Annotated in this window: 174 protein-coding genes, 13 tRNA genes, 4 rRNA genes, 1 riboswitch and 1 other annotated feature (2 of these 193 only partly in view); of the genes, 164 read left to right on the top strand and 27 right to left on the bottom strand. The window is 47.8% G+C overall.

Annotation, left to right across the window (positions count from 1 at the left end; all coding sequences use genetic code 11):
* The 3 genes in view from radA to pssA are tightly spaced (at most 45 nt apart) and all read left to right on the top strand, a layout consistent with a single transcriptional unit that may run on beyond the window.
* A protein-coding gene (gene radA, locus MKY66_RS26805; RefSeq protein WP_036671578.1) for a DNA repair protein RadA crosses the window boundary here: on the top strand, window positions 1-323 show its 3' end. Its footprint begins 1,045 nt before the window's first position; 323 of the gene's 1,368 nt are visible here — the last part of the coding sequence; its start codon lies beyond the left edge, outside the window; it ends in the stop codon at window positions 321-323.
* Between the two features lie 13 nt (window positions 324-336).
* Window positions 337-1,413, top strand: a complete 1,077-nt coding sequence (disA, locus tag MKY66_RS26800; RefSeq protein ID WP_047841130.1) for a DNA integrity scanning diadenylate cyclase DisA — start codon at window positions 337-339, stop codon at window positions 1,411-1,413.
* Window positions 1,414-1,458: 45 nt separating this feature from the next.
* Complete coding sequence (gene pssA, locus MKY66_RS26795; RefSeq protein WP_017692048.1) at window positions 1,459-2,190, top strand: CDP-diacylglycerol--serine O-phosphatidyltransferase; 732 nt, start codon at window positions 1,459-1,461, stop codon at window positions 2,188-2,190.
* A 126-nt stretch (window positions 2,191-2,316) separates the two neighbouring features.
* Here pssA and MKY66_RS26790 read toward each other — a convergent pair whose 3' ends face one another.
* Window positions 2,317-2,712, bottom strand: a complete 396-nt coding sequence (locus MKY66_RS26790; RefSeq protein ID WP_017692049.1) for a hypothetical protein — start codon at window positions 2,710-2,712, stop codon at window positions 2,317-2,319.
* Between the two features lie 174 nt (window positions 2,713-2,886).
* On the opposite strand from MKY66_RS26790, the gene MKY66_RS26785 reads away from it, so the two are divergent.
* From MKY66_RS26785 to rpsI, 59 genes are all read left to right on the top strand, one after another.
* Complete coding sequence (locus MKY66_RS26785) at window positions 2,887-3,972, top strand: PIN/TRAM domain-containing protein (RefSeq protein WP_047841132.1); 1,086 nt, start codon at window positions 2,887-2,889, stop codon at window positions 3,970-3,972.
* A gap of 82 nt (window positions 3,973-4,054) precedes the next feature.
* Window positions 4,055-4,750 carry a 2-C-methyl-D-erythritol 4-phosphate cytidylyltransferase gene (ispD, locus tag MKY66_RS26780; protein WP_076216849.1) on the top strand — a complete coding sequence of 232 codons (696 nt, stop codon included), beginning with the start codon at window positions 4,055-4,057 and terminating at the stop codon, window positions 4,748-4,750.
* Complete coding sequence (gene ispF / locus MKY66_RS26775; protein ID WP_076216850.1) at window positions 4,747-5,223, top strand: 2-C-methyl-D-erythritol 2,4-cyclodiphosphate synthase; 477 nt, start codon at window positions 4,747-4,749, stop codon at window positions 5,221-5,223. The genes ispD and ispF overlap by 4 nt, the downstream gene beginning before the upstream one ends.
* 33 nt (window positions 5,224-5,256) lie before the next feature.
* A complete protein-coding gene (gene gltX, locus MKY66_RS26770) occupies window positions 5,257-6,714 on the top strand; it encodes a glutamate--tRNA ligase (RefSeq protein ID WP_076216851.1) in 1,458 nt (485 codons plus the stop codon).
* A gap of 539 nt (window positions 6,715-7,253) precedes the next feature.
* Window positions 7,254-7,913 (top strand): serine O-acetyltransferase, encoded by a 660-nt coding sequence (gene cysE / locus MKY66_RS26765; protein WP_076216852.1) that lies wholly within the window; start codon window positions 7,254-7,256, stop codon window positions 7,911-7,913.
* A gap of 42 nt (window positions 7,914-7,955) precedes the next feature.
* The gene (gene cysS / locus MKY66_RS26760; protein ID WP_076216853.1) at window positions 7,956-9,356 is read left to right on the top strand and encodes a cysteine--tRNA ligase; all 1,401 of its coding nucleotides are present in this window, start codon (window positions 7,956-7,958) and stop codon (window positions 9,354-9,356) included.
* Complete coding sequence (locus MKY66_RS26755) at window positions 9,353-9,832, top strand: ribonuclease III domain-containing protein (protein WP_076216854.1); 480 nt, start codon at window positions 9,353-9,355, stop codon at window positions 9,830-9,832. The genes cysS and MKY66_RS26755 overlap by 4 nt, the downstream gene beginning before the upstream one ends.
* A gap of 43 nt (window positions 9,833-9,875) precedes the next feature.
* The gene (gene rlmB / locus MKY66_RS26750) at window positions 9,876-10,622 is read left to right on the top strand and encodes a 23S rRNA (guanosine(2251)-2'-O)-methyltransferase RlmB (protein WP_017692057.1); all 747 of its coding nucleotides are present in this window, start codon (window positions 9,876-9,878) and stop codon (window positions 10,620-10,622) included.
* 5 nt (window positions 10,623-10,627) lie between these two features.
* The gene (locus MKY66_RS26745; protein WP_036607162.1) at window positions 10,628-11,149 is read left to right on the top strand and encodes an NYN domain-containing protein; all 522 of its coding nucleotides are present in this window, start codon (window positions 10,628-10,630) and stop codon (window positions 11,147-11,149) included.
* Between the two features lie 171 nt (window positions 11,150-11,320).
* Complete coding sequence (sigH, locus tag MKY66_RS26740) at window positions 11,321-11,965, top strand: RNA polymerase sporulation sigma factor SigH (protein WP_017692059.1); 645 nt, start codon at window positions 11,321-11,323, stop codon at window positions 11,963-11,965.
* 305 nt (window positions 11,966-12,270) lie between these two features.
* Window positions 12,271-12,420, top strand: a complete 150-nt coding sequence (rpmG, locus tag MKY66_RS26735) for a 50S ribosomal protein L33 (RefSeq protein ID WP_072735843.1) — start codon at window positions 12,271-12,273, stop codon at window positions 12,418-12,420.
* A 17-nt stretch (window positions 12,421-12,437) separates the two neighbouring features.
* Entirely contained in the window at window positions 12,438-12,629 is a 192-nt protein-coding gene (gene secE / locus MKY66_RS26730) for a preprotein translocase subunit SecE (protein WP_017692060.1), read from the top strand.
* A gap of 21 nt (window positions 12,630-12,650) precedes the next feature.
* Window positions 12,651-13,184 carry a transcription termination/antitermination protein NusG gene (nusG, locus tag MKY66_RS26725; RefSeq protein WP_024633599.1) on the top strand — a complete coding sequence of 178 codons (534 nt, stop codon included), beginning with the start codon at window positions 12,651-12,653 and terminating at the stop codon, window positions 13,182-13,184.
* A 68-nt stretch (window positions 13,185-13,252) separates the two neighbouring features.
* On the top strand, window positions 13,253-13,678 hold the full coding sequence (rplK, locus tag MKY66_RS26720; RefSeq protein ID WP_017692062.1) for a 50S ribosomal protein L11: 426 nt from the start codon (window positions 13,253-13,255) through the stop codon (window positions 13,676-13,678).
* A gap of 94 nt (window positions 13,679-13,772) precedes the next feature.
* Window positions 13,773-14,465, top strand: a complete 693-nt coding sequence (gene rplA / locus MKY66_RS26715; RefSeq protein ID WP_017692063.1) for a 50S ribosomal protein L1 — start codon at window positions 13,773-13,775, stop codon at window positions 14,463-14,465.
* 68 nt (window positions 14,466-14,533) lie between these two features.
* Window positions 14,534-14,681, top strand: a sequence feature (ribosomal protein L10 leader region).
* Between the two features lie 23 nt (window positions 14,682-14,704).
* Window positions 14,705-15,208, top strand: coding sequence for a 50S ribosomal protein L10 (rplJ, locus tag MKY66_RS26710; RefSeq protein ID WP_047841127.1), 504 nt, complete (start codon window positions 14,705-14,707; stop codon window positions 15,206-15,208).
* 72 nt (window positions 15,209-15,280) lie between these two features.
* Window positions 15,281-15,640 carry a 50S ribosomal protein L7/L12 gene (gene rplL / locus MKY66_RS26705; protein WP_017692065.1) on the top strand — a complete coding sequence of 120 codons (360 nt, stop codon included), beginning with the start codon at window positions 15,281-15,283 and terminating at the stop codon, window positions 15,638-15,640.
* A 96-nt stretch (window positions 15,641-15,736) separates the two neighbouring features.
* A complete protein-coding gene (locus MKY66_RS26700) occupies window positions 15,737-16,339 on the top strand; it encodes a class I SAM-dependent methyltransferase (protein ID WP_076216855.1) in 603 nt (200 codons plus the stop codon).
* A gap of 412 nt (window positions 16,340-16,751) precedes the next feature.
* Window positions 16,752-20,297: a DNA-directed RNA polymerase subunit beta gene (rpoB, locus tag MKY66_RS26695; RefSeq protein ID WP_047841125.1), complete on the top strand. Its 3,546-nt coding sequence runs from the start codon at window positions 16,752-16,754 to the stop codon at window positions 20,295-20,297.
* A gap of 113 nt (window positions 20,298-20,410) precedes the next feature.
* A complete protein-coding gene (gene rpoC / locus MKY66_RS26690) occupies window positions 20,411-24,025 on the top strand; it encodes a DNA-directed RNA polymerase subunit beta' (protein WP_076216856.1) in 3,615 nt (1,204 codons plus the stop codon).
* Window positions 24,026-24,230: 205 nt separating this feature from the next.
* Window positions 24,231-24,479, top strand: a complete 249-nt coding sequence (locus tag MKY66_RS26685; RefSeq protein ID WP_047841123.1) for a ribosomal L7Ae/L30e/S12e/Gadd45 family protein — start codon at window positions 24,231-24,233, stop codon at window positions 24,477-24,479.
* Window positions 24,480-24,632: 153 nt separating this feature from the next.
* Complete coding sequence (gene rpsL / locus MKY66_RS26680) at window positions 24,633-25,055, top strand: 30S ribosomal protein S12 (RefSeq protein ID WP_017692070.1); 423 nt, start codon at window positions 24,633-24,635, stop codon at window positions 25,053-25,055.
* Window positions 25,056-25,142: 87 nt separating this feature from the next.
* On the top strand, window positions 25,143-25,613 hold the full coding sequence (gene rpsG / locus MKY66_RS26675; protein ID WP_017692071.1) for a 30S ribosomal protein S7: 471 nt from the start codon (window positions 25,143-25,145) through the stop codon (window positions 25,611-25,613).
* A 49-nt stretch (window positions 25,614-25,662) separates the two neighbouring features.
* A complete protein-coding gene (gene fusA, locus MKY66_RS26670) occupies window positions 25,663-27,741 on the top strand; it encodes an elongation factor G (RefSeq protein ID WP_076216857.1) in 2,079 nt (692 codons plus the stop codon).
* Between the two features lie 95 nt (window positions 27,742-27,836).
* A complete protein-coding gene (tuf, locus tag MKY66_RS26665) occupies window positions 27,837-29,027 on the top strand; it encodes an elongation factor Tu (RefSeq protein WP_017692073.1) in 1,191 nt (396 codons plus the stop codon).
* A gap of 436 nt (window positions 29,028-29,463) precedes the next feature.
* Window positions 29,464-29,772, top strand: coding sequence for a 30S ribosomal protein S10 (rpsJ, locus tag MKY66_RS26660; RefSeq protein WP_017692074.1), 309 nt, complete (start codon window positions 29,464-29,466; stop codon window positions 29,770-29,772).
* A 46-nt stretch (window positions 29,773-29,818) separates the two neighbouring features.
* A complete protein-coding gene (rplC, locus tag MKY66_RS26655) occupies window positions 29,819-30,442 on the top strand; it encodes a 50S ribosomal protein L3 (protein WP_017692075.1) in 624 nt (207 codons plus the stop codon).
* A gap of 25 nt (window positions 30,443-30,467) precedes the next feature.
* Window positions 30,468-31,091 (top strand): 50S ribosomal protein L4, encoded by a 624-nt coding sequence (rplD, locus tag MKY66_RS26650; protein ID WP_017692076.1) that lies wholly within the window; start codon window positions 30,468-30,470, stop codon window positions 31,089-31,091.
* Window positions 31,091-31,381 (top strand): 50S ribosomal protein L23, encoded by a 291-nt coding sequence (gene rplW, locus MKY66_RS26645; protein ID WP_017692077.1) that lies wholly within the window; start codon window positions 31,091-31,093, stop codon window positions 31,379-31,381. The genes rplD and rplW overlap by 1 nt, the downstream gene beginning before the upstream one ends.
* A 30-nt stretch (window positions 31,382-31,411) precedes the next feature.
* Entirely contained in the window at window positions 31,412-32,242 is an 831-nt protein-coding gene (gene rplB / locus MKY66_RS26640) for a 50S ribosomal protein L2 (RefSeq protein WP_017692078.1), read from the top strand.
* A 71-nt stretch (window positions 32,243-32,313) separates the two neighbouring features.
* Complete coding sequence (gene rpsS / locus MKY66_RS26635) at window positions 32,314-32,592, top strand: 30S ribosomal protein S19 (protein ID WP_062836183.1); 279 nt, start codon at window positions 32,314-32,316, stop codon at window positions 32,590-32,592.
* Between the two features lie 35 nt (window positions 32,593-32,627).
* Window positions 32,628-32,960, top strand: coding sequence for a 50S ribosomal protein L22 (gene rplV / locus MKY66_RS26630; RefSeq protein WP_024633583.1), 333 nt, complete (start codon window positions 32,628-32,630; stop codon window positions 32,958-32,960).
* A 15-nt stretch (window positions 32,961-32,975) separates the two neighbouring features.
* The gene (gene rpsC, locus MKY66_RS26625) at window positions 32,976-33,641 is read left to right on the top strand and encodes a 30S ribosomal protein S3 (RefSeq protein WP_076216858.1); all 666 of its coding nucleotides are present in this window, start codon (window positions 32,976-32,978) and stop codon (window positions 33,639-33,641) included.
* 2 nt (window positions 33,642-33,643) lie between these two features.
* Entirely contained in the window at window positions 33,644-34,078 is a 435-nt protein-coding gene (gene rplP / locus MKY66_RS26620; RefSeq protein WP_017692082.1) for a 50S ribosomal protein L16, read from the top strand.
* The gene (gene rpmC, locus MKY66_RS26615) at window positions 34,068-34,265 is read left to right on the top strand and encodes a 50S ribosomal protein L29 (protein WP_017692083.1); all 198 of its coding nucleotides are present in this window, start codon (window positions 34,068-34,070) and stop codon (window positions 34,263-34,265) included. Before rplP ends, rpmC begins: the two co-directional genes overlap by 11 nt.
* A 48-nt stretch (window positions 34,266-34,313) precedes the next feature.
* Entirely contained in the window at window positions 34,314-34,580 is a 267-nt protein-coding gene (gene rpsQ, locus MKY66_RS26610; RefSeq protein WP_017692084.1) for a 30S ribosomal protein S17, read from the top strand.
* Window positions 34,581-34,614: 34 nt separating this feature from the next.
* Entirely contained in the window at window positions 34,615-34,983 is a 369-nt protein-coding gene (rplN, locus tag MKY66_RS26605) for a 50S ribosomal protein L14 (RefSeq protein ID WP_017692085.1), read from the top strand.
* A 39-nt stretch (window positions 34,984-35,022) separates the two neighbouring features.
* Window positions 35,023-35,376 carry a 50S ribosomal protein L24 gene (gene rplX, locus MKY66_RS26600; protein ID WP_017692086.1) on the top strand — a complete coding sequence of 118 codons (354 nt, stop codon included), beginning with the start codon at window positions 35,023-35,025 and terminating at the stop codon, window positions 35,374-35,376.
* A 32-nt stretch (window positions 35,377-35,408) separates the two neighbouring features.
* Window positions 35,409-35,951 carry a 50S ribosomal protein L5 gene (gene rplE / locus MKY66_RS26595; protein ID WP_076216859.1) on the top strand — a complete coding sequence of 181 codons (543 nt, stop codon included), beginning with the start codon at window positions 35,409-35,411 and terminating at the stop codon, window positions 35,949-35,951.
* A 73-nt stretch (window positions 35,952-36,024) separates the two neighbouring features.
* Window positions 36,025-36,210 (top strand): type Z 30S ribosomal protein S14, encoded by a 186-nt coding sequence (locus MKY66_RS26590; RefSeq protein ID WP_013312154.1) that lies wholly within the window; start codon window positions 36,025-36,027, stop codon window positions 36,208-36,210.
* Window positions 36,211-36,242: 32 nt separating this feature from the next.
* Window positions 36,243-36,641, top strand: a complete 399-nt coding sequence (gene rpsH / locus MKY66_RS26585) for a 30S ribosomal protein S8 (RefSeq protein ID WP_017692088.1) — start codon at window positions 36,243-36,245, stop codon at window positions 36,639-36,641.
* A gap of 30 nt (window positions 36,642-36,671) precedes the next feature.
* Window positions 36,672-37,214 carry a 50S ribosomal protein L6 gene (rplF, locus tag MKY66_RS26580; RefSeq protein ID WP_017692089.1) on the top strand — a complete coding sequence of 181 codons (543 nt, stop codon included), beginning with the start codon at window positions 36,672-36,674 and terminating at the stop codon, window positions 37,212-37,214.
* A 117-nt stretch (window positions 37,215-37,331) separates the two neighbouring features.
* The gene (gene rplR / locus MKY66_RS26575) at window positions 37,332-37,700 is read left to right on the top strand and encodes a 50S ribosomal protein L18 (RefSeq protein WP_017692090.1); all 369 of its coding nucleotides are present in this window, start codon (window positions 37,332-37,334) and stop codon (window positions 37,698-37,700) included.
* A 27-nt stretch (window positions 37,701-37,727) separates the two neighbouring features.
* Window positions 37,728-38,225, top strand: a complete 498-nt coding sequence (gene rpsE / locus MKY66_RS26570; RefSeq protein ID WP_017692091.1) for a 30S ribosomal protein S5 — start codon at window positions 37,728-37,730, stop codon at window positions 38,223-38,225.
* A gap of 13 nt (window positions 38,226-38,238) precedes the next feature.
* Window positions 38,239-38,424, top strand: a complete 186-nt coding sequence (gene rpmD, locus MKY66_RS26565) for a 50S ribosomal protein L30 (RefSeq protein ID WP_017692092.1) — start codon at window positions 38,239-38,241, stop codon at window positions 38,422-38,424.
* 43 nt (window positions 38,425-38,467) lie between these two features.
* Entirely contained in the window at window positions 38,468-38,908 is a 441-nt protein-coding gene (gene rplO, locus MKY66_RS26560; RefSeq protein ID WP_017692093.1) for a 50S ribosomal protein L15, read from the top strand.
* Window positions 38,908-40,206 carry a preprotein translocase subunit SecY gene (gene secY / locus MKY66_RS26555; protein WP_076216860.1) on the top strand — a complete coding sequence of 433 codons (1,299 nt, stop codon included), beginning with the start codon at window positions 38,908-38,910 and terminating at the stop codon, window positions 40,204-40,206. Before rplO ends, secY begins: the two co-directional genes overlap by 1 nt.
* Window positions 40,207-40,296: 90 nt before the next feature.
* Window positions 40,297-40,941, top strand: coding sequence for an adenylate kinase (locus MKY66_RS26550; protein WP_036607188.1), 645 nt, complete (start codon window positions 40,297-40,299; stop codon window positions 40,939-40,941).
* A gap of 3 nt (window positions 40,942-40,944) precedes the next feature.
* The gene (gene map, locus MKY66_RS26545; RefSeq protein WP_036607191.1) at window positions 40,945-41,697 is read left to right on the top strand and encodes a type I methionyl aminopeptidase; all 753 of its coding nucleotides are present in this window, start codon (window positions 40,945-40,947) and stop codon (window positions 41,695-41,697) included.
* A gap of 10 nt (window positions 41,698-41,707) precedes the next feature.
* On the top strand, window positions 41,708-42,016 hold the full coding sequence (locus MKY66_RS26540) for a KOW domain-containing RNA-binding protein (protein ID WP_036607194.1): 309 nt from the start codon (window positions 41,708-41,710) through the stop codon (window positions 42,014-42,016).
* Window positions 42,017-42,019: 3 nt separating this feature from the next.
* Window positions 42,020-42,235, top strand: coding sequence for a translation initiation factor IF-1 (gene infA / locus MKY66_RS26535; RefSeq protein ID WP_017692098.1), 216 nt, complete (start codon window positions 42,020-42,022; stop codon window positions 42,233-42,235).
* A gap of 152 nt (window positions 42,236-42,387) precedes the next feature.
* Entirely contained in the window at window positions 42,388-42,501 is a 114-nt protein-coding gene (rpmJ, locus tag MKY66_RS26530) for a 50S ribosomal protein L36 (protein WP_003333770.1), read from the top strand.
* 20 nt (window positions 42,502-42,521) lie between these two features.
* Complete coding sequence (gene rpsM / locus MKY66_RS26525; protein ID WP_062329455.1) at window positions 42,522-42,890, top strand: 30S ribosomal protein S13; 369 nt, start codon at window positions 42,522-42,524, stop codon at window positions 42,888-42,890.
* 19 nt (window positions 42,891-42,909) lie between these two features.
* Window positions 42,910-43,305: a 30S ribosomal protein S11 gene (gene rpsK / locus MKY66_RS26520; protein ID WP_017692100.1), complete on the top strand. Its 396-nt coding sequence runs from the start codon at window positions 42,910-42,912 to the stop codon at window positions 43,303-43,305.
* Window positions 43,306-43,441: 136 nt separating this feature from the next.
* A complete protein-coding gene (locus MKY66_RS26515) occupies window positions 43,442-44,386 on the top strand; it encodes a DNA-directed RNA polymerase subunit alpha (protein ID WP_017692101.1) in 945 nt (314 codons plus the stop codon).
* Window positions 44,387-44,420: 34 nt separating this feature from the next.
* A complete protein-coding gene (rplQ, locus tag MKY66_RS26510) occupies window positions 44,421-44,786 on the top strand; it encodes a 50S ribosomal protein L17 (RefSeq protein WP_017692102.1) in 366 nt (121 codons plus the stop codon).
* A gap of 159 nt (window positions 44,787-44,945) precedes the next feature.
* Window positions 44,946-45,719, top strand: coding sequence for a tRNA pseudouridine(38-40) synthase TruA (gene truA, locus MKY66_RS26505; RefSeq protein ID WP_076216861.1), 774 nt, complete (start codon window positions 44,946-44,948; stop codon window positions 45,717-45,719).
* A gap of 205 nt (window positions 45,720-45,924) precedes the next feature.
* Complete coding sequence (gene rplM, locus MKY66_RS26500) at window positions 45,925-46,362, top strand: 50S ribosomal protein L13 (RefSeq protein WP_024633564.1); 438 nt, start codon at window positions 45,925-45,927, stop codon at window positions 46,360-46,362.
* Between the two features lie 19 nt (window positions 46,363-46,381).
* Window positions 46,382-46,774, top strand: a complete 393-nt coding sequence (gene rpsI / locus MKY66_RS26495) for a 30S ribosomal protein S9 (RefSeq protein ID WP_017692105.1) — start codon at window positions 46,382-46,384, stop codon at window positions 46,772-46,774.
* Between the two features lie 415 nt (window positions 46,775-47,189).
* On the opposite strand, the gene MKY66_RS26490 is transcribed toward rpsI, so the two are convergent.
* Window positions 47,190-47,339 carry a hypothetical protein gene (locus MKY66_RS26490; RefSeq protein WP_339806396.1) on the bottom strand — a complete coding sequence of 50 codons (150 nt, stop codon included), beginning with the start codon at window positions 47,337-47,339 and terminating at the stop codon, window positions 47,190-47,192.
* 243 nt (window positions 47,340-47,582) lie between these two features.
* Here MKY66_RS26490 and MKY66_RS26485 point away from each other — a divergent pair, with 243 nt between their 5' ends.
* From MKY66_RS26485 to MKY66_RS26470, 4 genes are all read left to right on the top strand, one after another.
* Window positions 47,583-48,275 carry a phosphoadenylyl-sulfate reductase gene (locus tag MKY66_RS26485; protein ID WP_076216867.1) on the top strand — a complete coding sequence of 231 codons (693 nt, stop codon included), beginning with the start codon at window positions 47,583-47,585 and terminating at the stop codon, window positions 48,273-48,275.
* 23 nt (window positions 48,276-48,298) lie between these two features.
* Window positions 48,299-49,468 (top strand): sulfate adenylyltransferase, encoded by a 1,170-nt coding sequence (sat, locus tag MKY66_RS26480; RefSeq protein WP_076216862.1) that lies wholly within the window; start codon window positions 48,299-48,301, stop codon window positions 49,466-49,468.
* A 69-nt stretch (window positions 49,469-49,537) separates the two neighbouring features.
* Entirely contained in the window at window positions 49,538-50,293 is a 756-nt protein-coding gene (gene cwlD / locus MKY66_RS26475) for an N-acetylmuramoyl-L-alanine amidase CwlD (protein ID WP_036607212.1), read from the top strand.
* Window positions 50,294-50,372: 79 nt separating this feature from the next.
* Window positions 50,373-51,473 (top strand): Mrp/NBP35 family ATP-binding protein, encoded by a 1,101-nt coding sequence (locus MKY66_RS26470; protein WP_076216863.1) that lies wholly within the window; start codon window positions 50,373-50,375, stop codon window positions 51,471-51,473.
* A gap of 86 nt (window positions 51,474-51,559) precedes the next feature.
* On the opposite strand, the gene gerD is transcribed toward MKY66_RS26470, so the two are convergent.
* The gene (gene gerD, locus MKY66_RS26465; RefSeq protein ID WP_076216864.1) at window positions 51,560-52,318 is read right to left on the bottom strand and encodes a spore germination lipoprotein GerD; all 759 of its coding nucleotides are present in this window, start codon (window positions 52,316-52,318) and stop codon (window positions 51,560-51,562) included.
* Between the two features lie 125 nt (window positions 52,319-52,443).
* Here gerD and MKY66_RS26460 point away from each other — a divergent pair, with 125 nt between their 5' ends.
* Window positions 52,444-53,076, top strand: a complete 633-nt coding sequence (locus MKY66_RS26460; protein WP_076216865.1) for a KinB-signaling pathway activation protein — start codon at window positions 52,444-52,446, stop codon at window positions 53,074-53,076.
* A 98-nt stretch (window positions 53,077-53,174) separates the two neighbouring features.
* On the opposite strand, the gene pdaB is transcribed toward MKY66_RS26460, so the two are convergent.
* Window positions 53,175-53,951 (bottom strand): polysaccharide deacetylase family sporulation protein PdaB, encoded by a 777-nt coding sequence (pdaB, locus tag MKY66_RS26455; RefSeq protein ID WP_076216866.1) that lies wholly within the window; start codon window positions 53,949-53,951, stop codon window positions 53,175-53,177.
* Window positions 53,952-54,073: 122 nt separating this feature from the next.
* On the opposite strand from pdaB, the gene MKY66_RS26450 reads away from it, so the two are divergent.
* From MKY66_RS26450 to MKY66_RS26360, 19 genes are all read left to right on the top strand, one after another.
* Entirely contained in the window at window positions 54,074-54,691 is a 618-nt protein-coding gene (locus MKY66_RS26450) for a stage II sporulation protein M (protein WP_036607221.1), read from the top strand.
* 153 nt (window positions 54,692-54,844) lie between these two features.
* A complete protein-coding gene (locus MKY66_RS26445; protein WP_056697767.1) occupies window positions 54,845-55,075 on the top strand; it encodes a hypothetical protein in 231 nt (76 codons plus the stop codon).
* A 479-nt stretch (window positions 55,076-55,554) separates the two neighbouring features.
* Window positions 55,555-57,107 (top strand): 16S ribosomal RNA (locus MKY66_RS26440).
* Between the two features lie 119 nt (window positions 57,108-57,226).
* Window positions 57,227-57,343 (top strand): 5S ribosomal RNA (gene rrf, locus MKY66_RS26435).
* Window positions 57,344-57,379: 36 nt separating this feature from the next.
* A tRNA-Ile gene (locus tag MKY66_RS26430) sits at window positions 57,380-57,456 on the top strand.
* 22 nt (window positions 57,457-57,478) lie between these two features.
* Window positions 57,479-57,554, top strand: a tRNA-Ala gene (locus MKY66_RS26425).
* Window positions 57,555-57,760: 206 nt separating this feature from the next.
* Window positions 57,761-60,810, top strand: a 23S ribosomal RNA gene (locus MKY66_RS26420).
* A 76-nt stretch (window positions 60,811-60,886) separates the two neighbouring features.
* Window positions 60,887-61,003 (top strand): 5S ribosomal RNA (rrf, locus tag MKY66_RS26415).
* The 16S, 23S and 5S rRNA genes sit together here with 13 tRNA genes alongside, the layout of an rRNA operon.
* An 83-nt stretch (window positions 61,004-61,086) precedes the next feature.
* Window positions 61,087-61,162, top strand: a tRNA-Asn gene (locus tag MKY66_RS26410).
* A 3-nt stretch (window positions 61,163-61,165) separates the two neighbouring features.
* A tRNA-Thr gene (locus MKY66_RS26405) sits at window positions 61,166-61,238 on the top strand.
* Between the two features lie 10 nt (window positions 61,239-61,248).
* Window positions 61,249-61,320: transfer RNA gene (locus MKY66_RS26400), tRNA-Glu, on the top strand.
* A 7-nt stretch (window positions 61,321-61,327) separates the two neighbouring features.
* A tRNA-Val gene (locus tag MKY66_RS26395) sits at window positions 61,328-61,403 on the top strand.
* A 9-nt stretch (window positions 61,404-61,412) separates the two neighbouring features.
* Window positions 61,413-61,487, top strand: a tRNA-Gln gene (locus MKY66_RS26390).
* A 9-nt stretch (window positions 61,488-61,496) separates the two neighbouring features.
* Window positions 61,497-61,572, top strand: a tRNA-Lys gene (locus tag MKY66_RS26385).
* 6 nt (window positions 61,573-61,578) lie between these two features.
* Window positions 61,579-61,659: transfer RNA gene (locus MKY66_RS26380), tRNA-Leu, on the top strand.
* Window positions 61,660-61,669: 10 nt separating this feature from the next.
* Window positions 61,670-61,744: transfer RNA gene (locus MKY66_RS26375), tRNA-Gly, on the top strand.
* A 7-nt stretch (window positions 61,745-61,751) separates the two neighbouring features.
* A tRNA-Arg gene (locus tag MKY66_RS26370) sits at window positions 61,752-61,828 on the top strand.
* Between the two features lie 15 nt (window positions 61,829-61,843).
* Window positions 61,844-61,917: transfer RNA gene (locus MKY66_RS26365), tRNA-Pro, on the top strand.
* 11 nt (window positions 61,918-61,928) lie between these two features.
* A tRNA-Gly gene (locus tag MKY66_RS26360) sits at window positions 61,929-61,999 on the top strand.
* A 231-nt stretch (window positions 62,000-62,230) separates the two neighbouring features.
* Here MKY66_RS26360 and MKY66_RS26355 read toward each other — a convergent pair.
* Complete coding sequence (locus tag MKY66_RS26355; protein WP_076217237.1) at window positions 62,231-62,578, bottom strand: WGxxGxxG family protein; 348 nt, start codon at window positions 62,576-62,578, stop codon at window positions 62,231-62,233.
* Window positions 62,579-63,157: 579 nt separating this feature from the next.
* Between MKY66_RS26355 and ppc the strand changes: the two genes are divergently transcribed.
* The 14 genes from ppc (at window position 63,158) to MKY66_RS26285 (ending at window position 118,437) form a co-directional block, all read left to right on the top strand.
* A complete protein-coding gene (gene ppc, locus MKY66_RS26350) occupies window positions 63,158-65,950 on the top strand; it encodes a phosphoenolpyruvate carboxylase (protein ID WP_076217238.1) in 2,793 nt (930 codons plus the stop codon).
* A 260-nt stretch (window positions 65,951-66,210) separates the two neighbouring features.
* Window positions 66,211-66,777, top strand: coding sequence for an RNA polymerase sigma factor SigW (gene sigW, locus MKY66_RS26345; protein ID WP_036614044.1), 567 nt, complete (start codon window positions 66,211-66,213; stop codon window positions 66,775-66,777).
* Window positions 66,778-66,913: 136 nt separating this feature from the next.
* Window positions 66,914-67,528, top strand: a complete 615-nt coding sequence (locus MKY66_RS26340) for a zf-HC2 domain-containing protein (protein WP_036614042.1) — start codon at window positions 66,914-66,916, stop codon at window positions 67,526-67,528.
* Window positions 67,529-67,839: 311 nt separating this feature from the next.
* A complete protein-coding gene (gene cdaA / locus MKY66_RS26335) occupies window positions 67,840-68,676 on the top strand; it encodes a diadenylate cyclase CdaA (RefSeq protein ID WP_017692119.1) in 837 nt (278 codons plus the stop codon).
* Window positions 68,669-70,162, top strand: coding sequence for a CdaR family protein (locus tag MKY66_RS26330; RefSeq protein WP_076217239.1), 1,494 nt, complete (start codon window positions 68,669-68,671; stop codon window positions 70,160-70,162). Before cdaA ends, MKY66_RS26330 begins: the two co-directional genes overlap by 8 nt.
* Window positions 70,163-70,234: 72 nt before the next feature.
* A complete protein-coding gene (gene glmM / locus MKY66_RS26325) occupies window positions 70,235-71,575 on the top strand; it encodes a phosphoglucosamine mutase (RefSeq protein WP_076217240.1) in 1,341 nt (446 codons plus the stop codon).
* Between the two features lie 698 nt (window positions 71,576-72,273).
* Window positions 72,274-74,106, top strand: coding sequence for a glutamine--fructose-6-phosphate transaminase (isomerizing) (gene glmS, locus MKY66_RS26320; protein ID WP_076217241.1), 1,833 nt, complete (start codon window positions 72,274-72,276; stop codon window positions 74,104-74,106).
* A 1,168-nt stretch (window positions 74,107-75,274) separates the two neighbouring features.
* Window positions 75,275-76,558, top strand: coding sequence for a diaminobutyrate--2-oxoglutarate transaminase (ectB, locus tag MKY66_RS26315; RefSeq protein WP_076217242.1), 1,284 nt, complete (start codon window positions 75,275-75,277; stop codon window positions 76,556-76,558).
* A gap of 293 nt (window positions 76,559-76,851) precedes the next feature.
* Window positions 76,852-77,010 (top strand): hypothetical protein, encoded by a 159-nt coding sequence (locus MKY66_RS26310; protein WP_339806390.1) that lies wholly within the window; start codon window positions 76,852-76,854, stop codon window positions 77,008-77,010.
* A gap of 115 nt (window positions 77,011-77,125) precedes the next feature.
* Window positions 77,126-92,170, top strand: coding sequence for an amino acid adenylation domain-containing protein (locus MKY66_RS26305; RefSeq protein WP_339806388.1), 15,045 nt, complete (start codon window positions 77,126-77,128; stop codon window positions 92,168-92,170).
* Between the two features lie 166 nt (window positions 92,171-92,336).
* On the top strand, window positions 92,337-95,645 hold the full coding sequence (locus MKY66_RS26300) for an amino acid adenylation domain-containing protein (protein ID WP_076217215.1): 3,309 nt from the start codon (window positions 92,337-92,339) through the stop codon (window positions 95,643-95,645).
* Entirely contained in the window at window positions 95,635-97,461 is a 1,827-nt protein-coding gene (locus tag MKY66_RS26295) for an ABC transporter ATP-binding protein (RefSeq protein WP_076217216.1), read from the top strand. Before MKY66_RS26300 ends, MKY66_RS26295 begins: the two co-directional genes overlap by 11 nt.
* Entirely contained in the window at window positions 97,458-99,191 is a 1,734-nt protein-coding gene (locus MKY66_RS26290; RefSeq protein WP_076217217.1) for an ABC transporter ATP-binding protein, read from the top strand. The genes MKY66_RS26295 and MKY66_RS26290 overlap by 4 nt, the downstream gene beginning before the upstream one ends.
* A 271-nt stretch (window positions 99,192-99,462) precedes the next feature.
* The gene (locus MKY66_RS26285) at window positions 99,463-118,437 is read left to right on the top strand and encodes a non-ribosomal peptide synthase/polyketide synthase (protein WP_339806385.1); all 18,975 of its coding nucleotides are present in this window, start codon (window positions 99,463-99,465) and stop codon (window positions 118,435-118,437) included.
* 396 nt (window positions 118,438-118,833) lie between these two features.
* On the opposite strand, the gene MKY66_RS26280 is transcribed toward MKY66_RS26285, so the two are convergent.
* Window positions 118,834-119,484, bottom strand: a complete 651-nt coding sequence (locus MKY66_RS26280; RefSeq protein WP_076213021.1) for a nitroreductase family protein — start codon at window positions 119,482-119,484, stop codon at window positions 118,834-118,836.
* Between the two features lie 129 nt (window positions 119,485-119,613).
* Here MKY66_RS26280 and MKY66_RS26275 point away from each other — a divergent pair, with 129 nt between their 5' ends.
* Window positions 119,614-119,979, top strand: a complete 366-nt coding sequence (locus tag MKY66_RS26275; RefSeq protein WP_076213018.1) for a MerR family transcriptional regulator — start codon at window positions 119,614-119,616, stop codon at window positions 119,977-119,979.
* A 43-nt stretch (window positions 119,980-120,022) separates the two neighbouring features.
* On the opposite strand, the gene MKY66_RS26270 is transcribed toward MKY66_RS26275, so the two are convergent.
* Window positions 120,023-120,697, bottom strand: coding sequence for a VOC family protein (locus tag MKY66_RS26270; protein ID WP_076213015.1), 675 nt, complete (start codon window positions 120,695-120,697; stop codon window positions 120,023-120,025).
* 21 nt (window positions 120,698-120,718) lie between these two features.
* The gene (locus MKY66_RS26265) at window positions 120,719-121,600 is read right to left on the bottom strand and encodes a LysR family transcriptional regulator (RefSeq protein ID WP_083657199.1); all 882 of its coding nucleotides are present in this window, start codon (window positions 121,598-121,600) and stop codon (window positions 120,719-120,721) included.
* A gap of 170 nt (window positions 121,601-121,770) precedes the next feature.
* Between MKY66_RS26265 and MKY66_RS26260 the strand changes: the two genes are divergently transcribed.
* Window positions 121,771-122,952, top strand: a complete 1,182-nt coding sequence (locus MKY66_RS26260) for an MFS transporter (protein WP_076213012.1) — start codon at window positions 121,771-121,773, stop codon at window positions 122,950-122,952.
* 38 nt (window positions 122,953-122,990) lie between these two features.
* Here the strand turns inward: MKY66_RS26260 and MKY66_RS26255 are convergent, their stop codons facing one another.
* Window positions 122,991-123,959, bottom strand: coding sequence for a YafY family protein (locus MKY66_RS26255; protein WP_076213009.1), 969 nt, complete (start codon window positions 123,957-123,959; stop codon window positions 122,991-122,993).
* Between the two features lie 86 nt (window positions 123,960-124,045).
* Between MKY66_RS26255 and MKY66_RS26250 the strand changes: the two genes are divergently transcribed.
* The 7 genes from MKY66_RS26250 (at window position 124,046) to mmuM (ending at window position 132,783) form a co-directional block, all read left to right on the top strand.
* Window positions 124,046-124,489, top strand: a complete 444-nt coding sequence (locus MKY66_RS26250; protein WP_076213007.1) for a VOC family protein — start codon at window positions 124,046-124,048, stop codon at window positions 124,487-124,489.
* A gap of 470 nt (window positions 124,490-124,959) precedes the next feature.
* Window positions 124,960-125,865, top strand: coding sequence for a PAS domain-containing methyl-accepting chemotaxis protein (locus tag MKY66_RS26245; protein WP_076213094.1), 906 nt, complete (start codon window positions 124,960-124,962; stop codon window positions 125,863-125,865).
* Between the two features lie 149 nt (window positions 125,866-126,014).
* Window positions 126,015-127,727 carry a spore germination protein gene (locus MKY66_RS26240; protein WP_076213005.1) on the top strand — a complete coding sequence of 571 codons (1,713 nt, stop codon included), beginning with the start codon at window positions 126,015-126,017 and terminating at the stop codon, window positions 127,725-127,727.
* Window positions 127,728-127,761: 34 nt separating this feature from the next.
* A complete protein-coding gene (locus MKY66_RS26235; RefSeq protein ID WP_083657197.1) occupies window positions 127,762-128,862 on the top strand; it encodes a GerAB/ArcD/ProY family transporter in 1,101 nt (366 codons plus the stop codon).
* Window positions 128,859-130,061, top strand: a complete 1,203-nt coding sequence (locus tag MKY66_RS26230) for a Ger(x)C family spore germination protein (protein WP_076212986.1) — start codon at window positions 128,859-128,861, stop codon at window positions 130,059-130,061. The genes MKY66_RS26235 and MKY66_RS26230 overlap by 4 nt, the downstream gene beginning before the upstream one ends.
* 70 nt (window positions 130,062-130,131) lie before the next feature.
* A riboswitch (SAM riboswitch) is annotated at window positions 130,132-130,233 on the top strand.
* A gap of 92 nt (window positions 130,234-130,325) precedes the next feature.
* Entirely contained in the window at window positions 130,326-131,738 is a 1,413-nt protein-coding gene (gene mmuP, locus MKY66_RS26225; RefSeq protein WP_076212983.1) for an S-methylmethionine permease, read from the top strand.
* Window positions 131,716-132,783 (top strand): homocysteine S-methyltransferase, encoded by a 1,068-nt coding sequence (mmuM, locus tag MKY66_RS26220; RefSeq protein WP_076212980.1) that lies wholly within the window; start codon window positions 131,716-131,718, stop codon window positions 132,781-132,783. The genes mmuP and mmuM overlap by 23 nt, the downstream gene beginning before the upstream one ends.
* An 83-nt stretch (window positions 132,784-132,866) precedes the next feature.
* Here the strand turns inward: mmuM and MKY66_RS26215 are convergent, their stop codons facing one another.
* The 5 genes from MKY66_RS26215 to MKY66_RS26195 form a co-directional block, all read right to left on the bottom strand.
* Complete coding sequence (locus MKY66_RS26215) at window positions 132,867-135,269, bottom strand: FtsX-like permease family protein (protein WP_076212977.1); 2,403 nt, start codon at window positions 135,267-135,269, stop codon at window positions 132,867-132,869.
* 2 nt (window positions 135,270-135,271) lie between these two features.
* The gene (locus MKY66_RS26210) at window positions 135,272-136,030 is read right to left on the bottom strand and encodes an ABC transporter ATP-binding protein (RefSeq protein ID WP_076212975.1); all 759 of its coding nucleotides are present in this window, start codon (window positions 136,028-136,030) and stop codon (window positions 135,272-135,274) included.
* A gap of 103 nt (window positions 136,031-136,133) precedes the next feature.
* Window positions 136,134-137,576 (bottom strand): ATP-binding protein, encoded by a 1,443-nt coding sequence (locus MKY66_RS26205; RefSeq protein WP_076212972.1) that lies wholly within the window; start codon window positions 137,574-137,576, stop codon window positions 136,134-136,136.
* A gap of 20 nt (window positions 137,577-137,596) precedes the next feature.
* Window positions 137,597-138,298, bottom strand: coding sequence for a response regulator transcription factor (locus MKY66_RS26200; protein ID WP_076212969.1), 702 nt, complete (start codon window positions 138,296-138,298; stop codon window positions 137,597-137,599).
* Window positions 138,299-138,534: 236 nt separating this feature from the next.
* The gene (locus MKY66_RS26195) at window positions 138,535-139,365 is read right to left on the bottom strand and encodes an AraC family transcriptional regulator (RefSeq protein ID WP_076212966.1); all 831 of its coding nucleotides are present in this window, start codon (window positions 139,363-139,365) and stop codon (window positions 138,535-138,537) included.
* Between the two features lie 198 nt (window positions 139,366-139,563).
* Here MKY66_RS26195 and MKY66_RS26190 point away from each other — a divergent pair, with 198 nt between their 5' ends.
* Both MKY66_RS26190 and MKY66_RS26185 read left to right on the top strand, forming a co-directional pair.
* Window positions 139,564-140,340, top strand: coding sequence for a sugar phosphate isomerase/epimerase (locus tag MKY66_RS26190; RefSeq protein WP_076212963.1), 777 nt, complete (start codon window positions 139,564-139,566; stop codon window positions 140,338-140,340).
* A gap of 55 nt (window positions 140,341-140,395) precedes the next feature.
* A complete protein-coding gene (locus tag MKY66_RS26185; protein ID WP_076212960.1) occupies window positions 140,396-141,415 on the top strand; it encodes a Gfo/Idh/MocA family oxidoreductase in 1,020 nt (339 codons plus the stop codon).
* 126 nt (window positions 141,416-141,541) lie between these two features.
* Here the strand turns inward: MKY66_RS26185 and MKY66_RS26180 are convergent, their stop codons facing one another.
* Window positions 141,542-142,489 (bottom strand): aldo/keto reductase, encoded by a 948-nt coding sequence (locus tag MKY66_RS26180; RefSeq protein WP_076212957.1) that lies wholly within the window; start codon window positions 142,487-142,489, stop codon window positions 141,542-141,544.
* Window positions 142,490-142,509: 20 nt separating this feature from the next.
* A complete protein-coding gene (locus MKY66_RS26175; protein WP_076212955.1) occupies window positions 142,510-143,514 on the bottom strand; it encodes a Gfo/Idh/MocA family oxidoreductase in 1,005 nt (334 codons plus the stop codon).
* Window positions 143,515-143,632: 118 nt separating this feature from the next.
* Between MKY66_RS26175 and MKY66_RS26170 the strand changes: the two genes are divergently transcribed.
* From MKY66_RS26170 to MKY66_RS26060, 23 genes are all read left to right on the top strand, one after another.
* Complete coding sequence (locus MKY66_RS26170) at window positions 143,633-144,472, top strand: helix-turn-helix domain-containing protein (RefSeq protein ID WP_076212953.1); 840 nt, start codon at window positions 143,633-143,635, stop codon at window positions 144,470-144,472.
* A gap of 106 nt (window positions 144,473-144,578) precedes the next feature.
* Complete coding sequence (locus tag MKY66_RS26165; RefSeq protein ID WP_017692155.1) at window positions 144,579-144,986, top strand: Rrf2 family transcriptional regulator; 408 nt, start codon at window positions 144,579-144,581, stop codon at window positions 144,984-144,986.
* Between the two features lie 214 nt (window positions 144,987-145,200).
* On the top strand, window positions 145,201-145,650 hold the full coding sequence (locus tag MKY66_RS26160) for a nuclear transport factor 2 family protein (RefSeq protein WP_076212951.1): 450 nt from the start codon (window positions 145,201-145,203) through the stop codon (window positions 145,648-145,650).
* 300 nt (window positions 145,651-145,950) lie between these two features.
* Window positions 145,951-146,469 carry an antiterminator LoaP gene (gene loaP / locus MKY66_RS26155; protein WP_076212949.1) on the top strand — a complete coding sequence of 173 codons (519 nt, stop codon included), beginning with the start codon at window positions 145,951-145,953 and terminating at the stop codon, window positions 146,467-146,469.
* A 294-nt stretch (window positions 146,470-146,763) separates the two neighbouring features.
* Window positions 146,764-147,759, top strand: a complete 996-nt coding sequence (locus tag MKY66_RS26150) for a ketoacyl-ACP synthase III (protein ID WP_083657195.1) — start codon at window positions 146,764-146,766, stop codon at window positions 147,757-147,759.
* A gap of 14 nt (window positions 147,760-147,773) precedes the next feature.
* A complete protein-coding gene (locus MKY66_RS26145; RefSeq protein ID WP_179088547.1) occupies window positions 147,774-148,490 on the top strand; it encodes a thioesterase in 717 nt (238 codons plus the stop codon).
* Window positions 148,491-148,515: 25 nt separating this feature from the next.
* On the top strand, window positions 148,516-149,385 hold the full coding sequence (locus tag MKY66_RS26140) for a phosphopantetheine-binding protein (protein ID WP_076212947.1): 870 nt from the start codon (window positions 148,516-148,518) through the stop codon (window positions 149,383-149,385).
* Window positions 149,386-149,389: 4 nt separating this feature from the next.
* Entirely contained in the window at window positions 149,390-153,196 is a 3,807-nt protein-coding gene (locus tag MKY66_RS26135; protein WP_076212945.1) for an SDR family NAD(P)-dependent oxidoreductase, read from the top strand.
* Window positions 153,197-153,215: 19 nt separating this feature from the next.
* On the top strand, window positions 153,216-160,922 hold the full coding sequence (locus tag MKY66_RS26130; protein WP_076212943.1) for an SDR family NAD(P)-dependent oxidoreductase: 7,707 nt from the start codon (window positions 153,216-153,218) through the stop codon (window positions 160,920-160,922).
* Window positions 160,923-160,935: 13 nt separating this feature from the next.
* Window positions 160,936-164,964: a type I polyketide synthase gene (locus MKY66_RS26125; protein ID WP_076212941.1), complete on the top strand. Its 4,029-nt coding sequence runs from the start codon at window positions 160,936-160,938 to the stop codon at window positions 164,962-164,964.
* A gap of 14 nt (window positions 164,965-164,978) precedes the next feature.
* Window positions 164,979-174,086, top strand: a complete 9,108-nt coding sequence (locus MKY66_RS26120) for an SDR family NAD(P)-dependent oxidoreductase (protein ID WP_076212939.1) — start codon at window positions 164,979-164,981, stop codon at window positions 174,084-174,086.
* Window positions 174,087-174,133: 47 nt separating this feature from the next.
* Window positions 174,134-174,979 (top strand): 3-hydroxyacyl-CoA dehydrogenase NAD-binding domain-containing protein, encoded by an 846-nt coding sequence (locus MKY66_RS26115; protein ID WP_076212937.1) that lies wholly within the window; start codon window positions 174,134-174,136, stop codon window positions 174,977-174,979.
* 83 nt (window positions 174,980-175,062) lie between these two features.
* Window positions 175,063-175,305 (top strand): acyl carrier protein, encoded by a 243-nt coding sequence (locus tag MKY66_RS26110; RefSeq protein ID WP_076212934.1) that lies wholly within the window; start codon window positions 175,063-175,065, stop codon window positions 175,303-175,305.
* 80 nt (window positions 175,306-175,385) lie between these two features.
* Window positions 175,386-176,543, top strand: a complete 1,158-nt coding sequence (locus MKY66_RS26105) for an acyl-CoA dehydrogenase family protein (RefSeq protein ID WP_256704277.1) — start codon at window positions 175,386-175,388, stop codon at window positions 176,541-176,543.
* Window positions 176,540-177,565: an HAD-IIIC family phosphatase gene (locus tag MKY66_RS26100; protein WP_076212928.1), complete on the top strand. Its 1,026-nt coding sequence runs from the start codon at window positions 176,540-176,542 to the stop codon at window positions 177,563-177,565. The genes MKY66_RS26105 and MKY66_RS26100 overlap by 4 nt, the downstream gene beginning before the upstream one ends.
* 30 nt (window positions 177,566-177,595) lie before the next feature.
* Complete coding sequence (fabD, locus tag MKY66_RS26095) at window positions 177,596-178,855, top strand: ACP S-malonyltransferase (protein WP_076212925.1); 1,260 nt, start codon at window positions 177,596-177,598, stop codon at window positions 178,853-178,855.
* Window positions 178,856-178,964: 109 nt separating this feature from the next.
* Entirely contained in the window at window positions 178,965-182,597 is a 3,633-nt protein-coding gene (locus tag MKY66_RS26090; RefSeq protein WP_339806370.1) for an amino acid adenylation domain-containing protein, read from the top strand.
* Window positions 182,598-182,867 (top strand): phosphopantetheine-binding protein, encoded by a 270-nt coding sequence (locus MKY66_RS26085; protein WP_076212920.1) that lies wholly within the window; start codon window positions 182,598-182,600, stop codon window positions 182,865-182,867.
* A complete protein-coding gene (locus MKY66_RS26080; protein ID WP_076212917.1) occupies window positions 182,854-183,327 on the top strand; it encodes a hypothetical protein in 474 nt (157 codons plus the stop codon). Before MKY66_RS26085 ends, MKY66_RS26080 begins: the two co-directional genes overlap by 14 nt.
* Window positions 183,328-183,338: 11 nt before the next feature.
* Complete coding sequence (locus tag MKY66_RS26075) at window positions 183,339-185,084, top strand: ABC transporter ATP-binding protein (RefSeq protein ID WP_076212915.1); 1,746 nt, start codon at window positions 183,339-183,341, stop codon at window positions 185,082-185,084.
* The gene (locus MKY66_RS26070; RefSeq protein ID WP_076212912.1) at window positions 185,081-186,847 is read left to right on the top strand and encodes an ABC transporter ATP-binding protein; all 1,767 of its coding nucleotides are present in this window, start codon (window positions 185,081-185,083) and stop codon (window positions 186,845-186,847) included. Before MKY66_RS26075 ends, MKY66_RS26070 begins: the two co-directional genes overlap by 4 nt.
* Window positions 186,848-186,879: 32 nt before the next feature.
* A complete protein-coding gene (locus MKY66_RS26065) occupies window positions 186,880-187,443 on the top strand; it encodes a hypothetical protein (RefSeq protein WP_076212910.1) in 564 nt (187 codons plus the stop codon).
* Window positions 187,440-188,462 carry a BtrH N-terminal domain-containing protein gene (locus tag MKY66_RS26060; RefSeq protein WP_076212907.1) on the top strand — a complete coding sequence of 341 codons (1,023 nt, stop codon included), beginning with the start codon at window positions 187,440-187,442 and terminating at the stop codon, window positions 188,460-188,462. Before MKY66_RS26065 ends, MKY66_RS26060 begins: the two co-directional genes overlap by 4 nt.
* 82 nt (window positions 188,463-188,544) lie before the next feature.
* On the opposite strand, the gene MKY66_RS26055 is transcribed toward MKY66_RS26060, so the two are convergent.
* Complete coding sequence (locus tag MKY66_RS26055; RefSeq protein ID WP_076212904.1) at window positions 188,545-189,912, bottom strand: MFS transporter; 1,368 nt, start codon at window positions 189,910-189,912, stop codon at window positions 188,545-188,547.
* 205 nt (window positions 189,913-190,117) lie between these two features.
* Between MKY66_RS26055 and MKY66_RS26050 the strand changes: the two genes are divergently transcribed.
* From MKY66_RS26050 to MKY66_RS26025, 6 genes are all read left to right on the top strand, one after another.
* Complete coding sequence (locus MKY66_RS26050) at window positions 190,118-190,441, top strand: helix-turn-helix transcriptional regulator (protein ID WP_036606795.1); 324 nt, start codon at window positions 190,118-190,120, stop codon at window positions 190,439-190,441.
* 250 nt (window positions 190,442-190,691) lie between these two features.
* The gene (locus MKY66_RS26045) at window positions 190,692-190,880 is read left to right on the top strand and encodes a hypothetical protein (RefSeq protein WP_074096524.1); all 189 of its coding nucleotides are present in this window, start codon (window positions 190,692-190,694) and stop codon (window positions 190,878-190,880) included.
* 83 nt (window positions 190,881-190,963) lie between these two features.
* Window positions 190,964-191,869 (top strand): WYL domain-containing protein, encoded by a 906-nt coding sequence (locus MKY66_RS26040; RefSeq protein ID WP_076212902.1) that lies wholly within the window; start codon window positions 190,964-190,966, stop codon window positions 191,867-191,869.
* A gap of 93 nt (window positions 191,870-191,962) precedes the next feature.
* Window positions 191,963-192,961: a hypothetical protein gene (locus MKY66_RS26035; RefSeq protein ID WP_256704274.1), complete on the top strand. Its 999-nt coding sequence runs from the start codon at window positions 191,963-191,965 to the stop codon at window positions 192,959-192,961.
* 23 nt (window positions 192,962-192,984) lie between these two features.
* Window positions 192,985-194,004 (top strand): hypothetical protein, encoded by a 1,020-nt coding sequence (locus MKY66_RS26030; RefSeq protein ID WP_143760341.1) that lies wholly within the window; start codon window positions 192,985-192,987, stop codon window positions 194,002-194,004.
* A 247-nt stretch (window positions 194,005-194,251) separates the two neighbouring features.
* Window positions 194,252-194,443: an aspartyl-phosphate phosphatase Spo0E family protein gene (locus tag MKY66_RS26025; protein WP_076212896.1), complete on the top strand. Its 192-nt coding sequence runs from the start codon at window positions 194,252-194,254 to the stop codon at window positions 194,441-194,443.
* A gap of 44 nt (window positions 194,444-194,487) precedes the next feature.
* Here the strand turns inward: MKY66_RS26025 and MKY66_RS26020 are convergent, their stop codons facing one another.
* Both MKY66_RS26020 and MKY66_RS26015 read right to left on the bottom strand, forming a co-directional pair.
* Entirely contained in the window at window positions 194,488-195,366 is an 879-nt protein-coding gene (locus MKY66_RS26020) for a carbohydrate ABC transporter permease (RefSeq protein ID WP_076212894.1), read from the bottom strand.
* 132 nt (window positions 195,367-195,498) lie between these two features.
* Window positions 195,499-196,428, bottom strand: a complete 930-nt coding sequence (locus tag MKY66_RS26015; RefSeq protein ID WP_076213084.1) for an ABC transporter permease subunit — start codon at window positions 196,426-196,428, stop codon at window positions 195,499-195,501.
* Window positions 196,429-196,737: 309 nt separating this feature from the next.
* Here MKY66_RS26015 and MKY66_RS26010 point away from each other — a divergent pair, with 309 nt between their 5' ends.
* The 3 genes from MKY66_RS26010 (at window position 196,738) to MKY66_RS26000 (ending at window position 201,860) form a co-directional block, all read left to right on the top strand.
* Complete coding sequence (locus tag MKY66_RS26010) at window positions 196,738-198,498, top strand: histidine kinase (RefSeq protein WP_076212891.1); 1,761 nt, start codon at window positions 196,738-196,740, stop codon at window positions 198,496-198,498.
* Window positions 198,473-200,065 (top strand): response regulator, encoded by a 1,593-nt coding sequence (locus MKY66_RS26005; RefSeq protein ID WP_083657190.1) that lies wholly within the window; start codon window positions 198,473-198,475, stop codon window positions 200,063-200,065. Before MKY66_RS26010 ends, MKY66_RS26005 begins: the two co-directional genes overlap by 26 nt.
* Before the next feature lie 142 nt (window positions 200,066-200,207).
* Window positions 200,208-201,860 carry an extracellular solute-binding protein gene (locus MKY66_RS26000; RefSeq protein WP_036668098.1) on the top strand — a complete coding sequence of 551 codons (1,653 nt, stop codon included), beginning with the start codon at window positions 200,208-200,210 and terminating at the stop codon, window positions 201,858-201,860.
* Window positions 201,861-202,188: 328 nt separating this feature from the next.
* Here MKY66_RS26000 and MKY66_RS25995 read toward each other — a convergent pair whose 3' ends face one another.
* Window positions 202,189-202,431: a hypothetical protein gene (locus MKY66_RS25995; protein WP_036606815.1), complete on the bottom strand. Its 243-nt coding sequence runs from the start codon at window positions 202,429-202,431 to the stop codon at window positions 202,189-202,191.
* Between the two features lie 298 nt (window positions 202,432-202,729).
* On the opposite strand from MKY66_RS25995, the gene MKY66_RS25990 reads away from it, so the two are divergent.
* From MKY66_RS25990 to MKY66_RS25960, 7 genes are all read left to right on the top strand, one after another.
* Window positions 202,730-204,445 (top strand): DUF6138 family protein, encoded by a 1,716-nt coding sequence (locus MKY66_RS25990; RefSeq protein WP_076212888.1) that lies wholly within the window; start codon window positions 202,730-202,732, stop codon window positions 204,443-204,445.
* Window positions 204,446-204,535: 90 nt separating this feature from the next.
* A complete protein-coding gene (locus MKY66_RS25985) occupies window positions 204,536-205,588 on the top strand; it encodes a hypothetical protein (RefSeq protein ID WP_076212886.1) in 1,053 nt (350 codons plus the stop codon).
* Window positions 205,589-205,867: 279 nt separating this feature from the next.
* The gene (locus MKY66_RS25980; RefSeq protein ID WP_339806362.1) at window positions 205,868-207,769 is read left to right on the top strand and encodes a hypothetical protein; all 1,902 of its coding nucleotides are present in this window, start codon (window positions 205,868-205,870) and stop codon (window positions 207,767-207,769) included.
* A 243-nt stretch (window positions 207,770-208,012) separates the two neighbouring features.
* Complete coding sequence (locus MKY66_RS25975) at window positions 208,013-208,798, top strand: hypothetical protein (RefSeq protein ID WP_076212880.1); 786 nt, start codon at window positions 208,013-208,015, stop codon at window positions 208,796-208,798.
* Window positions 208,799-208,843: 45 nt separating this feature from the next.
* Window positions 208,844-209,806 (top strand): hypothetical protein, encoded by a 963-nt coding sequence (locus MKY66_RS25970; RefSeq protein WP_256704273.1) that lies wholly within the window; start codon window positions 208,844-208,846, stop codon window positions 209,804-209,806.
* 54 nt (window positions 209,807-209,860) lie between these two features.
* Window positions 209,861-210,520, top strand: a complete 660-nt coding sequence (locus MKY66_RS25965) for a hypothetical protein (RefSeq protein ID WP_076213077.1) — start codon at window positions 209,861-209,863, stop codon at window positions 210,518-210,520.
* 37 nt (window positions 210,521-210,557) lie between these two features.
* Complete coding sequence (locus tag MKY66_RS25960; protein WP_076212877.1) at window positions 210,558-210,827, top strand: DUF4176 domain-containing protein; 270 nt, start codon at window positions 210,558-210,560, stop codon at window positions 210,825-210,827.
* 55 nt (window positions 210,828-210,882) lie between these two features.
* On the opposite strand, the gene MKY66_RS25955 is transcribed toward MKY66_RS25960, so the two are convergent.
* From MKY66_RS25955 to MKY66_RS25945, 3 genes are all read right to left on the bottom strand, one after another.
* Window positions 210,883-211,158 carry a WXG100 family type VII secretion target gene (locus MKY66_RS25955; RefSeq protein WP_076212874.1) on the bottom strand — a complete coding sequence of 92 codons (276 nt, stop codon included), beginning with the start codon at window positions 211,156-211,158 and terminating at the stop codon, window positions 210,883-210,885.
* 189 nt (window positions 211,159-211,347) lie between these two features.
* A complete protein-coding gene (locus tag MKY66_RS25950) occupies window positions 211,348-212,457 on the bottom strand; it encodes a stalk domain-containing protein (RefSeq protein ID WP_256704272.1) in 1,110 nt (369 codons plus the stop codon).
* 201 nt (window positions 212,458-212,658) lie between these two features.
* A complete protein-coding gene (locus MKY66_RS25945; protein WP_017692174.1) occupies window positions 212,659-212,865 on the bottom strand; it encodes a hypothetical protein in 207 nt (68 codons plus the stop codon).
* Window positions 212,866-213,195: 330 nt separating this feature from the next.
* Here MKY66_RS25945 and MKY66_RS25940 point away from each other — a divergent pair, with 330 nt between their 5' ends.
* From MKY66_RS25940 to MKY66_RS25890, 11 genes are all read left to right on the top strand, one after another.
* The gene (locus MKY66_RS25940) at window positions 213,196-214,824 is read left to right on the top strand and encodes a copper amine oxidase N-terminal domain-containing protein (RefSeq protein WP_305956070.1); all 1,629 of its coding nucleotides are present in this window, start codon (window positions 213,196-213,198) and stop codon (window positions 214,822-214,824) included.
* A gap of 190 nt (window positions 214,825-215,014) precedes the next feature.
* On the top strand, window positions 215,015-215,464 hold the full coding sequence (locus MKY66_RS25935; RefSeq protein ID WP_076212868.1) for a disulfide oxidoreductase: 450 nt from the start codon (window positions 215,015-215,017) through the stop codon (window positions 215,462-215,464).
* Window positions 215,465-215,483: 19 nt separating this feature from the next.
* On the top strand, window positions 215,484-215,927 hold the full coding sequence (locus tag MKY66_RS25930) for a FixH family protein (protein WP_076212866.1): 444 nt from the start codon (window positions 215,484-215,486) through the stop codon (window positions 215,925-215,927).
* A 98-nt stretch (window positions 215,928-216,025) separates the two neighbouring features.
* Window positions 216,026-217,006, top strand: coding sequence for a LacI family DNA-binding transcriptional regulator (locus MKY66_RS25925; protein WP_076212863.1), 981 nt, complete (start codon window positions 216,026-216,028; stop codon window positions 217,004-217,006).
* Between the two features lie 162 nt (window positions 217,007-217,168).
* Window positions 217,169-218,494 (top strand): ABC transporter substrate-binding protein, encoded by a 1,326-nt coding sequence (locus MKY66_RS25920; protein WP_083657186.1) that lies wholly within the window; start codon window positions 217,169-217,171, stop codon window positions 218,492-218,494.
* A gap of 147 nt (window positions 218,495-218,641) precedes the next feature.
* Window positions 218,642-219,526 carry a sugar ABC transporter permease gene (locus MKY66_RS25915; RefSeq protein ID WP_076212860.1) on the top strand — a complete coding sequence of 295 codons (885 nt, stop codon included), beginning with the start codon at window positions 218,642-218,644 and terminating at the stop codon, window positions 219,524-219,526.
* Window positions 219,523-220,353 (top strand): carbohydrate ABC transporter permease, encoded by an 831-nt coding sequence (locus MKY66_RS25910; RefSeq protein WP_218639201.1) that lies wholly within the window; start codon window positions 219,523-219,525, stop codon window positions 220,351-220,353. Before MKY66_RS25915 ends, MKY66_RS25910 begins: the two co-directional genes overlap by 4 nt.
* Before the next feature lie 42 nt (window positions 220,354-220,395).
* Entirely contained in the window at window positions 220,396-221,958 is a 1,563-nt protein-coding gene (locus MKY66_RS25905; RefSeq protein ID WP_083657184.1) for a glycoside hydrolase family 32 protein, read from the top strand.
* An 84-nt stretch (window positions 221,959-222,042) separates the two neighbouring features.
* Entirely contained in the window at window positions 222,043-223,515 is a 1,473-nt protein-coding gene (locus MKY66_RS25900) for a prolyl oligopeptidase family serine peptidase (RefSeq protein ID WP_076212857.1), read from the top strand.
* A 26-nt stretch (window positions 223,516-223,541) separates the two neighbouring features.
* Complete coding sequence (locus tag MKY66_RS25895; protein WP_076212854.1) at window positions 223,542-223,943, top strand: MerR family transcriptional regulator; 402 nt, start codon at window positions 223,542-223,544, stop codon at window positions 223,941-223,943.
* A gap of 122 nt (window positions 223,944-224,065) precedes the next feature.
* On the top strand, window positions 224,066-225,157 hold the full coding sequence (locus MKY66_RS25890; RefSeq protein ID WP_083657183.1) for a serine hydrolase domain-containing protein: 1,092 nt from the start codon (window positions 224,066-224,068) through the stop codon (window positions 225,155-225,157).
* Between the two features lie 88 nt (window positions 225,158-225,245).
* Here MKY66_RS25890 and MKY66_RS25885 read toward each other — a convergent pair whose 3' ends face one another.
* From MKY66_RS25885 to MKY66_RS25870, 4 genes are all read right to left on the bottom strand, one after another.
* Window positions 225,246-225,923, bottom strand: coding sequence for a succinylglutamate desuccinylase/aspartoacylase family protein (locus MKY66_RS25885; RefSeq protein WP_076212848.1), 678 nt, complete (start codon window positions 225,921-225,923; stop codon window positions 225,246-225,248).
* A 96-nt stretch (window positions 225,924-226,019) separates the two neighbouring features.
* Entirely contained in the window at window positions 226,020-226,988 is a 969-nt protein-coding gene (locus tag MKY66_RS25880; RefSeq protein WP_076213064.1) for an ATP-binding cassette domain-containing protein, read from the bottom strand.
* Between the two features lie 22 nt (window positions 226,989-227,010).
* Window positions 227,011-227,811 carry an ABC-2 family transporter protein gene (locus MKY66_RS25875; RefSeq protein WP_076212845.1) on the bottom strand — a complete coding sequence of 267 codons (801 nt, stop codon included), beginning with the start codon at window positions 227,809-227,811 and terminating at the stop codon, window positions 227,011-227,013.
* Window positions 227,808-228,584, bottom strand: a complete 777-nt coding sequence (locus MKY66_RS25870; protein ID WP_036606839.1) for an ABC-2 family transporter protein — start codon at window positions 228,582-228,584, stop codon at window positions 227,808-227,810. Before MKY66_RS25870 ends, MKY66_RS25875 begins: the two co-directional genes overlap by 4 nt.
* A 305-nt stretch (window positions 228,585-228,889) precedes the next feature.
* Between MKY66_RS25870 and MKY66_RS25865 the strand changes: the two genes are divergently transcribed.
* The 3 genes from MKY66_RS25865 to MKY66_RS25855 all read left to right on the top strand — a co-directional run.
* The gene (locus MKY66_RS25865; RefSeq protein ID WP_076212843.1) at window positions 228,890-229,741 is read left to right on the top strand and encodes a DegV family protein; all 852 of its coding nucleotides are present in this window, start codon (window positions 228,890-228,892) and stop codon (window positions 229,739-229,741) included.
* 153 nt (window positions 229,742-229,894) lie between these two features.
* Window positions 229,895-230,611 carry a response regulator transcription factor gene (locus MKY66_RS25860; RefSeq protein WP_076212840.1) on the top strand — a complete coding sequence of 239 codons (717 nt, stop codon included), beginning with the start codon at window positions 229,895-229,897 and terminating at the stop codon, window positions 230,609-230,611.
* A protein-coding gene (locus MKY66_RS25855) for a sensor histidine kinase (RefSeq protein WP_076212837.1) crosses the window boundary here: on the top strand, window positions 230,608-230,686 show its 5' end (the start). The gene runs 854 nt beyond the window's last position; 79 of the gene's 933 nt are visible here — the first part of the coding sequence; its start codon is at window positions 230,608-230,610; its stop codon lies beyond the right edge, outside the window. Before MKY66_RS25860 ends, MKY66_RS25855 begins: the two co-directional genes overlap by 4 nt.

Genomic DNA, 230,686 nt, shown 5'->3' with positions numbered 1-230,686 from the left:
AGACCCAGGATGCGTATCTGAACGTGGCTGGTGGAGTACGGTTGGATGAGCCCGCTGTAGATTTGGCGGTTGCTGTCAGCATTGCATCCAGTTTGAGAGATGTACCGACCAAGCCAGACGACGTCATCTTTGGCGAGATTGGTCTGACAGGTGAAGTTCGAGCCGTATCACGGGCCGAACAACGAGTGAAGGAAGCCGCAAAGCTGGGCTTCAAGAGAGTCATTTTACCAGAAAAAAGCTTAAAGGGCTGGAAACATCCTCGCGGGATACAACTGATCGGTGTGAATACCGTGGCAGATGCACTAGCGGTTGCTTTAGATTAGGGGGCATAACAAGATGAAAGATATGAGCCAACTGGATAATATGAATGAGTTGTTAAGGCTGATCGCACCAGGTACACCTTTCCGCGAAGGTCTGGAAAATGTGCTGCGCGCCAAGACGGGCGCACTGCTTGTTGTAGGATACAGCCCTGAAGTAATGGAAGTGGTGGACGGGGGATTCTCGATTAACTGTGATTTCTCCCCAAACTACCTGTACGAACTCGCCAAGATGGATGGAGCCATTATTCTTAGCGAGGATTTGAAGCGTATTCTTTACGCCAATACCCAGTTAATCCCGGATTCATCTATCTCTTCATCAGAGACGGGGATTCGTCACCGGACGGCAGAGCGTGTAGCGAAGCAAACGGGTAAATTGGTCGTATCCATATCACAGCGCCGGAATATCATTACCTTGTATCAGGGAACACTTCGTTATTCCCTCAAGGAAATCGGGGTTATTTTGACCAAAGCGAATCAAGCGATTCAAACCCTGGAGAAATACAAAGCGGTATTAACACAGTCCCTTACGAATCTGAGTGCTTCGGAATTTGAGGAATTAGTAACGATTCCTGAAGTGGTTAATGTGATTCAACGTACCGAAATGGTGATGCGGATCAAAACGGAAATCAAACGGTACATTCATGAACTCGGGAATGAGGGACGACTCATTTCCATGCAAATGGAAGAACTTGTGGGTACAACGGAAGAAGAAGCTTGGTTGCTGTATAAAGACTATGCCCGCGACGACAGTGATGACAAAATCCGTGAAATTATCGTGGGACTGAAAAGGTTGTCGGACGATGAGTTGCTGGATGCACATCATATTGTCCGTCTGCTCGGCTATCCTTCATCAGCGGCTACTTCGGAGGATTCGGTTGCCCCTCGTGGATTCCGGGTATTAAATAAGATCCCCCGCCTGCCCAATGTCATTATCCATAATCTGGTGGATCAATTCGAACAATTGCCTCATGTTATTATGGCTACAATTGAAGAACTGGACGAAGTGGATGGTATTGGTGAAGTTCGTGCCCGGACCATTAAGGAAGGCCTCAAACGTTTGCAGGAGCAAATGTTTATCGACAGACAGATGTAAGGGTTTGCCTATATAAAGGCTTGAAATGGATGAGGTGAAATAACGATGCTAACCAGATTCATTCCGAATCTCTTTACCCTGGGTAATCTGTTTCTTGGAATGATGGCAATTTTGCTTGCGATTGATGGAAATTACAGTTTGGCTGCCATTATGGTCATTGTAGCGATGCTGCTGGATGGTCTGGATGGCCGAGTGGCACGTGCACTCAATGCTCAAAGTGAATTCGGCAAGGAACTTGATTCCTTGTCTGACATGGTTTCCTTTGGTGCAGCACCAGCCTTGATCATATTTATGGTGTCATTTCAAGATTCGATGCCGATCCTCGCCTGGATCGCAACAGCGGCTTTTCCGATCTGTGGAGCCATTCGTCTTGCACGGTTTAACGTTCGTCCGGGTATTCCCGGGTACTTCACAGGTCTGCCGATTCCCGCAGCCGGTGGGGTGCTGGCTACACTGTCCTTGTTCAACAAGGATATTGGCCCGGTTAGTATGATGATTGCTACGTTGCTGTTATCGTATCTGATGGTGAGTTCACTTAAATACCCCAATTTCAAAAAGGTCGGGTTGCCACGCAAGGCGATCTGGATTGCACCATGGGTTGTGTTATTTGCCATAGCCGTAGCCGTTATTTTCCCGGAGCAGTTATCCAAATTGATCTTTATTCCGTTGGTGTTATACGCCCTGTATGGAATGAAGCATAATGTGCGAACAGCGGCCTCACGTAGTCGGGCGAAAAAGCGCAAGGATGAGAAATCTTCCCGTCCTTCCGATCGTTAAGTCGCCTTGGGAACAGACACTATACAAAGAAAGCACGTACTCTCCTGAACTGGAGAATGCGTGCTTTTTGTTTATTCAGATCTATTTACGGTAAAAGAAACCCTTACGGACGACATACATATCTTCTTACGACAGATTAAACATCCCTAACGTTGAACACTTCTGTGATTCGTGATTTACGACCTCTTCCATGTTAATGTCCAGCAGATTGCAGAGAGCCGACATGTAGAACAGGTTCCGCCCTAGCTCAGAGCTGATGACCTCTCTGCAGTTCTCACACAACTCACCTTCCACATGCGTTTCCAGCAGGCCCTTGGTTTGAGCGATATCGCTCTCCGGGGCATATTTCTGCTTGGTGGCGTGCAGCTCGATGCAGCCGCATTCGGTAATGGCTTTGGACACGGCACGGTTAACAGACGCTCCGGCTTGTCCCGTTTTGGACAATACATCAATCAGGCTGCGATGACGCAACAACAGTTCAGAAACTTGATCCTGGAAAGCCTGTAAACTTAGCGTACTCATTTTTGCCACTCACCTCGGGATATGAATTGAATTCATTATATGCCAATAATTTACCTACTTTCAACTGACGATTGCAACATTTCCAAAAAGTTATTCCAGATGGGATTAGCAATTCAGGAATTGGATCATACTGGATATAAAGATCAAGATACATTGAAGGAGGTGCAGGGACTAATGTGGAAAAAAGGCATTTTAACTTTTACAGGATTGTGCGGTGCATGGTTCGGCTACACGGCATATCATCTGGCAGGAAAATCGGTCCCATGGATGGCGGAGTGGATTCAGTCAGCAGGATTACTGGGAGCTGGTATATCGACGCTGCTGGGAGCTGTAATGTTTATGGCTGTATGTAATATTGGTGGAACATTGATGGCAGACAGGCTGCATAGTGGAATTGATTCATTGGCAAAAGTACCTATGAACGAATTGGCTGCAGGTGCTGCAGGTACCGTTGCGGGATTGCTCGTGGCCTTGTTACTTTACCCTGTTGTGGGATGGATGGGGACGGCAGGAGAAGTGCTGCAAGTGGCGCTGACGGTGATTAGTGCTTATTCCGGTTATACCCTTGCCATGGCGAAGAAAGACGATCTGGGGGCCTTCTGGATGTCTGGACGATGGGGTCATCCCGAGGTGGACGAGGACAGACGGATGGAAGAACATAAAATTCTGGATACCAGTGTTATTATCGATGGGCGTATCGCTGATATATGCAAAACCGGATTTATTGAAGGCACAATCGTAATTCCGGAATTTGTTCTGGAGGAGTTACAGCATATTGCTGATTCATCGGATCTACTCAAGCGGAACAGAGGACGGCGTGGACTGGACATTTTGAACAAAATCCAGAAGGAACTTGATGTAAAAGTCCTGATCTACGAGGGGGATTTCGAGGAAATCTCCGAGGTGGACAGCAAACTGGTTAAACTGGCTAAAGTGCTTCAGGGCAAAGTGGTCACCAATGACTTTAACCTGAACAAAGTGTGCGAACTCCAGGGTGTATCTGTGTTGAACATTAATGATCTCGCCAATGCGGTTAAGCCGGTTGTTCTGCCAGGTGAGGAGATCATGGTGCAGATCATCAAGGATGGCAAGGAGCATGGTCAAGGTGTAGCTTATCTGGATGATGGCACAATGATCGTTGTGGAAGGCGGACGCGAGTATATCGGCATGATGATGGAAGTGCTGGTGACCAGTGTGCTGCAGACTTCAGCGGGACGAATGATTTTTGCCAAGCCTAAACTGTTGGAAAAAGCCCAATAAAGCGGTATGATGGGTAGTGTATCGTTGAATGATATTGTATATCTTTGGACGATAAACTGACAGACAAGGCAGGGATTGCGGCATGGATAAAGGGTGGGGCGTTGTCATTGTGGCAGCAGGTCGCGGAACCCGGATGGGGAAGACCGAGAGCAAACAGTTTCTGTTGCTGCAGGACAAGCCCGTTTTCATACATACGCTTGAGGTATTTGCTGCGCTGGACGAGATCCGCGAGATGGTGCTGGTCACAGGAGCCGCAGATGTTGAACGCTGCCAGGATTGGGTAAAAGAATACCAACTGGATTCACGTGTCCGTGTTATCCCCGGAGGGAAAGAGAGACAACATTCTGTCCATAAAGGCCTTGAGGCACTTGGGACGGATTGGGTTCTCGTTCACGACGGGGTACGTCCTTTTGTGAACCATGAGCAGATCAAGGGATGCATGGCGGCTGCCATGTCCGGTGGTGGAGCAGCTGTACTGGCGGTTCCCGTGAAGGATACGATCAAACAAGTGAATGCGGAAGGAGTCGTTAAGGCGACGCCAGACCGCAGCAGTCTGTGGAGCATTCAAACCCCGCAGGCTTTTCGTCTTTCTTCCCTGCTCTCCGCCTACGAATCAGCCGAGCAGGACGGATTTCTGGGGACAGATGATGCCATGCTGGCTGAACGTCAGGGAATGTCGGTCAAGGTTGTGGAAGGCAATTATACCAATATCAAATTAACAACGCCGGAAGATTTGCAATATGCTGCGTTTTTGCTGGGGGGAGAGAAGAAGCGATGATACGTGTAGGACAGGGATTTGATGTACATCAGCTGGTAGAGGGACGCCCGTGTATTATTGGCGGAGTAACGATTCCTTATGAAAAAGGACTGCTGGGTCACTCGGACGCAGACGTGCTGTTGCACGCGATTAGTGATGCCATTTTGGGTGCGCTGGCACTTGGGGATATTGGCAAACACTTCCCGGATACCGATCCGGAATTCAAGGATGCCGACAGTCTGAAATTGCTGGAGCATGTATGGCAGCTTGTGAAGGATCGCGGGTATAAGCTAGGGAATATCGATTCAACGATTATTGCCCAGAAGCCAAAGATGGCTCCTTATGTCCCACAGATGGCTGAGGTTATTGCCAAGGCACTGGAAGCGGATGTAACACAGGTGAACGTGAAAGCAACAACGACAGAGCAACTGGGATTCCCGGGACGGGGAGAGGGCATTGCCGCTCAATCCGTTGTTTGCCTTGTACGTGTGTAATATCATCAATCAATTAGTGACGGAGGGGATCATATGAGCACGGAAATTCGTGTGCGTTACGCGCCGAGCCCAACGGGACATCTTCATATCGGGAATGCCCGTACGGCGTTGTTTAACTATTTGTATGCCAAACATAATAACGGTAAATTCATTATTCGTATTGAAGATACGGACGTGAAACGGAACATTGCCGGTGGTGAAGAAAGCCAACTGAAATACCTGAAATGGCTCGGAATTGAGTGGGACGAAAGTATTGATGTAGGCGGAGAATACGGACCATACCGTCAAACGGAACGTCTGGACCTCTATCGTAAATATACGCAGGAATTGTTGGATAAAGGTCTGGCTTACCCTTGCTTCTGCACGGAAGAAGAATTGGAGCAAGAGCGCGAGGAACAGTCAGCACGTGGAGAAACACCGCGTTATTCTGGGAAACACCGTGATCTGACTCCAGAGCAAATTAGTGCGTTTGAAGCGGAAGGCCGCGTAGCGAGTATTCGTTTCCGTGTACCGGAAGAGCGCATATATACGTTTGATGACATGGTTAAAGGCACAATCTCGTTCAACAGCAAGGAATCCGGTGACTTCGTCATTGTGAAAAAAGACGGCATTCCCACATACAACTATGCTGTTGCTGTGGATGATCACTTGATGAAGATCTCCCACGTCCTGCGTGGGGAAGATCACATCTCAAACACGCCGCGTCAACTGATGATCTATGAAGCGCTTGGCTGGGAGCCACCGCAATTCGGTCATATGACGTTGATCGTGAATGAAAATCACAAGAAGCTGAGTAAACGGGATGAGTCCGTTATCCAGTTTATTGAGCAGTATGATCAGCTCGGCTATTTGCCTGAAGCGATGTTTAACTTTATTTCCTTACTCGGCTGGTCGCCGGAAGGGGAAGAAGAGATCTTCTCGCAAGAGCAACTGATCTCCATTTTTGATACGAAACGTCTGTCCAAGAGCCCGGCGGTATTTGATACCCACAAGCTGGCGCACTTGAACAACCACTATATCAAACATGCTGACCCGGAACGCATTGCCGAAATGGCCATTCCGCATCTGCAAAAGGCTGGACGCATTTCTTCCGAGCTGTCTGCTGAACAAAAAGAATGGGCTTATACACTGGTACACCTGTACCAAGAGCAGATGAATTCTGCCTCCGATATTGTCGAATTGTCGGAAGTATTCTTCCGTTCCAATCTGGAGCTGGAAAGTGAAGGAGAAGCAGTGCTTGCGGAGGAGCAGGTGCCAACTGTACTGAAGGCATTTGCGGATAAAGTACAGGCGAGCGAAGAGTTTACTCCAAGCAAAATGGCTGCATTGATCAAGGAAGTACAGAAAGAAACCGGCTTTAAGGGCAAACAGCTCTTTATGCCAATTCGTGTAGCCTTGACTGGACAGACGCATGGACGAGATCTGAACCAAACGATCGTGCTTCTGGGTCGTGATACGGTGATCGAACGTTTGCTTGCACAAGTAAAATAATCTTAGTCGAAGACATTCCGTTTATTTGGAATCTGAACACAGTCTTGTGATGGACGGATTACGTAGGAGGCTGTTGTCAGTCTGAGGCCTTTTCGCTATAATAACAACACAACGAATAATTGATATGATTTATCTAATAGAACAGCAAAGATCGGGAGGAGTAGACTGACCCGGACAGATTCAGAGAGGATGGTCCCGCAGCAAAGAGAGATTTCTTTGGTTGCGGTGGCTGTGAGCCATCCACTGTCCATCAGTCGAAATGCGCCCGTGAGCTGCACAGCCGAATCCAGCCCCGCCTTTGTCGATCATGACATGGGAAAACGTTAGGATAGGTTGTGACGATTGGTTTCCGTTACCAAACCGCTTGAGGGCTCATTCTATTTAAGAATGGACCGAGCAGAGTGGGACCGCGATAAACGCCTCTGCAGCTAAATGCTGCAGGGGCGTTTTTTTTGTTTAGGCGAGTGTGCAGTACACTACCAAGGAACGCGCCGTCCGGTAAGCCGGAGGACGGGAACCTGAACAAGAGGGGAACGAGCATGTTCAAGAAGATCAGAGCAGATATCCAGGCGGTGTTTGAAAACGATCCGGCGGCCCGAGGTTGGTTAGAGGTGGTATTCACCTACTCAGGGCTGCATGCGATATGGGCACACCGTATGGCTCATTTTTTATACAAGCGAAGATGGTTCTCGGTTGCCAGGTTCATTTCGCAGGTTAGCCGTTTTATGACAGGAATCGAGATACATCCTGGAGCTACGATCGGAAATCGATTGTTTATTGACCATGGAATGGGCGTCGTTATTGGAGAAACATGTGAGATTGGCGATGATGTCGTTATCTATCAGGGGGTTACCTTGGGCGGAACAGGGAAAGAAAAAGGGAAGAGACATCCAACCATTGGTAATAATGTGGTTATCTCATCCGGAGCGAAGGTGCTGGGTTCATTTAGCGTGGGGGATCAATGTAACATTGGTGCGAACTCCGTTGTGCTTAAGGAGGTCCCTTCCAATAGTACCGTGGTAGGTATACCGGGCAGAATTGTCAAACAGGATGGTCGACGGGTAGATCGCCTCAGTCAGCAATTGCCCGATCCGGTCGTTGACTCCCTGCGCAGTATGCAAAAAGAACTCGAACGATTGCAGAAAGAAGTACGTACACTGCAGAATGCCCGTGAAAATGAGACTGTGCGTGATACGTGATACAATAAATTAAGGCAGTATAGAATGAAAGGATAAGTGACCATGACGCTTCAGATTTATAATACGATGAGTCGTACCAAAGAGGAATTTGTTCCCCAAGAGCCAGGGAAAGTAAAAATGTATGTCTGCGGACCAACGGTGTATGACTACATTCATATTGGGAATGCACGCCCGGTTATCTTTTTCGACACAGTTCGCGGATACCTGGAACAGACAGGACATGATGTGAACTATGTGGTGAACTTCACGGATGTGGACGATAAGCTGATTCGCAAAGCAGAACAACTTGGAACAGACGTTCCTCATGTAGCTGAGAAATTTATTGCTGCCTACTATGAAGACCTTGAGGGATTGGGTATTCCCAAGGCGAGCAGCAATCCGAGAGTAACGGAAAACATGCCGCTGATCATTGATTTTATCCGTGAGCTGGTTGAAAAAGGATTTGCGTATGAAAATGGCGGTGACGTCTATTATCGTACAGGCAAATTCAGCGAATATGGCAAACTTTCGAAACAAAACCTGCAGGAGCTGCAATTTGGGATCCGTGTGGGTGTGGACGAGCGCAAAGAGCATCCCGAAGATTTTGTGCTCTGGAAGGCTGCCAAACCAGGTGAGATCTATTGGTCCAGTCCTTGGGGCGATGGTCGACCAGGATGGCATATTGAGTGCTCCGCCATGGCTAGGGAGTACCTTGGGGATACACTGGACATTCACGGGGGTGGGCAGGATTTGCAGTTCCCGCACCATGAGTGCGAATGCGCCCAATCCGAGGTATTAACAGGTAAACCACTTGCGAACTACTGGATGCATAATGGATTCATCCGGATTGATAACGAGAAGATGTCGAAATCACTCGGTAATGGTGTTCTGGTTAAAGACTTGCGGAATCAATATAAACGCGAAGCGATTCGTTATTTCATGTTGTCTACCCACTATCGCAACCCATTGAACTTCACAGATGATACGATGGAGCAGGCACAGAACAGTGTGGACCGGATTGCGAATGCGGTAGGTAACCTGAACCATCGTCTGAATGCAGTAACTGTTGATCAGGATATCACAGCAGAGTTTGCGGCAAGACTCGACCAAATTCGTCAGCAGTATCACGAGAAGATGCAGGATGATTTCAATACGCCTGATGCGATTACTGCTATGTTTGATTGGGCAGGGGAAGCCAACCAACTGTTGCAGCAAGAGGTAGTTAATGCGGCAGACATTCGTGCACTCCTCGAGTTGTTCAGTGAATTGAATGCTGTGCTGCGCATTTATACTGACGCAGAGCCAGAACTTCTGGACGAGGAAGTAGAACGTCTGATTGAAGAGCGTGTAGAAGCGCGCAAGTCCAAAAACTGGGCAAGAGCGGATGAAATTCGCGATGAATTGTCTGCACGCGGCATTCTGCTTGAAGATACGGCGCAGGGCATGAGATGGCGGCGCAAATGAGCGAAGGACATCCAAATACACCAAAACAACAGGAGCAGGCCACAGAGGGAGGATGGTTCCCGTATCCTCCTTCCAGACCTGCGAAGTTGATTCCACCTATTGCACTGGCCTATATTGGTGATGCGGTATACGAGGTAGCTGTTCGTCAATATCTGTTGTCGAAGGCCAACATGCGTCCCAATCATTTGCACCGTAGTGCAACCGGGTTGGTATCAGCGAAGGCACAGAGCCGCATACTTACAACGATAGAGGCTGAACTGACAGAGGAAGAACGGGATATCGTCCGGCAAGGGCGGAATGCCAAGTCGGGTAGTGTACCCAAAAATGCAGATGTGTTGGAGTACAGACATGCCACGGCTTTTGAATGTCTCATTGGTTACCTCTACAGCAGTGGTCATCATGATCGCATGATTGAACTGATCGGGCTTGGCATTGAGCACGCGGAACAACAATCGCCATCACCGACAAAAAAATAGAAATTTCAACAAAACAACGCATTACAGAGAGGATCGAACAACGATGGAAGAAGAATGGATCGCCGGTAAACACTCCGTGACGGAGGCGCTGCGTTCAGGCCGGACCATTAATAAAATATGGATTGCCGATACAGCACAGAAACATCTGACTCAACCTATTATCTCGGAAGCTAAAAAACTAGGTATTGTCATTCAACACGTGGACAAGCGTAAGCTGGATCAAACGGTACCAGGCATTCAGCATCAGGGGGTAGTTGCTCAAGCAGCACCTTACGCTTATGTGGAGGTAGAAGACATTCTTGCCGCAGCAAAAGCGAAGAATGAGCATCCTTTCCTGATTCTGCTGGATGAGATTGAAGATCCGCATAACCTGGGGTCCATTTTGCGGACAGCGGACTGCACGGGTGCGCATGGCGTCATTGTACCCAAACGTCGCTCGGCTGCGGTAACCGTGACAGTATCCAAAACATCAGCAGGCGCTGTGGAGTACGTGCCAGTGGCTCGTGTAAGTAATCTTGGACAGACAATTGATCGCCTCAAAGAGGAAGGTGTATGGGTTGTAGGGACAGATGTCACGGCTCATGAAGGTGTCTTTGGTAATGGAGTCTTTACTGGCCCTGTGGCTTTGGTAATCGGAAATGAGAACAAGGGAATGGGACGACTTATTCGTGAGAAATGCGATGTGCTGATCAAATTACCAATGCAAGGTCAGATTAATTCCCTGAATGCTTCCGTGGCAGCCGGGGTTGTCATGTATGAAGTGCTCCGTTCGCGTCAAGCGCAGGAATAGAAGGTATGGCTGATTCCCGTGATGTGCTTCTTGTAGACGGGTACAACATGATTGGTGACTGGCCGGAATTAACCAAACTGGCGGAAAGTGGGCTGGAAGAGGCGCGTAACAGGCTTCTCTTTCGTCTTGCAGATTACCAGGCATTCTCCGGCCGTCGAGTCATTGTTGTGTTTGACGCCTACCTCGTGCCTGGACTCGGTAAATCCTTTACTCAGAGCAAAGTGCAGATCTATTTTACAAAGGAAAAAGAGACGGCAGATGAATGCATTGAGAGACTCGTTCGGGAACTAAGCATGCGAAGACGCCAAATCTATGTGGCTACGAGCGATATGGTAGAGCAACATGTCATATTTGGACAGGGAGCGCTACGTGTATCTGCGAGGGAGTTGCTAATTGAAGTTGAGCAGAACGAAAAAGAATTAAAAAAACGACTGGAAGAAGATCAGGCGAAGACCACGCGTAATACACTCGGGGGCAAGTTGAGTCCGGATGTATTAAAAGAGTTCGAGCGATGGCGCCGGGAATAACAGCACGTTTTTACAAAATTTAGAATATTGAAACTCTTGACATTTATGTTATTGATGTTCTTTTTTAGGCAGAGCGTGGTTGACGGTGTGAGGTACCATCATATATACTGATCCTATATTTCATAGAGTAGAGTAACGGGGTACCTTGCGTTGCAGCCGGAGGGATTGTCTGTGAGTGTCGACCTCAAAGATATCATGTTATCTAAGTATGATTACCAAAGTGACGAAGACATTGTCGAAGCTTTCCGTGAAGGCGAAAGCGAAGCGTTAGAGTTTTTGATTAACAAATATCGTAACTTTGTACGCGCCAAGGCAAGATCTTATTTTCTGATTGGGGCAGACCGGGAAGATATTATTCAAGAAGGAATGATTGGCCTCTACAAATCCATTCGAGATTTCAAAGGGGACAAGCTGGCTTCGTTCAAGGCTTTTGCCGAACTGTGTATTACAAGACAGATCATCACGGCGATTAAGACAGCAACACGTCAGAAACATATTCCGCTTAATTCTTATGTATCTCTGGACAAGCCTATTTATGACGAAGAGTCTGATCGTACGTTACTCGATGTGATTTGTGGAACCCAGGTCAGTGATCCGGAAGAACTTATCATTAATCAGGAAGAGTTTGTGGGCCTGGAAGATAAAATGTCCGAGATTCTGAGTGATCTGGAACGTAAAGTATTGATGTTGTATCTGGACGGGAGATCTTATCAAGAGATTGCAGTAGATTTGGACAGACATGTGAAGTCCATTGATAATGCACTTCAGCGCGTCAAGCGCAAACTTGAAAAGTACCTGGAAGTTCGAGATAATTAAACACATGTTGTCGTTGACGGAAAAGGCTCGGTGTTTGAGTCTTTTTTTAGTGTCTCAAGTTTATAAAATCTAAGAATGTTTATACTAGTAATCGCTCGGTCCATGCAGGAGAAGAGAAAAAACAGAGATGAGAAACGAATGTACGTTGTACGGAAGTAATACCCAATGAATGAAAGGCTATTCTTTCGTTGACATGGTTATACCCTTGTGATAAAGTGTTTTAGGTAGGCCTAAATTTATGGCTTTTTTTCAGGATCAATTTAGAGACTCTGCTTGAATGTGGAAGTCTTCGGGAGGTGTACATCATGCGGGTAATTATTACTTTGGCTTGTACTAACTGCAAACAAAGAAATTACACTACGACAAAAAACAAGCGTAATCACCCCGACCGCATGGAGATGAAGAAATTTTGCAAGTTTTGTAACGAGCAGACTTCTCATCGCGAAACCAGATAGTTTTTGGAGGTGTCGGCGTGAAACGAAGTTTCAAATCTCTGATTTCCTTTTTCTCAGAAAGCTGGGCTGAACTTAAAAAAGTTCGCTGGCCTAATCGTAAAGAGCTGACCAACTACACATTGATCGTACTTGGTACTGTTGTGGTTATGACGCTGTTTTTTTGGGTCATTGACATTGGCATCTCCTTTGTGATCGAAGCGATTATTTAAGAAGGGTTCCGGTGGCTTGATATGGAAAAAAGATGGTACGTCGTTCATACCTATTCAGGGTATGAGAACAAGGTCAAAGCCAATTTGGAAAAACGCGTAGAGTCTATGGGCATGGAAGACAAGATATTCCGCGTTCTTGTTCCTATGGAAGAAGAAGTGGTAAACAAGGATGGTAAGAAAAAAACCGTTATGCGTAAAGTTTACCCCGGTTATGTCTTGGTGGAAATGGTACAGACGGATGATTCTTGGTATGTTGTTCGCAACACACCAGGTGTTACAGGATTTGTCGGTTCGACAGGTTCTGGGTCCAAACCAACTGCATTGTTGCCTGAAGAAGTGGAACAAATTCTGAAGCACATGGGAATGGTTGAACCTAAGCCGAAAATTGAGTTCGATATTAAGGAATCCGTACGTATTAAAGTCGGTCCTTTTGCGAATTTCGTAGGCTCCGTGGAAGAGATTTTGGTAGACAAAAGCAAGTTGAAAGTGCACGTGAACATGTTTGGACGGGAAACACCGCTTGAGTTGGAATACACACAAGTGGAGAAGATATAGTTTCTTCAAGTTTCTTGTGGGAGGGTTGAAAAACCCGTTAACCACTATTTTGCAAGGAGGTGTCAATCATGGCGAAAAAAGTTATTAAAATGGTAAAACTGCAGATTCCAGCAGGTAAAGCAAACCCAGCACCACCAGTAGGTCCAGCTTTGGGTCAAGCAGGTGTCAACATCATGGCATTCTGTAAAGAATTCAACGCTCGTACAGCTGATCAAGCGGGATTGATTATTCCAGTTGAAATTTCTGTATTCGAGGACCGTTCCTTTACTTTCATCACTAAAACTCCACCAGCAGCAGTTCTGTTGAAAGTGGCAGCTAAAGTTGAAAAAGGATCCGGCGAACCGAACAAGAAAAAAGTTGCTACTGTTAAACGTGATGCGGTACGTCAAATCGCAGAAACAAAAATGCCTGACCTGAATGCAGCAGACGTTGAGTCCGCTATGCGTATGGTCGAAGGTACTGCCCGCAGCATGGGTATCACCATCGAAGACTAATTTTCATAAGAAACATGGCTTCGTAAAACCGGTCGATTCGCGACCGGTTGATGTGGGAGGTATATCCGCTAACACCACAAAGGAGGAATAAAACATGGCTAAACACGGTAAAAAATACCTGGAAGCTGCTAAGCTGATTGACAGCGAAGCAACTTACGAGCCTTCAGAAGCTGTAGAGCTTGTGAAAAAGGCAGCTACTGCAAAATTCGATGAAACAATCGAAGCAGCAGTTCGTTTGGGTGTAGACCCTCGTAAGCAAGACCAGGCTGTACGTGGTGTTGTTGTCTTGCCACACGGCACAGGTAAAACACAACGCGTATTGGTATTTGCAAAAGGTGACAAAGCGAAAGAAGCGGAAGCGGCTGGCGCGGACTATGTTGGTGATGCAGACATGATCAACAAAATCCAACAAGGCTGGTTCGAATTCGACGTCTGCGTAGCGACACCAGATATGATGAGTGAAGTAGGTAAATTGGGCCGACTGCTCGGCGGTAAAGGTCTGATGCCTAACCCTAAAGCCGGAACGGTAACTTTCGATGTAACTAAGGCTGTTCAAGAAATTAAAGCCGGTAAAATCGAATATCGTCTGGATCGTGCAGGTCAAATTCATGCACCGATTGGTAAAGCTTCTTTCTCTTCTGAGCAACTTAATGAGAACTTCAAAGCTCTCATGGAAGCTCTGAATCGTGCTAAACCAGCGGCAGCAAAAGGTGTTTATCTGAAGAATGTTAGTCTTTCTTCCACGATGGGCCCTGGCGCACGCGTGAACGCAGCAGCTTTTAGATAATATCTCTTGACAGGCTTGTCCTGTTTTTGATAAGATATAAAAGTTGTGAGTCCGAGTGACTGACCGTTGACATTTGAATATGCTTGCCGTAGACAGTAGGTGCCATTTGGCTTAATTTCCTGCCGAGGTGTGATTATAGAACTTAGAACGATGCAAATCGATGATGAGTATATATCAAGCCTTCGTGATTCTACGGAGGCTTTTCTTAATGGGATAAATTTGATCAGGAGGTGTACAGATTGGCAAACGCAAAAGTGATTCAAGCAAAACAAGAATCCGTTGATGCAGTAACAGCAAAATTGCGGGAGAGCGTTACAACTGTTGTTGTTGACTATCGCGGATTGAACGTTGCCCAAGTAACTGAGTTGCGTAAGCAACTTCGTGAAGCAGGGATCGAATTCCAAGTGCTGAAAAACTCGTTGCTTCGCCGTGCAGCTGCAGCAGCAGAACTGACAGAACTCGAAAATGTTCTTACAGGTCCTACTGCAATTGCATTCAGCGTAGATGACGTTGTGGCTCCAGCTAAAATTCTGAACGACTTCGCGAAAAAGAACGATGCACTGGAATTGAAAGGTGCAGTCGTAGAAGGTCGCGTAATCGGAGTAGAAGAAGTTAAGGCATTGGCAGAACTGCCATCCCGCGATGGACTCCTCTCCATGCTCCTCAGCGTGCTTCAAGCGCCAGTGCGCAACTTCGCGCTTGCGGTTAAAGCAGTTGCAGAAAAAGAAGAACAAGGCGCGTAAGCAACTTGATCTGAATGCTGCTTAGGCGGCAAATGAATTAAAAAAAATAATATTATATATGGAGGTTCACTCATGAGTAAAGAGCAAATCTTGGAAGCAATCAAAGGCATGACTGTACTGGAATTGAACGATCTTGTTAAAGCAATCGAAGAAGAATTCGGCGTAACTGCTGCAGCTCCAGTAGCTGCTGCAGGTGCAGTAGCTTCTGCTGAAGCTGAGCAATCCGAGTTCGACGTAATCTTGACTAGCGCTGGTGCTTCCAAAATCAACGTTATCAAAGCAGTTCGCGAAATCACAGGTCTTGGCCTGAAAGAAGCAAAAGAACTGGTTGACAACGCTCCAAAAGCTTTGAAAGAAAAAGTTGCTAAAGAAGAAGCAGAAGCGGTTAAAGCTAAGCTTGAAGAAGCAGGCGCTTCAGTTGAAGTTAAATAATTTAGCTATTACAAGCTAGATGAACAAAACAACAAACCCCTTGACTTATATCAAGGGGTTTGTTGCTGTAATTGTAAATGGAAAGTGAGTGAGGGCATGTCCAATCATTATTATTCGGACAAACCGCAAGTGGCGCATGATCGCAGAGCAACTGAAGCGGTTCTTCGCGGATTCAGTCTGCGATTCGTGACGGATGCCGGTGTGTTTTCCAAAAACGGAATCGATTATGGCAGCAGAGTATTGATTGATGCGATAGAGTTGCCATTAGGGGCTCATGTTCTCGATGTGGGCTGTGGATACGGGCCAATGGGTCTTACAGCAGCCAAACTTGTACCGGATGGGCATGTCACCATGATCGATATCAACGAGAGAGCCGTTGAACTTTCCAGGGAAAATGCAAAAGCGAACGGAATTAACAATGTTACGGTATTGCAAAGTAATCTACTGTCTGAAGTAAAAAAGCAAGATTTTGACGTTATTCTAACCAACCCGCCTATACGGGCTGGGAAAGAGACGGTTCATACTATTTTCGAACAGGCACATCGCCATCTGAAGGTAGGCGGTTCGTTGTGGATTGTCATTCAGAAGAAACAAGGAGCACCGTCAGCGAAAGCGAAATTGGAATCTTTGTTTGGAAGAGTGGAAGAAGTGACGAAGGATAAAGGCTATCGGATTTTCAAAGCGGTGAAATCGGAATAGGTATCTACTAAAAGCTGAATCCGAGTTTGTAAAGTAAGCAGGGGATCATTTTTTTTGCAATAGGACTATTGACTTGAAATTCAGGTCGTGGTATAGTTGTAAAATGTCAGTATTAAGATGCCCTACTTGGCTTTAGCTAACTAAAAATGTCAACCTTTTTTTACGCCGAACGGGCTTATTATGCCTACGTTTGGCGTATAATATGTACATTTTGGGCAAACTGGGGATAAGAATGATTTGGAAAGACATCCGCCGATCAAAGTTGCTCTTTTTTCGAACGACATTTCGAGTAAGGGCTTTTCTTTATTTGTGGATGCATTGCTTTGCTCTGTATGTGTACCATTATAAGGTTACAAACAGAGGTTCGCAACGAAATTTTTAAAGTGAGTAGACATTGAGGGGTGAGTTTAAGTTGGCAGGACATCTTGTTCAATATGGTCGACGCACTCGGCGCAGTTATGCACGAATTAACGAGATACTCGAAGTTCCGAACCTGATTGAAATCCAACAAAAATCCTATGATTGGTTTTTGGAGGAAGGGTTGCGCGAAATGTTCCAGGATATCTCGCCGATCCAGGATTTTACAGGTAACTTGATTTTGGAATTTATCGATTACAGTCTCGGTGAACCGAAGTATACAGTAGACGACGCGAAAGAGCGTGACGTTACGTATGCAGCACCGCTTCGGGTCAAAGTCCGGCTCATTAATAAGGAAACCGGCGAAGTCAAAGAGCAGGAAGTATTCATGGGAGATTTCCCGCTGATGACCAACACGGGCACATTTATTATTAATGGTGCGGAACGGGTTATTGTCAGCCAGTTGGTTCGCTCTCCTAGCGTTTACTTCAGTACCAAAGTAGATAAAAACGCCAAAAAAACGTATACCGCTACAGTTATTCCTAACCGCGGCGCTTGGTTGGAACTGGAGATGGACGCGAAGGATGTTGTTTACGTCCGGATCGACCGTACACGTAAAATACCGGTTACGGTTCTCCTGCGTTCACTTGGTTTTGGCACAGATGCTGAGATTCTGGATCTGCTCGGTAATGACGAATATATCCGCAACACACTGGACAAAGACAACACGGATTCCACGGAGAAAGCACTCATTGAGATCTATGAGCGTCTTCGTCCGGGCGAGCCGCCAACGCTGGATAATGCGAAAAGCTTGCTCGTAGCACGTTTCTTTGATCCAAAACGTTATGACCTGGCTAATGTAGGTCGTTACAAAATGAATAAAAAACTGCACATCAAAAACCGTTTGTTCAACCAGCGCTTGGCTGAGTCACTTGTTGACGCTGAGACTGGTGAAATCATTGCTGAAGCAGGTCAAATGGTTGATCGTCGTTTGTTGGATGAAATCATGCCGTATCTGGAGAAGAGCGTTGGATTCCGCACGTATCACGTGGGTAACGGCGTTTTGGATGCCAATGATATCCCTATGCAAACGATTGATGTGTTCTCACCAACTGAAGATGGTAAAGTGGTCAAACTGATTGCCAATGGAATCATTGACAAGTCCGTTAAAAACGTGACGCCGGCGGATATCATTTCGTCCATCAGTTATTTCCTTAACCTTCTGCAGGGAATTGGTAGCACGGATGATATTGACCATCTGGGTAACCGTCGTTTGCGTTCGGTGGGTGAACTCCTGCAGAATCAGTTCCGTATCGGTCTTTCCCGTATGGAGCGTGTGGTTCGTGAGAGAATGTCCATTCAGGATGCTAACGTAATTACACCACAGGCATTGATCAACATACGTCCTGTTATTGCATCCATTAAAGAGTTCTTTGGTAGCTCTCAGTTGTCACAGTTTATGGATCAAACGAACCCGCTGGGTGAGTTGACACATAAACGTCGTTTGTCCGCACTCGGACCGGGTGGTTTGACACGTGAGCGCGCAGGTATGGAAGTGCGTGACGTCCATCCATCCCACTATGGCCGTATGTGTCCAATCGAGACGCCAGAGGGACCAAACATCGGTTTGATCAACTCCTTGTCTACGTTCGCCCGTGTGAATGAATATGGCTTCATTGAAGCTCCATATCGTTGGGTTGATCCGAAGACAGGTATTGTAACCGAGCAAATTGATTACCTGACAGCTGACGAAGAGGACAACTATGTTATCGCTCAAGCGAATGCGAAGCTGAATGAAGATAGTACATTTGAAGAAGAAGCGATCATTGTACGTTATAACAAACAGTCGGATAACATCCTTACGATGCCGAGTGAGCGCGTTGACTACATGGACGTATCTCCTAAACAAGTTGTATCCGTCGCTACAGCGCTTATTCCGTTCCTTGAGAACGATGACTCCAACCGTGCGCTCATGGGATCGAACATGCAGCGGCAGGCCGTTCCACTTTTGATTCCTAAAGCACCACTTGTGGGAACAGGTATGGAACACAAAGCCGCGAAAGATTCCGGTGTATGTATTGTCTCCGATTATGACGGAATTATTGAACGATCTACTGCGAACGAGATTTGGGTTCGTCGTGTTGAAGAAGTGGACGGTCAGGAAGTTAAAGGCGATATCGTTAAATATAAATTACACAAATTTATGCGTTCGAACCAAGGAACATGCATTAACCAACGTCCGATTGTTAAAAGAGGTGCCGCTGTCAAAGCTGGCGATATCCTCGCTGATGGTCCTTCAACGGAAATGGGTGAATTGGCTCTGGGACGTAACGTTGTTGTTGCCTTCATGACTTGGGAAGGTTACAACTACGAGGATGCGATCTTGCTCAGTGAAAAACTCGTTAAGGAAGATGTATACACATCCATCCATATCGAGGAGTATGAGTCAGAAGCACGTGATACCAAGCTCGGACCTGAAGAGATCACACGTGACATCCCTAACGTTGGGGAAGAAGCGTTGCGTAACTTGGATGAGCGCGGTATTATCCGCATCGGTGCTGAGATCAGTGCTGGCGACATTCTGGTTGGCAAAGTAACACCTAAGGGTGTAACAGAGCTGACAGCAGAAGAACGTCTCTTGCATGCGATCTTTGGTGAGAAAGCACGTGAAGTACGTGATACTTCCTTGCGTGTACCACATGGTACTGACGGTATCGTAGTAGACGTGAAAGTATTTACCCGTGAAAACGGTGATGAGCTGCCTCCAGGTGTTAACCAACTCGTTCGTGTATATATCGCTCAAAAACGGAAAATTTCCGAGGGTGATAAAATGGCCGGACGTCACGGTAACAAAGGGGTCGTGGCCCGCATCTTGCCGGAAGAAGATATGCCTTTCCTGCCAGACGGTACACCGGTTCAGATCGTTCTTAACCCACTGGGCGTACCTTCCCGGATGAATATCGGTCAAGTACTCGAGGTTCACTTGGGTATGGCCGCGATGCAACTGGGTATTCACGTAGCAACTCCTGTATTCGACGGAGCGAAGGAGTATGACGTCTTCGATACGATGGAAGAAGCAGGTATGCAACGTAATGGTAAAACTGTCCTGTATGATGGTCGTACAGGTGAAGAGTTTGAACGTGAAGTTACCGTAGGTGTCATGCACATGATCAAATTGGCACATATGGTTGATGATAAAATCCATGCCCGTTCCACAGGTCCTTACTCACTTGTTACGCAACAGCCATTGGGTGGTAAAGCCCAATTTGGTGGACAGCGTTTCGGGGAGATGGAAGTATGGGCGCTTGAGGCATACGGTGCAGCTTATACACTGCAAGAAATCTTGACTGTTAAATCCGATGACGTTGTTGGTCGGGTTAAAACGTATGAATCCATTGTCAAAGGTGAGAATGTTCCGGAACCAGGCGTTCCTGAATCATTCAAAGTATTGATCAAAGAGCTGCAAAGCTTGGGTATGGATGTTAAGATTTTGAGCGAAGATGAGCAAGAGATTGAAATGAGAGAAATGGACGATGAAGATGACGCTGCGAGCGATAAGCTCAGCCTCAACCTTGAGGGTACAGAGGTCGGAGCGGAATAAACCGCTTCGAGCGCATGATGACCGGCGTTTTTCATCAGGCTCGCGTCTTGCTCCGGCTTCGGCCGGAGTGGACGTAACCTAGATTACAGGAATTGGTTAAGGAGGGTTGCTCCTTGTTGGACGTCAACAATTTCGAATACATGAAGATCGGGCTTGCTTCCCCAGAGAAAATTCGTTCTTGGTCCCGCGGAGAAGTGAAAAAACCGGAAACGATCAACTATCGTACGTTGAAACCGGAAAAAGAAGGGCTATTCTGCGAAAAGATTTTTGGCCCTACAAAAGACTGGGAATGTCATTGCGGTAAATACAAACGCGTCCGTTATAAAGGCGTTGTCTGTGATCGTTGTGGCGTTGAAGTAACACGTGCGAAAGTACGCCGCGAACGGATGGGTCATATTGAGCTCGCTGCTCCGGTATCGCATATCTGGTACTTCAAAGGTATTCCGAGCCGTATGGGTCTTGCTCTGGATATGTCTCCAAGATCTCTTGAAGAGATTATTTATTTTGCATCATATGTTGTAACTGATCCAGGAGAAACTCCACTGGAGAAAAAACAACTGTTGTCCGAGAAAGAATACCGCAGCTACCGTGAAAAATACGGCTATGGTTTCCATGCTGGCATGGGCGCAGAAGCAGTTAAAAAATTGCTTCAAGACCTTGACATAGACAAAGAGCTCGAGTTCCTGAAAGAAGAGCTCCGGACTGCGCAAGGACAACGTCGTAATCGTGCAATCAAACGTCTGGAAGTTATCGAAGCATTCCGCAACTCCGGCAATAAGCCAGAGTGGATGATCATGGATGTACTTCCTGTTATCCCGCCGGAACTTCGTCCAATGGTACAGTTGGATGGTGGACGTTTTGCAACGTCTGACCTGAATGACTTGTATCGCCGTGTAATCAACCGGAACAACCGTCTGAAACGTCTGCTTGATCTGGGCGCGCCAGATATTATCGTGCAAAATGAAAAACGGATGTTGCAGGAAGCTGTTGACGCATTGATCGATAATGGCCGTCGTGGACGCCCGGTAACGGGTCCTGGTAACCGTCCATTGAAATCTCTCAGTCACATGCTGAAAGGTAAACAAGGACGTTTCCGTCAAAACTTGCTCGGTAAACGGGTTGACTATTCTGGTCGTTCCGTTATCGTTGTTGGACCTTACCTGAAAATGTATCAGTGTGGTCTGCCAAAAGATATGGCACTTGAATTGTTCAAGCCTTTTGTTATGAAAGAGCTTGTAAATAAAGGGCTTGCCCACAACATCAAGAGCGCGAAACGTAAAGTTGAGCGTGTAAGTCCTGAAGTATGGGATGTTCTTGAAGAAGTAATCAAGGAGCATCCGGTTCTGTTGAACCGCGCCCCTACGCTTCACAGACTCGGTATTCAAGCATTTGAACCGATTCTCGTTGAAGGTAAAGCAATTCGTCTTCACCCGCTCGTATGTACGGCATACAATGCCGACTTTGACGGTGACCAAATGGCCGTGCACGTTCCGCTGTCCGCTGAAGCTCAAGCGGAAGCACGTATCCTGATGCTTGCATCTGGTAACATTTTGAACCCGAAAGACGGTAAACCGGTTGTTACTCCTTCCCAGGATATGGTGCTTGGTTCTTACTACCTCACTATGGACAACAAGGAAGAAAAGGGCACAGGTATGATCTTGCGTACAGTTAACGAAGCTGTATCGGCATACCAACGTGGTACTGCTGGTCTGCATGCGCGTGTGGCTATTCCGGTTAAGGCGCTTGGTAAAACAAGCTTCACGGAAGAGCAGCAAGAAGGAATGTTGCTGACAACTATCGGTAAAATTATCTTCAATGAAATTTTCCCGGCAAGCTTCCCGTATATCAATGATGCGACTCGTGCTAACCTGTACCAAGGTACTGCAGATCACTCATTTGTATATGAAAAAGGTGCTGATCTCAGAGAAGCTATTATGAATGCTCCTCTGGCTGGCGGTGTCGGTAAAGAATACCTCGGCTCCATCATTGCACGTTGTTTTGAAATTTATCACACAACGGAAACAGCCGTTATTTTGGATAAAATCAAACAACTTGGATTCACATACTCTACACGTGCCGGTATTACGGTTGCGGTATCTGATGTTATCGTTCCGCCTGAGAAGTTTGAAATTCTTAGACAATCTGAGGAAAAAGCACAAATCGTTACGAATCAGTACCGTCGTGGTCTGATTACGAATGAAGAGCGCTATGACCGTATCATTGACATCTGGTCAAAATCCAAGGATGACATCACTGAGATTCTGATGAAGTCCATGGATCGTTACAACTCGATCATGATGATGGTAGACTCCAAAGCACGGGGTAACAAATCGCAAATCACCCAATTGGGCGGTATGCGTGGTCTGATGGCCAACCCATCCGGTCGAATTATCGAACTCCCAATCAAATCGAACTTCCGTGAAGGTCTGACGGTACTCGAGTACTTTATCTCCACTCACGGAGCGCGTAAAGGTTTGGCGGATACAGCCCTGCGTACAGCCGATTCAGGTTACCTGACTCGTCGTCTCGTAGATGTAGCCCAAGACGTAATCGTGCGTGATGATGATTGTGGTACAGATAAAGGCTTTACGGTAAGTCGTATCCAGGATGGTAAAGAGGTTATCGAAGATCTCTACGATCGTATTGAAGGCAGATACTGCTTCGAGACAGTTCGTCATCCGGAAACGAAAGAAATCATTGTAGGTCGCAATGAATTGATTGACTCCGATAAAGCAGAAGCGATCATCAAAGCAGGTATTACTAAATTGCAAATCCGCTCCGTCCTCAGCTGCCGTGCAAGTCATGGTGTCTGCAAGAAGTGTTATGGTCGCAACCTCGCGACTGGTAAACACGTGGAGATTGGTGAAGCAGTTGGTATTATTGCAGCACAGTCCATTGGTGAGCCGGGAACACAGCTTACAATGCGTACATTCCACACCGGTGGTGTAGCCGGAGACGATATTACGCAAGGTTTGCCGCGTATCCAAGAGTTGTTTGAAGCTCGTAATCCTAAGGGTCAAGCAACGATCAGTGAGATTGATGGTGTAGTTAAAGAGATTCGCGAAGCGAAAGATCGTCGTGAAATCGAAATTCAAGGTGAGGCGGAATCCAAAGTTTACTCCGTTACCTACGGTTCCCGTGTGCGCGTAAGCGAAGGCGCGGAAGTTGAAGCGGGTGACGAGTTGACAGACGGTTCCATTGATCCAAAAGAGATGTTACGGATTAAAGGCATACGTGGTGTACAAAACTACATTCTGCAGGAAGTACAACGCGTATATCGTAACCAAGGCGTAGAAATTAACGATAAGCACGTTGAAGTTATGATCCGTCAAATGCTGCGTAAAATCCGCATCGTAGATGCAGGAGATACAACGCTGTTGCCGGGATCGTTCGTGGATATGCATGAGTACGAAAGAGCTAACAAAATTGCGATTCTTAGTGATAAAGAGCCAGCGGTTGCTAAACCAATCTTGCTCGGTATTACGAAAGCGTCCCTGGAAACAGACTCCTTCCTCTCGGCGGCTTCGTTCCAAGAAACTACACGTGTACTGACAGACGCAGCGATCAAAGGTAAAGTCGATCAGTTGCTCGGTCTGAAGGAAAATGTAATCATCGGTAAATTGATCCCTGCTGGTACAGGTATGCACCGTTACCGCAGCATCAAATTTGCTGAGCCAGAAGATGGCCAATCTTCAGTAGAAGAACTTGAGCCAGTTTCGGTAGATTAAATAGAATCCTCCTCATTTAGAGGGGAATGAAGGTTTTGTACGTCAGGAGGCGGACGCTTGTACAATGAAGGCGGACGAATCCTGATGTGCGTAAACTTTTAAAAAATGTTTTAGGATTAGCATTGACAATGCTTGCGCTAGATGCTAATATATCAAAGGTGCGTGGGCAGCTGATTGTACATGGTTCCATTCGGAGGAATGCACAATGTCTAATGAAAAAGCCTTGCAAGATGCTCATGTCAAAATAGGTACCAAACAGACCATGCGGATGGTGCAGACAGGTATGGCTTCTGAAGTCTATGTCGCAGAAGATAGTGATCCGCAGCTCACTTCCAAAATCATTGCTTTGTGTGAACAACACAATGTGAAGTACACGAAAGTGGATACAATGAAAAATCTCGGCAAAGCTTGCGGGATTGGAGTGGGAGCAGCTATGGCTGCTGTCGTAAAATGATAGTGTAAGGAACGTTTTTGTCCGAGAACTTTTAGGGATTCTCTAAGGCAAAAACTTTTCATTTGTCTTTTTATGAACCGCCTGGGTCTGTGGACTTAGCGAAAAGAGGTTTATAAAGAAACATGAATATTTGAGGAAGGGGGTGGCAATCACATGCCAACTATTAATCAACTGGTTCGTAAAGGACGTCAAGCAAAAGTTGAGAAGTCAAAATCTCCAGCTTTGCAAAAAGGATTCAACGCTTTGAAACGTGAATCTACTAACATCAGTGCCCCACAAAAACGTGGTGTCTGCACTCGTGTAGGTACAATGACTCCACGTAAACCAAACTCTGCACTTCGTAAGTATGCCCGTGTTCGTTTGACGAACCGTCTCGAGGTTACTGCTTATATCCCGGGAATCGGACATAACCTTCAAGAGCACAGTGTGGTATTGATCCGCGGAGGTAAAGTTAAAGACCTTGCAGGAGTTCGTTATCACATCGTTCGTGGAGCTCTCGATACTGCAGGCGTAAACAACCGTATGCAAGCTCGTTCGAAATACGGTGCTAAACGTCCAAAAGCTAAAAAAGCCTAAACTATTATAAACAGAGAACCTGAAAGCCTTCTGGCTTAGGTCTGGAAGGTACAGGGTCTGCTGAACAAGAAAGAAAGGGGGATATCCATGCCACGCAAAGGTCCAGTTACGAAAAGAGACGTGTTGCCTGATCCATTGTACAATAGCAAGTTGGTTACTCGTTTAATCAACCGCATCATGATCGGCGGAAAACGCGGTGTTGCTCAAAGCATTCTGTATAATGCGTTCAAGTTGATTCAAGAACGTACGGGTAATGACCCTATGGAAGTATTTGAAGCAGCAATCAAGAACATCATGCCAGTCCTGGAAGTTAAAGCTCGCCGTGTCGGCGGTGCCAACTACCAAGTACCAATCGAGGTGAAACCAGAGAGACGTACTGCTCTGGGATTACGTTGGCTCGTGAACTACTCCCGCAATCGCGGTGAGAAAACAATGGAAGAGCGTTTGGCGGCTGAGATCATCGACGCTTCCAACAACACAGGCGCTTCCGTTAAAAAACGTGAAGATACGCACAAAATGGCTGAAGCGAACAAAGCGTTTGCTCACTACCGTTGGTAGGATTCAGTTCACAATAAAAAAACTTCAATTTTGAAGGGAGACCCATTTCATGGCTAGAGAGTTCTCCTTGAAAAATACACGTAATATCGGGATCATGGCTCATATTGATGCGGGTAAAACCACGACAACTGAGCGGATCCTGTTTTACACAGGACGTACGCACAAAATCGGTGAAGTACACGAAGGCGCTGCGACAATGGACTGGATGGAACAGGAACAGGAGCGCGGAATTACGATTACTTCCGCTGCAACTACCGCTGCTTGGAAAGGCCACCGCGTTAATATTATTGATACCCCGGGACACGTTGACTTCACTGTTGAAGTTGAACGTTCCCTTCGTGTATTGGACGGAGCAGTTGGTGTATTCAGTGCGAAAGAAGGCGTTGAGCCTCAGTCCGAAACCGTATGGAGACAGGCTGACAAGTACGGCGTACCTCGTATCGCATATGTAAATAAAATGGATATCATCGGTGCTGACTTCCTGAACGTTGTATCTGACATGCGTGATCGCCTTCAAGCGAACGCAGTTGCGATTCAACTTCCGATCGGCGCTGAAAATGATTTCACTGGTATCATCGATATCGTTGCACAAAGAGCTCATATGTACAAAGATGACCTTGGTCAAGATATCGAAGAAACCGACATTCCTGCAGAATTTGCGGATCAAGTTGAAGAACTTCGCAACGAGTTGATTGAGCGCGTTGCTGAACTGGATGAAGATTTGACAATGAAATACCTGGAAGGCGAAGAAATCACAATTGATGAGATCAAAGCCGTACTCCGTAAAGGTGTTGTAGATGTTAAGATCTTCCCGGTTATCTGTGGATCCTCGTATCGTAACAAAGGTGTTCAACTGATGTTGGATGCTGTTATCGATTACTTGCCAGCTCCAACAGATGTTCCTTCGATCACTGGACATCTTGAAGATGGAACTGAAGCAGTCCGTCAGTCATCCGATGAAGAGCCTTTCTCCGCATTGGCATTCAAAATCATGACAGACCCTTACGTTGGTAAATTGACATTCTTCCGCGTATACTCTGGTGTTCTTCAATCCGGATCATATGTATTGAATGCCACTAAAAACAAACGTGAGCGTATCGGTCGTATCCTTCAAATGCATGCGAACAGCCGTCAAGAAATCACTGTAGTTTACTCCGGTGATATTGCAGCTGCCGTAGGTTTGAAAGATACGGGTACAGGTGATACACTATGTGATGAGAAAAATCCGGTTATCCTGGAGTCAATGAACTTCCCTGATCCGGTTATCGAAATCGCCGTTGAACCTAAAACCAAAGCTGACCAAGATAAAATGGGTGTTGCTCTCGGTAAGTTGACTGAAGAGGATCCAACTCTTCGTGCTCATACTGACGAAGAAACAGGTCAAACAATCTTGGCAGGTATGGGTGAGCTTCACCTTGATATCATCATCGACCGTATGCGTCGTGAGTTCAAGGTTGAAACTACTGTGGGTAAACCACAAGTAGCTTACCGTGAAACATTCCGTGCTCCAGCGCGCGTTGAAGGTAAATTCGTACGTCAATCCGGTGGTCGTGGTCAATACGGTCACGTATGGGTTGAATTCGAACCTCTCGAGCCGGGTACAGGCAGCCAGTTCGAAAGTAAGGTTGTCGGTGGTTCCGTACCAAGAGAATACATTCAACCTGCACTGTCAGGGATTGAAGAGCAAATGAAAAACGGCGTTATTGCAGGCTTCCCGCTTGTTGACGTTAAGGCTACAATCGTAGACGGATCTTACCATGATGTCGATTCCAATGAGATGGCATTTAAAATTGCCGGATCTATGGCGCTTAAAGCGGCTAAAGACAAGTGTAAACCAGTTCTGCTTGAGCCTATCATGAAAGTAGAAGTAACTGTTCCAGAAGAGTACATGGGTGACGTAATGGGTATGTTGAACTCCCGTCGTGGCCGCATCGAAGGTATGGATTCCCGTAGTGGAGCTCAAATCATCCGTGCTAAGGTACCTCTGTCTGAAATGTTTGGTTACTCTACAACTCTTCGTTCCGGTACTCAAGGACGCGGCGTATTCTCCATGGAACTCTCTCACTATGAAGAAGTTCCTAAGAGCATCGCTGAAGAAATCGTTGCCAAAACAAAAGGCACCGAGTAGTTTTCTCACACTGGATGCAAGTGCATAAGAATTCAATTCGGAGCACTTCATTCAGTGAAAACATAAAATTATAATTTTAAGGAGGCCACGTTCAAATGGCAAAGGCTAAATACGAACGTAATAAACCCCACGTTAACATCGGTACTATTGGTCACGTCGATCACGGTAAAACAACTCTGACTGCTGCAATCACAACTGTATTGTCCAAAACTTACGGTGGTGCTGCAATTGCATTCGACCAAATCGACAAAGCTCCAGAAGAGCGCGAACGCGGTATCACAATCTCCACATCACACGTTGAGTACGAAACTGACACTCGTCACTACGCTCACGTTGACTGCCCAGGTCACGCCGACTATGTTAAAAACATGATCACTGGCGCGGCTCAAATGGATGGAGCTATCTTGGTAGTATCCGCAGCAGACGGCCCAATGCCACAAACTCGTGAGCACATCTTGCTCTCCCGTCAAGTAGGCGTACCTTACATTGTTGTATTCTTGAACAAATGTGACATGGTTGAAGACGAAGAGTTGTTGGAATTGGTTGAGATGGAAGTTCGCGACCTTCTTAACGAATATGAGTTCCCAGGTGACGATACTCCAATCACTCGTGGATCCGCTCGTGAAGCTCTGGCAAACCCAGATGGCGAATGGGCTCAAAAAATTGTTGAGATGTTCAAAGAGATCGACACTTACATCCCACTGCCTGAGCGTCAAACTGACAAGCCTTTCTTGATGCCTGTCGAGGACGTATTCTCCATCACTGGTCGTGGTACTGTTGCTACTGGCCGTGTAGAGCGTGGTACTGTTAAAGTCGGCGAAGAGATCGAAATCGTTGGTATCACTGAAGAAACTAAAAAATCCGTTGTAACAGGCGTTGAGATGTTCCGTAAATTGTTGGATTCCGCTCAAGCGGGTGACAACATCGGTGCATTGTTGCGTGGTGTTGACCGTACTCAAATCGAGCGTGGTCAAGTACTTGCAAAACCAGGTTCTGTTAAGCCACACACAGAATTCACAGCTCAAATCTACGTTCTGACTAAAGAAGAGGGCGGACGTCACAAACCATTCTTCACTGGTTACCGTCCACAGTTCTACTTCCGTACAACTGACGTAACAGGCATCATCAACTTGCCTGAAGGTACTGAAATGGTAATGCCTGGTGATAACATCACTGTTACTGTTTCCCTGATCTCTCCAATCGCGATTGAAGAAGGAACTAAATTCTCCATTCGTGAAGGCGGACGTACAGTAGGTGCCGGTTCCGTAGCATCTATCCAAAAATAATTCGGCTTAACGCTGAATAAAGCATATGTAACAGTGTACTGGAACGAGTAACATTGTATTGTAACGAAGCTTCGGAAGAGTTCTTTATCCGACATCGGATAGAGAACTCTTTTATTATGTTTAAAGTTCGGAACCTGCGTCATACAAAATGAACATCATTTACGAGTTTAGAAGGATTGGCAAGGCAGCCTGGATATTGAAGATTAACACTGCAATAAACGAAGTCATTTCATCAGAAAAGATAAGTTTAAATGTTTTTCTTAAATATGCTTGCAATACGCCTATCTTTTCTATATAATAATGAATGTTGTTCTGTGACGTTGCGATGATGTGAGAGGTTACTGGCACACCCGGCCCCTTTGCCATGGGAGAGTGGCTAGAAAATTTTCACGGAGTATGTCCGATAAAAAATTGGGCGATAGAAGGAGGGACTAAAATGGCAAAGCAAAAAATTCGTATTCGTTTGAAAGCTTACGACCACAGAATTCTTGATCAATCCGCGGAGAAAATTGTTGAAACAGCAAAACGTTCGGGTGCTGGTGTATCCGGTCCGATTCCGCTTCCTACTGAAAAACAAATCATTACTATTCTTCGTGCGGTGCACAAGTACAAGGATTCTCGGGAACAATTCGAACAACGTACACATAAACGTTTGATCGACATCGTTAACCCGACTCCACAAACTGTGGATGCCTTGATGCGCTTGGATCTGCCGTCCGGTGTAGATATCGAAATTAAATTGTAATACAAGCTACAACAAAGACCATGTATAAAGGAAAAGAGGTGTCAACATGAAAGCAATCTTAGGAAAAAAACTCGGAATGACTCAAGTATTTACTCCTGAAGGTAACGTTGTTCCAGTAACGGTTATCGAAGCAGGCCCTTGTGTTGTTTTGCAAAAGAAAGACATTGAGAACGATGGCTACGAAGCAATTCAAATCGGTTACTCCGATAAGAAAGAGAAAAATGCTAACAAGCCAGAAGCAGGTCACGCTAAAAAAGCGAACACTGCCCCTAAGCGCTACGTTCGTGAAGTTCGCGGTATCAACATCGCAGAATATGAAGTTGGCCAAGAACTGAAAGCTGACATTTTCGCTGAAGGCGAATTCGTTGACGTAACGGGTATTTCTAAAGGTAAAGGTTTTGCCGGCGTTATCAAACGTTGGGGACAAAGCACTGGACCTATGTCACACGGTTCGCGTTACCACCGTGGCCCTGGTTCAATGGGTTCGATCCAAGCTAACCGCGTTCCTAAAGGCAAACGCCTGCCAGGACACATGGGACATGATACTATTACAATTCAACGTCTTGAAGTAGTTAAAGTAGACGCTGAGCGTAACGTGTTGCTCGTGAAAGGTTCCATTCCTGGACCGAAAAACAGTCTCATCAGAGTTAAAGAAACGGTGAAAAAATAACCACTGAAGAAAGGAGGAACACAAAATGCCAAAAGTATCAGTTTACAATGTAGATGGTAGCCAAGTAGGCGAAGTTGAATTGAACGATGCGGTTTTCGGAATTGAGCCGAACCAACACGTTCTGTACGATGCAGTTCTTATGCAACGCGCTTCCCTTCGTCAAGGTACCCACAAAGTAAAAGGACGTTCTGAAGTTCGTGGCGGTGGACGTAAGCCTTGGAAACAAAAAGGTACAGGTCGCGCTCGTCAAGGTTCAATTCGTTCACCACAATGGAAAGGCGGCGGTATCGTATTTGGTCCAACACCACGGAGCTATGCGTATAAACTGCCTAAGAAAGTTCGCCGCTTGGCGATCAAATCAGCCCTTTCATCCAAAGTGCTTGACAATGACATTATCGTTTTGGACGCTCTTACGTTGAGTACGCCTAAAACTAAAGAATTTGCAGCCATCTTGAGTAACCTCAAAGTGGGACGTAAAGCTTTGATCGTAGCTCCTAGCTATGATGATAATGTAGCTCTTTCCGCACGGAATATTCCAGGCGTGAAATTCGTAGCTGCTGACGGTATTAATGTTCTTGACGTGCTCTCGCACGACAAATTGATCATTACGAAAGAAGCAGTTCAGAAGGTAGAGGAGGTGCTCGCGTAATGAAGGATCCTCGTGATATTGTAAAACGTCCGATTATTACGGAACGTACTGCTGACATGATGAACGACTTGAAATATGTATTTGAAGTCGATATCCGTGCAAACAAAACCGAGATCAAAAAGGCAGTAGAAGCTATTTTCAATGTAAAAGTGAAAAACGTGAACACGCTTCGTGTTCCAGCTAAGCCGAAACGGTACGGACGTTATTCCGGATATACTAGCGAATGGAAAAAAGCGTTTGTAACGCTGACAAAAGACAGCAAAACGCTTGAGTTCTTTGAAACTGTATAATTGAATTTTTGAAGTAAGGAGGGAAACCCAGTGCCAATCAAAAAGTATAAACCAACATCCCCGGCAAGACGGAACATGTCCGTTTCTACATTTGAGGAAATCACCACAAATCAGCCGGAGAAATCGTTGTTGGCCCCGTTGAGCAAACAAGCAGGCCGCAACAACCAAGGTAAAATTACAGTTCGTCACCATGGTGGTGGACACAAACGTAAATACCGTATCATTGACTTCAAACGTACTAAAGATGGAATACCGGGCCGCGTTGCTACGATTGAGTATGACCCGAACCGTACATCCAACATCGCTTTGATTCACTATGCTGATGGTGAGAAACGTTACATCATCGCTCCTAAAGGTTTGAAAGTTGGAGATCAAGTATTCTCCGGACCTGAATCAGACATCAAAATCGGTAACGCACTGCCACTCGAAAACATTCCAGTAGGTACCGTTATCCACAACATCGAGTTGAAACCAGGTAAAGGCGGACAATTGGTTCGTGCTGCTGGTACAGAAGCTCAATTGCTTGGTAAAGAAGAAAAATACGTTTCCGTTCGTCTCTCTTCCGGAGAAGTTCGTCGTATTTTGAAAGTTTGCCGCGCGACAATCGGATCTGTTGGTAACCAAGACCACGAGCTCATCAAAATCGGTAAAGCCGGTCGTAGCCGTTGGTTGGGTAAACGTCCTGAGGTTCGTGGTGTAGTAATGAACCCTAACGATCACCCACACGGTGGTGGTGAAGGTCGTGCTCCAATCGGACGTAAATCGCCAATGTCACCATGGGGTAAACCTACTCTTGGTTACAAAACGCGTAAGAAAAATAAAGCTTCTGATAAATACATCATTCGCCGCCGCACGAAGTAATACACACTGTGCATAACTTCGTGAGGCATCTGCGGATGCATAATAGCTACGTTTGAAGGGAGGATCTCCACATGGGTCGCAGTTTGAAAAAAGGGCCATTCATTGATGGCTACATGCTCAAAAAGGTAGAAGAGATGGAAGCTTCAGGCAAGAAGAACGTAATCAAAACCTGGTCCCGTCGTTCTACAATTTTCCCACAATTCATCGGTCACACATTTGGCGTTTACGACGGTCGTAAACACGTGCCAGTGTATGTAACTGAGGACATGGTCGGACACAAACTGGGTGAGTTCGCTCCAACCCGTACGTACAAAGGCCATACTGATGATGATAAGAAAACAAGAAGATAAATGAACATCTTTAATGTTTGAGAGGAGGTTACACAATGGAAGCAAAAGCACATGCTAAGTTTATCCGGATTGCTCCTCGTAAAGTTCAACTCGTTGTTGACTTGATTCGCGGCAAGCAAGTAGGTGAGGCGGTTGCCATTCTCCGTCACACTCCGAAATCCGCTTCTCCAATCGTTGAGAAGTTGCTTAACTCCGCTATTGCGAATGCGGAACATAACTATTCTTTGGATGTTAACAACTTGGTTATCTCGCAAGCTTACGTGAACCAAGGACCGACAATGAAACGTTTCCGCCCTCGTGCAATGGGACGTGCAAGTCGTATTAACAAACGTACTAGCCACATTACTTTGGTGGTATCTGAGAAGTAGAAGGAGGGGAAATGTGTGGGCCAAAAGGTAAATCCAGTCGGACTCCGTGTCGGAATTATCCGTGACTGGGAATCTAAGTGGTATGCAGGCAAAGACTTCGGTGATCTTTTGATGGAAGACGTGAGAATTCGTGAATTCCTGAAAAATAAATTGAAAGACTCCGCTCTATCTCGTGTAGAAATTGAGAGAGCGGCTAACCGCGTAAACGTAACGATTCACACTGCTAAACCAGGTATGGTTATTGGTAAGGGTGGTTCGGAAGTTGAAAATCTTCGTAACCAAATTACGAAAATTGCTGGCGGTAAAAAAGTACACATCAACATTTCTGAAATTAAGAACCAGGACTTGGATGCTGTTCTTGTAGCTGAAAGCATTGCACAACAATTGGAACGTCGCGTTTCTTTCCGTCGTGCTCTGAAACAAGCAATTCAAAGAACTATGCGCTCCGGTGCTAAAGGTATCAAAACTCAAGTAGGCGGACGTCTTGGCGGTGCTGAGATCGCACGTTCTGAAGGCTACAGCGAAGGAACTGTTCCACTGCACACACTGCGTGCTGACATTGACTATGGTACTGCAGAGGCTCATACTACTTACGGACGTATCGGCGTAAAAGTATGGATCTATCGTGGAGAGGTTCTTCCTACGGCTAAGAAACAAGCTGCTAAGGAAGGAGGCAACTAATCATGTTGGTACCAAAACGTGTAAAACACCGTAAGCAACAACGTGGACATATGAAAGGCCAAGCTAAAGGCGGAACGACTCTGAACTTTGGCGAATACGGTCTGCAAGCTACGGAACCGGCTTGGATTACGAACCGTCAGATCGAAGCGGCTCGTATTGCGATGACTCGTTACATCAAACGTGGTGGTAAAGTTTGGATCAAAATTTTCCCAGACAAACCAATCACTCAAAAGCCTCTCGAGGTTCGGATGGGTAGCGGTAAAGGTAACGTAGAAAAATGGGTTGCAGTAGTGAAACCAGGTAAGATCATGTTTGAACTTGCTGGTGTACCGGAGGAAATTGCACGCGAAGCAATGCGTCTTGCCGCTCACAAACTGCCAATCAAAACGAAGTTCGTGAAACGTGAAGAATTGGGTGGTGAAGCAAATGAAAGCTAGTGAATTTCGCAACCTAACCTCTGCTGAAATTGAGCAAAAGATTGCCGGATTTAAAGAAGAACTCTTTAACCTCCGCTTTCAATTAGCTACCGGTCAGCTGGATAACCCGACTCGCATCCGTGATGTGCGGAAAGAAATAGCTCGTGCTAAAACCATTATCCGTGAGAGAGAATTGGGAATCGGTTAATTAGGGATAGGATGGACAATCCGTCCGTAATCAGGAAGGAGGCCAACAATGAGCGAAGAACGTAACGCACGTAAAGTGCAAACTGGTAAAGTGGTCAGCGATAAAATGGACAAAACAATTGTTGTTGCTGTAGAAACTTACAAAAAACACAACTTGTACCATAAACGCATTAAGGTTACTAAAAAATTCAAAGCACATGACGAAGAAAACACTGCGAAAATCGGTGACACGGTGAAAATCATGGAGACTCGTCCGCTTTCGAAAGATAAACGCTGGAGACTTACTGAAATCGTAGAAAAAGCGGTTATCATCTAATGCTCAGCAGCACTGCTGAAAGGAGGAATACTAAATGATTCAACCATTTACACGTTTGACTGTGGCTGACAACTCCGGTGCGAAGGAACTGATGTGTATCCGCGTACTCGGCGGTACGGGACGTCGTACAGCTCAAATCGGTGATCTGATCGTTTGTTCTGTTAAACAAGCAACACCAGGCGGCGTTGTCAAAAAAGGTGATGTAGTTAGAGCGGTTGTCGTACGTACGAAACGTTCTGTACGTCGTAAAGACGGTTCCTACATCGGTTTTGATGAAAATGCAGCGGTTGTTGTAAAAGACGACAGAAGCCCACGTGGAACACGTATTTTCGGACCAGTTGCTCGCGAACTTCGCGATAAAGACTTCATGAAAATCGTTTCCTTGGCTCCAGAAGTTATCTAAAGCTTAATCTCGTGATGTTAGAAACAGGAGGTGTACGAAATGCCAAGAGTGAAAAAAGTTCTGGAATCCCATAACAACAAACTTCACGTTAAAAAGGAAGATACGGTTATGGTGATCAGCGGTAAAGACAAAGGTAAAAAAGGCCGTGTCATCGCTGCTTATCCTCGTGAGAACCGCGTCCTTGTGGAAGGTGTTAACATGGTGAAAAAACACCAGAAGCCTAACCAGCAAAATCCGCAAGGCGGCATTATCGAGAAGGAAGCTCCGATTCACGTTTCCAACGTAATGCACATCGATCCGAAGAGCGGAAAAGTAACCCGTGTAGGTTACAAAGTTTTGGATAACGGTAAGAAAGTGCGCGTTGCTAAACGTTCCGGAGAAATTATCGACTAATTGAACCGAATGAGAAAGGAGGGCTATGATTCATGGCATCAAGAATGAAAGAACGTTACCTGCAAGAAATCGCTCCTGCTTTGATGCAGAAGTTTAACTATACAACGGTAATGCAAGTGCCGAAAATCGAGAAAATCGTTATCAACATGGGTGTGGGCGACGCTGTCCAAAACTCTAAAGTGTTGGATTCCGCAGTAAGCGATTTGCAACTGATCGCAGGTCAAAAACCTGTAATCACTCGTGCTAAAAAATCTATCGCAGGTTTCAAACTGCGTGAGAATATGCCTATCGGTGTGAAAGTAACATTACGCGGTGAGCGTATGTACTACTTCCTAGATAAATTGCTCAACGTAACGCTTCCTCGTGTCCGCGACTTCCGCGGTGTATCGAGTAAAGCTTTCGATGGACGTGGTAACTACACACTGGGTCTGAAAGAGCAACTGATCTTCCCAGAGATCGAGTATGATAAAGTTGATAAAGTCCGCGGTATGGATATTGTCATCGTAACAACGGCGAAAACAGACGAAGAGTCCCGCGAATTGCTCACGCAAATGGGAATGCCTTTCGTTAAGTAATGTTGGCATAACGTTTCCGGGTGTCTGGAAAGACTCCCTTTTCTCCGAAATTATTTAGGAGGTGTCAGGCTAAGTGGCAAAAACTTCGATGAAAGTTAAACAACAACGTACACCTAAGTTTAAAGTACGTGCATATACACGCTGTGAGCGTTGCGGACGTCCACATTCGGTCCTGCAAAAGTTCAAAATTTGCAGAATTTGTTTCCGTGAATTAGCTTATAAAGGCCAGATCCCTGGCGTGAAAAAAGCAAGCTGGTAAAAAGTCCTGAACGGGAAGGAGGTTAACTCACAATGACTATGTCTGATCCAATTGCAGATATGCTTACTCGTATTCGTAACGCGAACACTGTTCGTCACGAAACGGTAGAAATGCCTGCTTCGACAATGAAAAAACAAATCGCCGATATCCTGAAGCGTGAAGGTTTCATCCGTGACGCTGAAGTTATCGATGATAACAAACAAGGGATTATCCGTGTTTTCCTGAAATACGGTCAAAATAACGAGCGCGTTATCACTGGTCTGAAAAGAATCAGTAAACCTGGTCTTCGTGTTTACACGAAAAGTAACGAAGTACCTCGTGTACTTGGTGGCCTGGGAATCGCGATCATCTCGACATCTAAAGGTATCATGACGGACAAAGAAGCTCGTCAATCGAAATCCGGCGGAGAAGTCGTTTGCTACGTTTGGTAATATAACGTCACAAGATAGGAGGTGCAACATATGTCTCGTATTGGTCGCAAACCAATCACAGTACCAAGTGGTGTAGACATCACCCTGGACAACACCGTTATTACGGTAAAAGGACCTAAAGGAACTTTGACTCGTGAGCTTCATAAAGACATGAAGGTTACAGTTGAAAATAACGAAATCACAGTTGTGCGTCCTTCCGATAACAAAACTCACCGTTCTTTGCACGGCACAACGCGTAGCGTTGTAAACAATATGGTGAGCGGCGTTACTGAAGGATTCGCGAAATCTCTGGAATTGGTTGGGGTCGGATATCGTGCAAGCAAATCCGGAGATAAAATCGTTCTGAACGTTGGTTACTCTCACCCGGTTGAAATTACACCGGAAGCGGGAATTGAATTCGAAGTACCTTCGAATACAAAAATCATCGTTCGCGGAATTGACAAAGAGCGTGTAGGTGCTTACGCTGCTAAAATCCGTTCCGTACGTGAACCTGAGCCATACAAAGGTAAAGGTATTAAATATGAAGGCGAGCGTATCATCCGTAAGGAAGGTAAAGCCGGTAAGAAGAAATAAGATTTCTCTTACCGCCTTTGCGCGGCTTTCGGCTTGCTTGCTTCGTGTGTTTCTAATATACCCCGTGGCTTCTGCTTTGAAGCCAGCGAGGTAACCTGAAAGGAGTGAATCTTTGAGATGATTACGAAACCAGATAAAAATAAGGCTCGTCTGAAAAGACACCTTCGTGTTCGTAAGAAAATCCAAGGAACGGCAGCACGTCCTCGTTTGAACGTATTCCGTTCTGGTAAACATATGTATGCTCAAATCATCGATGATGTTGCTGGTGTAACAATCGCTTCCGCGTCTACCGTAGACAAAGAATTGAGCACTGACATCAAAAATGGTGCATCTGTTGAATCAGCTCGTAAAGTTGGCGAACTCGTTGCTAAACGTGCTAAAGACAAGGGTGTTTCCAACATCGTATTTGACCGTAGCGGTTATCTGTACCATGGTCGTATCGCAGCATTGGCTGAAGCGGCTCGTGAAGCAGGACTTGAGTTTTAAGATATTTTTCAAAAGGAGGTTAACGACTTGCGTGTAGATCCGAATACTTTGGAACTGACTGAAAGAGTTGTAAATATTAATCGCGTAGCTAAAGTAGTAAAAGGCGGACGCCGTTTCAGCTTTAGCGCACTGGTTGTAGTCGGCGACGGCAACGGCTGGGTTGGAGCTGGTATCGGTAAAGCGGGCGAAGTACCTGATGCAATTCGCAAAGGTATTGAAGATGCTAAGAAAAACCTTGTACACGTTCCACTCGTAGGAACATCGATTCCTCACTTGGTAACAGGTAAGTTCGGCGCAGGACGCGTGCTGTTGAAACCAGCATCTGAAGGTACTGGTGTTATCGCTGGTGGTCCTGTACGTGCGGTTCTCGAACTTGCTGGTGTAGGTGACATTTTGACAAAATCTCTGGGTTCTTCGAATTCCATGAACATGGTCAATGCGACTTTGGAAGGTTTGTCCCGTTTGAAGCGTGCTGAAGACGTGGCTAAACTGCGCGGAAAATCCGTCGAAGAGCTTCTGGGTTAAGGAGGGAATTCTCATGGCTAAATTAGAAATTACCCTCGTCCGCAGCTTGATCGGACGTCCGGAGACGCAAAGAACAACTGTGAAAACATTGGGTTTGCGCAAAATCAATAGCAAAGTGGTACAAAACGATAATCCTGCCATTCGTGGTATGATTAACAAAGTAAGCCACTTGGTTGCTGTTAAAGAAGTAGAAGCTTAATAACGGGTTAATCCCACAAATCTTTAAGGAGGTGCAACGAACGATGAAGTTACATGAGCTTTCACCATCTCCTGGATCCCGCAAAGAACGTAAACGTCTTGGTCGCGGTCCAAGTAGTGGTACAGGTAAAACATCAGGTCGCGGTCACAAAGGACAAAATTCTCGTTCTGGCGGTGGAGTTCGTCCAGGCTTCGAAGGTGGACAAAATCCATTGTATCGTCGCTTGCCAAAACGTGGTTTTGTAAACCCAACTCGCAAAGAATATGCAGTTGTGAATACTGAAGACCTGAACAGTTTTGCTGCGGGTACTGAAGTAACTCCAGAATTCTTGATGACGAATGGCGTAGTTAAAAACGCTAAATCCGGAATCAAAATCCTGGGTAACGGTGATGTCACTGTGAAGCTGACTGTTAAAGCTAACAAGTTTTCTCAATCTGCTATTGAGAAAATTGAAGCTGCCGGCGGTACAACTGAGGTGATTTAATGTTCAAGACCCTAAAGAATATCTGGCGGGTTGAGGATCTGCGCAAAAGGGTATTATTTACCCTTTTTGTACTGATCATTTACCGCATCGGCTCCTTTGTCCCCGTGCCGGGAGTTAACAAAGATGTGTTCGAAGCGACAAATTCTGCGGGTAAAGAAGTTTTTGGACTTCTCAATACGTTCTCGGGTGGAGCGCTCTTCCAGTTCTCGATATTTGCGCTCGGGATCGTACCTTACATCACTGCGTCTATCATAGTACAGTTGCTTTCCATGGACGTTATTCCTAAATTAGCGGAGTGGGCAAAGCAAGGTGAACAAGGTAAGAAGAAATCTGCACAGTTGACCCGTTATTTAACCATCGGGCTGGCATTGATTCAAGCGTTTGGTACGTCGATCGGATTCAACCGCTTGTACAATACAGAGATGGTGCCTAACGCTACATTTGCAGATTATATCTTGATCGCGATTGTACTTACGGCTGGTACTTCATTCCTGATGTGGCTTGGTGAGCAGATCACCGAGAAGGGCATAGGAAACGGAATTTCGATCTTGATCTTTGCGGGTATCCTATCTACGGTACCTAACATTATCAAACAAACGGTCGAATCTGACTTCATTCAACCTGACCAACTGTTTATGAATATTCTTAAAGGTGTTATCATCGCAATTGTTATTGTGTTGATCATCATAGGGGTCATTTACATTCAGCAGGCGATTCGGAAGATTCCGGTACAGTACGCTAAACGTGTCGTAGGTAACAAAATGTACGGTGGACAGAATACACATATCCCGCTGAAAATTAATGCAGCAGGTGTTATCCCTGTCATCTTTGCTTCATCGCTGTTGATGTTCCCAACGATCATCGCCAACTTCTGGGCAGATCGCCTCTGGGCACAGTGGATCGGACAGAACCTGACTACACACAAACCTCTGGGTATGTTGCTGTATGTCGTGATGATCTTCGGTTTCACATTCTTCTATACTTTCGTACAGATGAATCCACAGCAGATGGCTGATAATATGAAAAAGAACGGCGGTTACATCCCAGGCATTCGCCCGGGTAAAGCAACCGAGAAATATCTGACCCGTGTCATGACTCGTTTGACAATGGCCGGAGCCATTTTCTTGGCAGTCATTTCCGTTCTGCCTGTATTCTTAGGGGCACTTTCTGGTTTGCCTCAATCTGCGCAAATTGGAGGAACATCCCTCCTGATCGTTATCGGTGTTGCGCTGGATACGATGAAGCAAATCGAAAGCCAATTGATCAAACGCCACTACAAAGGTTTTATCAATAAATAGGCAATAGGTACCGGTCGAGTGAAGATTTACTTGCCGGCACCTATTGTGCTGTTTGTTGATGTAGGGTAGTCTTGGAGGGAGTGACATAACGTGAACATCCTATTCATGGGCCCTCCGGGGGCAGGAAAAGGAACGCAAGCAGACGTCATCGTGAAAGAGTTCGGTATTCCCCATATTTCAACAGGCGATGCATTTCGTCTCGCGATCAAACAGGGAACTCCCATTGGCATGAAAGCCAAGGAATATATGGATCAAGGATTGCTTGTACCAGATGATGTAACCATTGGCATCGTTGAAGAACGTTTGCAGCAGCCTGACTGCAGAGAAGGTTTTCTCTTGGACGGATTTCCAAGAACCCTTTCCCAAGCAGAAGCGCTCGATGGCATTCTGGATAGATTGAACTCAGGTCTCGATCATGTAATCAACCTGAAAGTGGATCGCAACAAATTGCTGGCTCGTTTGACGGGTCGTCGAATTTGTAAAAACTGTGGTTCCACTTATCATGTGGTATTCAATCCGCCTAAGCAGGAAGGTATTTGTGATAAATGCGCTGGTGAGTTGTATCAACGCTCTGATGATAATGAAGAGAGTGTAGGTACACGACTGGACGAGTATATCAACAAAACAGCACCACTCCTCACGTTCTATGAGACTAAAGGTCTTCTTCGTCAAATGAACGGAGAACAGGATATCGATCAAGTTTCTCAAGAAATCGTGTCCTTACTGAGAGGTTAATTGATGATCATTGGTAAGTCCGAAACGGAACTGGGCTTGATGAGGGAAGCAGGGAGAATTGTTGCGGAAACGCATCGTCTCTTGGCAGAGCATATCGCTCCCGGTATTACGACTGGAGAACTTGACCATATGGCTGATCAATATATCCGCAGTCAAGGAGCTGTGCCGTCTTTCAAAGGTTATAACGGTTTCCCTGCCAGTGTGTGCGCTTCAGTCAATGAAGAGTTGGTACATGGATTTCCCGGCAAACGCAAGTTGAACGAGGGCGATATCGTTACGTTTGACATTGGCGCGCAGTACCAGGGGTATCATGGAGATTCCGCCTGGACTTATCCGGTCGGCCGTATTTCCGAAGAAGCCCGTCGTCTTCTGGACGTTACCGAGGCTTCGTTATACGCAGGTCTGGCGCTGGTAAAACCGGACGTTCGCTTGTTTACAATATCTCATGCGATTCAGAAATATATTGAAGATGAAGGGTTCTCCGTAGTTCGTGAATATGTCGGTCACGGCATAGGCGCAGATCTGCACGAAGAACCACAGATTCCGAACTATGGTCTTCCCGATCGGGGACCACGGCTTAAAGCGGGCATGGTGCTGGCCATAGAGCCGATGGTTAACGTAGGTAGACGGTATGTGAAAACGTTGGAAGATAACTGGACTGTCGTCACGGTTGATGGTAAGTTATGTGCCCACTTTGAACACACCGTAGCAGTTACACCAGATGGTATGGAAATTTTCACGAAACTGAATGCGTAGGTGATGAGGCATGAACAGTCAGTCTAATCCGCAGCTCGGTCAACTTGTGAAGATCCGTAAAGGCCGCAATGCGGACCAAGCCGCAGTAATTGTTGCTATAGCGGACGGTAAGTTCGTATATATTGCGGATGGAGACAAACGTAAGTTTGATCAACCAAAGAAGAAGAATCTTCTTCATCTTGAACTCCAGCCCATGATTAGCAGCGAGGTTGTGAACAGTTTAAACGAGAGTGGTCGGGTGACAAATGGAAAGCTCCGTTACGCGGTTCATTCATTTCTGGAATCCACCAACATTCAAGCTGAAGAGAAAGGAGACTGACTAATGGCTAAGGAAGATGTCATTGAAGTGGAAGGTACGGTTCTCGAACCGCTACCGAATGCAACATTCAAGGTTGAGCTTGAGAACGGTCATCAAATTCTCGCTCACGTTTCCGGAAAACTGCGGATGCACTTTATCCGTATCCTGACTGGAGACAAAGTAGTTGTTCAGTTGTCGCCTTATGATTTAACAAAAGGTCGCATAACTTACCGTAAATAGTAGTAGACAGTTGCAATGAACTGTGAAGCTTATGTAGCGGGTTTTGCCCGGCAAAACTTGCGAAAGCTTCGAAGCCGGTTTTACAATAGTAGAACAAGGTCAATGCTTACGAAGAGGGTTTTGCTTAGCAAAACTTTGAGGAGGTAATTCACATGAAGGTAAGACCTTCGGTCAAGCCGATTTGCGAAAAATGCAAAGTCATTCGCCGCAAAGGGAATGTTATGGTTATCTGTGAAAATCCGAAACACAAACAAAAACAAGGTTAAAGAAGGGGGTGTAGCGTAAAATGGCACGTATAGCTGGTGTGGATTTGCCACGTGATAAGCGCGTTGAGATCGCCTTGACTTATATTTTCGGAATCGGTAAAACGACTTCCCAGAAAATTCTGAGCACAACAGGCATCAATCCGGACACTCGTGTTCGTGATTTGACGGAAGATGAAGTCAGCAAATTGCGTGAAAGTATCGATAAAGAGGTCAAAGTAGAAGGTGACCTGCGTCGAGAAATCTCTTTGAATATTAAACGTTTGACGGAGATCGGTTGTTACCGTGGAGTTCGTCATCGTCGTGGTCTGCCTGTTCGTGGACAACGTACGAAAACGAATGCTCGTACTCGTAAAGGTCCTCGTCGTACAGTAGCGAACAAGAAGAAATAATAAGGGGGGATAAGAGAAAATGGCTAAACCGAAAAAAGTCGTACGTACTAAACGTCGTGACCGTAAGAATATTGAATCTGGCGTGGCGCATATCCGTTCCACTTTCAATAACACTATCGTTACTATTACGGATCCTCACGGAAACGCAATTTCGTGGGCAAGCTCCGGCGGCCTCGGATTCAGAGGTTCCCGTAAATCGACTCCGTTTGCTGCACAAATGGCTGCTGAGACTGCTGCCAAAGCTGCAATGGAACATGGGATGAAAGCCGTTGAGGTTATGGTTAAAGGACCAGGCGCAGGCCGTGAAGCAGCGATCCGCTCTTTGCAAGCTGCTGGTCTTGAAGTTAACCTGATCAAAGACGTAACTCCAGTCCCGCATAACGGATGCCGTCCTCCAAAACGTCGTCGTGTCTAATGAGATTTGCCCCTGCATGTGGTATATTTCCGGCACAATCTGCTAATAATGGTTGATTAGGCATACTACTACATGTTTTCGCAAGAGAAGGTAAATGTTTCATAGAGGACCGACGTTTTGAAGGAGGGGTATTGCAGTGATTGAAATCGAAAAGCCGAAAATTGAGACGGTAGACGTCAACGATGATGGCACCTATGGGAAATTCGTAGTAGAACCGCTTGAGCGCGGATACGGTACGACGCTAGGAAACTCGCTTCGCCGAATCTTGCTCTCGTCACTGCCGGGTGCGGCAGTGTCTTCGGTTCAAATCGATGGCGTTCTGCATGAATTTGCTACAGTTCCTGGCGTAATGGAAGATGTAACGGAGGTTATTCTTAACCTGAAAGCTTTGTCGCTTAAGATTCATTCGGACGAGGAGAAAGTGCTCGAGATTGATGCTGAAGGCGAAGGAGCAATTACGGCTGGAGATATCCGTGCTGACTCCGATGTGGAAATCCTTAACCCGGATTTGCACATTGCTACGCTCGGACCAGGTTCGAGACTTCACATGCGTATTTTTGCCAATCGCGGTCGCGGCTACGTCCAGGCAGATCGGAATAAACGCGATGACCAGCCGATCGGCGTCATCCCAGTCGATTCCATCTTCACCCCGATCAGTCGCGTTAACTACGCTGTGGAAAATACGCGTGTCGGTCAAGTGACCAACTATGACAAGCTCACGTTGGAAGTTTGGACTGATGGAAGTATTCGTCCTGAAGAGGCTGTAAGCCTCGGCGCTAAAATTTTGACTGAGCATTTGATGCTCTTCGTGGGTCTTACAGACGAAGCGAAAGATGCAGAGATCATGGTCGAAAAAGAAGAAGACAAAAAAGAAAAAGTACTCGAAATGACGATTGAAGAGCTGGATCTCTCTGTTCGTTCCTACAACTGCCTCAAACGTGCTGGTATTAATACCGTGCAAGAGCTGACTACGAAAACGGAAGAAGACATGATGAAAGTCCGTAACCTCGGACGCAAGTCTTTGGAAGAAGTTCAAGAGAAGCTTGAGGAACTTGGTTTGGGACTCCGTACAGAAGAATAGACAGCCGAGTGCTTGAAGTGAAGGAGGGAAAACAATGGCATACCAAAAGTTGGGCCGTAATTCCAGCGCACGTAAAGCTTTGTTCCGTGACCTGGTAACCGACCTGTTCTTATACGAACGCATTCAGACAACTGAAGCGAAAGCAAAAGAGGTTCGCTCTATTGCTGAAAAACTGATCACTAAAGCGAAAAAGGGAGATCTTCATGCCCGTCGCCAAGTGGCAGCTTATGTTCGCCGCGAAACTATCGATGGTGAGCAAGATGCAATCCAAAAACTGTTTAGCGAATTGTCCGGTCGTTACGCTGAGCGTCCAGGTGGATACACTCGTATCTTGAAACTGGGACCTCGTCGTGGTGACGCAGCGCCAATGGTTTACTTGGAACTGGTAGACCGCGCGTAAAACAGTTGAGATGAGGAAAGGGGACAGAATCAACGATTCTGGATTAACCCTTTTTTTCTCTTCATTTCGGAATTCGTGCTGTAATAGAAGCTCCGTAAGGGGCTTCTTTTGCTGTTCGGGATAGGGATATGTATAGTATGGAACAAAGGTGTGGTATTAATGCGGAACTTATGTATGACGTTAACTTATGATGGCACTGCCTATTACGGCTTCCAAGTACAGCCGGGTGGGAATACCATTCAGGATCATCTTGAAGATGCGATTCGTGCTTTAACCGGTGAGAAAGTTAAAATTACAGGTTCAGGCCGAACAGATGCAGGTGTTCACGCCCGCAGACAAATCTTCAATTTTCCTACGGAGTCCCAGATCCCGATTGAACGTTGGTGTATTGCACTCAACTCCAGACTACCATCCGATATTGTCGTTATTGATGCGATTGAAGTTTCGGCTGATTTTCATTCTCGCTATGCAGCGAAAAAGAAAACGTATCGTTATACAGTCAATGCGAATCAATTTCCGGATGTATTCAACAGAAGACTGCAGTATCATCATCATGCGAAGCTTGATATTATGGCAATGCAGGAGGGCTTACGACATTTCATAGGGACGTATGATTTTACCTCTTTTGCTTCACGCAAGTCTCAGAAAGAGAATCATGTCCGTTCGGTATACGAAGCATGGATGGAAGTGGACCGATCAATGTGCAGAGACCATCCGCGCGATCAGGGTGTCATTCACATTTATGTGAGTGGTAACGGCTTTTTGCAGCATATGGTTCGTATCATTGTAGGGACACTGCTGGAGATCGGAGAGGGCAAACGGAAAGCCTCTGATGTACCGAATATGATTGCTGCATGTAATCGATCTGCTGCAGGACCTACTGCAGTTAGCTGCGGTTTAATGCTCTGGGATCTTGAATACAAAAAAGATTAAATTTGGTGAGTGAAAAGCTTAATTAACACTTGCGATTTAATCGCCTATCATGTAATATAAAAGTTGTGTTTTCTTAATGGCTTTCCCACAGCCCCAATTAAGAGGTTCACATCAAATTTACAATCCATCAACACCTAAAGTTATAACTTAACGAACGAAGATAAATGAAAATGATGATTTTGAACATTTTAAGGAGGAACTTTTCATGCGTACTACGTACATGGCGAAGCCTAACGAAGTTGAGCGCCAATGGCACATCATTGATGCTGAAGGCAAAACCCTCGGACGTTTGGCGAGCGAAGCAGCAGCTTTGATTCGCGGCAAACACAAGCCACAATTCACTCCACATGTGGACACTGGCGATTTCGTTGTTATCATCAATGCTGAGAAAATCGTATTGACTGGTAAGAAAATGCAAGGTAAAAAATACTACCGTCACTCAATGCACCCAGGTGGTTTGAAAGTAACTACAGCTGAAGAGATGGTTAAAAACAAACCTGAGCGTATGTTGGAACTGGCTGTTCGCGGTATGCTTCCTAAAACTCGCATGGGCGAGAAAATGAAGTTGAGACTTAAAGCGTACAGAGGCACTGAGCATCCACATGCAGCACAAAAACCAGAAGTTTACGAACTTCGCGGTTAATTAAAAGGAGGACAGTTTCATGGCACAAGTACAATACTATGGGACAGGTCGTCGTAAACATTCGGTAGCACGTGTTCGCCTTGTACCGGGTGAAGGACGCATTGTCATCAATAAACGTGATATTAATGAATACTTCGGTTTGGAAACACTCAAACTGATCGTAAAACAACCACTGAACTTGACAGAAACGCTCAACAACTATGACGTTCTTGTTATTGCTCATGGTGGCGGAATCTCCGGTCAAGCCGGCGCTATCCGTCATGGTATCTCCCGCGCTCTGCTCAAAGCAGATCCGGAATACCGTGCATCCCTGAAAAAAGCAGGATTCTTGACTCGTGACCCACGTATGAAAGAGCGTAAAAAATACGGTCTTAAAGCGGCTCGTCGCGCACCTCAGTTCTCCAAACGTTAATATTAAAAGCCTTTGGCCTCGGTCAAAGGCTTTTTTATATATTCATGACCATTCCGCCATTTATTATATTAGTTTGTACGATAGCTCTCATACCTCTGATGTCTTTCCCCATGCTTGTGCATTTTTCCTTCATTACCTTTACCTTTTCAATGTTCTCTTAATGTCCCTCAATACAGTCCTATAATATGTACGTAATAAACATCTACAGCATACTGAACCTCTCTAATCGCATAGATCATTGGATTTGCTCTTACGCTCTTACCTATCGCTCACCACACATTTTATAACAGCTCCTATAAAATCATCGATTAGAGCTCACGCCGGATTTCTTGAATGCACTCGGTTTACTGTTTTTTGCGCTTAAATCTTTATTGCAATCCATATCAGTATTTCTTATGGAAACGATAAAAGTCCCTTACATATCAACCGCTAAATGTCGCAACGCTGATCCTCTTAAAACTGCTTCTTTTTGTCCTTCATTTTCAATCGGGCAGTGAATTTTTGATGATGCTCTTTGCGACATGAACTGTCCAAACCCAGCAGCAGCAAAGGTTTCACAGGCCATGAGATGTTTTTATACCTGCCTAATGATCTGAGCCAACAGCATTGTTTTTATATCGTTAACAGAGAAATGGATAAATTGAACCAAATTATTGTATGAGAGCAACGATCAAAATGGTCAAAAACTGATTTATTTTACCATATGGCAGGCATTGACATCCCCAATGAAAGATTTATACTAAACATAATTCATATTAGATTAGTCGGCTTTAGGTGTGTTGAAATGCAGAATGGGGGAAATTCACAGATGAACTTGTTGGAGAAAGAAGAATTGGCACGGGCAAAGGCAGAGGAACTGGAACATGCCAGTCCAGAGGATATTATTCGGTATGCTATTGAAACATTCCCAAATATCACTTTTGCATGTAGCTTTGGTGCAGAAGATGTTGTACTTGTAGATATGTTGCAGAAGATCAGCCCATCCACAGACATTTTTTATCTGGATACAGATTTTCACTTTAAAGAAACATACGAAACACGTGATAAGATGCAGGAGAACTACAACCTTGAATTTGTACGCGTGTCACCTAAGATTACTCCGAAAGAGCAGGCAGCTCAACACGGTGAAGAGTTGTGGAAGTCTGATCCCAATGGGTGCTGTAACATTCGCAAAGTCGAACCGTTAACACGTATTCTTTCTCAGTACGATGCATGGATTACAGGTATTCGTAGAGATCAAGCACCAACTCGTGCAAACTCGAAGAAGGTTGAATATGATTCCAAATTTGGCCTGATGAAGTTTAATCCGATTGCGCACTGGACGACTGAGGATGTATGGCAATATATTCGTGACAATAACGTTGTATATAACCCTCTTCATGATCAGAACTACCCAAGTATTGGTTGTGAGCATTGCACACGTCAAGTTATGCCTGGAGAGGACCCACGTGCCGGACGCTGGTCTGGTAATGATAAAACGGAATGTGGCCTTCATAAATAATAGATATACAAGGAGCTGACAAGATGACATCGATTCTGCCTCATGGAGGTACGCTGGTTCAGCGTATCGTACAAGGAGAAGAACGGGAGCAGTTGTTGCAAGACAGTAAAAACTTATCCTCTTTGCTTATTAATACCTGGACGATATCAGATTTGGATCTGATTGGTGTGGGTGCGTTCTCACCATTAGAAGGTTTCTTGAATGAGGAAGATTACCTCTCGGTGGTGTCTCGCATGCGTCTCGCCGATGGAACAGTCTGGAGTATACCGATTACACTTGCTGTTGACGATAAACAAGCGGCATCCCTCCAGATTGGTGAACGTGTGAAACTTGTTGGTGATCAAGATGGAGTCACTTATGGATTGCTCGAAGTCCAAAGTATATACCAGGTGGATCAGGGTGAAGAAGCCCGGCGTGTATTCAAAACAGATGATCCCGAGCACCCGGGTGTTAAAAAACTGTTGGAGCGTCCTGCAACATACGTAGGTGGTCCAATCCAAGTGTTGAATCGTCCCAAACCTTCGAAATTCGAAGAATTCTATTATGATCCTGCAGATACCCGGAAGATTTTTCAGCAGAAGGGTTGGAAGACGGTAGTTGGTTTTCAGACACGTAATCCGGTCCATCGGGCTCATGAGTACATTCAGAAGAGCGCTATGGAGATTGTCGACGCACTCTTCCTGAATCCGCTTGTTGGAGAGACAAAGTCGGACGATGTTCCCGCAGATGTTCGGATGAAGAGTTATCTGGTATTACTGGAGAACTATTACCCGGCTGATCGTGCGTTCCTTGGTGTGTTCCCCGCAGCGATGCGGTATGCTGGTCCACGTGAAGCTATTTTTCATGCAATGGTTCGCAAAAATTACGGATGTACCCACTTTATTGTTGGTCGTGACCATGCGGGTGTTGGTGATTATTATGGAACATATGAAGCACAGGAGATCTTTACGAACTTTACAGCAGAGGAACTGGGGATCACTCCGTTGTTCTTCGAACATAGTTTCTTCTGTACCAAATGTGGAAATATGGCATCCAGCAAAACTTGCCCACATGATAAAGAACATCATATGGCGCTTTCCGGCACCAAAGTACGCGGGCTGCTCCGTGACGGCCAGTGCCCTCCACCTGAATTTACACGTCCTGAGGTAGCTGAGGTGCTGATTGAAGGAATGGCGGAGCAAGTCCGGTCCTAGCGGTATATTTGCCCATCTTGTCCCATATAGATGATTAGAGTCATTTATAGGGACGAGGTGGTTTTTTTTATGCGTAAAAATATGGGGAAACACTTTGTAGTCTGGATTAGGTTAAAAACAATCAAAAGGGTCATGCTGAGTCTCTGTCTACTGGCCATGTTAGTGGCGGTAATGTCCTATGAACTGCCTTCCGCTAAGACGTCAGGTTATTGGAGTTTGCCGATGGCAGGTAAAGTCATTGCCATTGATGCAGGACACGGAGGTCCAGATGGAGGAGCGGTGAGTAAACAGGGGGTTATTGAAAAAGATATCAATCTGTCTATCGCCCTGTATGTGAGAGATTATTTGCAACAGGCAGGGGCCTTAGTGGTGATGACACGAGAAATAGACACGGATTTGGCCGAATCGGACACGAAGGGGTATTCCAAACGTAAGACGGAAGATCTGAAACAAAGAGTACGGCGGATAGAGGATAAGCAAGCAGATCTCTTTATTAGCATTCACATGAACAGTGTCCCATCCAACCGATGGAGTGGAGCGCAGGTTTTCTATACAACTAATCATCCGGATAACGAAGGTTTGGCTAATCTGCTTCAACAAGAGATGGTTCGTAATCTGGAGAATACAGATCGAATCGCCAAAACGGTGAATACGGTTTATCTGTTACAGGCTCTGAAGATCCCTTCAGCGCTGGTAGAAGTGGGTTTCCTTTCTCACCCGGAAGAGGCACGTATGCTTGCCGACGAAGCTTATCAACGCAAGGTAGCTGCTTCGATCTATAATGGAATTCTCAGATATTCCTCAGGAGAACGGCCTAAAAGTTAGTCAGAACAAGAAAGGTAATGATATAATTGGATCAGCATACCTAATTACATGCCAATAGATAAAGCTGAGGTGCTGTCTGATGTTATCAAAAGAACAGATACTTGAACTATTACAGCCATTACAAGAACCACAATTGGGAGTAAGTCTGACCGAACTGGAATGGGTTCGAGATATTATGGTGAAAGAAAATCATGTGGCTCTGACCATAGTGACACTTGAAAATCGACCTGAGGATACAACGGCCTTGAGTGATGCAACGCGTAATCTGTTGTCTCAGCACGGACTGAAGGATGTACATATTCGTGTACGTGCGGCTTCTGAGCATGATCGTGAGAGCCTGAATATGGGACAACCCGATAATGAGCCAGATCGGGACGAAGTGCTCGTAAAAGGTCACGCAGCGGGTCTGGATGGACATGAATTGTTAAGTCCTGAATCAGGTGTTCGTTTTATTGCTGTGGCCAGTGGTAAAGGTGGCGTTGGTAAATCAACGGTAACCGTTAATCTCGCTGCAGCTTTGGCACGTCAAGGCAAAAAAGTGGGCTTAATTGATGCGGATATCTATGGCTTCAGTGTACCCGACATGATGGGGATTGAAGAATATCCGGTCGTTGAAGATGGCGTTATTCAACCAGTTGAACGTTTTGGCGTCAAAGTCATGTCGATGGGCTTCTTTATTCGGGAGAACAACCCGGTAATTTGGCGTGGACCCATGCTAGGTCGGATGCTGCGTCAATTTTTTACGGATGTCCAGTGGGGCGAATTGGATTATATATTACTGGATTTGCCACCAGGTACGGGAGATGTTGCTTTGGATGTGCATCAGATGTTGCCACAGAGCAAGGAAATCATCGTTACCACGCCGCATGCAACAGCAGCTTTTGTCGCAGCACGTGCGGGTGCGATGGCCATTCAGACCGATCATGAGTTACTTGGTGTGGTTGAGAATATGGCTTATTATGAGTGTGGCAGTTGCGGAGAGAAGGATTATGTCTTTGGTCGTGGAGGCGGGGGAAGACTTGCGGAAAGTCTGCATACAAGCTTGCTTGCCCAGATTCCATTAGGTACACCGGATAATCATCCTTCCGAGCCTGATTTCTCACCTTCGGTATACAAAGCAGATTCCCGTATAGGGGCTATCTACGATGAAGTGGCCAGGTCCATTGAATCCAAATTCTAATGGTATGAGTGTTATAAATACAAATAAAGCCTGCGTCCATTCGGATGCAGGCTTTTCAGTTTCTGTGATATACCAACATCTACTGTTTATGAACCTCCACCGTTGCCAGAATCTCCACTTCCACCATCGCCGCCATCACTACCACCTTCGCCCTGACCCTCTTGCTGTCCGCCTTGCTCTTCCCCCTGTTTTCCGCCACTTTCCACTTTGGGTTGCAATTCGTCCTGTACTACCTTCTTGAGCAAAGTGAGTACTTCCATACGGAACAACGGGTTTTGCATCACTTCTTGCATGACAGTCATCGTCTGTTTACGGTAATCCGGAGTCTTGGTCATATCCATGAACATCTTGGATACTTCAGGTGACTTCATGATGTCTCCAACAGATTTTTGATATGTGGGATCTTTAATCAACTGCATATGAAGTTGTTTGCTTTGAGCGTTAATCACTTTGGCGAACTCCCCAGCAAACTGTGGATCTGTCATGATCTTCTCGAATTCCTTCTGGTATTCGGGAGCTGTGATGGTGTCTTTTACTGCAATACGTATTTGTTCCGAAGATTGCACAGGCATTAACATTTTCATACCAATGGTTCCCGAACCACCACCCGATCCGCCACCACCTTCTTCTGAACCGCCGCCTTCACTGCTGGATGAGCTTTGACCTGTAAGAGCTTCCTCCACCGCTTTCTTGCCTTCGTCACTTTTCAAAATATCTACAACCATTGTTTTCATCTCTTTATAACTGCCCTGAGGAGGCGAAGAACTCTGATCTGAACCGCAGCCGGCAAGCATGACGGATAGCCCCAGTACGACACAGCATAGCTGCCACAAAGGCCGTTTCATGTGTACAATCCCTCCTTGATTAGATACTGGATGTAGTATGTGATGGGAAAGGGGGAAATATGTTGAGCAATGATGGTTTTTTGCTGAGAAGGTTGGTAAAATAAACACTCGGGGGTGGAAAACTTTTGAATTTACGTAGATGGTTTTTCCTGTTTTGGACAGCCTTGCTTATTGGGGCCGCGGGAGCATTGGGTACAGGATTGATTATGATGCTGGTGAACGGGGAGAAAACAAATGGATTGAATGATTTTCTTCTGTATCTTTTGATCCTATTTGGATCAGGGGTTATGATCAGCGTTTATTCACAAATGGGTTTCTTTGCATATCTGATATTGAATTATATGGGTAAAGGTGTATTTCCAAAGCGCGGTTGGCAGATCGTGCAGATTGTACTAACGGTGTTAGCCCTGCTTGACGTGATGTTTTTACGCCTGTTTGTTGGGGGAGACCGGGAGCGCATATCGGATATTGTGTTAGGTATCATTATTTTGGCAGCTGCAATTGTTACCGCTTACGTTAAAGTAAAGCTCACTCATATCTCCGCGCTTGTACCTACACTCTTTTTCATGATTGCCGTCACCATAGTGGAGACGATCGGCGTATTACGTATTGATGTGAATGCTGCAACCATATTTATTGTGGTTCCCTTGCTCTTATGTAATGCATACCAAATGCTGATATTGCACAGGCTGGTGGATGTATCTACGAACGGGAGTGTAAGTGGAAAGGCAGAACAGTTGAAAGAAAGCCGAGCATAAAATCCTTTTGCATAAAAACATACCAAAAAGAGCTAACCTGGTTAGCTCTTTTCAACTTTTACACTCGTATTTGAGCTGTAGCCCAAGCGATCTACCAATTATTGACCGCTGGCTTGATCACGAACTTCCTTACCTTCTACACTGGAATGGTTAAGCAACTCAGACACGGTTACGAATTCATAGCCCTGATTTTTTAATTTGTCGATAATGACAGGGAGTGCTTCATGAGTTTGTTTAGAGGAATCGCTAGCATGCAGCAGTACGATGTCCCCTGGATGTGCTTTGCTTACTACGCGATCAACTATGGTCTGTACACCAGGGTTTTTCCAATCCAAAGAGTCGGTATCCCACTGAACAACCTGATAATTCAGACTATTGGCTACCTGAAGCACTCGCTTGTCAAAGTCCCCGTTGGGCAGACGTATTAATTTCGGTTCTTTTCCCGTTAAATCGGTTAAAATGCTATGAGCTGTCGAAATTTCTTTGCGAATTTCTTCTTCAGTCAGGCTGCTGTAGTTCTCATGTCTGTGACCATGGCTGCCAATTTCATATCCTGCCTCTTTGATGGCAGTAACAATTTCGGGGTGTGTCTTGCTCCAGGGGGACGAAAGGAAAAAGGTTGCCTTCTGCACTTTATTTTCCTGAAGAACTTTCAGAATCGGCTCTGTCCGTTTATCTCCCCAGCTGATGTCAAAGGTAAGTGCAATTACCTTCTTCTCGGTTGGAACGCTGTAGACGGCCGATGGTGCTTCCTCCGAGAATACGGAGACATTGCCACGCTCCAGATAAATAATACCGATCGCAAAGATGGCAGCAACGAAGACAATCAGGTACCGTTTAATCTTTTTCCCGCTAAATACATAGAACGAGTTCATTTCAATAAGCGCCCCTCTCCCATAAGAAATGCTTGTTTACTCTCCAATGTATGCTCGTACTCTCCAGTTATTCGTAACGGAACCTTGTTTGTCCATCATTTTAGATTCTACAGGAGGTTATTATGTTAAAATTCAGTACATTTCTTAAAGATCTTGGTTCCATCCGCAGTGCATTAATCTGGTCCGTAGTTTTGTTTGCTGTTGGAATAGGGGCAGGGTGGGTGAGTACAGGACCACTGGAAGAACTGTTGTTGAACCAAATCGGAGGTTTACGTGAAGTCAGTGAACGGCTGGAGCAGGGGGGCAATGTGCAATGGAACTTCTTCCTGTTTATCTTTTTCAATAATGCCATCAAAAGTGTACTTGTCATCTATGCCGGTATATTCTTCGGAATTCTGCCTGTCATCTTCCTGCTGATCAATGGGATGGTCCTTGGATTTGTGGTGCACACCACGATGAATTATGGAGCAAGCTTCTATGATATTGTGGTTAAAGGTTTACTTCCGCATGGCATTATTGAGATTCCGGTCATTATTATTGCTTGCGCCTTCGGACTGAAGTTTGGTGGTCTGGTTATCAAAAGCCTTGCACAACTTGGAAGTGACAAGCGAAATACGATGGGTACCCGGTGGAGAGCATTCATGAATAGGACGTTAACGGCATCCTTCTGGGTTGTCATCTTGCTTCTTGTTGCAGCAATCATCGAAAGCACACTTACGTATACTCTGGTGAGAGGATAAAATTTTGTGTTGGTTGGCATTCATAAATTTTCAGAAAGTTGACCATAACAATAAAACGGGTTCCAGCAGCACCCATAAAAGCGAATGCACGGGTTGTTGCATGAAACTTGTGTAAGTGTGATAAAGAGGCTATGCACAAAAAGGAGAACTCTAATGCTGGGTATGTTGTTTAACGATAAGGAATGCAAGGAATTAGACTATGTGCTACGTAAAGAATTAGATGAAATGCTGTTCGATCTGAGTGATAATCGTCTTGACCAAGAGATCAAATATGCTATCGCGAGCCGATATAAGACTGTGTTCCGCATGTATGCACGCTTTGCCCCGCCAAAAGAGTTGTCCAAGTATGCAAGAGGTGGAAAACTGAAAAAGTCGAAGCCGTAATGCTGAAGCTGGTCATATATTCGATTTACAGTAGTGGAAGTGAGGTGCGGCTCTCAATAGCGGGTGCTGTACCTCTGAACCATGAAAATGTGAAATTGTTGGGGGTTTCATACTTTTTGTCGAAAAAGGGTTGACCTTTCTAATTTCATATGGTAAATTAATTTTCGTTCCTTTTTTAGGAGCGGTTCACCGAAACAAGCATGAAAATAAAGCGATTGAAAAGAATTGAAAAAATAATGCTTGCAAAGAGAACTTCAACATGATATATTATAAAAGTCGCCGCTGAAACGACGACAACATGAAAGACAGCAGTAAATTGAATGTTTGATCTTTGAAAACTGAACAACGAGTGAGTAAACATTCTGCTTGCAGAATGAACGCAAAAGTTTGAGACGAGCCTTGGCTTGGATCGGCTGGAGCACAAATGAGATTTTTAATCTCGTCAGATTCAAAATGAGCTTATCGCTCTTTTCAATACTTTATTGGAGAGTTTGATCCTGGCTCAGGACGAACGCTGGCGGCATGCCTAATACATGCAAGTCGAGCGGACTTGATGAGAAGCTTGCTTCTCTGATAGTTAGCGGCGGACGGGTGAGTAACACGTAGGCAACCTGCCCTCAAGTTTGGGACAACTACCGGAAACGGTAGCTAATACCGAATAATTGTTTTCTTCGCCTGAAGAGAACTGGAAAGACGGAGCAATCTGTCACTTGGGGATGGGCCTGCGGCGCATTAGCTAGTTGGTGGGGTAACGGCTCACCAAGGCGACGATGCGTAGCCGACCTGAGAGGGTGATCGGCCACACTGGGACTGAGACACGGCCCAGACTCCTACGGGAGGCAGCAGTAGGGAATCTTCCGCAATGGGCGAAAGCCTGACGGAGCAATGCCGCGTGAGTGATGAAGGTTTTCGGATCGTAAAGCTCTGTTGCCAGGGAAGAACGCTTGGGAGAGTAACTGCTCTCAAGGTGACGGTACCTGAGAAGAAAGCCCCGGCTAACTACGTGCCAGCAGCCGCGGTAATACGTAGGGGGCAAGCGTTGTCCGGAATTATTGGGCGTAAAGCGCGCGCAGGCGGTCATTTAAGTCTGGTGTTTAATCCCGGGGCTCAACCCCGGATCGCACTGGAAACTGGGTGACTTGAGTGCAGAAGAGGAGAGTGGAATTCCACGTGTAGCGGTGAAATGCGTAGATATGTGGAGGAACACCAGTGGCGAAGGCGACTCTCTGGGCTGTAACTGACGCTGAGGCGCGAAAGCGTGGGGAGCAAACAGGATTAGATACCCTGGTAGTCCACGCCGTAAACGATGAGTGCTAGGTGTTAGGGGTTTCGATACCCTTGGTGCCGAAGTTAACACATTAAGCACTCCGCCTGGGGAGTACGGTCGCAAGACTGAAACTCAAAGGAATTGACGGGGACCCGCACAAGCAGTGGAGTATGTGGTTTAATTCGAAGCAACGCGAAGAACCTTACCAGGTCTTGACATCCCTCTGACCGGTACAGAGATGTACCTTTCCTTCGGGACAGAGGAGACAGGTGGTGCATGGTTGTCGTCAGCTCGTGTCGTGAGATGTTGGGTTAAGTCCCGCAACGAGCGCAACCCTTATATTTAGTTGCCAGCACTTCGGGTGGGCACTCTAGATAGACTGCCGGTGACAAACCGGAGGAAGGTGGGGATGACGTCAAATCATCATGCCCCTTATGACCTGGGCTACACACGTACTACAATGGCCGGTACAACGGGCTGCGAAATCGCGAGATGGAGCCAATCCCAACAAAGCCGGTCTCAGTTCGGATTGCAGGCTGCAACTCGCCTGCATGAAGTCGGAATTGCTAGTAATCGCGGATCAGCATGCCGCGGTGAATACGTTCCCGGGTCTTGTACACACCGCCCGTCACACCACGAGAGTTTATAACACCCGAAGTCGGTGGGGTAACCGCAAGGAGCCAGCCGCCGAAGGTGGGATAGATGATTGGGGTGAAGTCGTAACAAGGTAGCCGTATCGGAAGGTGCGGCTGGATCACCTCCTTTCTATGGAGAATCGTTTCCTGCAACGGAAACATTCAAATACGCAGCTTAGCTGCAAAACCTAGCCAGGTCGGCTAGTTACTCACTCGTTGCTCAGTTTTGAGAGCTCAAACTCTCAAACGTTTGGTGGCGATAGCGAAGGGGTTCCACACGTTCCCATCCCGAACACGACCGTTAAGCCCTTCAGCGTCAATGGTACTTGGACCGCAGGGTCCTGGGAGAGTAGAACGCCGCCAAGCGTAACCCATTTTGGGTTCAAATAGTATATATAATGTGGGCCCTTAGCTCAGTTGGTTAGAGCGCACCTCTGATAAGGGTGAGGCCGGTGGTTCGAGTCCACCAGGGCCCACCATCTACACCTTTTCATTTCATATGGGGCCATAGCTCAGCTGGGAGAGCGCCTGCCTTGCAAGCAGGAGGTCAGCGGTTCGATCCCGCTTGGCTCCACCAAAATGATTTACAAGTTTGTTCTTTGAAAACTAGATATCGAAACGAAACAAACGCGAATTAGAACATTCCTTTTTAGCTGAACTTGTGCAAACAAGTCAAGTGTATAAAGGTAGTTAAATTGCTTTTGTGATGGTATCGGGTGAGAGCGACTTTTGGCTTTGCGCAAGCAAAACAAGGGAAGCGAGCGACCGAAACCGGAACAAAATGGTTAAGCTACTAAGAGCACACGGAGGATGCCTAGGCGCTAGGAGCCGATGAAGGACGTGGCGAACAACGAAACTGCCTCGGGGAGCTGTAAGCAAGCTTTGATCCGGGGGTGTCCGAATGGGGAAACCCAGCTGGGGTAATTTCCAGTTACTCACAACTGAATACATAGGTTGTGTAGAGGCATACCAGGGGAACTGAAACATCTAAGTACCCTGAGGAAGAGAAAACAATAGTGATTCCGTCAGTAGCGGCGAGCGAACGCGGAGAAGCCCAAACCAAAGAGCTTGCTCTTTGGGGTTGTGGGACGTCTCACATGGAGTTACAAAGGAACCGGTTAAGCGAAGAGGTCTGGAAAGGCCCGCCAAAGAAGGTAAAAGCCCTGTAGTTGAAAGTTGGTTCCCTCCGAGACGGATCCCGAGTAGTGCGGGGCACGTGAAACCCCGTATGAATCCGGCAGGACCATCTGCCAAGGCTAAATACTTCCTAGCGACCGATAGTGAAGCAGTACCGTGAGGGAAAGGTGAAAAGCACCCCGGAAGGGGAGTGAAATAGAACCTGAAACCGTGTGCTTACAAAAAGTCAGAGCCCGTTTTAGGGGTGATGGCGTGCCTTTTGTAGAATGAACCGGCGAGTTACGTTCCCGTGCAAGGTTAAGGTGAAGAGCCGGAGCCGCAGCGAAAGCGAGTCTGAATAGGGCGACATAGTACGTGGACGTAGACCCGAAACCGGGTGATCTACCCCTGTCCAGGGTGAAGGTGCGGTAACACGCACTGGAGGCCCGAACCCACGCATGTTGAAAAATGCGGGGATGAGGTGGGGGTAGCGGAGAAATTCCAATCGAACTCGGAGATAGCTGGTTCTCCCCGAAATAGCTTTAGGGCTAGCCTCGGAAAACAGAGTCGTGGAGGTAGAGCACTGATTGGGTGCGGGGCCCGCAAGGGTTACCAAGCTCAGTCAAACTCCGAATGCCATAGACTTACTTCCGGGAGTCAGACAGTGAGTGCTAAGATCCATTGTCAAAAGGGAAACAGCCCAGACCATCAGCTAAGGTCCCCAAGTGTGTGTTAAGTGGGAAAGGATGTGGAGTTGCACAGACAACCAGGATGTTGGCTTAGAAGCAGCCACCATTGAAAGAGTGCGTAATAGCTCACTGGTCGAGTGACTCTGCGCCGAAAATGTAACGGGGCTAAACACACCACCGAAGCTATGGCTTGGATCGACTTCACTGCTTCTTTGAGGCGGTGTTTACCACAAGGACATTTTTGTCTGACAAGAGATTCTATCTTGGATGACCAAATGCTTCCCAGGGGATAAACACAGGACTTCGAAGCTGGAGTGAAGTCGATCCAGGGGTAGGGGAGCGTTGTATAAGGGTTGAAGGTGTACCGTAAGGAGCGCTGGACATTATACAAGTGAGAATGCCGGTATGAGTAACGAAAAGATCAGTGAGAATCTGATCCGCCGAAAGCCTAAGGGTTCCTGAGGAAGGCTCGTCCGCTCAGGGTAAGTCGGGACCTAAGGCGAGGCCGAAAGGCGTAGTCGAAGGACAACAGGTCGAAATTCCTGTACCACCGTAAGCCGTTATGAGCAATGGGGGGACGCAGTAGGGTAGTGACGCGGACTGATGGATGTCCGTCTAAGCAGTAAGGCTGATGTGTAGGCAAATCCGCACATTGTAAGGCTGAGCTGTGATGGGGAGCGAAAATTATAGTAGCGAAGGTCATGATCTCACACTGCCAAGAAAAGCCTCTAGCCAGGTGATGGTGCCCGTACCGCAAACCGACACAGGTAGGCGAGAAGAGTATTCTAAGGCGCGCGGAAGAACTCTCGTTAAGGAACTCGGCAAAATGACCCCGTAACTTCGGGAGAAGGGGTGCCCCGGTAGTGTGAATAGCACGAGGGGGCCGCAGTGAAAAGGCCCAAGCGACTGTTTAGCAAAAACACAGGTCTGTGCGAAGCCGTAAGGCGAAGTATACGGGCTGACGCCTGCCCGGTGCTGGAAGGTTAAGGGGAGTGGTTAGGGAGTCATCCCGAAGCTGTGAACCGAAGCCCCAGTAAACGGCGGCCGTAACTATAACGGTCCTAAGGTAGCGAAATTCCTTGTCAGGTAAATTCTGACCCGCACGAATGGCGTAACGACTTGGGCGCTGTCTCAACGAGAGATCCGGTGAAATTTTAATACCTGTGAAGATGCAGGTTACCCGCGACAAGACGGAAAGACCCCATGGAGCTTTACTGCAGCTTGATATTGAATTTGGGTACGATCTGTACAGGATAGGTGGGAGCCTTTGAAGTGTGAGCGCCAGCTTGCATGGAGGCAACGTTGGGATACCACCCTGATCGTATCTAGGTTCTAACCTGGTACCGTAATCCGGTGCGGGGACAGTGTCAGGTGGGCAGTTTGACTGGGGCGGTCGCCTCCTAAAGAGTAACGGAGGCGCCCAAAGGTTCCCTCAGAATGGTTGGAAATCATTCGAAGAGTGCAAAGGCATAAGGGAGCTTGACTGCGAGACCTACAAGTCGAGCAGGGACGAAAGTCGGGCTTAGTGATCCGGTGGTACCGCATGGAAGGGCCATCGCTCAACGGATAAAAGCTACCCTGGGGATAACAGGCTTATCTCCCCCAAGAGTCCACATCGACGGGGAGGTTTGGCACCTCGATGTCGGCTCATCGCATCCTGGGGCTGAAGTAGGTCCCAAGGGTTGGGCTGTTCGCCCATTAAAGCGGTACGCGAGCTGGGTTCAGAACGTCGTGAGACAGTTCGGTCCCTATCTGTCGTGGGCGTAGGAAATTTGAGAGGAGCTGTCCTTAGTACGAGAGGACCGGGATGGACGTACCGCTGGTGTACCAGTTGTTCCGCCAGGAGCACCGCTGGGTAGCTATGTACGGACGGGATAAACGCTGAAAGCATCTAAGCGTGAAGCCCCCCTCAAGATGAGATTTCCCAGTATGTAAGACCCCTTGAAGACGACGAGGTAGATAGGCTGGGGGTGGAAGTGCAGCAATGCATGGAGCTGACCAGTACTAATCGGTCGAGGGCTTATCCAATAGCAAGTGATAATTCGCATGTTTTGTTTCGAATCTAGTTTTCAGAGAACAACAACTCTGAAATGTAAGCTACGCGTTTGGTGGCGATGGCGGAGGGGTTCCACACGTACCCATCCCGAACACGACCGTTAAGCCCTCTAGCGCCGATGGTACTTGGACCGCAGGGTCCTGGGAGAGTAGGACGCCGCCAAGCGAACTCTTTCATCATACATAGAAAACAGGCTCTGCATGTTGATGTTGTACGATGAATTGCATTTGCACTGCAAATGCATATATTCCCTGATAGCTCAGTTGGTAGAGCACTCGACTGTTAATCGAGTTGTCACAGGTTCGAGCCCTGTTCGGGGAGCCATTTGCTCTCATAGCTCAGTAGGTAGAGTGCATCCATGGTAAGGATGAGGTCACCGGTTCGATCCCGGTTGAGAGCTTTGGAAATGGGGCCCGTTGGTCAAGGGGTTAAGACACCTCCCTTTCACGGAGGTAACAGGGGTTCGAATCCCCTACGGGTCATATAGTTGGAGGCTTAGCTCAGCTGGGAGAGCATCTGCCTTACAAGCAGAGGGTCGGGGGTTCGATCCCCTCAGCCTCCACCATATTTTTATTGGGGATTAGCCAAGCGGTAAGGCAACGGACTTTGACTCCGTCATGCATAGGTTCAAATCCTATATCCCCAGCCATTTTAGTATGAGTCATTAGCTCAGTTGGTAGAGCACCTGACTTTTAATCAGGGTGTCGAAGGTTCGAGCCCTTCATGACTCACCATCATATGCGCGTGTGGCGGAATTGGCAGACGCACTAGACTTAGGATCTAGCGTCTTTGACGTGGGGGTTCAAGTCCCTCCACGCGCATCCTTTATTTGCGGAAGTGGCTCAGCGGTAGAGCATCGCCTTGCCAAGGCGAGGGTCGCGGGTTCGATTCCCGTCTTCCGCTCCAATATTTTGCGCCCTTAGCTCAGCTGGATAGAGCGTTTGACTACGAATCAAAAGGCCGGGAGTTCGAATCTCTCAGGGCGCGCCATTATTTTTTTAGTATCGGGATGTAGCTCAGCTTGGTAGAGCACCTGGTTTGGGACCAGGGGGTCGCATGTTCAAATCGTGTCATCCCGATTTTTGTTTATGCGGGTGTAGTTCAATGGTAGAACTTTAGCCTTCCAAGCTAATAGCGTGGGTTCGATTCCCATCACCCGCTTACAGGATATAACGAAAAGCCTTTGCAGATGCAGAGGCTTTTTACTTTTATTAACGTAAGAATTAGCAGTTATTTATATAATATTTTATGTAAAGTACAATACAGGTTTATTTAAAAAAGAGCCAAGACCCCTTTACTATCCAATTAGGGAGGTCTTGGCTCTTCTGTTTATCTCTATGGGTGAGCTGCCTCTAAGACGTAGCAGCTATTGTATAGTGAAGAGCGCACAATTTAACGTTCGTTGTGGTCCGTCACTCTTTTACGCATGCCAGCTAATCCAAGCAGTCCCAGCAAACCAAGCCAGCCCCAATCCATGCCGTTGTCACGGTCGGTTGTTGTAGCATTTGCCCGAACATTGTTGGTACGATAGTCACCATTGTTGCGGTAGTTTCCATCCATGTTCATATTCATGTTGGAATTAGTGTTTGTGCGGTCCATGTAGTTGGTGTCCTGATAAGACCGGACACGTGAGCCGGTTGTATCCATTCCTTTGGACATTTGACCATCAGCAGCAGCAGGGCCAGCCATCGCGGCCACCAGAAGCACGGAAGCAATAATTGTTGTACCTTTCTTCATCATTTGGATTCCTCCTTTTTAGTAAGAGCTATAGATTAATCTGCCCAAAAAGCTAAGAACATTATGTAGAAATGGTCTGTTAAGATATCCCTACGTTTACAGTAGGTTAGGAACATACATAAGAAACTCCCCTAATAAGCAGACTTGTAGTGGGAAGGAATTTATAATTTTATCTTTAATTTATTACGTCACTGTGGTAAAGTATACAAAAGCTTGCTTTGCCGGTCATGTTTCTTTGTATATCATCTGTTCTCAAATAATGAAATTATGCGGTATAACCTTACGATCAGGTACCATGGAATCATATCTAAAGTAACTGTATATTTATAAATTTTTAAGCATAGGTATGAGATATTTGATTTATCTAAAGTACGTGAAAAAGGTATCATGCGACAGCATATGACCATTAATTGAAGCAGAACAAGAAAATGAATAAAAAAGCGTGTTTTTGTGCTGTAAATCGGGGATAATCCCCATTTTTTCTAGTAGAAAAATAAAGATTTTCGTACCATTTTATTGTATGATGTTATGAAGGTGTCAAATTTACGTGTACGAATGGAACGATCAGATGGGAGGATAAGCATGACTGAAACTATGGTAACCGCCAGCAAAAGCCAATCCAACAACCTGCTTCGGCGAGACGTGCGGTTCCTGGGCAATATACTCGGAGAAGTTCTTGTCCATCAAGGCGGCACGGAGCTTCTAGATATCGTTGAGAAGATTCGGGAAACGAGCAAATCGTTGCGTGCAGAATTTCTGCCAGAACTCTATGCAGAGTTCAAAACGATGATCCAGGAATTAGACTCGGACAATCGTCACCAGGTTATTCGGGCTTTCGCTATTTATTTTCAATTAGTTAATATTGCTGAACAAAACCATCGGATCCGGCGTAAACGGGATTATGAACGTTCTGCTGGGGACGCTGTGCAGCCAGGATCGATTGAGAAAGCAGTACAGGATCTTAAGGAACGTGGACTGTCTCATACAGAGGTGGAAGAGATTCTTGATGATTTGTCACTGGAACTCGTTATGACAGCTCACCCAACCGAAGCCATGCGCCGGGTTATTCTGGACATCCACAAGCGGATATCCGAAGACGTCATGTCACTTGATAATCCTACGCTGACGTTGCGTGAACGTGAACAGTTGCGGGAGAAGTTGCTGAACGAAGTCATTACACTATGGCAGACTGATGAGCTTCGTGACCGTAAACCGACTGTGCTTGATGAAGTGCGGAACGGGATGTATTACTTTCATGAAACGTTGTTCCACGTACTTCCGGATGTATATCAGGAGCTGGAACGCTGCCTGAACAAATTTTATCCTGACCATGACTGGCATGTGCCGACGTATTTGCGGTTCGGTTCCTGGATCGGTGGAGACCGGGATGGAAATCCTTCGGTAACTTCAGATGTAACATGGCAGACACTCTTGATGCAACGCAAGCTCGCTTTGCGTGAATACCAACGGATTATGATTGAACTTATGGGCCATCTCAGCTTCAGCACAAACATCATTCACGTATCGGATGAGCTGGTGCAGTCGATTGAGCAGGACCGTAATTCTGTTACATTGAAAAAAGTGGATATCTGGCGGAATGAAAAAGAGCCATACCGCATCAAATTGGCTTATATGATTGCCAAGCTGAACAATGTACTGGATGAGAACAAATTAGGTCAGCCTGACCGTTATCATAGCGCACAGGATTTGATTGATGAACTGATGATTATTGATCGAAGTCTGCGCCATCATTTTGCCGATTACGTAGCAGATACGACCATTCGCAAAATGATTCGTCAAGTAGAGTTGTTTGGTTTCCATACTGCAGCATTGGATGTGCGTCAGCACAGTAAGGAACATGAAAATGCGATGTCGGAGATTTTGGCGAAAATGAACATTGTAGAGGATTATGCGCGTCTGACTGAAGACGGTAAAATCGATCTGCTTGCTCGTTTGCTGGATGATCCACGTCCGCTTACTTCTCCTTATCATCAATACACGGAGGGAACCAAAGAATGTCTGGATGTCTTCCGTACCATTAAGCGTGCCCAAAACGAATTTGGGAACGGCTGTATCACAAGTTACCTGATCAGTATGACGCAGGGCGCAAGTGATTTGCTGGAGGTTATGGTATTTGCCAAGGAAGTGGGCTTATTCACCAAAGGACACAACGGTGAGGTTGTATCTACTCTTCAAGCGGTACCACTGTTTGAAACCATTGATGATCTACATGCGGCTTCGGACATTATGCAGAAGCTGTTCAACCTTCCTGTATACCGCGCAAGCGTAAAAGGACGGAATGAACTGCATGAAATCATGCTTGGTTATTCTGACAGTAACAAGGATGGCGGAGTGGTTACAGCCAACTGGGAACTGCGTGTAGCAATGAATGCCATCACGGCTGTAGGTAATGAACATGGCGTTAAGCTGAAGTTCTTCCATGGACGTGGCGGGGCTCTGGGACGTGGAGGCATGCCACTCAACCGCAGTATTCTTGCTCAACCACCACATACGATTGGTGGGGGCATCAAGATTACGGAGCAGGGAGAGGTTATTTCTTCCCGTTATTCCCTTCAGGGGATTGCATACCGCAGTCTGGAGCAGGCAACTTCGGCTCTAATCACAGCAGCACTTAATGGGCTTGAGCCGCAAGAGTCAGCATCCGAACGTCATTGGGACAGCATCATCAAAGAGATTTCGGAAGTATCTCTGACGAAATATCAGGATCTGATTTTCCGTGATCCAGACTTCTTCACATTCTTCAAAGAATCAACGCCGCTTCCGGAGGTTGGTGAGCTGAACATTGGCTCCCGTCCATCCAAGCGTAAAAATAGTGATAAGTTTGAAGATCTGAGAGCGATCCCTTGGGTATTCGCCTGGACTCAAAGTCGTTATCTGCTTCCGGCATGGTATGCGGCAGGAACAGGATTGCAAAGTTACTATCAGGGTAAAGAGGAAAATCTGGTTGTCCTGAAAGAAATGTATGCAAGCTTCCCATTCTTCCGTACATTAATTGATACGGTACAGATGGCCGTAGCCAAGGCAGATCTGGTGATTGCCAAAGAATATTCAGCAATGACTTCGAACAAGGAAGCCCGTGATCGCATATACGGTCAGATTGAAGCCGAATTCAAGCTCACAAAAGAGCTGATTCTGAAAATTACCGGAGAAGCTGAAATTTTGGATGATGTACCGGTTATTCAAGAATCCATTCGTCTTCGTAACCCTTATGTAGATCCGTTGTCCTACATGCAAGTTCAACTTCTGAGCGAGCTCAGAGATATGCGTGAACGTGGTGAGGATGATACGGAACTGCTCAGAGAAGTGTTGCTGACAATTAACGGCATCGCTGCAGGACTGCGTAATACAGGTTGATGATTGAACTGCTTCATTTGAATAATCATATGTAACAAAGTACCTATTACTTTGTTGAATAAAAGCTCCATTCTCTGCTCTACGGAGTGAGAGATGAAACGGGACTCCTGCGGGAGTTCCCGTTTTTACTGTTTTTGGCGGATATTTGTCATACAGTCTTGATTTTTGACCAAAGTTGATTTACGATTTGATTGGTGAATTACAAGTGTGGACGGGTATCAGAAGACGGAAGACCCATCAGCATGTCTGGGGGAATAAGGGTGGACAATTTGGAGAACAGGCTTATTAAACTGGTGCTCAAGGGCGACCAAAGAGCCTTTGCAGAAATCGTTGAACTATATAAGGACAAGCTATTTCATTTGGCATACCGGATGCTGAACAATCGTCATGAAGCTGAAGACGTTGTGCAGGAGACGTTTTTGCGTGTGTTTCGTAATATGGAGAAGTACGACCCGAACCAGAAGTTCTCAACCTGGATCTACCGGATCGCAACCAATCTGTGTATTGACCGACTGCGCAGAAAGAAACCTTCATACTCTTTGGATGCTGAACTGAATGATCAGGAAGGATCTGATGGTTATGCGATGCTCCCGAGTGATGATCGTACACCGGAGAGTGAAGCGCTCCTGTCAGAAACGCAGACACTCATTCGTGAGGCCATTGACAGTTTGCCAGCCAAGTATAAGTCCGTTATGATTCTGAGATATTTACAGGACTTGTCGCTACAGGAAATCAGTGACGTGACAGGTATGCCCGTAACAACGATCAAGACACGCGTTCATCGGGGCCGTGATTTTCTACGTAAAAAATTGGAGTATAAGTTATAAATGTTAAACGCCTTTAAATATGGGCGAAATTATTTGAAACATATCCGAAACGGATGCGTATGTAATGTATGCAAGTCTTATGCGTGCTTTTTAATGGCACATGGACTAAGTGATTTAAGAAAGGATTGGCTCTCATATGGATTGCAACTCGGCCGTCTCTTTAATGCATGAATGTTTGGATGAGTCGTTGTCCCCGGCCCAGAAGGTTGAACTGAAAAGTCACCTTGTGATCTGTCCGGATTGTCGCATGCGCTTTAAAGAGTTGGAACAGACGGAAATGTTACTCTTTGCCATGAAACACTATTCACCGTCTGCCTCTGATGAGCTGACCAATCGAATTATGAATGCTCTGCCCCAGCCCAAGAGACAGCAAGCATGGCTCAAATGGGTCAAAGGACATCCCGCGCTGACGGCGGCAGCCTTCTTTTTGGTCGTGATGCTCTTTAGCGCCTTGAATTTCTGGAATCAGAATAACGAGATGGTTGTTAAGGGAAATAATCTGGACCAGATCGTGATTCAGGGTAACACGGTTATTGTTCCTGAAGGTAAGTCAATTGCTGGCGATCTTACGATAGAAAATGGAACCGCACAAGTATATGGTGATGTGAACGGCAATCTGACGGTTATCGACGGACAACTGTTTCAGGCTTCAACGGCGCATATTTCAGGTCAGGTGAAAAGTATTGATCAGGCGCTGGACTGGTTCTGGTACAAAATAACCAATATGGTAAATGAAGTGGCTTATCGCTAGAACAGGGTAAAATCTTCAATGGTATATACCAAGCAGGGTACCTCCAGATTGCATGGGGTACTCTTTTTTTATACGAAACTTTGTAAATCATGGGAAATGTGATGTTTATGTGCAGTTTGAGACTGCCGTAACTTGCAACCTGAACGTTAACGTTATAACCTAGATACTAAAGAGAACATACTACTACATATAGATACGCATTTTGCACAAATCGAATGATGCAAAACGCGGAGACAAAGGATTATATAAAATCCTAATGGGTTAATATGAGATCAGGGTTACTCATCAATGGGGATAGCGGGGGCTGGCTTATGAATTATTTTGCTGACTTAACGTGGACAGAGTCCATTAAGGACGTTATCGATATATTGATCGTTACCTATATTATGTACAAACTGATTTTGCTTGTGCGGGGGACACGTGCGGTTCAGCTCCTGAAAGGGATTCTGTTCCTTGTGCTGATCTGGGCATTAAGTACGTGGCTAAACCTGTATACGCTCAAATGGTTAATGAACCAGATGTTTACGTTTGGTGTTGTTGCGGTGTTCATTATCTTTCAGCCGGAACTGCGTCGTGGTCTGGAGCAATTGGGACGCGGTAAGCTGTTTGGACGTTCAGCGGCAGCGAGTGATGAAGAATTAACCGTGTTAATTGGTGAGATTATTAAGTCAGTTAATTATTTGTCACGGCGTAAAATTGGCGCTTTGGTCGTATTTGAACGTGAAACGGGTCTGAACGATTACACGGAATCGGGCATTAAGATGCACTCTCTGGTCAGCTCGGAGCTGATGATTAACATCTTTATTCCAAATACACCGCTCCATGATGGAGCCGTTATTATACAGGGAAAACAGATTTCGGCGGCAGCTTGTTATTTGCCATTATCAGAGAATCCTTTTATCAGTAAGGAATTGGGAACACGTCATCGTGCAGCAATCGGGATTACCGAAGTTGCAGATGCGATCTGTTTGGTTGTCTCCGAGGAGACAGGACAAGTGTCACTTGCAATGAATGGACAGGTCGTTCGTGATATTAAGGAAGAATCGCTGATTGCCAAACTGTATGAGGAGTTGCGCCCTACATCCAATCTGAAAAAGAATGGCTGGACAACCTTCTGGAAACGGAAGGGAGGACGTAACAATGGATAAGTGGTTTAACAATAATAACTTTGCCAAAATACTTGCGCTTGCGGTGAGCCTGCTGCTCTGGTTCATGATTCATCTGGATGAGGTACCAACCACTCCTACGATTACAACAGGGACAACCAACAAGGTTGTGGAACGTACGGTGCCTGTTCAACCTTATGGATTAGACAACAACAGCTATGTGCTTACTTCATTAAGTACGGATGAGGTCCGGCTTGAGATCAAAGGACAGCGCTCGATGCTAACATCGATTTTTACGAATGATGATTACAAGGTACTGGTCGATCTGAGTCAGGTGAAAGATGGGTCCAATACACTGCCACTTGTACCTGATCTGCCTTCCGGGGTAGAAGTGGTCAGCATGGAACCTTCCATGGTTACGGTGAACGTAGAAAAATTGGGCACCAAATCCTTCAATGTGAATATTGTACCCGAAGGGGAACCATCCGCCGGATACAGCGCTGGAACGCCCGTAATTGAACCTTCGACGCCGGTTAAGGTAACTCTGCCCGAAGGACAACTCGAGGCTGTAGCGAAGGTCCAGGGCAGTGTGAGCGTGAAAGATGTCAAGGAAGATGTCATACAGAAAAAAGTGAAACTTCAAGCATACGATGCTGAGGGCAAGGTCCTTGAAAATGCGATTATAACGCCTCAAACGGTTGAAGTCCGGGTTCCGGTCAATCAGCCCTATACATCTGTACCCTTAAGAATCAAATATTCGGGACAGCTTCCGGAAGGCCTGGTACTCTCCACGGTAGAGCCAAGCGTGAAAGAAGTCTCGGTTTATGGATCAGAGGATGCGCTTGCGGGTATACAGGCCTACGACCAAGTAACCCTTGATCTAACGCAGTTTGAGCAGTCAGGTACGTCAACAGTTAACGTGGACTTGACGCCGCCTTCCGGTTTTGAGAAAATCGAGCCTAGTTCGATTCAGATCAAGGTAACCATATCCCCATTTGACGAGGCAGAGGAGACTACCAAAGTCTTTCCGAGCGTCCCCATCACACTTACCGATGCGGGGAATGGGCTGGAAGGTACACTCGTTACGCCTAAAAGTGGCGGTCTGAACCTCACACTCACAGGCTCAGCTAGTATGCTTGAGGGTCTAAGTAGTGATGATCTCACGTTAACCGGGGATCTTGCTGGACTTGCGGTCGGAACGCATGAGATCAAGCTTGAAGCCGATCTGCCCCGTTATGCCAAACTGGATGAATCATCCACTGCATTAAGTGCGACGGTCAAAATTAGCGAAAAGGCTGAAGACACCACTACCACTCCTGGCGAAGAACCGACGGACGAGGGAACGGTAGCACCTGACCCTTCACCAGCCGAGGTCGAAAACGGGGAAACGGAGCCTGTTCCTGATGAAGAAGAAACGGAATCGAATACGGATACTCAGGATCAGGGCCAACAGGGGAGCACAAGCAGTCGAGGTAATTTAAATAATAATAACAGCGGTACTGGCAGTAAAAGTGGCGCGAATCCGTAAACGTTCTAATTTTAAAATTCTCAAAAAATAATAATAGTGCTCGTATATGATGCGAATAGAAGGAGTTAAATCATGGGGAAATATTTTGGTACAGACGGTGTAAGAGGGGTTGCCAATAAAGAGTTAACGGCAGAGCTGGCTTACAGCATTGGACGTTGTGGTGGTTACGTGCTTGCAGGTGGTGTGGAAAGACCAAAAGTGGTTATCGGCATGGATACTCGTATCTCGGGATTGATGTTGGAATCCGCACTGGTTGCAGGTCTGTTGTCCATTGGCGCTGATGTGATCCGTCTGGGCGTTGTATCCACTCCTGGAGTGGCGTATATTGCACGTTTGTTGAAAGCTGACGCGGGCGTGATGATCTCCGCTTCCCACAATCCGGTTGAGGATAACGGAATCAAGTTCTTTGGCGGAGATGGCTTCAAGCTGTCTGATGAAACAGAGAACCGGATTGAAGAACTGATGGATGCGGAGACAGATCAATTGCCACGGCCAGTAGGTGGCGGTCTGGGTACTGTAACGACAGATGAAGAATCCCGTTATCGTTACCTTGATTTCCTGAAAACGACTGTAAATGAGTCGTTCTCTGGACTTAAAATTGTTCTGGACTGTGCAAACGGAGCAGCTTATGAACTGGCACCAAAATTGTTCAGTGAACTAGGTGCAGAAGTCATTGCCATTGGCGCTGAGCCTAACGGCCTGAATATTAATGAGCAATGTGGATCAACTCATCCAGAGAACCTGAAACAAGAAGTGCTTAAACATAAAGCAGATCTGGGTCTTGCTTTTGACGGGGATGCGGATCGTCTGATTGCTATTGATGAGACAGGCGCTGAGGTGGATGGAGACTTCATTCTGTGTATCTGCGGTGATGCGATGAATCGTGCAGGCAAGTTGAAGGACAGTACTGTTGTATCGACCGTTATGAGTAACATCGGATTCTACAAAGCAACAGAGAAACTTGCACTGAAAACAGCTAAAACGGCAGTAGGTGATCGTTATGTGATGGAGGAAATGCGTCGCGGCGGTTACAACTTGGGTGGAGAACAATCTGGCCATGTTATTTTCCTGGATTACAATACAACTGGAGACGGTATGCTGACTGCGATTCAACTCGTGGATACGCTCAAGGCTTCCGGTAAAAAACTGAGTGAACTAAAAGCGCTAATGACCCAGTACCCACAAGTATTGGTGAATGTGCGTGTTGAAGATAAGAGCAAATACGAGGGCAATGCTGCAATCGAGCAGGCTATTGCTACAGTAGAACAGCAACTCGGCGATAATGGACGTGTACTCGTTCGGGCTTCAGGTACTGAATCTCTGATCCGTGTTATGGCGGAAGGACCAGATAAAGACGAACTTGAACAATTTGTGTCTCACATCGCAGATGTAGTGCAAAAAGAACTGGTATAGGACTGGAAGATGTAAGAGATACGGAATTTTTGAATTACCTCTAATGATGGATATTCCTGCGTCCCGGCCTGATGAGACCATAGGTCCGTTTATCCGGTCGGGATTGTAGGTAAATATGCTAAAATTGTCACAGGTACTTTGCTCCATTGCAAAATGGACCTGACGTGCATATAATGAGTGGAGTTGTCATTCAGACACAGAAAGTGAGGAACGTAAGGTTACAGTTACACAAGCGCCAGAGCTTGGAGTTGCGCGGGATGATGTTGATCAGGATTTCTTCTAGGTTGAAGAACGGCTGATTAAGATCAACGGCAATCAAGCTGACGAGGTGGAGGTGTTCGGATTGTTCGGCGGGGACCTCCCGGTGAAGCACCAGAGCCGTAAACCGGATTGCGGAAAATGGATAGGTGACTGTCCACACAACGCGCCGGTGCAGGTGCAAGAGTTAAACTAAAATTCAAATGAATGTGCGTGAAGAGCGTAAACAGTACGCGGACGGGAAAATGATGTACATTCATGATTGCATTCATAACACTTATGATGACAGCGGGGCTACACGAGGTCGCTCTGATCATTGATAATTGAATAAGTACCAAGTATTCATGAAACGCTAGGCAATCACTCATTTTTCCGATGTGCCGCCTCTGCCTGTTTATCTTCGTGACACAGTATTCATATACAAACGGAGGAAATAAATTATGTGCGGTATTGTTGGATATATTGGTAATAAGAACACTCAATCGGTATTGGTTGAAGGATTGAAGAAACTTGAGTATCGTGGTTATGATTCTGCAGGTATCGCAGTATTCACACCAGAAGGTCTGCAAATCACAAAAGCTCTTGGTCGTCTTGCGAACCTTGAAGCCAAGCTGGATGGTGCACCACTGGTAGGTAATGCCGGAATCGGACATACACGTTGGGCAACTCATGGTAAACCATCAGATGAGAACTCTCATCCACACACAGATGGAAGCCAGAAGTTCTCTGTTGTGCATAACGGTATTATTGAGAACTACCTGGATCTGAAGGATGAATTGATGGCTCAAGGTCACACGTTCACTTCCGAGACAGATACTGAGGTTATCTCTCACCTGATCGCACGTGAATACAATGGTGATATCGTCAAAACAGTTCAAAAAGTGATCACGTTGTTGCGTGGCGCATTTGCACTGGGTGTATTGACAGAGCATGAGCCTGAGAAACTCGTAGCTGTGCGTCAAGCAAGCCCATTGATTATTGGTATTGGTGAAGGCGAGAACTTCATTGGTTCCGACATCCCGGCAATTCTGGAACATACACGTAACGTGTACATTCTGAATGATGGTGAAATGGCTGTATTGACACATGATGCTGTCGAATTGATGACGATTGAAGGCAACTTTATTTCTCGGGAAATGATTCGTGTCGATTGGGATGCTGTAACCGCAGAAAAAGGCGGATTCGAGCACTTCATGCTGAAAGAAATTCATGAGCAACCAAAAGCATATCGTGATACTATGCTGGGTCGCATCGATAATGAAGGCAAAAAAGTTCAACTTCCTGAGTTGAAAATGACTGAAGAACAAATTAAAAATATCCGTAACGTTCAAATCATTGCATGTGGTACAGCGTACCATGCAGGTCTGGTTGGACGTACAGTGATTGAGCAATTGGTACGTATTCCGGTTGAAACAGATGTGGCTTCCGAGTACCGTTACCGTTCCCCAATCGTGCACAAAGATACACTTGTAATCGTAGTGAGCCAATCCGGTGAAACTGCCGATACGCTTGCTGCATTGCGTGAAGCACAATCCAATGGTGCACATGTACTGGCAATCACAAACGTAGTGGGCAGCTCCATTGCACGTGATGCAGATGATGTTATTGCAACATTGGCAGGTCCTGAGATTGCAGTAGCTTCTACCAAAGCGTATACTTCGCAGTTGATCGCGTTCAACTTGCTTGGTCTGTACCTTGCACAAGTTCGTGGTACGCAATCTGCAGAAGAGATTGCACACACGCTGGCAGCAATGCAAGCATTGCCTGAGCAAGTGGAGTCCATGTTGGAGCAAGCGGAGGCAATCAAAGGATATGCAGAGCAAATCTCCAAACATGAACATCTCTTCTTCATTGGTCGTGGTCTTGACTACGCAGTAGCTCAAGAAGGATCATTGAAACTGAAAGAGATCTCTTACATTCACTCCGAGGCGTATGCTGCCGGTGAGTTGAAACACGGTACGCTTGCATTGATCGAAGACGGCATCCCTGTTATTGCTTTGGCAACTCAGGAGAACGTACTTGAGAAAACAGTGAGCAACATCAAAGAAGTGAAAGCACGTGGTGCGGATGTACTGGCAATTACGTACGAAGAGCACGTAGCACCATTGCTGAAATCCGTAGACCAAGCGTTTGCAATTCCTAAGACGCTGCCATTGCTAAGCCCTGCTTTGTCTGTAGTTGCGCTGCAATTGCTGGCATACTATGCTTCCCTGGCACTGGGTCATGATGTGGATAAACCACGTAACCTGGCGAAAAGTGTAACGGTTGAGTAAGGTATTCTGTACAAATTAGTTTATTTTCCAATGATAAATAGGTGTAGAACCATTTACAAAAGTATGGAACTACACGAACTGTTGTCCAATGACATGGATAATGGGTTGATCAATAGATTCAGTAAATTAATAAAGTATAAACAAAATAATGGTCCTGATGACTCTAAGTCATCAGGACTTTTTTGATGTTTCAGGAGGGTGGTTCTGAATATTAGAACCACCTTATTTGTGTTTGTACATTGTAAACCGTAAGTGCCAATATATCCCCAAGAAGGATGTGGATCGGGCATAAAAGATCATTTTAACGATAAAGGAAGATGACTGAACGTGACTGGAACATCTTTCAGCGACTTACAAAATGGTATGCCAAGAAGCAACAATTTGCTGAATGAAGAAGCTTATTACGCGAAGTGAAATCATTGTCTGTTTAACTTGGATTCAGAACGTCATTGGTAATCTATATGTAAATGAGTGAAGGACATCGGAAAGCGTATAAGGGAAAATCTCACGTACGGTTTGATGAGGAGGAGCATAATATATTTACCCTTTATTCTAACAGAGTTGTTGAGAAGAAGGCGTGATACAAAACGATGTCGGCTGCCATCCGTGTGGGTGCTGCGGCAAGCTTCCAGCCAGGCTTTCAGAAATTGGTCAGGTAATCAAGTTAAGTTAATGCAAAGTGCAAGGATTCGAAACACTGGCAAAGATTATTGAAAGGTAATATATACCAAATTATCCTGTTTCACGGATGAATGTCAACACGCGTCGAATTCCTCGATTGATGTAAAACCAATTCTCAACGTTTCTTCGCTATTCACTCTTTTTAACGAAAAATGTTAACACATTATGTTCCATAAACCAAATTTAACAATATAATGACTATATTTAACAAAAATTTCACTATACATTCTTGTAAATTTTGATATAATTCAACCTAGGTCTTATTCCCTATTATTCTAATAAATGGAATTGTAGGGTTTTTTATACCCATCCAAGCTGTGTGCGAGAGACCAGTCTACTGGCTAACCAACAAGCCGGGATGCGGAGACCAACAATTGTGGAAAATGACAGCCTAGAATATGTTGCTCCATGACGTCAGAAGGTTCAGAAAGGAAGGTTCAGAAAGATGGAGCCAACCTTATCCCAATTCCGATGGAGGATGAAGTGAGTGAGCATTTTTGAAAAGCTGGAATCCAACGTAAGATCTTACTGCAGAAGTTTTCCGGTGGTATTCGACCGGGCCAAGGGAGACCTTTTATATTCTGAGGACGGAAGAGCATATATTGATTTCTTTGCAGGTGCCGGGGCACTCAATTACGGCCATAACAACGATTATATTAAAGACCGGGTTCTCGATTACTTGACTTCCGACCGGATTATGCACGGTCTGGATATGTATACAATGGCCAAACGTGAATTCATCCAGAGCTTCTCAGAGCGGATCCTGGAGCCGAAGAAGCTGAATTACAAGCTTCAATTCTGCGGTCCAACAGGGACGAATGCGGTGGAAGCGGCCCTGAAGCTCGCACGCAAGGCGAAGAAGAGAAGTGGAATATTCGCATTCATGGGTGGCTTCCACGGCATGTCGCTCGGCAGTCTGTCGGCGACAAGCTCCAAGTCCATGAGAGAAGGGGCGGGGCTTCCTCTGGACGGAGTTACGTTCATGCCACACCCGAGCGGGGCTTTCGCAGAAATGGATACGCTCGGCTATATCGAGAATATCCTGACTGATTCGCACTCTGGAATCGATAAGCCGGCCGCGATCCTGCTTGAAACGGTACAAGCCGAAGGCGGAATTCACGTTGTCGACGCGCAGTGGCTACGCGAGCTGCAGCAGCTTTGCCGCAGGCACGATATTCTGCTCATTACAGACGAGATTCAAGTAGGGTGCGGCCGGACAGGCGAATTCTTCTCCTTCGAACGTGCGGGGATCGAGCCGGATCTCATTACCCTGTCGAAGTCGATCAGCGGGTACGGCCTGCCAATGTCCCTCCTGCTGTTGAAGCCCGAACTGGATATCTGGACGCCAGGCGAGCACAACGGCACCTTCCGCGGCAACCAGCTGGCTTTTGTGGCCGCGAAGGCTGCTCTCGAGTTCCGGGACAGAACCGAACTGGAAGCTCAGGTGAAGCAGAAGGAAGAGTATGTGCGCTCGTTCCTTGATCAAGAAATCAAGCCTCTGCATCCGTCCATCGCCATCCGCGGACTCGGCCTGATCTGGGGTATTGACGTCTCGGGGTTCATGGATGAAGCCGGGGCGAAGCGGGTGACGGATATCAGCTTCGAGAACGGGCTCATCATTGAAAGAGCCGGCAGAGGAGATTGTGTGCTGAAGATCATGCCTCCGCTTACCGTCTCGATGGAGCATCTGACCGCCGGCTGCGCCATTATCAAGTCCAGTATGCAGCAGGTGATCTCTCAGGAGACCAAGGATTTGTTAGTAACGACCTAAGCTTGGCCAAGCCGATGGCCGCCCCCGGCAAGAGGCATGAAAGTGCCTTCCGGAAGGCGTGCGGACTTGATGTTAAGGTAGCGCTTTCTCCTCATGCTACCTGCGGTAACGTCAATCAGCATGGAATTCTCCGGCAATCCAAGGGCAGTACCGTTCGTGCCATACGGAGCATTCCTTGAGTCTCATGCAGTACCCTCGTTAAATATAATCGTCAGGAAAAGCTCACTACCCCGCAGCCGAATCTTTACTTATCCACACCAGGGCTGTGGGGGAATAAGCAAATCGTACATAGAGTGTATCAATACCCCTTAAACATAGGCTTCGTCAAAGGCAGCTCGGGTGCCAAATCAGGAGGTACGGTCGACTTCCTGCTGGACGGCTGGAACCCTGCGGCAAGCCTTACATCGACAGGAGGAACATTCCTTGTCGTCTATCCCCAAATCCAATTCTGAATCCCATGTTAAACCAAATCCCGTCTTCGGGTGACTCGTCGGCAGCAATCTTATTGAAGCAGAGGAGTCCGAAGTAACCGCATCTCTTGCGTAGAACGATGCTTGTTGTTGTCAGATGTTTGAAAAGGAGAGGAGCGAGGCTGGAGCGTTGCTTCGGCATATGCTCTGCCGGATTGCTTTTACCGATGAAGAGAGGGGAACGATCCAGATGGCTTTTGAAAAAGAAACGTTGTTTTGGAACGAAAAATTCGGTAGTGACGATTATACCTTGACGCGGTTGCCTTACAGCAAAGCTCCAAACTCCCTGGTGCCCAATGTGAAAACCGTTGACGGTCCGCTTTCGGAGGAAGCGGCGCAGCGCGTCCTTCAAATGAGCAAGGGTGCTCCGCTGGCTGCTTTTATGATTTTGCTCGCTGGTGTTCAGGCACTCTTGCATAAATATACAGGAGCTTCAGACATTCTGGTCGGCATGCCGGTTGTGCCGAAAAAGGGGGAGACCCGTCGATCCGTTAATCATATGGTCATTTTGAAAAACTCGCTTTCGGTGGGGGCAACTTTTAAAACGCTACTGAGCGAACTGAGGACTTCCTTGCCGGAAGCGATTCAGCATCAACATATTCCGTTCTTGAAAATGACGGAGAAGCTGGATCTGCAATATACAGAAGGGATACCCATCGTCCATACGCTAGTATCCCTTAAGGAGCTGCATCTGGACGAAATTGGGCAAAACGTGGTCACGGACTGTTCATTTGAATTCAGTTTAACCGGTGGGACGATACAGCTAGCGCTGTCATATAACGAGCACTTATATGACTCCGAGTTCATGAATCGGGTCGTCGGCCACCTGAATCGCCTGCTGTCCGTGGGGCTTTATGAGCTGGAGTTGGACATCGTGCGAGCGGACATGCTGTCGGAGGACGAAAAATTTCAATTACTGCAAAGCTTCAACGATACCGAGAAGGACTATCCTCGTGATCGGACGATTCATCAGCTTGTGGAGGAGCAAGCGAAGCGTGTGCCCGAGGCGACTGCGGTTGTCTTTGAGGGGCAGCGGCTTTCATACGCAGAGTTGAACGAACGGGCAAACCAGCTGGCGCGTACGCTACGATCGGTCGGTGTGCTGCCCAATCAGTTGGTAGGCTTGATGGTCAGGAGATCACTGGAGACGGTCATTGGCATTCTGGCGGTTCTGAAAGCTGGCGGTGCCTACGTGCCGATCGATCCGGAGTACCCGGAAGAACGTATCCGCTACATTCTGGAGAACTCGAACGCGCAGCTGCTGCTGACTCAAAGAGAGCTGTTACAGCAAGTCCCGTTTGAAGGGACCGTTTTGGCGCTTGATGACGAGCAGGCCTATAGCGGCGATGGCTCGAACCTGGAGGCGGTCAGCGGTCCAAACGATCTTGCTTATGTCATTTATACGTCAGGTACAACGGGCAAACCCAAAGGGGTCATGCTGGAGCATCGTGGTTTGGTCAGCTTGAAGCTGATGTTCGCAGACAGGCTGGGCATCACGGAGCATGACCGGATCGTTCAATTTGCGAGCTTGTCCTTCGACGCATCCTGCTGGGAAGTGTTCAAAGCACTCTATTTCGGCGCGGCTTTGTACATCCCGACGGCCGAAACAATTCTCGACACTCGTCTGTTCGAGAGTTATATGAACGAGCATGCGATTACGGCGGCGATTTTGCCTCCGACGTATAGCGCTCATTTGAACCCGGATCGTCTTCCCAACTTAACAAAGCTTGTAACGGGAGGTTCGGCCGTATCGGCTGAATTCGTGCAGCAGTGGAAAGCGAAGGTTCACTATTTCAATGCTTACGGCCCAACCGAAGCTTCGATTGTTACAACGCTTTGGGATGCGGATGAGCAGCAGCCGGAGCGCAGAGTCATTCCGATCGGGCGCCCGCTGGCTAATCATCAGATTTTTATTTTGGATGCCCACCTGCAACTTGTGCCTCCGGGAGTGGACGGCGAGCTGTGCGTGGCAGGCGTTGGGCTTGCGAGAGGTTACCTGAACCAACCGGAGCTGACGGCAGAGAAGTTTGTGGAACATCCGTTTGCGCCGGGAGAACGCCTTTACCGGACAGGAGATCTCGCCCGCTGGCTGCCGGACGGAAATATGGAGTACTTGGGCCGGATCGACCATCAGGTGAAAATCCGTGGATTCCGAATCGAGGTCGGTGAGATTGAAGAGCAGCTTCTGAAGATCGACTCGGTGCAGGAGACGATTGTAATCGCGCGGGAAGGCAAAAGCGGGCAAGAACTGTGCGCTTACCTGGTCGCGAGCCTCCCTCTTACGCTCGGCGAGCTGAGAAGCGCACTGGCGCAAAAATTGCCGAATTACATGATTCCGGCGCATTTTGTTCAGCTTCCGCGGATGCCGCTCACGCCGAACGACAAAATCGATCGTAAGGCTTTACCTGCCCCGGAAGGAAACGCATTGACTGGCGGCGCGTACGTAGCTCCCCGCAATGAAGCCGAGCGAACGCTTGCTGATGTGTGGCAGGCGGTATTAAACGCTGATCGTGTTGGGGTAACGGATCATTTCTTTGAGCTGGGCGGAGACTCGATCAAGTCCATTCAAGTATCTTCGCGGCTTCATCAAGCCGGGTACAAGCTGGAAATCCGGGATTTGTTCAAATATCCGACGATTTCACAGCTCAGCCTGCATGTGAAACCGATCAGACGTACCATCGATCAAGGCGAAATAACGGGTGAAACGGCATTGACGCCGATTCAGCATTGGTTTTTCGAGAGTTCCTTTGCAGACCCGCATCATTTCAACCAGTCGGTGATGCTGTACCGGAAGGATCGCTTCAACGAAGAGATAGTGTATCAGGTGCTGCAAAAGCTGGCCGAGCATCATGACGCCTTGCGCATGGTGTTCTGCAAGACGGAACAAGGGTTTGGTGCGTTAACCCGAGCGATTCAGGATGGTGGACTGTTCACGCTTGACGTGTTCGACTTTAAGGATGCGGAGAATCCCACACAGGCTGTGGAAGAGAAGGCAACGGACATTCAAGCAGGCATCGATCTGGTGAACGGGCCCCTTATGAAGGCGGCACTGTTCCAGTGCGAGGACGGAGATCATTTGTTGCTCGCGGTTCATCATGCCGTGGTAGACGGCGTGTCTTGGCGCATTTTGATGGAGGATTTCGCTCTAGGTTACGAGCAGATTGGCAAAAGCGAGGGAATTCGTTTCCCGGCGAAAACAGATGCGTACCGCACTTGGTCCGAGCAGCTGGCTGCTTACGCGCAAAGTCCGGAGATGGCAAAGGAACGGGCCTATTGGCAGGCCGTGGAACAAATGGAGGTTCTGGCCGTGCCGAAGGATATGGAGGCGGACGTTACGACGCAGCATGACAGCGAATCGCTGTTTGTCCGTTTGACTCCCGAAGAAACGGAGCTGCTACTGAAGCGGGTTCACCGTGCCTACAACACCGAAATGAATGATATTTTGGTAACGGCGCTCGGCATAGCCTTACGCAAATGGACGGGGCATGAACGGGTGCGGATCAATCTCGAAGGACACGGACGTGAATCGATCGGAACGGATATCGACATCACGCGTACAGTTGGCTGGTTTACGACCAAGTTTCCGGTCGTCCTGGAACCGGAAACCGACCGAGATTTGTCATATCAGATTAAACAGGTCAAGGAAAACTTGCGCCGTATTCCAAACAAGGGGTTAGGGTACGGCATATGCCGCTATCTCTCGAAATTGGAGGATGAATTGGTTTGGGGCGCAGAGCCGGAAATTAATTTTAACTACCTCGGCCAGTTCGACGATGATGTCGACCAGGACGAGATCGGCATATCTTCTTATTCCAGCGGCAGCCCGGCTAGCGACCGGCAGGCCCGCAGCTTTGTGCTGGATATCAACGGTATGGTGCTGGACGGCGCTTTATCGCTCGATCTCAGCTACAGCCGGAAGCAGTATCGCAAGGAAACGATGGAAGCCCTCGCTCAGCGGCTTGAGCAGAGTCTTCGAGACCTCATTATCCACTGTGCAGGCAAAGAAAACACTGAATTGACGCCGAGCGACGTGCAATTTAAAGGCTTGACCATTGCAGAATTGGAGCAAATCGCCCAGCGCTCGGGCCATCTCGGGGAAATCGAAAATATTTACTCACTTACGCCGATGCAGAAGGGGATGTGGTTCCACAGCGCGCTTGAACGGCAAACGGCAGCTTATTTTGAGCAGACGCGGTTTACGATGCGGGGAGCGCTCGACGTCCAGCTTTTTGAGAGGAGTTGGATGGAACTTGCGAAACGTCATCTGGTGCTGCGGGCGAATTTTGTGAAAGGACCGGCGGGCGAGCCGTTGCAAATCATATACCGCAACAAACCGGTCGGTTTTGAATATGAAGAGCTGCTTCATATGCAGATGGACGAGAAACAAGCTTACTTGGATAAAAAGGCCGAGGAGGACAAGCTTCGCGGCTTCGACATGGAACATGACGCGCTCGTTCGGTTCACGATCCTGCGCACCGAAGAGCAAAGTTATCATGTACTGTGGAGTTTCCAACATATTTTGATGGACGGCTGGTGCCTGGCTCAGCTGACACAGGAGCTGTTTGAGGCATACTCGGCCTTGGCATCCGGCGAGCAGTCAGCGGGAGATAAGGGATCGGATTATGGCGCCTATCTCGAATGGTTGGAGAAACAGGACGATCAGGCGGCATCAAGCTATTGGATGGCATTCCTGGCAGGTTATGAAGGGCAAACCGTACTCCCGGGACAAAAGGAAGTGGCGCCCAACGGCAGATTTACGGCTGATCACGTCACCGCCGAGCTGGGCAAGGACTTGAGCGAGCGGATGGACCGGGTGGCGAAACAGCGCCTGGTTACGGTCAATACACTGCTGCAAGCTATTTGGGGCGTGATGCTGCAAAAATATAACGGAACAAACGATGCCGTATTCGGTAGCGTCGTGGCCGGAAGACCGGCGGAAATCCCGGGCATTGAGTCGATGATCGGGCTGTTCATCAATACGGTGCCGGTCCGGGTCACGAGTGAAGCGGACACCGTGTTCGCCGACCTGATGGCGAAGCTTCAAGAGCGGGCGCTGGAGTCCGGGCGTTATGATTACTATCCGCTGTATGAAATTCAGGCCCGCAGCGTGCAAAAGCAGAACCTGATCAACCATATCATCGCTTTTGAGAACTATCCGGTGGACGAGCAGATGGAGCAGGCGGGGGACCAGCAGCACGGCGACCTGACGATTGCTGATGTTCAGATGGAGGAGCAGACAAACTATAACTTCAACGTCACCGTGGTGCCGGGAGACGAGATTGAAATTCGGTTCGACTTTAACGCAGAAGTGTTTGATAAAGATAGCATTGAGCGGCTCAAGGGGCATCTCGTTCATTTGCTGGAGCAGGTGGCGGATAACCCGGAAATTACCGTGGGTGAGCTGGAACTTGTGACGGAGGCGGAAAAAGCTGACCTTCTCGGTCGTTTTAACGACACCACAACGGAATTTCCGCGCGGGAAAACGCTCATTCAATTGTTCGAAGAGCAGGCGGAGCGCATCCCGGATGCAGCTGCCATCTCCTTGAATGGGCAAGAGCTGACCTACCGCGAGCTGAACGAACGCGTTAACCGCCTTGCTCGTACCTTGCGTAGCCACGGGATATCCAAAGGCCGCCTGGTCGCCATTATGGCTGAGCGTTCCATCGAAATGGTGGTGGGTATGCTGGCGGCACACAAAGCCGGTTCGGCTTACGTACCGATTGACCCGGAATATCCCGAGGAGCGTATCCGTTTCTTGATCGAGGATTCAGGTGCGCAGGTCATGCTGACGCAAAGCCGATTACGCGAGCGCCTAGCTGGTTCGGACTCCGTGATCTTACTGGATGACGAGTCCTTCTATCACGAGGACCGCACAAATCTAAATTCGGGCAACGAAGCGACAGATCTGGCTTGCATCATCTATACGTCAGGCACGACGGGCAAGCCAAAAGGAAACCTTGTTTCGCACCGCAATATCGTGCGGATCGTGCGAAATACGAATTATATCGACATCACTGAGCGGGATCATGTCCTCCAGCTTTCGAGCTATTCGTTCGACGGAGCGATTTTTGATATTTTCGGTGCTTTGACCAACGGGGCACGGCTGGTGCTGGTTCCCCACGAGACTTTGCTGGAAATCGGCCAGCTGGCGGATCTCATCCAGCGCGAGCGAATCTCGGTCATGCTGATCACGACGGCTTTCTTCAACGTCCTTGTGGATGTGAACGTCAACTGCCTGCGGGATGTCCGGGCGATTTTGTTCGGAGGAGAGCGCGTGTCGGTCGGCCATGTGCGTAAAGCGCTCGCCCATATCGGACCGGGCAGGCTCAACCACCTGTACGGCCCATCAGAAAGCACGGTTTATACCACGTATCTTCCAGTCGACTTTGTCGATGACTCCGCGGTTACCGTACCCATCGGACGGCCGATCAGCAATACGACGGTGTATATCGTCGACAGCAAGAATAAACTTCTGCCGATCGGCGTGGCCGGGGAGCTTTGCGTCGGCGGAGAAGGCTTGGTACAGGGCTACAATAACCGGCCGGAGCTAACGGCGGAGAAATTTGTGGACCATCCGTTTGTGCCGGGAGAGCGCATGTACCGGACAGGGGATTTGGCAAAATGGCTACCGGACGGCACGATTGAATACGTGGGGCGGACGGATGATCAAGTGAAAGTCCGCGGCTTCCGTATTGAGCTAGGCGAGATCGAAGCTCAGCTTCAGAAAGTGCAGGGAATTCGGAAAACGACGGTATTTGCGCGGGAAAACGCCTCTGGCGAGAAGCAACTTTGCGCCTATTATGAAGCGGACCGTGAGCTTCCGGCGGCCGAGCTGAAGAGCGTTCTTTCCCAGGAACTTCCTGCCTATATGATCCCCGCGTACCTGATCCAGTTGGAACGGCTTCCGCTGACGACGAACGGCAAGGTTGACCGCCGCTCCCTCCCGGCACCTGAGGAGAGCTTGTTGCCGGGCGAAGGACATACTCCGCCTCGGACTCCGTTGGAAGCCAGCTTGGCTGAAATATGGAAAAGCGTGCTCGGATTGGAACACATCGGGGTTCATGATAACTTCTTTGACTTGGGCGGCCATTCCCTGCGGGCAACGACACTGGTGAGCAAGGTGCATCAGGAGTTGAACGTCGAGTTGCCTCTGCGCGACGTATTCCGCTACTCAACGATCGAAGAGATGGCTCTCGCCCTCTCCCGGATTGAAGAGCAGTTGTTCTCGTCGATTCCGCTGGCAGATGAAAGAGCGTATTATCCACTTTCCTCAGCTCAGAAGCGGCTGTTTATCCTGAATCAGCTGGAAGGAGCCGATCAGAGCTATAACATGCCGGGTGTGCTGCTGCTCGAAGGATCGATTGACCACAGCCTGCTGGAGAAAGCTTTCCGCGGACTGATCGAACGTCATGAAACGTTGCGAACCGGATTTGAGATCGTGCAAGGCGAAGCGGTACAGCGAATTTACGAGAGCGTTGATTTTGCCGCTGTGTGTCGACATGCAAACGAGGAAGAAGCATCTGCAATCGTGCAGGCTTTTATCCGACCTTTCGACTTGGCGAAGCCACCGTTGCTGCGTGCCGAGCTCGTAGAGCTGGCAGCCGATCGTTATTTACTGATGTTTGACATGCACCATATCATCTCCGACGGGGTTTCAATGGACGTGTTCGTTGAGGAACTCGTTCGTTTGTACGGCGGCGAGTCATTAGAACCTTTGCGCATTCAGTACAAGGACTATGCGGTATGGCAGCAATCGGACGAGCAAAAAGTGCAATTGAAACGCGAGGAAGCTTACTGGCTGGACCGTTACCGGGGCGAGCTGCCGGTTCTGGAAATGCCAACGGACTACCCGCGTCCTGCTGTACAGAGCTATGAGGGACATACGCTGACGTCTTTTGTGGACGAGGCAACGAACGAAGGCTTGAAGCAGCTAGCCGCTCAAAGAGGAACGACGCTATATATGGTGTTGCTTGCCGCATACACCGTGCTTTTGCATAAATACACAGGTCAGGATGATTTGATCGTTGGCACGTCGATTGCGGGCAGAACGCACGGCGATATGCAGCCCTTGATCGGAATGTTTGTTAATACGCTGGCGATCCGCAATTATCCGGCTTCGGAGAAGACCTTCCTGTCGTATTTGGAAGAAGTGAAAGAAACGACCATAGGCGCTTACGAGCATCAGAATTATCCGTTCGAAGAACTCGTCGATAAAGTGCAGGTTAGCCGGGATTTGAGCCGCAACCCGCTGTTTGACACGATGTTCTCCTTGCAAAACCTGGAGGAGTCAGAGTTTGAGCTGGAAGGGCTGAAATTGTCCCCGTACCCTAGTGAATATGGTATGGCCAAGTTCGACCTGAGTGTGGATGTTACGGAAGAAAATGGCGGATTGGAGTGCAACTTTGAATTCGCAACGGCTCTTTATAAAGAAAGCACGATCCGGCGGCTATCGATTCATTTTGGACATTTGCTTGCGGCGATCGTAACCCGTCCAGATGCGAAGATTGCCGAGCTGGACTTGCTGACGGCAGAGGAAAAAGAGCAAATTATCGGCGCGTTCCACCCGGCGCAGTCGGAAGTGGCTCCTGTGGCGGCGTTCCACCGCCTGTTCGAGGAACAGGCGGAGAGCACTCCGGAAGCGGAGGCGGTCGTGTACGAAAACGATCGGCTTACGTATGCGGAGCTGAATGAACGGGCGAACCGCCTGTCGGCAACGCTGCGCGCAAGTGGAATCGGCCGGGAGGAGATTGTTGGCATTCTCGCCGAGCGTTCGGTCGATTTGCTGGTGGCCGTGCTGGCGGTCTGGAAAGCGGGCGGGGCGTATATACCGCTTGACCCGGATTATCCGGCAGACCGCGTGCGATTCATGCTGGAAGACAGCGGAGCGAAGGTGCTGTTGACACAAACGCCGCTGCGAGAGCGTGCCGAAGCCTGGCTCGGCGAAGAGGAACTGTCACTGGCGAAGGTGCTGTACCTCGACGACGAAACGTCATACAGCGAAGAACGGGAGAATGCACCGCTTGGCTCCAGCATGGTTTCCGGTAAAGTCTCCAGTAAGCTGACGGGTGCTGTGAACGGTGGTGGCGAGAGTCATCCAAATGATGTTGATGTTGTTGATATGGACAGCTTCCATGAAGCTCGTCCAGAGGATTTGGCCTATGTAATCTACACGTCAGGTACGACGGGTAAGCCAAAGGGTGTAATGATCGAGCACCGCAGCCTGGTGAACACGGCAGCGGGTTACCGACGGGAATACCGGTTGGATCAGTTCCCGGTAAGGCTGTTGCAACTCGCAAGCTTCTCGTTTGACGTGTTCGTGGGTGATATCGCACGCACGTTGTACAACGGAGGCACCATGGTCATTGTACCGAAGGACGATCGGATCGATCCGTCTCGTCTGTACTATTGGATAGAGCGGGAGCGAGTGACGATTTTTGAATCAACGCCGGCGCTGATCGTGCCGTTTATGGAATACGTGCACGAGCAAGGGCTGGAGTTGAGCGAGATGGAGCTGTTGATCACTAGCTCGGACAGCTGCAGTGTGGCAGATTACCGGACCTTGCAGGAACGGTTCGGCCCGTCGTTCCGCATTATTAACGCCTACGGTGTGACGGAAGCGGCAATTGACTCCAGTTTCTATGATGAGGAGTTGGCGAAGCTGCCGCAGACAGGCCATGTGCCGATTGGCAAAGCGTGGTTGAATGCGAAGTTCTACATCGTGGATGCACATCTGAATCCCGTGCCCGTCGGGGTTCTGGGCGAGCTGGTTATCGGCGGGGTTGGCGTGGCAAGAGGGTACTTGAACCGTCAAGAGCTGACGGAAGAGAAGTTCGTAGACAGCCCTTTCACCGCTGGTGAGCGGTTGTATCGAACGGGAGATTTGGCGCGGTGGATGGAGGACGGCAACGTGGACTTCATCGGTCGGATCGACAATCAGGCGAAAATCCGGGGTTACCGGATCGAGACGGGTGAGATCGAGTCGCAGCTGCTGCGGGTGGAAGGTGTGCGCGAAGCGGTGGTGCTGGTTCGAAGTGATGCGAACGGGCAGAAAACGCTGTGTGCGTATTACACGCCGGATACTGGTGCGAGGCTGTTGGTGAACGATCTGCGCAGTGCGTTGGCACAGGAGCTGCCAGGTTACATGATCCCGTCGTACTTCGTGGAGCTGGAGCGCCTGCCTCTGACGCCGAACGGGAAACTTGACCGAAAGGCGCTGCCAGCGCCGGAAGGAGAAGCGGGAAGCGGAACACAGTACGTCGCACCACGCAATGAGCTGGAAATGAAGCTGGTAGTTATTTGGCAGGAAGTGCTGGGGCTTACGAAGGAGATTGGTATTCACGACAACTTCTTCGACATCGGTGGCCACTCCCTGCGCGCGACAACGTTGGTCAGCAAGATTCATAAAGACTTGAACGTGGATCTGCCACTGCGCGACGTGTTCCGCCATTCCACGATCGAGAGCATGGCTGCCGTCATTTACCGGCTGGATGAGCAGACATTTGTTGCCATTCCGGTGGCGGATGACCGAGAGGTGTACCCTCAATCTTTTGCTCAAAAACGTCTCTTTATCCTGAATCAGCTGGAAGGTGCGGAGCTTAGCTACAACATGCCGGAAGCGATGCTGCTGGAGGGTGCTTTGGACCGGGCAAGGTTCGAAGAAACGTTCCGCAAGCTGGTGGCGCGGCATGAAATGTTGCGCACCGGGTTCGAAATGGTGGATGGCGAAGCATCACAGCGGGTTTACCAGGACGTGAATTTTTCGGTGGAGTTCTATCAAGCGGATGAGCAAGAGGTCGAAGCGGTGGTTCACGGTTTCGTCCGTCCGTTTGACTTGGCTAAGCCACCGCTGTTGAGGGTGGGCCTTGTTGAACTGGCTCCGGAACGCCATATTCTGATGTACGACATGCATCATATTATTTCTGACGGCGTTTCGATGGAAATCTTTGTTGAAGAATTTGTGCGTTTGTATGGTGGAGAGCAATTGGAGCCGCTGCGCATTCAGTACAAAGACTACACCGTTTGGCAGCATTCGCAGGAGCAACAGGAACGGCTTCAGCATCAGGGGGCGTATTGGCTGGACATGTTCCAGGGCGAGCTTCCAGTGCTGGAAATGCCGACCGACTATCCACGTCCTGCTGTACAGAGCTATGAGGGCCAAACGATGGAGTTTTTCTTCGACGCTTCAAAAACCGACGGCCTGAAACAGCTGGCTTCGGAAACGGGCACGACGCTGTTTATGGTGCTACTTGCGGCGTATAACGTGCTTTTGCACAAATATTCAGGTCAGGAAGACGTGATCGTTGGTACGCCGATTGCCGGAAGGAATCATGGAGATGTGCAGCCGTTAATCGGGATTTTCCTAAACACGTTGGCGATTCGCAGTTATCCGGCTTCGGAGAAGACATTCCTGTCATACCTGAACGAAGTTAAAGAAACAACTCTGCACGCCTTTGAGCATCAAAACTATCCGTTCGAACAATTGGTGGACAAGGTGCAAGTGACCCGGGATTTAAGTCGTAATCCACTCTTCGACACGATGTTTACGATGCAAAATACGGAGAATGAGCAATTTGAGCTGGAAGGGCTTCGCCTGATTCCTTATCCGAGCGTACTGGATACTGCGAAGTTTGATATCAGCTTGGATGTGGGAGAGGAAAACGGCGGATTGGATTACAGCTTCGAATATGCGACGGCTCTTTATAAAAGGGAGACGATTGAACGGCTGGCAAAACATTACGAGCAGTTGCTCGTGACAATTGTAAACCATCCAGATGCGAAGATTGCGGAGCTGAACTTGCTGACAGCAGAGGAAAAAGAACAAGTTCTCAGTGCGTTTAACCCGGCGCAGCCGGAAGAGGCTCCTGCGGCGGCGTTCCACCGGTTGTTCGAGGAACAGGCGGAACGCACACCGAAAGCGGAAGCCGTCGTGTATGAAAATAACCGCCTAACGTATGTGGAGTTGAACGAACGAGCGAACCGCTTGGCGGCTACACTGCGCACAAGTGGCATCGGCCGGGAGTCAATCGTTGGCATTCTCGCCGAGCGTTCGGTGGACTTGCTGGTGGCCGTGATGGCCGTCTGGAAAGCGGGAGGGGCGTATATACCGCTTGACCCGGATTATCCGGCGGACCGTGTGCGGTTCATGCTGGAAGACAGCGGAGCGAAGGTGCTGTTGACACAAACGCCGCTGCGAGAGCGCGCCGAAGCCTGGCTCGGCGAAGAGGAACTGTCACTGGGGACGGTGCTGTACCTCGACGATGAAGCGTCGTACAGCGAAGATCGGGAGAATGCACCGATGGACTCTGGTATGGTTTCAGGTCTGGTCTCCGGCGAGCTGACGGGTGCTGTGAACGACCGTAATGAGAGTCATCCAAATGATGTTGATGTTGTTGGTATGGACAGCTTCCATGAAGCTCGTCCGGAGGACTTGGCGTACGTCATCTACACGTCGGGAACAACTGGTAAGCCCAAGGGTGTAATGATCGAACATCGCAGCCTGGTGAACACGGCAGCGGGTTACCGACGGGAATACCGGTTGGATCAGTTCCCGGTAAGGCTGTTGCAACTCGCCAGCTTCTCGTTTGACGTGTTCGTGGGTGATATCGCGCGGACGTTGTACAACGGAGGCAGCATGGTGATTGTGCCGAAAGACGACCGGATTGATCCGTCTCGTCTGCACTACTGGATAGAGCGAGAGCAAGTGACGATCTTTGAATCAACGCCGGCGCTGATCGTGCCGTTTATGGAATACGTGCACGAGCAAGGGCTGGAGTTGAGCGAGATGGAGTTGCTGATCACAAGCTCGGACAGCTGCAGCGTGGCAGATTACCGTACCTTGCAGGAACGGTTCGGCCCGTCATTCCGCATCATTAACGCTTACGGCGTAACGGAAGCGGCAATCGACTCCAGTTTCTATGACGATGAGTTGGAGAAACTGCCGCCGACAGGTCATGTGCCGATTGGAAAAGCGTGGTTAAATGCGAAGTTTTACATCGTAGATGCACATCTGAATCCCATACCGGTCGGGGTGCTGGGCGAGTTGGTTATCGGCGGCGTTGGGGTAGCACGTGGGTACTTGAACCGTCCAGAGCTGACGGAAGAGAAGTTTGTAGACAGTCCTTTCACTGCGGGTGAGCGATTGTATCGCACGGGAGATTTGGCGCGATGGATGGAGGACGGCAACGTGGACTTCATCGGCCGGATCGACAATCAGGCGAAAATCCGGGGGTACCGGATCGAGACGGGTGAGATCGAGTCGCAGCTGCTGCGGGTGGAAGGTGTGCGCGAAGCGGTGGTGCTGGTTCGAAGTGATGCGAACGGGCAGAAGGCGCTGTGTGCGTATTACACGCCGGATACTGGTGCGAAGCTGTTAGTGAACGATCTGCGCAGTGCGTTGGCACAGGAGTTGCCAGGTTACATGATCCCGTCGTACTTCGTGGAGCTGGAGCGCCTGCCTCTGACGCCGAACGGAAAGATGGACCGGAAGGCGCTGCCGGCGCCGGAAGGGGAAGCTGGAAGTGGAACGGAGTACGTCGCACCGCGCAATGAGCTGGAAACGAAGCTGGCGGTAATTTGGCAGGAGGTGCTGGGACTTACGAAGGAGATTGGCGTTTACGATAACTTCTTCGACATCGGCGGCCACTCCCTGCGAGCAACGTCACTGGCAGGCAAGGTATTTAAGGAACTAAACGTCAACCTCCCGCTGCGCGACGTATTCCGTCACTCGACGATTGCGGCGATGGCCGATGCGATTGCCCGGATGGAACGGCGGGAGCATGAGGCCATTCCTCAAGCGGAAGAGAGAGAGTACTACCCTCTGTCCTCTGCGCAGAAACGGCTGTTTATTCAGCACACGCTGGATGGAGCGGATCAGCTTTACAACATGCCGGAACTGGTGCAGGTGGAAGGCAAGTTTGATTTAGACCGGTTGGAAGCCGCATTGCGGAAACTGATAACACGGCATGAATCGCTGCGCACCGGTTTTGAAATGGTGAAGGGCGAAGCGGTCCAGCGGATTTATCCGCAGGTCGATTTTGCTATCGAGCATCATCAAGCGGTTACAGAGGATGCAGCTCAAGTTGAGCAGATCGTCCGCAACTTTGTTCGTCCGTTTGATCTCGGCAAGCCGCCGCTGCTGCGCGCCGGAGTCGTCGAACTGGAGCCGAACCGGTATATTCTCCTTTTCGATATGCACCATATTGTGTCGGATGGCGTATCTATGGCGATTGTGATGGATGAGTTCTCGAGTTTCTACGCCGGGGAAGAACTGCCGCCACTACGCATTCAATATAAGGATTATGCTGTTTGGCAGCAGTCGAAGGCCCACCGGGAGCGGATCGGACGGCAGGAAGCGTACTGGCTGCAAACCTTCGAAGGTGAGCTGCCAACGGGGGATCTGCCGATGGACTACGAACGTTCTACAGTTCGCAACTACGAAGGCGCGCATCTGGAGTTCGATGTCGAAGTTTCTCTCTCTGAGCGGCTGCGTGAATTGGCGGCCGAGCGTGAAAGCACGCTGTACATGGTACTGCTTGCGGCATATACCGTGATGCTGTCCAAGTACAGCGGGCAGGAAGACTTAATCGTAGGCACCCCGGTGGCGGGAAGAACTAACGCCGATTTGGAGCCGGTCATCGGCATGTTTGTTAATACACTGGCGCTCCGCAGTCGTCCGTCAGGCGAAAAAACGTTCCTGTCCTACCTTGATGAAGTGAAGGAAACGGCTTTGGGAGCTTTTGAGAATCAGGATTATCCATTCGAAGAACTCGTGGAGCGTTTGAATGTGAAGCGAGAACCAGGCCGATTCCCGTTGTTCGATGCCGTTTTTGACTTGCAAAATATCGAAGAACGAGATGCCGAGCTGGAAGGCGTCAGCCTGAAGAATTACGAGCTTGACCATTTGGAAGAAGCGAAGTTTGATCTGACGCTGTTTATGTATGAAAACGAAGGGGCACTGAGCGGGGGCTTTTTCTACGCCACCAAACTGTTCAAAGAAACGATGATCCGCACCTTAACGGAGGATTACCTGCGGGTACTTTCTCAAATTGCGGAAAATCCACAACTTGAGCTAAGTCGGATTGAATGTCATAAACCGGCGGCAGGCGCAAAGAGTGCCGTCGATACGATCGAATTCGCGTTCTAATATTACAAGCGTGCTCCGCCGTCAAGCGAAAGTGGTGCGCATCCCAAGGAAGACGGCGAACAACTTGCAACTCCGTAAATCAAGCCCGTAAACGCGCAGGCCGAAAGCAAGTTTTTTCGGATCTGCGCCGGGGCATGCGGTCACTTCATTTTTAGGGGAGGTACGAATGAAATCTTTATTTGAAAAGGAAGAACGGTACTGGAGCAGTAAGTTTGACGACGATGACAGTCTGAGCTTCCTTCCCTACAGTCAATCCTCCAAATTATCTGCGGGCGGCGAAGCTGCGGCAGAGCCGGCTTTGCTTCACCGTACCCTGCCGAGTGAGCTCTCGGAGAGAATTATTCGCCTCGCCAATGGTTCGGATCTGGCTTTGTACATGATTGTTTTGGCAGGAGTAAAAAGTCTGCTGTTCAAATATACCGGGCAGGATCAAGTACTTGTCGGCATGCCTTCTTATAGCGGGGCCCCGGACGTGACTCAGCCACCACATGACATCCTGTTGATCAAAACGTCCGTAAGCAGCCAGACTACGCTGAAAACGCTGCTCGGGGGCATCAAAGCCTCCATCGGCGAGGCGCTGGAGCATCAGTATCTGCCTTTTCGGAAAATGGTGGAGCCGCTCCATCTGGACTATACAGGAGAGGGCCTTCCGGTCGTCAACACCGTTGCATCCTTCGCCCCGATCCATCCTGAACCGCTGGGTAACCGGGTGGCGGCAGATACGGTTTTTCGATTTGACCACCAAAACGACTCTATTCAGCTGGAAATAAGCTTTGACCGGAATCGGTACGAGCGGGAATTTGTGGAACAGGCGGCCGACCATCTTGTTCGGCTTCTGTCCGTGCTTGTATTTCAGCCGGATCTGGAGCTTGGACAAGCCGATGTGCTTTCCCCGGACGAGAGGGAGACGTTGCTGAATCGATTTAATGACACCGAAACCGGGTTCGAGCGGGGGAAAACGATTCACGGTTTGTTTGAAGAACAGGCGGAGCTATACCCGGACAACGTGGCCGTTGTCATGAACGAACGGCAGCTGACCTACCGCGAGCTGAACGAGCGATCCAACCATCTTGCGCGCAAGCTGAGGGAGACGGGAGTTGAAATGGACCAGCTGGTAGCGATTCTGGCCGAACGCTCACTCGATATGGTTGTCGGCATACTGGCGATTCTCAAAGCGGGTGGAGCCTACGTGCCTGTCGATCCCGACTATCCGGAGGAGCGCATCCGCTTCATGATCGAGGATTCGGGTGCACCGTTATTGCTGATTCAAAAGCATTTGCATGAGAAGACCGACTTTGCAGGAACGCGCCTTGAAATAGATGATTTCGTTTGGGGAGACAGTGGGGCGGACTCGGAAGGTGCGCTGGACGCTTCAAATCTGGAGCCAATTTCCGGGTCGGGCAACTTGGCATATGTCATCTACACGTCGGGAACGACCGGCAAACCCAAAGGCACGTTGATCGAGCATAAAAACGTCGTGCGCCTCCTGTTCAACGACAAGAACTTGTTCGACTTCGGGCGGTTCGACACGTGGACGCTGTTCCACTCGTTCTGCTTCGATTTCTCCGTCTGGGAAATGTACGGAGCGCTGTTGTATGGAGGCAAGCTGGTCATTGTACCGCCGCTTACGGCGAAAAATCCGACCGATTTCCTGGCGCTGCTGTGCCGCGAACAGGTCACGATTTTGAACCAGACGCCAACGTACTTCTATCAGCTGCTGCGTAAGCTCTTGGCGGATCATCCGTACGATCTGCTGATTCGCAACGTCATTTTCGGCGGCGAAGCGCTCAGTCCGCTTTTGCTCAAGGGTTTCAAGACGAAGTACCCGGAGACAAAGCTGATCAATATGTACGGTATTACCGAGACGACGGTTCACGTGACGTATAAGGAAATTACGTGGGTCGAAATGGAGGCGGCGAAGAGCAATATTGGCAAGCCAATCCCAACGCTGAGAGTGTATGTCCTGGATGAAAACCGCCGCCCAGTGCCGATCGGCGTAGCGGGCGAAATGTATGTGGCCGGGGAAGGGCTCGCGAGAGGATACCTGAACCGTCCGGATCTGACGGCGGAGAAGTTCGTTGATTCCCCGTTTGCGGAGGGGGAAAAACTGTATCGCTCAGGCGACTTGGCGACCTGGCTGCCGGACGGCAACATTGAATACCTCGGCCGAATCGACCACCAGGTCAAAGTCCGCGGGTACCGGATCGAGCTGGACGAAATTGAGACGCAGCTTCTTAACGTCCGGGGCGTGGAAGAAGCGGTGGTACTCGCCCGGGACGACGCGAACGGCCATAAGCAACTTGTTGCTTATTACGTCGCGGAAACAAAGCTGGCGGCGAATGAACTCAAGGAGCAGCTCGCCAAGCAGCTTCCGGGGTATATGATTCCTGCGCATCTTGTGCAGCTTTCGCAGATGCCGCTGACCGCGAACGGAAAAATCGACCGCAAAGCGCTGCCAGTGCCGGAGGAAGCTGCGGCCAGAGGAGCGGAATATGTTGCGCCGAGAACGCTGCTCGAGATGAAGATCGCCCGTGTCTGGCAGGATACACTTGGTATTCCTCAGGTCGGCGTAAAGGATAACTTTTTTGAGCTGGGCGGCAATTCGTTAAGTCTGATGAGGCTTGTTCAAGCCGTTTACGATGAAACGGGCATCGAGATACCGCTGAATCGCCAATTCCATAGTGTAACCGTTGAAGCCATGGCTTTTGGGGAGGAGGATCTGGGTCTGGATAAAGGGGGAGACTCCTTCATTAAGCTGAATAAAACAGGGGATCTGAACGTGTTCTGCTTCCCTCCAGGCAGCGGCTTCGGCATCGGTTACCGAGAGCTTGCAAGTAGGTTAGACGGCCGGTTCTTGCTTTACGGCATTGATTTTATCGACGATGTCATCGATTACGAGGCCATGCTGAACCATTATGTGGATGAGATTGTTCGTATCCAGCCGGAAGGACCTTACGTGCTGCTCGGTTACTGCTTCGGAGGCAACCTGACGTTCGAGGTAGCCAAAACGATGGAAAGAAGAGGGCATGTCGTAACGGACGTGCTTATGGTGGACTCGTGGATTAAGGACACACTCACGCCTTATGAAACGTCTGAGAAAGAGCTTGAAGAAATGCTTGCGGATTTCGATGAAGAAGAGAAGGAATTAATGAGCAATCCGCTCGTGCGGGAGCGTGTTCATCGGAAGATCAAAGCCACCTTGACGTACGAAGCGCAGCTTATCAATTCAGGTACGATAACTGCCCGGATTTACGAACTGATTGCGAAGGACAGCGAAGCGTTCCGCCTGGAGCACCAGTTGCCGTCCTGGCAGAGGGCAACGACGCAAGCTTACGCCGATTACCGGCTGGAGGGCGCACACGAGGAATTACTGGAACTCGCGCGCGTGGACGAAACGGCCGTTGTCATCCGTGACATCTTAGTGCAGATCAAGCGGCAGATCGAAGCAGAGGTCGGGGTCCTGCATGGGATCTGATCGGCAGACGGCTGTTCAAGAACAACGCACAGCGGAGCCTTCCAAGCGCCGAACCGCTTATGATACCTGGAAAGCGTTCCGCTGGCTGATGTCCTATGTGAGCCGCCACAAAGGCTGGATGATCGTCGGTATCTTGTCTGCAATAGCCGCCGCGGTTATTGAGATATGGACGGGACGTTTGGTCGAGCAGCTGACCACACAGGCCGAGAATGGGGCGGGGCCCGTCGTTCTGCAGATCGTGTACACGGTCTTTGTGGTCATCTTGATCGGTGTGCCTGCGAAGTTTTTCATGAGCTTCGGTGTGGAGCGAAGCAGTGCTTCTGCGGTGCAGGATATCCGCAACCATGTCATGCGTCATATCGGCAAACTCCCGGTCCCCTATTTGGAAAAACAGCACTCCGGCGACGTGTTGTCGCGGATCAACAACGATCTGCAGCTCATCCAGCAATTTATGATTCGGGACCTCGCCCAGTGGTTTTATCATCCGCTATTATTTATCGGCTGTTTCGCTTATTTGATGTATCTCCAATGGGAGCTGATGCTGTACAGCCTGCTGTTATTTCCCGTAGCACTGCTGGTTTCCCAATGGATCGGCAAGCAGTTGGAACAGTTGACGGAGGAAGCCCAGGCGAACATGGGCCGAATGAACATCAACCTCCAGGATACGCTTGGAGGGATACCTATTGTGAAAAGCTATCTGCTATCTGGTATGTTATCTCGCTCCTACCAAGTGTTACTGCAATTGACGGCTCAAAAAAAGCTGGCCGTTAAAAAGCGGGAAGCCTGGGTCAACCCGCTGCTTTCTACGCTGATGATCAGCCCGATCATTTTCGCCGTCAGTTACGGTAGCTATTTGATCTACAACGGGCAGCTAGGCGCGGGAGAACTGATCGCTTTCCTGTACTTGCTTAATCTGTGTCTGGAGCCGCTGGAGCATATTCCCGAGCTCATCACGCGCACGTTCGAAATGAGCGGTGCTCTGAGAAGGGTCTCCGAAATCGTCGAGCAACCGACTGAAACGGAAAATGGTCGTTTGCTTCCAAAATCGAGCGCCGCCCCCATCCAGTTTCAGAACGTAACCTTCGGGTATGAAGAGAATTCCCTGATTCTGCGGAATATTAACTTCTCGGTGCCTGAAGGCAAGACGATTGCACTTGTCGGAGCGAGCGGCGGAGGGAAGAGTACGGTGTTTAAGCTGGTATGCGGCTTTTATCCGCTTCCGGAGGATCAGGGCGAGATCCGTGTGTTCGGAAGCCTGATCCGCGGCGCTGATCCAGAGCAGCTTCGGTCGCATTTTTCCGTGGTAACCCAAGATTCATATTTGTTTAGCGGTACGATCGCCGAAAATATCGGCTATGGGCGGGAAGAAGCGTCGATGGACGACATTATCGAAGCCGCCAAAGCCGCTCAGGCCCATTCTTTCATTATGCAGCTTGAGGGCGGCTACCAGACGTATGTCGGAGAGCGCGGCGGCTTTTTGTCCGGTGGACAACGCCAGCGCATTGCAATGGCCCGGGCTTTTCTGAAAGATGCTCCCGTTCTGCTGCTGGATGAGCCCACATCGGCTCTTGATCCGGAGTCGGAAAGCGCGGTTCAGGAAGCGCTGGACGTATTGATGAAGCAGAGAACGACCATGGTTATTGCCCACCGGCTTTCTACGGTGCAAAACGCCGATGAAATCTGGGTTATGGAAGAAGGAAATATTGTCGAAAAAGGAACTCATGAACAATTGCTCGAGAGGAAGGGACTGTACGCCCAGTCGTACTACCAGGAATTTACCGAGTCTGCCGAACGCAGGGAGGTGTCATACACATGAAAAAGGGCGGAAGGCTCTCGCAAGTGAAAGAACTCGGCTACTTGCTGACGTTTATGAACCGCAAGCGCAAAACCCAGTACGCGATTGGCCTTGCTGTAACGGCGCTCACCCAGACATTGTTTCTGATCGCCTTCAGTTTGGTCGTACATAACTTGGTTGATTTCGCCGTGTCCCGAGATACGTCCCTGATGGTGGAAGCCTTTATTATTTTGGGCGCGGCCCTGTTCCTGGAAAATATAATCTCTCCCTGGTTCATTTACTTATACCAGCGCAGTGTCGAGCTGACTGTGCTGAATATCCGCAAACGTCTTTATGACAAGCTGTGCCGGGTGCGGCCGAAATTCCTGGAGCAGACGCACCATGGGGACTTGCTGTCGCGGGTGAACAACGACGTAACGACCGTTGAGTTTACATTCTCGCAGGTTTACTTCGTTTTGTTGCTTCAAGTTGTCTTTTGCATCGGCTCCATTGTCTCCATGGTGGTGATCGATTGGCGGTTTGCCGGCGTATCCTTCGTGATTCTGTTGCTGTCCTCTCTGGTCAGCCTGAAATTTGCACGGGATATCCGCGCTTTGTCCGAACAAGGCTTGCAAACGCTCGGTAAAATGACCGAAAAATTCAAAGATTTTATGGGCGGCATTCAAATTGTGAAGTTGTTCCGCATCCGCACGATTTACGGCCAGTACGAGGCGTTGAACGAACAAATGACGCAAACGCTTCGGCAAACGGCGAAGAAGAACGGTATGCAAGCTGCGGTGAACCATTTTATCAGCTACGTCACGTTTTGCGGCATCATCGTCATCGGCAGTCTTCTTTATGCTTACGGAATGATGGGGATGGGAAGCGTCGCCGCCCTGGCAGTTTTGCAAGTGAATCTGACACACGCCTTGTTGAACTTGGGGATGGTTCTGTCGATGACCCAGAATTCGCTCGCGGGCGCTCACCGGATTCAAGAGGTGCTAAGCGAGGAAGAGGAACCGGAGCGTCTGGGATCTTCTCACAGCGAGCTTGTATCGGAGGCTGCGGTGGAGTTTCGCGATGTGGAATTTTCCTATCAGGCGGATAAAAAAGTACTTGTCGACATGTCCATGCAGGTGTTTCCTGGTCAGGTCGCTGCGATCGTGGGAGCCAGCGGCAGCGGCAAAAGTACGCTGATTAAGCTGCTGCTCGGCTTTTATCCTGTGGACAGCGGAGATATCCTGCTCCAGGGCAAACCATTTGGCCATTACACGCTGGACGAAATTCGCAGGCAGATTGCATACGTTCCGCAGGAGCCATTTTTGTTTACCGGCACGATTGAGGAAAACATCCGCTATGGAAACCCGGATGCAACGGATGAAGAAGTGGTTGAAGCGGCCAAAGCGGCGTACGCTCACCATTTCATTCAGGAACTTCCTGAACAGTATAAAACGCCGGTGGGGGAGAGAGGAGCATCGTTGTCAGGCGGACAAAGGCAGCGAATTGCGATCGCCCGGGCGATTCTCAAAAACGCCCCGATTCTGCTGCTGGACGAAGCGACTTCTGCATTGGATAACGAATCCCAGCATTGGGTACAGCAAGCTCTGAACGTATTGATGAAGGGGCGCACCACCATTCTGATTGCGCATCGTCTCAGCACGGTGGAACATGCGGATTTGATTACGGTCATGAACCAAGGAACGGTCGTCGAACGGGGCCGCCATCAGGACCTGCTTGCGCTCGGAGGATATTATGCGCGGCTGTATGGCTAGACCATTACGACGAGCGGCTTCCTGCTGATATCTGTATAAATTGAACTTTTCATTTACATAAAAACGGAGAGGACAGAAAAAACCTGAAAAAGCGTAGCGCTCGCCTTTATCACCGGATTTTCCCTTTTAAAAAGGGATGCCAAAAAATCTGGGGATAACAGCGATTGGAAGGTTATTCTGTCATCGGAGTGTTCCGTGTAAATCATCTTTAGTTCAATTTATAGATACAAAGCCTATCTACAAACAATCTCTAATACGGGAGTGTGTCGATGTGAGAGAGAATATGAACAAGCAATATGGATTAACGCAAGCCCAGCGCCGGATATGGTTCATGGAAATTATGAATCCGGGCACATCCATCACGATGCTTTCCGCGACCTACCAGATTACGGGCGAGATCGACACCAAGCTGCTGGAGCAAGCGGCTGCAGAGATTGTCAAAACCTATGACGCTTTCCGAATCCGCATTAGCGGGGATTTGCAAAATCCAACGCAGTGGTTCGAAGAGCCGGAGAATGTCCAAGCCCAGATAAGCCACCTCGAAATAGGTACAACCGAACAATTCTATGCCTGGGTGAAAGAAGTAACCGAAAAACCGGCCAGTGTGTTCGACGAACACCTCTATCAATTTACGATGATCCATTTTGCGAACGGCCAAGTATGGCTTAATTTGACTGTAAATCATATCATTGCCGATGGCTTGTCCGTCACTGCTTTGCTGCATGCGGTGATGGAAAAATACCTGGAACTGCGCAAAGGCATCCTCAGCAGTTACCAGGCCCCTTCCTATCTGGATTATATTTCAACTGAGCATGAGTATGAGCAATCGCAGCGTTATCAAAAAGGCAAGGAATATTGGCTGACCAAGTACAACACTTTGCCTGAAACGAGCGGCATTAAATCGGCTCCGCCATTCTCGATTGGCAGCGAATCGAATAAACGTTCCATCACGTTGGATGGTTCCCGGTATGACCGCATTCTGGCTTTTAGCGAACAATATCAGGTCAGTTTATATACGTTATTTTTGTCCGCCATGTATGCCTTATTGTATAAGCTGACCGACAGCACCGATGTGCCGGTCGGCACGGTTTTTGCCAATCGCACCAGCAAGAAGGAAAAAGAAACGATCGGTATGTTCGTCAGCACCGTAGCTACGCGGATTAGTCTGAATCCAGATGGGTCCGTGCTTTCCTTGATCCAAACGGTTTCCAAGGAAAATACAGCGGATCTGCGGCATCAGAAATATCCTTATAACCAATTGATCCAGGATTTACGTGAACAACACGGTCGCAACGATCTTTCGGAGTTGTTCCGCACGTCTCTGGAATATCTGCCTTTGAAAATCGTGGAGTACGAAGAAATCAAGGTACGTCTGGAGGCTCACTTTGCCAGGCACGAGATGGACGATCTACTGCTGCGCTTTGACCATATGCTGAATGAAGGCCATGTCATTCTCCATGCTTCCTATCGTACCGGCCTGTTCGAGACGACCGAGATTGATCGCATTATGGAACAGTATGTAACTGTTTTGGACCAGTTTCTTGAGACTCCCGAACTGCGGGTACGTGAGATTTCTCTACTGAGCGATGAGGAGAGACACCGCATTCTGGGCGTGTTTAACCCGCCGGTGGCAGCATTGAGCGAGGGAATAGCGTTTCATCGGTATGTCGAAAAGTTTGCCCGAGACATTCCGGATCACCCGGCAGTTGTTTATATGGACAAAAAGCTGACCTACGGCGAACTGAACAAACGCGCCGAGCGGCTGGCTACGCTCCTTCGTGAACAGGGCGTGGGAAGGGAGACGATTACGGGGATCTGGGCGGAGCGCTCGGTGGAACTGCTGGTCGGTGTGCTCGCCGTATGGAAAGCCGGCGGAGCTTATGTACCGCTGGACCCCGATTATCCGGCGGAGCGGATTGAGTACATGCTCAGCGATAGCGGAGCATCGGTACTGCTTACGCAGCGTCATCTGTTGGAGGGGGCTGGAGGTTGGTTGGCCGATGACCGGCTGAAGCTTCAAGCTGTCTATGCGATGGACGATGAACAGATGTATAACGGGGATACCTCAGCCGTGGAATATGAATCTGCTGACAGTGCCCCGCAAGACCTGGCTTATGTGATTTACACCTCGGGTACGACGGGACGCCCAAAAGGTGTCATGATCGAGCATGGTAGTCTCATGAATACGGCGGATGCGTACCGCCGCGAGTACCGGTTGGATCAGTTCCCGGTGCGGTTGCTGCAACTGGCCAGCTTTTCGTTTGACGTGTTCGTTGGAGACATCGCGCGGACGCTGTATAACGGAGGAACGATGGTGATTGTGCCAAAGGATGACCGGATTGATCCGAACCGTTTATACGGCTGGATTCGGGAGCAAAACATTACGGTATTTGAATCGACACCTGCGCTCATCCTGCCGTTCATGCAGCATATTTATGAAGAAGGGCTGGACGTCAGCTCCATGCAGTTGCTGATTACCAGCTCGGATGCTTGCAGTGTAACGGATTACCGATTGCTGCAGGAAAGATTCGGCGGACAATTCCGCATCATCAACAGCTACGGCGTTACCGAAGCGGCCATTGACAGCAGCTTTTACGATGAGCCGCTGGACAAGCTGCCAACGTTGGGTCATGTGCCGATTGGCAAAGCCTGGCTGAACGCCCGGTTTTACATTGTAGATGACGGGTTAAAGCCGGTTCCTGTAGGGGTTCCGGGTGAACTTGTCATCGGCGGCGCCGGGGTGGCGCGAGGGTATTGGAACCGTCCGGACCTAACCACCGAGAAGTTTGCAGACAGCCCGTTTGTGCCTGGCGAACGTCTGTATCGGACAGGAGATTTGGCCCGCTGGCTGGAAGACGGCAACGTTGACTTCATCGGCCGAATCGACTATCAGGTGAAAATTCGCGGGTTCCGGATCGAACTCGGCGAAATTGAATCGGCCCTGTTGCGTTTCCCGGGTGTCAAGCAGGCTGTGGTGACTGACCGTACGGATGAGCAGGGGCAAAAGTATTTGTGCGGTTACGTGGCAGGGGATGATTCCTTGCAGCTGATCGATCTGTTGTCCCAATTGAAACAAGAGCTGCCTGCGCATATGGTTCCGGCCCGGCTGGTATCTCTTGATCAGCTACCACTCACACCGAATGGAAAAGTTGACCGTAAAGCGCTGCCTGAACCGACCGGAGAGGTAGAAGTGGGCCTTGAGTATGTGGCTCCTCGTACAACGCTGGAAACAAGACTTGCACTTATTTGGCAGCAGGTGCTGGGTATTGCGCGAGTTGGAGTCCGTGACGATTTCTTTGACCTTGGTGGTCATTCCTTGCGAGCCTCCGCGCTTGTTTCCAAGATTCGAAAAGAGCTGCAAGTCGAGGTTCCGTTGCGGGACGTTTTCCGCTACACCACGATCGAACAACTTGCTCAAAGAATTAGCGGTTTAAAGCAGCAGGAGACGTATGAGATTACAAAGGCGGCAGAGGCCGAGTACTATCCGGTTTCATCCGAGCAAAAGCGTCTGTACGTCCTGCGCCAGCTTGACGCGGCCGAGCGTAGCTACAATATGTCGGCGGCGCTTCTTCTCAAAGGCAAGCTGGACCGCACGCGCGTAGAGTACGCGTTTCGGGCGTTGATTCAGCGCCATGAGACGCTGCGTACCGGGATCGAGCAGGTTCAAGGCGAGCTTGTGCAGCACATCTATGACGAGGTGGAGTTTGATGTAGATTATTTCCAGGTGAGCGAGCGAGAAGTGGACCAAGTGGTGGAAGCATACTATCACCCGTTTGATCTGACCAAGCCGCCACTTCTTCGCATCGGCCTGATTGAAGTCACCGAGGATCGCCACATTTTGCTGTTCGATATGCACCACATCGTCTCGGATGGTATCTCGACAGCGTTGCTTTTCGACGAGTTCAGCCGCCTGTATCGGGGTGAGGAGCTGGCTCCGTTGCGTATTCAATACAAAGATTATGCCGTTTGGCAGCATTCCGAAGCCTACGTGCAGTTGATCCAGCCGCAGAAGGAGTACTGGCTGGAACAGCTGTCGGGCGAGCTGCCTGTATTGGAACTGCCGACGGACTTCCCGCGGCCTGCGGTGCAAAGTTTTGACGGCCGGACCGTGAAGTTTGATATTGGGAAAGAACGGACGGAAAAGCTGAAAGAACTGGCCGCACGGACAGGCACGACCCTGTACATGGTGCTGTTGTCTGCTTATTCGATCCTTATGCATAAATATTCGGGTCAGGAAGATCTGATCGTGGGAACGCCGATTGCCGGAAGAACGCAGGAAGAAGTGCAGCCAATCGTAGGTATGTTTATCAACACGCTTGCCATTCGCAGCCATCCAGAGCGTTCCAAGCCGTACCTTAAGTACCTGGAAGAAATGAAGGAAATCACACTCGGGGCTTTTGAACACCAAAATTATTTGTTCGAAGACTTGGTGGAAAGCCTTCACATTCCGCGTGCGACCGGCCGGAATCCGCTCTTTGATACGTTCTTCTCCCTGCAAAATACGGAGAATGAGCAAATTGTCATCGAGGGGCTGGAGCAATCGTTTTATCCGTTGGAAAACCGAACGTCCAAGTTCGAGCTGCTTCTGGACATTTCGGAGCTGGATGGTCAGCTCGAATGCCGGTTGGAGTACGCTACGGCTTTGTATAAACAGGAGACCGCGGAGCGATTCGCCAGACATTATGACAAGCTACTCGAAACTATCGCAACAGCGCCGGAAGGGGATATTGCTTCGCTGGAAATGCTAACGGAGCAGGAAATCCGTGAACTGGTGCGCGGTTTTAATGATTCGGAGGCAGACTACCCGCGTCAGCAGACGATTCATGGCTTGTTCGAAGAGCAGGCGAAGCTTTATCCGGATAACGTGGCCGCCGTCATGAATGAGCGGCAGTTGACCTACCACGAATTGAATGAGCGGTCCAACCGGCTTGCGCGCAAGCTGCGGGAGACGGGAGTCGAAGCGGACCAGCTGGTAGCGATTCTGGCCGAACGTTCGCTTGATATGGTCGTCGGCATTCTGGCGATTCTCAAAGCGGGCGGAGCCTACGTGCCTGTTGATCCCGACTACCCGGAGGAACGCATCCGCTTCATGATTGAGGACTCGGGCGCACCGTTATTGCTGATTCAAAAGCATTTGCATGAGAAGACCGACTTCGCAGGAACGCGCCTTGAATTGGACGATTTCGTTTGGGGCGACAAAGGGGCGGACTCCGCTGGTGCGCTGGACGCTTCGAATCTGGAGCCAATTTCTGGCCCGGGTAACTTGGCCTATGTCATCTACACATCGGGAACGACCGGCAAACCCAAAGGCACGTTGATTGAGCATAAAAACGTCGTGCGCCTTTTGTTCAACGACAAGAACCTGTTCGACTTTGGGCCGTCCGACACGTGGACGTTGTTCCACTCGTTCTGCTTCGATTTCTCCGTCTGGGAAATGTACGGAGCGTTGCTGTACGGAGGCAAGCTGGTTATCGTACCGCCGCTTACGGCGAAAAATCCGGCTGAGTTCCTGGCACTGTTGAGCCGCGAACAGGTCACGATTTTGAACCAGACGCCAACATATTTCTACCAACTGCTGCGTGAGGTTTTAGCGGACCATCCGTACGATCTGCAGATTCGTAACGTCATCTTTGGCGGCGAAGCGCTCAGCCCGCTGTTGCTCAAGGGTTTTAAGACGAAGTACCCGGAGACAAAGCTGATCAATATGTACGGGATTACCGAAACGACGGTTCACGTGACGTATAAGGAAATCACATGGATGGAGATGGAGGCGGCGAAAAGTAATATCGGCAAGCCGATCCCAACGCTGAGTGTGTACGTTCTGGATGAAAACCGTCGTCCTGTTCCGATCGGCGTAGCAGGCGAAATGTACGTAGCCGGTGAAGGCCTGGCAAGAGGATACCTGAATCGCCCGGATTTGACGGCGGAAAAGTTCGTTGATTCTCCGTTTGCGGATGGGGAGAAACTGTATCGCTCAGGCGACTTGGCGGCCTGGCTGCCGGACGGCAACATTGAATATCTGGGTCGGATCGACCATCAGGTCAAAATTCGCGGGTACCGGATCGAGCTGGACGAAATTGAAACGCAGCTTCTGAACGTGGAGGGTGTGGAAGAAGCGGTGGTGCTCGCCCGTCAGGACAGCGGGGGCGAGAAGGCGCTTGTTGCCTACTTTGTGGCGGACCGGACGCTGACGGTTAGCGAAATGAGATCTTCGCTGGCTCAGGGAATGCCGGGATACATGATCCCGTCGTACTTCGTGCAGCTGGAACGCATGCCGCTGACGTCCAACGGCAAAGTGGACCGCAAAGCATTGCCGGAGCCGCAAGGCGGCTTGCAAACGGGCGTCGAATACATAGCGCCGCGTAACCTTACGGAGTCCCGGCTTGTGAAAATCTGGGAGGAAGTGCTGGGTTACTCCGGCATTGGAGTCATGGACAATTTCTTCGAACTGGGAGGGCATTCCTTGCGGGCGACAAACCTTGTCAGCAAGATTCGGAAGGAAATGAACGTTGAACTTCCGCTGCGCGATGTGTTCCGCTATATGACGGTAGAGTCGATGGCCGGGGCTATTGCCAGCTTGGAAGAATCAGAGCATAGCTCGATTCCAAAAGCGGAAGAGAAAGCGTACTATCCGGTTTCCTCTGCACAAAAAAGGCTATACGTCCTGCACCAGCTGGATAGCTTGGAGCTGAATTATAATCTCCCAAGCGCCTTGCAATTGGAAGGGGATTTGAACGAGGCCAAAGTAGAAGATGTACTGACTACTTTGATGGCCCGGCACGATATGTTGCGCACCGGTTTTGAAATCATGAATGGGGAGCCGGTTCAGCGTATTCACCCGCTCGTCGCTTTCAAGGTCGAGAAGATTCAAGCAAGCGAAGATCAGGTTGCAGCCATTCTTGAAGGCTTCATTCAGCCTTTTGACTTGACCCAGCCGCCTTTACTGCGCGCCCTGTTGATTGAATTGGAGAAAGAAAAATTCCTGCTCGCGCTGGATATGCATCACATTGCTTCCGACGGCCTTTCCATGAACGTGCTGCTGCGCGAATTCGTGCGGCTGTACAATGGGGAAGAATTGCCGGAGCTGCGAATTCAGTACAAGGATTACGCCGCTTGGCAGCAATCCGAGGAACAGCGTCAACGCATCAAACGACAGGAGGAATACTGGCGCGGGGTATTCAGCTCCGAGCTTCCGGTTCTTGAGCTGCCTCTTGACTACTCTCGTCCAGCTGTTCAACAGTTTGACGGTCAAACGCTCACGTTTAGGCTAGATGCGGAGAAAGGCGAGGCTCTCAAACAGCTTGCCAGCGATTCGGGGGCAACGTTGTACATGCTTCTGCTGGCTGCGTACTCTGTATTACTTCATAAATACGCGGGACAGGAAGATATAGTAGTTGGCACTCCGATTGCCGCTCGTTCTCACGCCGACTTGCAGCCGATAATCGGCATGTTTGTCAATACGCTGGCCCTTCGCTTGGGTCCGACGGCAGAGCGGACGTTCATGGATTACTTGCAGGAAGTGAAGGAAACGACACTTGGAGCCTTCGAGCACCAGGACTATCCGTTTGAGGAGCTGGTAGAAGCTCTTCAGGTGACCCGGGATTTAAGCCGAAATCCGCTGTTTGACACCATGTTTTCTTTGCAAAAGCACGAAAGCCTGGATTTAACTCTTGAAGGCTTGCAATGGTCACTGTTTGACATCGAGGAAAAGACGGCGAAGTTTGATCTTAGCTTGGATATCGTGGAAGAGGGTAACGAGTTGGTTTGCAAGATCGAGTACGCTACCTCGTTGTTTAAGCAGGAAACGATGGTACGGCTGGCGGGTCATTACGAGCAGCTTTTGGCGTCGATCCTGGCTCAGCCGGGTGCGCGGATTTCGGATTTGGATATATTGACGAACAGCGAAAAGGATAATTTATTGGTCGGGTTTGACGTGTCGTCTTCGGCTCTTGCGAAGCAATACGCTGCAGAGGGTACAGGTTTGGAAGCAGATGAGTCGTGGAGAGAGAGAACGTTCCACGAGCTGTTCGAGGAGCAGGCGGAGCGCACTCCGGGAGCGCTGGCGGTTGTATACGAAGACAGCAAGCTGACGTATGCGGAGCTGAATGCTAAAGCGAATCGTCTGGCGTATGTACTGCGGGCACGCGGGGTGAAGTCGGAACAGGTGGTTGGCATTCTGGCCGACCGTTCGGCCGAGCTGCTGATCGGGGTGCTCGCCGTATGGAAAGCTGGAGGTGCTTATGTACCGCTTGACCCCGACTATCCAGCGGAGCGGATCGAATATATGCTCGCGGACAGCGGGGCATCGGTGTTGCTTACGCAGACCTGCCTGTTGGAGCAGGCGGAAGCTTGGCGCAGCGACAGAGCTTTAACGCTGCAAACGGTGCTTGCACTTGATGACGCCGCGGCGTACAGCCTAGGCACGGTGGAAACAGCTGTAGGCGTACAAGCTTTGGGCGAAGAGGGCACAGAGGCGGAGGCTTTGGCGCAAGTGGCAACGGCTGTTGCCGAAACATCTGCCACGGCAGAAGCTGAGCAGAACGCACAAGCGGCGGATCTCGCATCCAATCCGGCAAATGTGAACAAGCCGGGCGATCTGGCTTACGTCATCTACACCTCCGGTACGACGGGCCGTCCGAAGGGCGTGGCAGTGGAACACCGCAGCTTGGTGAACACGGCGGCGGGCTACCGGCGGGACTACCGTCTGGATCAGTTCCCAATCCGGCTGTTGCAACTTGCCAGTTTCTCGTTTGATGTGTTCGTCGGTGACATTGCACGGACGCTGTACAACGGTGGAACTATGGTCATCGTGCCGAAGGAAGACCGGATTGATCCAACCCGCCTCTATGGCTGGATTCGTGATTACGCCGTGACGGTGTTCGAATCAACTCCGGCACTGATCGTGCCGTTCATGGAGCATGTGTATGCCGAGGGTCTGGACCTTGGCTCGATGCAGCTGCTGATCACAAGCTCAGATGCGTGCAGTGTAGCGGATTACCGCACCTTGCAGGAGCGCTTTGGCTCGCAGTTCCGTATTATTAACAGCTACGGCGTAACGGAAGCAGCGATTGACTCCAGCTTCTATGACGAGCCGCTGGAGAAGTTGCCGAAGGCGGGTAGCGTGCCCATCGGGAAAGCGTGGCTGAACGCCAGATTCTACATCGTGGATGCAAATCTGAAGCCGGTGCCGATCGGGGTGCTGGGCGAACTGGTTATCGGCGGAGCGGGTGTGGCCCGCGGTTACTTGAACCGCCCGGATTTAACGGCGGAGAAATTCGTAGATAGCCCGTTAACCGCTGGGGAGCGGTTGTACCGGACGGGTGATCTGGCACGCTGGATGCCTGACGGCAACGTAGATTTCATCGGGCGAATCGACAATCAGGTGAAAATTCGCGGTTACCGGATCGAGCTTGGTGAGATTGAAGCGGCCATGAAAAATGTTGCCGAGGTGCGTCAAGCGCTTGTCATCGACCGGACGGACGAGCGGGGGCAGAAATATTTGTGCGGGTATGTCGTAGTGGATTCCAGCTTCGATCTGGAAGGGCTTGTGGCCCATCTGGACGCCGTACTGCCTTCTCATATGGTGCCTTCGCGAATCATGCGTCTGGATCAACTACCGCTTACACCGAACGGCAAGATCGACCGTAAAGCGTTGCCTGTGCCGGAAGGAAGCATTCGTGCCGAGGCTGCATACACGGCGCCGCGTACTCCAGCCGAGAAAGCACTCGCGTTGGTCTGGCAGTCAGTGTTAGGCGTGGATCAGGTTGGCACCATGGATAATTTCTTTGCGCTTGGTGGGGATTCAATTAAAGCTTTACAGGTATCTTCTCGTCTTTTGCAAACGGGGTACAAGCTGGTCATGAAAGATTTGTTCCATTACCCGACGATCTCCGCCCTTAGTTTGCGGTTGCAAACAGCGGCGAGAACGGCAAGCCAGGCCGAAGTGACGGGAGAGGTTATCCTGACCCCGATTCAGCGCTGGTTCTTTGAACAAAATCCGGCCGATGTGCATCATAGCAATCAGGCGATTATGCAGTTCTCCAAGCAAGGCTTTGATGAAAAAGCTTTAAGCCAAGCAGTGCGTCAGCTTATCGTGCATCACGATGCTCTTCGTACGGTTTATCGTCAAACCGAGAATGGTTATACCGTCTGGAACCGAGGCGCCGGGGAGAATGAAGTGCTGTTCGATCTGGAAGTTATCGATTTCAAGGGAGTCCGTGACGTGAAAGAAGCGGTAGAGGTTAAGGCAAATGACATTCAAGCAAGCATCGATCTGGAAAACGGTCCGCTGGTGAAGCTTGGTTTGTTCCGCTGCGACGATGGCGACCATCTGCTCATCGCGATCCATCACTTGGTCGTAGACGGCGTATCCTGGCGGATTCTGCTTGAGGATTTTGCAGCCGCCTATGAGCAGGCGCTGCAAGGACAGCTGATCCGTCTGCCGCTCAAAACGGATTCATTCCAAACGTGGGCGAAACAGCTCGCTGATTATGCGAACGGGCCGGCGATGGAAAGCGAGAGAACGTATTGGCAGTATATCGAGCAATTGGCCTATGAGCCGCTTCCAAAAGATTATGAACAAGGCAGATCCAAGCTGAAGGACAGCGGGCTCGTAACCGTTCGATGGACAGTGGACGAAACCGAACAGTTGCTTAAGCAGGCTCACCGTGCTTACCATACGGAAATGAACGATTTGCTGCTTGCCGCGCTGGGCCTCTCAGTACAAGCTTGGAGCGGTCAGGAACGCGTGCTGGTGAATCTCGAAGGCCACGGCCGGGAAGAGCTTTTGCCAGATGTGGACATTACGCGCACGGTAGGTTGGTTTACAAGCCAATTCCCTGTTGTTCTGGAGCCAGGTCACGTTGCACTCGGTCATCAGGTGAAACAGGTGAAAGAAAACTTGCGTCGCATTCCGAACAAAGGGATCGGCTATGGCATCCTGCGTTATTTGTCGGCGCCGCGTGCCGGAGAGAGCTTCGTTTTGGAGCCGGAGATCAGTTTTAACTATCTGGGCCAGTTCGACCAGGATCACGAAAGCAGTGGCTCGCAGCCGTCTCCGTTCAGTCCGGGCTCCGATTCAAGTCCGAATGCTGTGATGGATTATGTCCTCGATATCAACGGTATGGTGTCGGAAGGCGTGTTGGAACTCACGATCCGTTATGGGGAAACCCAGTATCAACGGGAGACGGTTGAGCGCCTGGGCTCCCTGCTTCAATCGAGTTTGCGTGAGGTCATCAGCCATTGCGTATCGAAAGAGCAGCCGGAGCTTACGCCTAGTGACGTACTGCTTCAAGATGTGACGGTGGAGGAACTGGAGCGGCTGTCCGAACATACGGCGGCACTCGGCGAACTGGAGAATGTATATACCCTGACTCCACTGCAAAAAGGGATGTTGTTCCACAGCCTGCTGGATGCCGATTCGGAAGCTTACTTCGAACAGGTAACCTTCGATCTGTATGGAAGCCTGAATGTGGAAGCCTTCACCCGGGGATTGGATACGCTGGTACAGCGAAATGAGGCGCTGCGGACCAACTTTATTACCGGCTGGAGAGACGAGCCGATTCAAGTGGTATTCCGCGAGCGGAAATGTGAAGTGTACTTTGAAGATCTTCGTTCGGCAAGAGATGAACACCCGGAGAAAACGATAGCCCATTTTGTCAGCGCGGATAAAGCTAACAAGTTTGATTTGGCTCAAGACTCTCTTATGCGTGTGACCGTTTTGCGCACAGGCGACGAAGCCTACCATGTGATCTGGAGTCATCATCACATTTTGATGGATGGCTGGTGTATGTCCTTCATGATCAAGGAAGTGTTCGACACTTACTTTGCCTTTCAGGAGAAGCGAGCGCTAGAGCTTCCTCCGGTTACCTCATACTCCCGGTATATCGAATGGCTGGAAGCTCAAGATGTAGCAAAAGCTTCGGGTTACTGGTCGGAGTATTTGGCGGGTTACGATCAGCAGACCAGGCTGCCGCAGGAGAGAACGCAGCTGAAACAGCATGCTTTTGAAATGGCTGAAATCGATGTGGAACTCAGCAAGGGACTGACTGAGCAAATTGAACGTGTGGCGCGCCAGCAACAGGTGACACTCAACACGTTTATGCAGACTGTATGGGGACTGGTCTTACAGATATACAACAACAGCGAGGATGTTGTGTTCGGCTCCGTTGTATCCGGGCGTCCGGCGGAAATTCCGGGCATCGAAAGCATGATTGGCCTGTTTATTAATACGATCCCGGTCCGTATTCAAGGTAAAGCCGAGGAGACGGTAGCCGATATCTTGAGAAAAACACAGGATCAAGCGCTGGCATCGGGAGCTTACGAAACGTTCCCGCTGTTCGAAATTCAGTCGCTGAGCGAGCAAAAGCGCGACTTGATCAACCATATCATGGTCTTTGAAAATTATCCGATGGAAGAACAGATTGAACAAGTTGTCGGCGGAGGCCAAGATGCGCTGAAAATCGCTAATATCCAATCGCCGGAACAAACGAACTACGACCTGGACATTACCGTCATTCCGGAAGAGCATATTTTGCTACGATTTACGTACAATGCACTGACATTCAGAGAGCAAGACATCAGGCAGATCCACGGTCATTTTGCCCGTGCATTGGAGCAGGTTGCGGCTAACCCGAATGTTCGTGTACATGAGTTAGAGCTTCTGACGGCGGCGGAAAAAGAAGAAATTGTCGGCGAGTTTAATCCGGTGCAGCCGGAAGTGGCTCCTGTAGCCGCCTTCCATCGCCTGTTCGAGGAACAGGCGGAACGTACACCGGAAGAGGAAGCCGTTGTCTACGAGAACGATCGGCTGACGTATGCGGAGTTGAATGAGCGGGCGAACCGCCTGTCGGCAACGCTGCGTGTAAGCGGCATCGGTCGGGAGACAATCGTTGGCATTCTCGCCGAGCGTTCGGTGGACCTTCTGGTGGCTGTGATGGCCGTCTGGAAAGCGGGAGGGGCATATGTACCGCTTGACCCGGATTATCCGGCGGACCGTGTGCGGTTCATGCTGGAAGACAGCGGAGCGAAGGTACTGCTGACGCAAACGCCGCTGCGAGAGCGTGCCGAAGCCTGGCTCAGCGAAGAGGAGCTGGCACTGGCGAAGGTGCTGTATCTCGATGACGAAACGTCATACAGCGAAGATCGGGTAGATGCCTCGATGGGCACTGGTACGGTTTCCGGTATAGACCCCGGCAAGCTAACGGGGGCTGTGAACGGTGGTGGCGAGAGTCATCCAAATGATATTGATGTTGTTGGTATGGACAGCTTCCATGAAGCTTGCCCGGAGGATTTGGCGTATGTGATCTACACGTCGGGGACGACGGGCAAGCCAAAGGGTGTAATGATCGAGCACCGCAGCCTGGTGAACACGGCAGCAGGCTACCGACGGGAATACCGGTTGGATCAGTTCCCGGTGCGTCTGTTGCAGCTCGCAAGCTTCTCGTTTGACGTGTTCGTGGGTGACATTGCGCGGACGCTGTACAACGGCGGTACCATGGTCATTGTACCGAAGGACGATCGGATCGATCCGTCTCGTCTGCATTACTGGATAGAGCGGGAGCAAGTGACGATTTTTGAATCAACGCCGGCGCTGATCGTGCCGTTTATGGAGTACGTGCATGAGCAGGGGCTGGAGTTGAGCGGGATGGAGCTGTTGATCACTAGCTCGGACAGCTGCAGTGTGGCAGATTACCGTACCTTACAGGAACGGTTTGGTCCGTCATTCCGCATCATTAACGCCTACGGTGTGACGGAAGCGGCAATTGACTCCAGTTTCTATGACGAGGGGTTGGAGAAACTGCCGCCGACAGGCCATGTGCCGATTGGCAAAGCGTGGTTAAATGCGAAGTTTTACATCGTGGATGCACATCTGAATCCCGTACCGGTCGGGGTGCTGGGCGAATTGGTTATCGGCGGAGTCGGTGTGGCGCGCGGGTACTTGAACCGTCCAGAGCTGACGGAAGAGAAGTTTGTAGACAGTCCTTTCACCGCTGGTGAGCGGTTGTATCGCACGGGAGATTTGGCGAAGTGGATGGAGGATGGCAACGTGGACTTCATCGGCCGGATCGATAACCAGGCGAAAATCCGGGGTTACCGGATCGAGACGGGCGAAGTCGAAGCAGAGCTGCTGAGTGTAGGTGGTGTGAAGGAAGCGGTCGTTGTTGTCAGGGAAGATCAAGAGGGGCAGAAAGCATTGTGCGCTTATTATACAGTTGAAGAAGGCTTGACGGCGGCAGATTTGAAACGGGCGATCTCCAGTGAGCTACCGGGATACATGATTCCGTCGTATTTCGTCGAACTGAAGCAATTGCCTCTAACGCCGAATGGGAAAATTGACCGGAAGGCGCTGCCAGCGCCGGAAGGGGGAGGCCGCGAATACGTGGCGCCGCGCACCGAACTGGAGGCAAAACTGGCTGCCATTTGGCAGGAAGTGCTTGTTCGGGAGAAGGTGGTAGGCGTAACGGACAACTTCTTCGACCTCGGAGGACACTCCCTGCGTGCGACAACACTTGTCAGCAAAATGCATAAGGAGCTGGGCGCCCAATTCCCGCTTCGCGACGTATTCCGCTACTCGACAGTTGAGGAAATGGCAATAGCTATGAAGCGTTTGGAGATCGGTTCGTTTATGGCTATTCCGGCTGCGGAACCTAGCGAGTACTATCCACTCTCTTCTGCTCAGAAACGTCTCTATATCTTGAACCAGCTGGAAGGAGGCGAGCTGAGCTACAACATACCGGGAGCTATGTTGCTCGAAGGGCAGCTCGACCGGCAGCGGTTTGAAGAAGCGTTCCGCGGGCTTGTAGCTCGTCATGAAACGCTGCGTACCAGCTTTGAGATGGTTGAAGGCGAAGCGGTTCAGCGGATTTACGAAGAAGTCACCTTCCAGGTGGAATATGTGCAGATCAGCGGGGAACAGGCGGAAGAAACGGTGCGCCAATTCGTTCGTGCGTTTGATCTAGCGAAGCCACCACTTCTGCGGGTGGGCATTGCCGAACTCGCGCCAGACCGGCATATACTGATGTTCGATACACACCATATCGTATCGGACGGCGTTTCAATGGACGTACTGATCGAAGAGTTCGTGCACTTGTACAGCGGGGAGTCGCTCAAGCCACTCCGCATTCAGTACAAAGATTATGCAGTATGGCAGCAATCGGACGAGCAGAAAACGCAGCTTGCCAAGCAGGAAGCCTACTGGATTGACATGTTCAGCGGAGAACTGCCAGTTCTGGAAATGCCAACGGACTATCCGCGCCCGGCTATGCAGAGCTACGAGGGCCGTACGCTGCAATTGTTTATGAATATTGAGAAAAGCGAAGGTCTGAAACGGCTTGCAGCTGAAAACGGCGCAACGCTTTACATGGTTCTGCTTGCGGCGTATAACGTGCTTCTGCATAAATATTCAGGTCAGGAAGACGTGGTGGTAGGTACGCCGATTGCGGGTAGAAATCACAGCGATGTTCAGCCGCTGATCGGGATGTTCGTTAATACATTGGCCATCCGCAGTTACCCGGTTGCTGGTAAGACGTTCCTTGACTACTTGAAGGAAATCAAGGAGACAACGCTGGGTGCTTTTGAACATCAGAATTATCCGTTTGAGGAACTGGTGGATAAGGTAAACGTGACTCGTGATTTAAGCCGTAATCCGCTGTTTGATACGATGTTTGCTTTGCAGAATACAGAAAATTTGGAAATTCAGCTTCCGGGACTGCATTTGTCGACGTATGCCAGCGAAGAAATTGTGTCCAAATTCGATCTCAGCTTGGACGTTACGGAGATTGAGGAAGGCTTGGAATATCTGTTTGAATACGCCACGGCTCTATATAAAACCGAAACGGTGGAGAAGTTGGCTGCCCACTACTTGCAGTTGCTTGAATCCCTTCTCTGCAACCCGTCAGCGACAATTTCCGAGTTGGATATTTTGACGGCGGCGGAAAAAGAAGAAATTCTCGGCGCGTTTAACCCGGCGCAGCCGGAAGTGGCTCCTGTGGCAGCGTTCCATCGACTGTTCGAGGAACAGGCGGAACACACGCCGGAAGCGGAAGCTGTCCTCTACGAGAACGATCGGCTTACGTATGCGGAGCTAAACGAGCGGGCGAATCGCTTGGCGACTACGCTGCGTGGAAGCGGCATTGGTCGGGAGACAATCGTTGGCATTCTCGCCGAGCGTTCGGTGGACCTGCTGGTGGCTGTGATGGCCGTCTGGAAAGCGGGAGGGGCGTATGTACCGCTTGACCCGGATTATCCGGCGGACCGTGTGCGGTTCATGCTGGAAGACAGCGGAGCGAAGGTGCTGCTGACGCAAACGCCGCTGCGAGAGCGTGCCGAAGCCTGGCTCAGCGAAGAGGAGCTGGCACTGGCGAAGGTGCTGTATCTCGATGACGAAACGTCATACAGCGAAGATCGGGTAGATGCCCCGATGGGCACTGGTACGGTTTCCGGTATAGACCCCGGCAAGCTAACGGGGGCTGTGAACGGTGGTGGCGAGAGTCATCCAAATGATGTTGATGTTGTCGGTATGGACAGCTTCTATGAAGCTCGTCCGGAGGATTTGGCGTATGTGATCTACACGTCGGGGACGACGGGCAAGCCAAAGGGTGTAATGATCGAGCACCGCAGCCTGGTGAACACGGCAGCAGGCTACCGACGGGAATACCGGTTGGATCAGTTCCCGGTGCGTCTGTTGCAGCTCGCAAGCTTCTCGTTTGACGTGTTCGTGGGTGACATTGCGCGGACGTTGTACAACGGCGGTACCATGGTCATTGTACCGAAGGACGACCGGATCGATCCGTCTCGTCTGCATTACTGGATAGAGCGGGAGCAAGTGTCAATCTTTGAATCAACACCAGCACTGATCGTGCCGTTTATGGAGTACGTGCACGAGCAAGGGCTGGATTTGAGCGGGATGGAGCTGCTGATCACAAGCTCGGACAGCTGCAGCGTGGCAGATTACCGAACCTTACAGGAACGGTTTGGTCCGTCATTCCGCATCATTAACGCTTACGGCGTAACGGAAGCAGCAATTGACTCCAGTTTCTATGACGAGGAGTTGTCGAGACTTCCTCAGACAGGGAATGTGCCGATTGGCAAAGCGTGGTTGAATGCGAAGTTTTACATCGTGGATGCACATCTGAATCCTGTTCCAGTCGGGGTGCTGGGCGAATTGGTTATCGGCGGAGTCGGTGTGGCGCGCGGGTACTTGAACCGTCCAGAGCTGACGGAAGAGAAGTTTGTAGACAGTCCTTTCACCGCGGGTGAGCGATTGTATCGCACGGGAGATTTGGCGCGATGGATGGAGGACGGCAACGTGGACTTCATCGGCCGGATCGACAATCAGGCGAAAATCCGGGGGTACCGGATCGAGACGGGTGAGATCGAGTCACAGCTGTTGCGGGTGGTAGGTATACGCGAAGCGGTGGTGCTGGTTCGAAGTGATGAGAATGGGCAAAAGGCGCTGTGCGCCTACTACACAACGGATATCGAACTGACGGCGGCCGACCTGAAACGAGCAATCTCCAGCGAGTTGCCTGGTTACATGATCCCGTCGTACTTCGTGGAGCTGGAGCATTTACCTCTGACACCAAACGGGAAAATTGACAGGAAAGCTCTGCCGGCACCGGAAGAGGGAGTAAGTGCAGGGCGCGAATACGTGGGGCCACGCACCGATCTGGAGGCGAAACTGGTCTCCATCTGGCAGGACGTGCTCGGGTCAGTTACGATTGGTGTGACGGACAACTTCTTCGACCTCGGCGGTCACTCGCTGCGGGCGACAACGCTGGTCAGCAAGGTGCACAAGGAGCTGCACGTGGACCTGCCGCTACGCGATGTATTCCGGTATTCGACTATTGAAGCGATGGCTGAAGTGATTAGCCGATTGGAACAGCAGGAATTCCTCTCCATTCCGGTTCTGGATAAAAGGGAGCATTATCCGCTTTCCTCTGTGCAAAAACGGCTGTACATCCAGCAGCAGATGGAAGGCGCCGAGCTTAGCTACAACATGTCCGGCATGACGGTTCTCGTCGGACGCTTGGAGCGGAATCAATTCGAGGCGGCGCTCCAAGGATTAATCGCTCGTCACGAAGTTTTGCGAACTGGCTTCGAAATGGTCGACGGCGAACCGGTACAACGGGTTTATTCGGACTTGGAGTTTGCCGTCGAGTATACAAAAGCGACGGAAAGTGAAACGAAAAGCATTGCGGATGCCTTTGTACGTGTCTTTGATTTGGACCGGCCGCCGCTGCTGCGTGTGGGCTTAGTTGAATGGGAAGCGGAACGTCATCTGCTTATGCTGGACATTCATCATATCGTCACGGATGGCATGTCGATGGGTATCTTCATCGAAGAACTGCTGCGCCTGTATAACGGTGAGACACTGGAACCGCTTCGGATTCAATACAAGGAATTCGCCGCTTGGCAGCAGTCCGAACCTGTAAAAGAACGGCTGAAACACCAGGAAGCCTACTGGCTGGACATGCTGGAAGGTGAACTGCCAACGCTTGAGTTGCCTACGGACTTTGTCAGACCTGCCACTCGCAGCTTTGAGGGAGATGTGCTGCCTTTCAGTATCGACAAGCAGATGACCGACAGCTTGCAACGCATTGCCGATGAGAATGGTGCTACCCTATATATGGTGTTATCGGCGGCCTATTCAATCCTGCTCAGCAAGTACTCGGGACAAGAAGACTTCATTGTAGGCACACCGGTTTCGGGCCGCACACATGCCGACCTGGAGCCGCTCATCGGAATGTTTGTCAACACGTTGGCGATTCGTCATTATCCATCCGGGGAGAAGACGTTCCTCGCTTACTTGAACGAAGTCAAAGAAACGATGCTGGGGGCCTACGACCACCAGGATTATCCGTTTGAAGAACTTGTGAAAAAGCTGCAGGTGCCGCGCGATCAAAGTCGCAATCCTTTATTCGATGTCATGTTTACACTGGAAACGAAGGAAGATAACGTTCAAAGCTTCGGGGAAATCCAGATCGAATCTTATCCGGAAACGCATGCGGTTTCCCAATTTGACCTTACCTTGGTCATTTCGCTCTTGGATGAGGGAATGAACGGGCAGTTTGAATATGCGACGAAGTTGTTTACGCGCAATCTGATCGACAATTTCGCTCAAGACCTGCTCGTGATCATCAACCAAATTGCCGAACAGCCTTCGGTAATGTTAAAGGATATTTCCCTGAATGGCCAAACTGAACAGGAGCAAGATGAGCTAGAGGTTATTGATATTATTTTCTAATCCCTTACCCGGCTTGGGTGAAAATGGATCATTTAAGCACGTTATATGCGACATTCGGTATATTGAGGAAGTGGTAATTTTCTTTTTGTGGTAATCTGTGGTGGTTTCACGACTTTTTATCACCTGACAAAAGTATTTAAGTTATGTAACAAAGGGTCCTGATGACAGTTGTCATCAGGACCCTTTGTTTATGAACTTATAATTAATGTTCCTCTGTCCAAATCAGTATGAGGCTATTATAATGAAAGCCTTTAACTGATATAGGATGAGTACTCTGGTATTATGGAATGCACAGTAATTTTTATCTATTTTTCAGACTTAGTATTTACTTATAGTTGTTATATTAACTTAACTATTTAATACAAGAGATATTACTTCATTGAGAGTAGCTGTTGATTATGCCCAAGTTGTAATCGTTTCAACCGGGAGACGATAGGAAGGATAGCCTTCTTTGGCTGCTTTCCCTATGGAGATCAACATGACGGGCTGGAACCGTTCTTTATCCAGGCCGAACGCTTCGGCGATCTGACCTTTGTCATAACCGGCCATAGGGTTGGTATCATAACCATGAGCACGGGCAACGAGCATGAGTTGCATGGATATGAGGCCTGAGTCAATGAGGTTCATATCACGCAATTCGGATGCGTTTATGTTCGCATAATAAGGTTTTACCTGCTGCATCTGCATATCCATGATGTCTTGGGGCATGTACCCAAGTTCCACTGATTTGCTGAAAATCTCTTCCATGTATTCAACGTTGTTGGCATCGTAAAACACGGCAATGACAGCGGAAGACGTTAGTGCCTGTGTCTGGTTAAAAGAGGCCAGTGGTGCAAGCTTCTCTTTGCCTTCGGCACTGTCGATAACAAGAAAACGCCAAGGTTGCATGTTAATGGCCGAAGGGGCACGTGAAGCTTTCGCCAGTATTTCGGTCATCTCCTCGCGGCTGATCTTCACTTCAGGGTCGTAGGCTTTAACGGAATGGCGCTCCAAGACGATGTTATCAAAATCATTTGTTTTGTTGAATTGACCGGTAATTGTGTTCATATTGAAATCTCTCCTCATATCTATATTGGTGAGAGTAGGGTATAAATTATATCTCCATCTGTCTCACTATGAGGATTGTAAACTATGAAGTATACTTTATAGCAAGAAGAAGAAACGGGGGAAATCCATATGAAGATTAGTGAAGTAGCGAACCATGTAAACCTTCCGATATCCACGATTCGTTACTACGAGAAAATAGGTATTATCCCCGATGAACATATGCTGAGAGATCATAATAACTATCGAATATATGCGCAGAGCATTATTCAGCATCTGGAAGTGGTCAAACAATGTTTAGCTGTTGGTTTTACGATCCATGAGATCCAATCTATGATCTCTAAACATGGGTTTTCAAGTAATGATCAAGCGAGCATTATCCAAGGGAAAATATCAGAAATTGAAGAAATACAAAAACAATTAGAGAATTCCAAACAAAATCTGTATGAAATTCTTAAATCGGATATCACGTGTGAGGATGGTTTTGGTAAGTATTAAGCTGGAAGTCCCTCTATAGGTTTTCATTCAGTACGTTCTTACATCATATCGATTCAATCGAGTACATATCGTCCTGTATACGCAGACTACCTGGCTGCCCAGTTTCAACTTTTACCTCCGTGGCAAATACACCAGGCATACGTCCGTCTGGGAACCAGGGCTTCTGTTTATCAATGACAATAAACATGCCTTCTGCATCACCCGTGGGGGAGAATTGTTTTCCGTCTCCGGCAAATGGTTCAAGTTGATAATGCCTATTCAATGTGCTCATCATCTCAGGAACATCATCGACGGGCAGACCGATTTCACTAATACATAACAGATGCTTCGCTTCAAAAGCTTCATCGACTGCGTTATCGAGTGAATGGTGAGCGATAAATTCCATCAAGTTGCCGCTTGGATCATAAAAATAGAAGGCTGTTGCATCCCAGTAAGGGAAATAAAATTCATCCTGTCCATCTTTCGAGAGCAATGGAATGTTACGGTCTTGAGCCCACCTTTTTGCATCAGCAAGTTTATTCGTTGGAATCGTAAACGCTACATGATAGTAGGGCTTCTCTTGTTCTGGCGCCTTCTTGAAAGATAGGACCGAGTTCCCCGCACGGAATGAAACGCATGTTGCATTATCCTCCACAAGATTCAATTCCAGTAGTGTACTGTAAAACTCTTTTATGGCCTCGACCTGATGTGTCAACAAACCAACTTCTCTTATTTTCATTTCAAAATCCACCTTTTAATCTCACCTTTGATTGAAATACTCGATTGTTTTCTCAATAAATGCCTTGGCCGATTGCGTCAGGTAACGGTCGGACCGATGGATGATCTCAAAGTGCCGGTATGGCGGATCGTCTGTAATTCGGATGCAACGTAGCGTGGGCTCATTCATGGCTTGGATCAGAGGATAAGGCAACAGTGTTCCTCCGACGTTGGCTTTGACCAAGCTAATGATGGAGGTTGCAGAACTGGTCTCCATGATGGTATTTAGGGTGAATCCATATTTACGGCAATAGCCGTCGACCAATTCTCTGCCTGTAAATCCTTCGGGAAACATCACCGTTTGGATATCACGCAGCTCCTGAATTTCAATTGTGCTTCGTTCAGCCCAATCATGATTCTCGGAAACGACGAGTACATATTCTTCACTGCACAAAGGAATACGTACAAGCCGCCTATCAGGGGCAGACGTGATCTCGATGCCGATGTCGACTTCATTTTCCAACACTTGATTTACGACATAGATCGAAGAGATAACTTTCAATTGCACTTTGGGGAATCGGGCATGAAAATCTACGAGCAGCGGAGTGATACGGTAATCCAAATCGGATGGAAGAACACCAATCACCAATCGTCCCCGCTGATCATTCCGAAATTCAGCCAACGCATCTTGGGTATTCTGTAAATGCCGGATCATCTGTACACAGTGCTCCAGAAACAGAGTGCCTGCCTGGGTCATCACAATCTTTTTGCCGACACGGTCAAACAAAGGAACACCAAGTTCATCCTCCAATCCACGTATCTGTTGACTCAACGTAGGTTGAGATATGCCAAGTTTCTCCGCTGCCCGTGTAAAATGAAGCTCCTCACACACTGTAATAAAGTTTTCCATTTGACGAATCTCCATGAATTCACCTCTAATCATTGGTTTTAGTAATCATTTTAATAGAAACAATAGTATTGTTCAATCATTATAATGATCCTATACTTAATTCGTGCACCACCCGAAGATCTCTGTCATTAACAAATGGGATCTTTGGTGAAGGCAACGAGACTACTCCCATGAGGTGATTCATAATGAAACTTTTTTATATTGTATTGGCGCTTATTCTGGCTTCACTGAACTTAAGACCGCCGATTACTTCCATTTCTCCTCTGATGAGTACCATACAGAATGATCTGGGTTTGAGCGGCATGACCGCCAGTCTGTTAACTACACTACCGGTATTATGTATGGGCATATTCGCTCCATTCTCTGTAAGACTAAGTAGAAGGTGGGGGAATGAAGGAGCCATTGTGCTGGCTTTAATCCTCATCGGGATAGGTACGGGTTTACGATTGTTCGTAGGCGCAACTCCGTTGATGATGTTCACTTCTTTTCTGTCAGGTGTAGGGATTGCATTGGCAGGGCCACTGTTGTCCAGCTTCATAAAGCAGTATTTTCCTAACCGAGTGGCAGCCATGGTCGGCATCTACTCTACAGCAATGGTGATGGGGGCCAGCATTAGTGTGGGATTATCGGTTCCGCTTCAGCAGACGTTGGGTGGATCTTGGAGAGGTTCTTTGGCTACATGGGCATTACTCGCAGCCATTGCATTGCCGATCTGGTTAAAATTAGCTTGGTCTGCGCGTACAGAGAGACAATCCGGACAAACTTCGGCTGTCATTCATGCCCCACTTCCGGTGAAGAACAGGCGTGCATGGGTGCTGACACTGTTCTTCGGACTGATGGCCGCGATCTTCTATTCATTAACCACCTGGCTTCCGCCAGCCATTCAAAGCCATGGATATAGCCAAGAGACTGCTGGCAACATCCAAACGTTATTTACATTGATATCACTGCCCTCAACGTTATTCATTCCCATGCTTATACACCGATACCAAAGGCGTGTCTTCTGGCTTGTTGGATGTGCGATGTTGGAGTTAACAGGTGTCCTGATGCTGAATCTCTCTGTCAGTCCGTGGCTCGCGGCGATCCCGCTCGGTATTGGTGCAGGGGGACTGTTCCCGATTGCACTCATGTTGCCGATTGATGAGACAAACAATGCTCAGGAAGCTAGCAGCTGGTCGGCTATGACTCAATCTGGTGGTTACATTCTTGGAGCACTTGGGCCGCTGGCGATTGGTTGGCTCCGCGATCTAACAGGCAGCTTTGTGCAAGCATTTTATGGCTTGGCTATCATCATCGTGTTGCAGATTATCGTTCAAGTTGCTATTGGCAATAAAAAAAGTTTAAAAGTTAGCCAGGAGCAGAGCTAAAAGGCATGTAAAGTAAAATGGCTATAGAATTATGATCTTTATACATGATCCAACAAGTCCAGATAGTACTGCCTTAATGCTTTCTGTAAGATGACGGGCTCCATAATCTTAATCGATTTACCATAGCCCGCAAGATATCTCACTATGAAATCAAGCTCGTGAGGTTCATACGAACCGACAAGATACATGTGTCCCATTTTCTCGATGATCTGCATAGATGGGAAATGTTCTTGCTGGAATAGCTCCATCCCGGCTTCGTCAATCAGGCATTTGAATGGAATTGCTTGTTCCGATGGTTTCCATAGAGACTGGGCATCCTGTGAATAGCGTTCATTTACATGAGTTAGAGGTTCAATCTCCGTTGTTTCGGTTGAAGTGATGCGGTCGCAGCGGAATACACGGTAGGCCTGTTTATGCAGATCATACGCCTGGCAATACCAATAGCCTTTCTTGGCATAAAGCGCGATGGGTTGAATGGTGCGGATATTGGTGTTTGCAGAAGATGGCCTTTGATCAGAGGATCTACGCTGATTAGCGTACGTAATCTGGATCACTATATTCTGAACAGCAGCCATCAGCAGAAACTCCAAATGTGCACTGTCGCGGATCTGCTCGGTATGTTGGAAGTAAACCCGGTGTTGGATATTCTCAATATCCTGTCGTTGCTTGTCGGATAACGCGCTCATAAATTTCTCATGAATGGTCCGGAAAGAGACTTGAAAGGGTAAGCTGGAGAAGCTGCGGAGAGCCTGCATCGCAAAATAAAGGGCATGAAGCTCACCCGTATTAAACGAAATGGGAGGCAGTTGCATCTGTTGCAACAGTCGATATCCGCCGTAGCGTCCATATTCGACATAGATGGGCGCACCTAACTCTTCCAATGAAGCGATATCTCTTAACGCAGTTCGTTTGGAGATCTGGAACTCCTGCATGAGATCTTGCAGGGTGAACTGTTGTTTTTGATTAATAAAGCGCAGCATCTGGTTCATACGTTCTGATTTTTTCATATCAAACCTCTTAATGGTGCCATAGATTGGCACCTTTCGTTGTTATAGTGATAAGTGTAATCCAATAGGAACAAGGAGGCAATATAATGAATTTTGAAGTGATACCATTTTTGTCGATGAACGGGGATGCGGCGGCAGCCATTGCTTTTTATGAGGAGTTTCTGGGCGCCAAGGTGATATTCAAGAAAAGTTATAAAGAGATGAAGGAGATGAACCCGGGCTTCGAGTACCCTGCCGGTCAAGATGAGTATATTACACATTCGGTGCTGGAGATCGGGGTTAACAAGGTCATGATTGCGGAAGAAGCAATGGACACGGAGAGAGCTTGGCAGCTGGGGAACAGCACGTCACTATGTATTCAATCCAAGGACAAAGATACAATCGATCAACTGTATCATTCTCTGATACAACATGAGGGTGTCAAGGTACTAGTACCGTATGAACAAAATGAATTCAGCCCAGGATACGGTATTGTACGGGACCCATTTGGCATTGCGATTCAGCTGTGTGTCACTGTGCACGATTTTTAAAATGAGTTCAGGCCCCCGGTTAAGCACTCGGTATGTAAACCTGTAACTAACTTAAAAACATCAAAAAAGAAGAGCCATGAATATCATGCGCTCTTCTTTTTTCGGTTTCTATACAAGGTCGTTCAGTTTGGCAGTGTATAAAGGCGCTAAACAGTTACTACTAAACAGAAATTATGTTACAAATACGTTACAAGTGCAGAAGAGTATCCTTTTTTGCCTTATGTTACGATACGTATAAGTAGATACAGAGATATTTTACGGATAATATAAGTTATAACATCTCTTTTCTGGACGATTTTCTATGAAAAAAATAAACGACAACAGGTGATCCAAAATGCTGCAAATCGGGTATCAATAGTAGAGCCATCTAGAACCTGATGGATACATATGTTGTTATGATTGATTTTTGCTAGTTAAAGGCTGTCTATTATGGAATGAACTGTGGGGGTTATCAAGTGTCTATATTAGATATGGAAAAGAAAGATGTTGTCACCGATGCAATGGTCATCAAGGCGATGGAGAAAAGTCTTGCTATCATTCGATTCGATCTGGATCGCCGGGTAACCTACGTGAATGAAGTCTTTGCCCAGACGATGGGATATACGGTAGATGAGATGTACGGCATGAAGCATCAGCAATTATGCTTCGGTCAATTTGCAAATACCCCAGACTACGACGCTTTTTGGAATAGCATATTTAATGGTGTCAGCTTCCAGGACAAGGTTGAACGCAAGGATGCAAAGGGGAATTCCGTATGGCTTGAGGCGACATATATGCCGGTGTACGATGAGACGAATCAGAAGATACTGGGTGTCTCCAAAATCGCCACCAACATTACCAACCGTCAGAACAACATTTCGGTCGTAGTGAATGAGTTAAAAACGATGTCTCATGAACTAAATGGGCAGGCAGATGTAGGCATTGAACGGAGCCAGGAATTAATGTCCAGTATCTCCTATATCTCAGAGGTGTCGACTTCTAACCGTGCAACGCTGACTCATTTGCAGGAACAGGCCGGATCAATTCAGGGCGTGGTACGAACGATACGCGAGATTTCGTCTCAGACGCAACTGCTCGCGTTGAATGCTGCCATTGAGGCTGCACATGCAGGAGAATTTGGACGAGGATTCGATATCGTGGCCAAGGAAGTTAAGAAACTATCCGCAATGGTGGAGAGTTCGATTAATGAGATTCGTGATAGCGTTACCGGAATAACAAAGGAGATTGGTAATATCACAGGTGGTACCAAAAAAGTAGAAGAATATGTCGAGCAGAGCCAGAAGCAGATTGAGATCGCTCTGAATGATTTTACAGCAATTGCTGCATCGGCTCACTTGTTGGATGCCAAAGCGGAGCATGTGACCAAAATCGTATAAGAATATATAGTAATAGCGGTTCCTTACACAGGAACCGTTTTTTTTGTCGTTCAGTACACAAAAAAACGGGAATTATTGTGATCAAACGGGGACACAATACTTGGGAATACCTGCAGCTTCATCATGCAGAGAAATGTTGGGGTGGGAACATGTGGTCAACAATTGTATCCTACGTGCCGGATTGGACCATATGGGTTCAGGCATTCTTGGTCCTTATCATACCGATCGGCATTACAGTAACCATGCGGTGGATCAATGCCGCCATTAAGCGTGGAACCTTCTCTCGTTCCGAGAAACCCTCCATATCCTCGAAAGATATTTCTCCTGCTACCGCGGGTCAGGGTCAGGGAACCGAAACAGGCCAATATGCCAATATTAAATTAACCGGCAAGTACAATACGGATCTGACCAGTGTAAGAGAAAGCTTTGGTCAAAATGCTGATGTGCACATTCGGGAATTTACCATTAGAGGTACCAATACAAGGGCAGCTGTCATATATACCGAAGGCCTGGTAGATCAAGACTTAATCGATGATCACCTGATTACACCGTTAATGTTGGAAGGCGTTCCAGAGCTTAAGCGGGAGGGGTTCCTGCATCCGGATAATGCGCATTTACTGTCGGCCTACCTGCAAGAGCAATTACTACCTGTCAGTCTGGTTGAGGAGACCAAGTCCCTCCAAGAGGTCGCAGTTGGCGTGCTTTTTGGCAAAAATGCACTGTTGGTCGATGGATTGCCGGGGGCTCTGTTAATTGGAGCTCATAAGATCAAAACACGTGGTGTGAATGAACCGGTGTCAGAGGGGTTGCTCCGTGGCCCCCGAATTGGTTTTACTGAACAGTTAAGTGATAACACAGGTATTTTACGCCGGTATGGTAGTGATCAGAGCCTCTTTATTCAGAAGTATGAAGTAGGTTCACGGATCAAGAAAGATTTGGCTGTTGCCTATATTCAGGATATTGCTGATCCTAATCTCGTGGCGGAAGTCCAAAAGCGAATTGAAGAGATGGATATGGATTCCATGTTGGAATCTGGGTATGTTGAACAGCTCATCGAAGACAATACGCTCAGTCCGTTTCAACAAGTGTTGAATACAGAAAGACCAGACCGGGTGATGGGTGCTTTACTGGAAGGGCGAGTGGCTATTTTATTGGATGGGACGCCATTTGTCTTAATTGTGCCAGTGTCGTTTAGCATGTTGCTCCAATCTCCCGAGGATTATTATGAACGATGGATTCCTGGAACATTCCTGCGAATGCTGCGCTTTATGTCCGCCATGCTGGCCTTGCTCGCTCCTGCGCTCTATATCTCGTTTATCTCGTTCCATCCGGGACTTATCCCAACCAAGCTGGTATTGACGATCATTGAAACGCGGACCGGAGTGCCGTTTCCTTCAATCATCGAAGTACTGATCATGGAACTTTCGATCGAGATATTGAGGGAGGCTGGCATTCGTTTACCTAAGCCGATTGCACCCTCGCTAGGTATCGTTGGAGGTCTGATTATCGGCCAGGCGGCCGTACAGGCAGGAATTATAAGCCAATTCCTGGTCATCGTTGTTGCGGTTACCGCCATATCCTCCTTTACGATCCCTGTCTATAGTGCCGGCATCACACTGCGAATTCTGCGATTTGCTGCCATGTTTAGCGCGGCTATACTCGGATTGTTTGGCGTGGTTATGTTCTTTCTCCTTATATGTACCCATCTGGCGAGGCTCTCGAGCTTTGGCGTACCTTATGTTGCACCAGCCGTTCCTTATCACTTTGGGGAATGGAAGGATTTCTTTATCCGTGCTCCGCTAAATATGATGAGGAAACGTCCCGAGATGTCTAATCCAATAGATAAAGACCGCAAAAAATAAATCAAGCAAATCACGAGGTATGAGGTGGGATGAAGTGAACGGTTCCGAAGGAAATATTAGCACAAGGCAGGCCGTCGTAGTTATTGTAAATTACATGCTTGGCGCTGGGATCCTGACCCTCCCTCGAACGACGAGTAAAGCTGTCGGAACGCCAGATGTCTGGATATCCATCATTCTGTCTGGACTGATTATCACGGGTGTCGGAATTATTCTGGTTACCCTGTGTCGCAGATTTCCGGAGAAAACAGTGTTCCAGTTCACCCGTGAAATTACGGGGAGCTGGATTGCTTACATATTGGGATTCGCCATGATTATGTACTTTATGGTGATTGCTGCATTCGAAATCAGGGTCATGGCTGAAGTGACAGGCATGTATTTACTAGAGCGTACTCCGACATGGGCCATTGTGATGGTGTTTATGTGGATTGGCATATATTTGATCTCTGGTGGACTTGCTGTTATTGTGCGTGTATTTGAGATTATTTTGCCGATTACACTGATTATATTTGTGATTGAAATTTTGCTTAGTAATCAGTTATTTGAGATCGGCAATCTGAGACCCGTACTCGGCGAGGGTATCACGCCCATTCTCAAAGGGTTGAAACCTTCGCTGCTGGCTTACACGGGGTACGAAGTCATGTTTGTCATGACTGCTTATATGAAAAACCCCAAAAAGAGCAATGTAGCCATGAGCTGGGGCATCATCATATCGACTATGATTTATCTGATTACTGTTGTGATGGTTGTAGGCAGTCTGTCACTCGACGGCATCAAAACACGTACTTGGCCCACGCTGGATCTCGTAAGAAGCTTTGAGATTCAAGGTTTAATCTTTGAGCGTTTCGAATCCTTGCTATTGGTCATCTGGATTATGCAGATCTTCTCCAGCTTCACGATCACACACTATTGTGCTTCGGTAGGAATTCGGGATTTGTTTCGTACGAAGAAGATCAAGGTCATTATGTACGCCCTTCTGCCATTGATATATCTAACGGCATTGATGCCGAAAACCGTGGACGAAACCTTTGCACTGGGTGATATGTTGGGCAACTCATCCGTGATTTTATTTGCTACTTTACCTTTGTTGCTGCTGATTATAAGTCTGATACGCAAAAAAGGAGGCAAACATGCATGATTCGTTTTTTTATGCTTTTACGTGTAGCCTTTGCTTTGTCGGTCCTTCTGTTAATATCCGGATGCTGGAGCAGTAGGGAGATCGAGGAACTAAGTGTCTATGTTGGTCTCGGGATCGATATCGCTAAAGAAACAGAATTTGAAAAGGACATCGCTGCTCAGGGAGGAAGGTATCCAAAGAATAATTATATAACGGCTACGGTGCAGATTGCTCCGGGCAGTTCCAACAGTAAACAGAGCGGCCAATCCGGTTCACCTGCTTCTGGAAAGACGTCCTATTCCAATGAACAGCTCACTGGAGATTCCTTGCTGCAAATCTTTCGTCAGTTTGCACTAAGGCGAGATCGTCCACTTATCGGACATCATCTAAAGGTCATCGTTGTCTCTAAGGATATTGCCAAAAAGTATGGTCTGGATCAGATACTGGATTTTGTCCTTCGGGATAACGATATTCGTCCAAATTGTCTGGTGCTGATTAGCCATCATCGCGCTATTGATGTACTGACTTCAGATGATCCTTCCCAGATTCCAGCATTTTATCTTACAGGAATTACCGGTAATTCGTACTTGTCCAATAAAATCCTGGACCCTGTTTTGCTCTCCAAATTAGATGCACAAATGCAATCTGGTTCCAGCTTCTTGCTCCAAAATGTACTGAACTTCAACGGAGAGGACAAATTCTCCGGTGCCAGTATCTTTAATGGGAAAACGACCAAATTCATCGGTGAACTCAGCCAAACGGATCTAGAAGGGCTATCGTGGATCAGACCTAAAGAAAAAGGAGGCATCTTGAAGACATATAATAAAGCAGGATTCACTGTTGTATATGAAATGAAGAAGAAAAAAACAAAAATAATTCCAAAAGTGGTTGGCGATGATATTTCATTCCATGTGAAGACCGAATCCGAAGGCTGGTTGATGGAAGATTGGCGTTCGCCCGAAAGAGAGGAAAAAGGGGATTATCTTAGAGAACTAGAAAAAGAATTTGCTGAACTGGCCGAACAACAGATTCGCCAAGTGTTATACAAACTGCAGCATACTTATAAAGTAGATGTTGCGGATTTTCGGGATAGCCTGCGTATCAAGGAACCTAAGACATGGAAAAGAGTCAAAGACGATTGGGATAACATTTTTAGTACCGTGCCAATCACGTACGATGTGAAGATTACCATCACCAATCCGGGGTCTTCCACCGAATAGCGATGTGTTTCTTTTATGATTTAAATGTTGACACATTCATGATAGATCGCTATATTAGTAAAAAATCATTTTCTTATCCAGAGAGGTGGAGGGACTGGCCCTTAGAAACCTCAGCAACAGATCTGAAGGATACTGTGCTAATTCCAGCGGGTGAAAGCCTGATAGATAGGAGCGTTTGTTTTTATTTGTCAGTAACGGCGCACTCTTTAGGCAGAGTGGGTCTTTTTTGTTTTTTCTGGATGAAGAAGTAGGGGAGCAGCAGGTATGGAGAACAACAACGACAAAGGCCATTTTCAGCGGAAAATGCAGGCACGGCATGTGGTCATGCTCTCTCTCGGAGGAGTTATTGGAACGGGATTATTCCTCAGCTCAGGTTACACCATTCAGCAAGCGGGACCACTGGGAACCATTTTGTCCTATCTGATCGGAGCCATCGTTGTATATCTGGTGATGCTCTGTCTAGGTGAACTGTCTGTTCATATGCCAGAGACGGGAGCATTTCATAGTTATGCTGCCAAATATATCGGACCGGCAACAGGTTACACGGTAGCTTGGTTGTACTGGTTAACCTGGACTGTTGCGCTTGGCTCCGAATTCACAGCCGCCGGATTGCTGATGCAGCGCTGGTTCCCATCGGTGAACGTATGGATATGGAGCGCGGTTTTTGCACTGATGATCTTTCTGTTTAACGCTTTAACGGTGAAATTATTTGCGGAATCCGAGTTCTGGTTCTCATCTGTAAAAGTAGTGACTATCGTAATCTTCATTATTATCGGTGGCGCAGCCATGTTTGGGTTCATTCCCATGGCGGATGCTGAACCGGCTCCATTTCTATCGAATATTACCGCATCCGGGTGGTTCCCTCATGGGGCTACAGCGATATTGATGACCATGCTTGCTGTAAACTTTGCCTTCTCAGGCACCGAGTTAATCGGCATTGCCGCGGGTGAGACGGAGAACCCGGAAAAGACGATACCAAAGGCTATTCATACAACGCTGTGGCGTTTGGTTATTTTCTTCATCGGAACGATTATTATCTTGTCGGCCTTGCTACCCATGTCGGATGCCAGTGTACTGGAAAGTCCGTTTGTAGCGGTAATGGAACGGGTGGGCGTACCTTATGCAGCAGATATTATGAACTTTGTTATTCTGACGGCGATTCTCTCTGCTGCCAATTCAGGCCTATATGCATCTTCACGGATGCTCTGGTCTCTGGCTGACAAAAAAACGATCTCTCCGTGGTTTGCCAAATTGACCAAAAGCGGGGTACCCCTGAATGCACTTCTGATCAGTATGGTAGGTGGTGCGCTGGCCTTGCTGTCCAGCATCATTGCGCCAGGTACGGTGTATATTACGCTGGTTTCCATTTCAGGTCTGGCTGTCGTTGCGGTATGGATGAGCATAAGCGCTTCCCAATACATGTTCCGCAGACAATATATCCGGGAAGGCCATGCGGTCAAAGATCTGGTCTACCGCACACCACTCTATCCGGTGGTACCGATTGTTTCATTTATATTATGCCTGGCTTCATGCATAGGTATTGCTTTTGACCCGACGCAGCGAATTGCGCTGTATTGTGGGGTTCCGTTTATCGCAGTATGTTACGCTGCTTATTATCTGACAGAACGTGTGAATAAGAAAAGAGGACAAGTACATGACGCAAGCACAACAGACTAACCCGATAGAACAGATCCTTCGTGAACATCCGGTCATGATTCTGGATGGAGCGTTGGCAACGGAACTCGAACAGCATGGATGTGATCTGGATGATCCACTATGGTCTGCTCGTGTGTTGCTTGAGAATCCGGATGTTATTGTTCAGGTTCATGCAGATTATTTTCGAGCAGGAGCCGATTGTGCGATTACATCCAGTTATCAGGCAACGGTGGATGGTTTCAGCAAGAGAGGAATTGGAGAGCAGGAAGCGTTGGATCTGATCCGCAAGACGGTGGAACTGGCTGCACAGGCGAGAGATGAGGTGTGGGCAGAAGTGCAGAGTAGACTAGTAGGGAGAGAAAGCTCGACAGGTCAGCTTGTAGAAGCTCCTTCGGTACGTTCCGAGGCCGTGGAGAATGAGGAGCATTTAACAGAACGTACAGGGGATCGCGAAGCAGACAGTCTTCGTCCACGTCCAATTATTGCTGGGTCCGTTGGACCGTACGGCGCCTATCTGGCGGATGGTTCTGAGTATGTGGGTCATTACGGCGTGTCGGATGAGACGCTTGCCGCATTTCACCGTCCGCGTATGGCGGCGCTGCTTGAAGCGGGTGCTGATATTCTGGCGTTTGAGACCATTCCATCCTTGCAGGAAGCACAGGTGCTGGTTGATTTACTGAAGGAGTTTCCTCATGCGTATGCCTGGTTATCTTTTTCTTTAAAAGACGGGACAAGCATCAGCGAAGGTACACCGCTTGAGGTATGTGCACAGAAGTTTGGCTCCGAGCCGCAGATTGCGGCGATTGGCCTGAATTGTGCTCCGATGGAAGTGGTGACGGAAGCAGTGGGCATTTTGAGCCGTGCGAGCGACAAACCTGTTATTGTGTATCCGAACTCGGGAGAAGTATACGATGCAGTGACGAAGACGTGGAGTGGACAGGGTACTTGTGGCAGCATGAGGGACGCATCGGAGCAGTGGGTTGCTGCGGGCGCGCAGATTATTGGCGGCTGTTGCCGCACTACGCCACATCAGATTGGTGCACTTGCGAAGAAGTGGCGGAAATAGTTCATATCATGATAATAAGCCCTTCCACATCCTATAGAGGTGTGGAAGGGCTTGTTTTATTGTGTTAAGGCATCCTTATTACATTATTCGATAACCAGCATACGTGGCGATGCTTCCCGAATGATTCTTGAAGAGAACCATGAGCCAAGACTGGCTGCAATGATGCTTAGACAGGTGAACAGTACCATTCCACCCCAATGCAGGATCAGTGGAAGTTGTACGATACCATAACCGGAAAGGATCATTTCGAGTAGAAGAGGCAGCAGATATACGCCGACGAAAATACCCAGTATGGCTCCCACGGAGGACAGTATGAACATTCCCATGGTGAGCGACAACCGGATTTGGCGAGATGTCATTCCCAGCGATTTGTATATTCCGTACGTTCTGCTTTCTTTACGAATATTGATTCTACAGGTACTGAAAATAATGATGAACGTCACAGTGATAAACAGCAATCCAATCAGGCTCATCGGATAGATCAGGATGTTCGCGGCTTCCGCGTAAACCGAATCAAGCAATGTCTTCTGAGTGACTACTGAAGCAAAATCTTTAAATTGCTCATTTAATTCCGAGGCAACCTTACCCACTTGTGCCATATCGTTCACATTGATGAAGATAACATCAAATGCACTATAACCGGGGTTCACACTTCTCATGGCATCAATGGTGATTCTGCCTGAAACAGACATGTTGGCGATCGCTTGATAGATGCCTGTGATGAGGAATGTACGCTTTTCTCCTTCAATATAGATATCGATAAGATCACCGAGATCTTTATTTGATGTTTTGGCTACACTTACACCAATGGCAATTTCATTCGCATGTTGTGGGTTAACCCCTTTTAACGTTTCGAATCCAAGTTCCTGATAACTCCCGTCCAGTACACTCAAGTTGAGACTGATGGATTGGCCCTCTACTGATGCCAAAGACTCCGGGCTAATTACACCCGTTGTGTTCCCTTGCCAGCCTGCATTACTAATCCGTGTATCCTCTTCTAACGTTTGTTTCAATTCAGTCTTTGGAAAGGTACCTTTGTTCACGACTACTGCTGCGATATTGGAATTGTCATATCCCCATTTAGCTGCGGTCTGTTCAATTCCGGTTATACTGGTCAGCAGAACATAACCTAGAACAAGTACGGAGGAAGCCATGGTGGTTAGCAGGAGTGTTAGAACAGAGCTTTTGGTGTTTTTGAACACATGTCGGAATCCAAGCACGGTGGTCACAGGCAGTCGTGTAAATCCGATCCAGTGCGCCCATGGCGAATTCATTTTCCCAGCCATCCGGCTGTGATCTGTCTCCGACATACCATAACGAATAGCCTGCACGGGCTGTATGCTGCGTGCCTTTCTGGCAGATAACACAGTGAACAGAATCACTAGAGCAAATAGTAGTACGCCGGCCAGTATGGCCGCATCCAATCCTTGGACTGGAATGTTCTGATTCCCCACTCGAAGAGAGGATACAGAAATATTAATGATCCATTTGGATATCCATATACTGAGTGCAAGTCCTGGGATAATGGCTACGATGGATAACAATGCATATTGAATAACATAGGTGCCTATCGTTTTTCGGGAAGTCAGACCTAGTGATTTGAGGATTCCTATCGTTCTGTAATTGGCCAGGATGGCATCTGCAATCGTAAACCCGATGGTCATCAAAGCGATGGAGAGCATGACAACACCCATGAATATCATGATGAATCCAATAACCTGATTGATGATCAGATAGAAAGAGGCAATCGCCTCGAACTCCATTTTGGATTCCAGAAACGGAATACCTGTCTCACGATTGTATCGTTCCCAATACACCGAATTCATGCTGTAATCGTTAAAATGGATGCCCATCATACGATTCTCGTTGCCAGTAAGTGTAGCGAGATCATGTTGATAATCGGTAGGATTCATCCAGACCCGTGCTGTATTGGAGAAGGGTGCCCCGTATGGTACATCGATCACAATACCCGATACATTCAATTCGAGTGTGCTTGAGCCGGTTTTGAAGCCAATGGTATCACCTACCGAAATATGATAGGTAGTTGCCATGGACGTTGGAATCCAGACGGAGCCTTGTTCGGGCACTGTGTCGGGCGTTCCACTTGAGAAAATTAGTTCATCCACACCCCAGGGCGGTGGAGGCGTATTAAACATGTACAGGTAGATGTTAGGGATGTGAGTTTCATTCAAAATGATGCCTGACAATGTACGATACGTTAGCAAAGGGGACACCTGAACTCCATCCTGAGAAGCCCACCAGTTGTGCACAGCGTCAGGGTCATTGAGCCCTTTTTCAAACGTCAGGATCTGATGAGATCCATGAGTTCGGGTATGCATTTCATAAAACTGATTGCCTGTGTTCGCCAGAATGACAATAGCTGTAGATACAAGAAGTGTCGAGAGAAGCAGGAGCAGCGCAATCAGCGCATTTTGTATTTTGTTCCTACTCAGATACGACAAGCTAAGTTTAAACATGACCGCCATCGTTATTCCTTCCCCGTAACCAAAGCGAAGATAATCGCTTCACGATCCTGAATTTGATGTTCGTCATAGGTGTCGAACTCAAGGATTCCGCCAATCTTGCCGTCCAAAATGTAGATCAGGCGATCAGCCCGACAGGCGGCCTTGATATCATGCGTCACCATAACAACGGACTGTCCTTTCTGGTTGAGATCCGTAAGGATATCGAGAACAGCTGTGCCGTGTTCCATATTCAAGCTTCCGGTCGGTTCATCCGCAAAAATGATATCCGGCGAATTGATCAAAGCCCGTGCAATGGCAGCTCGCTGCTGCTGTCCTCCGGAAGTTTGGGAGGGGAGGCGGTTACGCTGTCCATCGATATCCATGGCATTCATCAGCTCAGCAGCGCGGGATTGGATGTCCTTCGTTTTGTTTCCAGCGATATATCCCGGTAAAGCAATGTTCTCTTTGATGGAAAGGTCTGGGACGAGATTGATGCTCTGATAGATATAACCAATCCGGCGGGTGCGGAAGTCGGACATTGCCCGTTCACTGTAAGCGTCAATCCGCTGGTCGCGAAAATAGACCTCACCTGCTGTGATCTGGTCCAGTCCGCTTAGCAGATATAAGAGGGTTGATTTGCCAGAGCCAGAGTTACCCATGATGACCGTGAATTCTCCTTCATAGATGTCGAGATCAACATTACGGATGGCATGATATTGTTGACTTCCGCTGTTGTACGTTTTGCACAGATTCTGTGCACGGATAATCACTTTTTTGGACAAGTCGAATCACTCCCGAGTGCAGTATAGGATTCATTCTAGAGGAGGGATGTTGAGGAAGCCTTATCAAATTATGAATAAAGTATTACAGCTGTGTAGTGTGGGCTCAGCAGATCGGCAGATAGAACCGGAAGGTTGTACCTTGTCCTTCTTTACTAGTAAAGGAAATATGGCCTCCATGTGCTTCAATAATGCTTTGGCAGATGGAGAGACCCAGCCCTGTACCTTCCTGAACACGTTGTTCTGCATGGCTCGCCTGGCCTCTGAAGTAACGCTGGAAAACAAACGGCATGTCCTGTACACGTATTCCCTGACCCGAATCGGCAATCGTCACTTTCAAGTGCCCGGATTCCAGTTCCATATCAATACGTATCGTGTCTCCTGGAGCTGTATGCTTGAGGGCATTGGCGGCAAGATTGGAGATCACCTGTTCAATTCGAGTGGGGTCGATAGCGATTAACACATTGGGGATGTAATTGGGTTCTTTATAGATAAGCCCCTTTGTTAGGACAACATGTTCAATCGGTTTCAACATCGTCTCCAGTATAGGCCCGCTGTACATTTCATGGGTTTCCACCGAAATTTGCCCCAATTCCTGAAGTGCATGAACCAGCAGATCCTCCACAAGGCGTGCCGTTTTATCCGTATGGGTTCGCATGACTCTCATATATTCCATCAGCGTCTCCTGATCGTTGCATAGTCCTTCCTCAATAGCTTCTATGTATGCTTTTATTGTTGTAATTGGTGTTTTAATATCATGAGATATATTGGTGATGAGTTCTTTTTGTGCTTGTTCCTGCTGAATACGCTGCTCGCTCATATGTTTAATCTCCGTACGCATGAGATCAAACATGGCATATACTTCGAGCAATTCATCGTTCCGGTTGTACTGGATTTTTTCTTCATAATTGCCTTTAAGCATGGATTCCGCATGTTGCTTCAATTGATGGATGGGAGAGAGCAGGTGTTTGTCCAGTTTTCGTTTCATCCAGAATAGAAATAAGCTCAGAATCAGTGACAGGAGCATGAGTGCGCTAATCAATATAACCGGAAAAGTCATCGATTGCTGAACCGTAACCATGGCTTGGGGGATGGAAAAGATAGCATTGCCGATCTGACTTCCCATCGGTCCGTCCATCACGGGAAACGCAATATCAAGCAAATCGTTACCGTCCGCGGCCTGCGTGGCATGATGCAGATCATAATGGAGAGCTGAACGCAGATTAACTTGCGTTCCTTCAGAGGTGGGGTCGGAGGACAGAATGACTTTTCCATCCAAGTTTAGATAGGTAAGCAGAACCCCGGTATCTCTGGCGGCAGAACGTATGTCTTCACGAATAATTTGTTCATTGAGATGCTGATGATTTTGCTCCAAAGTGAGTAAGATCGGATTGACCTTGAGTCGAACCTGATTCAGGGAAAGATTGGATTCGCCTGAATTTCGATCTTGTAACAGCATCAGCGACAGTGCAAGGATACTTGAAACGATAATTATGAGAAGCCCAAGTGTTGTTAACAACCATCGTCTGGACCAGCTGTTCAATGACATGTGGGAGCCTCCAATCTCACTTATTCGTAATTGAATTTGTAACCGACACCCCATACGGTCTTCAGAACGGTCGGATGCGAGGCATCTGCCTCGATTTTTTCACGCAGTCTGCGAATGTATACGGTTACGGTATTTTCATCACCGTAGGTTGCATATCCCCAGATGGCGTCGAGCAACTGGGCTTTGGAGAATACCTGATTCTTGTGGCTTGCCAGATAATGAAGTAATTGGAATTCCTTGGCAGACAGAGAAACTTCCGATCCGTCTAAGGTAACTTTATAGGCTTTTTTATCAATCACCAGGTTTCCAAGATGCAGAAGATCTGTTCTGTCTCCAACGGATGTCATGCTGTCATAACGCCTGAAGTGGGCATTAATTCGTGCTAACAGTTCGCTCAGCGAGAAGGGCTTGGTCATATAGTCGTCTGCTCCAAAGCCAAGACCAAGTACCTTATCGGTATCACTGCCTCTGGCACTTAGAATGAGTATGGGGATATTGTTGCGCCGTCTGATCTCTCGACAGACCTCGATCCCGTCCATGTCCGGAAGCATGATATCCAGAATGATGTAGTCTGGTTGAATAAGCTCCATAATCTGAAGTCCATCTTGTCCAGTGGCTGCCACGGCTGCTTCATATTGATTTTTGGTTAAATAATCTCGCAGAATGCGCGAAATATCGGATTCATCCTCGATGATGAGGACTTTGCGCTGGTGGATTAGCATATGTATCGCTCCAGTATGATAGATGGGAATTCAATGAGATATATGAATTAGGTAAGGTGACAGTCTTTATAATTGTACAGTCTTGTTCTGTTGGAGTCACATGAAAAAATATTAAAGTGTACTTCATTCTTATATAAAACGTTCTGACTTCCAGTCGTACTGAGAGTTGATCATAGTTCAATGTATTAAAATAACCCATGAACCTCTTTAAGGTCATGGGTTTCTGATACTGAACATCATACATGCTCCAGATCATCGATAGGCTCATGCTGCTTGGATTTGAGATACTCCGCCGGAGACACACCGAAGTGCGCCCGGAATACCCGGTGGAAATAGGAGTAGCTTGCAAAACCGCAGGATTCCGCAATATGCTCCAGTGTCATTTCACTGTATTTCATTCGTTCCAGCGCTGCATTCAGACGGATCTCAATCGCATATTGAATCATGGTCTGATTGTAGTGCTCCTTAAATAAACGGACTGCACGTGACAGACTGAGTCCTGCATAACGTGCCGCTTCATCAAGCTTGAACGTAACCGTGGCATGCTCCTCAATAAAACGTTTTAACTTTAGCGCAGAGGAAACTGCCCGATCGGTCTGAATATTCTCTTTAATTGCCCGGTCGATATAAAGACATAATCCGCGCAGTAACGCATCCTTTAGCTCTGCATTTTCCTCAAGAGGTCCGCGACGTTTCTCAAGTAACATATTTCTCCACAGGCTGATGAGCTTGTCATCCAGTCCAATTCGGCTCACGGTAGATCGATGCTGCTTTTTCCACCAGTTCTCGATCCAGCTGCCCTCGCAGAACAAATAATAATCTCCGCTGGACAAACGTCCCTCCTTATGCGGTTCATCTACAACGAGATGATAATCGTCACCAGGCTTTAAGAGCAGCAAGTCCCCGCTCGTCATCCTGAATTCCTCATCCTGTACATACACTTTGCACGAGCCTTCGGTCTGCAGACGGAACAGATAGGTTTGCAGCTCGCCCTTCATATTATGAGTGAACGCTTTATAGTGGTATGAGTAGTCACAGATCAGTACAGATGTCTCTAACGTATCCAAAGATAAAATCCCCCAATATGTACATCCTGCATGTATTCAAATGGGCTACATTCGATTGATGCAAAATGATGGAAATAAAATTTGATCAGATAGTTCATGTTCTGACTATATTGTATATGTTCATTCTAGCCTGTTTTGCGTTAGGATGATACCAGATAGAGCAATGAAAGCAAATTTGAGAACAGAGGTGTATCCTACATGAAAAAACTTAATATTGGTTTGCAATTGTTTACACTCCGTGATGAAACTGCAGCAGATTTTCGTGGTACGTTGCGTAAGGTAGCGGCCCTTGGATATGAAGGTGTGGAGTTTGCCGGATATGGCGATATTCCAGCTGAGGAAATGAAAGCGCTACTAGATGAACTTGGACTGAAAGGATTCAGCAGCCACGTTTCACTACATGCGATGCGTGAAGACTTGCAGAAACAAATCGATTACTTGAAAACAATTGGTGCACAATATATCATTTGCCCTTACCTGATGCCAGAAGATCGTCCTGAGAATGCAGAAGGTTGGACCAAGCTATTCGCTGAGTTACAACAATATGGAGCTGAAGCAGCGAAACAAGGGTTGATCTTCGGATACCATAACCATGACTTTGAATTCCATGGTCAGGTTGGCGATTCCAATGCCTTTGATGCCATGTTTGCTCAAACATCACCGGAAGCAGTAAAAGTTGAAATGGACGTATGTTGGGTACAATTTGCGGGACAAAATCCGATCGAGTATATTAATAAATATGCGGGTCGCTTGCCGCTGCTTCATCTGAAGGACTTCAGCAAAGACGAACAGGGCCAGATGAAAACACTGGAATTGGGACAAGGTTCGGTTGACCTGCCAGCTGTTATTGAAGGCGCTACGAATGCAGGCGTGGAATGGCTGATCGTGGAACAAGACGTATGTCAGAACCCTCCGCTTGAGAGCGTATCCAACAGCTACAACTGGTTGAAAGAAAACTACCTGAATCAATTCTAATGGACCATCGAACCATGAAAAATGTGAATCTATTTGTCAAAGGAGACTTATGTACATGAGTAAAATTAAAGTTGCTGTATTCGGCTGTGGAGCCATTGCCGAGCGCAGACATATTCCAGAGTACGCTGCCAATGAGAACGTAGAACTTGTCGCTTTTGCCGATCCGGTTGTGGAGCGTGCGGAGAAGATGGCCGAGACTTACGGCGGTAAAGCGTATTCCAGTTACGAAGAATTGCTTGCAAACGAAACAGTGGATGCCGTTAGTGTGTGTACACCAAACTATCTGCATGCGCCAATGGCGATTGCTGCTGCAAATGCAGGCAAGCATGTATTGGTTGAGAAACCAATGGCAGTATCCACTGAAGAAGGCGAGCAAATGATCGAAGCTGCCAAGAAAAATGGCGTGTATTTGATGGTTGGACACAACCAGCGTTTGATGCCTCCTCACGTAAAAGCAAAAGAAATTCTCGACTCCGGCAAACTCGGTAAAGTCCTGAATTTCCGTACATCATTTGGTCACCCGGGTCCGGAAGGATGGAGTGTGGACGGAGCTGAAAGCTGGTTCTTCCGTAAAGAAGAAGCGATTATGGGCGCTATGGGCGACCTGGGCGTGCACAAATCCGACTTCATCCGTTATTTGCTGAATGATGAAGTATCTGAAGTGGCTGGTTTCATCAGCACACTGCACAAGGAAGGTACTAAAGTTGACGATAACGCAACTTGTTTGCTGCGTATGAAGAGCGGAGCGATCGGAACGCTCGTAGCAAGCTGGACTCAATACAGAGCTGGAGACAACAGTACAGTGCTGTGGTGCGAGAATGGTGTTATGAAGATCGGAACAGTGGAAGGCGATGAAGTTATCGTTGAACTGACCAATGGTACAGTTGAGACGTACAAAGTTGGTGCCATGGCTACCAATGAGAAACAAGTACCGAGTGGTGTCATTGACGCATTTGTAGAGTCAATTGTAACGCAAACACCTCCAGCGATTTCCGGAGAAGAGGGATTACGTTCCCTGCAAGTGATCCTGGCAGCATTCGAATCCGAGAAAACAGGTCAGATCGTTAAACTGTAATCCAACCGAATGACAGTGCAATTTCTAACATTCTATATGGCTTAATCTATGATATAAAGGACTTACCTTCAGAGATGTGCTCTGGGGTAAGTCCTTCTGTATTTGTTGATGAATGATTAATTTTCTTTAGATGCCAGCCGGTACATCGCTGCCCAGATCCAGCCATGTTATTTCAGCAGGAGTCAGCGTGATGCGGGAACCTTCGTCACAGGACAGCAGCTCCGCCTGATTCTGGGCTCCGATCAGCGCACAGGTTGGGAACGTTTGATTCAATACATAAGCGAGTGCAATTTGAATGGGTGATGTTTTCTTCGAATTAGCCAATTGTTCAGCCCGACGCAACCGTTCCCAGTTGCCATCACTGTAGAATACACGCACCAGATCTTCGTTATCCCGAACTTCAGGTGTGAATCTTCCAGTGAAGAAACCACGTGCTTGGGAGGACCAGGATAGCAAGGGCAGCTTGGATTGCTCATGCCATGCCAGCGTCTCTGCATCTGCTGAAACACAGCCTTCCCAGAAAGGCTCGTTGGCTTTGGCGAGACTTAGATTCGGACTGCTGAAGGTGAAGCCCTTCAAGCCATTCGCCGCAGCGTAAGCATTGGCTTCCTCGAGCCGCTGCCAGGTCCAGTTGGAGGCGCCAATTGCGCCGATTTTACCGGATTCAATATGTTCGTTCAGTGCTTCAAGAATGACACTGACAGGGGTATTGGGATCATCCCGGTGCAATGCATACATCTCTACGTGATCTGTCTGAAGACGCTCCAGACTTTCCATCAAGTCACTGCGGATGGCATCAGCGTTCACACGTGGTCCATTCTGGTCATGATGCGCACCTTTGGTGAGAATGACGATCTGGTCGCGGTTACCACGTTCCTTCATGTAACGACCAAGGACTTCTTCACTCTGTCCACCACAATAGATATGTGCTGTATCTACAGTGTTACCGCCAATCGACAGAAAAGCATCCATGTTCGTAGCTGCTTTATCGTAGGCATTATGCACGAAATAATCGGTTCCTTTAATCAATCTGGAGACACGTTTACCTGCACCAGCAATTTCGATATATTCCATAAGTCAGTTCATCCTCTCAATTATAGTGTAATTCGTGTACGTTCTTCCGCTGAACGAAGGCAAGCTTCCAGTACTTTCATATTAGCTACCGCATCGGAAGGGGCGAAGCGCAGATCCTTGCCCTGAAGTACAGCACGTGCCATATCATCTCCCTGTAGAGAGTAGTGGTTCACTTGCGGAACTTCAATCTCTCTGCGTTCACCACCAGCCGTTACATAGAAGTTGGAACTGCGGCCCTGTCCGCTGATATATGCCGAAGGGACTTCAATAATCCCGTCGGATCCCAATACCTCCAGCGTGTTGCGGAATGCTGCCCACATGCTGCTGTCAAACGTCACGCCAACGTGATTATCGAATTCCAGCAGTCCGGAAGCCATCATATCGACTTGATCATGCTGTGGGGAGAACATGCCAATAACGGTAACTGCACTTGGTTCTTGACCAAGCAGCAGACGTGCTACGCTGATGGAATAACATCCGATATCATACAGTGCACCTCCACCCCACTCTTTCCGAAAGCGGACATTGCCGGATGCATTGGAGTTATTAAATGAAAATGTGCTGTGCATACCACGAATCTCACCAATCTCACCGCTGGCAATGATATCCCGGATCTGCTCATATCGTGGATGATGGCGGTACATGAATGCTTCAGCCAGATGCACACCTGCATCTGCACAAGCTCGAACCATCTCCTGAGCTTCCTGCGCTGTCAGAGCCATTGGTTTTTCACACAAAATATGTTTGCCTGCTTCAGCAGCACGGATCGTCCATTCCCGATGCAGATGATTCGGCAGTGGGATATATACCGCATCAATGGAATCATCCGCGAGCAAAGCTTCATAACTGCCATAAGCCTTGTCGATCCCGAGTTGATCAGCCGTCTGCTTGGCTTTATCTTCGTCCCGACTGGCAATCGCGGTTACTTCATTCAACTCGGATTGCTGCAAGCCTGGAATGACGGATTCCACAGCAATGCTAGCGCTACCAAGAATGCCCCAACGCAATTTTTGAACTGAATTCATGTGTTGTATCCTCCTGTGTATGAATGTATATTGTGATTATAAAGAATAGACCAATGAAATAAAATGATAATATATTGAAGTTAGTTAACACAATATTGTTGATCAAGGAGAACCGGCTATGATGAGACAAACCGTATTGCTTACCCTGCAGGATATTCCATATTTTTGTTATCCCGAGTCCGTTGGACATTATATGGACCACGTCCAGCATGCCGTGTTGCGTGAGGCTGGCGCACTGAACAACTTTAATATTCACTACGTCGCTTCGGGCAAGGGATATGTGGAAGTGGACGGGGTGGTGCATGAGCTTCGTGCAGGTCAGGCGTTTCTCTATTTCCCGCAGCAGCGGCAGCATTATTATAGTAGTGAAGATGATCCATGGGATGTGCGATGGCTTCATTTTTACGGTGAACGTCTGCATGATTATATGATCGAGCGGGGGTTACATCGCAATCTATTGTGGACACTGCGGCAACGCAGCTCTTGGGAAGAGGCTCATCTGGCCTTGCTCACTGAGGCGGAACAGAACACGATGCTGCGTCCGGCTCAGCTATCCACACTGACCTATGCCGTACTCGCCGAGTTCGTGCAGCATGCAGTACCTTTAAAGAGCACACGTACCACAAGTAAGGCGGAGAGTCGGGTTCTTGCACTTCTTCCACAGATGCAGCAGGAGGCCTGTCAACCTTTCCTGTTACAGGACTGGGCGGATCTTGCAGGTGTGAGTTCGTATTACTTTTGCAAAATGTTCAAGAGTGCTGTGGAGATGACGCCCATGGAATTTATCACTCGTTCACGACTACAGATGGCAAAGCAATGGTTACTCGAACGGCCTACGGCCAACATTGGACAAATCGCGGAGGAAGCGGGGTATCCCAATGCCAGTTATTTTAACCGCCAGTTCATGGCCCATGAGGGGATGACACCTACGGATTACCGCGGATTGTATCACAATTAACCGGTATCCTTTCGTTTTTGCCAGCGCTTGAGGCATAGTGGTTTGACAGAGAGCTCAATCAAGTCTATTATGGATAAATTAAATCCGTATATAATGAGGTGCCCTCATGAAATATTCAAAAGCGACAAATTATGCTTTGCATACGATGCTTCATCTTGTAAGTACTGCCCCTGAGCAGCTGGTTAGTGTACACCAACTTGCAGAATTGCAGAAGGTATCACCAACGTATCTGTCCAAAATTTTGACCAAATTGGTTAAGGCGGGCATGATCGAATCGACTTCTGGCGCCAATGGTGGCTACCGGCTTAGTCGTAAAAATCCTGATCCTTCTTTCCTGGAGATCATTCATGCGATTGAAGGTCAGGCGTCCCTGTTCGAATGTTCCCAGAATCATAACGCAGGCTGTTTGATCCAGCAGGTGATGGTGCAGGCGGAAGAAGAGATGGAAAGTTTTTTGAACAATAAAAAAATGTCGGAACTGGCTTCCCAGATGAAGGGTGCACATTCCCTGTAACTTGCAGATAGAAGTGAAGCTTCAATGGACGCTGTTACCCTCGTCTGGCACATAGGTTTATCCAGATCTTTCCCCAACCTCGTGAGAGGTAAGGAAAGATTTTTTGTATCGTTGTACCTAATAGAAGCCGAATGGTACAATAAGGAAGGTATAGTATGCATACATACATGATCCTAATCTTACATCACATTTTACATCTCTGGAGGGACAACACATGAGCCAATCAACGATCACAGGACTGGAACAATTGCTCGCGCTGGAAAACATTCGGAATACCAAGGCACGTTATTGCCGCTATATTGATACAAAACAGTGGGATACCTTGGGTGATGTGTTTGCTCCGGATGCAGTGGCCGATTTCAGCACAGAAGGCAATCCAATTCCGGTATTAACAGGCCGTGATACGATCGTACAAGTATTCCGTGATCTGGTGGATGTGGCCGTAACCGTGCATCATGTTCATAGCGCCGAAGTTGAATTTGTATCCGAGAACGAAGCAAAGGTCATCTCCCCAATGGAAGATTGGGTCACGTTCCCGGAGGGCAATGAGAATAAATCCTTCCACGGATTTGGGCACTACCACGAAACTTTTGTCAAAATTGACGGCCAGTGGTACATCAAACATACAAGTCTGAAACGTCTTCGTTTGGACCTGCTTGAATAGGATAAGGATGGATAAAGATCACTTACAGAGGTTCGGTGCTGTAAGTGATTTTTTGGTTACCATGGAGACGAGTATTGTTCCGAAATTCGATATCAGACAAAATGTGAGTGCTTTATGTGAATTGTAAGATTATTTTACATAAAATTGAATTAATAGCATTGACGTTCCAAAAGTCATGGGTTAAGATATTCACAACAAAACAATTACATTTTATTACACAAATTGAAACTTAGGGATTTAATTCTCTCATATTTTATGTATATTTCCGCTTGGCTAATTTGTTAATCAGAGGATGATGCCATGAACTGGTACGCATTGTTTGTACATACAGGAAGCGAAGAAGTCATTAGGAAATACCTACATATGTATCTAGGAACCTCCATCCGAGTTTTAATCCCCAAGAGAAAAGTTCCGGAGAAGAAATCGGGTATTTTTGAAGCCTGTACCAAAAAAGTCTTTCCTGGTTATGTATTAATTCAAGTCAACATGTCCGCCGAAACATACCACTTAATCTGTTCTATTCCTCATATCATTAAAATGCTGGGAACTAATGCAAGCTGCACGCCAATCCCGGATCATGAAATGACCACATTGCTTAACCTCATCAATCCGGAAGATATTATCGATTATTCAACCGTATATATGGAAAATACCAAAGTTGTGGTGCTGGATGGCCCATTGATGGGAAACGAAGGCATCATTAAGAAGATTGACAAGCATACACGCAGAGCAAAGGTGTGGCTTCATCTAACAGGCTACGATGAACCCAAATTAGTTGATTTGGGTGTTGAAATTTTATATGCAACACAAGAAAAATGAGTACTCAGACATGTTATGGTCACATACGACAACCAAAACCGGAGGAGCAGAATGAAGCTTAGGCACATTATGCAACCAAGGGAGTCATATGCATAAACACTGAAATACACATTGTGTATCAACAGGGCGAAGCCATGTACGTTGAGCAGTCATCACTACATGTTGTTGAATAAGGTATTTCTGTGACAGTAAAGCGCAAACAAGCGGCTGAACTGTTTTTTTGTTGTCTTCAGGAAATTTATTGTTTTCAGAGAGGGATGCTCACCTTGGATTCAGGAAAGGAAGACGTGATGCATGAGACAAATGACCATTCGCGGTATCGGCATGTATGTGCCGGAATCCGTGTTGACGAATCAGGGGCTGGAGGCCATGGACATTAACGCCAATGCGGACTGGATCTACCATAACCTTGGAATCCGCGAACGAAGAATCTCCCATAAGCATGAGTACACCAGTGATTTGGCATTGGAAGCTGCGAGACAAGCTATAGAGCAGGCTGCGATGGATGCCGAGGATATTGATATGATCATTATGGCGACCTTCACACCGGATCGTTTAATACCACATCCGTCCGCTCTTGTGAAGGAAAAGCTTGGAGCAGACCAAGCCATTTGTCTGGATCTTCGCGCGGGCTGTGCCGGGTTCAGCTATGGATTATTGAATGCGTATTATACGTTCCAGGCTGAAGAAGATATAAGCAATATTCTAGTCATCGGCGCGGATACCTATTCGAAAGTAACGGATTGGCAGGATCGGGCAGCATGTTCCAGTGTGGGAGACGGCGCAGGGGCATTTGTCTTACAGGAATTAGATGAAAATGATTCTTATCACAGCGTTTTTTTGAACGGAATCATGCATCACGAGAATATGGAAGATATCAGTTATGGAACATTGCCTGTTCATTATGGACACATTCCTGACGGATCTGTTTCCGTCTATACGTCCAATGGCCGATATTTATATGAACAATTGGTCCGAGGTATTCCACGGCTCGTGAACCGTCTTTTGCGCAAAGTAAAATGGAATATGGAGGAAGTAGATCTGTTTATTTTCCCGCAAACGAACAGTAATCTGATTCGAGAACTCGCCGTTGCCTTGGGCATCCCGCAAGAAAAAGCCTATATGACGATGGAAAAATACGGGTATACTTCTAACGCCTGTTTGCCAATTGCGGTGACCGAGGCTGTGAAGCAAGGGGCACTGAAAGCAGGTAATCGTGTTGTGTTGGTTGGGGCCGGGGCTGGAACGTATTATTGCGCTACAGCGATTAGATGGGGAGAAGTCGTGTAAGTGGAGAGGAGATTATGACCAAGATGCGATTATATTGTGTCCCTTATGCAGGTGGTTCAGCATCAATATATAACAAATGGAAAAAGGGGTTATCCGAATCCATTGTGCTGAACCCGGTTGAACTTGCAGGACGTGGATTGAAATTCTCCAAGCCGCTCTATGAGAGTATTCAGCAAAGTGTAGATGATGTATTTGATTATATATCTAGCGATTTACCAGATGAGGAGCCATATGCCCTATTTGGACATAGCCTCGGAAGTCTGATTATCTATGAACTGTATAACAAAATGCATGAAGAGCAGTTCAGGAAACCCATACACATGTTTTTCTCGGGGCGAGAGACGCCGGATTATAAAAAAGAACAGGTCTATTACCATTTGCCCGAAGGACAGTTCATCGACCGCATTAAGGAAATGGGCGGTACCCCGGATGAGTTCTTTGAGAACCAGCAACTGATGGATATGTTCATCCCCATATTACGTAAGGATCTGGAGATGAATGAGACGTATACCTACGAAGAGAAGCCTTATAAGCTGCAATGTGATATCACGATACTGAACGGAGCAGAGGATGAAGGTTACATTCTGGATTGTGCAGAACGTTGGAGAGGTTATACGGAACAAGGAAGTGCCGCCCGGATATACAAAGGGGGGCATTTTTATTTATTTGAAGGCAGTATGCATCGGGTGACTAGCATGATCAATCAGACATTAACAAGTTATATGGAGTAGATCCTATACGGAGGTGAGGTGTCCAATGAATCAACGGCAGATTACTTCAATTGAACAGCTAGAGACAACTATTCTGGACGTATTTCATGTTGTGCTGGGAGCTGATGCGGGAGTCACAACCACGATTAATTTTTTTGACTTAGGGAGTGATTCTCTGCTTCTTGCCCAGGTCTATAATCAACTTGAAAAATTATATCCAGCCCAAATTACGTTAACCAATATGTTCGCCTATCCTACGATCTCCAGACTTGCCAAATTCATCGCAGACCAGGAAGGCATGGAACTGGAAGCATACCCTGTTCCATTGGATTACATGCAGAATGGTGGACAGGCCCTTCAAGACCATCGGTATGAATTCCGGATCGAGAAGGATCGCTTTAATGAAATCAGGAACTTGTCCAAAACGGCAGGCTGCACGCCTGTAGAATGGTTATGGTCTTTGTTTGCATATCTGTTGACGGAGATTGGCAATCAGCCGCAACTCACGGTCTATACACTGATTTATCGGATGAATCATATCAGTTCCATTCCGCTGGATGTGCAAGAGGTGCAGGATTTCAATGAGTTGTTTGCCCTAGCTAAACAAGCTTTACATACAGCAGACGAACAGCCTGGTCATCATATCCAGGATCTGGTTAGAGCAGGGATGAAATCACAGCATGACGCTATCCGTCCGCTATTTTACGAGGCAGATTATGTCAGTGGAGGCAGGGGGGCGCTGGAGGAACTGTTTGATGTCATCTGTGAAATTCAGAATGAAAAACGAAATATGGTGGTAACGCTGTATTGTAAACCCGGAATGAATACGGTTCAATGGAACCTTTTTTTCAGAACCTATGATCAAATGCTTGTCAAAGTGATTGAAAGTCTCCGCTCAGCGGCTGAAAGGGGATAAAACAATGAAAAACAAACTGATGGATTTCAGTGAACTGGGTATTCGTGACACAGCTCAGACGGAGTCGTCTAGTCAGCTGCCTCCAGTGGCAACTCCAGCTACTATCCGTCCGGGTGATATCGCGATCGTTGGGCTCAGTGTTCGTATGCCCTTGGCAGATGATGCGGAGCAATTCTGGAATAACTTGTTGCATGGTCTGGATTGTACGAGGGATCTGCCGGAGCAGCGACGCCAGGATGCCGATAATTACATCTCTCGTAAAATGAACCCTGGTGAAGACACCAAATACTTGGATGGCTCTTATCTGGAACATATCGATACCTTTGATTATCCCTTTTTTCGATTTACCCCAAAGGAAGCCAGTTTAATGAATCCGGCTCAACGTATCTTTATGGAGACAGCTTGGGCCGCTTTTGAAGATGGAGGATATACCAGTGAGAAGCTGGCGGGAAGCAATACAGGAGTATACGTTGGACTGGTATCCGATCTGGAAGGTTATCGGTATAAAGAGATGATTCATGATGTGGAGCCTCAGTCTCTGCCGATCTCGGTCACAGGCAATCTATCCTGCATTTTACCCAGCCGTTTATCATACCTTCTTGATCTGAGAGGACCGAGTATGGTGGTGGACACTGCCTGTTCTTCATCTCTGGTTGCAGTGCATCATGCCTGTAATGCCATTCGTTTGGGTGAGTGTGACATGGCGCTGGCAGGAGGCGTAAAACTCAACGTGCTTCCTCTGGACAAGGATTACTACCGAATGGGCATTGAATCATCGAATGGCATGACACGCCCCTTTGATGATAGCTCAGATGGTTCCGGAATAGGTGAAGGTGCGGCGGTCATTATGCTGAAACCACTTCAGGATGCTATCAAAGACAAGGACCAGGTGTATGCAGTCATCAAGGGCAGTGCCATTAACCAGGACGGGAACTCCATGGGGATTACGGCGCCGAATGCCAGAGCCCAGAGTGAGGTCATTGTGAAGGCGTGGAAAGCTGCGGGGGTCGATCCGGAAAGTATCGCTTATATTGAAACCCATGGAACCGGGACTGTCTTGGGAGATCCGATTGAAATCGATGGTATTAAGGGAGCATTTGAGCAATACACCGATAAGAGGCAATTTTGTGCGATCGGTTCGGTGAAGTCCAATATCGGACATTTGTATGAAAGTGCTGGGATTACAGGACTTGTTAAATCCGTATTGTCCTTAAAAAAAGGAATTTTACCTGCGGTGCAGCATTTCGATCGCCCGAATCGCAATATTGATTTTAGTGGAACGCCTGTGTATGTAAATACACGTAACCGAATCTGGCCTGCTGAGGGTGAACCTGTACGAATGGGTGTCAGTGCATTTGGATTCAGCGGAACCAATTGCCATCTCATTCTGGAGCAGGCGGGTGCAGTGGAAACCAACAGCGAGACTGAGACGCGGGAGTACCTCTTCCCTCTTTCAGCCAAGACGCTTCAAGCCCTGCAACAATATATATCCAAATATACGAAATATCTGAAAACAACCGATCACACGTTAGCTGATATATGTTACACGGCAGGCACCTCCCGAACCCATTATGAACACCGTCTGGTACGGATTGCTTCCAGCAAAGAGGATTTGTTCGCCCAACTGGCAGAACTTGAAGAAGGCGGATTGGAATCCATTCGAGAGCAGTCAGTCCCGGAGTCCAGTCAGCTGCATTTAACCGCTCATTGTGAAACCTATCTTGGGGGTGGGGAGGTAAGCTGGCCAAGCCTGTATTCAGGTGAGGATGTTCGCCGAATCAGCATCCCGACGTATCCATTTGAAGCTCATCGCTGCTGGATTGAGCTATCTGCTCCTCCGTCCCAAACCAAGACGGATGCCAGCGCTATGGAGAACATTCACCATTATGAGTTGGGTTGGGTTCCTGAACCGGAACGTAATTCCGATCGGAAGTTATCGGAAGGTCATATCGTTATTTTTATGGACGAAAAAAGAGAGGGAAAAAGAGAAGATCTATCTCTTCGTAAGACACTACAGCAGCAGGGGCATCAGGTTATTGAAGTGTTTGATGGACCTTCGTTCCTTCAAGTATCTTCCGAGGAGTATGTCATTTCAGACCATCGTGAGAGCATGGAACAATTGTGGGCTCATTTGAAAAAATTGACGATCACCCGGATTATCTATATTCAACAGGATCAGTCCTTTCAACCATTCTTCTATCTCCTTCAGGAGATGATAGGTGCCCAATCGCTGGAGCCTGTTGACCTGGTGTTGTTGACGAATCCAATCCATTCCATCACCGGGACCGAGGAAAATGTATTTCCTCAGGCTGCCCTGATGTTTGGTTTGGGTTTGGCTGGACGAAAAGAAGATGCACGCCTGCAATGCCGATCCATCCAAGTGGACGCGGAGACTTCACTCCAGGATATTGTGGCTGAACTGGATCATGAAAGTGATGATTATGGTGTAGCTTATCGTGCAGGAACGCGTTACATTCAGCAGTTTGGAGCACTGGACCCGAGTGCGTATCCTAAATGGAACTACAACATTCGCAATGACGGGTTGTATCTCATTACTGGCGGACTGGGCGGCATTGGGCTGGAGCTTGGATTACAACTCGCGGAGCGATACCCGGGAATTACACTCGCACTGGTGAACAGAACTTCGCTTCCCGCACGAGAAGAGTGGGATAGCATTGTTGCTACACATTCCAACGAAGTGTTAGCTCAGAAAATCCGATCTGTGCAACAAATGGAAGCTGCTGGTGCGACAGTTCTTCCTTACCAAGCAGACATTTCAGATGAAGCTTCCATGCGAATGATTTTAAGTGAATTACGTCAGAAATACGTTCGCATTGCAGGTGTCATTCATGGAGCAGGGGTCGCTGTAGGTGGAGATCATCCACTTAAGGATAGAACGATAGAAGAAGCTGAACGTGTATTATGCCCTAAAGTGCAAGGAACCCAGGTCGTGGATCAACTCACCAGAGAGGACAATCCAGACTTTTTTGTGATGTTTTCATCCATTGCAACGTTATTTAGCGGACCGGGACAGGCCGATTATGTTGCTGCCAATGCGTATCAGGATGCTTACGCAGCCTATCGCAACCAAGAGATGGACGGAACGATGACGGTCAACTGGTCAACCTGGAAAGAAACAGGCGCAGCTGTCGCAACGGGCTACGGAGTAGACACCCTTTTCAAAGCCATGACCAATAAAGAGGCTCTGACTTGGCTGGATCAGGTGGAAGGACGTCAGATCGAACGTGTATTGATAGGACAGATGTCGACAGACCGTGGCATGTTGAAGATGATTCGCAACTATCCGTTTAGACTTTCTCCTCAAGTGGAGAGCTGGATTGATTCACGTCTACAGAGAACTTCATCACCGAAGGCGCCAGCGCCAGTGACCCCGCAAAGTGTAGCCCGGCAGGATACCGTGCTGAATGGTGCGGATGAGGGAGAATACACACCATGGGAGAGAAAGGTTGCCGAAGTGTGCCAAGCTATTCTGGGCTTTAATGAAATTGATATCCATGACAGTTTCTTCGAACTTGGAGCTGACTCGATTCTGGTGAAACAAATGTATGCACAACTTGACCGTCAGTACCCGGGGGTACTCGTTGTTGCAGATCTGTTCGAACATCCGTCTGTGCACCGATTGGGTGGATATCTTGCTGATAAAACAGGCCACAAACGGGAGAAGAAACAGGTAGAGGAGCCTGTAGGTGGTGCAATTGCGCTGGACGAGGAAGTCCATTCTCTTTTTGATCAGTTGGAAGATGGCAAGATCAGCATGGAGGATATGCTCAAAGGATTAAAACATATCTGATATGTAAGGGGACGATACATTGGAACAGTTGCTTAAATACATTATTGAGAATACATCTGGTGGCAAAATCGACAAAAAAACGGCGATTGATATGATTACGCTGTTGAAACAGCAGAAAAAGAACACTCGTGAAGATATTGCCATTATCGGCATATCTGCGCATATGCCCATGGCTGATCATGTGGAGGAATTCTGGAACAATATCGAGAACAAAGTGAATTCCATTGTGGAGTTCCCTGAAGCGAGACAAGAGGATGTGCTGAAATATGTACGTTTCAAACAGCAGGATGAAGATGGGCTGAGCTTTATTAAAGGTTCCTACCTGGATGAAGTGGACAAATTTGATTATCGCTACTTTAAGCTGACACCCAAAGAAGCAGCCCTGATGAGTCCTGACCAGAGAATTTTTCTCCAGACGGCATGGGAAGCGGTGGAAGATGCAGGTTATGGAGGCGCAAAGTTATCTGGTAGCAATACGGGATTGTATGTAGGGTATTACAGCAGCACCCGAGACAATTATGCCAATATTATCGCCGATGTAGAACCGGAATCCATCTCCATCTCGGTAACGGGCAATGTGACTGCGGTACTGGCGGGGAGAATATCCTATTTGCTGAATTTGAAAGGCCCCAGCATGGTGGTGGATACTGCATGTTCATCATCTCTTGTTGCTGTTCATATGGCCTGTCAGTCGATCCGAAGTGGTGAGTGTGATGCAGCCATAGCGGGTGGGGTGAAGGTGAATACGCTCCCTGTTTTTAATAAATATGAGCAATTTGGCATTGAGTCCTCCGACGGGGAGACGCGGACATTTGATGATGCCTCAGATGGGGCAGGTGTGGGTGAAGGTGTGGCCGCCATTCTTCTGAAACCGTTAAGTCGGGCCATTGAGGATGGGGATCATATCTACGCCGTCATTAAGGGAACTGCTGCCAATCAGGATGGAACCTCTATTGGGTTGACTGCACCGAATCCGCGTGCCCAATCCGAAGCGATCGTGAAGGCATGGGAAGAAGCGGGGATTGACCCTGAGACCATCCGTTATATTGAAGCCCATGGTACAGCGACGGAGCTGGGAGACCCGATTGAGATTAAAGGGATTACCAATGCTTTTGAACAGTTTACCGCCAAAAAACAATTTTGCGCGATTGGCTCTGTGAAATCCAATATCGGTCATTTATATGAATGTGCAGGCGTAACCGGGCTGCTCAAAGCAGTGATGGCCTTGAAACATCAGAAGCTGCCGCCGTCTCTTCATTTTGCCAAACCCAACCGCAACATCCGGTTTGAGCAAACGCCAGTGTATGTGAATACACAACTCCGACCCTGGGAAGCGGAAGAAGGAGTCCCGCGCAGATGTGGTGTCAGTGCTTTTGGATTCAGCGGAACCAACTGTCATGTCGTGCTTGAGGAAGCTCCAGCCGTTACTGCTCAAGATCCAGGAGAGGATCAGGCTTTAGGCAAGCAGCTGTTTGTGTGTTCGGCTCAGACGGAAGAAGCGCTTATTCGATTGCTCCAGCGGTATGAGCGTTTCCTGAAGGAGAATCGTGAAGTTCCTGTTGCGAATGTCTGTTATACGGCAGCTACAGGTCGTGGGCATTATGAACATCGTCTGTCCCTGCTTGTGGAAGACACGGCTCAACTGATTCACCTGTTGGAACAACCGTGGACCCAATTGAAGACACAAGAGGGAGTCTATACTGGTGCTCCCGCTCCTAAGCCTACAGGAGCCGAGCGAATGGGGGCGGAAGAACGTGAGCGAACCAGACGTCAATCGTCTCAGGCACAGGAACGGATCAAAGAACTTGCTTCCAGTCCTCTTGTATGGGATGAATCAGCACTTCGGGAGCTGGCTTTACTCTATGCCGAGGGTGCAACGATGGATTGGGGGCAGCTATATCAAAGAAGACAGGTACGGAAGTTGAGTTTACCTACGTATCCGTTTGAGCCCAGCAGATGCTGGATTGATATTCAAGACCCGACTGCTGTGTCGTTAAAGGACTATTTTCATACGGTGCGCTGGATAGAGGACAATGGGGATACGACTTTGCATACCTCGGTGCCTTCCTCTTCAGGCACAGTCATGATGATCGGTAATGGTACCGAATTGGAACAGGAACTGTCGGCAGAACTGGAGGGCGAATGCAAGCGGGTAGTCCATGTGAGACCGGGTAACCAGTTCCGGCAAATATCGGAGAATCAATACGAAGTCGGCGGAGCTGCTCCGGCGGCCTATACTGAGCTGTTAAACATGTTCACAGACGGTGAAATTACTGAAATCATCTATTTATCCATGATGGGCAATTCATTATATCCTGAAGATTTGGCAGCTATTGAAGCCAGACAACAGGAAGCTTTCTACTCACCGGTCTATCTGATTCAGGCGCTTATGAGCAAAGGCTTTGCTGAAGAAATTCATCTGAACCTGATTGCTGAGTACGCTGGACAAGTCACAGGAAGAGAAGAGAGGATTACCCCTCATAATGCACTCTTAATGGGACTTGGTAAAGTGATTCAGCAGGAATATGGACATATTCGGAGCAAGTTTATAGATGTGGATCAGTCCATATCTGCGAAGGATATCCTCAAGGAAAGACATATCAACGGTGAAGCTTATGCTGTTTCGTATCGTGAAGGCCAGCGTTATACGGAGACCTTTACAGAGATGGATCTTAATGAACATGAGAGCGTACCTTTCAAGGTGCGTCCAGGCGGTTTATATCTCGTGACAGGCGGTACAAGTGGTATTGGTCTGGAAGCAGCACGGTTTCTGGCTTCTTCGGAGCAAGTGAAGCTGGCGATTGTTGGTCGGACACTTCTTCCGGCAAAGGAGGAATGGGAAGACATATTGGAAGCAGGCCAAGATTCCCGCGGTCCCAAGATGCAAGGCATCCTTGAACTGGAAGCATTGGGCGCAACCGTTCATTATTACAATGCGGATCTGGCCGATGTTGTAGGCATGACGGAAGTGATTCAGGATATCACCCACCGCTATGGAAACATACATGGTGTTATTCATGGAGCAGGTATTCCCGGAGACGGATTTATATATCGCAAAAGCGATGATGAATTCGAGACCATTCTTGGACCCAAGGTGAAGGGAACCTGGATTCTGGAGAAACTGACGCGAGATCAAGACATGGACTTTATGGTATTGTTCTCCTCCGGTATATCTGTGATCGGTGAAATTGGACAAGGTGATTATACGGCTGCCAATTGTTATTTGGATTCCTTCGCGGCATGGAGGACGGGGCAGGGACGCAGAACACTCTCCATTGATTGGGTATCGTGGAAAGAGACCGGAATGTCCGTGGAATTTGGTATTAATGTGGATGGCATGTTCAAGACTATTCCTACAACGGATGGCATTGCAGCGATGGAAGCAGCCATGAGCAGACGACTCTCCCGAGTATTCATCGGTGCGATGAATTATGGAAGTAAACATCTCGCTGCACTTGGGCAGTTCCCGTTCCGTTTGTCGGATAAGTTGGAAGCTGGAGTGAAGCGGAGTAGGGAAATCGCTGACCAGGGAGCATCGAATCGTTCCAACCGGACCGTACCACAGGAGAAGCATACGGGGCCCGTAGATCTTTCAGGGAATGAAGGGGGACTCTATTCGGAAACCGAGCAGCAGGTAGCACGCATATACAGTGAGATTCTGGGTTATCAGGAGATCAATATCTATGATAATTTCTTCGATCTCGGGGGCAACTCCATTATGCTGATCCGTATGCATGAGAGGCTGAACGAGGAGTTTCCGGGTAAAGTGAAGATTGCTCATTTATTTGCACATACGTCTATCCATAAGCTGGCTCTGCATGTGAACCAGGGTAACGGCACGGCTGTAAAAGCAAAAGCGGCTGCTCCTCTGGAGCAAAAGAAACCAATCGTTGAACAGGATGAGGCCATCGCCATTATTGGGATTGCTGCGGAAATGCCAATGGCTGATACGGCAGAGCAGTATTGGGACAACATTTTGAACGGTGTGGACTGTACAACGGATTTTCCAGAGGGACGCAAAAAAGACATGGATGCCTATCATCAATGGATGAATGCCAAGCTGGGTGCGGACAAAGAAGTGCAGTACCTTCAGGGTGCATTTCTGGATGATATTGATCAGTTTGATTATAAGTATTTCCGTTTGTCTCCGAAGGAGGCCGGATTAACGGACCCGATTCAGCGGTTATTCATGAAGACGTCATGGCATGCGGTAGAGGATGCAGGTTACGGAGGGCGCATCGAAGGAACAAATACAGGTGTCTATATGGGTTTTGCAAGTAGCCTGAACGATTCTTATCTCAAAATGATCTGTGATCTGGACCCCTATCAATATCCGATGTCCATTGTCGGGAACATCACAGCCATGATGCCGACTCGTATTGCCTATCCACTGGATCTCAAGGGGCCTACGATGGTGATCGACACGGCATGTTCTGCATCACTTGTCGCTACTCATCTGGCCTGCCGGGCCATTCGTAATGGTGATTGCGAGATGGCGATTGTCGCGGGTGCACGGATCAGCCTCAGTCCGTTGGATCATGATTATTTGAAAGTCGGCATTGAATCTTCGGATGGATTAACCAAGCCATTTGATCAAGAAGCAGATGGTTCGGGGCTTGGTGAAGGCGGAGCCGCCGTAGTATTGAAGTCACTAAGCAAGGCGATTGCGGATAAAGACAATATTTATGCGGTTATCAAAGGAAGTGCCATTAATCAGGATGGAGCTTCGATTGGCATTACGGCTCCGAATCCTGAAGCACAGACGGATGTCATTGTGAAGGCATGGCAGGATGCCGGTATTGATCCTTCGACCATTGGTTACGTGGAGACGCATGGTACAGCGACGAAGCTCGGCGATCCAATTGAAATGGATGGACTTACCACAGCGCTGCGCCGATATACAGACAAGCATCAGTTTGTTGCTATAGGCTCGGTCAAGTCCAATATAGGCCATTTGTTTGAAGCAGCTGGTGTGGGCAGTCTGGTTAAAGCGGCTATGGCCTTGAAGCATCGGGTATTACCACCTACGCTTCATTTTGATAAGCCTAACTCATCCATTTCATTCCAGGATTCGCCGTTGTATGTCAACACGAAATCGAGACCATGGGACGGGAACGGGGAGCCGCTTCGCTGCGGAGTCAGTGCCTTTGGATTTAGCGGAACCAATTGCCATCTCGTACTGGAAGAGCCGCCTGTGATCCAGGAACGGAAGATTACCAGAGATGTGGAAGTGTTCACGCTAAGTGCCAAGAGCCGCAAGTCATTACTTGCGCTGGTTGATAACTATATCCGTTTTATCTCGGAACGTCAGCAGGAACTTTCGCTCAAAAACATATGTTATACCGCGAATACGGGGCGCTGGCATCATGTATATCGGATTGCCTTTGGAGTGACGGACACATCCGATCTGCTCATGAAGTTGCGGCTACTCGCTACATCAGGTCTCGAATCCACAGGTGAGCATCAGCTCTATTATGGCGTGCATAAAGTAATCACAGAGAAGATCGAAGGGAAAGACCACGAATTGACGGGGCAGGAGAAGTCCATCTTGAAGCAGGAGGGCAGAGATTGCCTATCCCGATACATGGAGTCTTCAGATCCGGGTTTATTACATGAATTATGCAGACTGTACACTACAGGCAGTGACGTGGATTGGAGCCTGATGTACAGGGAAGAGGAAATTCGTAAAATCAGTCTTCCATTGTATCCATACGATAATACACGCTGCTGGGTGGATCTTCCCGAGCAGTCTTCAGTGTATGCACAAGCGAGCACCAGATCGGTACCGCAAGCCTACGAGCTTGTATGGCAGCAGAAGGAGATAGCGAAAGAGGTTTCCGATCAGCCGATCGAAGCGAGCCATGGTACTACACTGGTACTTCTGGATGGGTCCGATTATGCAGCTGAGATAGCAGCACGTATGGAACAGTCGGGGATGCAGGTATATACCGTACTTCAGGCGGATGTTCTGCAATCTGACCCGAACAGTCGAAATCTGGAACAGGTGGAAGTCTATCAGCGTGTGCTGCAACAGGCGGGCCTAGACCGACTTTCCAGAGTGGTGTATCTAAACGGTGTGGGCAGTGATGAACATGCAGCAAGTGTATCTAGTGACATGGAATCATTAGAGACTGTTCTAGATGAACGTGTATATGGGTTCTTCCGGTTTATTCGAGCGCTGTTGTCCAGTTCTCTGAGCCAGCCCATGGAGTTAGTTCTGGTGTCCCGTGAGGTCAATTGCATTACCGGTACGGAGCGGATAAAGCCTCATCTGGCTTCTGCCTTTGGAATGGGCAGAGTGGTAGGCAAGGAGAACATACAGGTTCATTGCCGTTGTATAGATATGGATGAGGACTCTTCTCTGGAGCAGTTGTTGCAAGAGATCGGTACGACATCTTCCTATTATGAGGTGGCCTATCGTAATGGAACACGGTATGTTCAGGAGTTCAGAGCATTGAATGAATCTGCACCTGCTGAAGATGCCTTTATTTTTGACAACGATGGTGTGTACATCATTACTGGTGGTACCGGTGGAATTGGCTTGGAAACCGCGCGATATCTGGCTTCCGACGCTCCAGTGAACCTAGCATTAATCAGCCGTACACCGATTCCTGCACGTGAGGAATGGGATGCCATTGTTGCAGAACAATCGAGATTCAAGGTGATTCATCAAATTACAGTTATTCGTGAACTGGAGAGCCGGGGACATCAGGTTAGTTGCCATGCTGCAGATGTGTCGGATCTGGATGCCATGCGTGTAGTTCTGGATCAGCTTCGGGCAACGTTCGGGAAAATTAAAGGGGTTGTCCATGGCGCAGGGGTTGGAAGCTCGGAAATGATCACAAGCCGTTCACAGGCGGGATTCACCGAGGTATTCTCTCCCAAAGTACATGGTACTTGGGTATTGGATCAACTTACCGAACAGGATCATCTCGATTTTATGGTGCTCTATTCATCGATCGCTTCGGTATTCAGCGCCCCGGGACAGGCGGATTACATTGCTGCCAATGCCTACCTAGATGCATATGCTGACTACAGATCAATGATGGGCAAGCGCACGCTGACTGTGCAATGGTCTACCTGGAAGGAAACGGGTATGTCAGCAGAGCACGGGTTTGCTGTGGATACGTTGTTCAAAGCCATGCCTACGGAACAAGCGATGAATCAATTATCTCTTGTGATGCGGCAATCATCGGTTCGCCGAGTACTTATTGGTCAGATTCATTATGAGGGTCAATTGATATCGGCACTGGCCAAAAGTCCGTTTGATCTCTCTTCCGCTATTCGCGTTCAACTGGACCAACGGATGAAGCAAATGGCCAACAAGCGTCTCCGGGTATCCCCGTCAGAGGAACGTGACGGAGAAGTGGTTTTGACAGGTAAATCAGACGCATCCTATACACCAACTGAAAAGGCACTCGCTTCCATCTGTCGAACGATGCTTGGTTTTCATGAGATTAATGTAGGGGACAGTTTCTTCGAGATGGGTGCTGATTCCATTGTGCTTATACAGGTTCAGGCCAGGATTGATCAGCAGTTTCCTGGTTTGACCAAAGTCACGGATTTGTTTGCGAACTCCAATATTAGCAGATTGGCTCGGTTTATGGATGAGAAGGCTACTTCGAAGCCACAAGACATGGAGCAGGATCTGAAGCGTGTAATCGACCAGATGGAAAGTGGCGACGTTACGCTGCAGCAGGCTTTGAATAACCTGATTAACCTGTAAAGGAGGAACTGTGGTGGAGAGTGTATACAAGTTTGTCATGGAACAGCTGCAAGACGGAAGCTTGGACAAAACAGTGGCCGTGCAGCTGCTCAAAAAACTCAAATCGGAGGAGGACGCCTATACTGCGTCCGGGTCAACCAATACTGCCAAAGATATTGCCATTGTGGGCATGGCTTTGAAATTGCCGCAAGCTGATTCTCCCGAAGAATTCTGGGACAACATCGTCAGTGGTACGGACAGCATTCGTTCCTTTCCGGCTTCCAGAGTGCCGGACATTCATTCGTATCTGCAATATCTAGGTATGTCGCCAGACGAGATTCAATTCAACGAAAATGCCTATCTGGATGAGATTGATAAATTTGATTATGCCTATTTTAAAATGTCACCCAAAGAAGCCAGTCTGACGGACCCCAATCACAGGCTGTTTCTGGAAACGGCATGGAAAGCGATCGAGGACGCAGGGTATGGGGGAGGGAAACTGGTTGGCAGCCGCACGGGGGTATACCTGGGCCTTTCCAACAATATTCGGGATCTTTACTCACGTTTTATCTACGATGCGGAACCGGAATCCTTTGCGTACTCGCTTGTGGGTAATCTGGCTTCTGTAGCGGCTGGTCGGTTATCCTTCTTACTGGATTTAAAAGGGCCGAGCTTGGTGGTGGATACGTCTTGTTCATCCTCTCTGGTGGCCATTACACTGGCTTGTCAGGCGATCAAGGAGGGGCAATGCGATCAGGCGCTCGTTGGGGGAATCAAGATTAATTTGGTTCCGCTAAAGAGTGATCATATCAAAATTGGGATTGAGTCCACCGATTGGAGAACCAAAGCGTTTGATGACGATTCGGACGGATCGGGTATTGGTGAAGGCGCAGGGGTGGTGATGCTCAAACCATTGGTTAAAGCGTTGGAAGACCGTGATCAGATCTACGCTGTTATCAAAGGGTATGGCGTAAACCAGGACGGTAAATCCATCAGTATCGCTGCCCCGAACCCGGAGGCACAGACGGAAGCGATTCTTCAAGCCTGGGCGGATGCGGGTATCGATCCCGAGACGGTCTCTTATATTGAGACTCATGGCAGTGGCACCATGCTGGGCGATCCGCTTGAGGTACAAGGGATTGAGCAGGCATTCCGGCGTCACACGGGTAAAAGTCAATTTTGCGGAATCGGCTCGGTCAAAACGAATATCGGTCACCTGTCAGAGGCGGCTGGTGTCGTGGGTTTGATCAAATCGGCCTTGTCACTGAAACATAAACAGATTCCTGCCTCCAAACATTTTCACAGACCGAATCGGGCCATCGATTTTGCGGCATCCCCGGTCTATGTGAATGCCCGGTTGCGGGAGTGGGATAACGCTGCCACGCCACGACGTAGCGGTGTTAGTGCATTTGGCATCAGTGGGACCAATTGTCACATTGTGCTGGAAGAAGCGCCGACCACTACGGTTAAAGAGCTGGAAATACGCGGAGAACAACTTCTAACCGTATCGGCCAAAACGCAGGCAGCGCTCCAGACGCTGATTACGGAATATACTCACGTTCTCTCTCAAGTTGAAGCTCAGAATGTACCTTCTCTGTGTTATACCGCCAACACAGGGAGGGGGCACTACGCCTACCGTTTACTGGTCACCGGGCAGGATGCGGAAGAGCTCTTGCTTCGATTAAATGAAGCTGGACGAATGATCGGAGCCGATGAGAATTTAAGCAAAAGTAGTGGACCCAGTGGACATCGAAGTCCAGGGATTTATTACGGTTATCACAAGGTTAGCAACGATCAAAATCGTCCAGATTCACCAGCTACAGGTGGCGAAGATGGTCACAAGGGCGATCGGACTATGAGTCTGAATCCGGAACTGGCGAAGATGGGTAAGGGTCAGCAGGCTGTACAGGACATACTGGACCAGATTGGACTGCATTATGTACAAGGTGCAGAACTGAACTGGGAGCTTCTATACACAGGAGACGGACTGCGCAAAACAAGTCTGCCAACCTATCCATTTACCCGGACTCGCTGCTGGTTTGAAGTTCCCGAGGGCGCTCGTACTGCCGCTACCGCAAATTGCAGCAGTGCGGTCTCGGAAGAACCGACGCCAGCCCGATTCTATCGGATGAACTGGAGGAAAGCTGATCTAACAGAGCCAGAACCGATTCAGGGAACAGGTGCAGTTCTGATTTTGAAGGATGAGGGTAAACGGGGAAGCGCATTGGTTGAACGCCTTAAGCAGTCAGGGCGCCAAGTAATTGAGGTGCGTTACGGAGAATCTTTCAAGCATGAACCTGACGGTTCGTTCACGGTGAATGGTTCGGAAAGCAACTTTGCGGAGCTATTTGCAGCGCTGGGGAATACATCCATAAGTGACATTGTACATCTCTTTGCGGTGCCGAGTTCTGCGGAAATTCATACACTTCAGGATTTGGAACATAGTCAGCAAAAGGGCGTATATAGCCTGTTTTATCTGATTCGTGCACTCATTGAACACGGAAGTGACAACGCACTGAATATGATGCTGGTCTCCGAACAGGTCTACGAAGTTACAACGGATGAGAGTCGACTTTCTCCTGAAGCGGCCTCGTTATACGGTTTGGGTAAAGTGCTCGCCTTGGAATATCCGCATATTACCTGTCGAAGCATTGATCTGGACGAGAGCGCAGGGGCAGATGAACTGCTTCAGGAAATGGGTTCCCAAGATCAGAGTTATACCTCTGCCTATCGTAGTGGGGTCCGTTATATCGAGGAATTGGGTGAGGTTCAAGCCGATGAGCTGACAGATTCTCCTGTCGATATTCAACAGGGTGGTGTGTATGTCATTACTGGGGGTACAGGCGGGATTGGTCAGGAAATGGCAAAATTTTTCGCTTCCCAAGCAGAGGTCAAACTTGTGTTAATTGGGCGTACCCCAGTTCCTGCAAGATCGGAATGGGAGACACTGCTTAATGACCCTGAGCTTGAATCCAAGACGGCTGCTCGTCTCCGCAACTTCCTGGAGATTGAACAACAGGGTTCAGAAGTATCCTGTTATGCAGCCGATGTATCGGATTATGAAGCGATGCAGGATGTACTGGCCGATGTCAGGGAAAAGCATGGGTCCATCACAGGAGTGATCCACGGTGCAGGTGTACCGGCGGTTGGATATTTGATCCGCAAAACGCAGGAAACGTTTGACGAAGTCCTTCATCCAAAAGTGCAGGGAGCCTGGATACTGGACCAACTGACCCGTCAGGATGAGCTTGATTTCCTGGTCTTTTTCTCTTCCGGTCTGTCGCTGTCAAGTGAGGTTGGACAAGGAGATTATTCAGCGGCCAATGCATATCTGGATGCTTTGTCTTACTCGCGCAGCAAAAGCGGCCTGAAGACCTTGTCTATTAACTGGTCTTCGTGGAAAGAAGCGGGCATGTCTGTGGATTATGGTTTTAATGTGGACGCCATTACAAAAGCCCTTCCGACCGAACAGGCAACGGCCGGATTTTTTGCAGCATTGAACAAAGAGGTGCCGCGTGTGTTGATCGGGGAATTTACATACCACCCACGGTTTGCCAAAGCACTGTTGACCAAATTTCCATTCCGATTCTCCGAAGAGATGACGAACAGGCTGAAAGAAGCCGAGAAGTTGGAAGAGTCGCGTCAGGTGGCTCCTGCTGCAGCTAAACGAAACAAATCGGCGAATGCACATGTTGAACTCAAAGGAAAAGACGGCGAGGATTACAACAGCATCGAACGGCAGATTGCAGGCATGTATAACGAAGTGCTTGGTTTTGAAGAGCTGGATATCCACGATAGCTTTTTTGATCTGGGCGGAGATTCCATTCTGTTAAATCGGTTATTCTCTCTGCTTGAAGAAGCCTATCCAGGCAAAATGAAACTAATCCATCTGTTTTCGTACACCAGTGTACATGCGTTATCCCAATTTGTCATGACCAAGCTGGATATAAAACCGGCAACTGAGCCAGCCCCACCGGCGGATGATTTTGAACAACTGTTTAAGGATATTGAAGCTGGTAACCTGAGCATTGACGATGCAGTCAAGAGCTTCGAGGATCGTTGAGGAAGGAGAACCCGATGAACCAAACAAGCCAGATGCTGAGAATCATTATTGAGAATGCAGCTGCGGGCAAGATTGATAAGCAAGTTGCCGCCCAACTGCTCAAAGGATTGAAATCGGAGGGGAAGCGAAGCGACTCTGAGGGAATCGCCATTGTTGGCATATCGGCCATGCTTCCGTCTGCGGATAATATCGGCGAGTTTTGGGACAACATCCGTGATCGCTGTGATTCCATTGCCAATTTTCCAGACTCTCGTCGTCAAAATATTGATGCGTACCTCCGATATGCGGGCTATGGAGAGGACATCAAATATAGTGATGGTTCCTATCTGAAAGACATCGATCAATTTGATTACAAATTATTTCGGATACCCCCACGGGACGCGGCACTAATGGATCCTTTTCAGAGGCTGTTCCTGCGAACAGCCTGGAGTGCTCTTGAGGATGCGGGATATGGTGGGAAAAGCCTGGCTGGCAGCCGGACAGGTGTGTACCTGGGATTTGCCAGCAATATTAAGGACAGCTACTTGCGAATGATCCAGGATATTGATATCCAGTTAACTTCGGATGCGGCTGTGGGCAATATTTCTGCCATGATGCCTGCACGAATCTCGTATCTTCTGGATCTGAAAGGCCCTTCGATGGTGGTGGACACCGCCTGTTCATCCTCATTGGTGGCCGTGCATCTTGCCTGCCAGTCCATTCGGAATGGTGACTGTGATATGGCACTTGCTGGTGGATTGCGTGTGAACCTGATGCCTCTGGATACGGAATATTACCGCGGGGGACTTGAAGCATCGGATGGACGGACCAGAGCCTTTGATCATTCATCGGATGGGGCTGGAATCAGCGAAGGGGTTGCTACCGTATTACTGAAACCGTTGAGTAAAGCGCTCAAGGACAAGGACCAGATCTATGCAGTCATCAAAGGCAGCGCCATTAATCAGGACGGAGCTTCCATTGGAATCACTGCTCCCAATCCGGAGGCCCAGGCTGATGTGATATCTAGAGCGTGGGATCAGGCGGGAATTCACCCCGAGACCTTGTCCTACATTGAGACCCATGGAACGGGTACTAAACTGGGAGATCCGCTGGAACTTGAAGGCTTGGAGCTTGCTTTTCAGAAGTACACGGATAAGAAGCAGTTTTGTCCGATTGGTACTGTGAAATCGAATATGGGTCATCCCTATGAAGCGGCAGGTCTGGTCAGTCTGATCAAGGCGGCACTGGTTATCAAAAACCGTGAAATCCCGCCGTCACTTCATTTTGACAGGCCCAATGGACAGATCGATTTCAAGACATCACCTGTGTATGTTAACACAAGACTCCGCAAATGGGAGGGGAAAGAGTCCCCGATGCGCTGTGCGGTCAGCAGTTTTGGCTTTAGCGGAACGAACTGTCATCTGGTGCTGGAAGAAGCACCGGTTGCCACGGTTGCTGACGCTTCTTATGCGAAAATAGGTCTGGTCGTGTTGTCCGCCAAGTCTGAGCCAGCTCTGCGGGACCTTGTCACAACATATAGCCGTTTAATACAGGAAAAACCGCCCGCATGCCATCTGCAGGATCTGTGTTATACCGCGAGTGTTGGCAGAGGACACTATAACTTCAGATTGGCTATAGTGGCAGCGAATCTTGTGGATCTGGGACTGAAGCTGCAAGTGCTATCCTTGGCGGAAACGTGGAATGAACCTGAGTCATGGTTCAGCTATGGGGAGCACAAGATTGTACCTGCCAGCAAATCACAGCTTGAACCTGGTGACATAACTGAAGCGTCACGAAAGAAGCTCGATCGACAGGTACAGGAGCTTACACAAGGGGTTAACCTCTCCGAGTGGGATGATGAAGCAGGGGTGATGGAACTTGGTTCGTTATACGTACAAGGGGCCGATGTGGATTGGGTGGAATTGTACAAAGGTACGCATGTGCGACGGGTCAGCTTACCCGTGTACCCTTTTGAATCCCATCGCTGCTGGATTGATCTTCCTGATGAACTGGTTTCGAATCGTATTGACCGAGGCGCGACAGTGTCTTCACAACACACAGAAGAATTTCACTATACGATGCAGTGGAGAGCAACTGAGCGGAAACGCACAGGCAGCGGGATCTCCGTTATGCCGGAAACAGTATTGTTGATTGAAGGCAAGTATGGTGCAGGTGACTCCGTAGCTCGTGTGTTAGAACGTACCGGGGTGAAGGTCATCCGGGTAGCACTGGGTTCTGCTTATGCAGACTTGATCGATAATCGATATACACTTGGTGATCAGGAGTCAGATTATGACCTTCTCTTTGCAAGCCTTCGGGGCAAGTCGGTGGATCACATCATTCATGTTGGCTGTTCTCTGGATACCAGGCAGTCGGGTATTCAAAGTCTGAATGAATTGCAGAACAGTCAGCGCCGAGGTGTGTACAGTGTGTATTATTTGGTACGTGCTCTGATGAGAAGTGACTTTGCCGAGATTGCTGGTATGACACTGATTGCATTGAATGCTCACCATATTACGGGAGATGAATACGCTCAGCGGCCAGAACATGCGCCATTCCTGAGCTTAAGCAAGGTACTGAACCGTGAGCATCCGTCCATTTCTTTCCGCTCCTTTGACATAGATGCAGATACCCCTGCAGATGTCTGGATCGAGGAAGCACTGGGGACAGAAGATCAGGGGGACTATCTGATCGCGTATCGTGGTGGACAACGTTACGTTGAAGAATTTACGCGTGTGCAGGTTGCAGGGGATACCCCAATATCTGTACGCCCTCAGGGCGTGTACCTGATTACAGGTGGTGGCGGTGGTATTGGTCTGGAAACAGCGCGTTTCCTGGCTTCCAAAGCTCCCGTGCGTCTGGCTCTGATCAATCGCACCCCGATACCGGAGCGTGTACATTGGGATAACCTGATGAATCAGCCCGGTCAAGCCAAGCTTTGCCGTTTCATTACAGCTGTTACGGAGCTGGAGGCCGCAGGTTCGGAAGTCTCCTGGTACAGTGCGGATGTGGCTGACCGGGAAGCGATGGATCGGGTAATTCGGGATATGCGTACACGTTATGGTGCTATTCATGGAATCATTCATGGTGCGGGTGTCGGTGGAGATCAACTTCTGGTAGATCGAAGTGAAGAACGATTCAGCGAAGTGCTGGCATCCAAAATATATGGTACCTGGAATCTGGACGAACTGACTCACAGTGACGATCTGGATTTCTTTGTGATGTATTCTTCTGTAGCGACGATGTTCAGTGGCGTAACGCAAGCAGACTACGTGGCGGCTAATGCCTACCTGGATGCCTTCGCCGATGAACGTTCCTTGAGAGGAAAACGCACACTCACCGTGAACTGGACAACATGGAAAGAGACGGGCATGTCGGTGGATGCTGGTTTCACCGCAGATACCATCTTCAAAACAGTCCTTACAGCACAGGCGATAAGAGGTTTGGAACAAGCCATGAACTCCTCTATTCGCAGGGTGCTGATCGGGCAACTGAACTTCAGTGGCGGCGGCGTTCGTTTGCTGGATAAAATGCAGGTTCGATTGTCCACAGAACTCAGTGGCAAAGTGGCTGAATATCTGCAAAGTGCTGCTTCCAAAACGAGGTCGACCAAGAAGGCTGGAAGTACTTCAAGCGGTGAAGTGAAATTATCAGGCAAGAGCGAGGGAGGATATACGGCTACTGAACGGCATGTCGCCAGCGTATGCAAAGAAGTTCTGGGATTTGACGAGATCGATATCTATGAGAACTTTTTCGAGCTTGGTGCTGATTCCATTCTGCTGTTGAAAATTCACGCGGGACTTTCCAAAAGATACCCTGGCGTTCTTGCCGTAACGGACTTGTTTGAATTTTCGACGATTCACAAGCTGGCTGAATATATATTCAAGGAACATGGTGAATCGGAAGAAGATACGGTTACTGTACTGGGCGACATGGATGCTTCTGCAACCAGTGAAGAACAGACATCACCGGAAAGTGCGAAGCAAGCAGAGACGTGTCCTCAAGATCAGCAGCATTCAGGGCAGACGGCTTCCGGACCATTGTCCGGGGATTTAGCCATTGTAGGGATGGCTCTGAATGTGGCTTCCACAACCGATGTATCCGAATTCTGGGAGCATATTCAAGGCAAGGTGGATCATATCCGTCCTCTCCCGGAACGACGACAACAAGATCTGGACTGGTATTTGCAAAATACAAGGCTGGACCTCCCGGAACTGGATTCCAAAGCGGGAGCTTTTATAGAAGACATTGACTTATTCGATTATTCATTCTTTAAATTATCACCGAAAGAAGCGAGTCTGACAGATCCCAATCAGCGTCTCTTCCTGGAGACCGTGTGGAGGGCCATTGAGGACGCGGGTTACGGCGGCGGGAAACTGGCCGGTTCGGATACCGGTGTCTATTTGGGTTATTCAACAAACACGGTTGATATGTATTCACGATTTATATATGAGACGGATTTGGGCGCTCTGCCGGATGCCGTGGTGGGTAACACACCATCCATCATTCCTGCTCGCATATCGTATTTGCTGAACTTGAAAGGGCCAAGCATGTTGGTGGATACGGCCTGTTCTTCATCCCTTACAGCGGTGCATATTGCTTCGCGTGCCCTGTTAAGCGGAGAGTGCAGCATGGCCGCAGTGGGTGGAATCAAAATATCAACCATGCCGATCACCAAAAAGAACGAAAACATGCTCCAGGGTCTGGAGTCTGGTGACGGAAAGACCAGAGCATTTGATGATGACTCTGATGGTGCCGGGCTTGGTGAAGGCATCGGAGTAGTCATGCTAAAAAGACTGGAGGATGCGCTTAGGGATGGGGATCAGGTATACGCAGTTCTCAAAGGCACTGCCATGAATCAGGATGGCAGTTCAGCCGGCATTACGGCTCCCAATCCAGCGGCTCAACAGGAAGTCATTACGAAGGCCTGGAAACAGGCAGGTATTCATCCCGAAACGATCACGTACATGGAAACGCATGGCACAGGAACCGCACTGGGTGACCCAATTGAAATTAAAGGCATCCAAAATGCGTTCCGACAATTCACGGATCGACGTCAATTCTGTGCGGTCGGTTCCATTAAAACCAATCTGGGTCATACCTCTGAGGCAGCAGGTATGATCAGCCTGATCAAGGCGGCACTTGCTGTCAGGCATGGTGTGATTCCGCCGAATCTTCATTTTAACCGTCCAAACCGAAATATTGATTTTCATGCTTCGCCTGTATATGTGAATACACGATTACGACCGTGGAAGGTGAAGGACGGACCTCGTCGCTGCGGTGTCAGCGCATTTGGCATCAGTGGAACGAATTGTCATGTCATCCTGGAAGAGCCACCAGTGATTACACCTGTATCTGCACCAGCACGTCCTCATTTGCTGGTATTGTCTGCTCGATCCGAAGAGGCACTTCAGCGGCTGGTTGCTGAATATGTTCGTCTGCTGGACCGAAACGAGCGATATGAACTCGTAGATATGTGCAGTACAGCAAGCACAGGACGGGGGCATTACCCGTTCCGGTTGTCACTTATGGTACGGGATACGGAAGGTTTGCTGAATACGCTGAGACAGCTGGAGAACAGATCATTCCAATCCATTGCACTGCCGGGAGTTGAGTTCGGTGAACATCGTACTGTTCCCAAGAGTAAGAAGGATAGGGCAGCTGGTGAAATGACCGAATCGGAAAAATTGGGTCTGAGCCAATTAATGCGTTCGGCCATTCAGAGCTTTGTACAGGATGGACGCGAGTCGGAGTATTTGTTAAAGCAGATTGCCCATCTGTATGTACAGGGAGCAGATGCGGACTGGGAAGAACTGTACGCAGGTGAACATGCTCGCAAAGTCAGCTTGCCCGCGTATCCGCTGGAACGGAAGCGCTGCTGGATCCATATTCCCGAACGTCCACAGCTGCGTGAGGTCTCTATAGAAGAGGCCGCGGCTCCACTGCATTATGCGGCTATGTGGAAAGAAGTGAATCGAATATCAATGGATCAGCATGGAGGCAATACAGAGCCGCTTGTGATATTGATGGATAGAAGTGGTATCGCCTCATCTGTTGCCGGGAAACTGGAAGCGGAAGGGCGGCTCGTAATCAAGGTTTACCGCGGAGAGTCCTATACCAATCAAGCCAACGCCGAATTTACCATTCGATCATGTGAAGAAGATTATGAACGGTTCATTCGAGCGGTAGAGCCTTATAAAATCTCGCAGCTCCTTCATTTCTTTGCACTGGATCAGCATGCGGATGAAGGTACTGTGGGCGAATTGGAGGAGTCGCTTGATCGCGGCGTGTATAGTCTGTTTTATCTGTCCAAAGCGATGTCCAAGGTTCATTTCAAACGACCAGTCGATCTGGTACTGGTGACATCTTGTACACAAAGCGTTACAGGCAGTGAGCCGTACATTCGTCCAGAGCATGCACCCATGGTTGGGCTTGGCAAGACTATCTGCCATGAGATGAATCAATTCCGCTGTCGAAGCATTGATATCGATGACGAGACACCAATGGATCAATGGTTGCAGGAAATTCGTGATCCTGACACGTTATATCTTGCCGCTTATCGTAAGGGGCGTCGATATGTCCAGGAGCTGGGTGAAATCCCAATTTCCTTGCTGCCCGACCAACCGATACACATGCGTGAAGGTGGTGTGTACCTCATCACTGGAGGGACAGGCGGGATTGGACTGGAGACGGCAAGTGCATTATCTTTAGCGCCGGAGAAAATCAAACTTGTGTTGATGAATCGTTCACCGTTTCCAGAACGGGCAACATGGGAAGATGTGCTGTCCTCAGGTGAGGAAACCAAGTTAACTGCTCAGATTGGGCGGATCAAAGAGATGGAAGCTCGGGGCACAGAAGTACATCTATACAGCGTAGATATTTCTGATCCTCTTCAGCTCGCATCGGTGCTAAGCAAGATCAGACAGCAGCACGGTCCCGTGTCTGGTATCATTCACGGCGCCGGTGTGGCTGGAGAGGGTTTCCTGATGAACAAAGAACGTGAAGCCTTTGAACGTGTCATGCGGCCTAAAGTGCTGGGGACATGGAGTTTGGATCAACTGACACGTGCGGACCAACCGGACTTCTTTGTCATGTTCTCCACGGCTACAACGTTCTTTAGTGAACCTGGACAAGGAGACTATACTGCTGCCAATGCCTATATGGATTCGTTTGCGGCACATCGCAGGCAGGCAGGTCTGTCCACCCTTGCCGTGAACTGGACCGCGTGGAAAGAAACCGGCATGGCCCGGGATTTTCATGCCAATTCAGATGGGGGATTCAAGGCGATTACGACGGCCAGAGGTATACAGGGACTGCAAGAAGCCATGGGCAAGGATGTAACCCAGGTTCTGATCGGGGAACTTAACCGGGAGGGAATCTATCAGCATGTCTCTGATGACATGCCGCTCATGCTGTTCTCTTCTGACATTAGCGAAGCTATTGAAACCGGACGCAAGGGGAATGCCAGTCGTGCACAGGAAGAATCTGGCGACATGAAGTTGTTGGGCAGGACAGACGAAGATTATTCCATCATTGAGAGCGCCTTAGGTCGATTATGGAGTAAGTCACTTGGGGTCAATGAACTCAGTATTTATGATGATTTCTATGAGCTGGGTGGAGACTCCATCCTGGGTCTCAAGATCGCCAATGGTCTCACCAAAGAGTTGTCGATCCTGGTGAATACAGCAGAGATCCTGATGTATCCAACCATTGCGGAATCGGCTGCTTATCTGGAAGAGTCTTATGGTCTCTCCATCAGCGGAGATTCCGAGGGAGCACTGCCTGTGCTGACTCGTGTGGAGCCCCAACCGTATTACCCGGTTTCTTCTGCGCAGAAGAGATTCGTAGTTCTGGACCGGCTTGAGGGTCAAAATACCAATGCAAACATCCCAAGAGCCTCCATCATGGAGGGAGATTTTGAGCACGGGGCATTTGAGCAGATCATTCGCAAGCTGATTCAACGTCATGAATCTTTCCGGACTTCCTTTGAATTTCTAGACGGAATTCCATATCAGAAGGTGTGGGACCAGGTCGACTTCAACGTCGGTTACTCGGAGTCCACTCGGGAACAACTCACCGAGAAGCTCCTTGGTTTCGTGAAACCTTTTGAGCTGGATCAGGCGCCTTTGTTCCGCTTTGAGGTGGTTAAGCTTGGTGATCGTGTACACGCCGTATTTTTTGACATGCACCACATTATTACGGATGGCATGTCGATGGACATCATTATGCAGGAGATCATAGATCTGTATGAAGGGCGTGAGCTGAAACCACTCACCATCCAGTACAAAGATTATGCGGTGTGGCATAATGCCTTGCTCTCTTCCGGTGCTCTGCTCAAACAGGAAGAGTATTGGCTGAACCTGTATGAGGATTCTATCCCGCAGCTCAAATTGCCTACCGATTATCTACGTCCTTTGGCTAATGAATTCGAAGGAGATCAGGTTGTATTTATCGGCAATGAAACATTGACTATGGATCTGGATCGCATGGCTGCCAAGACAGGAACAACCTTGTTTATGTTGCTGCTTGCAGCGTACAACGTGTTGCTTTCTAAATATGCAGATCAGGATGATATCGTTGTAGGCTCTCCCATTGCGGGCAGATCTCACGCCGATCTGGAGGATGTTGTTGGTGTGTTTATTAACATCATCACGATTCGTACCAAACCACAATCCGGGAAAACATTCCTGGAACTGCTGGCTGAAGTTAGGGAAGCTGCCTTGAAATCTTACGAGAATCAACAGTTTCAGTTCGAGGATCTGGTGCGGAAGCTTAACCTGAACAGAGACAGACACCGCAATCCTTTATTTGATGCGATGTTTGCACTTCAGAATGTAGGTACAGTGGACGTTACAGTCGGCAAATTCACCACAACTCCGTATGAGTTTGGAGCTGCGGAAAGCCGTTATGACGTGTATCTCGAAATCATCGAGAAACATGACAAGCTGCGATTTAATCTGGAGTATCGGACCAAGCTCTTCAAACGGGAAACGGCGGAGAAGATGCTTCACGATTATGTAGCGCTGCTGCAACAGTTATTGCTTCATCCGGAACAGAAGCTTGGTGAGATTGAACTGGAAAGCAGCAAGCATATGCTGGTTTCTTACGATTCAGCCGCAGAAGATCTTGATTTTAATTTCTGATCAGGGAGAGCACGGCTTCTCCCCCACAAACAGGAGGAACAGGGACGATGAAGAAGATCGGGGTAATTGGAGCAGGGGTGATGGGCCGCGGTGTAGCCCAGAGTTTTGCACAGACAGGTCATGAGGTTGTCTTGGTGGACATCAAGGATGAAGTGCTGGAGATCGCCGGAGAAGAGATCTATAACAATATCCGAATGCTGAAGTTATTCAAGAAAGTAGAGGGACTGGAAGCCCCGGAGATTATTATGGAGCGCATCCATATGACGACGGAACTGGAGATGCTTCGTGAAGCGGATATCATCGTTGAAAATGTGAATGAACAGTGGGACATCAAAAAGGAAGTGTACGGTCGGATCGACTCGATCTGTCATGAGGCATGCATATTTCTGGTGAACACTTCATGTATCTCGATTACCAAAATTGCGGCATTAACCAAACGGCCTGATCAGGTCATTGGTACTCATTTTATGAATCCGGTTCCCTTGAAATCAGCCGTTGAAGTGATCAAGGGGATGCATACCTCGGAACGTACCATTGAAGAAGTAACTGAACTATTGTCATCGATCGGTAAAGAGACGATTCTGGTTAACGACTATCCCGGATTTGTCTCAAACCGCATTTCCCATCTGTTTATGAATGAAGCTGCTTTTGTTCTTCAGGATCAGGTGGCTACAGCACGTGAGGTGGATGATATTTTTGTTAAATGTTACGGCCATACGATGGGACCTTTGGAGACTGCGGATTTAATTGGCTTGGATACCGTTGTGGATTCTCTTGATGTGCTGTATGAGAGCTACCAGGACCCAAAATTCCGTTGTTGTCCTTTACTGAGAAAGATGGTGCACGCCGGACAGACCGGAAGAAAATCAGGGGAAGGTTTCTATAGTTACTAATCAACGACATGAATAATTCATGGCATAAACAAGCTTTATTGCGTATTCAAAACCATTTTAATGAGGGAAAGGGAGTTATACACATGGAAGAAGTTAAAGGTAGAGTTCGCAAGTTTTTGGGTCGTTTTTTCAAAAAGCATGAGCTTCAGGACGACGAGGACATCTTTGCCCTTGGTTTTGTGAATTCGTTGTTTGCGATGCAGCTGGTTATGTTTCTGGAGAAGGAATTCTCCATTCGTGTCGACAATAAAGATCTGGATTTGCAGAACTTCAAGTCCATTAATGCCATCGTTGAGCTTATTGAGAGCAAGACGGTCAGTTCCTAAAAGCCGCCGATTCTCTCCCCAGTACAGTGTGAAAAATGTGCATTCATCCGGTCCCATTATAGGAGGTTAACGTGTTGAAAATGGAATTGAGCGAACAGCAGTTACACTGCAAGCAGGATGCTGCATCATTTACCAATCAATATATCGTCCCGTACGCAGGCTTGCACGATAGAGAAGAACGGCTTCATCCAGAGGTGATCGACTCGCTGAAATCCTCAGGTTATCTGGGTTCTATGATTCCTCGGGAATATGGAGGTATGGGGCTTGATCCGATATCAGTTGGGGTGCTGAACGAGGAGATCGGAAGAGGATGTTCATCCGTACGAAGTCTGCTTACGGTTCACGGTATGGTTGCCATAGCCATTCAGAAGTTTGGTTCTGAAGAGCTGCGTTCCTATTGGTTGCCACGTCTGGCCTCAGGTGAAGTCATTGGAGCCTTTGGTTTGAGCGAACCCGGAGTCGGTAGTGATGCCAAAAGCATCGAGACCGTAGCCGAATTCAATGGCGAAGGATATGTGTTGAACGGGAAGAAAAAGTGGATCACGATGGGTCAGCTTGCTGACCTGTTTCTCATCTTTGCCCAGGTGAATGATAAACCAACCGCGTTCCTGGTGGAACGGAACAACCCAGGATTGAAGATACAGCCGATCAACGGGATGTTGGGGGTTAAAGGCTCGATGCTGGCGGAACTGCATCTGGAGCATGTTTACGTTGAATCCGATCGTATGGTGGGGAGTTCAGGTATAGGTGTCTCTATGGTGGCCTTGCATTGCTTGGATTATGGTCGCTATACCGTAGCTTGGGGCTGTGTTGGACTGGGACAAGCCTGTCTGGATGCTTCGCTGAGTTATGCAGGCAGCCGCCGTCAGTTCGGAGTCCTCCTGCAGGAAAATCAGTTAATTCAGAAAATGCTGACGGAGATCATAGTGGATGTGAAAGCGGCGCGGCTTTTATGTTATCAATCCGGATATCTGAAAGAAGTGATGGACCCGGATTCCATTATGGAAACCTGGACGGCGAAATACTATGCGGCAGATATGGTCAACAAGGTAGCGCACCGTGCGGTACAGATTCATGGAGCCAAGGGCTGTAGTGCGGAGTATCCGGTGGAGCGATTTTACCGGGATGCTCGTGTGAATGAGATTATCGAGGGCACCACACAAATGCATGAGATGGTTATTGCTTCATATGCTGCGAGTACCTATGAATCCGTACAAGAGGAGGCTGTTCTGTCATGAAAAAAATAAAATGTGTAATCTGGGACTTGGACCATACGATTTGGAACGGAATTTTGCTGGAGGATGAACAGGTCACGCTGAAAGAAAATATTGTGGAAGTTATCTGTACTCTGGATGAACGAGGAATTCTGCAATCGATTGCCAGCCGTAACGATCATGAACTGGCGATGGCCAAGTTGGAAGAATTCGGTCTGCGCGAATATTTTATCTATCCACAAATCAATTGGAATGCCAAATCCCGATCGGTGAAAACCATCGTGGAATCCATCAATATCGGAATGGACACGATTGCTTTTATCGATGATCAGCCTTTCGAACGTGAGGAAGTATTATTTACTCACCCCGACGTCCTCTGTATCGATGCGATGGCCTATCTTGAATTAACAGATATGGATGAGATGAAGCCACGTTTCATTACCGAGGATTCTGCCTTACGCAGAAAGATGTATATGAATGATATTGCCCGCAATGAGAAGGAGGAGGAGTTCGAAGGTACTCAGGATGAATTCCTGGCCTCCCTTGGCATGATCTTCACGATCTCTGAAGTGAAGGAAGGGGATCTACAGCGTGCAGAAGAACTGACGGTCAGAACACATCAACTGAACGCCACAGGTTATACCTACTCTTACGAGGAACTCGATCAATTCCGGTATTCTCCACGCCACAAACTGCTGATTGCAGGACTGGAAGACAAGTACGGTACGTATGGCAAAATCGGCCTGGCGTTGCTCGAATTAAATGACGAAGTGTGGACACTGAAACTGCTGTTGGTGTCCTGCCGCGTCATGTCCAGAGGAGCAGGTACATTGCTGCTGCATCATGTGATGCGTATGGCTAAGGAAGCGAATGTCCGTTTGCAGGCCGAGTTTGTATCAACAGATCGCAATCGTACGATGATGATCACTTACAAATTTGCCGGATTCCGTGAGATTGAGCAGAACGGAGATTTTTATTTGTTTGAGAGTGATCTAAGCATGATCCAGGATCAGCCTGCGTATGTGTCCATGGAAGTTATCGCGTAAACCCAATCTAAGAGGCGAGGTGTTTAATCAATGGAAAAAATAGCATTTCTGTTTCCAGGGCAAGGTTCTCAATATGTAGGGATGATGAAAAACTTCTATGATCAGTACGAGATTGCAAGACAAACGTATGAAGAAGCCAACCATATTCTGGGCTTTGATTTGGCCAAATTGAGTTTTGAAGGCAGCCTTTTTGATCTGAACAAACCTTCCAATATGCAGCCGGCATTGTTGACAGCGAGTGTGGTTGCCTATCGTGTCTACATGGAGGAGATCGGGATCAACCCGCAATTCTGCGCAGGCCACAGCCTGGGTGAGTATGCAGCTCTAGCGTGCTCCGGTGCTATGACATTTGGTGATGCTGTGCGGATCACCAAGCGACGCGGGGAATTGACGGAACTTATCGCAGATGAAGCAGATGGAGCCATGACCATCATTGATGGCGCCGATGAGGAGATGATCCGCAGAGCCTGCGAGCAAGTGTCAACCGATACGGCTTGGTCTGCGATTTCCTGTTACAATGCTTCGAGCCAGTATGCCATATCCGGTCATCAGGATTCGATTGAACAAGTGGAATCCATCCTGCTGGACCAGGATGCCCAGACAACCCCGTTGATGATGAGTGCGCCGTTCCATAGCCGCTTGATGGAGTCGGCTGGTGAACAGCTTGGGGTGGAACTTGCCAATTATCGTTTCCATCCATTCAAGTGGCCTGTCGTATCCAATGTTACCGCCACGCCATACACCGAAGGCGGGCGAATTACGGGACTTCTCCAAAGGCAGCTGTCCCAGCCGGTCAAGTGGGCACAGACGATGCAATATCTCAAGAAGCATGGCGTTACGCTGACGATTGAACTTGGACCCAAAAATGTCCTGAGCGGACTGGTAGAAATGGATAAGCTCGGTATGAAATCTTTTGCCTACGGACAGAAAGAGGATCGTAAAGCACTGAAAGAGTTACTGGATCAGGCTGTTGTATCCAGACCGAGACCAACGGTAGTAACGAAATGTATGGCTGCGGCTGTAGCTACACCTAATCGGAATTGGGATCAGGAGGAATATCAAAAAGGAGTCGTTGAGCCATATAAACAGATTCAACAGCTTCAAGAGGAGCTTGAGGCGGCGGATCAGGCCCCGACTACGGAGCAGATGAAACAGTCGCTGGAATGGCTCGGAACGATATTCGAAACCAAACAAGTAGAGCAGGAAGAACGGGATGACTGGTTCCACCAGATCCTGGACGAGACGGGGCAGTATTATTTGTGGAATGACCTGAAAGTTACTACGGCATAAACAAGCACGTGTACAACAATCAACCGGCAGGACAGGTGTGATCAACACTTGTTGTGCCGGTTTACTATGTATTCGGGGTGAGATCATGGATATCCATCTACTTAATGTTATGATGTCGAGTGATAAATTTAAGGAAGAACGAGTGTATTGGCAGAAACAACTAGATGGCGATATTCATATTGGAACGTTGTTTGATGGAATTCTGCAACCTTCGATACAGACTGGAGAACCCAACGTACAGATCCTTTCCTTATCCTTTCCAGATGAATTGTCCGCAAGATTGATCCGCATGAGTGGGGGATCAAATTTGGCGTTGTATATATTGCTCTTATCGGGATTTCAACATCTGTTGTATCGTTATCGTGGACATCAAGATATGTTGCTGGGTATGCCCCTGACTCCAGAACAAGTCGAAGATTTTCGAAGTTCCCACTTGCTCGCAATTCGTGGAAAAGTAGACGAGACAGCATCGTTCAGACAATTGGTATTACATACCAAATCTGAAGTCATGTCCGCCCGAACATACTGGCATTTTCCTTACGATAAGATGGCAGAGAAGCTGGGGCGGCTTCCCGAGGAGTGCGAGTTGAAGACGGTTCTGTATATGAAAGGAATCCATGAGGAACCTATTCTGGATGAAAGAGCCCATTGTTCACTGGCGTTTGACCGGGTAGATCAACGACTTCAGATGACTCTCCGTTATGGTGCCATATCCCTTGAACCCAGCCAACCTGAGCGTTTATGTTCCCACTACATACGATTGCTGGAACAGACAACAGCCTTACCAGACCAACCGCTATCCATGAGTCAGCTCCTTTCTCTGGAAGAGGAGAATGAAATCATGGAAAGATGGAACAGGAGTCCACATTTGTTCCTGCCGGAGGCACGTTCTGTCTGTGCTCTATTTCTTGAACAAGTAAACAGAACACCCAACCAGACTGCGGTTATAGAGGGAGATCGCCAGATTTCGTATCAGTCTCTGGAGGAGCAATCCAATCAACTTGCCCGTCTCCTGATTGCTTCTGGGGTGACTGCGGAGAGTCCAGTCCCCGTTATGATGGCAGGCTCCATGGAGTTAATCATTACAATCCTGGCGGTGTTCAAAGCAGGAGGAACCTATATTCCTCTTCATCCTGAATATCCGATGGAGCGTATACGCCATATTTTAATGGAATCGGATGCCCGCATTATTCTTACGGGACTGTTGGAAACGAATGTACATCGAGCTTTAGAGGAGATGACATTGGCTATGCCTTCAGGCTCAGGCATAGAAATGATTGAGCTGGATGCTGCCCCATGGAGAATAGAAGATGGAAGTGGTTTAAGTTTCGTACCCGATATGAATGGTCTAGCCTACATTCTGTATACGTCCGGCTCAACGGGTGAGCCCAAAGGGGTCGGAGTAGAGCAACGAAATCTGAGTGCATACGTGAACGCTTTTCAAGCCGAGTTTCAACTAAATTCAACAGACAAGGTGCTTCAACAAGCAGCGAGTACCTTTGATACTTATATGGAAGAAGTGTTTCCTGCATTAACTGCCGGGGCAACACTGGTTATGGTTCAACGAGAACAACTGCTGGATATCCACGGACTGGTGCAGTTACTGGACAGACACAAGGTCACCCTTGTCAGCACTACACCTCATATCCTGAGGGAACTTAACCGGATGCCCAATCTTGCGAGTGTTCGCACCATTATCAGCGGTGGAGATGTATTGAAGATGGCGGATATTGGACATCTGCTCACCTATACCAATGTATACAATACGTACGGCCCCACCGAGACGACGGTATGTGCACTCTATGAGAAGCTGTCATCAGAGACTGTTGATCCGATTCCAGTGGGGCGCCCTATTCAAGGTTATTTTGTACACATTGGAGATCGTCATGGACGAATGTTGCCCATAGGCGTACCCGGAGAAATATGTATTTCGGGCAACGGGGTGTCTCGCGGGTATATAGGATTGCAGGAATTGACAGATCAGAAGTTTATCGAGTCATCGTTTGTTGAAGGAGAGCGGATGTTTCGCACAGGGGATATAGGAATGTGGACAGCGGAAGGCCGCATGTTGTTTCTGGGAAGGATGGACAAGCAGGTTAAGGTCAGGGGCCATCGGATTGAATTGGCAGAAGTAGAGCGACATCTGAACCGTTACGGTCCAATTGACGAATGTGTTGTACTGACGACCGGAGTCGAAGGTGAGAAGGTGCTGACCGCTTATATTGTGGCCGATACGGAACTGTATGTCATGGATATTCGCCAATATCTGATGTCATTGTTGCCCGAATATATGCTGCCTTCAAGATATATTCAAATATCACATATGCCGCGAACGATCCATGGGAAGATAGATACACGAGAGTTATTGAACCAGAGGCAGTCATTACATTTTGGCATGAACTATGCACCGCCCACGAATGAGCTGGAGCACCAACTGGTGCAAGTTTGGCGTACATTGCTGGAGATGGAACGGATCGGTATTGACGACGACTTCTTTCAGCTTGGCGGGCACTCCCTGCTTGTGATCCGAATGGAGGTTGAACTGGAGAATCTCGGTATTCGGGTCCTGCCTTCCATTTTGTATGACAATCCCACCATAAGGATGCTTGCAGCAGTTCTGGAAGAGAATCCCGAGCTTGCCGATTCATATGAAAGTGAAAATAACGGACAGCCATCTGGCGTTGTAAAGGTTAACAAGACGTCATCATCATTGGGTGTGGAGCATTCACAGCTAGCCCATTCCGGTGGATATCAGCCTTTTAACGAAGTCTTTTTCAAATTATGCTTCTATAACTCTCTATTTCCCATTGTATTGCAACAGAACAAAAGCATACATCCGTTTTTCATCCATCATGTGGATGAGTATCTATGGTCTGAGAATAAGCAATTTCTTGTGAATGGTTTCTTCTCCTGTCGCAAGGATACAGACATTCTGGACGATCTGGGCATTGGTTATGAAATGGTAAAAGCTAGCGAGGACATTATACAGGATGTCAGTCGAGCGGTTCTGAATGCCAAACCGGTTATTGTCTGGGTTGACGTCTACTACACATCCATACGCAATGATACGTATCTCAAAAAGCATATTCCACATACCTGGCTTGTATACGGTGCTGATCCGATCAACCAGACGTTTACCGTGATGGAGCATAAGCATCATGATAACTTGTCGTATGAAGAACGAATTGTTAGTTACCAGGATCTGTCGGATAGCTATCATGGCTATATCGAGCATTTTAATATGGAAAATCACACCTTCTATACGTTCTACAATAAGCATTATCCGGTGATACATCAAAGAGATGCCAGTTCGAAACAGTTGGAGGCTTACTGGAAGATCTATGTGGATCATATTGAAGAGCAACAGGAGCGGATAGAGAACAGTCTGGCAAGACTGGAGGAGAGTGTGCCACAGTTTGAGGCCGTTGTTCAGGATCAACATGTAGTGTCTTCCATAGCAGAGGATTGGGTCATTTCGCTTCATAAATTGATTAGTGCCAAAAAGGCCGAGGTGTATCGTTGTGCCAATCTAACTGGCGCGGATTCCAGATTGACACATATTCGTGAGCGCATTGTCATGGAGTGGAGTGACATTCGCGCAGTTCTGGCCAAGTATGTGCTTACTTCTTCATATAAACCAACATCGTTTCATAAACTCCCTGAGATATACAGAAATATAAGTGTGCTTGAACGGGAGTATTACGATGAGTTGGTTAAATCTCACATGATGGGGAGGATCTGAATGAGTGAAATCATGACATTGGAGACTCAAATAATACAGGTCATCGACAAGGTTATGGAGTATGAAACGGATATTCAGATGGATCAAGCCTGGGGGGAACTTGGAACGAATTCACTCGATTACATTAAAATTGTGGTGGAGATGGAGAAAGTATTCAACATTGAGATAGACGATGATCAATTGGCATTTGTGCAAACCGACACCATAGCCGATTTCAGGGATTACCTGGTCAGCCTCATTGAAGGAGATTCGGAACATGAGCCGGACTAAACGAATAGGACAGATCTGGTTCCGGCTTTCGATTCAATTACCCGTGGCTGCACTTATCATTATTGGATTAACTGTGACAGCATTAGTGACGTTAGCCATGCAATTCCATACGACCTCCTATCTGCGCAGTGAGACGGCAACGGCAACTGCAGGGTCTGAATCACTGCAAGGGGAGGATGTCAAAGTACACATTATAGCTGAATTTACAGAAGAGCCTATTACGGGGTTTCAGAAGGGTGACTCCTTGATCTGGTACACAGAGGAACAAGGTAAACGTTACGCTGCCCAGATCCTTGAGGTTAACCAGGACCCCACATCATCTACGACTCGAATTACAGCTGAAGGTGTATGGAATGAAGAGCTGGCGGAGCGGATGAAGTTATCCCATACAACCGAGTTCCCGATTGTTACCGAGGTACAATCCCAGAGCCAGACCGTACTTGAGAGCTGGATATCCTAGAGGAGGATGGCATGGAGAATATTTCACTGAGCAAACGAATCCGTACATTCGCCAAACCCTACCGCATCAGCTTGATTACCATGTTGTTCTGCGAGCTAATCATGGTGGTGGTGGATCTGATTGGACCGCTTATTTTTGCCATCTTGATCGACGAAGTATTCTATCACCGTAATCTTCATTTCTTCGGCTATGTTATTTTGACTTATATTGCTTTGTATGTAGGTGTAAGGGCTCTAAGTTGGATCATTAAATCCATCTGGATCTACCTGAATGTTAAATTTCTATTTGATATTCGAAAAAGTTTATTTGATCGCATTCTTCATTTTAAAGCATCTTATTTTCAAAAAGCCCAGACCGGTGATCTGGTCACACGTCTAACAAGAGACACGGATTCTGTCATGCAGTTAATAGAGTTAATCATTTTTCAGATGGCAGCTCCATTTACCAAATTGCTGGTTTCGTTTGTTTTTTTATTTTATCTCAATCCGTATATCGCCCTGGCCATGATGGTGCTAGTTCCGGTTTCGGTCTGGGTATCACAGTATTTTAATCGTAAGATGACTAAGCAGCAGACCATTTTGCGTGGGAAATACGGCCATTTTGTCAGCTGGATGCTGGAGATGCTTCAAGGCATGAGAGATATTCGTTTGTTGGGGAGTGGCAGAAGGGTCACTACACTGTTCACGGGACAGAGCGCAGACGTTATTCGTCTCGACAATCAGACAGAAGTCATGAAATGGATGTCTACCCGCTCTAATGCATTTATTTTTTTGCTATCAGATCTGTGTATCTATGCCATTGCGGGTGTGCTTATTGTTCAGGGACAGCTTACGGCAGGAGCCTTTGTTGCCATTATGTCGTATCTGACCAAGAATAATCAATCCATGATGATGATCTACGAGGCGGTTGTGAATCTGCCCAAGCTGACGGTACAGTCCCGCAAAGTCTTTGATCTTCTGGATGAAGAGACGGAGAGGAGCGGTGGTCAATCGGAAGTTGAGATGGAAAATGGGGAGACGTCATTCGAGCAAGTGAGATTTCGGTATGATGAACAGGGTCCCTATGTGCTGGACGGTCTCACGTTGGAGATCGGTGCTCATGAATCTGTTGCGCTTGTAGGTAAGAGTGGCTCGGGCAAAACAACGATTGTGAACATGCTGCTCGGTTTCTACGCTCCGGAGGTAGGGGAGATTCGAATTGGTGGCAGGCATATAGATGACTATTCTCTGTCTCGACTGCGCAAGAGAGTAGGAATTGTGCAGCAGGAGGCCATTCTGTTCCATGAAACCATCCGTTACAATCTGATGCTTGGCAGCGCTCACGCGGATGATGATCAATTGCTGGAGGCATGTGATCAGGCCTATATTGGAGACTTTATCCGTTCTCTTCCTCAGGGTCTGGACACCGTTATTGGTGCAGGGGAAATGGAGTTCTCCGGTGGACAAAAGCAGCGTCTGTCTATTGCCCGCATTTTTCTGAAGCAACCCAAATTAATTATATTCGACGAAGCCACTTCCGCTTTGGACTATGAAGCTGAACAAGCGGTCCAGCATTCCTGGCAGCAATTGAGCAAGGATCGTGCTTCGATTGTCATCGCCCATCGCTTATCCTCCATCCTGAATGCTGATCGGGTTGCTGTTGTACATCAGGGACGCATTGTGGCTACAGGCACGCATGGATATCTGCTGGAGAATAGCAAGCACTACCGTGAGTTATTTGCAGAAGATTTCATCCGGAAGGAGGGACTGATGTCGTGACGAAGACACCGTCAACTTCCCGGTATGCACTCTTTAAACAGATTAAGCCATTTATCAAAAATGCGAACCGTCAAATCTTCATTCTAGGTACACTGAAACTGGCCTTGACTGCTATTGCGCTCATGATCCCTTATCTGTACAAGCTGCTCATTGATCATGTCATGGTTGGACGGGAGCTTGGAATGTTACCCTATATCCTTGCTGGATACCTGGGCTTATTTGCGTTGGAGACAACCGCTCTGGGTTTACAAACGCTGTTCAGTAACCGGTTATTAGGTCGGACCAAGCTCGATTTGCAGCTGAACATGTGGAAAAGATTAGTGCGCATGAAGCCAACTTTATATGAGCGCTATAGTGCGGGAGATCTGAAGAATAGGCTGGATGGAGACGTCACACTGGTTAAAGACTTTATCTTTTTGCATTTGATTGATTATACGTTCAAATGGATCAGCGTAGGGGCGTATGTGGTTATTCTGTTATCGCTGAATTGGAAGATGGCTTTGCTGGGTTTTGTTATGCTTCCCATTTCCTTTGTTATCAGTTCCCGATTGGGCAAAAAGGCCAAAGTACTGGTCTCTGAATTCCGCCAGACTACCGGAGAATATGAGACATGGATATCGAACAGCTTCAGACACTGGAAGGAAATCAAGGCACTGAATATGCAACGCAAAGAATCCATCAAGTTTGTGGGGTATTGGAAACGTTTTGGCAAAATCAAATTCCGACATCTGGCATATACGTATGCCAATGAGCTGTACTACACCTTTCAGGATGACTTTATTAATAAGATGAATCTTTATTTTATCGGCGGGTTGCTGATTTTTCAGGGAGAATTAACAATCGGGGGACTGCTTGTTTTTCTGACATACTATCAACAGATGATTAACAACATTAATGAAATTAATGCCTCCAATGTTCAACTTCATGATGTGACACCTTCCATTGAACGGATCGTTGAATTGCTGGAACTTCCCGTTGTACCACAGAGAAAGCTCGGACTACAGCCAGAGTTCCAAGGGCATCTCGAATTCAAGGATGTCTCCTTTCGTTATCAGGAGAATCAAAGGGATGTCTTGCATGAGATTAATCTGAACATCCAGCCTGGTGATTATACAGCGATCGTAGGCAGAAGTGGTTCGGGTAAGAGCACGTTAATCAAACTTATTCTAGGGCAGAATGAAACACAGCAAGGGGCTATTCTCGTTGACGGACAGCCCATTGGTGACTTGGGATCATACTACCTTTATCAACATATTGGGGTGGTTATGCAGGAGAATACCTTGTTCAGTATGTCCATCATGGATAATCTCAGACTCGTACAGCCACGGGCTACAGAAGAAGAGATACGAGAGGTTTGCCGCATGGCTTTGCTGGATGATTTCATTGAAGAATTGCCTGACAAGTATAATACGGTTCTGGGTGAGTCAAGTATTAAGCTGTCCGGAGGCCAGAAGCAGCGTTTGGCGCTTGCGAGGGTGCTGTTAACAAGACCCCGAATGCTTATTCTGGATGAAGCAACCTCTGCACTGGATAATGACTCGGAACGGAAAATAAGTGAGGTGATCCGTAGGATCGCACAGCATATGACGGTGCTTGTGATCGCCCACCGGTATTCAGCTATTCAGGATGCCGAGCAAGTCATTGTGCTCGATCAGGGAGAGATTGTTGCTAGGGGCACTCATCTGGAACTGGCCGGGCGGCATGAGGTGTATGACACGTTGTTCAAGGAGCAGCGGCAAGGTGTCGGGTCAACTGTCACCTGACGTAAATAGAATGATTCTAGGAGGTTAATGACATGACCATCTATTGTCCACTACCTTTGGAAGAGCACTATAACAACAATGGTTTTAGCTATCTGGATACAAACCAGATAGGGAACTTCACGACCTTTGGTTCCTCATACCCTGGAGACGAACTTCCTGATCAGGAGAATGTGCAATGGCGGGATGTTCCGTTTCATTTTCCTTTACGCAGACAGGCATTTAATAATATAGAACTGGATAGCCAGCGAATTCCGGTACCATTGGATCTATATTCGACATTATATATTCTGGGTGCGGCAGATAATGGTTCATACCATGAATTCATTGATTTTGAACGAGCCGGAGAGCGGATGGGAAGAGCGTCATTGGATCTGACAAACTGGACCGAGACGAGCCCACATTATAATGAAGAAATTATGTTTCAATGTAGCGGGATGTGTACACAAAAGGGTACCTTACTGACATCCAAACAGCCTATTATTTGGTTCCAGCAGATTATGCTGGAAGAACCCATTTCATTTGACAAGATCCTATTGCCAGACAATCCATGCATGCATATCTTTGCACTAACCTTGGGGAAGGAGTGGAATATATGAATATTCAGCCAAGAGAAGCACATACAGAAGGTGAAGATTGCTTTACCCTATGTGTAAGCAGCATTCTCAACTATAAAGAAATCACGAATTTCCTGGCGGTATGGAAGCAATGCGGGATGATGTACCATGAAGACCCGGAGAGAGGCACCCCGAAACTTGTCCCTACTTATATGACTGTTGAAAATGAGTTTCAACGCATTCATCATATTGATTTGAATATCGTCAGAACAAACGAACGGACCGAGGTTATCCAGGAAATCATGACGTTGCTTCAGCAAAACGAAGCAGTCATTGTATGGGTTGATGTATTTTACATGAAGTACAATTCACTTTATCAATTACTTCATTCGTCGCATTGTATTGTCTTGTCCGACTATGCAGATGGACAGTTTGAGTTTATTGATGATTTTTATCATTTGAAAGGTAATATGGATGAACAGACGTTATTTGAAGCGCTTGATCTAGGTCAGACGCCATTAATTCGTGAGGGTACGCGTTATCGTTATGCTACATTAGATGTTGGGAATGCCGTTGAGCAGGTAAAAGAGAGAGAGTTCTACGAAATGCTTCAACAAAATCATGAAATCATGGATGGAATATCCGGGCAGCTAACCAAACAGGTTGAGTGGTATGAATTGGTTAATCCGCATGTTGGTTTGCCTGCCATTGAACGGTATATCGACGCTACACGTCAGCATATGCAAGATTCATCCGCATTGACGGAAGAATATCTGGACAATATGTATGGCGACTTGGCGGGCATAAGTAATAACAGATATTTGTATGGCCATTTCCTAAGAGAAGGAATACCGTACAATCCGGATATTTCTCAACTGGTGGAGACGTACGAATATGCTGCGCAACGATGGAATCTCGCGGCTAATATGACATTGAAAAGTCAATACCTGGATCTGGATCGTCGACATCATATGTTAGATCGAGTGCTGGGTAAAATCGGAGAAATTATAGCTCTGGAACAAGAGGCCCATGACTTGGTCAAACATCTTGTTGCCAGTTAAGGGTATCACTAATCTTACGAAAATCAAAAAGGCCCGTAAAGCAACGTTTGCTTTACGGGCCTTTTTGATGATTTGCTTCATATTAAGCAGCAGCTTTTTTCTGTGACTGCATTCTCAGATACACCTGAGAGAAAATAACGGATGCCAGTGCGACCACGGTCATACCCCAGAAAATATTGGTATATGCCGAGGAGAGAGGCATGTTCTGCATCGCCGTTAATGCTACGCCAGTAACAGCAACACTGAAAGCACCACTGAAGAACTGACTGAGTTGGAACAGCCCCATACCTGCGCCCACTTGATCCATGGTCAGATTGCCAGACAATTCATTGGACACGCTGGTGGTTAGGGAAGAGAAGCCAACGCTGAGCAGGACATACACAGCCATAATGGCGTATATGTTATTGTCTGCAAATAAGGCGAATAACCCGGCAGCTGCCAGTAGTAGCCATGGTGCAAACTTCAGCAGCAACGTATTGCCATGTCGGTCAATCATGCGGCCGATCCGGTTGGACAGCAGCATGGACACGACTGCACCCGGGAAGATGACAAGTCCCGATTGAGCAGGTGTCAGTCCATATAGATGTGCCAAAATTTGCGGTAACAGAAACAACGTTGAGAAGTTATTAATGTACGATACAATCCCTAGCGAGCTGAGCATCATATATTTTTTGTCTTTGAACAAAGCAGGTTGAACAAACGGGTCTGCCGCGCGCCGAATTCGGAGCCAGAACAGAAGCAGTGCCGCAGCACCGATAACAAGCGTGTACCACTGACGGGAAGTCAGGAATAACAGCACACCTGTAGTACCGATGGCGAGAAGCACGGCACCGAGCAGGTCAAATGAACCTTTTTGCGGTGTTTCCCGAGGAAGCAGTTTGAAGAATACAGGAATCAAGAATAACGTTAATCCCGTAACGATAAACAGATCATGCCATCCCAGAAACTGAGTAATACTTCCGCCGATGACGGGACCAAGTCCAAGCCCCAGTGAACTCGCGGACATGATGACAGCCATCGATTTACCCCGGCGATCATTGGGAATGTATCGGGTAATCAGTACAATAGCGAGCCCGGGAACCGAAGCAGCACCCGCAGCCTGGATCAGACGTGCAATGAGCAAAATGATGAAATGATTACTGAAGAACCCGAGAACGGATGCCGCACCAAGTAACGTAAGTCCGGTCGTGAATAATGTACGAATAGGTATGAAATCCGATAGACGTGAGAACGTAATCGAGGAAATGGCAAATACAATGGAATACCCTGTAACAATCCATGAGGAAGCGACGGATGTAAGCATGAATTCGGCTGCAATTTTGGGCAGGGCCAGATTAAACATCATTGTATTCATCACAACGAGTACAACGGTGAAGCCAAGCAAGCCTACAATTAATCCTTCCTGTATTCCGGTCCGTTCCCCTGATGATGCGGTTGCGGTGTTGTTCATAAAAACCTCCTAAAGTGATGTGTATTTCGCAACATTTCAGAAACGGTGTGTAACATTTGCAAAATGTAATATGATGTCAATCCCGTGCCTGACAGCAGGGGTTACATAACGAAATCATTAAAGTTCGATTGGTGTCGAACATTAGAAATATATCATGGATCTGTGTTAAAATACAATGGATAGTCTGAGAAAAGGGGACTACAGTATGAAAATTTTACATCATCCACAGGTGTCAGATATTGAACTTTCCTCCGTATTGTATGCGTTAAGCGACCCGACCCGTCTTGGGATTGTTGCGGAAGCAGCGAGAAGCGGGGAGCAGCCGTGCAGTCATTTTCATGCACCTGTTGTGAAGTCAACGATGTCGCATCACATTCGTACCTTGCGGGAAGCTGGAGTTATTCGGGTCAGAGTGCAGGGCACACAGCATTTTCTCACCCTGCGATCCGATGATCTGGAAACGCGCTTTCCAGGACTCCTGCAACCGTTATTGCAGGCCGCAGCTCAGTCGAGCACAGATCCTTCCTAAATGTTGTCCTTTCTTCAAGTCGAAGAGGGGACATTTTTTATTTTCTGCTACTGCATGTTCAAAAAGTTAACGATTCAGCACCGAGAAGGTGAACGCAAGATTCGATGTCGAGTTCGCTTCTTGGGCTACTTCGTGATCAATTGGGGACTTTTTGAACAACCTTTAAAACTGATGCGACATTCTGTGTCGTACCTTGCCCTATATAATAACGGTGAACACACAAACCATATCGAAAAGAGGTTCACAACCATTGGCAAAAACGAAAAGAGGACGCGTTTTGTGGAGTCTTCCTTCCAGGGGCCGGGGAACATGCCCGGTGTGTAGCAGTACCCGAATTAAATTGTTGTATACGCAAACAAAAACAGACGGTACAAGTCTGAAAGTATGCAAGAAATGCTTCAAAGCCGTGCAATCCAGAGTGGATAAGGCACATGTATAACATAACTGGCCTGTTCTTCGGAACGGGCCATGTCTTTTGATATAATCGAATATATTAGGGATGGATGAGATGGGGGCGGGAAGATGAGTAACATGCATCGAATTCACTGGTTTGACGAACAGATTCGGGGTGGACGTTTTCCGAATAGCAGCTGGCTTGCCCGTGAGTTTGAAATCTCCCGTCGTCAAGCTCAGCGTGATATTGAATATATGGCAAGTTCCCTGCGAGCCCCTTTGGTGTATATGGCAAAATATCGGGGCTATTGTTATGAGGATCAGACTTTTCGATTGCCCCATTTGTATATGACCGAAGAAGAGCAGCGTGTGCTGAAATATCTGGCGCATCGTTACCGGCATTACGATTATGATCAATCGGACGCGGTGAAACGTGTAGCACATTTGCTGGAGCGTTTTACGTTGGAGGAACAACCGATGGGAAGTAGTGAGCTTCCGGTATTTTCGGCGCAACCGAAGCAACTGCAATTCTTTGAATTATTGTCCCATGCCATAACCGACTTGCGCAGAGTACATATTCATTACAGGGATCACGATGGAGAACGGCAGTTTTCCTTGTGTCCATTAAAGATGATATCCCAGTTTAACGCCGATTACGTGGTGGGTTATGAAGCAGATCCTGTGCAGCAAGTGGCGATTCGCTTGGAGGGCATTGTTCATGTATCGATCTTGGATGAGAGATTTGAGTACAGGTCAGATGCCCTCCTAGGTGGATGGGAAGAACCACTGCCTGTGCGTAAACCGTTTGTAGCTGAGATTCGCTTGAAGGAATTGCAGCAAATGGACCTATGGCAAGGGTATCGTATCCAGTCTAGGCAAGATCAGATTTATTCAATTGAATTTTATGACACGGATGCTTTCTTGCAGCATTTGTTTATTAGCGAATGGGAGGAACTATTGTCTCCTGGGTGGCTTAGGCGCAAGCTTCAGCAAAGCGCAGAAGGATTAATGGACAGGCTTGGAACAGTAGAGTGAGTCTGTAAACAGGGAACAAACGAGCAGATGCAGAGCAGGCTGCTGTTTCTCGTAAATACATCAGGAAAACCACCATGGAGAGGAGCTTTTTCTTTGGCTGAAGTCGTGTTAAATAACCTCATCATGAAGCGGGAGTCCAAATCGTACGTGGATAGTCTGCATGCGATACTAACCCATACAGGCCAGTTTCAAGGTTCCAAGGTTGTACTTGCCGGATATACGGGCATGGCTTTCAAGCTGTCGGTGCATCGCAGACTACTTCCCATGTCGGTTACAGCATATGGACAATGGGGGGAAGCACATCGTCCTGGAGTCGATAACCTGGGGATATTCACGATCTGGGATGGGGGACGTACACGTCATTCTACGTTCAGTTATTATCAGCAGGATGCAGTGAACTGGGTGAGACGGAGTATTGATGAAGGCACTGGTGTAATTTACTGGATTCCTGAGTTCGGTGTTATCCATGGATATGATGACAGTGATCGCATCTTTTATGTGCAAAACGGATGGAGCAAGGAACCGCAGATTTTGCTATATGATAATTTCGGCTTGAACTTTACCGGATTTTGGTATTGTCAGGTGTTTGGTGATCAGGTGCGCATCCCTGAACAGCAGATGCTGCTGGAATCCCTGCGACTGGCGATTGAGGATTGGGATATTCCCTATCGTCTGTTACCTGATCAGAATATTGCTTCAGGCAGAAAGGCATATGATGTGTGGGTGAAGGCCTTGCGGAGTGGGGATTTCGATGAATCCGGTGCAGGTTATATTTTGGAATCCTTCTGCCATTCGCGAACCGAAATACGAATGTATTTGCAGGGTGTTCGAGGGATATGGAACGAACTGGACCACGCTTGTTCATGTTATGTACAGCTTGGGACGTTAATTGACCAAATGAAAGGATATATGGTTCAGCAGGAGAATAGACGTGTCTTGCGACCAGACACCACAGAAGATCTAGCACAGGTATTAGTGAAGGCAAAAGCACTGGAAGAGCAGGCTATTGATTATTTTCGAGTGATATCCAGGAAGTATCCTGACCGTAAAAGGTCCACTATACCACGGTGGGGAGCACACTCCGCACGATAGAATGAGGGAGGAAGGAGTGACGGATGATGGCAGCCAAAGTATTGCAGGACTTGATTCGCTTCCCGCGAGCCCCAACCTCTGCTGATGCACACCTATCATGGAACGGTGTGGGTTCGTATACAGATGCGATGTACCGCATTTTATTGCACACACAGTGGATGGATTTCCCGCGTCACATGATTGCAGGTATGACGGCAAGTGCATTCCGATTAGTGGTGGATCGGCGTCTGACTGCAGAATCAATCTCGGCATACAACTGGATGGCAGAGAACTTTGTGGCGGCTGATTTTCTTGGCGTAACAACGGGACAACATGGTGGATTTTCATTTGAACCGACTTTTCCGCTCTATCAGAAGCAGGCAGTGCTTGACATCAAGGCGTCCATTGACCGGGGAATAGGTGCGATTCTCTGGCATGATCAATTTGTCATTGCTGCCGGATATGATGATGAGGAGCAGGTGCTGTTTATTGGAGAAAGTGAAGGACATGAAGTCATTCGTCTGCCCTATGATTCATTTGGCAGGAACAGTACGCCATACTGGTACTATCAGGTGCTGGAATCTCATGAATCTGTGGATCTATGGGAAGTTTGCAAGGAGTCATTAATTCAGGCCGTATACAAATGGGAAACCCATGACTACATGCTGCCCTCCCAGGATTATGCCTGTGGATCGGCTGCGTATACGGTTATGGCAGCTACTTTGCAGTCTGGAACATATGACACAGAACAAGCGGCAACTGTACTGCGCTATTATGCCAGATCAAGACTGGGCATTGCCTCTTATGTTGCAGGGCTGGAGTACCTATCAGCTCGGATGGTTCATGTCATGCGTGAGTATGCATTGCTCGCAGAACTGTATTCGGAGATTGTTGATGTAGTTAATGATTCAATCTCATGGAATACGAAGGAACCCGAATGTGTGCAAAGGGTAATTAAGCTTATAGGGAAAGCAGGGGTTACGGAACAACGTGCCATTGATGCCATTAAACGTGCCTTTCCAGAGACGATAGGCAATCGTTTTAAGGATGTTGGATTAAGATAATTGGAGCATGATAGAGAAAAATGAAAAGCCCAGCAGGAATAAAACCGGACAGGCTACAGCCCATCCGGTTTATTTATATTGAACATATACAACATCAGCCCATGTGATCCACGCTAATAATAACTTTTACAAGAAAAAATAACCAAAATTTTAATTTTGGGGTAATCCAAATCCCCTCTTGTTCCGAATATTATATTAGATGGTCTTTTTTGGATGATGATATTCAAGGACAACAGGGGGCGGGAGTATGGTACATAATCCGGAAACCATTCAGGAATGTATCGAACATGCACGGCAAAGGCTCTACCAGATTGCAGCTCAATACCCGGAACTATGGCATCCAGAGGTTATTCGTCAATCCATGGTGCTTGATGAGTTGATTAATGAGTATAACAATGCAACTCGCAAGAGAACGATCACGAATCAGCTAAAATCATAACCTTCTGAACAAAGAATTCCAAGAGGGAATTCCGTGTGTTTGCCTTACTCTTTTACCGCCCCGAGCACAATTCCCTTAACGAAGAAACGCTGCAAGAACGGATATACGAGCAGAATCGGCAGAGCGCCAATAAAGATCTGAGCAGCGTTCACCGTACGTTGAGACATGTTCTGGAGCTGCGTTGCATCCACGTTCATGTTGGAGAAATCCTGCTGTACGATTATAGTCTGCATTAACGTGGCGAGTGGATATTTGGAAGCATCATTCATATAGATCAACCCATCGAACCAGGAATTCCACTGACCTACCATGGTGAATAAAGAGATCGTGGCAATGGCCGGCATGGATACAGGCAGATAGATTTTGAACAGGGTCGTGATATGGTTGGCTCCATCGATAAATGCAGCCTCTTCCAGCTCTTTCGGCACGTTACGGAAGAAGTTCATCATCAGAATCAGGTTCCAGACAGCCACTGCTCCCGGCAAAATGAGAGCCCACATCGTATTCATAAGCCCAAGCTTCTGAATCAAGATATAAGACGGAATTAATCCCCCGCTGAACAGCATCGTGAAGATGAAAAACCACGCATATAGCGAACGCCCCTTGAAGTGCAGACTTTCCTTGGATAACGGATAAGCCGTCAGGAAGACAAGTGTCATACTGAGCATTGTGCCCAGAACTGTACGCTGGACTGAAATCCAGAGTGCACTCAGAAAGTTACTGTTACCAAATGTTTTGGTATAGGCGTCCACCGTAAAATCAATGGGCCAAAGTGTCACCAGATTGGCGGATGCTGCCGCTTTACCACTGAAGGAAACGGCCAGAATATGGACCAGCGGCAGGATGCACAGGATCGAGACGGCCGCGATGAATATCAGGTTGAAGCCATTGAATATACGGTACCCGGTTGTTTTGTGATACACCTTGATTCCTCCTTTGCATTTTGCATAATTCGATTTGAATTGCTCGCGTGTACAAGATATAGACGAACTGAACCATTTCGATCTCTATCTTGCTGATTGAAAGTCGCTGTCTGGATTTATGCAAAATGCTCCTCAGAAAATACGGTAATTGGCGATTTTGTACGCCATCCGGTACGCAGAGATGACCAGAAACATCGCGACAAATGATTTGAATAGTCCAACAGCGGTCGCAAAGCTCATTTTGCCATTCAGAATCCCCATCCGGTAAACAAAGGTATCGATAATATCGCCCTTCTCATATACCAGCGGATTGTACAGGTTGAAGATCTGGTCAAAGCCTGCATTCAGGATATTGCCCAGCGATAACGTACCTACCACGATAATCATCGGCACAAGTGCAGGCAGGGTAATATGTAATGTCTGTCTGAGACGTGTTGCCCCGTCCACCTCGGAAGCCTCATACAGTGCAGGGTTAATGCCCGCAAGTGCTGCCAGAAATACAATTGTCCCAAATCCAAACTCCTTCCACACATCACTGACAACCACCGTGACACGGAACCAGTCGCCATCTCCCAGGAAAAAAATTGGTTCAACACCGGCCGCCGCCAGCACCTGATTTACCAGTCCACCTTCCGGTGATAACATGTCGAGCAGAATTCCACCAAGGACAACCCAGGACAGGAAATGGGGCAGATACACCAAGGTCTGTGAGAAACGTTTGAACGTAGAGTTCCGAACCTCATTCAGCAAAATGGCAAACACCACAGGGGCTACAAGTCCTGCCACAATCTTCATTGAAGCGATCAGTACCGTGTTCCAGATGACCTGAACGCTGTCGGGATATTCGAACATGAACCGGAAGTTGTCCCAGCCCACCCATTTGGAGCCAGTGAATCCCAGCCACGGTTTGAAGTCTTGAAAAGCAATAATAATGCCGCCCATGGGCACATAGGCGAACAGTAATGTGAGCAGTACAGCAGGCAGCAGCATTAGATGCAGCGGCCATGTACGTTTGAAATTCCAGCGGGTACGTTTGCGTGGATGGGGTGTCATTTTTCGCATCGACGTATTGGTTGTTAACGGTTGTTCGATAGCCATCAGGGTCCCTCCTTTATCTCGTCCAGCCCTGGCAACATGAGGCGAGCAAGCCTCTGCACAGAGTGGAGCAACTGAATTATAGCAACGGAAAAGGGCGGACTATAGAACAACATTTCAATGCGGATGTTGAAATATTAACTTGTTGATGGAAACAGAGGTTTTCAAGTCACAGGAAAACGGGAGAACATAAAATCATATAGAAATGTAAGGGTTTTCAATATAAAATAGGACTTCGGTGTAGAACGACTTCAAATTCAGGGACAGGGTGAAACGATGAAATTCACAGTATTTGCGAAGACGGTCATTCTCTTAATCTGCCTGCTCGTACCCATTCTGCTGCTCTATACGTACGCAAACCAGGCAAATGTGGATATGGTCGTCGAAGAGAAACAGCAGTCGAGTCTGAACCAGTTCAATTATTTCAGTTCCCAGGTGGATAAAAATATCGAGCAGCTCTCGCTGTATGGCCTGACATTGCTGCGAGATCCGAGTATCCTGCATTACCGTTACATGACGGACTCCACCAGCCAATATGAGAAAAACAGCATCTATCTGGATATTCTCGACAAATTATCGTTGTACCAGTCCACCAGCCGCTGGAAGAACGATATTACCATTGTGCTGCCGCAAGCGGAACTTGTGTTATCCACCATGTCCAGCCGGACGGTCTACGATGAGAAGATGTTGACGTTCCCGCAACCTGGCCAATGGCAGCTGGAACAGGGGAGTTTCACCTACTTTTTCACGGATAACTACGAGTGGAATGAAAAACCGGTGAACACAGGTGTGCGAACGGTGATGGAGATTAATTTTGACCCGATGAACGTGGTTGCCATGTTGGATGATTTTAAAGAAACGCAGGGCGGAGATCCTTTCTTGCTGGTACCCGGTAATGATCCGTTGCTGAACCGTACGGCGGACCCCAAATTGGTCGAAGCGATCATGCGGGATATCCCCTTTAACGGGGCGGAGAGGGAAGGTAATCATCAGCTGGAGGTAGGCGATAAGCAATATCTGGTCAGTTACGTGCACTCCAAACAACTGCAAGCGGTATATGTGAACCCGGTGGTATTGGATGATCTGCTGAACCCGATGGACAAGAGCCGGAATATGTTTATTACATCCATTCTGTTACTGCTGGTGCTGAGTATCGGGGCGGCACTGCTCTTGTATCGAAAAGTTCAGGTGCCCATCCATCGTTTGATGAGAGGGCTGCAACAGATTCGCAAAGGGCAGCTGTCCACGCGGATTCCGGTCGATCACTCCCGTGATGAATTCGCGTATCTCACCCAGAGCTTTAACCATATGGCAGAGCAGATTCAGGAACTGATCGAGAAGGTATACGAGGAACGGATCCGTTCACGGGAAGCGACATTGAAACATCTACAATCACAGATCAATCCACATTTCCTGTACAACTGCCTGTTTTATATTAAAAATATGACCCAGCTTGGCAACCGTGAAGCGGTTATTGCCATGTCGCTAAGTCTGGGAGACTACTATCGCTACATTACGCGGGGCGAGAATGATATGACAACAGTGGAAGAAGAGATTCGGCTGCTGGACCATTATCTGTCCATTCAACAGATGCGGACCAACCGGCTGACCTACGAGATTGCCGTACCGCAGCAACTGATGTTGCTTCACATTCCGCGACTGCTTATTCAACCGATCGTAGAGAATGCGGTGATCCACGGCATTGAGCCGATGGAGGGCAGTGGGCATGTCGTCGTAACGGGGATGGCGGTACCCGAACATATAGAGGGTCGGAAATATACAAGATATAGCCTGTTTGTTGATAACGATGGTGTCACGCTGACAGCGGAAGAGATTGCCGAATTGGAACGGGAGATCAATGAACCAATGGGTGAAGAGATTGGAACAGGCACGTGGAATGTGCACCAGCGTCTCGTTACGCGATATGGGCTTTCGTCCGGGCTTCATTTTGGAGCGATTCCCTATGGTGGACTTAGTGTAGAAATTCGATGGTTTGAGGAGGAACAACCGCATGATGAATCTGATGGTCGTGGATGATGAACATTCGGCAGTAGAGTCGATCGCTGTCTCAATACCGTGGAGAGAACACGGGATTGGTCAGGTATTCAAAGCCTATTCTGTCAAAGAAGCCTTGGAACATATGGCATCACATCAGGTCCATATTATTATCACGGATATCCGCATGCCGGGTCTGTCCGGTCTGGATCTGGTCAGTCACATCAGGCAAAAGTGGGAACAGACCAAATGTATTATTTTATCGGGGCATGCTTCCTTCGATTATGCGAAGCAGGCGCTCAAACACGGGACGGTTAGTTATCTGCTCAAACCGGTTCGAGATGAGGAACTGATCGAATCCGTGCAGCAGGCCGCCGTGCAGATTCGCCTGGAGGGTGAGAAACAAATGCTGCATCAGCGGGCCATGTATTCGGTAAGGGAACATCTGCCTGAGAAGCGAGCGGAGCTGATGAAGGATGTATTGTTAGGCCATAAATTTGCGGATGCAGAACTCCAAGGCAAGCTGGAGCAATTGGAGATTGAGTTCCGTCCACAGGATAAAATGCAACTGTTGCTCATCCGGTATGATGACCATCAACCCACACATAAAGCGTTTCGATTGATGAAGTACGCCATCTCCAATGTGGTGGAAGAGATCTACGGCAGTACCTATCATCTCTGCCATACGGATGATGCCTATGATGATCTGGTCTTCATGGCCAGTCCCAAACAAACTCAGGCCGAACCAGAAATGTTAATGGGCCGACTTGGAGAGCGGTTGATCCACAGTGTGAGGCAGTATCTGAACGCGACCATTTCCCTGTCCGTTAGTCGTATGGGGCGTTTCCCAGATCAGGTGCCGCAGCTATATCATCAAGCTGTGAGTGCACTTCGCAAGCAGGCCGAGGCAGGCAAAGGATTACATCTGAATGCGGCGGCGGGAACCAATGGGGCCACGTTGAAGTCTCTTGCAGCGCTGTATGAACCACCGGGTCTAACGACGTTACTGGAAGCGGGGCGCATGGAAGATGCACACCGCAAGATTGATCAGATCTTTACCGAACTGTCGAACAGTGTGTTCCCGGAGCATGTGTATGTGGCTTTTCATTATTTGGCGGCAGCATTCTCCTATATGGCTCATCGGGAAGGAAGGCAGTTAACCGAAGTGCTTGGCGAGCAATACCAGCAGTTGCTCAAGGATGGTTATGGTATCTCGCTGCGTAGTCTGGAAACGTGGACCAAAAGTGTGATGCAGCAGTGGGAAGAGAGTACAAGCGATGCGGGACAGGATGCCGGATCAACGCTGATTCGGCAGGTGCAGCAATGGATTGACCATCATTTGGGTGAGGATCTATCGTTGCAGGTCATTGCCGGAGAGGTGCATTTGCACCCCGTATATCTGTCGAAAATGTACAAACAATCCACAGGTGAAGGCATTAGTGATTATATTATCCGTTCCAGAATGGAACGTGCGGTTCATTTGCTGAAGCATACGGCGATGAAGATCTATGAAGTCGGTCAGGAAGTGGGGTACAATAACACGCCTTATTTCATTCAGGTGTTCCGCAAACATTATGGACTGACCCCGCAGGATTTTCGGAACGGTTAACAAATCAATATGAACATTGAAATTGTGATATATGTTTGCCTCCCCGGCTGCACTATCCTTTTCATGTAAGGTGCATAATGCCACATGCAGAGGTGCATTTGGCACATAAGGGTATCCAAGTTACCTGAGGAGGGGTTAGTTCATGTATAGAAAAATGATGACGGCATTGCTCGCAATCACGATGGTTGCTGTAACGGCATGTAGTTCGGGGGCCAAGGAAGAACCGGCGAAGGAAGCCGCTGCACCACTTGCTCTGCAAGATGGGAAGTATGAACCGGCGGTACAGATGAGTTATTTGCGGGCCTGGAATGATGACACGAAGTTCAAGAATGGGGAAACGGCACAGAACAATGTGCATACCAAATGGGCCAAGGAGCGACTTGGCATCGATCTGACCACGCCGTGGGCCGTATCGGTGACCAATGATGCATTTTACACGAAATTACGCTTGTCCCTGTCCGCTAACGAAGAACTGCCGGATATTGTCTCCATTCGGGGAGACTACAATCTGGTCCGGGAATTAATTGAATCGGGCAAGTTTGCAAATGCAGGCGAGTTGTTTGACAAGTATGCTTCGGACACATGGAAACAGGCATCCGAATCGGCGCCGGAGGAATGGTATCCGTACATGTATGAGGGCGAGCGTTATGGCATTCCAATCTTCGATTATGCCTACAACGGCGATTCGGTCATGTTTATTCGGGAAGACTGGCTGAAAAAGCTGGGACTGGAAGAACCAAAAACCATGGATGAACTGGTTACGGTCATGGATGCTTTTACGAATCAGGACCCCGATGGGAACGGTAAGAAAGATACGTATGGTCTGACCGTGGGCATGAAAAATGCGCTCAATACCTGGATGACGGAATCCGGCTGGATCTTCGGCATGTACAACACGATGCCTGGACAGTGGAATGATGCTGGAGACGGAACACTGCAATATGGCTCCATCCAGCCAGGTGTGAAGGAAGGTCTTGCAACGATGAAAGATTGGCTGTCCAAAGGTTACTTGCCCAAAGAAGCAGGCGTCTATGACGAGATCAAGGCAGCAGAATTGTTCACCGCAGGTAAAGCAGGCATTATTGTGGGACCACATTGGATGCCAAACTGGCCGATTGATGATGTGAAGAAAAATGTGGACGGTGCCACGTACAAGGCCATTGCTTTACCTACAGGACCAACAGGTGAGAGCCACCAGCATGGTTCTGGTGCAAGTAACGGCGTTGTACTGATTAACAAAGACATGGCGAACCCGGAGATTTTCTTCACGTATCAAAATTATCTGTTCGACAACTTTGCTAATCCGGAAGTGGGCAGCGAGTTCGAACATGGCTTCGCGCAAGGATACGACTATGACATCGTGGATGGCAAAGTCGTTGGTGAAGCTGAAGTGAAGGACGGCGTATCACCACTCAAATATACGATTACGTATGACGGTGCGCGGATTCCGAATCTCATGATGGATACGCTGGCGGAACTTGCGAAGGGCAAAGAACCGGAGACTCCTTTTGAGAAAAATACGAAGATTGCCAACAAACCGGAAGTGTTTGTAGCCGCTGAAGTCGTCGTTGCGAATAAAGATAACGCGATCAAGAACAAGTTCACGGGAGCACCAACCGAGACGATGAAAATGAAGAAGGACGCGATCGACAAGTTGGAGAAAGATACGTTCAGCAAGATCATCTATGGTCAGGTAGGCATTGAGGAATTTGATGCGTTTGTGACGAAGTGGAAGTCCATGGGTGGCGATGATATTACCGCCGAAGTGAACGAGTGGTATAAGACAGTAAATTAATTTACAAAGCAGGGGAGAACTGATGAATTCATCAGTCTACCCTGCTTTTTTAGTAGACATTTTAATAACAAAAAACAACAAGGATAAGAAAAATAGAGCCTATGAAGTGGATACCAATAATCTATATATATTGAACTAAAACATTCACACGAGAACGAAGAGGGCAGAAATAACCTGAAGAAGCGAAGCGGTCGCCTTTATCCATAGATTTTTACCTTTGTAAGAGTGAATGAAAAAAATCTGGGGATAACAGTGATCGGAAGGTTGTTCTGTCATTGGAGTGGTAAGTGTGAATAACCTTTAGTTCAATCTATATCGTACAGATCGATTATGACTCGCAGCGGACAAAAGTTACTTGTTTTCCTAGAATCACATTTTCCACCTTCCATCCGGCATTTAACCAGGATAGTGCCTGTGTATGATTATTGGAATTATTCACCCACCATTGTTCGCGATTATACGCTGTAGGGGGTAACGTAAATCCAAGAATCTCCTCAAGCTCTGCATATGTAAGGGTGATTGAAACTTGATTCAAATAGTTTTCCAAGGGGAAGTATTTGCTGTAGCTCATTTCGTCGGACCTCCTGAAAAGGAATACAATGATTATACAACGTGGGGATGATGATAGCGAGGGCATGCCGAGAGCGTACATAGATATGAAAAAAAAGGAATCCGTAGATCTCTTTGACTAGCAAGCAACCGTGCGTAAGCCTTATTGTTCCGGGTGTACTTGAGAGAGTAAAATAATAGGGAGTATACGAACATTAATACGTATTTATAACATAGATGTCTTGGGCTGGTCCGGGATTCACAAAAGTTCAAGTGTGGTTGATGAACATCATTAGATGCATGGGAAGGCAGGAGATCAGATGAGTACACTTTATGATCAGGCGATGGAAGAGATGATAACGACGATTCATGAATGGTTTGATGAACAGGAAAAGCGGGATGACTTGGAAAGTGTTGTTAAGCGAACCACGCTGCAAATGGGTATTTTTAATGATATTGTGCTGGATTACAGACCTGGACGGACCACGGTAGACAGCCTGGATCTGGGTTTGGATGATGATGTGAAATCAAAGCAGGCAGGAGCTTTTACCGAGGAACAGGTACGTAACGAGATCGGGCCTAAGCTTGTAGAGGTTGTTCAGGGCAGATTGGACAAGCTGGCAGATACTCCGTTGATTGACTACCGCTTTACTTTCCGCGGGAAATTTCCAACAACCGAAGGCAAGCTGCAACTGACTTTATTGGAATGGATCAACGAAGAGAAAAGACAGCTGCTCCTTGAGCGTATTCATACCTATGTAGACAAGAATCTGGAGAACAGTACATATCCAACGAAGCCATTGGAATCCTTCTTTTTGACGAGTCATCTGCTCGATCCAAAGCTGTTCCCGGAGTTGGATGTAGCATGGACCATCAGGCTGTATGACGGGATTCAAGAGTTGAATCAGGGGCGTCCGGATGCACTGGCGGAACATCGTGGTGAGATTACTCGTGCAGTGACGGCATGGGCGGAGAATCAGTTTTTGCCACAGTATTATGATGTTCAGTCTTCGCCTTATCGTACCAATGAATATTCACTTAAGCCCGGAGCAACGCTTCAATCGAACATTGAAACACAGACAGACCAACATTTGGACGAGCATGGGGAGCAGCAAACATCCGAGTCTCAACCAATCGATCTGCTGTTATACGCGGCGGTCATGATTCTACGTTTTGAGCCGAGTTATAGCAAACCCAAAGGTGTGACTTTTCTGGAACTCGCGAAGCAGCTGGGTAGCCGTCGTGCGGCACGGATGATGACAGAAGGTAGCGGAACGTATGCGAAGGACGATATTCATGTGAAAACGGAAGAAGTAGAATGCAAAGCAAATGATGTATTTGCACTGATGACCATTCACATTCGTAAGGAAGAGCCGGGTGCCTATCGGCAGGCACTTACCTTTATCACTCATTTATTGAAACAGGGCTTTCCGAAAGGTTATAAGATCAAGCTCAAATCTGCCGTAAAGCAGTATTTGCCGATCAAAGGACTTGCGAAGTCGGATACCCACCGATTCTTTGCCAATGCACTGGAGTACCCGGAGCTGCATCCACTCCTGGAAGAGTATGCGCGTGAGGCTATCCAGGAGTTCGAGTTTTACGAGGATACCGAGGGAGAGAAAAGCTGTATGCCAGGCAGTTATGCAACCTTTGGGCTGGGGCTTGTGGATGAGCGGTATTTCCCGCTGGTTGAATATTACATGGGCGAAGTGGATGATGAGCATCAGTTGATTCAGGATAAGTTCATTGCGGCATTTGTGGAAAAACAGGGTGTAACGGCTCAAGCCATACCTGCGTTAGTCGCCAGCTTGCGTCGTTCGACCGATAGTCTGAAGCTGAAGATTCAGCCCGAGCTGGAGAATGAGGAAATACTCGAACTGCTGGTTAGACAGATTCAAAAACTTGAGCATTATGAAGCGGAACGTGTACTCTATCCAATCTTTGGCAAGGTGGAGAAGCTAACAACGCTAGCTCGCAAAGCGGAAGGGAGACGGAAGGAATTATTGCTGGAACTGTTGCAGGCCGCAGGGAAATAAAAATGTAAACAACACAAGTAAGATTGTGCTGTGCCAGCCAGTAAAGCATTTTAGAGAAGTGAAAGTGCATAAGGAGAGGTGGGTGAAGTTGTGGAGGCATTGAGACGAGACATATGGCAGGCGTTGAATGCTCAGGACAAAGAGGCTTGGATGCGTAAGCTTGTTCGTCAGTTACCAGACGGTATGGTATATGAGGGTCTCGAGACATTTGAACGATTTGGTCATCGGATGGAGACAGGTGTATTTACGGAGGATGGGCTAAGATTTGTGTTTGTGCCTGGGGATCAAGTAACACTCGGCTGGGATCGTTGGCAGTATGGTATGAACGAAGAGACCTCTGCCGACCTGCATGAAACGGTCAGTGAGTATGGTGTGGAGGACGTGGATTCGTTTCTGGCGAGTCAAATGTCACCTGTAAGAACGGTCAACATTGCGCCGATGCTTGTTGAATGTGAACTGATCTCACTTGGCTGGATTGAAGTGTCCAATGAGGAAGCATTTGCACAGGAAAATCCTGATTTCCCGTCAGCACTGGAGCAGTTTAAGCAATCGGAAATACGTGAATATGAATTGCATCAACAATTCAGTCTGATTCGCCAAAGTGAGGATGAAGTCCGAGTTCTGTGGTTCAACGAAGGAATAGAGTTGGAAGACGTTGTGAGGGAGGAAGCTGCGGCGGGTTTTGGTTTGCTGACCGAAGACGAATGGGAGTACATCTATGGCGGCGGTTGTCGCACGTTATTTCCCTGGGGTGACAGCTTCGACTATACGATGAGATTAAAGCACTTTGGAAGTCTGGAAGGCGTGGATGAAATTGTGGATGGATTGGCAGAGACGGCCTCTTCACGGGTTGAAGAAAAGGATGATTGTCCTTATGATCTGGAACTGCCAAATTTCTTCGGAGTGCAATTTGCCGGTGATCCCTACAAGTATGAGCTTACACTGGATTCGGTTGGAGATGTGATGCCCAAAGGCGGAGACGGCGGTAGCCTGATATGTGGTGGAACAGGCCCGTTGGTTGGTTCCTTGCCTGCTGCTGCCGTGTATTATCGAGACGTCAATGCCAGTGAACTCGACTGGGAGGATTTGATGGATGCAATGGTCTATCGCAGGGTTATTCGTTTGGCTGATCTAAAGGTTTGATGGATTAACCGAAACAGCTATTAAGCGGTAGCATCCCATACTTAGAAAGAGATTTAGTGGAGTCTAAAGGGCAGTTGACAGATAAATGAATAGATCTGTCTCCGTCCTTTGGAGTGTTCCATTAGGGCCAGAAGATGGAAGAAAAAGTAATGAATATTTAGATCAAAAGTTCTATACTTAACGAGTCTCAACCAAATCCATTGCACAGAGAAGGAGTTAAGTATGTCCAGAGTATCCAAATGGCTCATCGTTAGTTTAGTTTCAATTTTTATACTTAGCATGTCGGAATTCACAGTCTCAGCGTCCACTTCAATAGTTCAAACCGCACAGAACGCAGAGCGATCCATTTCATCCAAAGATCGGGTGCAACACAACATTCGTTTTGCAGTCAGAGGCACGGAGGTGGCCGTGACTACGCTTCGAACAAGTTTTGATACAGGTGAAATCAAAGAAAATGAGCACCATTTTACTGATCCAGCTATCCTTCCTAGTATACATACCGGTCTGACGACAACTTCCCATCAGTATGATCCTATTGTTAGTGACACACCAGCAGGATTAAAAGGATACATAACTTATTATGCCACGGATGATAAGCAGCATTATTACGTTTTGTATGAGTATGACTATAGCTCGAACACACTTCGCAAAGTCCATGAGGGAGAAAACCGTATCTACTTGGAACCTCAAATCGGAATATATTATACGATCTACGAGAAAAACGTTCCTAAATCCAACTACTATTCCATGGTCACAGGAAAAAAAGTATACACTCGCGGAAATATTTTGCTGGAAAGGGATTTTACAGATACTAAATATGTGGTATCACCGATTCCACAAACCCGTAATTTTGGGGTATATTGTACAGATACTTTAGACTGTCACTATCTTGATTATGGCGGTATAAAGGGGAAGAAGGCCAAAGTAAGTGACTTGTGGATGAAGCCTGACCAGAAGACAGGCTTGTCTACTAAAGCTTTTCAGGTAAGTGCAGATGTTCATCTAAATGTTTCTCAAGGTAACACGAGGGATCGGAAATCAGACTGGACTGTGGTTGTAACCAAAAATGGCAAAAAAACCACACTGATTAAAGAGCGAGTGGGCTATGTGCATTCATTTATCTCACCCGAAAGAAAAACATTGGTTCTGGTAACAGAGAACGGTCTGGATAGTAAAATGGAGTCGTCCAAGGTACAAGTTTATGATCTGAAGACCCTTAAACGGATTCGTTCCTATGATTCTCCTTATCGCGCTCGTACCCAAAGTATTCAGTGGATTACTGAGGATGAGTATATTATTGAACAGTATTTTTCCAATCCGGGCTCTTACCCGCCATCCTTGTATATTATTTCAGAAAATAAACATCTCAAATTGACATATGAAAGGTACATTGACTGGAAAAATTACTGGAATTCCTTTCAGTTCTCTACTATCTTTTTCCCCATGGAGCCTGTAGCCATTAAGTCTGATCAGGGTGTATTGGAGTATAAAGGACAGCCCACCTTCTATATGGAAGGGCAGCATTATGTTCCTTTAGAAGTATTCACTAAAGCATTTCATATTCAATATAATCTCGGCAAGGATCGGATCACCTTCACTCGTGGACAGCGTTCTTCCAGTGTAAATCAACCTTCAAAACAATTGTTGACGCTATACAATCAGACCTTTATTCCTTTAGGTCAGTGGAGTAAGGACTTGGGGCTCAAAGTATCGGAAACAAAAGGAAGTAGGTACAACAAACAATTAAGCATAAGCGATGAAGAAAAGGGTACTGATCTGGCCATGGAGCCCAAAATTCTCCCTTTTCAGGCAAGTGCACGATGGATGGATCGGGTAGGGGACAGTTACCAATTAGATCCGGTAAATACTAGGCCGATGGAATCAGCTGTGCCAGACCGAATTGATGGTGTAGTGCTGAATTTTGATCGAACATTGACCATTTCCTCCTCTAAAGATTCAATTACAGAGTTGCTGTTCACCAATCCAGACTACACTTCGGTGATCGGGAAAGTATCTTTAACGGACATACCTGAGAGGAAGTGGGGATTTAGCACAGCCAAAATTCCGGAAAACATGTTACAAGACGGTGTGCTTAACGTGATTATTCCCGTGAAAGAAGGAAAATCAACGATGGTGTACTCCTTGAAGCTTCCAGAACCATTTGATAAAAATAAATTTTAAAGAAAATAAGCAGTTCCGGTACAGCATTATTTTTGCTGTGCCTTTTTCATTTTTTTGGGTATATATAATCAGGCCTAATGGCTTAATATCAGGAGTGGGGGCGCATTGAGCCCAGCCAAGGTTCCTTTTACAATAAAAGAATAGAATCTATCGCCAACGTCTTTAAATTGACAGCATGGAAAAGGGGGAATGACTTTGCCTTCATATACATCGTTTCAGTGTTGCGGCCGGGAGGCCTTGTTGTTGTTCCAACTGATGAATATTCCGGAAGCGGATCAGCTTCTCATGGATCTGAAAGACCCTTCATTACAGGGTGAACAGGCCAAGCATAGCTATGAACAAATTCTCACAGGTCTTGTTGAAGAAGGTATTATTGAATTGGACAATCAACAGATCACCATAGACCCGCAAATATACAACCTGCTTACAGGCTGTAAGCTCAGTAGTGCAATAACCAGACTAGATTTGCGTGCAACAGATGGGAAATCATCGGTGACCTATGGATTTTTGTCAGGCATGCAGTTGGTTGAGTGGGTCTGGGAACCTGCACAAGATCAGGCGCTACTCACTTCTTTTGACGAATTCGAAAAAATGTTTCAGGTCATTGGGAATCGGATTGAACTACCTGATCCATTAGCTTCCAATGTAAACACTCAATCACAGGATACAATTCGTACACCCATGCAGGTAGAAACGTTGCAGCGTCTGTCTGCGTTGGCGGTCGATTCAGCACTGGAGATGTTCGAATCTATTTTGCAAGAGGACCGGCATCTGGATCAGGCTTTGATGCAGACATTGGCTAAAGGCTTTGCCACGCTGGAGAAGTGGGGGCAGTATGAAGTGTACACCCGAGGACAGGAAGGACAGCCGCAAACCATTTATTTTATAGGTAGTATCCACGGTAATTGGTTGTTCCTTGAGGGGGAAGAGAATGGTCTATTTACAGCTTTCAAGATAACGGAAGAAGAACTGGTGCAAAGCCTGTTTCTGCTAACGACGCGTTCATTATCCGTACTGTCCGGAGTTTAAGTCCGATATGAGTCATACATATATGTAAACTAAGGGGGAATCCAGTTGACCAAAATTGTCATGAAGTCAGACTATCTGAATTCACTCGCGCAGCAGATTGAACAGGTGACGGCACAACTGCAACAGGTGGACAGTGTTCTCCAACATGCCATTCAGGGAGCTGCCTGGCAGTCGGGGAATCGACAGACTATTATTGGTCTGTACCAGACACATCAGCATCGGTTTCAGACGGCTGGACAGAGCATGCAGCAGCTGGCTGCATATGTAAAGACAACCCGTGAGAAGATGGAACAGGAGGATCAGTCAGGGGGGACATTTGGGCTTACGGGTATCAATCCACTCGCTCCGTTTGATGGCCCTGGGAGCACGGTAGGAACATTGACAGGAGCAGCGGCAGTTGCCAGATTGGGTTATCGCGTGAAGAACGGTTATATGATCAAGGCTCAATTGGATCGGAATTCTCCTCGCGTTCTGGTCCGTGAGAGCTATGATTCAGTTAAAGACAATAAGGCTGCGAACGGCAGACCAAGGGATTACAAAATCCATTATGTGCGTGATATCGAAGCCAAAATTGCCAATGGAACGGCCACTCCTCAGATTAAAGAAGTAGCTTCTATGATCAAGCCTGGTTATGCCGTAAAATCGGCCTTGACAGACAAGCTTGGCTGGGCAAGTGTGGGAATAGACGTGTTTACAGATACCCAAGAGAACATCAATCAGAACGCGGGCAGTGACAAAATTGCTGGTGATATCATTGGGAATGTTGTCGTAGGCGGTGCAACAACGGTAGGTGCAACGCTGTTGACTGCGGCCATCTTGCCTGCGGCGGCACCTGTGCTTGCAGTAGGTGCAGTAGGGTTGGGCGTTTCCGTAGGTCTGACTTACCTAGCTGAAGGGGTTACGGTGAATATGGATTTGGACGGTGACGGAAAGGATGATTCGGTGAAGGATGTTGTTAAGCATGGTGCGAAGAAAGCCTGGTCCACAGTGGCGGGGTGGTTTAAATAAATGGCGAACAAAAAACGTTCAAAACCCTCGGCCCGTGACGTCGTTGTTTCTACAATGTATGAAGGCACTCCTTACCCAAGGGAAACATTTGAGAACTATCTGGTCATCTATGCGGCAGATGGTATTCGACTGAGTGTAGGTACGCTTGTTCTGTTTTTTCTTAACGTATTTCTGCTCATTCCCGTGTTCAGTGTCCCGTTCCAATCTATGTATGCGTATATTCTCGTGCCACCGCTAGTCTTTATGAATATATGGGCGATTGCCCTTATTGCTGCCCCACGCAGACTCCAACTGAATTATGTATTGTTCCGAGGGGTATTTGGCATCGTTTGTTCTGTGGGATTTATGGTGATTATACAGAAATTTGCCTACGGGACACTTGCTCTGACGACACCTTGGTACGCCATTGGATCATTTGCAGTATATGGTTTTGCCTTGTTTCAATACGTGAAGTTTCGTTTGCATAAGCTACGGCAGCCCCCTCAGCGGAAAAAAGGGGATAAAAGCCCGGGTATGCCTGTTGCCACATTAACGATGATTACGGGCGGAGCATATCTTCTGGCCAATATTTCACTGGCCTTTGTTACGCAGCAGACTGTGGCTGTTGTGCTGATGTGTGTATACATTATGCTGGCCTTTGTCGTGTTTCACTTCATTATGGACTTGCATCGGTATTACTGGCTTCGCCAGGTTATGAACAAATCAGAGGGGTAATTGCAGGATAGAGTCATAATTAAGGAGGGCGATCATTTTGGAAAAAAATATAGCTTCGTTTCTACCGAATGGGTCTGTTATTCGTTTAAAAGAAGGCACCAAGAAGCTTGTCATCTATGGACGCAAGCAGATGTTAATGACAGAACCACCCCGTCAATTTGATTATATTGGCTGTCTATACCCTGAGGGTTACATTAATCCGGATTATACGTATGTATTCAATCATGAAGATATCGAAGAGATCATTTTCAGAGGGTATGTGGATCAGGAGGAAGAGACATTTGCGGCGGAACTGGAGCGTAAGTAGCCCGAGTTGTAAAGGTCGGTCCTACATATGAGGAAATGAAAAAAACGGATCAGTCCTAACGTGACTGATCCGTTTCGCGAAAACGCGTCGCTGTCTGTTGAAGACTGGTGCTGGTTTCCTGTAAACCGCGCAAATAATGACCGATGTTTGTCATGCTGTCATTCATACGCCCGAGAAACTCTCGCTGGCGTTCCCCTTCCCACTGTCCCTCAGACTGATCAATCATCGTTTTGAGTTGGGTAAGAATATCATGTCCGTTCTGGGATGCCTTATTGAACTCACCCGCAAGTTGTTGCAGTTCTTCTGGGGACAGATCAATACGCTGGTTCATGAGGTCCACTCCGTTTCTCTTCTTGCATAAGATAATGTATATTCCATTATAACCCCATCTTTTTCAAAATGAAGCTGGACAAAAGCCTTGTTTTCAGATCAGTGTAGCGTGTCTTACATAGGACAAAACACACATCAAATCAGCCCCAGCTCATAGAGCGGGACCGAAATGATGTGTGTTTATTTTTGTTTATTTCACTTTTTGTACAGATACCGCCATTTGCTCCAGTTGAGTGTGAGTCAATTGGTTATTCGGCGAGCTGATGGTTACATAACGATCATCCAGCTTGAACGTGAGCATATCCGTTTGGTCTGGTGTATACCATTTGGCTGATACGCCATTAGGCAGTTTTACCGTTTTGCCATCATAGCTGAACGAGTAGTCTTTAGGGGATACCGTTACATTCATACGATTGAAAACAAAGTTTACACCATCACCGCCTGCACCTACGCTTTTGAACGTATCTCCAGCAACCATATGTTGTGGGGCATAGGCTGTTGTGAACCCGTCAAACTTCGCAAATGCCTTGCGAATATTATCCAATTGTTGTTTGCTATAGTTCACATCAGCGAATGCAGTGATCCCTTGATCATTGTTGCTGTTAGACTTTTGAACAGAGACAGCGACTTGTTGCAACTGAGCTTGGCTCAGCTTATGATCCGGCGAGCTAAGGGTAACGTAGCGATCATCCAGTTGGAACGTGAGCATGCCCGTTTGATCTGGTGTGTACCATTTGGCAATAACACCATTGGAGAGTTTCACGTCTTTGCTCGTATAACCGTCCGAATAATCTCTTGGGGACACATCCACTTTCATATGGTTGAAAACAAAACTGACGCCGTCGCCACCCGCACCTACACTTTTGAACGTGTCACCTGCGATCATCTGCTGAGGTGCATAAGCGGTCTCGAACCCATCGAATTGTGCAAAAGCTTTTTGAATCGCCTCTTTTTGTGCTGCGCTATACGTTACATTTGTCAAAGCTGATGGATTGCTTGTTGCTTGGCCGATCATGACCTGTCCTTTTTTGCCGTCATAGGATACAGGCACATGCAGTGCATCGGCAAGCGCTCGTACGGGCAGATAAGTAGAGTTGTTATAAGTAATTGGCGCAAGTTTGTTGCCATTGCCATCGGTTGGTGAGTAAGCCGCGCCATCGACATTAAAGCTGATTCCATGGTTAAGGTATGCAGAGATTTTCTCCAGTTGCGTTCCGGCAAATACGCCTGTTGCTCCTGTTAAAGTCATGCCCAGTACCATCATCGTTGCTACGGATTTCTTCATGTTTTTTTTCATCATATATCTCTCCTTCAAGTTGGGGTTTAGTTTTGTTTAATGGGCTCGCTGTCCCTTATGGCTTTATATTAAACCCCGAACATATCCAGAATAATTCTGAATTATCTCCAACTTGTAAACATGTGTATATAGACAGGAGAATGTAGAACGAAAACGGAAGCTGCTTGGTGTGTTTGAACGTATTCTTTGTCGAATCGAAACAGTTTAGTTAAAAAGATAGAGGATTAGTCCGCCAAAACCAAGGACAATCGCACCAACGTATACATAGGAAAGTTTGCTTAGGTTTTGCTTTGTGCGGCGGTCATATTCGGGGTTGCTGGTCTGATTGGCTTTGGAATTTCCGATGATCATGGTAGCAATACCTCCAAACAAGGCGATACCCACAATTAAAACATAAGGCAACCAGGTCATGAATGGACCTCCTTCGCGGATAATATGTTATGTCCTTATTGTACTTCAGGATAACCTTTGATGTAAGCTTTAGTTGAGAAATAAAGGAAAATGAAGTATCTATATTACAGTATGTATGTAGTCTTGGATCGGAAAGATCACTACAATTTTATATTTTTTTAATTCAAAAAAACCTTGATACAACAGGCGTTCGCAGCTTTCTTCACTGAAGGCTGTGAATTTTTTTGGCCCACAGAGTGATCCAGAAGAGAGAACCCTGCGTTACACCCTATGAAGACGACGACAAGGAAAGAAATTATACACACAACATAATCGAGGAGTGAACACGTAATGAAAATGAAGATGAAGAAGTTTATCGCACCTGTACTTAGCTTGACACTGTTGATGCCGGGGATCGCTGGAGCAGCTGCCGCACCACAGACACCAATGACCATGATGAAAGCATCCGTGAACACACCTGCGGCTGACCTGAGAGCAAACCTGGACCACCTGTTGTCCGAGCACTTTGCTCTCGCAGTAACCGCAATGGCCAAAGCATATGACGGAGCAAAAGATGCAGATGCAGCCTACAAAGCACTCGACCAGAATGCACTGGATATGCAACCAGCAATCGCTTCCCTATACGGTGACGCAGGTGCCAAAGAATTCGAACGCATCTTCCGCGCTCATAACAAATACACAGATGATCTGGTGAAAGCAACCAAAATGGGCAACCAGGCTGGAATCAAACAAGCACAGGCAAACATCAACGGTTTCGTGGATGAGTTCTCCACATTCCTGAGCACAGCTACCGAAGGCAAGTTGCCAAAAGCAGCAGCCAAACAGGCGCTGAAAGTACATGAAGATCTCGTGCAAAAAGTATTTGATGAGTATGTAGCTGGAGATTACGCTGATGCATACAAGGCTTACCGTGAAGGTTTCAAAGAAATGTTCGACGTAAGTAAAGCACTCTCCACAGCAATTACGACACAAATGCCTGAGAAATTCGAAAATACCAAAGCGGATACAAAAGCAGCTGATCTGAGATCTGCACTCAACCACTTGGCTTCCGAACACTTTGCACTTTCGGCTCTGCAAATGCAAGAGGAATTTGATGGACGTACAGCCGCTTCCAACGCACTGATTACAGCTGAAGCTGGAAACACAGCTGACTTCAAAGCAGCGATTGCTTCCGTTTACGGTAACGACGGTGCCAATGCTTTCGAGAAAATTTGGGTAACGAACCACGTCAATGCACAAAGCGATTATGTAAAAGCTGTTAAAAACAATGATGCTGCGGCCCGTGCGGCAGTAGAGAAACGTATTGATGGATTTACAACAGAATTCGCTACATTCCTGGATTCAGCAACAGCTGGCAATCTGCCAAAAGCAGCAGGACAACAAGCGCTGACAACGCATGAAAATCAAGTACAAAACGTATTGAATCAATATGCAGCAGGTAACTATGATGCTTCGTACACAACAAATCGTGAAGGCTTCAAAGTGATGTTTGGTGTAGGCCAAGCCCTGGGTAATGCCATCGTGACTCAATTCAACGACAAATTCCAAGAGCCAGCAACACCTGCACCGGCGCCAGATATGACAACGGTGTGGATGCAACTGAACAGCAAAATGCTGAAAATTAACGACAAAACAACCAACATGGACACCACACCAGTGCTTTGGAAAAACACAACATACATTCCACTGCGTTTCTTGAGTGAAGGTATTGGCGCAACAGTGAAATGGGACAAAAAAGCACAACAAGTAACGGTAATGGCTGGCGATGATATCCTTGAATTCTGGGTGAACAACAACGTGATGGAAGTGAACGGTGTGAAGAAAAATGTGGGTTCAACTGTATTTGTAAATAAAGATGGACGTACACAAGTACCTCTGCGCTTCATTGCTGAACTTCTGAACTGGGATGTGAAATGGGCACAAAAAGATGGTACCATTACGCTGACTAAATCAATGTAATAGTAGAGTGAAACAAGATTAAAACAAAAAGAGCTGCCCCATACGGCAGCTTTTTTGTATTCACCCAAAAGTTCAAATATTTGGTATAATCATCGAGAGTAATGACCTACATAACAGCTTGAATAGCCGATGGAGTCTAGAATGATGTATGATAATTTGGTATTAGCAAAATGAAGAGGGGGACAGAGGAATGAGTACATCATCAAAATCGGAGCGTCCAGTGAGAAATGTGGATACCCGGTTATTTGTTGCTTGGGCCGTTTCCGTTATTGCAACAGGGGGGAGTCTCTATTTCAGTGAGATCAAGGGATATCTTCCATGTGATCTATGCTGGTACCAGCGTATATTCATGTATCCACTAACCATCTTGCTGGGCATTGCCTACTTTAAAGATGACGTGGGCATCACCAAATACGTACTCCCACTTAGTTTCGTCGGTGGCGGCATTTCGTTATATCATGTAACGATTCAGCGTATTTTTTCGGCTACAGGTAATGCCGTCGCGTGCGGTAAGGTTCCATGTTATACCGACTATTTGAACTGGTTTGGTTTCATCACGATTCCATTGCTGGCACTGATCGCCTTTATTATCATCATCGTGATGCTGTGGGGTATCGGCAAAACACCAAAATCTTCTTAATAAGAAAGGATAGATGGTGATGAGCGGACAAGCTCGGTGGTTCATGCCCTTCCTGGTGCTAATCCTTTTGATCGCTGGCTGCTCCTATGAGGAACAGTCTGCTTCCGGGGAGATGCCGGAAATGATCAAAGTGAAACTTGACGTTCCAGAGAAGGCTACTCTTCATAAACCAACACGGTTACAGGTGAAGCTTACACAGGGAGATGCACCGTTAAGTCATGCTGACCATGTGCAATTCCAGATCTGGAATGAGCTTGATGATCCGCCTTCTGTATCTCCGGAACAAGGTATGATGACAGCGGACGAACTGGAGAATCAGGGGGCTATAACTGCCAAGGAGGCAGAGGAAGGGCTGTATGAAATCCAGCATACCTTTGAAGAACCAGGTACGTATGTGGTACAGGTCCATGTTACGCACGGAGCTATGCATAGTATGCCGAGAGCGAGAATTGTAGCGGAATGAAGCAGCAGGCGGGTGCCAAGGCTTTGGTTCAGGTTTAGCAATAGGTTTATAATTATAATGTTAAAGGTATGAAGAATGTTGTAGGAAAAGAGGCTGTTATGGCAACTATTCATGATGTTGCACTCAGGGCAGGAGTTTCTGTAACTACCGTCTCGCGTGTATTAAACAACCGGGGATATATCAGTCAGAAGACTCGGGACAAAGTGTATCAAACCATGGACGAACTAAACTATCGACCCAACGAAATTGCCCGTTCTCTTCTGCGTAAACAATCCAATGTTATAGGCTTGATTATTCCCGATGTATCCCATCCGTTTTTTGGAGAACTGGCTAGCTATGTTGAGTATCATGCTTACCGGAATGGATTTAAAATTATGTTATGCAATTCTCACATGGACCCTTCCAAAGAGCGTGAATATGTGGAAATGCTTAAGGGGAATCGCGTGGATGGCATTATTATGGGAAGTCATACACTGGAAGTTGATGAGTATATGAATCTGCATTCCCCAATCGTGACCTTTGATCGTAAGATCGGTGAAGACATCCCGTTTATCTCATCTGATAACTATCAGGGAGGGGTTATGGCTGCTGAATTACTGCTCTCGAAGAACAGACGACATTTTGCACATATCTGCGGTAATTTGGAATTGCAAATGCTGTCCAATCGCCGGACGACAGGTTTCGTTGATACCTTGCAGGCTCATGGAGTCAAACCGGTCATGATTCATGAAACCGATCTCAATGTGTTTGATCAGCATCAGTATACGGAATTGGTGGATAAACTGCTTGCACAACACCCGGAGGTGGATGGGCTCTTTGTAACGAGTGATCTGATGGCGGTGCATGCACTGAAGCAGATCGTGTTAGGTGGGCGCAAGGTACCTGACGATATCGCTATTGTAGGTTATGATGACAGTCGTGCGGCAGCGTATACGGTGCCTGGCATTACAACGATCAGGCAGCCGGTGGAGGCCATGGCTAAGCTGGCGATTGATCTGATTCGGCGCCAACTCGCGGAAGAGAAGATCGGAATGGAGCATATTTTGCCAGTTACCATCGTGGAGAGAGAGACGACCTGATACAGGTCGTTTTTTCATATTCGTCCTTTTGCTACGAAGAAATGAAGTCGAGAAAAAATTTTTTTGAATGGTATGTCAAACGATTGACATGTCAAACCTTTGACATTATAATTCGATTTGTAAGCGTTTCCTTTTAAACTATTGATCGGGGGCCATAACAAGATGAAAAGAGAACAGAGATGGATGAAATTATCGGTATTGTCTTTGATTATGATGCTTGTATTGTCGGCATGTGGAGGTAAAGCAGCGACGGAGTCCAACTCCGCCTCAGAGGGTAGCAGCAGTGAGAGTGTCAAAATTACCATGCTTAATTCCAAATCGGAAATTAACAGTCAGCTGGAACAAGCGGCTAAAGACTTCCATGCCGAAAATCCAAATATCACACTCGAAATTGTACCTGTAGGCAGTGGACAGTCTCCGTTTGAAAAAGCGTCTGCTTTGTATGCCTCCGGCAGCCCTACAACGATGATGATGCTGGATACAGGGGATGTCGAGAAATTCAAGGATCGTGTTCTGGATCTCACATCCGAGTCTTGGATGAAGGATGCTGTGGAGAACAGCACAGCGGCTACAACGTTTGATGGCAAAAATTATGCCTTCCCGTTCTCTATTGAAGGATATGGATTCATCTATAACCAGAATGTTTTGGATCAGGCAGTAGGTGGGACATTTGATCCAAAGTCTGTACAGACCACTGCACAGCTCGATGAGCTGTTCCAAAAGATCGCCGCTACTGGAAAATCACCTTTGATTGTATCTCCGATGGATTGGTCGCTTGGTGCGCATTATCTGGGGCTTGCATATGGTGGGCAGTCGCCGGACCGTGCGAAGGTGGACCAATTCATTACTGACCTGAAGGCAGGTCAAGTGGACCTTGCATCCAATGCCGTATTTAATGGCTTGTTAGATACATTTGACCTGATGAAAACTTACAATATTGACAAGGCTTCTCCACTGTCCGGAACCTATGAGCGTGGACCTGAGGTGCTTGGCAAGGGTGAGGTAGGTATCTGGTTCCAAGGCAACTGGGCATGGCCGCAAATTTCAAGCTTTGATACAGCAGATGGAAAATACGGCTTTCTCCCGGTACCTGTGAGCAATAATCCGGATGATTTCGGTAATACGCAAATCTCTGCTGCCGTATCCAAACGAATATTGCTGGATAAGGAAAAGAGCACACCAGCCCAGCAGGAAGCAGCGAAGAAATTTTTGGATTGGATCGTTTATAACGAAAAAGGTCAGGATTTTCTGGTGAATCAAGCCAGTATTATTCCGGCATTCAACAACATTACATTAGAGCCAACCGATCCACTTGGCAAATCCATTAGTGAATACATCAAGGCAGGCAAAATAGAGGAATCAATGAGCACACTTCCTGCGGATCACTGGTCCAAACTGGGTGCATCCATGCAGAAATATTTGGCTGACGTCATTGACCGTGCCGGACTTGCCAGTGAAATTCAGGCATACTGGAGCAACGTGAAATAAAGGAATTAATCATAGCCCTGTGCAGCACATAGAGAGAGACTTGCGGTACGCCGGAGATGGTGAACATACAGCTTCCACACGAGGTCTGTTCGACTTGTTTCCGGTATAACCGCCAGGCTAATCATTTGGATAGAGTGGAGGTTTACAATGCTGACCGAAAAAGGATTATGGACACGTCTGCGCACCCGCCTGATCTTTACTGGCCCGACATTATTTGCGTTTGCTACGGTGATGATTATTCCATTTTTGTATGGTATTTATTTGACGTTTACGAACTGGGATGGCATTGCCATCGATCAAAACTTTGTTGGCTGGGATAATTACATCGGTGTGTTCAAGGACACCGTGTTCTGGAAATCATTTGGGATGACGCTGGAGTACGTATTTATTACCGTTGTGCTGACCAATGCGGTTGCCTTCCTGCTCGCTTACGCTGTAACTCGAGGAATGAAGGCACAGGGCTGGTTTCGAGCCGGATTTTTCCTGCCGAATCTGGTGGGCGGAATCGTGCTTGGTTTCATCTGGCAGTTTGTTTTTAATCAGGTACTCGTTTTTGCAGGACAAAAAATGAACCTTACTCTGTTTTCCACCTCCTGGCTAGCTGACCCGGATAAAGCGTTCTGGGCACTCATTGTGGTGACCGTTTGGCAGTATGCCGGCTATATGATGGTTATCTACATTGCAGGACTGATGAATGTGCCGAAGGATGTTATGGAAGCAGCCAGCATTGATGGGGCAAGTAATCGCAAAATGTTGGCGCGCATTGTATTGCCACTGATGGTTCCTTCGTTTATTGTATGCATCTTTTTGTCACTGCAACGGGGATTCATGGTGTATGATCTGAACGTCTCCCTGACCAGTGGCGGGCCTTTCAAGAGCACAGAGATGGTATCCATGCATGTTTATGAGCAGGCCTTTCTTGCTCGTGACTACGGATTGGGTCAGGCAGAAGCCTTTGTTCTGTTTATCCTTGTAGCCGCCATTACATTGCTCCAGGTCTATTTCAGCAAAAAACTGGAGGTCGAGGCATGATGGCTGGACAATCACGCATTCTCAACTGGATGAAGTTTATTGTATTAATTGTTGTGATGATTTTGTTTGTATTTCCGTTTGTACTTCTAATCGTCAATTCGTTCAAGGCTAATCAGGCAATTACCTCCGATCCGCTGGGCTTGCCAAGCTCCTTTCAATTCGATAATTACGTCAATGCGTTTGACAAAATGGGATATGTATCCGCCTTCAGTAATTCGTTGCTCATTACCATTGCAGGTGTATTACTGATTGCTCTTTTTGCGGCGATGACAGCCCATTACTTTGTTCGTCACAAAAGCAAGGTGAATCAGTATCTCTTTTTCCTGATGGTAGCTGCGATGATTATTCCGTTTCAAGCCATTATGATTCCGCTGGTTAAAATATACGGCTCGCTCAGCCTGCTGGATAACAAGTGGTCGCTGATCTACATGTATATTGGCTTTGGCAGTCCGCTTGCCGTATTTATCTACCATGGCTTTATCAAAAGTATTCCCTTGGAGCTTGAAGAAGCGGCTTTAATGGATGGCTGCGGCAGAGTGCAGACCTTTTTCCGTATCGTACTGCCGGTGTTACTGCCAACAACCGTAACGATTAGCGTACTGAATGTATTGTGGATATGGAATGATTTTTTGCTGCCTTCCTTGGTGCTGACTTCATCCGAGCAGCGTACACTGCCGCTGTCCACGTTTTATTTTTATGGGACATACACCGTGGATTACGGTCCATTGATGGCTGGTCTGGTGCTGACCCTGCTGCCTGTATTGATCGTTTATCTGTTTGCGCAGAAGTACATTATTCAGGGGGTCATGCAAGGGGCTATCAAATAAGTTCGGTTGCGTGATTTAGAGAGAGACAGGAGTGAAGGACATATGAACCAGGAACGATACGAGAAGCAGGGAATGGACACAAGGCAAGAGACAGACCCTGGACTGACGAGTTCTTCGACTCAAACAAAGGAGAGTTATACACTCGCGCGGGCCAACGCATATATCAAGGCGCATCGACATCAGGTTAATCCAACCTATCGAATGGCCTATCATTTGATGCCAGAGGTGGGCTGGATGAATGACCCCAACGGCTTCATATACTTCGGTGGGATGTATCATTTGTTCTATCAGCATTATCCCTACGAACCGGTATGGGGGCCGATGCACTGGGGCCATGCGGTGAGCCGTGATTTGGTTACGTGGTCTTATCTGCCTGTTGCCCTGGCACCCGATCAGAGCTACGACAGTGGAGGCTGTTTCTCTGGAAGTGCAATCGTGCAGGATGGCAAATTGGTGCTGATGTACACGGGGCATGTCGTGACTGGACCCGACAAGGATAACGATTACTTGCAGACACAGAATATCGCTGTCTCGGACAATGGAATTGATTTTGTCAAAAGCGCGATGAATCCGGTCATTCGACTGGATCAAATCCCAGCGCATACCAGTCCGAAGGACTTCCGTGATCCAAAAGTGTTTGAACGAAACGGTGTGTACTATTGCGTCCTTGGATCGAATGATGCTTCGGGCAAAGGTGTCATTCTGTTATACCGTTCAACGGACTTGCTGGATTGGAGTTATGTCAACATTATGGCCCAGAGTGACGGGACGCTTGGCGACAATTGGGAATGTCCCGATCTGTTCACACTGGATGGCCGAGATGTGCTGATCATGTCTCCGCAGCGCATGCCTGCTCAGGGAGATAACTATCGCAACCTGCATTCGACCGTTTATATGATGGGAACGCTGGATGAAGACCAGGGTGTGCTGAAGTACGATCAGTACGTTCCGCTGGACTGTGGCTTCGACTTTTACGCACCTCAGACGATGGAGGATGCACAGGGGCGACGAATTATGGTGGCCTGGATGGATACGTGGGAAACGGAAATCCCGACACAACAGTCCCATGCCTGGGCTGGAGCGATGACTTTGCCAAGACAACTAATTCGCAGGGGAGAACGATTGATATTCCAGCCTCTTCCCGAACTTAGACAGTACAGATCGGAAGGCACCGAGCAGTATGATATACATCTAAACGATGATGAACATGTTCTTGATCTTGGAGTCAGCGGAGACCGTTACGAACTGTATGCTGTATTCGAAGCGGAACAGGCACAACACTTTGGGTTGAAGCTGCGCACGGGTGAAGATGAAGAAACCGTAATTTCCTATGATGTAGAGCAGCGTCGTTTATGCTTGAATCGCGAGCAGGCCGGACAAGGGCCGGGCGGAGAACGAGCTGTGACAGTGGAACTGCTTGACGGGAAACTGGAACTTCATATTTTTATGGATGTCAGCTCCGTTGAGGTGTTCATTCAGCAGGGAGAGCAGGTCATGACAGGGCGGATATATCCGGGGCCGAACTCAACAGGTATTAAAGCATTCTCGTCTGGAACGTGTACGTTGACCGAACTTCGCAAATGGGATATACGAATTCCCCGATAAAATTCTATCTAAAATTCAGCCTTGACCTTGAAGTATACTTCAAGGTTTATTCTTTTTTTATCAAGAAATATTGGAGGCTGAACAATGAGAATTTTGGAATGGATTTTAGTAATCGTGACAGTTATTAGCGCAGTGGTCATTTGGGTGGCTCCCAAACGTCGGGTAGTGGGGGGCGGTACGTTGTCGGCACTGGCACTGGCTATCCTTTTGCATGGGGTAATCGATCATTTTCGTGTGCAGTTGCTACCTACCTATATCGTGGCCTTTGTTTTACTGATTGTATTGTCCGTTCAATTATGGAAGTCTCGGCGCAATATTCAGCATACACAGAAACGTCGATCGTGGTTCAAAATCATTTTGGCATCCATTCTGGTGCTGGCTCTTAGTGCAGGTACAATAGTGTTGACGTCGTTATTCCCTGCATTCACGATGCCCGAATCGACGGGTTCATTTGCCATAGGGACCTTTTCGCAGCAGTTAACGGATGATTCCCGGGAAGAAACAAAATCGGTTGAACCGGGCGACAAGCGGGAACTCATGATCAATGTCTGGTATCCTGTAGATCAGGAAACAGCCAAAGGATTGCCGCTAGAGCATTATCCTGCCGAATTGGGAGAGGCGATCAGCCTGGTATTTGGTATTCCACCAGTGGTATTCAGTTACCTTGACACGATTCCGACACATGTTGTTAAAGGTGCCGAGGTATCTGCCGCACAGAGCAAGTATCCTGTATTACTGTTTTCACCAGGGATACGTTCTACTCGCTTTCAAAGTATGACCGCGATTGAGGAACTTGTGAGCCACGGCTACATTGTGGTTGGTATCGACCATCCGTATACATCTGCACAAGTTACATTCTCGGATGGCCATGTCGCTTCTTATCAGCCGGACCCTGACTTCCCAACCTCCAAAGAACTATATCAATATAATATAAAAGGTATAGGTATTCGTGCAGAGGATGCAAGCTTTGTACTGGACACTCTCACACAGTGGAATTCACATGATCCGAATCAATTGCTCGAAGGCAAGCTTGATCTGGATTCTGTCGGTATCTTTGGTCACTCCTACGGGGGTGCAACTACGGCGGAAGCGCTGGCTCAGGATGACCGTTTCAAAGCAGGACTTAGTTTGGAAGGCGGTTTCTGGGGTAAAGTATCCACAACAGCCTTGAAACAGCCGTTTATGTATATCATGTCGGGTGAAACAGCCAAAAGTCTGGACCCGGACGCCACTGCCAAGGATAAAGTATTTTATCCCGAGTTTGAGCCTGATTTGGATCGGGTGATGTCAAATAGTCTTAATGATACCTATTATCTGACAGTGGAGAGTTTGTTCCATCAAAGCTTTACGGATATTTCGTTAATTTCACCAAAAATGTTTGCCAGAGGCATGACGCCAGAACATAATGTGGATATAACCAGATCCTATGCGCTGGCATTCTTTGACCGTTATCTGAAAGGAAAAGAGCAGCCATTGCTGCAAGGATCTTCAGCACAATTTCCCGAGGCCACCTATGATGCCACGTATACCAAGATACGCAACAAACAAACGCAATAAGTCCGCAGAAAGGTGGAGGAGTAGGCATGGAAACCATGACAAGAGGAGAGCTGGCTAAGCGTACCGGTGTAAGTATAGCAACCCTCCGTTATTACGAAGATAGTGGAATTCTGCCTGCTCCCCGTCGTTCCTCCAACGGATATCGGGTGTATACCGAGGATTATCTGGTCAAAATTAAGTTCATTAAGGATGCCCAGTTGCTGGGTTACTCCTTAAAGGAGATACAAGAGACCCTGCAACTACTCAGCCAGGAAGACATGGAAAAGGATACGTTAAAAACCCTTGTACGCGAACGCATCGCTGACATTCAGACACATATTGACCATCTGGAACAGATGCAGATTCATCTGGCACGACTGTTGCATACACCGGAGGACGATATCGATAATTATATTCAATCGTTCAGGGTGCAGAAGAAAGAGCCGTAATCGCGGCTCTTTTCCTGTTTAAGAGAAAACAGGCGTGGACTATTGAGCAGGGAATCGGAGATTTAGAAAGAATACATAGTGTAGTTTGCCAATACATAGTGGTGGTTAACGTGGTTTCAATAATGAAATTCACACCAACAAAAGGAGTAACATTTTCTATGAGGGATTTACAAGGTTTTGTATCCGATTACATCAAAGGAAAGAAACATCTGCATCTTGAGATTGGCGTTATTACAAAGGAAGATATCGAATATCATTCATTGGGCAATCCCAAAAAGAAGAGCGTTGCTGCTGCTGAACATAGGTTGTTCGAAATCGGCTCTGTCACCAAACTTTTTACATCTATCCTTCTATTAGAATTGGAACGTCAACAGCAGCTTTCCACGGATGACACGGTTGGCAGGTACATACACAATGGTAAAAACGATTATTTGAATAAGGTTACCTTAAAAAGTCTTGCGACGCATACCTCTGGATTACCTAGACTTGCCACAAATCTCAACCCCACGAAAAACCGATTGAATCCGTATTCAGATTATACCGAGGATGATTTACTTGCTTTTTTAGCGGATGCTGACTTTACGGATCAGATGGGTTCATTTGAGTATTCTAATACCGGCGTGGGCTTACTGGGTTATATGCTATGTAAAGTATCAGGAAGTACATATGAAGATCTGCTGAAAAAATATATCACAGGTCCATTAAACATGACGGAGACAGCTGTTATGCTGAATGCAGAACAGAATGACAGATTTGTGGATGGACATACGTCAACGGGGAAAAAAGTCCCTCACTGGGATCTTAGTGTACATGCAGGGGCTGGGGCGATCAAGTCATCGGTTCACGATATGAGTTTATTTGTTCAGGCCAACCTTAATGATGATCATCCGATAGCCTCTGCAATACAAAAAAGTCATGTTCCTATAATGATTGGAGACTCGGACTTATATTTAGGATGGCATAAGGAGAAGCTGTTAGATCAGAATATTCTCTGGCATAACGGTGGCACATTTGGTTTCTCCAGTTATTTGGCTATAAATAAGGAACAGAGTATAGGGGTCGTATTATTGTCCAATTATTGTTTTGGATCAGCCTCTATTGTGGATGAGTATCTGGATACGATATTCAAGTTTATAACTAAAAAAGACCTTTATCCACTCATGCCGCTAGACCCTGTGGGTAATAAAATACTGGAAGCCATGATGCAGAGATAAAAAAACACCTCGAACAGAGAACACCTGGGGATGTACTTCGGGCGCTTTCTGTTCGAGGTTTCTTTTAGTTCTATCTTAATCGTCTTGATCATGACATACCCGCTTCACGCAGAAAATGGTGCACAATCTTCGTCTGATACTTGATACGGGTCGAGCGTTTCAGACTCCAACAGGTCTCCACCGTGACGGAACGGGCTTGTAATAGTCTTGAAGCCGCTGTACGGGCAGATCCCGGCAATTCATGCTGTTTGAGGTTAAAATGACGATTACGAATGGCAATCGACCGATTCATCCGTTCGATAACTCTTCTGCAAGCTGGAATTGTCCGACTGCCGGGATTGGTGATCAACGTCTGTCCAAGCACTCGTGAACTCAGTTGAGACAGGCCGTTGGCTTCATGCAGATCAAGCCACCAGTCGGCCCGATGTTCACGCGCCAGCTGAAAAACTGCCGCAGCGAGCGGATGCTTGGCCTTGCCTGACATACGACGTGGAAACGTACGATTCAGATCTGGCTTGCCTCTGATTTTCTTAGCGTAGGCTTGCTGGTTCACGCGTGGCACGATAATTAACAGCCCTCGCTGAATGGCGTGACGACCTGTCGCAATATCATCTGCGAGTTTTTGCGCAGCGGCCATACTCGCCGTTTCATTCCCGTGAACCCCGGATGTAATGAACATCACGGGTCCCGGCATCATGCCACGTACGATGAAGTAGGGAGTAGCGTGTGCGCTGGATGCTGCAAGGACATGTTTGGTTACAAGCATGACACTTCACCTCCGTTATTACAGTACGCCATGTCCCTCTTTCATGTAACGGCGTAAGAACAGGTCTTCATCCTATTTCCTCACAAAATGGGCCGACTAATACACCCGATGAATGATATCTTCGAAATCCGGTTCTTTCATCTCTACATCTTCGATCTGACCCCAGTGCTCCAACTGTTTCAGAATGTCCATTGTGCTCCATTCCTTCCGGTTCACTTCGACGGTGACAATCTGTCCTTCCACTCCAGTAATATGTATCGCGGACGACACAACATCCGGGATATGAAACGCTCCCCGGAATGTTACCCGAATCAGCGTAGGTAGTCCGATGGTTTCGCGAAGTGACGAGATCGTGCCGTCATATGTTAGTTGACCATGGTTAATTACCATGACCCGGCTGCATAACTGTTCAATGTCGTCCATGTCATGGGTGGTCAGCAAAATCGTTTTGCCAAACGTTTCATTTAATGTACGTAGAAACTGGCGAATGTTCCGCTTTGCGTTCACATCCAGTCCAATTGTTGGTTCATCGAGAAAAAGCAGTTCGGGATCATGCAGCATGGAAGCTGCGAGATCCGCTCGCATGCGTTGTCCAAGCGAGAGCTTGCGGACAGGCGTGGCCCAGAACGATTCAAGGTCCAGCAGCTCAGCGAACTGGGACAGCCGTCTCTTTTTGTCCTCGGCACGCACGCCGTACATCTCGGCCAGAATATCATATGAATCTTTCACAGGCAGATCCCACCAGAGCTGGCTGCGCTGTCCAAACACAACGCCCAGTCGACCAACGGTCCTGCGCCTGTCCTGATGCGGGTTCATACCGTCAAGCTTTACCTCACCCGAGGTTGGGTGCAGGATACCTGTCAGCATTTTGATCGTCGTAGACTTGCCAGCCCCGTTCGGACCGATGTAACCCACAAACTCCCCTGGGCCGATATCAAAACTGATATCGCGTACCGCTTCCTTGGACACATATTCACGTGAAAATAACGTACGTAGGCCTGAGAAACGTCCTTCGCGAATAACAGGAGTTTTGAATTCCTTTTGCAGATGCCGTGCTGTGATCATGTTCATGATTCGTTACGCCTCCTTAGCTACCTGTACTTTGATATTTGGTCATGCCGAATTGCCAGAAACGCAGACTTGCAGCCAAACTCAGTACGGCAACCGCTGCAACAGCAACAAGAATCCACGCTCCTCCTTCACCCCGTAACAGGTAAAGTGACGGAATGTAGTTGACGAATCCCACCGGAATCACCGTTAACAGAATGCCAGACATCCATTTGGGATATATCGTTAACGGATATTGGGCAGCCGTTCGTGCGGCATCCTCAGTGATCGTCTGTAATTCCTCAATGCGTGTGGTCCAGAATCCGAGTGTGGCGGTAGCAAGTCCGATGGAAAAGAGAATGACTGCACCGGTCAGGATAATGAACAGGGAGAAGGGGATGGCGATCCAGCCAATCTGTCCGCTGTGCATCATGCCTGCCAATGACCAGCAGAGAATGAACCCGCCTTGCAGGACTTCCCCAGCCATGATGCGGAAGTTTTGCGGCAGCAGTGCCAGCAATACGGGCATGGGACGAGTTAACAGTTGATCAAGCTCACCATTAACCAGATATTTTTCCAGATGGTGAACCTCATTGCCAAATGTGCGATACAGTGTTTTGGATAACGTCATGATGGCAAAGAGATAACCGATCTCATGGAGGGACCAGCCTTTAATGGCTCCGAATTTGTGCAGCACGAGAGCAACCATCAGAAACTCGGAGATCTGAATTAAAGCGGCCAATACGGACGCCATGATGAAATTGAACTTGTATTGCATCCGGCTGCGGATGCTTGTTCGAATGAGCATTTTATATAAATTGAACCAGGAAGTTCGCTTCATCCGCCCTGCACCTCCACTTTACGACGTAACACTTGGGTGATCGCAAGACAGATCAACGTCATAAAGACACACCAAAGCAAGGTTCCCCATAACAAGGAGCCATCTTCGAAACCAAGATAGATTCGGGTAGGTACATAGAGCAGGAAAGGGTAGGGTGATATCCAGGCAAGTTGTTCAAGCCAGTTCGGTAGCCATTCCAGCGGAATGAAAAAACCAGCCAGCAGATTCATCATCGCGTGATTGCCCCAGTGAAGCCAAGAGGACTCCGTGGTCCACATCGACGTGGCACCAATGATGTAGTTCATACAGATGGATAAGTATGCGGCGCCGGCAAGACCAAGTGCGGCATAGAATAGTGTTGAAACGTCTGAGGGCCAATGCAGGGAAAAGACAATGGAGAAGAGCAGGTAGATCGGAATACTTTTGTACACGAACTGGTAGGCAATCTGCCCCCATTCGCGTGCCATCAGGTGGGTGAACAGATGAACAGGCCTCATCAGATCCAGTGCGATCTGCCCTGTCCTGACGGATAAGGGAATACCCAATCCGTTCGTGAGAAAACCCGAGATCCAGAGAGAGGATTGCGTGAACGCAATGTAACTGATCATCCCCTGTGTCCCGTATTCTCCGAGAGTATGGTCGGCCCCGATGCCGATCCAGAGGCAGGCATACATGTAACCAAACATGGCGCTTGCCAGGTTATGTACCATGTGTGCCCCGCGGTATTGCAGATTCCGGGAGTAGGCTTTGGAAGCCAGAGTGAAATAAAGCATGTGACACCTCCGATAAGTGGATTGAACGGCGTTTCCGTTCACTTCAGTCAAGGCGAAAAAGAGAGAAGGACAACAGCATACCAATTTATTCCTTCACAGGCAAGACATTTTTTTAGCTAATAATGGTATTAACAGGGGTGTTCATGATTGCGCCACAAGACAACAGTCTGTCCGTTCCTTTATAATTGAGGGGTAATATCGCAAACGTTTACAATGTGAAATATTCAAATTTTAAATAAACCGCCGGGCTTGTGCTTGACGATTGAGGATACAGAACGAACAATCCGGCAAGAGAGAAGGATGTCATGAAGAAAATTGCATGGGTCACCGATAGTACCAGTACACTGGATCCCGTTTTTGCGGAGCAAAATCATATCTACATCGTACCGCTGCGCATCGTATTTGGAGAGGAATGTTACCGGGAAACCGATGACATTACATCTGAAATGTTCTATGAGAAACTTGCGGAGGCTTCACGTGCGAGCAGTTCGCAGCCACCCATTGGCGAATTCATTGAACTGTATGAGTCGCTCAAAGACAAGTACGATGAGATTATTACGATTCATTGCTCTACAGAGCTTAGCGGAACGCTGCATACGTCCATGCAGGCTGCAGAGATTGCAGGAGTGACGGTGACCGCAATTGATTCGAAGGCAGGTGCCTATCCTCACCGTGAGATGATTATGCAAGGACTGGAATGGCAGAAGCAGGGATGTTCAGCTGCCGAGATCAAAGTAAACATTGAACAGATGATTGATAACATGTCCTTTTACCTCATACCGGCCAGTCTTCAACATCTTCACCGCAGTGGCCGGGTGTCGGGTACACAGCTGATCATCAGTCAACTGCTCAAGATCCATCTGCTGCTTCGATTTGAAGAGGGCAAAGTGGTTGTGAATGAGAAGATCCGCACGTTCAAGCGGACAAAAGAGCGCATGCTCGATATGCTCAAGCTGGATATGGAGAAAGTAAAGCATGTGTGCATTATGCATGCCAACAATCAGGAAGAAGCTGTTACAATCAAAAAACAGATTGCAGCTCTGCTGCCTAGATTAAAGACCGAAATCATGCCATTTATCCCTGTGGTAAGTATCCATGCAGGTGCAGGAACCATTGGACTGTGCTGGATTCACAGTGAGAACGGATATAGAGATTAGAAGCACCAGCATTGATCTACAGACAGTCATAGACCTGGCAGGAAACACACTTGATGTCAAAGTGTTGCTCCTGTCAGGTTTTTTCGTATGTCATTGCCAATTCAAACAAACTGTGAGGTAATAAAGAAAACTGTTCATGTTGGAGGGAAACATGTGTTAAGTCATCGCTTGTTGCTTGTTGAAGATGATCGTTCAATTAGTGAGATGGTCGGGCCGTACTTGGAAAAAGAGGGCTACGACGTCACTTATGCATATGACGGCTTAGAGGCAGAACATCAGTTCAGCCAGTCACAACCCGGGTATGATCTGGTTATTCTGGATCTGATGCTGCCCCGCAAAAGTGGGATGGATGTGCTGCAAACCATTCGGGCAGTCAGTCTGGTACCTGTGCTCATTCTGTCTGCAAAGGATGGGGAGGTGGACAAAGCGTTAGGCTTGGGCTTCGGTGCAGATGATTACTTGAGCAAACCTTTCTCGTTAATCGAACTGACTGCCCGCATCAAAGCTGCGATTCGCCGCGCCAATTATACGACTCAGCCTGCGGCTGAAGTGGCTAAAGATCAACGTATTCACATTGGAGGACTCGTAGTTGACATAGAGACGTACGAGGTGGAGCGCGAAGGTACACCCGTCAAACTGACATCCAAGGAATTTGGAATTCTGAAGCTGTTGGTTACCCATCCTGGCAAAGTGTTCACCAAGGCTCAGATCTACGCTTCCGTCTGGAACGATCATTATTATGGAGACGAAAATATCATTAACGTACATATGCGTCGTCTGCGTGAGAAACTGGAGGCAGATCCTTCGGCTCCCCAATATATCAAGACACTCTGGGGCATCGGATATAAGCTGGAGGCGGAGCAGGGATGACACTGATTTTTGCCAGTACAACAGCTATTTTGGCTATTGCCGTCATTGGATTGTGGATGAGATTGCAGAAACGCA

It is taken from the genome of Paenibacillus sp. FSL R5-0766, from assembly GCF_037971845.1.
Lineage (GTDB): Bacteria > Bacillota > Bacilli > Paenibacillales > Paenibacillaceae > Paenibacillus.
This window is presented reverse-complemented; position numbering and strand designations above follow the sequence as displayed.

Coding starts and splice junctions, on each gene's coding strand:
- MKY66_RS26150 (WP_083657195.1), top strand. CDS start 146,764: ATGAGACAAATGACCATTCGCGGTATCGGCATGTATGTGCCGGAATCC.
- MKY66_RS26745 (WP_036607162.1), top strand. CDS start 10,628: ATGGCTGATTCCCGTGATGTGCTTCTTGTAGACGGGTACAACATGATT.
- rpmG (WP_072735843.1), top strand. CDS start 12,271: ATGCGGGTAATTATTACTTTGGCTTGTACTAACTGCAAACAAAGAAAT.
- disA (WP_047841130.1), top strand. CDS start 337: ATGAAAGATATGAGCCAACTGGATAATATGAATGAGTTGTTAAGGCTG.
- MKY66_RS26755 (WP_076216854.1), top strand. CDS start 9,353: ATGAGCGAAGGACATCCAAATACACCAAAACAACAGGAGCAGGCCACA.
- MKY66_RS26175 (WP_076212955.1), bottom strand. CDS start 143,514: ATGAATTCAGTTCAAAAATTGCGTTGGGGCATTCTTGGTAGCGCTAGC.
- MKY66_RS25955 (WP_076212874.1), bottom strand. CDS start 211,158: ATGAACCAGCGTATTGATCTGTCCCCAGAAGAACTGCAACAACTTGCG.
- secY (WP_076216860.1), top strand. CDS start 38,908: ATGTTCAAGACCCTAAAGAATATCTGGCGGGTTGAGGATCTGCGCAAA.
- MKY66_RS26100 (WP_076212928.1), top strand. CDS start 176,540: ATGAAAAAAATAAAATGTGTAATCTGGGACTTGGACCATACGATTTGG.
- rpsL (WP_017692070.1), top strand. CDS start 24,633: ATGCCAACTATTAATCAACTGGTTCGTAAAGGACGTCAAGCAAAAGTT.
- MKY66_RS26445 (WP_056697767.1), top strand. CDS start 54,845: ATGCTGGGTATGTTGTTTAACGATAAGGAATGCAAGGAATTAGACTAT.
- rpsM (WP_062329455.1), top strand. CDS start 42,522: ATGGCACGTATAGCTGGTGTGGATTTGCCACGTGATAAGCGCGTTGAG.
- MKY66_RS26185 (WP_076212960.1), top strand. CDS start 140,396: ATGAGTAAAATTAAAGTTGCTGTATTCGGCTGTGGAGCCATTGCCGAG.
- MKY66_RS25885 (WP_076212848.1), bottom strand. CDS start 225,923: ATGCTTGTAACCAAACATGTCCTTGCAGCATCCAGCGCACACGCTACT.
- MKY66_RS26040 (WP_076212902.1), top strand. CDS start 190,964: ATGAGTAACATGCATCGAATTCACTGGTTTGACGAACAGATTCGGGGT.
- MKY66_RS26080 (WP_076212917.1), top strand. CDS start 182,854: ATGAGCCGGACTAAACGAATAGGACAGATCTGGTTCCGGCTTTCGATT.
- MKY66_RS26060 (WP_076212907.1), top strand. CDS start 187,440: ATGAATATTCAGCCAAGAGAAGCACATACAGAAGGTGAAGATTGCTTT.
- rlmB (WP_017692057.1), top strand. CDS start 9,876: ATGGAAGAAGAATGGATCGCCGGTAAACACTCCGTGACGGAGGCGCTG.
- MKY66_RS26215 (WP_076212977.1), bottom strand. CDS start 135,269: ATGGCGGTCATGTTTAAACTTAGCTTGTCGTATCTGAGTAGGAACAAA.
- MKY66_RS26200 (WP_076212969.1), bottom strand. CDS start 138,298: ATGCTAATCCACCAGCGCAAAGTCCTCATCATCGAGGATGAATCCGAT.
- MKY66_RS26010 (WP_076212891.1), top strand. CDS start 196,738: ATGAAATTCACAGTATTTGCGAAGACGGTCATTCTCTTAATCTGCCTG.
- MKY66_RS26050 (WP_036606795.1), top strand. CDS start 190,118: ATGAAAATTTTACATCATCCACAGGTGTCAGATATTGAACTTTCCTCC.
- rpsK (WP_017692100.1), top strand. CDS start 42,910: ATGGCTAAACCGAAAAAAGTCGTACGTACTAAACGTCGTGACCGTAAG.
- rplV (WP_024633583.1), top strand. CDS start 32,628: ATGGAAGCAAAAGCACATGCTAAGTTTATCCGGATTGCTCCTCGTAAA.
- MKY66_RS26170 (WP_076212953.1), top strand. CDS start 143,633: ATGATGAGACAAACCGTATTGCTTACCCTGCAGGATATTCCATATTTT.
- rpsS (WP_062836183.1), top strand. CDS start 32,314: ATGGGTCGCAGTTTGAAAAAAGGGCCATTCATTGATGGCTACATGCTC.
- MKY66_RS26030 (WP_143760341.1), top strand. CDS start 192,985: ATGATGGCAGCCAAAGTATTGCAGGACTTGATTCGCTTCCCGCGAGCC.
- MKY66_RS26255 (WP_076213009.1), bottom strand. CDS start 123,959: ATGAAAAAATCAGAACGTATGAACCAGATGCTGCGCTTTATTAATCAA.
- MKY66_RS26015 (WP_076213084.1), bottom strand. CDS start 196,428: ATGCGAAAAATGACACCCCATCCACGCAAACGTACCCGCTGGAATTTC.
- MKY66_RS26485 (WP_076216867.1), top strand. CDS start 47,583: ATGAACTTGTTGGAGAAAGAAGAATTGGCACGGGCAAAGGCAGAGGAA.
- ppc (WP_076217238.1), top strand. CDS start 63,158: ATGACTGAAACTATGGTAACCGCCAGCAAAAGCCAATCCAACAACCTG.
- rplK (WP_017692062.1), top strand. CDS start 13,253: ATGGCGAAAAAAGTTATTAAAATGGTAAAACTGCAGATTCCAGCAGGT.
- ispF (WP_076216850.1), top strand. CDS start 4,747: ATGATACGTGTAGGACAGGGATTTGATGTACATCAGCTGGTAGAGGGA.
- cwlD (WP_036607212.1), top strand. CDS start 49,538: ATGCGTAAAAATATGGGGAAACACTTTGTAGTCTGGATTAGGTTAAAA.
- pdaB (WP_076216866.1), bottom strand. CDS start 53,951: ATGAACTCGTTCTATGTATTTAGCGGGAAAAAGATTAAACGGTACCTG.
- MKY66_RS26295 (WP_076217216.1), top strand. CDS start 95,635: ATGGGATCTGATCGGCAGACGGCTGTTCAAGAACAACGCACAGCGGAG.
- MKY66_RS26785 (WP_047841132.1), top strand. CDS start 2,887: ATGTGGAAAAAAGGCATTTTAACTTTTACAGGATTGTGCGGTGCATGG.
- MKY66_RS25925 (WP_076212863.1), top strand. CDS start 216,026: ATGGCAACTATTCATGATGTTGCACTCAGGGCAGGAGTTTCTGTAACT.
- MKY66_RS26065 (WP_076212910.1), top strand. CDS start 186,880: ATGACCATCTATTGTCCACTACCTTTGGAAGAGCACTATAACAACAAT.
- MKY66_RS26355 (WP_076217237.1), bottom strand. CDS start 62,578: ATGATGAAGAAAGGTACAACAATTATTGCTTCCGTGCTTCTGGTGGCC.
- MKY66_RS26265 (WP_083657199.1), bottom strand. CDS start 121,600: ATGGAGATTCGTCAAATGGAAAACTTTATTACAGTGTGTGAGGAGCTT.
- MKY66_RS26685 (WP_047841123.1), top strand. CDS start 24,231: ATGTCTAATGAAAAAGCCTTGCAAGATGCTCATGTCAAAATAGGTACC.
- MKY66_RS25875 (WP_076212845.1), bottom strand. CDS start 227,811: ATGAAGCGAACTTCCTGGTTCAATTTATATAAAATGCTCATTCGAACA.
- MKY66_RS26260 (WP_076213012.1), top strand. CDS start 121,771: ATGAAACTTTTTTATATTGTATTGGCGCTTATTCTGGCTTCACTGAAC.
- rpmD (WP_017692092.1), top strand. CDS start 38,239: ATGGCTAAATTAGAAATTACCCTCGTCCGCAGCTTGATCGGACGTCCG.
- tuf (WP_017692073.1), top strand. CDS start 27,837: ATGGCAAAGGCTAAATACGAACGTAATAAACCCCACGTTAACATCGGT.
- rplQ (WP_017692102.1), top strand. CDS start 44,421: ATGGCATACCAAAAGTTGGGCCGTAATTCCAGCGCACGTAAAGCTTTG.
- truA (WP_076216861.1), top strand. CDS start 44,946: ATGCGGAACTTATGTATGACGTTAACTTATGATGGCACTGCCTATTAC.
- MKY66_RS26180 (WP_076212957.1), bottom strand. CDS start 142,489: ATGGAATATATCGAAATTGCTGGTGCAGGTAAACGTGTCTCCAGATTG.
- MKY66_RS25940 (WP_305956070.1), top strand. CDS start 213,196: ATGAAAATGAAGATGAAGAAGTTTATCGCACCTGTACTTAGCTTGACA.
- fusA (WP_076216857.1), top strand. CDS start 25,663: ATGGCTAGAGAGTTCTCCTTGAAAAATACACGTAATATCGGGATCATG.
- MKY66_RS26085 (WP_076212920.1), top strand. CDS start 182,598: ATGAGTGAAATCATGACATTGGAGACTCAAATAATACAGGTCATCGAC.
- MKY66_RS26490 (WP_339806396.1), bottom strand. CDS start 47,339: ATGGCCTGTGAAACCTTTGCTGCTGCTGGGTTTGGACAGTTCATGTCG.
- rplN (WP_017692085.1), top strand. CDS start 34,615: ATGATTCAACCATTTACACGTTTGACTGTGGCTGACAACTCCGGTGCG.
- MKY66_RS26540 (WP_036607194.1), top strand. CDS start 41,708: ATGAACAGTCAGTCTAATCCGCAGCTCGGTCAACTTGTGAAGATCCGT.
- rplM (WP_024633564.1), top strand. CDS start 45,925: ATGCGTACTACGTACATGGCGAAGCCTAACGAAGTTGAGCGCCAATGG.
- glmS (WP_076217241.1), top strand. CDS start 72,274: ATGTGCGGTATTGTTGGATATATTGGTAATAAGAACACTCAATCGGTA.
- rpsG (WP_017692071.1), top strand. CDS start 25,143: ATGCCACGCAAAGGTCCAGTTACGAAAAGAGACGTGTTGCCTGATCCA.
- MKY66_RS25910 (WP_218639201.1), top strand. CDS start 219,523: ATGATGGCTGGACAATCACGCATTCTCAACTGGATGAAGTTTATTGTA.
- cysS (WP_076216853.1), top strand. CDS start 7,956: ATGACGCTTCAGATTTATAATACGATGAGTCGTACCAAAGAGGAATTT.
- rplC (WP_017692075.1), top strand. CDS start 29,819: ATGAAAGCAATCTTAGGAAAAAAACTCGGAATGACTCAAGTATTTACT.
- MKY66_RS26305 (WP_339806388.1), top strand. CDS start 77,126: ATGTTTGAAAAGGAGAGGAGCGAGGCTGGAGCGTTGCTTCGGCATATG.
- MKY66_RS26275 (WP_076213018.1), top strand. CDS start 119,614: ATGAAGATTAGTGAAGTAGCGAACCATGTAAACCTTCCGATATCCACG.
- MKY66_RS25880 (WP_076213064.1), bottom strand. CDS start 226,988: ATGATCACAGCACGGCATCTGCAAAAGGAATTCAAAACTCCTGTTATT.
- rpsQ (WP_017692084.1), top strand. CDS start 34,314: ATGAGCGAAGAACGTAACGCACGTAAAGTGCAAACTGGTAAAGTGGTC.
- MKY66_RS26055 (WP_076212904.1), bottom strand. CDS start 189,912: ATGAACAACACCGCAACCGCATCATCAGGGGAACGGACCGGAATACAG.
- MKY66_RS26135 (WP_076212945.1), top strand. CDS start 149,390: ATGAAAAACAAACTGATGGATTTCAGTGAACTGGGTATTCGTGACACA.
- MKY66_RS26300 (WP_076217215.1), top strand. CDS start 92,337: ATGAAATCTTTATTTGAAAAGGAAGAACGGTACTGGAGCAGTAAGTTT.
- MKY66_RS26205 (WP_076212972.1), bottom strand. CDS start 137,576: ATGTCATTGAACAGCTGGTCCAGACGATGGTTGTTAACAACACTTGGG.
- MKY66_RS25980 (WP_339806362.1), top strand. CDS start 205,868: ATGTCGGAATTCACAGTCTCAGCGTCCACTTCAATAGTTCAAACCGCA.
- MKY66_RS26005 (WP_083657190.1), top strand. CDS start 198,473: ATGATGAATCTGATGGTCGTGGATGATGAACATTCGGCAGTAGAGTCG.
- rplR (WP_017692090.1), top strand. CDS start 37,332: ATGATTACGAAACCAGATAAAAATAAGGCTCGTCTGAAAAGACACCTT.
- mmuM (WP_076212980.1), top strand. CDS start 131,716: ATGACGCAAGCACAACAGACTAACCCGATAGAACAGATCCTTCGTGAA.
- MKY66_RS25935 (WP_076212868.1), top strand. CDS start 215,015: ATGAGTACATCATCAAAATCGGAGCGTCCAGTGAGAAATGTGGATACC.
- MKY66_RS25915 (WP_076212860.1), top strand. CDS start 218,642: ATGCTGACCGAAAAAGGATTATGGACACGTCTGCGCACCCGCCTGATC.
- MKY66_RS26000 (WP_036668098.1), top strand. CDS start 200,208: ATGTATAGAAAAATGATGACGGCATTGCTCGCAATCACGATGGTTGCT.
- MKY66_RS26340 (WP_036614042.1), top strand. CDS start 66,914: ATGGATTGCAACTCGGCCGTCTCTTTAATGCATGAATGTTTGGATGAG.
- pssA (WP_017692048.1), top strand. CDS start 1,459: ATGCTAACCAGATTCATTCCGAATCTCTTTACCCTGGGTAATCTGTTT.
- MKY66_RS25930 (WP_076212866.1), top strand. CDS start 215,484: ATGAGCGGACAAGCTCGGTGGTTCATGCCCTTCCTGGTGCTAATCCTT.
- MKY66_RS25865 (WP_076212843.1), top strand. CDS start 228,890: ATGAAGAAAATTGCATGGGTCACCGATAGTACCAGTACACTGGATCCC.
- ispD (WP_076216849.1), top strand. CDS start 4,055: ATGGATAAAGGGTGGGGCGTTGTCATTGTGGCAGCAGGTCGCGGAACC.
- mmuP (WP_076212983.1), top strand. CDS start 130,326: ATGGAGAACAACAACGACAAAGGCCATTTTCAGCGGAAAATGCAGGCA.
- MKY66_RS25895 (WP_076212854.1), top strand. CDS start 223,542: ATGGAAACCATGACAAGAGGAGAGCTGGCTAAGCGTACCGGTGTAAGT.
- MKY66_RS26120 (WP_076212939.1), top strand. CDS start 164,979: ATGAACCAAACAAGCCAGATGCTGAGAATCATTATTGAGAATGCAGCT.
- gerD (WP_076216864.1), bottom strand. CDS start 52,318: ATGAAACGGCCTTTGTGGCAGCTATGCTGTGTCGTACTGGGGCTATCC.
- MKY66_RS25890 (WP_083657183.1), top strand. CDS start 224,066: ATGAAATTCACACCAACAAAAGGAGTAACATTTTCTATGAGGGATTTA.
- MKY66_RS25990 (WP_076212888.1), top strand. CDS start 202,730: ATGAGTACACTTTATGATCAGGCGATGGAAGAGATGATAACGACGATT.
- rpmJ (WP_003333770.1), top strand. CDS start 42,388: ATGAAGGTAAGACCTTCGGTCAAGCCGATTTGCGAAAAATGCAAAGTC.
- MKY66_RS26090 (WP_339806370.1), top strand. CDS start 178,965: ATGATGTCGAGTGATAAATTTAAGGAAGAACGAGTGTATTGGCAGAAA.
- nusG (WP_024633599.1), top strand. CDS start 12,651: ATGGAAAAAAGATGGTACGTCGTTCATACCTATTCAGGGTATGAGAAC.
- gltX (WP_076216851.1), top strand. CDS start 5,257: ATGAGCACGGAAATTCGTGTGCGTTACGCGCCGAGCCCAACGGGACAT.
- sat (WP_076216862.1), top strand. CDS start 48,299: ATGACATCGATTCTGCCTCATGGAGGTACGCTGGTTCAGCGTATCGTA.
- MKY66_RS26280 (WP_076213021.1), bottom strand. CDS start 119,484: ATGAACACAATTACCGGTCAATTCAACAAAACAAATGATTTTGATAAC.
- MKY66_RS25945 (WP_017692174.1), bottom strand. CDS start 212,865: ATGACCTGGTTGCCTTATGTTTTAATTGTGGGTATCGCCTTGTTTGGA.
- MKY66_RS26470 (WP_076216863.1), top strand. CDS start 50,373: ATGTTATCAAAAGAACAGATACTTGAACTATTACAGCCATTACAAGAA.
- MKY66_RS26240 (WP_076213005.1), top strand. CDS start 126,015: ATGTGGTCAACAATTGTATCCTACGTGCCGGATTGGACCATATGGGTT.
- cysE (WP_076216852.1), top strand. CDS start 7,254: ATGTTCAAGAAGATCAGAGCAGATATCCAGGCGGTGTTTGAAAACGAT.
- MKY66_RS26145 (WP_179088547.1), top strand. CDS start 147,774: ATGACCAAGATGCGATTATATTGTGTCCCTTATGCAGGTGGTTCAGCA.
- fabD (WP_076212925.1), top strand. CDS start 177,596: ATGGAAAAAATAGCATTTCTGTTTCCAGGGCAAGGTTCTCAATATGTA.
- MKY66_RS25995 (WP_036606815.1), bottom strand. CDS start 202,431: ATGAGCTACAGCAAATACTTCCCCTTGGAAAACTATTTGAATCAAGTT.
- MKY66_RS25950 (WP_256704272.1), bottom strand. CDS start 212,457: ATGATGAAAAAAAACATGAAGAAATCCGTAGCAACGATGATGGTACTG.
- MKY66_RS26075 (WP_076212915.1), top strand. CDS start 183,339: ATGGAGAATATTTCACTGAGCAAACGAATCCGTACATTCGCCAAACCC.
- rpmC (WP_017692083.1), top strand. CDS start 34,068: ATGAAAGCTAGTGAATTTCGCAACCTAACCTCTGCTGAAATTGAGCAA.
- rplO (WP_017692093.1), top strand. CDS start 38,468: ATGAAGTTACATGAGCTTTCACCATCTCCTGGATCCCGCAAAGAACGT.
- MKY66_RS25920 (WP_083657186.1), top strand. CDS start 217,169: ATGAAAAGAGAACAGAGATGGATGAAATTATCGGTATTGTCTTTGATT.
- map (WP_036607191.1), top strand. CDS start 40,945: ATGATCATTGGTAAGTCCGAAACGGAACTGGGCTTGATGAGGGAAGCA.
- MKY66_RS26450 (WP_036607221.1), top strand. CDS start 54,074: ATGTTAAAATTCAGTACATTTCTTAAAGATCTTGGTTCCATCCGCAGT.
- MKY66_RS26290 (WP_076217217.1), top strand. CDS start 97,458: ATGAAAAAGGGCGGAAGGCTCTCGCAAGTGAAAGAACTCGGCTACTTG.
- loaP (WP_076212949.1), top strand. CDS start 145,951: ATGAACTGGTACGCATTGTTTGTACATACAGGAAGCGAAGAAGTCATT.
- MKY66_RS26165 (WP_017692155.1), top strand. CDS start 144,579: ATGAAATATTCAAAAGCGACAAATTATGCTTTGCATACGATGCTTCAT.
- MKY66_RS25965 (WP_076213077.1), top strand. CDS start 209,861: ATGTATGAAGGCACTCCTTACCCAAGGGAAACATTTGAGAACTATCTG.
- rplL (WP_017692065.1), top strand. CDS start 15,281: ATGAGTAAAGAGCAAATCTTGGAAGCAATCAAAGGCATGACTGTACTG.
- rplA (WP_017692063.1), top strand. CDS start 13,773: ATGGCTAAACACGGTAAAAAATACCTGGAAGCTGCTAAGCTGATTGAC.
- MKY66_RS26790 (WP_017692049.1), bottom strand. CDS start 2,712: ATGAGTACGCTAAGTTTACAGGCTTTCCAGGATCAAGTTTCTGAACTG.
- cdaA (WP_017692119.1), top strand. CDS start 67,840: ATGAATTATTTTGCTGACTTAACGTGGACAGAGTCCATTAAGGACGTT.
- rpsJ (WP_017692074.1), top strand. CDS start 29,464: ATGGCAAAGCAAAAAATTCGTATTCGTTTGAAAGCTTACGACCACAGA.
- MKY66_RS26105 (WP_256704277.1), top strand. CDS start 175,386: ATGGAATTGAGCGAACAGCAGTTACACTGCAAGCAGGATGCTGCATCA.
- rplX (WP_017692086.1), top strand. CDS start 35,023: ATGCCAAGAGTGAAAAAAGTTCTGGAATCCCATAACAACAAACTTCAC.
- MKY66_RS26250 (WP_076213007.1), top strand. CDS start 124,046: ATGAATTTTGAAGTGATACCATTTTTGTCGATGAACGGGGATGCGGCG.
- infA (WP_017692098.1), top strand. CDS start 42,020: ATGGCTAAGGAAGATGTCATTGAAGTGGAAGGTACGGTTCTCGAACCG.
- glmM (WP_076217240.1), top strand. CDS start 70,235: ATGGGGAAATATTTTGGTACAGACGGTGTAAGAGGGGTTGCCAATAAA.
- MKY66_RS26140 (WP_076212947.1), top strand. CDS start 148,516: ATGAATCAACGGCAGATTACTTCAATTGAACAGCTAGAGACAACTATT.
- rplW (WP_017692077.1), top strand. CDS start 31,091: ATGAAGGATCCTCGTGATATTGTAAAACGTCCGATTATTACGGAACGT.
- rplD (WP_017692076.1), top strand. CDS start 30,468: ATGCCAAAAGTATCAGTTTACAATGTAGATGGTAGCCAAGTAGGCGAA.
- MKY66_RS26270 (WP_076213015.1), bottom strand. CDS start 120,697: ATGAAAATAAGAGAAGTTGGTTTGTTGACACATCAGGTCGAGGCCATA.
- MKY66_RS26700 (WP_076216855.1), top strand. CDS start 15,737: ATGTCCAATCATTATTATTCGGACAAACCGCAAGTGGCGCATGATCGC.
- MKY66_RS25900 (WP_076212857.1), top strand. CDS start 222,043: ATGAGAATTTTGGAATGGATTTTAGTAATCGTGACAGTTATTAGCGCA.
- MKY66_RS26110 (WP_076212934.1), top strand. CDS start 175,063: ATGGAAGAAGTTAAAGGTAGAGTTCGCAAGTTTTTGGGTCGTTTTTTC.
- MKY66_RS26330 (WP_076217239.1), top strand. CDS start 68,669: ATGGATAAGTGGTTTAACAATAATAACTTTGCCAAAATACTTGCGCTT.
- MKY66_RS25870 (WP_036606839.1), bottom strand. CDS start 228,584: ATGCTTTATTTCACTCTGGCTTCCAAAGCCTACTCCCGGAATCTGCAA.
- MKY66_RS25905 (WP_083657184.1), top strand. CDS start 220,396: ATGAACCAGGAACGATACGAGAAGCAGGGAATGGACACAAGGCAAGAG.
- MKY66_RS26245 (WP_076213094.1), top strand. CDS start 124,960: ATGGAAAAGAAAGATGTTGTCACCGATGCAATGGTCATCAAGGCGATG.
- rplE (WP_076216859.1), top strand. CDS start 35,409: ATGGCATCAAGAATGAAAGAACGTTACCTGCAAGAAATCGCTCCTGCT.
- MKY66_RS26160 (WP_076212951.1), top strand. CDS start 145,201: ATGAGCCAATCAACGATCACAGGACTGGAACAATTGCTCGCGCTGGAA.
- MKY66_RS26115 (WP_076212937.1), top strand. CDS start 174,134: ATGAAGAAGATCGGGGTAATTGGAGCAGGGGTGATGGGCCGCGGTGTA.
- rpsI (WP_017692105.1), top strand. CDS start 46,382: ATGGCACAAGTACAATACTATGGGACAGGTCGTCGTAAACATTCGGTA.
- rpsH (WP_017692088.1), top strand. CDS start 36,243: ATGACTATGTCTGATCCAATTGCAGATATGCTTACTCGTATTCGTAAC.
- rplP (WP_017692082.1), top strand. CDS start 33,644: ATGTTGGTACCAAAACGTGTAAAACACCGTAAGCAACAACGTGGACAT.
- rplF (WP_017692089.1), top strand. CDS start 36,672: ATGTCTCGTATTGGTCGCAAACCAATCACAGTACCAAGTGGTGTAGAC.
- MKY66_RS26025 (WP_076212896.1), top strand. CDS start 194,252: ATGGTACATAATCCGGAAACCATTCAGGAATGTATCGAACATGCACGG.
- MKY66_RS26230 (WP_076212986.1), top strand. CDS start 128,859: ATGATTCGTTTTTTTATGCTTTTACGTGTAGCCTTTGCTTTGTCGGTC.
- MKY66_RS26190 (WP_076212963.1), top strand. CDS start 139,564: ATGAAAAAACTTAATATTGGTTTGCAATTGTTTACACTCCGTGATGAA.